A 225,193-nucleotide genomic window follows, 5' to 3' on the forward strand; every position below is an offset into this window, starting at 1 on the left:
CTTGTAGGGGATCGGCGTCAGCCCCTTGAGCAGGATGATCACCGCGCCCCATTCCGCATAGGAGGCGCGGAAGGCATCGACCTTGTCGCCGAGGCCGTAGACCTGGATCAGCCAGTGGCCGACGGAGTCGAACAGCAGCGCCCCGATGGCGTAGCCAAGGAGGCCGCCGAGCACCGATGTGATCGTACAGACCATGGCATAGAGCCAGGCGCGCTGCGGGCGCGCCAGCGACATCGGGATCAGCATCACATCCGGCGGGACCGGAAAGAAGGAGCTTTCTGCAAAACTCACGGCTCCCATGATCCAGAGCGCGTAGGGCTTGTGGGCGGCGTCGATGCACCAGTCGTAGATACGTTTCAGCATGGCGCCGCGATGAAGCACCATGGGACGGATTTGTCCATCGCGAGTTTTGCGAAGCTTTTAATGGCGCTTGCGCGCGCTGCGGCCTTCGAGCGCGGCAATTGGCCGCCGTGCAGAGATGCGCGGTGACGCAACTTTGGGCAGCTTCATTGTCGATTTCGGCAATTTCTCGGCGATGCCGAGCATGTCTTCCCGCCGCGTCATCTCGCGCCAGACATCCTCGGGGCGCACGCCGGCCGAGGCCCACAGCACGGTCAGATTGTAGAGCAGGTCGGCGCTTTCCCGGATCACGGCGTCGGTGTCGCCATTGACGGCATCGATGACGACTTCGATGGCCTCCTCGGCCAGTTTCTTCGCCATTTTGGAGGGGCCGCGCTGAAACAGCCGGGCCGTACGCGATGTTGCCGGATCAAGATCCTTGGCCGCGAGCACAGCCAGATATAGCCGCTCAAGCGAATCACTCATGGTACTCAAAACTACTCTAAACCAATGGCGAGCGCGTTAACGCCCGACAATAAAAGCAAAAAACAGGCCGGCGCGACAAGCGCGACGGCCTGTTTTGGTCAACCTTTGGTAGCCAACGGGGCCGGCAAGCCTAGTAGCAATTCGTGAAGTAGCCCTGGCCGCAGAGCTCCGAGGGCGCGGTGCCGCCGTAGCGCTGATACTGGTAGTTCGGGCCCGGGCCGTAATAGGGGCCGTAGGCCGGGGCACTGTAATAGACGGGACCGCCGTAATAGCCGTAGCCCGGACCGTAGTCATAGGCGTACGCATCGCGCGTCGCGGCGATGGCGAGACCGGTGCCAATGGCTGCGAAAGCCGCGGCGGCCGCAGCACCGCCACCACCGCCATGCCAGTGGCGGCCGCCTGCGTAAGAGGCCGTCGGAGCGACCGCGGTCAGCGCCAGCACCGCAGCCGTCGCGAGGACGGCTTTGCGGCCGGTAAGGCTCGAAAATCTGTCAAACATGTGCTGGACCCTCCTTGGGACCTTGAATGGTGCCTTGAGACAGGCTCATGTCTCTCAAACACCCGCATCCCATGTTGGGTTCCCCACCCCCAACACAAGCTGAACGGGGTTGCGTGATCGTGACGCAACCGCCGCTCATCCGCCGTTCATGTTGGCGCGCGCACGGTCGTCGCCGGCCGGCGCTGCGAGCGTCACAAACCACAACAATGCGGGACCGGCGCAGTTGATGTCAGGATTCAAGACGATCGTCCTTCGCGGCCTGCTGGCCCTTGCTATCTCGCTCGCCGCGTTGACGGCACGCGATGCCACGGCGGCCGAGAGTGCCGCTCCCTCCACAGCGATCCACTTCACCTTCGACCGTCCCGTCGATGCCAGCATGGCGCCATTCTTCCTCGCCGCGAAAGACGGCAAGTTCGGCGCCGAGCATCTCAACGTATCCTTCAACACCGCATCCGGATCGCCGGAGGCGCTCACGCGCGTCGCCAAGGGCGACAGCGAGCTCGCGCTGGTCGACATCAACGAGCTGATCCGCTTTCGCGACAAGGAGGATGCGGCGCCGATCAAGGCGGTGTTCGTGCTGTTCAACCGCGCACCCTACGCGATCGTCGCGCGCAGGAGCCGCGGCATCCACCTCCTGCCCGACCTCGACGGCAAGACCGTCGGCGTCGCCGACGGCGACCTGTCGATGCGGCTGTGGCCGGCGCTGGCGCAGCAGAACAACATCAACGCTTCGCGCGTGAAATTCCACAAGATCAGCGCCGCGGTGCGCGAGCCGATCCTGTCCGCGGGACAGGTCGATGCCGTCGCCGGCTTCAGCCATCTGTCGGCGGTGAACCTGCGCGACCGCGGCGTACCCGGCGGCGATCTCGTCGTGCTGCGTTATGCCGATTATGGCTGCGAAGCCTATGGCTTTGCCGTGGTGGCCAATCCCGCCCTCGCCGCGGCGAAACCCGACGCCGTGAAGGGTTTCGTCCGCGCGCTGATCGGCGGCATCAACGCAACGGTCAAGGAGCCGGCACGTGCGGCGGACGAGGCTGCAAGCCGCATCGACGACGGCGACCGCGAGCTCGAGCTGGAGCGCCTGCGCACCGTGCTCGTCGACAACATCCTGACCGACGAGGTCAGGCGCAACGGCCTCGGCGGCATCGATCCGGCGCGGCTGGAGCGCTCGATCGACCAGATCGCCAAGGATTTCAAATTCCGCAAACGGCCGACGGCAGGCGATATCTTCGATGACCGGTTCCTGCCGCCCGTCGAGAGCCGCCTCATCAATTGAGCAAAACCGAAAGCTTCCGCTGTATCTCGCGGGTGATCCCGGCTTAGAATACGGGCTCCATCAGCTGCCCGAGTTGCCAGTCCGCATGTCCATGCTCCGCCTCTACTCCCGCGTTCTCGAGCTGCTCGGCAAGGAGGCGCGGCTCGGCTGGCTGCTGGCGGTCGCCAATCTCCTGCTTGCAGCCTCGCAATTCGCCGAGCCCGTGCTGTTCGGCCGGATCGTCGACGTGCTCTCGGGCAAGACCGTCGCCGGCTCGAACTCGGCCTGGCCGTTCCTCGCCGCGTGGGTGGCATTCGGGCTCTTCACCATCGCCTGCAGCGCGCTCGTGGCCTTGCAGGCCGACCGGCTCTCGCACCGCCAGCGCCAGGCGGTGCTGACCGACTATTTCGAGCACATCCTGCAGCTGCCGCTGACCTTCCACTCCGGCACCCATTCGGGCCGGCTGATGAAGGTGATGCTCAACGGCACGGACGCGCTGTGGCGGCTGTGGCTCGGCTTCTTCCGCGAGCACTTTGCCGCGATCCTCTCGGTCGTGGTGCTGCTGCCGCTGTCGCTGTACCTGAACTGGCGGCTCGCGATCCTGCTGTTCGTGCTCTGCGTCGTCTTCACCGCGCTGACGACCTTCGTGGTGCGCAAGACCTTCGGCATGCAGATGGAGGTCGAGGAGCACTACAGCGAGCTCTCCGCGCGCGCCTCCGACGCGCTCGGCAACGTCGCGCTGGTGCAGAGTTTCGTCCGCGTCGAATCCGAGGTGAAGGGGCTGCGCTCCGTCGCCGACGATCTGCTGGCCGCGCAGATGCCGGTGCTGTCCTGGTGGGCTCTCGTCACCGTCATCACGCGGGCCTCGACCACCATCACGGTGCTCGCGATCTTCACCCTCGGTATCGCGCTGCACGACCAGGGGCTGACCTCGGTCGGCGAGATCGTGATGTTCGTGAGCTTTGCGACGATGCTGATCCAGAAGCTCGAGCAGGTCGTGAGCTTCATCAACAACGTCTTCATGGAAGCCCCGCGCCTGCGCGAGTTCTTCAACGTGCTGGACGCCGTGCCCGCCGTGCACGACCGACCCGACGCGATCGATGCCGGCAGGCTCTCCGGCCTCGTCGAGTTCCACGACGTCACCTTCTCCTATGACGGCAAGCGCCCGGCGATCGACGACCTCACCTTCACCGCGCTGCCCGGCGAGACCATCGCGCTGGTCGGTCCGACCGGCGCCGGCAAATCCACCGCGATCGCGCTGCTGCATCGCGCCTTCGATCCGCAATCCGGCTTCATCAAGATCGACGGCATGGACGTCCGCGGCGTGACGCTGACGTCGCTGCGGCGGAACATCGGCGTCGTGTTCCAGGAAGCGCTGCTGTTCAATCGCTCGATCGAGGAAAACTTGCGCGTCGGCAAGCCGGATGCGACCGAGGCCGAGATGCGCAAGGCTGCCGAGCGCGCGCAGGCGCTCGACTTCATCGAACGCAGCGGCGGTTTCGCGACCAATGCCGGCGAGCGCGGCCGCATGCTCTCCGGCGGCGAGCGGCAGCGGCTCTCGATCGCCCGCGCCCTGCTGAAGGACCCGCCGATCCTGATCCTGGATGAGGCGACCTCCGCCCTCGACGCCGTCACCGAGGTCAAGGTGAACGCCGCTCTCGACGAAGTGATGAAGGGGCGCACCACCTTCGTGATCGCCCATCGCCTCTCCACCATCCGCAACGCCACGCGGATCCTGGTGTTCGAGAATGGACGCGTGATCGAAACCGGAACTTTCGATGAACTCGTGGCCAAAGGCGGCCATTTTGCCGAGATGGCCAAGGCCCAGTTCATGGTCCAGGAGAACGCACGGGCCAGCGTGACGGCCGCCGAGGCTGCCGCGACAGCTGCCAAATCCCCCTAGCAAGTCCCGAGAGGACCGTCGAAATTCGGCCTACTTCGTTGCGGAATACCCGCGGGAGGCCCCTATTCTCGACGCACGAGCCGGTATAGGTTTGCGACGCCGCAAGCGGCGGCGCCGGATTTCAGAACCCGAAACTCAGATCACGAGGACCGCCCGTATCAGGCGGATCTCCAAGGACCGGAATCGGATAGTGCACGCTTTTCGCCCGCTGCTTCGCAAATCCCTGTTCAACCTGTTCGCTGCGGCCTTCGCATGCGCCGCGCTGCTCGCGCCGCGCACGGCAAGTGCCGAGGCGCTGCTGCTGATCGAAGCGGACAGCGGCAAGGTGCTGCAGGCTGATAACGCGACCATTCCCTGGTATCCGGCCTCCGTCACCAAGATTATGACAGCCTATGTGACGCTGAAGGCGGTGAAGGACGGCAGGCTCACGCTCGACACGCTGCTCACGGTGTCGCCGACGGCCGCCTCGCAATCGCCGTCGAAGATGGGGTTCCGTCCGGGAACGCAGCTCACCGTCGACAACGCGCTGAAGATGATGATGGTGAAGTCGGCCAACGACATGGCCGTCGTGCTCGCCGAAGGCGTCGGCGGTTCGATCGACGGCTTCTCGGCGATGATGAACGACACCGCGCAGAAGCTGGGCATGACGCAGACGAGCTACGTCAATCCGAACGGCCTGCCCGCTGACGGCCAGATCACCTCGGCCCGCGACCTCGGCATCCTCGCGCGCTCGTTCCTGCGCGATCTGCCCGAATACGAATACTTCGTGCACATCCCGGCGATCCGCTTCGGCAAGCGCGTTACCGGCAATTTCAACAAGCTGATCGGCCGCTATCCCGGCGCCGACGGTTTCAAGACCGGCTTCATCTGCGCCTCCGGCTATAATCTCGTGGCCTCGGCAACGCGCAACGGCCGCCGCCTGATCGCGGTGGTGCTGGGTGCAAACTCCGGCACCGCGCGCGCGGTGAAGGCCGCGCAGCTGCTCGAGCGCGGCTTCAGCCAGGACGGTCTCACCTGGCTCCGCCCCTCGCTCGGCACCGTCGACAAGCTGATGCCGGTCGACGCCTCGCCGCCGAACCTGCGCGACGAGATGTGCGGCGGTCATCGCAAGCGGCCGGCGAGCGACGACGATGACGCGTTGATCGCAGCCAATGGCGGTACATCGGGATCGGCGTCCGCGACTGGCGGCGAAGCCCAGGTGACCTTCTTCACCGCCGGCCTCCAGCCGCCTTTGATGAAGGCCTCCGAGCTGATGGCCTCGGCGCCGGCGGCGACCGAGCCCGTGCTGGTCTATACCGGGCCGACCCGTACCGGCACCGCCCTGATCGCGGCGGTCGCGGCCGATGCCGATCAGCAGGCGACGCCAAAGCCGCGTGGCAAGAAGTCGCGCGTCGCCAAGAAGCCTGACGCAGCCGACAAGCCCGCCGATAAGCCGAAGGATGCCAAGACGGCAGCGGCAAAGCCGGCTGACGCCAAGAAAGACGCCAAGAGCGACGGCAAGACCGCAGCCAAGCCGGCTGGGGCCAAGCATGCCGCAGCCAAGTCCGATGCGGCGGCAAAGCCCGCGGCAAGCGGCGACCAGACCGCAAAGCCCGCCAAGCCCAAGGCAGCGACCAAGCCTCCCGCCAAGCCGGCCAATAACAGTTAACGCCCCTCGGAATTGATCCGCCGCCCGCGCTTCGCACCTGCGGCAAGCGCGGTTTGCGACGATTCCAGTAGCCACTCTCCGACCTTTGCCCTAAGCCTCGACGGCTTGCCACCCGTTCCGGCAGGCTCGATACTGGCGGCAATGAGGCAAGCCCGAGACACAACGGGCTCCGGTAAATTGAGGGGAGTTTTCCATGGAGCGCATCTGGCTCAAGCAATATCCGCCCGGCGTGCCCGCCGACATCGAGCCGACGCAATACGCATCGCTGGTTGACCTGCTGGAGGAGAGCTTCACCAAGTTCGCCGACCGCAAGGCGTTCATCTGCATGGACAAGTCGATCAGCTATCGCGACCTCGACCAGATGTCGGTCGCGCTCGCCGCTTACTTGCAGGGCCGCGGGCTCCAGCGCGGTGCGCGCGTCGCGATCATGATGCCGAACGTGCTGCAATATCCGGTGGCGACCGCCGCGGTGCTGCGCGCCGGCTTCGCCGTCGTCAACGTCAACCCGCTCTACACCCCGCGCGAGCTCGAGCATCAGCTCAAGGATTCCGGCGCCGAAGCCATCATCGTGCTGGAGAACTTTGCCCACACCGTCGAGCAGGTGATCGCCAGGACGGGCGTGAAGCACGTCATCGTCGGCAGCATGGGCGATTTGCTCGGCTTCAAGGGCGTGATCGTCAATCTCGTCGTCCGCCGCGTCAAGAAGATGGTGCCGGCCTGGTCATTGCCGGGCGCGGTGTCCTTTAACGACGCGATCTCCGCCGGTCGCTCTCTGACCTTCAACAAGCCAAAGCTGTCGCCGGGCGACGTCGCGTTCCTGCAATATACGGGCGGCACAACCGGCGTCTCCAAGGGCGCGACCCTGCTCCACCGCAACATCGTCGCCAACGTGCTGCAGAACGACGCCTGGCTCCAGCCGGCGCTGGCGCAGCCGCCGCATGTCGAGCAGCTGATGATCGTCTGCGCGCTGCCGCTCTACCACATCTTCGCGCTGACGGCCTGCTACCTGCTTGCGGTGCGCGCCGGCGGCTGCAATCTGCTGATCCCCAATCCGCGCGACATCGCCGGCTTCGTCAAGGAGCTTGCAAAATACCAGGTCAACAGCTTCCCGGCCGTCAACACGCTCTACAACGGCCTGATGCATCATCCCGACTTCAAGAAGCTCGACTTCTCCAAGCTGAAGATCTCCAACGGCGGCGGCATGGCCGTGCAGCGCCCGGTGGCCGAGCAGTGGAAGGCGGTGACAGGCTGCTTCATCGCCGAAGGCTACGGCCTGTCCGAGACCTCGCCGACGCTCACCTGCAACCCCGCGACCACGACCGAGTTCTCGGGATCGATCGGCATTCCCGTGCCTTCGACTTATATCTCGATCCGCGATGACGACGGCAACGAGCTGCCGCTCGGCCAGGCGGGCGAGATCTGCGCCAAGGGCCCGCAGGTCATGTCCGGCTACTGGAACAGGCCGGAAGAGACGGCCAAGGTGATGACGGCGGACGGCTATTTCCGCACCGGCGACATCGGCATCATGGACGAGAAGGGCTACACCAAGATCGTCGACCGCAAGAAGGACATGATCCTGGTGTCCGGCTTCAACGTCTATCCCAACGAGATCGAGGAAGTGATCGCGAGCCATCCGGGCGTGCTCGAATGCGCCGTGATCGGCATCCCCGATTCCAAGTCCGGCGAGGCGGTGAAGGCGTTCGTGGTGAAGAAGGACCCGAACCTCACGGCGGAAGCCGTGATCAAGTTCTGTCACGAGCAGCTCACCGGCTACAAGGTGCCCAAGCACATCGAATTCCGCACCGACCTGCCGAAGACCAATGTCGGCAAGATCCTGCGCCGGCAGCTTCGCGACGAGAAGAAGGCGGAGGCGGCGTAACGCGCGCTTCCTGTTCATGACTGACGCCCGCGACATGACGCCATCAGGCGTTCTCGCCTTCTGGCGCGAGGCCGGCGGCGAGCGCTGGTACGAGCGCGATGACGCGTTTGACGCCGAGATCAAGCGCCGCTTTCTCCCGCTATGGCAGAAGGCGTCCGCTGGCACGCTCGCGTCTTGGGAAGACAATGACGAGGGCACGCTCGCGCTGGTCATCGTGCTCGACCAGTTTCCCCGCAACATGTTTCGCGGCACTCGGCAAGCCTTTGCCAGCGACGCCTTGGCGCGCGACGTCGCCCGCCGCGCCATCGACCGGGGCGCGGATCGCAGGATCGATCCGGTCCTGCTCGAATTCCTCTATTTGCCCTTCATGCATTCCGAGCATCTGCCCGACCAGTTGCACTGCATCGCGCTGTTTGCGAACACCGATAATACCGAGAACCAGAAATACGCGCGGGTGCACGCCGACATCATCCAGCGGTTCGGCCGCTTCCCCCACCGCAACCGCATCCTCGGCCGCGATACCACCGAGGAAGAGCAGGCCTTCCTCGACGGCGGCGGTTTTGCCGGCTGATGACATCACGGTGAAGGGCCATCGGCCCTGTCACTTCCCCTCCCGGCAATATTGTGCAGGCCTGCGCCACGGTCTAAAAAGCCCTACCGATTTTCAGGGAGACTGACGATGGCGATCCAGACTGGCGACAAGCTGCCCGAGGCGAAATTCCGCGTGATGACGGCGGAAGGCCCGCAGGTGAAGACCACCGACGATATCTTCAAGGGCAAGAAGGTGGCGCTGTTCGCCGTCCCCGGCGCCTATACCGGCACCTGCCACAAGATGCATCTGCCGAGCATCTTCCTCAACGCCTATGCCATGAAGGACAAGGGCGTCGACACCATCGCAATCGTCTCCGTCAACGACGCCTTCGTCATGAACGCCTGGAAGCGCGACACCGACCAGCGCGACGAGGCGATCTTCCTCGCCGACGGCAATGCCGAGTTCGCCAAGGCGATCGGCATGGAGCTCGATGCCTCCGCCAACGGCCTCGGCATCCGCTCCAAGCGCTATTCGATGCTGGTCGAGGACGGCGTGGTCAAGAAGCTGAACCTCGAGGCCATGCCCGGCAAGGTCGAGGTCTCCGGCGGCGATACGCTGCTCGGGCAGCTGTAAGGCTTAGGCCCGGGCTCCTTCCAAGCGGGAGGTGCCGTAGGGTGGGCAAAGGCGCGTCAGCGCCGTGCCCACCATCTTTCCCAGATTGAAAAAAGTCGTGGGCACGCTTCGCTTTGCCCACCCTACGAAACTGAGATTGATGTCATTCCGGGGCGCCTCGCAGAGGCGAACCCGGAATCTCGAACTTCCGGGTTCGCTCGCTAACGCGAGCGCCCCGGAATGACATCCCAATTACTCCCCCACCCTCTGCTGCAACCGCGCCTTCGCGATCCCGTCGCGCGCTAGCTGATCGGCGCGCTCGTTCTCGGGATGGCCGGCGTGGCCCTTGACCCAGTGCCAGCGGACCTCGTGCTGCTTCAAGGCGGCGTCGAGGCGCTGCCATAGCTCGACATTCTTCACCGGCTTCTTGTCGGCGGTGCGCCAGCCGTTGCGCTTCCAGCCGAAGATCCAGCCCGTGATGCCCTGCCGGACATACTGGCTGTCGGTGTAGAGATCGACGGTGCACGGCTTCTTCAGCGCCTCGAGCGCGGAGATCGCCGCCATCAATTCCATCTGGTTGTTGGTGGTGTGACGCTCGCCGCCGTTCAGCTCCTTCTCCTTGTCGCCGAACTTCAGGATCGCGCCCCAGCCGCCGGGCCCGGGATTTCCCGAGCAGGCGCCGTCGGTATAGATCGTCACATTGGGGAGCTCGCTCACGCCACCAGCCCCGACGGCATCAGCCCGTAGTCGCGCACGCTCGATACACTCTGGTGGAAGCGCAGCTTGCGGACATATTCCATGGGATCCTTCGGCTTGACCAGCGCGCCGGGGGGCACATTGAGCCAATCCACCAGCCGCGTCAGCAGGAAGCGGATTGCAGCGCCGCGTGCCAGCAGCGGCAGCGCGGCCTCTTCCGCCTCGGACAGCTTGCGCACCCGGCCATAGGCATTGAGGAAGGCGCGCGCCTTGGTGACGTTGAAGGAGTGATCCGGCTCGAAGCACCAGGCGTTGAGGCAGATCGCGACGTCATAGGCCAGCATGTCGTTGCAGGCAAAGGTGAAGTCGATGATGCCCGACAGCTTGTCGCCGAGGAAGAAGACGTTGTCGTTGAAGAGGTCGGCGTGGATCACGCCCTCGGGCAGGCTGGTCGGCCAGATCCCGCTCGAGAGATGATCGAGCTCGGCGGCGAGAAACGCGCGCAGGCCCGGCTGTACCTCGTCGGCACGGTTCGCAGCCGCGTCGAACAGCGGCCGCCAGCCCGCAACCGACAGCGCATTGGCGCGCTTGATCGCGAAGTTCGCACCGGCCAGATGCATCCTGGCCAGCCCCTCGCCGACTCCGGCGCAATGGGCCGCGTTCGGCTTGCGCGGCCAGACGCCTTCGAGAAAGGTGATGATCGCGGCCGGCCGCCCCGCCAACTCGCGCAGCGCCTCGCCGTCGCGTCCCTTCACCGGCAGCGGGCAATTGACGCCGTGCTCGGCCAGATGCGTCATCAGCGCGAGGAAGAACGGCAGATCGTTCTTCGCCACGCGCTTCTCATAGAGCGTGAGGATAAACGACCCCTGGCTGGTGTGCAGCAGGAAGTTGGAGTTTTCGACGCCCTCGGCGATGCCCTTGTAGGAGAGCAGTTCGCCGAGATCGTATTGCTTCAGGAAATCCGCAAGTTCGTCGGCGGCAACGTCGGTGTAGACCGCCATAAAGGTCTACTCGGCGGCAGCTTCGGGGCGCACCTGACGCGGCAGCGGGAAGAACTCGTTCTCCTCCGCGGCCGAGACCGTCTCCACGTGCAGCGTGTAGCGCTCGGCGAAGGCGTCCATGATCTCCTCGACGATCACCTCCGGCGCGGAGGCGCCCGCGGTGATGCCGAGGCTGGCGATGTTGCCGAACTTGCTCCAGTCGATGTCAGTGGCGCGCTGCGCCAGCACCGCGATCCTGCAGCCCTCGCGTTCGGCGACCTCGCGCAGGCGCTGCGAGTTCGACGAGTTCGGCGCGCCGACCACGATGAGCGCGTCGACCACCGGCGCCACCTTCTTCACCGCGAGCTGGCGGTTGGTGGTGGCGTAGCAGATGTCTTCCTTGTGCGGCCCGTTGATGTTCGGGAAGCGCTCCTTGAGCAGCGCCACGATCTCCGCGGTGTCGTCGATCGACAGCGTGGTCTGGGTCACGAAGGCGAGGTTGTTAGGGTCCTTCGGATTGATGGTCTTGGCGTCCTCGGCGGTCTCGATCAGGGTCACGGCGCCGGTCGGAAGCTGGCCGAGCGTGCCGACCACCTCGGGGTGGTGGGAATGGCCGATCAGGAAGATCTCGCGGCCGCGCTTGAAGTGGATCGCGGCCTCGCGGTGCACCTTGGTCACCAGCGGGCAGGTGGCGTCCAGCGAGAACAGATTGCGGGACTGGGCGTCGGCCGGAACCGATTTCGGCACGCCATGGGCCGAGAACACCACCGGAGCGGTGGTATTTTCCGGGATTTCGGCCAGTTCCTCGACGAAAATGGCGCCCTTCTTCTTCAACCCGTCGACGACGTACTTATTGTGCACAATCTCATGGCGAACATAGACGGGGGCGCCGTACTTATCGAGCGCCCGTTCCACGGTGTCGATCGCCCGGACCACCCCGGCACAGAAGCCGCGGGGAGAACAAAGCACGATCTTGAGGTCTGGTTTGGCTGACATTGAGCGATCTCGGGACCGAATCACCTCGCCAAATGGGGCGGGAAGCGGTCGGATGGATGAATAGGGCTTAGGTACGGGCTTACGGGACTGCAGAGGGAATTGGGCCCCCTTTCGGGCGCTGTCAAGGCACTATCTATAGCAGAACCATTGCGTGGCTAGCCCCTCCGGGCTTATATAGCGCGAATTCCCTGTCATCGCTGATGACCACCGGTTTCGCCTCCAGAGGGGTGGGCGAAGCACAAAGGAGATTTGCCATGAGCAACGCACCTCTGATGCCCAAGGCGACCGCCGTCTGGCTGCTCGACAACACCGCGCTGACCTTCGACCAGGTCGCCGATTTCACCAAGATGCATCCCCTCGAGGTGCGCGCCATCGCCGACGGCGACGCCGCCCAGGGCATCAAGGGCATGGACCCCCTCTCCAACGGCCAGCTCACCCGCGAGGAGATCGAGAAGGGCGAGAAGAACCCGGATTACCGGCTCCGCCTGCAGGAGAGCAAGGTGGTGCTGCCGCCGCAGCCCAAGCGCAAGGGCCCGCGCTACACCCCGGTCTCGCGCCGCCATGAGCGCCCGAGCGCCATCCTCTGGCTGCTGCGCAACCATGCCGAGCTCAAGGACGCCCAGATCATGCGCCTCGTCGGCACCACCAAGAGCACGATCGCCAGCGTGCGCGACCGCACCCATTGGAACACCTCGTCGCTGACCCCGATCGACCCCGTCACCCTCGGCCTCTGCTCGCAGATCGAGCTGGATTTCGAGGTCCAGCGCGCGGCCAAGGAAAAGCCGATCGACGCGGCCTATGGCGGCGCCACCCTGCTGCCGGCCTCCGAGACCACCAAGAAGGACGAGTTCGAGCCGGCCGAGCGATCGAGCGACGACCTCAACGTCGATGCCGTGTTCGCCAAGCTGAAGACGCTCGGTGGCAAGAAGCAGGACGAGGAGGAGTAAGGCTCCGCTCTTCGTTCGCGATCGAATCCAAAGCAAAACGCGGCAGGAAAACCTGCCGCGTTTTTGTTTTGTGCGTACACAGTGATTGCCCGCGCACGTCGCCACGCGCACGCTGCGTTCCCTCCCCCCTTGCGGGGGAGGGTTAGGGAGAGGGGTACCACACGGGGACGCCCTCCATCGCCTCAAAGCGACTCGCGACTCACCCACACCGTTTCCTGGGCCACCCCTCTCCCCCGCCCTCCCCCGCAAGGGGGGAGGGAGCGCAGGGGCGTTCGCGGCAACAGCGCGCAAGCAAGCAACGTCCTCAGAACTTGTACGTCACACCGGCGCCGACCAGCCATGGATCGATATGCGCAGTGCCGGTGACGGGGAGGCCGCTGACGGTCGCGCTATAATCCGGCCGCAGCCAGAGCTTCTTGACGTCGACGTTGAGACCCCAGTGCCGGTCGAGCATGTAATCGAAGCCGAATTGCACGGCACCGCCCCATGCGTTGCTGACGTGCAGGTTCGTGGTGGTGGCGACGATCGCGGGCGGTCCGACGATGGCGGCCGGCACGTTGGCGGCGGAATTGTTGAAGAACACGGTGTAGTTCACGCCGGCGCCGACATACGGCTTGAACGCGCCGAAATTGTCGAAGTGATATTGCAGGGTCAGCGTCGGCGGCAGCAGCGTGGTCTTGCCGATCGGCAAATTCGCGAGCGAGCCGGTGCCCCTGATCGAGTGCCTGGTCACGCCGAGGATCAATTCGGCCGCGATGTTCTTCGTCAAGAAATAGCTGATGTCGAGCTCGGGCACGACCTGGTCGCTGATCGAGAGGCCGGAATTCGGCGACGACAGCGAGGCCACGCCCGCGACATTGACGGTGGAGCCGCCGGCATCCGGCAACACGCCGAGCACGCGCAGACGCACCATCCAGGGATTGAACGCCTCCACGGGCGGCGGCGCCTTCTTGTAGGCCGGCAGATCCGCGGCCTGCGCCGCGACAAAAGTCCCCGCGAGCATCACGCCAATCGTCGCGAGCCGCGCCAGGTTTCTTATCGTTCCGTCCATTTCAATCCCCTTCAGCCATGTCCGCGCCTCGTTGCGCGACATGAGCCTCAGAGCAGAAAGGGGACGGTGAAGGATTTGACGCCGATCAAATCAGGATAAACGCGACACGATTTGGCCGCAGCGTTGCCGATGTGTCACGAGATATGCGAGTGCGAGCGAATGGCGCGGCAGGATAGTTCCTGCGCTCCGCACTTACGGCCGCACGGGATTGTTCAGCATGTACTCGCCGAGATCGCGCTGGCGGCGATCGGCGCGCGCGGTGGCGGCGTTGCGCTGGACGTCGCGGTCCTTGCGGCAGGCCACGTATTCCGGCGAGCCCTGGGCGTAGCCGCGGCTCTGGCACACCGCGTCGTCATCGTCGCCGCCCACAGCCACCGGCGTCTGGTAGCGCGCCGAGCAGGCGGAGAGAGCGATGGCGAGAGTTACGGCTGCGAGCAGACGCGGCGCGGTGGCAAATGGCATCGAAGATCCCTTGTTGGCCGGCCCTGTTTAGCGCGGAATGAGGAGATTGTAAGTCGGTGACACCGTCATTCCGGGATGGTGCGCAAGCACCAGACCCGGAATCTCGAGATCCTCAGCTGCGCAATTGCGCACCATAGTTCGGTCCTGCGGACCGCCCCGGGATGACGCTTCGCGTCACACCCTGCCCTTCAGCGCCTCGCCGATCTCGTCCAGCACCTTGGGATCCTCGATCGTCGCCGGCATGGTCCAGGATTCGCCGTCGGCGATCTTCTTGATGGTGCCGCGCAGGATCTTGCCGGAACGCGTCTTGGGCAGCCGGCCGACGGTGATGGCGAGCTTGAAGGCGGCGACGGGGCCGAGTTTGTCGCGCACCAGCGCGATGATCTCCTTCTCGATCTCGGCGGGCGGGCGCTTGACGCCGGCCTTGAGCACCAGGAAGCCGCAGGGTACCTCGCCCTTGATCGCGTCCTTGACGCCGAGCACGGCGCATTCGGCGACATCGGGATGCGAGGCCAGGATCTCCTCCATGCCGCCGGTCGACAGGCGATGGCCGGCGACGTTGATGATGTCGTCGGTGCGGCCCATCACGAAGACGTAGCCGTCCTCGTCCTTGTAGCCGGCGTCGGAGGTTTTGTAATAGCCGGGGAATTCGCTGAGGTAGGCTTCCTTGAAGCGCGCGTCCTGGTTCCACAGCGTCGGCAGGCAGCCCGGCGGCATCGGCAGCTTGATGACGATCGAGCCCATGGTGTTGGGGCCGACGGGCTTGGCCGCTTCATCCACCACGTCGACCTGATAGCCCGGCATCGGCACCGTCGGCGAGCCGTGCTTCACCGGAAGTGCGCCGAGACCAATCGGATTGCCGGCGATGCACCAGCCGGTCTCGGTCTGCCACCAATGATCGATGACAGGCACCTTGAGCTGCTGCTCCGCCCATTCCACCGTCGGCGGATCGGCGCGTTCGCCGGCGAGGAACAGCGTGCGGAATGTCGACAGGTCGTATTGCCGGATGAACTTCCCATCCGGATCCTCTTTCCGGATCGCGCGGAACGCGGTCGGCGCGGTGAACAAGGCGACCGCCTTGTGCTCCGAGATGACGCGCCAGAACGCGCCGGCATCGGGCGTGCCGACCGGCTTGCCTTCGTACATGATCGAGGTCGCGCCATGCAGCAGCGGGCCGTAGATGATGTAGCTGTGGCCGACCACCCAGCCGATGTCGGAGCCGCACCACCAGACCTCGCCCGGCTTGACGCCATAGAGGTTGAACATCGACCATTTCACCGCGACCAGATGGCCGCCATTGTCGCGCACGACGCCCTTGGGAATGCCTGTCGTGCCCGAGGTGTAGAGGATGTAGAGCGGATCGGTGGCGGCGACGGGAACGCAAGGTGCCTTCTTGCCGTCGTTGATCGCCTTGCGGCGCAGGCTCGCCCAATCGTAATCGCGGCCCGGCGTGAGGTCACAGGTGAGCTGCGGACGCTGCAGCACGATACAGGCCTTCGGCTTGCTGCCGGCAAGCCTGATCGCCTCGTCGAGCAGCGGCTTGTACTGCACGATCCGGCCGGGCTCGATGCCGCAGCTCGCCGACAAGATGAGCTTCGGCTGCGCATCGTCGATCCGGGTGGCGAGCTCCTTTGCGGCAAAGCCGCCGAACACCACCGAATGCACCGCGCCGATGCGCGCGCAGGCGAGCATCGCGACCACCGCCTCCGTCACCATCGGCATGTAGAGGATGACGCGATCGCCCTTGGCGACGCCGAAATCCTGCATGATGGCGCCAAGCGCCTGCACCTCGCTCAGGAGCTCGGCATAGGTGAGCTTGGTGATCGAGTTCGTGAGCGGCGAATCGTGGATCAGCGCGACCTGGTCGGCGCGGCCGCGTTCGACATGGCGGTCGAGCGCGTTGTAGCAGGTGTTGACCACGCCGCCGGTGAACCAGCGGCCATAGGGTCCCTGCGAGGGGTCGAAGATCTTTTTGGGCGGTTCGATCCAGTCGATCTCCCTGGCCGCCTCGGCCCAGAAGCCCTCGGGGTCGGCCAGCGAGCGCGCATGGACCTCGTGATAGAGACTCTTCCCTTCGGCGTTTCCCCGGACATTCATTCCCGCGCTCCCGTTCCCTTTATGGCCTGGCCCCGAACCCTTGTGGCAGGACAGGTGTCCCGCCATGACCAGGATCAATTGCCGGCCTTGTTTGAGGGCTATTTTCCCGGGAACGGGCCGCGGTTCAAGCCGAAAAGGATGATGTCCTTCCCCCTCTCCCCGCTTGCGGGGAGAGGGGCGGGGAGAAGAGCGCCTAGCTCTCCATCGCGTTCAGCTTCTGCAACCGCTCCTGCATGACCTTTTTCAGATCGTAGCCGGGGCGACGGAAGCTTGCATCGCGCGTGACGAGGAAATCGCGCTGGGACTTGCGCAGGCCATCCGCCGAGCGCTTGCTCGCGGATTTCAACACGCGCTCGTAAGCCTCGGCGATCTGGCGGTCGAGCACGCCGAGCTGCGGATCGGCGCAGATCACTTTCTCGACCTCGCGCTTGGCGGAGGAGCAGTCGAACGACGGGTCGCTGGCGGCGGCGTTCAGCACACGGGCCGGCTCGCCGCCGAATTTTGCGATCTCGGCGATCATCGCGCGGCGGCCGTTGAGCGCGTTCTCGTTGGCGGGATCGAGCCGCAACGTCGCCTCGTAGTCGGCCAGCGCCTTCTTGCGCTCGCCCATCTTCTTGTAGAGCACGGCACGGTTGTTGTAGGTCTTGGCAAAATTCGGATCGAGCTTCAGCGCGTCATTGTAGTCGGAGAGCGCGGCACCGAGTTCGCCCTTGAACTGGTAGGAGTCGCCGCGGTTGGTCAGGAAGTTCACCCGCTGCTCGAGACGGATCGCCTGATCGTAATCGGCGATCGCCTTGTCGTACTCCTTCATGGCGGCATAGGTGAGACCGCGGTTATCGAAATACTCCGGCACCTTTGGATCGAGCCGGATCGCCTCGCTATCGTCTGCGATCGCCTTGTCGAGCTCGCCGAGCTTCTTGTAGGCGGCGCCGCGGTCGGTGTAGCTGCGCGCCCGGTTCGGATCGAGCCGCAGCGCCTCGCTGAGGTCAGCGACGGCCTTGTCGTAGTCGCCGCGCAGATAGAAGGTCGCCCCGCGGTCGGACCAGGCCTGGGCGGAATCCGCCTTCAGCTTGATGGCCTGGTCGTAGTCTGCAATGGCGCGGTCGAAGCGATGCTGGTTGGTGTAGACGACGCCGCGCAGCTCGTAAGCTTCCGCATCCTGTGGATCGAGCTCGATCGCCTTGCTCAGATCCGCCGCGGCCCGATTGAGGTCGCCGCCGGCCTCACGCAAGAGGTCGCCGCGCAGGCGCCAGGCTTTTGCGTTCTTGCCGTCGATTGCGATGGCGCGGTCGATATCGCGCAGGGCCTGGGTGAGGCCGCCCGAGGTGTGCGCATTGGCATTGGCACGGACCAGCAGCGCCGCTGCGCGATCGGAACTCGAATTGGCGGCCTGGTCGACGATGGCGCTGCACGACGTGATCAGCTCGGCGGGAGCCGCCTTGCTGCCGTCGACACAATCGGCTGCAGCCGAGGCCGGGACGACGAGTGCGAGGCTCATTGCCGTGCCGAGGAGGAGCGCGCATAGCGACGTTTTGGTGAACGAGGACGTTTGCGCGGAAAGATGCATGCCGCACATGACTTTGGGCTCCGTGACATCGGGTTCTTACCGTTGTCGCGGCGGGCTGGGACCGGGTTCAAACCGGCCCCGTCAGTGGCGGTCCGGCGGCCGCACGCGCTCGCCCCGCACGCGGGGAGAGGCGAAGACGCTCAATACCCGTCCACCCCGTTGATCTGTTGCAGCCTGTCCTGCATCGCCTTCTTCAGATCATAGCCCGGCCGGCCGTATCCGGCGTTCCTGCGCGCGATGAAATCGTCCTGCTCGCGCTGGATCTTGCGCGCCTCCGCCGGACTCCGGGCCTCGCGGACGGCGCGCAGATGCGACCCATAGATTTCCCGGTCGAGATCGGCGAGCTCGCGATTGCCGCAGATCGCCTTCTCCACGGCCCGCGCCGCGCGGGCGCAGTTGAAGCTGGGCTTGCCGGCGACCGCCATCTGCGCGCCGATGCGCTCGATCTCGCGCGCCATCGCCTTGTGATTGGCCTTGGCCTTCTCGTGGTTCGGATCGATCTTGAGCGCGGCACCGAAATCCTGCACCGCCTTGGGCTTGTCGCCCTTCTTCAGCCAGAGCTCGCCGCGGGCGTTGAAGATGTCGGCGAGCGTGGGATCGAGCAAAAGAGCGCGACTGTCGTCAGCAATCGCGCGGTCCACCTGGTCGTGTCGCGCGAAAAGCGCGCCACGCGCAATCAGCGCCTTGACCAGGTCCGCCTTCGCCGTCTTCTCGTTGTCGATCACGGCCGCGCAGGCGGAATTCGCCTTGTCCATGTCGTCGGCCGCGGCGGCCGCAAGGCACGGCGCGATATCGACCTGCGTGACGGCCACCGGCTCGCCCCCGGTCGCAGCATGGGCCGCGCCGATCGGAAGCGCCGAGAGCGCTGCGGCAGCTGACCATTGGATGAGCTTTTGAAAACGCATGCTTGTTGCAGTCGGAAGGTCTTGCTTCACTCTTGCCTTGAGGCCGCATTATCCATCATACGGCCGGATTGGTGCTAGCTTGTGGCACCGCTCAAATCGGTCTCGGGGACTATCGTGTCGACATTCGAATGGATCATCGTGCTGCTGCTCGGCGCCGTTGCCTTATCGGCGCTGGCGCGGCGGATCAAGGTCCCCTACCCGACCTTTCTCGCCATCGGCGGCGCCCTGCTCGCCTTCGTGCCCTCGAGCCCGACCTGGACGCTCGAGCCGGACCTGGCATTGGCGCTTTTTGTCGCACCGGTCCTGCTCGATGCCGCCTTCGACACCTCGCTGCGCGATCTGCGCAACAACTGGGTTCCGGTCTCCACCCTGGTCGTCGCCGCGGTCGGCCTGACCACGGCCGGCGTCGCCTTCGTCGCGCACCGGTTGATGCCCGACATGCCCTGGGCCGCTGCGGTTGCGCTCGGCGCTATCGTGGCACCGCCGGATGCAGCCGCCGCGGTCGCCATCCTGAGCCAGGTGAAGCTGCCCCACCGCATGGTGAAGGTGCTGGAGGGCGAAAGCCTGCTCAACGACGCGAGCGCACTGCTGATCTATCGCATCGCTGTCGGCGCGGTTGCCACCGAGCATCTGACCTGGAGCCAGGTCGCGCCGACCATGGCGCTGGCGCTGGTCGGCAGCGTCATCGCCGGCCTCGTCGCAGCACGCATCATCGCGCCCATGATGGAGCGCGTGACGGAAGCCCCGAGCGCGATCATCGTTCAGTTCGCCACCACCTTCATGATCTGGATCGGTGCCGAGCATCTCGGCCTGTCCGGCATCCTCACCATCGTGATCTACGCCATCGCCCTCGCGCGCACCGCGCCGGCGCGCATGCCGGCACGGCTGCGGGTGCCGTCCTATGCGGTGTGGGAGACGACCGTGTTCGTGCTCAACGTGCTCGCCTTCATGCTGATCGGCATGCAGATGCGGCCGATCTGGACGCGGCTCGACGCCGACGTGCGCTGGGAATATTGCGTGGCCGCCGCCTGGATCCTGCTCACAGTGGTCCTGGTGCGCCTGTTCTGGGTGACGTTCTACCGGACGACGTTGCGCGTGCTGATCGCGCATAACCTCTACCATCCCAAGGATCCGAAACAGGTGGCCTCGCCGAAAGGCGGGCTCATCATCTCCTGGTGCGGCATGCGCGGCCTCGTCACGCTCGCCACCGCCTTTGCGCTGCCGGAGAATTTTCCCTATCGCGACTTCATCGTCTTCATCGCCTTTGCCGTGGTGCTGGGGTCGCTCATCATCCAGGGCCTGACGCTGCGGCCGCTGATCCTCGCCTTCGACCTCAAGGACGACGACCCCGTCGGCATCGAGGTCGCGCGCGGCCGCGCCGTCGCCTATCGCGCGGCGCTCGATGCGATCGAAAGCGATCCGTCGGAGGAGGCGGAAATCCTGCGGCTCGAATATCGCGCCATCCTGATGCAGACCGAGACCGACCCGAATGGCGGCATCGCCAACGGCGAACTACCCGCCGATCCGCTGCGCCGTCGCGCCATCGAGGCCGCGCGTAAATCCATCTTCGACCTGCGTGCCACCGAGGTGATCGGCGACGACGCGTTTCACCGGCTCGAGGAAGAGCTCGATCGCGCAGAATTGAGCGCGGGCGGTTAACCTCCGCTGTCGTCCCGGACAAGCGCGCCCCAAGCGCGCGCCGATCCCCACGACATTGTGTTTGGCGAAGATTCGGAGTTGCCAGCGAGCGATACCACTACGTCTTGTGGTTATGGGTCCCGGATCTGCGCTTACGCTTGTCCGGGACAACGGCGAGTTTGAACCAAACCCCACCCCTCCAGACTCATTCTTGATGACAACCCTGATCGACGACCGTCGTGTACGCGCGCGTGATGCGTCGCCTGCACGATATTTTTATTTCCACATGGCCCTGGCCTGCGCGGCGACGGCCTTTCTCGGTTTCGCGCCGACCTATTGGGTGCCGCTCGCCCACCGGACATTCTCCGCAAGCCCGGTGATCCACTTTCACGGACTGTTGTTCTTCACCTGGTCGCTCTATTTCGTGATCCAGACCTGGCTCGCGGCCTCGGGCCGCGTGGTCAATCACCGCTCGTTCGGCATTGTCGGCGTGTCGCTTGCGACGGCAATGACGATCTTCGGCTTCCTCGCCTCAGTGCACGTGATGAAGCATTCGGCCGCGCTCGGGCAGACCGAGGCGGGCATCTCGTTCTCGATCGTTCCGATGAGCGGGATTGCGTTCTTCGCAATTGTCTTCGTGCTTGCCATCATGAACACGCGCAGGCCCGAGATTCACAAGCGCCTGATGCTGCTCGCCGCGGTCTCGATCCTCGACGCCGCGATCGCGCGCTGGTTCCTGACCTTTCTCGCACCTCCTGGACCACCCGGCCCGCCGCCGGTGCCCGTAACGATCGCGCCGGCCGTGGTCGCCGCACTGCTGCTCGTCGTCGCCATGGTGCGCGACTGGCGCGCCGGGGGCAGGGTTCATCCGGTCTACATCACCGGCACACTCGCGCTGCTGGCGGTGAAGGTGTTGAACTGGCCGATCAGCGAGACGGCTGCCTGGCACTGGTTTGCCGGCGGGATCCTGGCGCTGGCGCAATGAGTCCGCTAGCCGGAACACCAGCGCACAATCCGTCACCCTGAGGTGCCCGCTTCTTCAGCGGCCCTCGAAGGGCGACGGCCCGGCTGCGGGGGGCCGTCCATCCTTCGAGGCTCCCGGCGCGATGCAACGCATCGCGCCACTCGCGCCTCAGGATGACGGGTTTAACAGCTGCGTATCAAGCCCCCGCCTTGCAGGTGATCCCGCCGTCGACTACGAGTTCGATCCCCGTGACATATTTCGACTCGTCCGATGCCAGGAACAGCGCGGCATTGGCGACATCCCATGCCTCACCCATGTGCCCCATCGGCACCTGCGCATCCCGGGCGCGCCACATCGCTTCGACATCGCCCTTGGCATAGCTGTTCGCAAGGCCGGCGGAGTGCTCGACCATCGGCGTCTTCATCAGGCCGGGCAGGATTGCATTCACCCGCACATGGTTCTTCGCGAACTCGATCGCGGTGGAGCGGGTGAGCTGGTTCATCGCCGCTTTGCTGGCGTTGTAGCTGACATAGGAGATCCCGACATGGCGGATCGAGGCGATCGAGGAGATGTTGATGATCGAGCCGCCGCCCTGCTTCACCATCACGGGGATGACGTGCTTCATGGCGAAATAGGCGCTCTTGAGGTTGACGCTGAAGACGCGGTCCCAGCTCTCCTCGGTCACCTCGACCACGCTGCCCATCTCGGCGATGCCGACATTGTTGTCGAGCACGTCGATGCGGCCATAGGCCTTCAGGCACGCCGCGACCATCGCTTCGATCTCGGCGGAACGCGAGACGTCGGCCGTGAACGCCGTCGCCTTGCCGCCTTCGCCGGTGATGATCTTGGCGGTCTCCTCGGCCGCGGCACCGTTGCGGTCGACGCAAAACACCTGCGCGCCCTCGCGCGCAAAGGTCACCGCGGTCGCCTTGCCGTTGCCCCAGCCCGGTCCGATCGAGCCGGCCCCCACCACCATCGCAACCTTGCCCTTGAGCCGATCCATCATGATCTCCCTTATTTCTCTTGTTGTTCACAGATGCTCATTTTGGTGACGTTAGCACCAATGGGATGCCCGACAATCTCCGACAACGTCTGGCAGCTTCCGTCGTGGCACAACCGCCATTCCCCAGCCGCACCGGAATTGCCCAGCACCACCTCCGGCATCGGCGCACGCTGCGGCCGCCATTGAAACCAGCCATCGACGAGGCGCGCCTCGGGCGGCGGCTCCATGCCGGGGCCGGTGCCCTTGACGCGGGCCTGTACCAGTTCGAGGCCGGCAGGCGTCACGCGCCAGTCCTCCTGCCACTCGACCTTCGCGATCGAATGCGTCCATGCGAGCGTGAACGCGGACAGCGCCAGCGCCTTCACGCCGCCGGCTGTTGCGAAGCAGAGGCTCACACCGCCTCGACAGCTGCCTGCGGCCGCTGCCGCCATTGCCACAGCAGAAGCGCAGCGGAGAGCGTGAAGCCGGCGGTGTCGCTGAACAGGAAGTCGCCGAGCAGGCAGAACGCGGCGCCCAGCGCCACCAGGCGCTCGACGATCGTCAGCCGCGTGAACAGGAAGCCGATCGCGACCATGCCGAACAGGCCGATTGCCACCAGCGCCTTGACGGTCGCGAGCGCCACCGCGCCGTAGAAACCGAGCTTGGCCGCCATGGGATCGCCGGCTTGCAGCATCAACGCGGGCGAATAGACGAAAATGAAGGGAATGACGTAACCGGCGAGCGCGATGCGCATCGCCTCCCAGCCGATCTTGTCCGGATTCTCCTTGGCGATCGGCGCCGCCGCGAGCGCTGCCAGCGCCACCGGCGGCGAGAGGTCGGCCATGATGCCGTAGTAGAACGCGAACATGTGGCTCGCGATCAAGGGCACGCCGAGCTTCGCCAACGCCGGCGCGGCGAGTGCAGCGGTGATGATGTAGGTCGGGATGGTCGGGATGCCGGTGCCGAGCAGGATCGACAGCAGCATGGTCATGACCAGCGCCAGAAACAGGCTCTTCTCGCCGAGCCCGATCACCCAGCTACCGAAGATGGTGCCGACACCGGTCTGCGACATCATGCCGATGATGACGCCGACGATCGCGCAGGCCATGCCCACGGTGATGGCGGACTTTGCGCTCTCGGCCAGCGCATCGCGGCACTCGCGCAAGGCCTTGAACCCGCCACGCACGAACGCCGTGATCACGACGAGCCCGACCACGACGGTCGCGACCGGCACGATCTGGAGACCGTCGCGCGACAGCGCCGCGACGACCAGCGCGAGCCCGACCCAGAAGATGGTGCGGATCACCATCGAGGAGGCGCCCGTCGTGATGGCGGTGCCGAGGATCAGCGTCACGGTGAGCGCGAGGCCCATGCTGCCGGCATAGAGCGGCGTAAAGCCTTCGAACAGCATGTAGACGAGGGCCGCGAGCGGCAGCACGAGGTACCAGCGCGTCACCAGCGCCTTCCAGGCGCTCGGGATCTCCGAGCGCTTCATGCCGACGAGACCGTGCTTGCCGGCTTCGAGGTGCACCATCCAGAAGGCGGAGGCGAAATAGAGGATCGCGGGGATCGCGGCGGCCTTCACGATCTCCGAATATTGCACGCCGAGCGTCTCCGCCATGATGAAGGCGACCGCGCCCATCACTGGCGGCATGATCTGGCCGCCCATCGAGGCCGTGGCTTCGACGCCGGCGGCGAAGGCGCGGCGATAGCCGAACTTGATCATCAGGGGAATCGTGAACTGGCCGACGGTGACGACGTTGGCGACGCCCGAGCCGGAGATCGTGCCCATCATGCCCGAGGCGAACACCGCGACCTTGGCCGGTCCGCCGCGGGTCCTGCCGAATAACCCAAGAGAAACGTCGGTGAAGAGCTGGATCATGCCGGCGCGCTCCAGGAACGAGCCGAACAGGATGAACAGGAAGATGTAGGTCGCCGAGACGTAGATCGGCACGCCGTAAAAGCCTTCGGTGCCGAACGACAGATGCGTGACGATCTGGTCGAAGTCGTAGCCACGATGGTTGAGCGGCGACGGCAGATACTGGCCGAAGAACCAGTAGAGCAGGCAGGCGCCGCACATCAGCGGCAGCCCCGCGCCCATCAGGCGCCGCGTGCCCTCGAAGATCAGCACGGCGAGCACCGTGCCGACGGCGAGGTCGAGCCTGGTCGGATCGCCGTCGCGCGCGATCAGATCGGCATAGAAGATCCACTGATAGAGGCCGCAGAAGAATCCGGCGGCGCCGATCACCCAGCCGAGCGCGCGGCCAGCATTGCTCTTCGCGGTGAAGTTGGCGATGAGGCCGAAGGTGAGCAGGACGAGGAAGCCGACATGGACGCCGCGGACCACCTGGCTCGGCAGATAGTTGAAGGCGGCGACATAGAGCTGGAAGGTCGCAAACGCGATGCCGATCCAGTAGGCGAGCTGGCCCCACCAGCCCGGACCAAAACCTTCCGGAAAACCATGCTCGAAATTGTCGAACTCGACCTTGATCGGCTCTGCCGTGCCCTCAGCCTTTTCCAGCATTTAACTCGTCCCCAGCCTGTCCATGCCGCTGAGCGTTGGCACAGCGCTCTAAAAACGTCATGCCCGGGATTGTCCCGGGCATTTGCACTCCTCTCCGTCATTCCGGGGCGATGCGACGGGACCGCGTAGCGCGGCCCGGAGCATCGAACCCGGAATCTCGAGATTCCGGGTTCGGCTCTAACGAGCCGCCCCGGAATGACAAGGAAGAGAGACTTACTTGATCAGCCCTTTTTCCTTGTAATAGCGGATCGCGCCGGGGTGCAGCGGAACCGGGCTGCCAGTGGCGGCCGTCTCGAGCTTGATCTCCTTGCCGGCCGCATGCGCATTCTGCAATTCCGGCAGCGACTCGTAGACCAGTTTTGTCATCTGATAGGCGAGATCCTCCGACACCGCCGAGCTGGTCACGAGATAGTTGACCACGGCCGCGGTCGGCACGTCCTTGTCCTGGCCGGTATAGGTGTTGGCCGGAATGGTCGCCGAGATGAAGGGCGGGCCGATCTTGTCGACGGTCTCCTTCGGCACCGACACCACCGTGATCGGGCTCGAGGTCGAGAGATCCTTCAGCGAGGCAACGCCGAGGCCGGCCGATTGCAGCGTCGCACCCAGCTGGCGGTTCTTCATGAGGTCGACGGATTCGGCGAACGGCAGATATTCGACCTTGCCGAGATCCTTGTAGCTCATGCCGGCGGCGCTAAGGATCGCGCGGGAGTTCAGCTCGGTGCCCGACTTCGGCGCACCGACCGACAGGCTCTTGCCCTTGAGGTCCGCCAGCGTCTTGATGCCGCTCTCGGCGGTCGCAACGATCTGGATGTAGTTCGGATAGATCGCGCCGATGGTCCGGAGCTTGTCGAGCTTGGTCTTGAAGCCCGCCTCCTCCTCGCCATCCCAGGCCGCTTTCAGCGAGTCACCCAGCGTGAACGCCAGCTCGCCGCGGCCCTGCTGCAGCAGGATCAAATTCTCGACCGACGCCTTGGTGGCCTGCACCTGCGTCTTCACGTTCGGAATCTTGTCGCCGTAGATCTTCCCGATCGCGACCCCGAGCGGATAGTAGACCCCGGAGGTGCCGCCGGTCAGCACGTTGATGAAGGATTGCGCATGCGCGCAAGGTGTCGACGCCGCCAGAGCCAGAGCCGCGGCCACGCCGAAGAACGTCCGTTTCATGATTTTTGTACTCCCCAAACCGGCGGGGAAATTGGCCGGACAGGGGATGCGGGTCAACCCATCCAAAAGGCAAAACAGCACTGCGGTAAACGGCCGTTCCTGCTGGACTTTTAGGGAACCCGGCGGGTGCGGCGAGGTGGCGCAGCCGCCCGCAGCACATCCTTCGAGACGCCCGCCTACGGCGGGCCCTCAGGATGAGGACGGAGTGCGTGGCAACAATTTCGGCAAGCAAAGTTGCCGCCCAGCCTCATCCTGAGGAGACCGCTGGAAGCGGTCGTCTCGAAGGACGATGCGCTCGCTCAGGCTCCGCCAAGCTCTTATGCGATAGCGCCCCCGCAAGCGGAGAGGGAGCGCACCGTCAAACGGTCACTGGAACGTCATGTCCAGGCACTTGGAGATGTCGGAGCCAAGGCCGGAGGAGATGATGATGCAGCCGCGCACCTTCTGCGTGGTGACGTCGGCGGCCCAGACCGAGTAGCCGCCCGGACCGAAGAACGAGTTGGTGTTCGGCGGCTCGGTCTCGGTGGCATCGAAGTCATACTTGCCGTCGGTCTCGAAGATGCGCGGCTTCTTGGTGCAGCCGCCGTCGGTCTGGACGTTGATGACCTCCTTGTTGTCCCGGGTCAGCGCCAGCGAGACCTGGCAGCGGAAATATTCCGAGGTCTTGGTGTTGAAGAGGTAGGTGTAGGACTTGCAGGTCGCCGTGTTCAGCTTGCCCGGGGCAAGGCCGCGGCTGCAGGAAATCCGCTGGTTGTGGCTGAGCTGGTAATCATCGGCCCGGGCAGCCGGCGCCAGCGCCGTCAGCAGCAGCGCGGCAGCCGAGCAGGCTTTAATGACATGGTTCATTCGAATCATCCCCACCAATATTTTTGTCGAATTGCGTTCTAGACGGAAAGCGGAACATAGTCGCGAGGGGACGAAGGGAAAATCACAAACTGCTGGGCGAGACGTGATGCGCCGCGGCGCTCTCGCGAATTGACCTGACAATACCGTTCGTGATTTGTTCAAGCCGGGCACCCCGAGGATGGGGAGGATGGAAACATGGCATTTTCAACGAAGACATTTGCAATCGCAGCCGCGCTCGCGGCATTGGCCGCACCCGCATTGGCGCAAACCGGGGCGACGCCCTGGGAGCTCAAGCCCGACACGGGCTATGCCTATGACAAGGACGGCAAGACCTATTCCTACAAGATGGGGACCAGCAATGCGGGCGAGCTCTTGAAGGGCGCCAAGAAGGTGCCGAAGGGCACGCTGTTCTTCATCGGCCATAACGGCCAGCTCTACATGCGCAGCGGGCCGTATCTGGAAGGCGACGGCAAGTTCAAGTTCGGGCCGGACCAGTAGGGGGCCGCTCTCGCCACAAAGGAAGCTGTCGTAGGGTGGGCAAAGGCGCGTCAGCGCCGTGCCCACCATCTGTCAGCAAACTCTGGTCGAAAGCGGTGGGCACGCTTCGCTTTGCCCACCCTACGGCAGCTTCGCCGGGACGACGCCGTTCAAAACGCCGCCGCCAGCTCCCTTGCGCCGGCTTTGCCGCTGTTCGAGTCCATCCGCTCGTCCGTCACCGCGAGCAGCTTCGCCACCGTGTTGTGGCGGATCGCGACCGGGTTGCGCTCGTAGCCGCCGCGCTGGAAGAAGTTCGAGGTCGGCACCTGCTCGCGCATCGCCTGCGGCATCGTCACCATGTCGAGGCCGGTGCCGTCGCCGGTGAGGTTCATCATCTCGAGCTCGGCCGCGGTGAGCGGGCGCGCGTAGCCCTTGGCGCGTGCGAACAGCACTGACGTCAGCAGCTTGTGGGTCTGCAGCATCGGCCCGATGTCGATGTCCAGCACCATCGCATGCATGGCCCAGCCCTGCGCGGTGTTGCCGATCTTCTCGTGCTCCGACCAGGTGTCGGGCACCGACTTCGCATGCGCCACCATCTTCTTGAGAATGGCGAGCTTGTGCTCGAGCGCCTGGCGCGCCGGACCTGAGGCCCGCGCCACCTTGTCGGAGAGCGCGCGGATGAATTCATGGCCCTGCTCGGCGAGCAGCTCGACGCTGTTGGTGGTGAGCAGCTGGTTGTAGCCCATCGCGGTCGAGATCGCACGCCTGCCGCCATGCTCGATGCCCGCCTGCACGTCGTAGCTGCCGGTGCCGCCGGTCTCGAACGAGTAGACCCGCACCGCCTGCTCGCGCGTCAGCCCCGAAGCAAGCGCGTAGCGCGCATAGGCGCGCTTGAACTCGACCTCGCTGGAGGGGCGCTGCGGCGTGAACTGGTAGAGCTCCTGCGCCGCGCGCAGCAGATCGGCGACCACGGGAATCGGCTTCTTGGCGGGGCGTTCCGGCGTTTCCTCCGGCTCCGGATTCACCGGACGCTTCGGTCCGGTATAGACCGGCGGATGCTCCAGCACGTAATCGTCGAGCGTGATCTGCTGCCCGCTGCGCCGCTTGGCGTTGCGGCCTTTCCGCTTCTCGGAGATCTGGCTCCAATAGGCGCCCGCTTCCTCGTCGAAGGCTCCGCGCGCCGCCTGATATTCCTGCAGCTTGCGGCGATATTCGAGCACGGCGGGCGAGGCACCACCTTGCGCGAAGAACTGCGACAGTAGCTGCGCCCTGGCATTGCTGACGGACGGCGGCAGCGCGTCGGCCTCGCCGCCCCGCGCGGCGGGCGCGAGCAGAACGAGCACAAATGGAACCGCAACCAGACTTTTTCGAATCGATTGATGCATGCTGCCCTCTTAGCAGGCATCCGGTAACCGTCACGTTAACGTGCCGTTTACCATCGTCACTTCCAGGCGAACACCGGCTGTTCCAGCTCGGCGACGCGGGTCTGCCGCCCCGCCAGCACCTCGCGGAACTGGTAGATCAGCGCCGCCGTCGGCGCGTGGATCAGGCTCATCTGGTGATGGAAGCGGATCACATGGCGGCTGCTCTCGGGGATCGCGATGAAGTCGAAGGCGTCCTCGCGCTCGATCGTCGTGAGCGCGATGCGATGGACCGAGGCGACCTCATCGGGGTTCGGCCGGATCGCAGCGCTGTCTGCGGCCCAGACCACGACCGGCGTGATCAGATAACCGGAGCGGGTCGGATAATCATCGAGCGCGCCGAGCACATCAGCGCCGGTGAGGCGAAGGCCGAGCTCCTCGTCGAGCTCGCGCAGCGCGGCCTCGACCGGCGTCTCGCCGGCATCGCAGCGTCCACCCGGCAGCGCCCATTGGCCGCGATGGGCGCGCAAATGCGATGCGCGCAGCGTGAGCAGGAACGCGGTGTCGTCGCCCTCGCCCGCGTCAGTCAGCGCGACCGCCACTGCGGCGCGCTTCAGTGCCGGCGCCGCGCCGTCTTCCGGCAGCCGCGTGAAGGCTGTGCAGGCAGCCGCGATATTCCGCCGTGTGGCATCGTCGAACGGTCTCATCATGCTTGACTACACCACGTCCGGCCCCGATGAAATGAGATCGAAGGCCCGCAGAGGAATGGACGACGAGATGACCAACAAGGCCGCCGCAAGGCTCAAATCAGAGGGCTGGAGCATCCTGGAGACCACGGGCTTCATGCACCTGATCGGCCCATTGTGGGAGCGCGAGGTCGACGGCCAATACGAATTCGCACTCGCCACCGAGGACAAGCACCACAACCGCCGCGGCATGGTCCAGGGCGGCGTGATGATGACCTTCGCCGACCGCACCTGCGGCATGACCGCCCGCTACACTTCCGGCAAGGAATTCATGGCGACGGTGCAACTCGACACCCATTTCGTCGAGGCCGGCCAGATCGGCGACATCCTGATCTCCCGCCCCCGCGTGGTGCGCTCGACCCGCAGCCTGATCTTCATGAGCACCGAGGTCACGGTGGACGATCGCTGCATCGTGATGGCCAATGGCGTGTTCAAGATCCTGAAGGGGCCGGCGTAGGCACACGTTAGGCAGCCCCGCTGCCAACCACACCCACCACTGTCGTCGCCCGGCTTGACCGGGCGACCCAGTACGCTGCGGCCTCTCGGCTCAATCACAGCCGTCTCTGGAATACTGGATCGCCCGATCAAGTCGGGCGATGACACCGAATATTCGGCATGAGTGCATGGCCACCCGTCATTGCGAGCGCAGCGAGACAATCCAGAACTCTCCCCGCGGGCGCATCTCTGGATTGCTTCGCTGCGCTCGCAATGACGGGGCTGGATAGCTATGCTGTCGCCTCCGAAAGCTTCGAGGACCACTCATGCAATACCGCCAGCTCGGCCGCACCGGCCTGAAAGTCTCGCCGATCTGTCTGGGCACCATGATGTTCGGCGGGCCGACCGATGAAGCCGCATCGAAACGGATCATCGACAAGGCGCACGGCGCGGGCATCAACTTCATCGACACGGCGGACGCCTATTCGAAAGGCGCATCCGAAGAGGTCGTGGGCCGCGCCATCGCCGGCAACCGCCACGCCTGGGTGCTCGCGACGAAACTCGCCAATCCCATGGGTGATGATCCCAACCGCGTCGGCCTGTCGCGGCGCTGGGTCATGCAGGCCGCCGACGAAAGCCTGAAGCGGCTCGGCACCGACCACATCGACATCTACTATCTGCACAAGGAAGACCATGCGACGCCGCTGGAGGAGACGGTGCGCGCGATGGGCGATCTGATCCGATCAGGCAAGGTGCGCTATTTCGGCGTCTCCAACTATCGCGCCTGGCGCGTCGCCGAGATCTGCAACATCTGCGACCGGCTCGGCATCGACCGGCCCGCGGTGAGCCAGCCCTATTACAACGCGATGAACCGCATGCCCGAGGTCGAGCACTTTCCGGCCTGCGCCTATTACGGCCTCGGCATCGTGCCCTACAGCCCCTTGGCGCGCGGCGTGCTCACGGGCAAGTACAAGCCGGATGCCGCCCCGGACAAGGAGACGCGCGCCGGCCGCAACGACACCCGCATGATGCAGACGGAGTGGCGGCCGGAGTCGCTCCAGCTCGCACAGGAGATCAAGACTCACGCCGAGAAGAAAGGCATCACCGCCGGCGAGTTCGCCGTCGCCTGGGTGCTGAACTCGGCGTTCGTGACCTCCATCATCGCCGGCCCCCGCACCGAACAACAATGGGACGACTACATCCGCGCACTCGACTATCGCTTCACCGCGGAGGACGAAGCGCTGATCGATCGACTGGTCGTGCCGGGCCATCCCTCGACGCCGGGCTACAACGACCCGGCCTATCCGATCGAAGGCCGCCGCGCGCGGACGAGCTGACAGCGGGAGACGACGATGCCGCATGAGGACCGCTACGGCCTGCCGCTCTCAACCGCATCCAATGCGGCGGCAGCCGCCTATCGTGAGGGTGTCGACCTCATGCTCGCAGGCTGGACCGGCACGGCGGAGGCGCTGGAGCGCGCGATTGCGACCGATCCGGATTTCGCACTTGCCCATATCGCCCGCGGCCGCGTGCATGCTTTCTATCAACAGGGCGATCTCGCGCGGCAGAAGGCGGCGGCCGCGCGCGAGCTCGTTGCGAGGCGCGGCACGGAGCGCGAGCGCTCGCATGTCGAGACGCTGGCGCTCGCGATCGAGGGCCGGCTGCCGGAAGCGATCGCAGCGATGCTGCAGCATGTCGAGAGCTGGCCCCGCGATGCCGTCGTGCTGTCGCTGCCGCTCGGTGCGTTCGGCCTGTTCGCCTTCTCCGGCATGGCCGATCACGACCGCGCGCGGCATGAGCTGTGCGAGCGCGTCGCGCAGCACTATGGCGAGGACTGGTGGTTCCTCACGCTGTATGGCTGGGCGATGACGGAGAACGGCGACGTCGCGCGTGGCCGGCCCGTCACCGAGCGCGGCTTCAATCTCCGCCGCGCCAACGCCCACGCCGCGCATGCCGTGCTGCATGCGATGTTCGAGGACGGCTCCATCGAAGAAGCCGATCGTCTCGTCGACGACTGGATCCCCTCCTACGACCGCGCCGGCATCCTGCACGGCCATATCCGCTGGCATCAGGCACTCGGCGCGCTCGAGCATGGCGATGCCGCACGGGCGCTCAAGATCTATGCCGACGTGCTCCAGCCCTCGGCCACGCAGGCGCCGCCGCTCAACATCATCACTGACGGCGCCTCGCTGCTCTGGCGCCTGTCGACGTACGGCCATGCGGTGCCGAAGGCATTGTGGGTGGAGGCCGACGCGACGGCGCAAAAACTGTTTCCGAAATCGAGCCTGCCGTTCGCCGACGTCCACATGGCGCTGTTCGCCGCCGCAACGCAAAATCAGGAGGCGCTCGCCGCCCGCCTTGCCGTGATCGAGCAGCGCCTGGCCGACGGCAAGCTGGCGGCCGGCCCCGTGGTGCCGGCGATCTGCCGCGCACTGGCGGCCTTTGCTGACGAGGATCATGCGGCTTGCGTACGCTTGCTCGCGCCTGTGCTGAGCGAGGTCGTGCGCATCGGCGGCAGCCATGCCCAGCGCGAGTTGATCGAGGACACGTTCATCGTCGCCCTCATGCGCAGCGGCGAACTCTCCCGCGCGCGCACCCTGCTCGACGCCCGCCTGCACCGCCGCCCCTCCTTCCGCGATACGCGCTGGCAGGCGACGATGGGTTAGCTCTGCCACGAAAAAAACACCGGCCTGACGGCTAGTGCCCGCCGGGACGGTGGGGCGATTTGGACGAATCGCCAGGGATGGTGCGGTGGTATTCCAGACGGACTCGGCAATGCGAACGGGACGCAACCAATTGGCGATTCGACGGTTATGAAGCGGACCCTCGCCGCGTCCCGTTTTCCATGGTCCCGATGTCCAGCGTCCCCCGGCATGCGAGCCTGACGATGCGCCTCCGCCGACCGGTCCTCGCAGCAACCCTCGCCGCCTCCCTCGTCACCGCCCTTGCAGCTTCGGCAAGCCCTTGTTTCGCCGAAGATTCCAAGCCCATTCCGGTCAACAACCCACCGGCGCAGCAGAACGCCCTGATCGACCTGCTGGCGCTGATGTCCGGCCAGTGCAAGACGCTGAAGGTCGCGGGCCGCACCTTCGCCTGCAAGACGGTCGCCTATGCCCATGGCGACACGGGCCGGGTCAATTTCGCGGTCGCCGTCGACGATCCCACCGATGCGAACCACGTCGTGTCGTTCTCCGGCGAGAACGGCAAGCGCGCCGACGACAATTCCTACGAGCTGCCGATCGACCGCATGCTGCTCAACTCCAAGGACCGGCCCAAGGTCGACGGATTGCCGGTGCCCGCCGAACAGGCCTCCACCGGCGTTTGCCGCCAGACCGGTAACTTCGCTGCCAGGAAGGTGAACGACGTGACCTGCTCGGCGACCGACAGCGAGGGACGTCGATATGAACTGCTGTTCGTCTCCGACGGTACGCCGGTGAGCGTGCGCCGCATCCGGCAATCGTCGCCGTCGATCCAGGACCCGTTCAAGTAGCGGCACTTCGTCTCGTCCCGCTCGTCAGCGGAGCGGATGCGCATCCTTCCATTTGAAACTCCCGGTCAGGCGGGTATGCTCGCGCGCGCGTCCTCATCGAGGAGGTCCGATTGCAACTGGAGCCGGGGGGCCGAGAGTCCAGCAATGCTTGTGATCACCGGGCTCGTGCGCATCCTGATCGTCTGCCTGCTCGCCAGCCTGTCGCGTGAATGCATCGCAGCCGACGGCCCACGGCAGCGTTCGATCCTCGTGCTGGAAGAAGCCGATTTTCGCTCGCCCTTCTATTCCGAGATCTTTGCCGGCATCCGCGCCGCCGCAAAGCAGAACGGCAAGGGACACACAGTGATCTTCGGCGAGAGCCTCGATCTCGCCCGCTTCCCGGGACCGGACTACGAAGAGAGTCTGGTCGGTCATCTCAAGACCAAATATGCGCATCGGCCGATCGACGTCATCGTCTCGATCGGCGTGACATCGGCGAAATTCCTTCAGGCGCGCAAGCAGGACATCTGGCCCGCCGCGCCTGTCGTGTACGGCTTCGTGCCGGACATGCCCGAGACGCGCGCGCTGTTCCTGCCCAACACGACGGCCGTCTTCGCAAGGGTCAGACCGGCGCAGCTGCTGATCGCGGCGCGCGCCGTCGTCCCCGACCTGACCCATGTCGTCCTCGTGGGCGAAGCCTGGAAGAATCCACTGACATACGGACACTGGAAGCAGGACTTCGCGGCCGCCATGCCCGATCTCGAAGTCACCGATCTGTCCGGCACCGTGCTGCGTGAGGTGCGCAGTCACGTCGCCTCCCTGCCCGCCCGCTCTGCGATCCTGACCTCGGCGATGTATTCCGACGGCGAAGGCACCTATTATTCCCCCGCCGCGGCGCTCGCACGCGTCGCCGAGAATGCGAACCGCCCGATCATCATCACGTCAGATACGTTCCTCGGACGGTCGGGCGTGGGCGGCTTCCTGCTGCTGCCCGAGATCATCGGCCGGGAAGCCGGCGAGGTCGCGATGCGCATCCTCGACGGCGAAGCGCCGTCGAGCATCGCACCCGTCAGCGGGAACAACGTGAAGCCGATCTTCGACTGGCGGCAGCTGAAACGCTGGAATGTGGACGAAGCCAATCTGCCCCCCGGCAGCGAGGTGCGTTTCCGCCAACCGAGCTTCTGGGAGCAGTATTACTGGCACTCCATCATGATCGCGGGCGTGGTGCTGGTGCAGGCGCTGATGATCACCATTCTGCTGCGCGAGCGCCGGCTGCGCTTCGTGGCCGAGGTCGAGGCGCGCCAGCGCATGTCGGAGCTCGCCCACATGAACCGCCGCGCGACCGCCGGAGAGATGTCCGTCTCGCTCGCACACGAGCTGAACCAGCCGCTCGCCGCCATTCTGATCAATGCCGAGACCGCCCAGCAGATTTTGCGGAATCCGGCGCCCGACCTCGGCGAAGTCAGGGACATACTGGACCACATCCGGCGCGACGATCAGCGGGCGGCCGAAGTCATCGGCCGGCTGCGCTCGTTTCTGAGGCGAGACCCGACCGAACGGCGCGAGCTCGACCTCAATGCCACGGTCGGCGAGGTGTTTCGATTCCTCTCCGTGCAGGCCCTGACCCACGATGTCGAGCTCGTGACTCAGCCGTCCCCGCGGACATCCGCGTGAAAGGCGACAAGGTGCAGCTGCAGCAGGCCATCCTGAACATCGTCGTGAACGGCATGGAGGCCGTGGCCCATCTTCCGAACGAGCGGCGCCGCGTCGTCGGACGAACCAGTCTCGCTGAGGGCAACCTCGCCCTTGTCTCCATCGCCGACGCAGGTCACGGCATCCTCGCGGAGAAAGTGACCGAGATCTTCAAGCCGTTCTTCACGACCAAGACGCAAGGCATGGGCATAGGCCTCTCGATCGCGCATACCATCGTCGAGGCGCATGGCGGCCGCATCTGGGCCGAAAACGCCCCGTCAGGGGGCGCCGTCTTTCACGTCAGCCTGCCGCTGGCCGCGCCACGGTAGCGACCAATCTCCGGAGCGACCCATGACGCGCGACCGCCTGTTCCTGCTGCGCCCCGGCTTCGAGGACCCCGCCTATCCGGGCCAACGCTTCTACTGCTGGCATTGCGCGCTGATGGAGGGGGTGCTCGCCTCGTTTCCACAGCTTGCCGAGAAGCTCGACATCGAGCGCATCGCCTGGCCGCGGCCGCGGCAATCCGTGATCGCGCTGGTCGGCGAACAGAATCAGTCGCTGCCGCTGCTCGTGCTGGCGGACGGCGCGACGTCGCGGCACCAGACCGGCAGCCATCAGGGCCGCGCCTTCATCGCCGACAAGGACGCCATCCTCGCCGCGCTGTCAGAGCGGCACGGCTTTCCCGATCCGCATCCGTGAGGACCGTGCGTAGGGTGGGTTAGCGTCAGCGCAACCCACCTCTTTGGTCGCCGCAGAGATAGCAGTGGTGGGTTACGCCTTCGGCTAACCCACCCTACGAGACTGTCCGTCGCGAAACGAGGGAAGATTGGCATTGCACCCTCCCGATCGCTGCGCATAGTCGGCGCAACAAACCAGCCGAGCCCGCCCCGCCATGCCCACTCCCCTCCCCGCCCTCATCGTCGTCGACGTCCAGCGCGCCTTCGACGAATGGGAGGCGGCGGGCAAGCGGCGCAACAATCCCGAGGCCGTGGCGCGCATCGCCGACCTGCTCGCGGTGTTCCGGACCAATCGCGCATCGATCTTCCACATCCGCCACGAGGGCACGAGGCCGAACTCGTCGTTTCTGCCGTCGCGCTCGGGCTATGCGGTCAAGGACGAGGCGCGCGAGCAGGACGGCGAGCCCGTGATCGTCAAGCGCGTCAACAGCGCCTTCATCGGTACGGACCTCGAGACGCGCCTGCGCGAAGCCGGTATCACCACACTCGTCATCTGCGGCGCCACCACCAATCACTGCGTCGAAACGACGACGCGGATGGCCGGCAATCTCGGCTTCGATGCGCGCCTGGTGCGCGATGCGACCTGGACGTTCGACCGGGTCGGCCCCGACGGCGATGCGCATTCGGCCGAGGACATCCACGCGATGACGTTGTCGAATCTCAACGGCGAATTCGCACGCATCGTCACGGCGAGCGACGTGGTCGCGTCATTCGCGGCGAAGTGATGGCACCGATGCGGCACGCGTGGTGATGCGACAATAAATCCCACGACATGCGATGATTCGCTGACCTCGAACATCGCGCGCTGCGTCGTTTCGACGCCCGCACTGGCGGGAACGCAGCGAGCACCCATGTGTTGTCACACGACATTCAACTGGAGTGACGACATGAAGTATCTCATTGCCGTGATGGCCGTCGGTGCCGCGGCGCTGGCCGGCGGATCGGCGGCGAACGCGGCCAACACCACGAGCGCGAAGCAGAACGCGCCGACCGACATCAGCGCGCAGCACCGGCACCATTATCACGGCCATCGCCATCATCACTGGCGCCATCACAACCACGGCTATTATCGTCCGCACTACCGGAACTACGGCTACTACCCGCGGCACCACGGCTATTATGGCGGCGGACCGTACGGCTATTACGGCGGCGGCCCCAGCGTAAGCTTCGGCTTTGGCGGCAGCCGCTGGTAAACTGGCCGGCACGGACGAACGAAAGGCCCGCGCATGCGCGGGCCTTTTTTATCCCCGCAACATCGTCTCCGCCGTCGCCAGCCCGCTCGACAGCGCGGCCTCGACCGTGCCCATGTCGCGCCCCCGGTAGAGCGCTTCGCCGGAGAACAGCACGGCACCGTCGGCGCGCGCGAGGACCGCCTGCGCATCGCGTGTGCGCGGCGTCGCCCAGGAATAGGCGCCGCGGGCGAACGGGTCATGCATCCAATTGGTCGCCGCGGCCGCGACGAGCTCGCGCGCGATAGCCTCGCGAGGCAAGCCGAAGATCGTGGCGAGCGAGTCCAGCCCGGTGTCGACCAGTCCTTGCGAATCGAGATGCGACAGCTCCGCCGCCCGCGGGCCTCCGAACCAGCCGGTCAGCACCGGACGCTCGTCCGGATAGCGCGTCCACCACACCGGAATGGCCTGGTCCGACAGCAGGAACGTCATGTCGGCAAGGTCAGGCTTGTGCTCGCGCCACCATGGCCGCGTAAAGCGCAGCAGGATTTTGATCACGCTGCCGAAGCCGATATCGTCGGCGGCAGCGGCCTTCGTCCGCGCAGCCACGGGCAGAGCGATGTCTGGCAATAACGGCAGCGGAACGGTGACGATCACGCGATCGCAGCCGTGCACGTCGCCATTGGCGCAACGGACGACAAGCGCGCCGCCCGCCTCTTCGATGGCCGATACCACGCAGCCGAAGCGGATCGCGGCGCCATGCCCGCGGCACTCGGCCGCCAGGAAATCGATCAGCGCGCCATAGCCGCCGACGATGCGCGCCTGAGCGTGGTGCCCGCCGTCCATCCATTCCTCGCGCAGCGCCAGGATCGAGGCGCGCGCCGGATCGGCCGCGTCGTAGCCCTCGACCATGCGCTCGATGGAATAGCGCAGCCGCTCGTATTTTGGTCCGGAAAAATGGCGGTGCAGGAAATCGGTGACGGTGAGATCATCCTTCAACTCCGCGAGCACGGCTTGCAGCTCCGCCTCATGCGGATCGTGGCGCTCTTCGCGCGAGAGCCCTGTGCCGTCAAAGCTCCATTGCGTGCCCTCGATCTCCTGAAGCGACAACCCCGCCTCGCGCAGCAAAGCGCGCGTGACCGGCGCCTCGCCATGGATGAATTCGGCGCCGCCATCGGCGGGATAGCCGAACTCCGATGCCGGCAGCGGATGGATGCGGCCGCCGCAGCGCTCGCGTGCTTCGAGAATGGTCACCCTCTTGCCGCCGCGCGCGAGCGCACGCGCCGCCATCAGGCCGGCCGCCCCCGCGCCGACGATGACAATGTGCTCTGGCATATCAGGCATGGCGGCGCTTTACCCGGCCACGCCTTGCGGATCGTTCTTGATCAGATAGCGCAGCAGCAGCACACCGCCGCCAAGCTCCCGCACGCTCTCCAGCGTCATCGCGGTGAGGGGCGCGCGCTTGTTGCTGTCCGCTGCGATGGAATCGAACACGAAGGGCGCGCCGCTGGCCCCATCGATCGCCGGACTGAGGATCAAATTGAATTCGTCGATCAGACCGGCGCGCAAGAAGGCGCCATTGGCGACGCCGCCGCCCTCCACCAGCAGCCGCTTCACCCCCAACTCATGATTGAGGATGTCGAGCGCCAGCGCCAGGTCGATCTCGGAGTCGATCTCGGACTTGCCGGCGAAGATGTAGGACACGCCTTCGCCGCGCAGCCCCGCCAGATGCGAATCCGGCACGCTCTCGGTAAGCACCACCACGATCGGATCACCGCCGATGTCGGAACGGCCCCAGCCGATCTTGCCCTGCGCGTCGAGCACGACGCCGTAGGTCTTTGCATCGCGCCGCGCGAACCAGCTCTGACGCGGAAAGGTCTCGCCCGACATTTCGGGATAGGGCTTGCCCTTGGCGAACTCCGAGCCGGTGACACGGCCGATCACCCAGGCATCACCGCCGAGCTCCTCGTGGATCTTCTCGAACCAGTCCGTGCCCGCGCCCTTCGGACGCCAGCGGCTGGGATGCGTGCGGCCGTCGAGGCTCGAATGCATCAGACAGATGACATAGGGCTTCATGCAAATCTCCGGATGACGCTCAAGCCGGCGTTCCGCTGCCGCCGTCGGCTTTGGCGCGATCGTTGACGATCACCGCGAGCGGATTGAGCTTTGGCGGTGCGACGAGCTGGAGCGTGTTGGTGTCGTGATGATTGAACGGCGCGCCGCGGACGAACAACTCGGTCTGGATCAGATAGGTCCAGCTGCCGTCGTCGTTGAAGGTGATGTCGCAGCGGTAGGAATCAGTGCGGAAGGCCTGTTCCAGGAAATCGGTCGAGCAGATCCCGTAAGCGGTGTCGCCACGCTTCGCGGTGACCGAGATATTCCGGTCATCCGGCCCGGCCTTGCCCGAGGCCAGCAGCACCTGCCCGCGCGGGATCGCCAGCGTCTGCATGATCAGCCCGGTCGCGGGCTCCCACAGCCAGTAGCCGACCTGGTCATGGAAGGTGATGTCTTCTTCCGGCGTGTTGATGTGGATGTGATAGCGCAAGCCATAGAACAGCTGCGGGCCGTTGGCCTGCGGATCGATCGGGTCCATCCTGATACGCTCGATGAAGGTGCGCCGCTCCGGACCATCCGCCTTCGGATTGATGTCGATGCCCTTGTCCGCCTGCCACGTGCCGGCAAGTCGGCGAAGCGGGCCGAGATTGGCGAGGGCGTCGGGCGAGACGTCCTCAGGCTCGGTGAAGATGTCGGCGGGAATGGGGAGCATGGGAACCTCGCGTCGTTGCGGGAGGCAGCAATAGCACAAGGCCGGCGCAAAACTACTGCGACGGAACCAGAAGCCGTGCCGGACGTTGTCGGCCGTCGAGTCCTTGAAATCCGGGCCTCGGTTGGGCAAGGACGCCCATGTCACGCGTCGCGGGGAGTCCGGTGCTGTCTGAGAAAGCCGCTCGGCAGTCGACTGATGTATCCTTCCTCGCCGATGGCGGCGAGCTGGGCGCGATGATGCGCGCCTTCGACTGGTCGGACTCGCCGCTCGGCCCTCCCTATCATTGGTCCCAGGCCCTCAAGACGACAGTCGGCATGCTGCTGGCGGCGCAGGCCCAGATCGTTCTGTTCTGGGGCCCCGATTTTGTCGCGCTCTACAATGACGCCTATGCGCCGGGCATCGGCGCCAATCATCCCCGCGCCCTCGGTCGCCCGGCGATCGAGAATTGGGGCGAGCTGTGGGACGATCTCGAACCGTTGCTGGCCGGCGTTCGCCGCACGAGGACAACATTCGCCGCAAAGGACCGGCCCTTCTACGTCGAGCGTCACGGCTACGGCGAGACGAGTTACTGGGACGTCTCCTATTCGGCCATACCCGATGACGACGGCTCGGTCGGCGGCGTCCTCTGCATCGTCTCCGAGACGTCCGAGCGTGTTCGCGGCGAGACCCAGCTGCGGGCCAGCGAAGCGCGCTACAGGGAGCTGAATGCCACGCTCGAACAGCGCGTGGCCGAACGCACCGCCGAGCGACACCTGCTTGCCACGATCGTGGAGACCACCGACGGGCAGATTCAGGCCCTCGATCTCGACTATCGCTGGCTCGCCATCAACGCGTCCTGCGCCGATGCCTATGGGCGCATCTTCGGCAAGTGGCCGAAGGTCGGCGATTCCCTGCACGAATTCCTGGCCGACCGGCCGGAGCATCTCGCTGCGGCCACGGCGATCTGGAGCCGCGCGCTGGGCGGCGAAGCCTTCACCACGATCGAGGAATTCGGCGATCCCCGCTTCGACCGCCGCGTCTACGAGATGAGGTTCGAGGCGCTGCGCGCGCCGGATGGCACGCGGATCGGTGCGTTCCTGACCGGGACGGACGTGACCGATCGCCTGGAGGAGCAGGCGCGTCTCGCACAGGCGGAGGAGGCGCTGCGTCACGCCCAGAAGATGGAGGCCATGGGCCAGCTCACCGGCGGCGTCGCGCACGACTTCAACAATCTTCTCACGCCGATCGTCGGCCTGCTCGACATGTTCCAGCGCAAGGGCATCGGCGGCGAGCGCGAGCACCGCCTGATCGCCGGCGCAGCGCAGGCGGCCGAGCGGGCCAAGACGCTGGTGCAGCGTCTTCTCGCCTTTGCGCGCCGGCAACCGCTTCAGGCCGTTCCGGTCAATATCAGCCGGCTCGTCGCCGAGATGGGCGACCTGATCTCGAGCACGACCGGACCGCAGATCCAGGTGACGGTGGACACGCCGGAAGGGCTTCCCGAGGCGATGGCCGATCCCAACCAGGTCGAGATGGCGATCCTGAACCTCAGCGTGAATGCAAGGGATGCCATGCCCGACGGCGGCAAGTTGTGCATCTCGGCCAAGGCCCGCAGGGTTGAGCGCGCACACGAATCGGGACTGATGCCGGGCACCTATGTCTGCATCTCGGTCGCCGATACCGGCATCGGCATGGACGAGGACACGCTGGCTCACGCCGTCGAGCCGTTCTTCTCGACCAAGGGTGTCGGACAAGGCACCGGTCTCGGCCTTTCGATGGTCCACGGCCTGGCGTCCCAGCTCGGCGGCGCGCTCACGATCAGGAGCGCCGTGGGCTCAGGGACGACGGTGGAGTTATGGCTGCCGGTGAGCCAGGCGACCCCAGGCGCGATCGACATCGTCCCCCAGCCGAAACTGCAGCCGCTTGCCGCCGGCACGGCGCTGCTGGTGGACGACGAACCGCTGGTGCGCATGAGCACCGCCGAAATGCTGAGCGAGCTCGGCTACAGGGTCGTCGAGGCGGCCTCGGCGGAAGACGCCCTTCAGCGCGTCAGGGAAGGCCTTCGGCCGAACCTGCTCATCACCGACCATCTCATGCCGGGCATGAGCGGCACGGACCTCGGCCGCATCCTGCGCAATCAATATCCCGAGCTCCAGATCCTCGTGGTCTCAGGCTACGCCAACAGCGAAGGCATCACGCCGGATTTGTCGCGGCTGACAAAGCCATTCCGGAGCGATGAGCTGGCGGCGAGCCTGGCGAACCTCACCAAGGTGGCGCATTAGGCCGCCAAGCACCATTCACGCGCCGCTTCAGCCAGCCTTCGTCCCCGTGATGGCCGCAAGCGCGTCGACGAGGCGGTCGAGATCGGCCTCATCGGTGTAGAGCGCCGGCGTCACGCGGATGCACTGGCCCTTGGCGACGCCCGCCCGGCGAACCGTCAGGACCTTATGCGTGTCCCTGAGCTTCGCCACGATGGCGTCGTTGTCGGCCTTGCTCGTCTTGCCGGCGAGGCGGAACGACGTGATCGCACCATAGAGGCCCGCCTCATCCGGCGTCAGGATCTCGATGTCCCTGAAGCCCCGGCTACGACTGACCCAGTAGTCGCGCAAGTAACGCAGGCGCGCCTGTTTCGCCGCAGCACCGATCTGCTCATGGAGCTCGACGGCCGTGGGCACCGTCAGCACCGTGGCGAAATTGACCGTGCCGGTGTGCACGCGCGAGCGGATGTCGGTTTCCGGAAAATCCTCGTCACCGAGGTCGCGATCGATGGCGGCGAGGCGGTCCTTCTTGATGTAGAGGAAGCCCACGCCGACCGGCGCGCCGATCCATTTGTGCAGGTTGAAGCCGACGAAATCGACCTCGAGCTCGCCCACCCTGAAGTCCATCTGTCCCCAGGAATGAGCGGCGTCGAGGATGACGTCGACGCCCTTCGCCCTGGCCATGCGCGCGATCTCGGCGACCGGCATGACGAGGCCGGTGCGATGGCTGACATGGGTGAGGAGCAGAAGCCTGGTCTTCGGATTCGCTTCGAGCGCACGGGCATAGGCGTCGAGCACGCCCTGACGGGTGGCCGGCTCCGGCACATCGAACTTGACCACGTCGACACCGCGGCGCGCCTTCAGCGCGTTCATCGCATACTGCATCGAATCATAGTCGAGGTCGGCGTAGAGCACGCTGTCGCCGGGCTTCAGCCTGTTGTAGCCGTTGATGAGCAGCTGCAGCGCTTCGGTCGCGCCGCGGGTGAGCGCGATCTCCTCGGGCGCAGCTCCAACCGCCGCCGCCACCTTGGCCCGCACGGCCTCGAAATCCGCGCCCGCGCGCTGCCGCGCGTAATAGGTGTTCTGATAGTTGACCATGTCGGACAGGCGGATGAACTCACGCCGCACCGGCTCGGCCATGATGCCCCAGAAGCCGTTCTCCAGATTGACGACGTCAGGCGTCACGGCATAGAGCCGCTTCACGGCCGTCCAATAGGCCTTGTCGGTGGCGATTGCGGCCGCGGGTCCGCTCAGTTGCGCCGGCAGTCCCTCGGCGGCAAGCGCCGGCGCCGAAAGCGGCGCGACGGCTGCGGCCGCGAGGCCCTTCAGGATCGACCGACGGTCGGAAGAAATTGTCTTGATCAGATGCATGTCCACTCTCCGCGAAGCGCGGCGAAAGGAGCAGCATTCATTGACCGGGCGATGACAATCCGATGATGCCGGCGACCCGGCCGCAGGGAATGTGCGTGCATCGCGCGGGCGGTCGCGGGAATGAGGGCCGCTGATCGCCGCCCTCAACCGAAGACCGCTCTCAAGCCGCTTCCGACATCGATTTCGCACGCTGCTCGAGCACGCCGATCGTCGACACCAGATTGTCGCGTCGCGCGCGAAGATTGGCCGCGAGCAGCGGATAGGCCGGCTGATTCACGTCGAACACACCGGTTTTCGCTTCTTCCTCGAGAATGTCGGTGTTCAGCAGCCGAACACGCCACCACAAATCGGCGATCAACGCATCGAGCTGGAGTTCACCAGTCGCACCAGAACGGGACACTTCCTGCATGACTTGCCTCAACCTGAAACGGCCACCTCTGCCGGGGCCTGGATTGGTCCTGACTGAGCAAGCAGGGTGCCAGGAATGGGCGGGCGCGATCGGGTTTGGAAGCGAGCTGCACGATGGTCCGGTTGTCAGCAGAACCGGTGAACGCGCACGCGAGGCGGAGTTCGCGGCCGTCGTTCAGCTTCTATGAGGATCGGGGAAATTCAGCGAACAAGCTGGATGGTGCCCAGGGGCGGAATCGAACCACCGACACTGCGATTTTCAGTCGCATGCTCTACCAACTGAGCTACCTGGGCGTGCTCCTAGAGAGGGGCCAAAGCCCATCGAGCGGGCGGTTTATAGTGGGCCGAGAGCTGCCTGTCCACCCGGCTTTGCCAAGTGGCTTCGCCGGGGACGGCCCGGCTGTGCACAAGGTGGGGCGGGCTTGCCGCGGCTGGCGCGCGGCGCGTCGATGAAGCATCTAAGCTATTGATATAACTTACTATTCGACATCATCCACTTCGTCGTCGCGGCCGGGGATGACGTAGGAACCCTTCAGCCAGCGGTTCAGATCGACGTCGCGGCAGCGCGAGGAGCAGAACGGGCGGGTGGCCTGCGCCTGCGGCTTGCCGCAGATCGGGCAGGTTTTGAGCGGCCCGGCGGGCTTTTTGACCTGGTCGTCCATGAGGTGCGCAGCTTAACTGGGATGAGGGAGTTCAAGCGCCTGTCGGCGAAGGGGTTCCGGGAGCAGCCGCGCATGCGCCGCCGCGCGGACCCGGCCGGGCCATTCTACTGTGCATGGGGTTGTTTTCGAGGTTTTTGTCGGCGCGGCCTTTTTGTCAGCGTGGCCTTGGCGCTCACACCGCGGTGGAGTTGAGCCAGCCGAAGCGGATCGGAAAGCCCTCGCCGCCGAGCAGCGTCGTGGTCTCGTAGAGCGGCAGGCCGACGACGTTGCTGTAGGACCCCACCATCTTCACCACGAAGGAGCCGGCGATGCCCTGCACGGCATAGCCGCCGGCTTTGCCGCGCCATTCGCCGGAGCCGATATAGGCCTGGATGTCGTCCTCCGACAGGCGCTTGAAGCGGACGCGGGTTTCGACCAGGCGCTGGCGGAAGGCCTCGCGCGGGGTCACCAGGCAGATCGCGGTGTAGACGCGGTGGTTGCGGCCCGACAGCAGCCGCAGGCACTGCGCGGCTTCGTCCACGAGATTGGCCTTGGGCAGGATGCGGCGGCCGACCGCCACCACGGTGTCGGCGGAGAGGATGAAGGAGCCGCGCAGCTCATCGTCGAGCTGCACCGATTTGAGTGCCGCATCAGCCTTGGCGCGCGCGAGCCGATTGGCGCAGGCGCGCGGCAGCTCGCCCCGCTTCGGCGTCTCGTCGACGTCGGCCGGCCGGAGCGCGTCCGGCTCGATGCCGGCCTGGTTGAGCAGCGACAGGCGTCGCGGCGAACCGGAGGCAAGTACGAATTTGGGGCGGCCGAGCATCAGGTGATTTGGGGGATGAAGGAGGGGATGAATTGCGCGCGGAACCTATCGGAAGGGGGCTGATTTCACAACCCGGGAACCCGGACTTTGCTGATTCGAAGCGTCCGACATCGCTGTGCCCTCAGTCTGTGACGCAGGTGTTACGCCCGCCGGATGCTACCCGCTCGCCGCGCCGACCTTGGCAAAACGCCGGCGGATGCGCAGCAGGAGCTGGTCGCAGACCTCGCGATAGGCAGCGAGCTTCTGGTCGCGGCTGCCCTCGATGGTGGTGGGATCCTGGGTCGGCCAGTATTCGACATCGGCGGCGAGCGTGCGGGTCAGCTCCAGCGCCTTGTGGTGCGCTTCCGGCGAGAGCGTGATGATGAGGTCGAAATTCAGTCCCTCCCAATCCTCCAGCTCCTCGAAGGTCTGCGGCTTGTGGGTGGAGATGTCCTGGCCGAGCTCGCCCATCACGGCGACCGCGAACGGATCGAGCTCGCCCTTCCTGGCGCCGGCCGACTTCACGTAGAGGCCCTGCGGAAACATGTGCTGCAGCAGGCTCTCGGCCATCGGCGAGCGCACGCTGTTCATCGCGCAGGCGAACAGCACCGATTGCGGATCGCGTGCGCGTGGGGGCGCAGCCATCCGCGTTTAGCCTCTTTTGATAGAGGGCATGGCCTTGTCGGAAAACCGCTGCACACTTTTCCGGGCCATGCCCTAGCCCTTCCAATGCAGGACGGTAATGAGCGTGAACAGCCGGCGCGAGGTCTCGAAATCGACCCGCACCTTGCCCTTCAGCCGCTCCTGCAGCGTTCGCGATCCCTCGTCATGGATGCCGCGGCGGCCCATGTCGATGGCCTCGATCTTGTCCGGCGTCGCGGTGCGGATCGCCTGGTAGTAGCTGTCGCAGATCATGAAATAGTCCTTCACGATCCGCCGGAACGGCGTCAGCGACAGCAGATGCGCGACCACGGGCGATCCGTCCCCGCGGCGGATGTCGAACATCAGGCGGTTGCCGGTGATGCCGATATGCAGCGTGAACGGGCCCTGCCCGTCGGCGCCGTCGGGCGCGAACAGGTTCTGCTCGATCAGATCGTAGATCGCGATCGCACGCTCGTGCTCGATGTCCGGCCCGGAGCGGCCGATCGAGTCCTCGTCGAGCGTGACGCCGACGATGCGGTTCTGCGAGTCGTCCTGTTCGGGCGGCTTTGTCATGACAGATTGAGGCGCAATCCAATCGAGCGCGAATGAGCGTCCAGCCCCTCCGCCTTGCCGAGCGTCATCGCGGCCGGTCCCAGCGCGCGGAGCTGATCCGGGCCGCATTTCAGGATCGAGGTGCGCTTCATGAAGTCGTGCACCGACAGGCCTGAGGAGAATCGCGCCGAGCGCGCCGTCGGCAGCACGTGGTTGGAGCCGCCAACATAGTCGCCGATCGCCTCCGGCGTATGGGCCCCAAGGAACACCGCGCCGGCGTTGCGGATCTTGGCGGCGAGCCCGTCGGGATCGGTGGTCATGATCTCGAGATGCTCGGCTGCGATCGCGTCCGCAAGCGGAATGGCATCGTTGAGGTTCTTCACCATGATGATGGCGCCGAAATCGGCCCAGGAGGCGCTGGCGATCGCAGTGCGTGGCAGCGTCTTCAGTTGCGCTTCGACGGCCTTCTCGACATCGGCGGCAAGCCGCGCGGAATCGGTGATCAGGATCGACTGCGCGCTGGCATCGTGCTCGGCCTGCGCCAGGAGGTCGGCGGCGATCCAGTCGGCATTGCCGGTGTCGTCGGCAATGACAAGCACCTCGGAAGGACCGGCGATCATGTCGATGCCGACCTTGCCGAACACCAGCCGCTTGGCGGCGGCGACATAGGCGTTTCCGGGGCCAACGATCTTGGCGACCGGCGCGATGGTCGCCGTTCCGTGCGCTAGCGCGGCCACGGCCTGCGCGCCGCCGACGCGGTAGATCTCGGTGACGCCGCCGAGATGCGCGGCCGCCAGCACCAGCGGATTGAGCTTGCCGTCGGGCGAGGGCACCACCATCACGAGGCGCGAGACGCCGGCGACCTTTGCTGGCACCGCATTCATCAGCACCGAGGACGGATAGGCCGCAGTGCCGCCTGGGACATAGAGGCCGGCGGATTCGATTGCGGTGTAGCGCCAGCCAAGCTCGACGCCGAGTGGATCGGTGAAGCGCTCATCCTTCGGCAGCTGGCGGCTGTGGTAGGTCTCGATGCGGTCGCGCGCGAGCTTGAGCGCATCCAGTGTCGCTGCATCGCAGGCCTTCACGGCCGTCTCGATCTCGGCAGCAGTGACGCGCAGGCCGGATGCATCCAGCTTCAACCGATCGAATTTTGCGGTGGCCTCGAGCAGGGCGGCATCGCCGCGCCTTGCCACGTCGTCGACGATGGCGCGCGCGGCGGCCTCGACGTCGGCCGAGACCTCGCGCTTGGCGGCGAGGAAGGCCGCGAATCGCTGGTCAAAATCGGCGCTGCTGCGGTCGAGACGAACGGGCATTTTTGGCTTGGCTTCCGGCTGGTCTTTGGGGCGGATTGGCTCACCCGGGCCCCTGCTCAATGGCGCGGCGGCCCCCCGCCGTCAACCCTTGGAAGGTGTCGTCCCGGCCTAGTGCGCAATTGCGCACGGGGGCCGGGACCCATATCCACCGGCGGTAATTATTGGGCATATCGGAGCCCCATCTCGTTTCAACAACAAAGCCTTGGGGTTATGGGTCCCGGCCTTCGCCGGGACGACATTGTGGGCCACCCTCACCCCTCCCCTTCCACCTCCACGCCCGTCCCCAGGTCGTCCGTACCCAGATCCGTCAGCTCGCATTCCAGGCATTCGACGTCGAGGCGGATGGCGCCGCCCTGGGCGAACAGCAGGAGGGCGCTGCCGCCGGGCTCCTCGGCGCGGCCGTCCTGGGGGTGAAACTCGATGCCGACGAGGTCCAGCACCTTGTCCAGCGCGCCCAGGTCGATATTGCGCGATTTGCAGGCGAGCACGCGGTCGAAGCGGAGCGCGGCGACCAGCCGGCGCGGCTCGGTCGCGCCGTCCAGGGTCTGCTCCCAGTCCAGCCGGCTCATGCCGACCACCAGGCGCTTCTCGCTCTGCCGCCAGATGATGTCCGAGGCCTGCACGCGGGCGTCCTGGACATGTGTCGAGATCACGGCGAGGTCGTCGGCATCGAGCGCGATCATCTTGAGCTGGGGAGACATCGCCGGCGCTTCTCCTTCAGGGCGGACGGGGCTCAACGCGCGCAGGCGCCGAAATTTCCTCACAACTAACCGGCTGGCCGGCTAGAGGCTATTGATATCCTCCATTTCCAGCACCTTCCGCGGATACCCTTCCCGGGCGACATGGATCATGGCGCGGCCTATCTGCTCGGTCGAGGTGACGAGCGAAGGCGAGATCCGGCGCAGCACCGACCAGAGCGGCCAGGTTGCGGTATAGGTGGCCTGCACCCAGGCGGTCTTGGAACGGGCGCCGTGCAGCGGCTGGATCGCGCCGGGCCGGAACATGTAGGCGCCCTTGAACGGCAGCTTGAGCAGATCGTTCTCGGTCTTGCCCTTGACCCGGGCCCACATCCGCGAGCCCTGCTCGGTGGAATCGGTGCCGGCGCCGGTGACATAGGTGAAAGTCATCTGCGGATTGAGCCGCGCCAGCGTCGTAGCAGCCGCGAGCGTGAGGTCGTAGGTGAGATGGCGGTAGCGCTCCTCGCTCATGCCGATCGAGGAGACGCCGAGGCAGAAAAAGCAGGCCTCGTAGCCGGTGAGCTGGGCTTCGATCGCCGAATAATTCAGGAAATCATCGTGGATGATCTCGGCGAGCTTGGCGTGGTGCACGCCGGTCGGGCTGCGCCCGACCACGAGCACGCGCGCGATGCCGGGGTCGATCAGGCACTCGCGCAAGACGCCCTGCCCGACCATGCCGGTCGCGCCGAAGATGATTACTCGCATCGGGGCGCCCCCAATTGCGATGCGGCTCATGCAGCGACCGCGATATCGTCGAACGACACACCGGTCAGCGTTGCCGAGGCATCCCACAGCATGGCCGCCGCAGCAAAATCCTTCGCCTGGTTCATGATCCTCGCAGGCGCCGGCGCTCCCTTCAACTCGTAAAATCCGTTCGGGCCGTAATAGCCGCCGGGCTCGACGGAGGGAGATGTCGCCGCGAACAGCGTCGGCAACGCGCCTGCGGCGGCGGACTGGCTGATGAAGGGCTGCAGCAAGCCGCCGATCTGCCACGACAGGTTGTTGGTGCCCGGTCCGTTCGGAATGAGATCGGTCCGCGCGTAACCGGGATGGGCGGCAAGGCTCATCACACCCCAGCCGGCGGCGAGGCTGCGGCGCTGCAATTCCAGCGCAAACATCAGCATCGCGAGCTTGGACTGGCAATAGGCGCGCCAGGGACGATAGGAATGCTTGGCTTGCAGATCGTCGAAGTTGATCGCGCCGGAGCGGTGCGCAAGGCTGGAGAGATTGACGACACGCGGTGCCTTGGCACGGCGAAGCTGCGGCAGCAGGCGCGCCGTCAGCGCATAATGGCCGAAATAGTTGGTGCCGAGCTGCATCTCGAAACCGTCCTCGGTCTGCTGCCGCTTCGGCAGCGCCATCACGCCGGCATTGTTGATGAGGAGATCGAGCTGCTCGTTGCCGGCGGCAAAGCGCCTGGCGAAATCGGCGACCGACGACAGGCTGGCGAGATCGAGATGCTCATAGGCGATCAACGCATTGGGAAACCGCTCGCAAATGCCCTCGATGGCCCGCAGGCCCTTTGCGTCGTTGCGCCCGGTGAGTATGACAATGGCACCGGCGCCCGCCAGCGCCATCGCCGTCTCGTAACCGAGCCCGCCGGTGGCACCGGTCACGACCGCGGTCTTGCCGCTGAGGGAGGGAATGTCTGCCGTGGTCCAGTCGGCCATGCCGTAACTCCGGGGCTGTCAGGGGTGGAAAAGGCCTGCGACCGGTCTAAATGTGCACTAAGTGCAATTTTGCAAGAGGTGAAATAATTTGAAGGTTTCGAAGTCTGCCAGAAAAGGCGCCAAGCCATTGTCGGCGGCCGCAAAATCGCCGCCGGCCGCCGGTCTGCGCCAGCGCAAGCAGCAAGAGACTCGCGAGCGGCTGACACGCGCGGCGATGGCGCTGTTCCTGGAGCGCGGCTTCGAGGCCACGACCATCGACGACATCGCGGCGGCGGCCGACGTCTCGCGCCGCAGCTTCTTCCACTACTTCGCCTCGAAGGAGGACGTCGTCGCCGCCTGGCAGGAGGATGCCGCGGCCGCGCTGGTCACCGAGATCCTGGCACGGCCTGCGGACGAATCGATGCTGACGGCGGCGGAGAACGCGATCGCAGCGGCGGTCAAGCGGATCGATCCCGCGGAAGCGGCGGCCATGTCGCGGCTCAAGCGCGATAATCCTGCGCTACAGGCGCGCGACCAGCTCAAATACGAGAAACTCGAGCGCGCGCTCGCCGAGGGGCTGGCACGGCGCGCGAGAAACAAATCGGACCAGTTGAAGGCGCGCCTCGTCGCCATGATCGCCACCGGCGCGATGCGCGTCGGCGGCGAGAGCTGGATCGGCGAGGGTGTGCGCGAAAAGCCGGAAGCTTTCGTGAAGCGCACGTTCGATGCGATCCGGGCGATATTGAAGTGAGTGTTCTCTTCCTTCTCCCCTTGTGAGAGGGGGGCGATCCGCGAATTCAATCGCGAGTGTCGTAGGGTGGGCAAAGCGAAGCGTGCCCACCGCCTCTGTTGCAGGGCTGGATCGATGGTGGGCACGGCGCAAGTGCGCCTTTGCCCACCCTACGATTCCGGGCTCGCGGAGAGAGCCGCTCACCTGTCTCGCCGCTTCACTCCTTGAAAAACGCCAGCAGGTCGGCGTTGATCGTTTCGGCGTGGGTGGTCGGCATGCCGTGTGGAAAACCCTTGTAGGTTTTCAGGATGCCCTTCTTTAGCAGCTTGGCCGAGAGTGGGGCAGAATCGGCGTAAGGAACGATCTGGTCGTCGTCGCCGTGCATCACCAGCACCGGGACGTTGATCTTCTTCAGGTCCTCGGTGAAATCGGTCTGCGAGAACGCGACGATGCCGTCGTAATGCGCTTTCGCGCCGCCCATCATGCCCTGGCGCCACCAGTTCTCGATCACCGCTTCCAACGGCTTCGCGCCGGGACGGTTGTATCCGTAGAACGGACCCGCCGCGATGTCGCGATAAAATGCCGAGCGGCCTGCGGCGAGCTGGGCCTGGAAATCGTCGAACACGCTCTTCGGCAGGCCGCCGGGATTGGCCGCGGTCTGCACCATCAGCGGCGGCACCGCCGACAGGATCGCAGCCTTCGCGACGCGGCTCTCGCCGTGACGGGCGATGTAGTGCACGACCTCGCCGCCGCCGGTGGAGTGGCCGACATGGATGGCGTTCTTGAGGTCGAGATGCGCGGTGAGCGCAGCGAGATCGTCGGCATAATGATCCATGTCGTGACCGTCGGCGACCTGCGCCGAGCGGCCGTGACCGCGGCGGTCATGGGCGATGACGCGATAGCCGCGCGTGACGAAGTACATCATCTGCGCGTCCCAGTCGTCCGACGACAGCGGCCAGCCATGGCTGAACACGATCGGCTGGCCGGAGCCCCAGTCCTTGTAAAAAATCTCGACGCCGTCCTTGGTGGTGATGGTGGGCATGAATGGCTCCTTCAGTGAGAATCAATCCGGGGCTCGCAAAAACGCGAGCCGGCAAACCGGAGATGGTTGTGCGATATCACGAGGTCGATGCCGCGCACCGACCGGGACCGTGCATTCAGGCAAACGTCATCGGCTTGTAGCGCCGCCAGGCACCGATCGTGAGCACGACGAAAAACACCAGCACGATGCCCTGCACCACGGCGAACACAGGTCCCGATGGCGGCGCCGGCGGCACCGCGGGCGCGAGCGCGGCGAGCGCCGGCACCTTCAGGAACGACTGGATCACCAGCACGAAGACGTTGAAATAGAGCGAGATCATCGCGGTCACGATGTAGACCGGACGCCAGACGCCAGAGAGCTTCATGCCGTAGAGCGCGAAGCAGGCGATCGCGAGCAGCACCAGCGAGATTATGCCGATGATGTGCGAGGGCAGCAGCTCCTTGAACGGAAACAGGAAGCCGGTGGCGCTGGTGAGAATGGTGAACAGCAGAAAGATCGCGGTGAGGCCCGGCATCGGCTTCGAGCCAAGCAGCCCGAACATCACGACGAAGCCGGCAGCGATGGCGATCAGGCTGATGATGACATGGATCAGCGTAATGGCGGACAGGCTCAACCCGAGAACCATGACATCTCTCCTACTCTCTGCATCGAGACAACCAGAGTAGTATTACGGTCCTCATGGGATTGCCACATGCGTTGTCGTCACATGCGTGAACGCAGCCATGCGTCATCGTGCGAATCGACAAACGCATGGCTGAATTTTTTGCAGCGCTGTCACAAACGACAGCAGGCTTTCGACGAAAGTTGAATCGATCCCTCAGACTTCCTTGGTGTCGAAGATCAGGAGATCGGCGCCGCCGCTGGCGAATTTCGGCACGTCGGCGCCGGTCGCCTTGCCTTCCGGACTGGCGAATGCCGCCTGGATGTCGGCCACGCTGTCGAAGGTGAGAATGGCGACGAGATGGATTCCGGAAGGACCTGCGGGAGATGCGACCGGTCCCTTGCTGACGGCGTATTTCTTCAGGCCGGGAAGTTTTTTTGCGAGCGGAATGTGCGTCTCGGCATAGTACTTGTCGAAGGCCGCAGCATCCTTGGGTGTTTTGTACAGCACGACGATTTCAGCCATTGAGTCCTCCCGTTGAATCCTTGTCTTATGTCTACCCTGATGGTGAGGAGGCGCGTTAGCGCCGTCTCGAACCATGAAAGGCCCGGCTCATTGTTCCGGGCCTTCATCCTTCGAGACGCCGCTTCGCGGCTCCTCAGGATGAGGAGATAGTCTGCAGGTTGTGACGCGATGGCAAGCCGGATTCGGCTTGCCATTCCCTTGCCTTCTCCTTGACTAAAGCGCCGGTTTTGCGGCGTCGCCGAGATAGCCGTGCAGGGAGGCGACGACCTGGGCGCCCTCGCCGATGGCTCCGCCGACGCGCTTGACGGAGCCGGAGCGGACGTCGCCGACGGCGTAGACGCCGGGCACGGACGTTTCGAGCGGCGCCACCAGCTTGCCCTGGTTCAGCTCGGACTGCGCGCCTGTTACGACGAAGCCGCCGCGATCGAGCGTGACGCCGCAGCCGGCGAGCCAGCTCGTGGCGGGATCGGCGCCGACGAACAAAAAGAGATTGCGGATGTCGGCTTCATCCTCATCCGCCGACAGGCGGCTCTTCCAGCGGACGCGCCGCAGCAGCGAGGCCTCGTCGCCTTCGAGCGCGGTGATCTCGGTGTTGAACAACAGTTCGATGTTCGGCGTCGCTTCGATGCGCTCGATGAGATAGCGCGACATGCTGGCGCCGAGGCCGCCGCCGCGGATGATCATCAGCACGCGCTTGGCGTGACCCGACAGGAACACCGCGGCCTGGCCTGCCGAATTGCCGGCACCGACGAGGGCCACCTCCTCGCCGGCGCAGAGCCGCGCCTCCACGGGCGATGCCCAGTACCAGACGCCGCGGCCCTCGAACTTGTCGAGATTCGCGATCTCGGGGCGGCGATAGCGCGCGCCGCTGGCCACCACCACCGCGCGCGAGCGCAAGGTATCGCCGCAATCCAGCGCCAGCGCGAAGGTGCCGTTGGCGCGCGAGCAATCCAGCGAGCTCACCGACATCGGAATCATGATGTCGGCGCCGAACTTCTGCGCCTGGGTGAAGGCGCGGCCCGCCAGCGCCTGACCGGAGATGCCGGTCGGGAAGCCCAGATAATTCTCGATGCGCGCACTGGCGCCGGCCTGGCCGCCGAAGGCGCGGGTGTCGACGACCGCGACCGAAAGGCCTTCGGAGGCCGCGTAGACCGCGGTTGCCAGCCCTGCCGGTCCGCAGCCGACGATCGCGACGTCGTAGATGCGGTTGTCCTTGGCGCCGCCGATCATGCCGATGGCGCGGCCGAGCTCGGTCTCGCTGGGATTGCGCAGCACCGTGCCGCCGGCGGTGACGACGAGCGGCCAATCCTCCGGCTTCGGCGAATAGCGCGCGATCAGCTCGGCGGCGTCATGCTCGCTGTCGGGATCGAGCAGATGATGCGGCTGGCCGTTGCGGGTGAGAAAGCCCTGCAGGCGCACCACGCCGGCGGAGTTCGAGGGTCCGATGAGCACGGGGCCGCCGATGCCGCCCTGGATCAGATTGACCCGGCGCAGGATCAGCGCGCGCATGATGCGCTCGCCAAGCTCGGCTTCGGCCACCAGCAGCGCGCGCAGCCGGTCCGGCGGGACCAGGAGCACCTCGACATCGCCCTCGGCGCGGCCGTCGACCAGCGCCGGCCTGCCCGAGAGCTGGCCGAGCTCGGCCAGAAACTGCCCCGGCCCCTGATCGATCACCGGGGTGACGTGGCCGAGACCGTCGCGCTGGGTGATGGCGACGTGGCCCGCCAGCACCACGAACATGCCTGGCCCGGGCTTGCCGGTCTCGAACAGGAGCTCGCCGTCCTCATAGTGCCGGAGCTCGCCGAAATGGCGCAGGCGCTCGATCTCGACTTGTGTCAGCGTCGGAAAGGTCTGCTCGGGACGCGTGAACTGCGCCATCTGCGCCTCCCGGTCGGTTCGTTGCACCTCGTCCTGCGCCATCGTCATTCCCGCTCATTCCAAAAATCTAGCTGCCGGTCTTCACTCGCCGGTCTTGCCGGCGGTCCCCTCATTTAGGGAGCCATCGTCGTTCTGCGAGGGCTCGGTGATTGCCGCGCGCTCGCGCGCCTGCACCTTCCGCCGCTTCAGGTTTTCGCGCAGCGCCGATTTCAGGCGGTCGTCCCGGGACGCCCGGTCCGGTCTCGAGTTCTTGTCGTTTGGGTCGGTCATCAAAGGTCCATCGCAGCGATCGGCCATAACATGCCCAACGAACATGGCAGCTCAAGAGGCGAGCCCGATCCGATCGTGCGAAACTCGAAATGGATCGAATCCGGGCCCTGGGCCAACTGGCCAGTTGGGCGGGGATATCGGAGGCCGAATCGGCGGAAAGTCGATGGTTTCGAGCGAAAACGGGCATTTTGACCCCGATATCGGCCCGATTTTCTCGTTTTGGCGTGGCTTGCAAGCTTGCACAGGAGGGGGGCTTGTGGCAGATATCGGCCCGCTTGGTAGGCCCCTGTGGCGGCCGATTCTGATCCCAGCACATGCTGCCGTAGCTCAGTGGTAGAGCACTCCATTGGTAATGGAGAGGTCGACAGTTCAATCCTGTCTGGCAGCACCATCCACTTCGTTCAATCAGACATGAATCAGCGTTCTCGCGGCACCTGACGCCCGAGTTTTGCTCGTTTCCTTGACCCTCCTCTGGGAAGAGGGCGCAGGGAAGACCGGGTGCCGGCTGGCACCCATGATCCGCTTGCGCGAAGATTTGCACACGCAAATGCGCAGGCGGGACGACAGGTGGGCCGGAAAACACCCGGCCTTCCCTGCGCGATGGTTTGACGGCTTATGCCTGCTCTCCCCGGAGCCGAGTTCCTTCTGGCCTCCGTCACCTCGCGAATTGACGATGTCTCCAGGCCCGGTTGAGCCCCGATCCACCTCCGCAAGGCTTGACCGTAGCAACGACGGTCAGGACCACACGGTTTTGCCGTACGCAGCTGCGCCGTCCGTCCGCACGGAGCAAGACCTCACGAGGTTCATCTCGCCCTGGTCCCGCCTTCGCGTGCCCGACGCTGCCGCGTCCACCGCACCCCGATCCACGTTCGTTACGACGTACGATCGCCCCTCTCCGGGGACCGGGATGGCGGGATAGTGCCGCAAATCCGAATTTCGGTAAAGTGGAATATTTTTGCGGGCAGGGATTGACGGTTTTTGCGCGGGAGGCGGGTGTTTTGCCCGACGGGCAAATTGAGGCTCCGATAGAGTTTGCGTTTTGCCTGATCGGGACTGTGCTGTCCGGCTTGGTTGCCTTCGGCTTTCATAGAAACTCGCTGCACTCAATACTCAATGGCGTTGCTCTAGCCGTACCGGCCTTTGTAGAGCGAAGCGAAACCCATCCTAGGGGGCTTGGCGGGGGATGGGTGTCGTACCCCGACGGATCGAACGGGCGTGGCAGCGAGTAGTCACCTCGCGCCGTTTTCCACAACACCGGGGTGTTAACAGACCACGACGGATTGACCGGGCAGCGTCCGCTGCCGACAATTCCCGACCGATAAGCTGGGAGGAAAAATGAGACTTTGTTTTGCAATTTGGGCCGGCACCATTCTCGCTACGCTTCTGGTGGCAGCACCAGCCTCTGCAGATAGTTGCAGCCAATGGAGGAACACCTGCATTTCCAGCGGTCCGGCCGCAGACGGTGACAAGAATTTAAAGAAGTGTACCGCGGCAGCCGACGAATGCCGCGTGCAATGCAAGAAGGGACAGAAGGTGTTCGTCGGCCCCTTCAATGGCCAACATCACCCGGTGACGTCTTGCAACTAGACGCGATGGATGCAGTGGCCTAGCCCGCAAGCTGGGCAAAGCGAAGCGAAACCCATCAAGACTTTGCTCGATGGCGAACTGATGGGTTTCGCAAGTGCTCCACCCATCCTACGCGGGCACAATAGACGTTGCGCTTTTGCGAGTGACGCAATCATTCCGTGCGGGACGCCAACAAGGCCGGAAGATCGCTCATTCGATGAAAGACGCGGTCGCAGATGGCTGCCAGCTCCGGCTCAACTTCCGGATCACCTCCGGTAAAACCCAAGACTTTCATTCCCGCGGCCTTTGCCGCGCGAGTTCCGGACAACGAATCCTCAACAACGACGCAACGCGAGGGGGGCACGCCCAACGTTTGCGCAGCATGCAGAAATAGACCGGGCTCAGGCTTCCACGAACCGACCTCGTACGCACTGAAGATGCGTCCTTCGAAGCGCGCCAGCAGTTTCGTCAGTCCGAGTGCGTGCGTGAGCTTCGACATGGGCCCGTTAGACGCTACGCAAACCGGGACGGTAATTTCGGCAAGTGCCGCATGGATTCCTTCGACCGGCTTCAGTTCTGCATCGAAGGCCAGTGCAGTTGCACGTCGGATGTCTGCGACGAAAGTATCGCGAACGCTGCGGCCTAACCGGCGCTCGATTTCGCGCACGCAATCCGCCATCTTGACCCCTCGAAAGGAACGTACGGCGTCTTCCACGCTGATCGTCACGCCTTCCTCGGCTGCGGTTCGCGCGAACACGGTCAGCTGGATGATCTCACTGTCGACCAGAACGCCGTCCGAATCGAAGATAACGAGCTCGGGATTTGCAGACGTCATCCTTGCGATGCTCCAGCCGCGCAGTTGTTCGGAGCTTCGCTATATCCGGGATCGTGGACGGGCACCATACCGGGCCGCCTAATTGTCCCGGATTGCGCTTCGCTCCATCCGGGCTACGAGCTCTCGCCGCGCAGCGTCCTTCTTTCCAGTCGAGACGAATGGCGCAACAGGTTGCAATAGCGGTGTTGTGGAGGGCGCCCCCCGGAGCAGCCGCGTCAGAAGTTGTCCTTGACGAATTTCTCGCCGATCTCGATGGCGTCCAGCAGCGACTTCCTGTCGTCGTGTCCGGTTTCGTAACCCTTCACTATCGCCCCTCCGGTGACCGGGATGGCGAGACAGTGTCGCAAATCCGAATTTCGGTAACGTCGAATGTTTTCGCGGGAGGGGGTTGACGGATTTTGGGGCGGCGGGGCGTTTTGCCCCGACGGGCAAATTGGCATGCATGAAGAACACAAGCGCGAAGACCTGATTGCCGAGGTTTCTGCCTGCTGGACCGCGCGGGTAAGGTTAATTCTTCCTTTCGATTGTCGGTAAAATTTTATCTATTATCGTCTTCTCATTCATGACGAACCAGAGGCTCCGATAGTGTTTGCGTTTTGCCTGATCGTGACTGGGACTGTGCTGCTTCTGTCCGGCTTGGTTGCCTTCGGCTTTCACAGAAACTCGCTGCACTCGATGGCATTGCTGTAGCCGTACCAGCGTTACCCTGAACGTCCGGATCTCTCTGGCCAAGACCTGAGCATACGCGGCAGGATTACGAGAGATCACGCCCAGCTTCAGCGGACTCGCAGACCTTTTGTAAAGAGTGCGCCAAGGGCCGGCGTGCAGGATGGGTAGAGCGAAGCGAAACCCATCAGAGCCTTGATGGGTGACGAAACACGATGGGTTTCGCAAAGTGCTCTACCCATCCTACGCGCTACGAACCTTGATCATCCGCTAAGGTAAGCCACGGCCACGCGCAAGCAAGACCAACATCACAAACAGCGGAACGAACAGCACGATCGTAAGCGGGAGCAGCAACGCCAAGGCTTCAAAGCCGCGAATGAAGAAACGAATGATGCCATATGCTCCCGTCGCGGCCAACGCAAAGGCGACTATCGCTGCGACCGAATAGCGGACCAGTCGCTCCATCCGGGCTACGAATCCTGATGTCCCGCAAACCGATCGTCCGATCGGCGCAGCCGTCGGCACAGCTCGCGATTGATGTTCTGCAGGACGATCACGTAGGCGTGGATATCGGACTTGTAGCAGGCGTAGAGCTTTCGGGCCGTCAGCTCGTACAGCACGGTCGGGCTTTCCGTGACCACCGTGGCCGAGCGATTTTGCATTTCGATCAGCGTCATCTCGCCGAAGAAGTCACCAGGCTCCAGACGGGAAATCGGGACGATGCTCCCCGCATTCGTCCGTTTACTCACCGCCAGCCGGCCGGACTTGACGATGAACATCGAACGTCCCGGCTCGCCTTCGGCCACGACGGTTGCTCCGGCATCGAAGCGGCACTCGACCAGCATCGAGATCAGGAGGTCGAGGCTTGGATCCGGGAGACCGCCGAAGAACGGCGTCGCCAGCAGGAACGCTTTCAAATCGGGGGCCGTGACAGTCATTGCGCAAGGATACGCCCCACCGCTACTTGCGGCAAGCAGAGCACGTATCGGCGCCGGCGGCGGCTACACTTGCGCTCCTGCCTTCGTATCCGGCCCGCTTCGACCGAGGCGCGGCTCCGTTCCCGTCAGCAGCCGTTGAATGTTGGCGCGATGGCGAAAGATCACGTAGATGCCGCCTCCGATCACCAGCAACCGATAGGGCAACGGTTGCGCAAAGGCGCAGACCAGAACGATTGCGGTCAATGAAGCGAGCATCGAGCTCAGGGAGACGATCCTGGCAATGGCGAGCACGAGGCCGAAGACCGCGGCAGTTCCCAATCCCACGGGCCACGACATCGCCAATAGCACGCCGAGCCCGGTCGCCGCCGACTTGCCGCCTGTGAAGCTCAGCCAGATCGAGCGGCTATGCCCGAGCAGCACGGCAATTCCGGCCAGGCAAACGGCCCGTGGCACCCAGGTTTGCATGTCGGACGCTGTCGGCGGCATCGGGGACAGTGCGGCATAGAGCCAGGGACAGAACGCGCGGGCAACGATGATCGCCGCCACGCCTTTCAGCACGTCGGCGACCAGCACCACCAGTGCGGGCCATGTTCCAAGGGTCCGCAAGACATTCGTGGCGCCGGTGGATCTGGAGCCATGCTGACGAATATCGATGCCTCGAAGGAGTTTCCCCGCCAGATAGCCCGTGGGGATCGAACCCAGGAGATAGGCGATCACCAATGCGAACGAGCCTGCTGTCCAGAAAGCCATGGGATGAGTTGCCTTCGAAAAATGTCGAGGGCAACACCTTAGCGCGTGGGATGGGTCGAGCGAAGCGAAACCCGTCAGACTCGCGCGGTGGCGAGGATGATGGGTTTCGCTAGTGCTCGACCCATCCTCCGTGCTGCAAGCTATTTGGGCCGGCGTCCCCTGATCGCATGCGCGCGCGCACTGCAGGTGATGCGACCATCGGCATCCGCCGGCAGGCGCGCACGCGCCCGCGCGATGAGCGTCTCGACGTCTGCGGGTTTCATCGCTGCAATGGCAGGCCGAAGCGAAGGAGACTTCAGATTGATGGCCCAGAACTCGTCGAAACTCGAATAAGTCCGCTGCACCGTAATCTCGCGCGTTTGCACGTCCTCGAGGCCTGCTCCGGCCCACAGCTCGCGCAACGCTTCCATGCGAGATGCGTCCAGCCGTGGCGGGCGAGTTGCCGCAAGGCCCATTGCCTTCATCTCGTCGTAGATTGGATCGAGCGGAAAGCCGCCGAACATGTCCCACATATACGTCACGACCGCACCGCCGGGGACAACGACCCGCACCATTTCGCTGACGCCCTTGGCGGGATCCGGAACGAACACGAGAACCAACGCCATCACGGCCGCATCGAAGCTGCCGTCGGCGAAAGGCAGCGCCATGGCATCACCCTGGCGAAACTTTGCCACGCGCGCTGCAGGTCGCGTGCGCGCAAAAGCGAGTTGCTCGGCCGAGGGATCAATGCCCTGGACCTCGAGGGGGCTGCAGCGCTCGACCAGGAGTTCAGTGAAGGCCCCGTTGCCGCAGCCGATGTCGATCCACCGCAAGCCGGCAGGAGGTGCCAGCCAATCAAGGAATATCTCGCCGGCGAACCGGCTCCAGATTCCCATCATCTGCTCGTAGGCGGCACCGTCGTCGAAGTGAATTGTCTGCTCTGCCATTCCGAGATCCTCCCGGCCCGATGACGATCCTTCGCGCGCCATTCTGCGCACAAAGGAGGGAAGCGGGAAAGTCTCGGACGTGACCCGGCCGGCGCGGCTCACTGCCGCGCAATGCTCTCGCCGCGCAGCGCCCGTCGCTTCCGCCACACCTGCAGGTCAATCATGACTTTCACGGTTGCCGCGAGGACGAGCGCGCACAGCGCCGCCTTCGAGATCGTCTCCATCGTCCCCTCGATCAGCAGGCAATGGACCACGCTTGCTGCGACGATGACGATCGCGAGCGGCATATGAACGAAGCGCCAGGTTCGCGGTCGCAGTCCCAATCGCCGGCGCAGTGCCGCCAGAAGCGCGACGATGAAGATGGCCCACATGGCAATGACGCCAAAGGGGGAGAACGGCGTCGGCGACGAGAAGGTCAGCGCGTCGATCATGTCGGGCGGGCTGGTGATCCAGAGGCCGGCGACATGGATCACGATCGCCAACGCGAGCGCGCCGCCGATCCAGTGATGGGCGCGCCGTCCGCGATAGGCCGTCAGCGGCGCCAAGTAACCGCCGATCAGCAGCGGCTGAACCAGCACGAGGCCCAGCGCAATGATGCCGGCAAATCCGGCGAGGATGTAGACCGGACCGCGCCATGCCAGCTGCTCGCTTGCCGCAGCAAGCGCGATCGGCACGCCGATGGCAACGGCAAGGGCGGCCCAGATCAGGATCATCCGGGCCGATTTCCACCCCGTCATTCGTACGTCCGATCAGGCCGGCTGCAGGACGAAGTGCGCCTCGAGGCTGGTCTCCTTTGCGCTGCGCATCACCGGGCGCAGGAAGACGGTCTTGAATTCACCGCTGTCATAGGCGAGGTGACCATGCGGCTGGCCGAAGATCGGAATGATCTGCGGCATCTCGAGCCGGAACTTGCCGTCCTTGTCGGTGAGCGTGGCGCCGTGGCTCTGCGGCTCGTGCTCCTGCCCTTCGACCGTGTGCGCCCAGATCTGGATGCGCTGTCCGGCCAGCGGCGCCCCGTCGCCGGCACGGCGCACGGTGCCGCTCATCCAGAAGCCGCCCTTGCCGATCCGCTCCACGATCGCCGCGCCCTTGCGGTAATTATTCGCTCCGCCCGACATCGACTCGGTCGGCGCGAGGCCGTCCGCGCGGGCGGGCAACAAGAGCCCGGGTACGCCGGCGGCCAGAATTCCGGTTGCGAGAACGGAGCCGCCGCCGGCGAGGAGGTTGCGGCGATTGAGTACGACAACGGTCATGTCAGTTCCTCCTGGCGACCGTGCAATGGCTTCGCCAAGGGTACAACAACAGGCGCAAAACGCCCAGTTGGGACAAAGGGCGCAACAGGTCGCAATAACAGTGTTGTGAACGGGTGCGGGCCGCTCGGACAGCTTCTTAGGATGGGTAGAGCGAAGCGAAACCCATCGAGGCCTTGTTGGATGACGAAACATGATGGGTTTCGCAAGTGCTCTACCCATCCTCCGCGCTATTCAGCCGCGCTTGCCCTGCTGTCGTTCAAGGCGGAGCCTTTGTGCTCTCATACGTTTTATCTCTTCATTGAGAGCGTCGGTCTTTTCATCGAGGCGTGAATTCTCTGATTTCGGCTCGTCGCGCTGACGTATCTTTTCGAGCGCTTTCTCAACCGAGAGCTTGGTCGGATCGGCCATCATGTCTCTCCAGGAAGGAAATCGAAGCAAACCAATGCTGCAAGTGAAAATGAAGCCGGGTTCCGAATATTGACGTAAGTCAAGCCTGCGCTGAAAGTCCGCTGGGTCAAAGACGTTGTCCGGGCAGCTCGCCGGCCACCCACAACAATTCCGAATGGCATCGTTGCGCCCGTGTCCGATCGACACTGCAACGCTAACATTCAGACCGGACGGTATTACATATGGAGCCCCGGCGCGTTGCGCCCCCTCACCGGTACTCTCGCATGATCCCCTTCTCCGTGCTCGACCTGGCTCCCATCCGTCAGGGCGGCGATGCGTCGCAGGCGTTTCGCAATTCGCTCGATCTTGCCCAGCATGCGGAGAAATGGGGCTACAAGCGCTTCTGGCTGGCCGAGCATCACAACATGACGGGCATCGCGAGCGCGGCGACGTCGGTGGTAATCGGACATGTCGCAGGGGGCACCAAGACGATCCGCGTCGGGTCCGGCGGCATCATGCTGCCGAACCATTCGCCGCTGGTCATCGCCGAGCAGTTCGGCACGCTGGAGTCGCTCTATCCCGGGCGGATCGATCTCGGGCTCGGGCGGGCGCCGGGCACCGACCAGTTCACGGCGCGGGCGCTGCGGCGCGACCTTGCCACCACGTCCGAGAATTTTCCGCATGACGTGCTGGAGCTGCAGGCGCTGCTCGGCGAATTGCAGCCGAACCAGGCGATCCGCGCCGTGCCCGGCATGGGGACGAAGGTGCCGCTCTGGATCCTGGGCTCGAGCACGTTTGGCGCGCAGCTTGCGGCCATGCTCGGCATGCCCTTCGCGTTTGCCTCGCATTTCGCGCCGCAGATGATGATGCCGGCGCTGCGCGAATATCGCGCGCGCTTCGAACCCTCGGCCCAGCTCGACAAGCCCTATGCGATGGTCGGCGTCAACGTGTTCGCCGCCGACAGCGATGCGGAGGCGCAGCGCATGTTCTCCTCGCTGCAGCAGCAGTTCATCAATCTGCGCCGCGGCACGCCAGGGCCCCTCCCGCCGCCGGTGGACGACATGGACGCACTGTGGTCGCCGGCCGAGAAGGCGGGCGTCGGCCAGTCGCTGTCCTGCTCCGCGGTCGGCTCGCCTGAAGTGGTCGAAGAGAAGCTGAAGGCACTGATCCTTGAGACCGGCGCAGACGAATTGATGACGACGGGGCAGATCTACGACCACGCCGCGCGGCTGCGCTCGTTCGAGATCGCGGCCGCGGTGCGCGACCGGCTGGCGACGCGGCCGGTGGGGTGAGCGCGGGGACCACGCCCGTCATTGCGAGCGAAGCGAAGCAATCCAGAATCTTTCCGCGACGGCAGTCTGGATTGCTTCGTCGCTTCGCTCCTCGCAATGACGCCGGACCATTTTGCTAGTCCGCGAATCCAAACAGCTTCGCCGGATTGCTCACCAAAATCCTCTCCAGCTCGGTCTGGTCCGCGACATAGCGGTACATCAGCTCGAGCAGGTCGGCATCGTTCGGCGGCTGCTTGACGGAGACCGGGTGCGGCCAATCGCTGGCCCAGACACAGCGGTCGGGGGCCGCTTCGATATAGGCACGGGCGATCGGGATCACGTCGTCATAGGGCGGGCCGGCCTTCGAGGTCTTCTCGCCGAGCGACAGCATGACCCAGAAATTGCCCTTGGCCAGCAACTCCAGCATCTTGACCAGATTCGGATCGTTCTTGCCGGCTTGCGGATCGGGACGCGCCATGTGATCGATCAGCACGGGGACGTCGAGGTTCTCGTACTTGGCGACGCTGGAGACGATGCCGTCCTTCTCCGGCTGGATCTTGACGTACCAGCCGAGCTCGCGGATGCGCGCGATCGCACGGGCGAAATCGGCATCCGAGAGCACGGCACCGAGCTCCTGGCGGAAGCTGAAGCGGGCGCCGCGGACGCCGGCATCATGCAGCTTGGAAAGATAGGAGTCGCCCGCTTCCGCGAACACCAGCGCGTTGGCGCAGCCGCGATAGTTCGGGCCCATCGCGGCGAGGCCGTCGAGCACGACGGCATGATCGGCGCCGTAGGTTGTGGTCTGCACGATGATGCCGCGCTCGATGCCGAGCGTCTTGTGCACGCGCAGCGCCGCTTCCCAGGTCGCGGTCGGCATCCGGTAAGCCGCGCCGGGACGCTCTGGATATTTATCGATGGGACCCAGCACGTGGAACTGGCTGTCGATGGTCTTCGGCGGCGGCGCCTTCACCGGGCGGCGCGGATTGGGATCGAACGGCAGATAGGTCGGCATGCAGATGCTCCTTCAGTCGATCACGGCGGTGAAGTCGCACTGCACCAGCGCGCCGCCATCCATGTTGTCCATCGGCAGCGCGTGGCGCGCCGGGCGCGAATGCTCGTCCGGAAACATCTTCAGCCACTCGACATTGACCGGGCCGCGCTGCGTGCGGTCCTTCAGCCACACCGTCATCTTGATGATGTCGTCGGTGGTGCCGCCGGCGGCCTCCACCGTCGCCTTCATATGCGCGAACATGTTGGCGCATTGGGCGTCGAGGCTCTCGGGCATCGCATTGGTCGCGGGATCGCGGCCGAGGATGACGCCCGACATCACGAGATTGCCGATGCGGCAGGCGTTCGGGATCGGATTGACGTGCTTGAAGCCGCCGATATGGATGCTCTTGCGCCGCGTTTGACCGGTCATGGTGCGCTCCCTCTTTATTGGTTTAGACGAACTGGCACGACACCGAGCCGAAGGCGCCGTAGTCGGCGTGGAAGGTGTCGCCGCGGCGGATGTCGACTGGACGCGTGAACGATCCCGCCAGCACCACCTCGCCAGCGGCGAGATATTCGTCATGCGGCGCGAGGCGGTTGGCGAGCCAGGCGATGCCGTTGGCGGGGTGATTGAGCACGCCGGCGGCAAGGCCAGTCTCCTCGACCTCGCCGTTGCGGAACAGGAGCGCGCCGATCCAGCGCAGGTCCGCATCCATCGGGCGGATCGGCCGGCCGCCGAGCACCAGCGCGGCGTTGGCCGCGTTGTCCGAGATCGTGTCCATCACCTTGCGCGTCTTGCCCGTCTCGGGGTCGACGCGATGCATGCGCGTCTCCAGAATCTCCAGCGCGGGCGTGACGTAGTCGGTGGCGTTGAGCACGTCGAAGATGGTGCAGTCGGGCCCGCGCAGCGGCGCTTTCAGCACGAAGGCGAGCTCGACCTCGATCCGCGGCGCGTGGAAGCGATCGAACGGGATCGGCGTGGCGTCGGCATAGAACATGTCGGCGAACAGCACGCCGTAATCGGGCTCGTTGATGCCGACCGCGTTCTGCATCGCCTTCGAGGTCAGCCCGATCTTGTGCCCCTTGATGACGCGGCCGCGGCCGAGCTGAAGCTTTGTCCAGGTGCGCTGGACCGCGTAGGCATCCTCGATGCTGAAGTCCGGATACTCTTTCGAGAACATCGGGATCAACGTCTTGGTGCGCTCGGCCTCGTCCAGCCGCGCGGCAAGGCGTTCGATCGTGGCACTACCCAGCATGATTTATTGCTCCGCGGCGACCGTGTTGCGCAGCACACCGATGCGGCTGGACTCGACCTCGACGACGTCGCCGACCTTCAGCCAGCGCGGCGGATCGAAGCGCGCGCCCGCGCCGGTCGGCGTGCCCGTGACGATCATGTCGCCGGGCTTCAGCGTGGCGAAGGTGGAGAGATAGGAGATGATGAAATCGAACGGGAACATCAGCCGTTCGGTCGTATCCTGCTGCCGTACCTCGCCGTTGACACGCGTGACGATGTCATGCGGCCCGCGCGGGTCGAGCTCGTCCGCCGTGACGATCCACGGACCGATGCTACCGGACCGATCGAAGTTCTTTCCTTGCGTGACGTTGAACTTGCCGTGGCGCAGCCAGTCGCGGATCGTGCCCTCGTTGCACAAGGTCATACCGAAGATGTGCGACCAAGCCTGTTCGCGCGGGATGTGGCGGCCGCCCTGCCCGATCACGATGACGAGCTCGCCTTCATAGTCGAGCTGCTCCGAAACCTTCGGCTTCTCCAGCGACTGGCCGGAGCCGGTCATCGACGACATGCTGCGCACGAACAGGCTGGGATATTTGGGCAGGTCCGAATTGTCTTTGTATTCCGCGTTCCGCTCGGCGTAGTTGACGCCGATGCACCAGAGCTTTTCCGGCGCGAGCACCGGCGGCAGCAGGACGAGCTTGTCCAGCGCATGGTCCGGCTTTTGTCCGGCGACAGCTTCCTTCGCATCGGCAAGCGCATTCGCCGCGATCAGCGCCTTCACATCCGAATAGTCGCGGCCGATCCGGCTGGTCAGATCGACCACGCCGCCTTCCGCGGCCGCGCCATAGCGCGGCGCTCCATCCAGGAGATAGCTCAGGAGTCGCATCGTCAATTCCTCCAATGATCTTGAGGCGGCTGGGCGGGATGACCGGCCCGCGCACTCAGTCCTTCGATTTGGGAGTCTGGAAAACGGTGTTGAGCGTCACGATCTCGCCGAGGGTGGCGTAGCGCGGCCCGCCGATGCGCGCGATCGGATCGAGTGCCTTGGTCTCGACCTTGCCGTCGTTCACGAGACCGTCGCGCAAGTGGAACATGACGACTTCGCCGACGATGAGCCGGCTCTTGGCGTCGCCGAATTCGAGGCACTGCCGAAAGCGGCACTCCATCGCGACCGGCGCCGCGCTAAGCCGCGGCACCTTGATGCGCTCACTTGCGATCGTCTCCAAGCCCAGCTCTGCGACCTCGCTGACTTCAGGCGGATGCTCAATCGAGCTGTCATGCACCGCCTTCATCAGCGGGGTATCAGCGATGTGGATCACATATTCCTCGGTGTCGAGGATGTTGTGCGCGGTGTCCTTGTAGTCGGCGCCCTTGCGGCCGACGCTGATGGCGAGCATCGGCGGCTTCTGCGAGACGAAGGTGAAGGCGCTGAACGGGGCGAGGTTGAGCACGCCCGCGGCCGACAGGCTCGTGACCCACGCGATCGGGCGCGGCACCACGATGCCGGTCATCAGGCGATAGATGCGCTCGGCGCCGAGCTCGGTGGGATCGATCCGCATCGATCATTCAGCCCTGATGTTGGCCTTGCGCACGACCGGAATCCACTTGGCGTCCTCGCGCTCCAGATAGGCCCTGAACTCGTCCGGCGTCATCGCCGTGGCTTCGCCGCCGAGCTTCTCGAACTTGTCGACCACGCCGGGGTCTTTCAGGATCGCGACCAGCGTTTCGTGCAGCTTGTCCACGATCGGCGCCGGCGTGCCAGCGGGGGTGAACAGGCCGGTAAAGGTCTGGCCATCAAAGTCCTTGTAGCCGAGTTCGACGAAAGTCGGCACGTCAGGCAGCGACTTCAGGCGATGCGGTGAGGTGACGGCCAGCGCGCGGAACAGGCCGGCCTTGATGTGCTGCAGGCTGACGGTGAGCTGGTCGAACGCGAACTGCACCTGGCCGCCGAGCAGATCGTTGATCGCCGGCGCATTGCCGCGGTAGTGCGCGGTAACCCATTGCAGCTCGAGGTTCGACTGCATCAGCTCGCTGAGCAGATGGTTGGTCGTGCCGGGGCCGGGCGAGGCCATGGTCAGCTTGCCGGGCTCGCGCTTGGCGAGGTCGATGAATTCCTTGAAGTTGTTGGCCTGCACCGACGGATGCACCTCGAGCACCAGCGGCGTCATCGAGATGGTCGAGATCGGCAGGAAGTCCTTCTTCCAGTTGTAGGCGTCGCGCTTGTTGATCTCGGTCGCAAACAGCACCGGGCCGTTGGCACCGACGAACAGCGTGTAGCCGTCGGGCGCCGACTTCGCGAAGGCTTCGCCCGCGATCATGCCGCCGGCGCCGGCCTTGTTCTCGATGATGAAGGGCTGGCCGAGCTTTTCCTGGAGCTTGTCGGCGATGATGCGCGCGGCGCTGTCGACATTGCCGCCGGCCGGATAGGGCACGATGAGCTTGACGCTGCGGGCGGGCCATTGCTGGCCTGAGGCGGGTCCTGCCAGCATCGCGGCCGCAGCAGCGATGGCAATCCAGATTAATCTCATGTTAACCTCCCAGCAGCGCTTCCAATTCCAGTATCGGGTGCCGATGACGTCGCGCACGGCATCCCGATCGCGGCGCAATCTCCAGATGCGCACTTTACCTGTCGAGTGAATTGTGGCGTTCTTGTCCATATTATGGACAGAACCAGAATAGCCCGCAACGCCATGGAACCGCGGCAGGGCGCGCAGGCGATCCGGCGCGCGCTCGCGGTGCTGCGCATTCTTGCCGCAGGCCGCGAGGACGGTGTGCCATTGGCCGAGGTGGTGCGGACCACCGGTCTCACCCGTCCGACCGTGCACCGCATCATTCACGTGCTGATCGAGGAAGGCATCGTCGAGCGGCACGAGCGCACCGGCCGCTACGCGATCGGCAACCAGGTGCCGGAGCTCGCGCTGGCGCGTCCCCGGCCGTCGCGGCTGCTGATCGCCGCCAATCCCTCGCTGCAACGTGCATCCGCCGCGATCGGCGACACGCTGTTCCTGACGGTGCGCACCGGCAACGACACGCTGTGCGTCGACCGCCGGATCGGAATCTATCCGATCCAGGTGCTGTCGATCGAGGTCGGCGCGCGCCGGCCGCTCGGCGTCTCCAGCGCGGGCGTCGCCATCCTCGCCGCGATGCCGGCGCAGGAGGCGCGAAAAATCGTCGCGGCCAACGAGAAGCGGTTCGAGGCCTACCGGACCGATGTCGCAACGGTGCTCGGCGAGGTCACCGCCGCGCGACGGCTGGGATACGGCATGAGAGAGATCGGCCTCGTGCAGGGCACCAAATCGATCTCGACCTGGATCAAGACGCCGGACGGGCAGCCGGCCGCGGCGATGACCGTCTCCGCCGTTCGCACGAGGCTCGGGCCAAGGCGGGAGCAGGAGGTCGCGGAGATTTTGCTGCGGGAGGCGCGGATCATCGAGCAGGCGATCGGGGGTTAGCTTCACCTCTCCCGCGTGCAGCGCGAAGCCCGCATACGGCCATCCTTCGAGACGCCGCTTTGCGGGCTCCTCAGGATGAGGACTGAGTGCGTGGCAGCAATTTTCACAGGCAAAGCTGCCGCTCAGCCTCATCCTGAGGAGACCGCGGAGCGGTCGTCTCGAAGGACGAGGCGCTCGCTCAGGCCCCGCCAAGCTCACATGCGATAGCTCTGCCGCAAGCAAGCCGCGCACTGTCATCGCACTGTCAATGGCTGACTTCGCACGCGTTTTTATGGCACAACGGCCACCCTTACCGACCGACCAACGAGGCCACGCATGCCCGCGCCAAAACCGCCTGCCTTCGAGACCCTGAGCCTGCATGCGGGCCAGCATCCGGATCCCACGACCGGCGCCCGGGCGGTGCCGATCTACCAGACCACGTCCTACGTGTTCCAGGATTCCGAGCACGCCGCCGCGCTGTTCAACCTGGAGCGCGCCGGCCACATCTATACGCGCATCTCCAATCCGACCACCGGCGTGCTGGAGGAGCGGCTCGCGGCGCTGGAAGGCGGCGTCGGCGCGATCTGCACCGCGAGCGGCCAGGCGGCGATGCATCTGGCCATCGCGACGCTGCTCAGTGCCGGCGACCACATCGTTGCGTCGAGCTCGCTCTATGGCGGCACCATCAACCTCTTGGCACACACGCTGCCGCGCTTCGGCATCACCACGACGTTCGTCAAGCCGCGCGACCTCGACGCGTTCCGCGCCGCGATCAAGCCGAACACGAAACTGGTGATCGGCGAGACCATCGGCAATCCCGGCCTCGAGGTGCTCGACATTCCCAAGGTCGCGGCGATCGCGCATAAGGCAAAGATTCCGCTGCTGATCGACAACACTTTTGCCACGCCCTATCTCAGCCGCCCGATCGAGCTCGGCGCGGACATCGTCATGCATTCGGCGACCAAATGGATTGGCGGCCATGGCATCGCGATTGGCGGCGCCATCGTCGACGGCGGGCGGTTCGACTGGCGCGCCTCCGGCAAATTCGGCGTGCTGACCGAGCCCTATGGCGGCTATCACGGCATCGTCTTCGACGAGCAGTTCGGCACCGCCGCCTTCATCATGCGCGCACGCACCGAGGGCCTGCGCGATTTCGGCGCCTGCCTGTCGCCGACCAATGCGTTCCAGCTTCTGCAAGGCGTCGAGACGCTGGGCGTGCGCATGGACCGCCACATGCAGAACACGTACGCCGTGCTGGAGGCGCTGAAGGCCAACAAGGCCGTCGACTGGGTGCTGCATCCCGCGCTCGAGGACCACACGGACTATCAGCTCGCCAAGACGCTGCTGCCGCGTGGTGCGGGCTCGATCATCTCCTTTGGCATCAAGGGCGGCAGGCCCGCCGGGCGCAAGTTCATCGAGTCGCTGCGCATGATCAGTCATCTCGCCAATGTCGGCGATGCCAAGACGCTGGTGATCCACCCTGCCTCGACCACGCATCAGCAGATGGACGCCGAACAGCTCAAGGCGGCCGGCATCGGCGAGGAGCTGGTGCGGCTCTCGGTCGGCATCGAGACGGCCTCCGACATCATCGACGACCTCAACCAAGCGCTGCGCATCTCGCAAAAGGCCTGACACCATGAAACTTTCCGTCAACGGCACCGATGTGTTTGTCGCAACCGGCGGCCGCGACTTCGACAAGTCGCTGCCCGCGGTGGTCTTCATCCACGGCGCCGGCTTCGATCATTCGACCTGGGCGCTGCATACGCGCTGGTTCGCCCATCACGGCTTTTCCGTGCTCGCGCCCGACCTGCCCGGCCACGGCCGCTCGGCAGGCTCCTCGCTTGGCAGCATTGCAGAGATGGCGGACTGGACCGCGGCGCTGCTCGATGCGGCTGGAGCTGCGAAGGCGCATCTGATCGGCCACTCCATGGGATCGTTGATCTCGCTGGAGACCGCCGCGCGGCACCCCGACAAGGTGTCGGCGCTCAGCCTGATCGGCACTGCCGCGACCATGACGGTTGGCCCGGATCTGCTGAAGGCTGCCGAGGCCAACTCGCAGGATGCCAACGACATGGTCGCGATCTGGGGCCTCGGCTTCAATGCCGAGCTCGGCGGCAGCCTCGCGCCGGGTCTGTGGATGCATGGCGGCGCGCAGGCGGTGCTGAAGGCCTGCGAGCCGGGCGTGCTGTTCAGGGATCTGTCGGCCTGCAATGCCTACGCGAACGCGCTTGCCGCCGCGGCGAGCGTGAAAGCACCGACGACGCTCATTCTCGGCGAGCGGGACATGATGACACCGGCGAAGGCCGGCAAGGCGCTTGCGGCCGCGATCCCGCATGCGAAGACCGTCGTGGTCCCCGGCGCCGGCCACATGATCATGGCCGAGCGCCCCGACGAGTTGCTGGCGGCGCTGAGGAACTAAGCGGATCGATCTCCCGCCTTGCGCGTTGCGGTCAGACATCCCTCTGTCTCAAGAAGGGGAACTCGACCCATGCCAAGACAGGAAGTCATTCGTAAAGCGAAGCAGGACAAGCGCGCCGGCAAGTCGGCCAGCACGCAGGCCGGCGAATTCGTCAAGGACGAGATCGACAGGATCCGGAAGGGAAAGCACGGCGCGCGCTCGACCAAGCAGGCGATCGCCATCGGTCTCTCCGAGGCTCGTCGCGCCGGCGTCGATCTTCCGCCACCGCGCAAGGGACGCACCAAGAAGGCGACGCGCCGCAGCGCCAAATACGCTTACGAGGTCGGCCAGGGCAAACGCACGCCAAAGCGTCGGCCGAAAGTGTCGCGCGCCGTCGAAGGCGTGTTGAAGAAGGAGCCGCGTTCGACCGCATCGCGCGGCGCGCTGTCGAAGCAGGCCAAGCGGGCCGCACGCCGCCGAACCGCAGCGTCCCGCTCGGCCGCCGCGCGGAAAGCGAGCCAAACCAAGGGATCGAAGGTCCGCTCCGCCGCCGCAAAGAAGGCGGCACGCACCCGGGCGCGCCGCCGGAGTTGATCAGTCGCGCCGGCTCACGAGCCCGGCGTCCACTTCCAGACAATGTCGGAGACGTTGACCGGCTTCGGGATCAGACCGAGCTTTGCGAAACGATCGGCGACCGCCTGCTGGCTTGCGATAATTTCTGAATCCAGCGGCACGACGCGGAAATTCGAGCGATCCACGAAACGCCTGACGGCCTCGATATCGACGCCGGTCGCGTCTGCCTGCGCTTTGGCGACGTCCTCGTGGTGCTGGTTGGCCCAGACGCCTTCGGACGCGAAGGTCGTGTTGAGCTTCGCAACCAGCGCCGGATATTTCCCGACGAAATCCGTGTTGGCGATGTAGAACGCATTCGGCTTGTGCACGTCCTTGTCGAAGGCGATGACGCGGGCGCTCTCCCTCAACTCGGCGAGCGCGAGATACGGATCCCAGATCGACCAGGCATCGACCGAGCCCTTGACGAAGGCGGCCGTCGCATCCGCAGGCGCAAGCGGCGCCGGCGTGATGTCGGACCAGGACAGGGCGGCCTTTTCGAGCGCCGCGACCAGGAGATTATGCGCGCTCGATCCCTTGCCGAAGGCGACGCGCTTGCCCTTGAGATCAGCCAGCGTCTTGATGGCTGAGTCCTTCGGCACGATGATCGCCTGGGTGTTGCCGTCGGATTTCACCGCGGCGACGTAGCGGATCTTGGCGCCGCCGGCCTGCGCGAAGATCGGTGGGGAGTCGCCGACATAGCCGAAATCGACGCTGCCGACATTGATGGCCTCCAGTAGCGGCGGACCGAACTGGAAATCGACCCACTTGATCTCGATGCCCAGTGGCTTGAAGGCATTCTCGAGCGTCTGGCGCTGACGCACCGCCGGGAAGAAACCGCCCTTCTGCGTGCCGATGCGGATTTCCGCCGGCTTGTCCTCGGCGTGCGCGGGTGCAGCCAGGGCCGTCGCGAGCAGGAGCGTCGTTGCAAGGATGTGTCGTCGGCTAATCATATCGCGGTCCTTTCACTGGGGTCAGTTGGCGAAGAGTTGCGAGCTCGCGCGACGGCTACGCTCGGAGAACACGGCACGGGCGGCGCGCTCGGCCTCGCGGGCCGAACGGAACTGGCGGCCTTCGAGGCTGTCGAACAGGCGCTCGGAAGAGAAGAAGCGGAAGCCGCGCTCATCCCTCGTGATGATGCCGGCGGCGCGATCGTGGATCTCGATGATGTAGGCGTTGGACTGGGTCTGGGACATGACTGCTCGTTCGCCGGAATTCGGCGTTCCTGTCTTTGGATTTTCGGTGTGAGATGCTGCTAGGAGACGGTCAGCAACAACAACAGGCGCCCGTTGCCGCCGAGAAACAGCGCCGCGTCATGCATGCCTGCATGTCGTTCTGACTGCGCTGGTGGTCGGTTCTCATGGTGCGGCTTGGGCTCAAGGAGCAGTTTCGATGCTGCGAATATCGAGCGGTTGGCACGATTGGTCAATGAAATGGCTATCCATATTTGCGACCGCTGCGCTCGGACGCTTCTCCCGCCCCAAGCACTGACAGACGGATTCATCTCGCGATGAGTTCAACGCGCGCGAGCCGCGGAGCCGTAGGGTGGGCAAAGCGAAGCGTGCCCACCATTTGCGTGTGATTGGCGAGAATTCGTGGGCACGGCGCAAGTGCGCCTTTGCCCACCCTACGATTCCGGACTCGCGCAGACCCCTCACCCGTCTCGCCGCTTTGCGGCGAGCCCTCCCACAAGGAGAGAGGGTAAGAAAGATCACCACATCGTCGCGGCAGCCCGCTCCGGCCAGATGCGGTCGTACTCCGCGCCGCCGACCTTGTTCTGGCTCATCTCGGCGAGGATCTGACCGGGCGTCGGCAGCGTCTTGGGATCGACGCGCTTGTCGGGATTCCAGAGATCGGAGCGGACGATGGCGCGGGCGCACTGGAAATAGATTTCCTCGACGTTCATCACCATCACGCTGCGCGGCGCCTTGCCCTCGACCTTGAACGAGGCCAGCAGTTCCGGATCGACCGAGAGATGCGCGCGGCCATTGGCGCGGACGGCGTTGCCGGAGCCGGGGATCAGGAACATCAGCGAGACCCTGGGGTCGCGCACGATGTTGCGCAGGGAATCGACCCGGTTGTTGCCGCGGCGGTCCGGCAGCATCAGCGTCCTGGGATCGTGGATACGGACGAAGCCGGGCAGATCGCCGCGCGGCGAACAGTCGATGCCCTCCGGGCCGATGGTGGCGAGCGCGGCGAACGGCGCCTTCTCGATGAAGATGCGGTAGAGCGGGGTGACGTGGTCGGCGACTTTCACGGTCGAGGCGTCACCAACGGTACCGTAGATGGCTTCGAGCTGTTCGACCGTTTCGATCACCGTCATTCCACTCTCTCCTGGTTGCGCCGGCTATTCGTGCCAGCCTTCATTCCTGATCACGCGCACGAGCTGGCGGCTGTGATAGTCCGCGCTGCCGGCATTGAGGATGGTGACATCGGCCTGCGCCGACGCGTTATCGACACTGCGCGACAGCCGCTCCGCGATATTGCCGTCGCTGTGCCGGGCGCGCGCGGCGAGGCGCTGCGCCAGAACGTCCGGCGGCGCCGTGATCGCGACCACCACGACGTTTGCATAGCTCTGGCGCAGCGCGCTGATCACGGTGCGCGAGACGTTGGCGACGACCGCGCGGCCGGCGCGGATGTCGTCGTTGATTTCGAGCGGCAGCGCATAGGAATGCCCATGCGCCTCCCAATGCACGGCGAAATCGCCGTGCTCGCGTGCTCGGCGGAAGTCGTCGGGGCTCACCGCGATATTGTCCTCGTCGGCGGAGGACGCGCGCGTCACGATACGGCGCGGGAAGACGATGTCGGGATCATCGCTGCAGGCCGCTTGCGCCAGTCGCAGCAAGGTATCCTTGCCGGCGCCACTCGGACCGACCACGAGCACGAGCCGCCCGGGGCCGATCGCACCCGCCTCGCCTTCGGCCGTGGTCACGGTCTCGCTCATGCGACGCGCTGTCCCTCGCGCCAGACGCTGCGGACCACGGGAACGTGGCCGGCAACGTGCACGCGGATCAGGTCGGCGCGCTTGCCGATCGCGACCTCGCCGCGGTCGATGAGGCCGACCGCCTCGGCCGGCGCCTTCGTGACGGTACGAACCGCGGCCGGAAGGCTGATCGCCGGAACATGCTCGGGCAATTGCAGCGCGGCCATCAGCAGGCTCGACGGGATGTAGTCCGACGACAGGATGTCGAGCAGGCCTTCGCGGGCGAGATCGACCGCGGCGATGTTGCCGGAGTGCGAGCCGCCACGCACGACGTTCGGCGCGCCCATCAGGATGTCGATGCCGGCCTGGTGCAGGCCGCGCGCGGCCTCCAGCGTGGTCGGAAACTCAGCGACCGAGACGCGATCGCGTACGGCATCCGCGACGTTCTCCTCGGTGGTGTCGTCGTGGCTCGCCAGCGGGATCTTGTACTCATGCGCCAGCGCCACGATCTCGCGCATGTTGGCCGCTGCATAGAGTCTCTGATATTCGAAGCGCTTTGCGAACAGCTCGTCGAGCTCGGCATCAGTCTTGCCGCCGCCCTTGCCGCGATAATAGTCGCGCAGCTTGACTTCGTCGCGGAACTGGCGCTGGCCGGGCGTGTGGTCCATCAGCGACATCAGCTTGACGTCGGGACGGTCGATCAGCTCCTTGGCTTCCTCGACCACGCTCGGCATCGGGATCTCGCAGCGCAGATGCAGGAAGTGGTCGGCGCGCAGCAGACTGGCCTCGCGCGCGGTGGTGATCGCGGCGGCGAGCACGCCGGCACGGCCATCGACCTCCTCCGCGCCGTCCTCGCGCCAGACCCGGAGCGAATCGAACACGGTGGTGATGCCTGATGTGGCGAGCTGGCCATCGTAGGAAATGACGGCGGCGACCGGATTCCAGAACACTTTTGGCCGCGGCACGTAGTGCGCCTCGAGGTGATCGGTGTGGAGCTCGATCAGGCCGGGCATGATCAGATCGCCGCCGGCATCCTCGGCGCCCGCAGGCGCAGTCCCATCGCCGATCTCTGCGATGCGTCCGTCGGCAAGAGCGAGCCAACCCTGCTCGATCACCCGGTCAGCCAGCACGATCCTGGCGTTGGCGATCACTGTGTCCTTCGGTTTCATTTCCATGTCCTTCAGGCGGCGGCAAAGCTGGTGACGTCGACGATGCGGTCGGCAATCAGATGACGGATTTCGTCGTCATGGACAATGGCCACCATGGCGACGCCCTGGCGCTTTTTCTCGGCGACCAGCTCGACCACCACAGTGCGGTTGGCGGCATCGAGCGATGCGGTCGGCTCGTCCAGCAGCAGGATCGGCAGGTCCGAGATGAAGCCGCGCGCGATGTTGACGCGCTGCTGCTCGCCGCCGGAGAAGGTCGCGGGCGGAAGCTGCCAGAGCCGCTCGGGGATGTTGAGACGGTGCAGCAGCTCACCGGCGCGCGCCTGGGCGTCGGCCCGGCTCACGCCGTTCACGATCAGCGGCTCGGCGACGACGTCGATGGTGGCCACCCGCGGCACCGCGCGCAGGAACTGGCTGACATAGCCAATGGTGGAACGGCGGATGTTAAGCACCTGACGCGGCTCCGCGGTGGCGAGATCGACCACCGCGCCGCGATGGCGGATGCCGATCCGGCCGCTGTCGCAGCGGTAATTGCCGAAGATCATCTTCAGGATCGACGATTTGCCGGCACCTGATGGGCCGGAGAGCACGACGCATTCGCCGGGGTTGACGTGGAAGGTCACCCCGCTGACGACGGGCAATTCGATGCCGCCTTGCAGGTGCATCGTAAAGGTCTTTTGCGCATCGGCGACGTCGATCATGGCGGTCATCGGAAAGCTCATGGCGGCAGAATCGAGGAGACGAGGAGCTGGGTATAGGGCTCGCGGGGATCGTCGAGCACCTGGTCGGTGAGACCGGTTTCGATGACGCGGCCGCCTTTCATCACCATCACGCGGTGCGACAGGAGGCGTGCGACCGCGAGATCGTGGGTGACGATGACGACGGCGAGGTTCAGCTCGGCGACGAGGCTGCGCAGGAGGTCGAGCAGGCGCGCCTGAACCGATACGTCGAGTCCGCCGGTCGGCTCGTCCATGAATACCAGCCGCGGCTCGGTGACGAGGTTGCGGGCGATCTGAAGACGCTGGCGCATGCCGCCGGAATAGGTGCGCGGCGCATCGTCGATGCGCGCTGTGTCGATCTCGACGCGGGTGAGCCAGTCGGACGCGGTGTCGCGGATGCGGCCGTAGTGATTCCACCCGACCGCCATCAGCCGCTCGCCGACATTGGCGCCGGCGGAGACCGCCATGCGCAGGCCCTGCGCGGGATCCTGATGCACAAAGCCCCAATCGGTGCGGAACAGGAAGCGCCGCTCCGCTTCGCCCAGCGTCGCAAGATCGCGGGTGACGCCGTCGCGCATCCGGTAGGACACATGTCCCGCGCTCGGCGCGAGCTGGCCCGACAGGATCTGCAGCAGCGTCGACTTGCCCGAGCCGGATTCGCCGACAATCGCCAGCACCTCGCCGGGATAGAGCGAGAACGACACGTCGCGGCAGGCGGCGATGCGGCCGAAAGACTTGCTGAGAGACGCCGCCACCAGCAGCGGCTCGTCGTTTTCGAGCGCAGCTTGATCAACCATGCGCCTTCTCCTTGTACGGCGCAGCACTGAGGCTGCCGTGATGGCCGGCGGCCTGGCGGCCCTCGCAATAGTCGGTGTCCGAGCAGACGAACATGCGCCCGCCCTTGTCGTCGGTGACGATCTCGTCGAGGTAGGAGTTTTCCGCGCCGCACAGCGCGCAGGGCGCGTTAAAGCGGTAGGGCTCGAACGGGTGATCCTCGAAATCGAGCGACACCACCTGGGTATAAGGCGGGATGGCGTAGATGCGCTTTTCGCGGCCGGCGCCGAACAATTGCAGCGCCGGGCAATTGTCCATCTTGGGATTGTCGAATTTCGGCGTCGGCGACGGATCCATCACATAGCGCGCGTTGACCTTCACAGGATAGGCGTAGGCTGTGGCGATGTGGCCGAAGCGGGCGATGTCCTCGTAGAGCTTCACATGCATCAGGCCGTATTCGGCGAGCGCATGCATGCGCCGCGTCTCGGTCTCGCGCGGCTCCAGGAAGCGCAGCGGCTCCGGGATCGGCACCTGATAGACCAGCACCTGATTCGCGTGCAGCGCCGTCTCCGGGATGCGGTGACGGGTCTGGATCACCGTTGCCTCGTCCGTCGCGGTCGTCGTGGCGACGCCGGCGGTTTTGGCGAAGAATTTGCGGATCGAGATTGCGTTGGTGGTGTCGTCAGAACCCTGGTCGATCACCTTCAGCACGTCCTGGGGCCCCAGGATCGCAGCGGTGACCTGCACGCCGCCGGTGCCCCAGCCATAGGGCATCGGCATCTCGCGGCTGGCGAACGGCACCTGATAGCCGGGGATCGCGATGGCTTTCAGGATCGCTCGGCGGATCATCCGCTTGGTCTGCTCGTCGAGATAGGCGAAGTTGTAGGCGGGCGCGTTCATTCCGCGGCCTCCTTCATGGCATCGGGCGCATTGGCCTCGGCAAACTCCTGACGCAGCTTGCGCAGCAGGCCGAGCTCGGACTGGAAGTCGACGTAATGCGGCAGCTTCAAATGCTCGACGAAGCCGGTCGCCTGGACGTTATCCGAATGCGACATCACGAATTCCTCGTCTTGCGCCGGGGCGAGTGCCTCCTCGCCGAGCTCGCGGGCTCGCAGCGCGCGATCGACCAGCGCCATCGACATGGTCTTGCGCTCGCTCTGGCCGAAAGCGAGGCCGTAGCCGCGGGTGAAGCACGGCGCTTCCGTCGCAGAACCCTTGAACTGGTTCACCATCTGGCACTCGGTGAGCTCGATCGCGCCGAGCGGCACGGCGAAGCCGACATCTTCCGCCGCGAATTCGACCTCGACTTCGCCGAAGCGGATCTCGCCGACAAAGGGATGGTTGCGGCCATAGCCGCGCTGGGTCGAATAGCCCATCGCGAGGAGAAAGCCTTCGTCGCCGCGCGCGAGGTTTTGCAGGCGGAGGTCGCGGTCGGCCGGGAAATTCAGCGGCTCGCGGGTGAGATCGCCGACGCTGGCGCCCTCTTCGGCTTCCGGCGAGGATTCGATCAGCCCGTCGCGGCCCAGAATGTCGGTGACGCGCGGCGTCGGCGCGGTCGAGGCTTCAGCCACGGCCGGCACTTCCGGCACAAAACCTTCAGCGAGCGAGGGATCGAGCAGGCGGTGGGTATAATCGAAGGTCGGCCCTAGGATCTGGCCGCCGGGAATGTCCTTGAAGGTCGCTGATACCCGTCGCTGCACCCGCATAGCGCCGGTGTTGACCGGCTCGCTGGTGCCGAAGCGCGGCAGGGTCGCACGGAAGGCGCGGACCAGGAAGATCGCCTCGATCAGATCGCCGCGCGCCTGCTTGATCGCGAGCGCCGCGAGCTCGCGATCATAGAGCGAGCCTTCGCTCATGACGCGATCGACGGCAAGCCCGAGCTGCTCCGAGATCTGGTCGAGGGAGATTTCCGTAACGCCCTGATCGCCGCGCCGCTTATGTGCGAGCAGGCGATGGGCGTTCTCGATGGCGCGCTCGCCGCCTTTGACTGCGACATACATGCTTCTAGCTTCCCTTGCTCACGACGCGCGTGGTGCGGGGGATCGCAACCACGGCGTCATCGGCGACCAGCACCACATCGATGCCGCGCGGAAACAGTGCCTCGTTCATACGCAGGCGCTCGGACAGGTCGAAAGGCTTGATCGACGCCTGCAGCGTCGCGACGCCGTCGATGCCGGGGCCGCGCAGCTCGAAGCCAGGCCCCGCGTCCAGGCTTTCGACCTGAATGATCACCGTGGTCGAACGGTCCGGATACTCGCTGGTACCGAGCGCGAAGCGCTCGAGCGAAGGCAGTGCACTACCGTCGCTGATGAGCGCGAATGACGCGATCGAGGAGTCCTGCACAACCGGCGCGCCGGTGTGGAACTTCAACCACTTGGTCACGTCCGAGCTTTCCGCCATCCGCGCATCGAGCCAGAGCGGCGTGTCGTGATCGAACAGCGTCAGTGCGATCGCCGCGGTGCCGCGCATCATCATTCCGGGCGATCCCGCCATCGGCACGATGCGCTGGACCGAGCCCGGCCGCGCCATCGCGTCCATCACCGAGCGAAAGGTCGATTGCGCCGACAGCACCTTGTCGGCAAAACCCGGCGGCAATTCCGCAATCGTGGTCATGATCTCACCCCTCACCGCGCACCATGGTGTAGAAATCAACCTTCGTCGCGGCGGTCTCTTCCGCCGCCCGCGTCCGCCTGACCATAAGCTGCTCGCGCAACGGCGCGATAACGCTGCGCTCGACGAGCCCGCCGAAATCACGGGACTGCACCAGCGCATCGCACAGCGCGATCAGCCGCGCCTTCTCACCGTCGCGCCCGAGCGTGTAGCCGAAGCCGACCTCGCCGCTCGCAAGCCTCACCGCCGCGCGCGACACCGTGGCTTCGCCGAGATTGAAGGGCGCACCGTCGCCGCCGACCCGGCCGCGCAGCATCACGAGGCCGCTCTCCGGCGCACGCAGATCCTGATGAGCCGGCAGGGCGAGATCGCGGAGGCGAGCGGCGATCTCGCCCGCCTCCGCGTGCGCCAGCACGGCCATCGCGGCCTTGCGCTGGGCTTGCTGGGTATCGTGCTGGGTCACCTAATCCACCGAGCTTTTGACAGAACTTGTCGAATCCAAGTTGTCTATGATAATAGACAACTTCATACGGACGCGCCATGACTGTTTCGTGACAATGATGTGATTTTCGGGCTAGGCTGACCGACGACATGAGCATGCAGGACACAGCCTCTTCGGGCGTCGCTTTGTGGCGCCTCGTCGCCGACGGCATCGAGCGCGGCATCGCCGACGGCCGCTTTGCCGCCGGCGACAAGCTGCCGGGCGAGATGGAGATCGCCGAAACCTATCGCGTGAACCGCCACACCGTGCGGCGCGCGCTCGCAGCCCTTGCCGAGCGCGGCATCGTGCGCGCCGAACGCGGCAGCGGAACCTATGTCGAGACGCAGAAGCTCGCTTATCCCTTGCGCTCGCGCACGCGCTTCTCCGAGATCGTCGGCGCTGAGGGTCGCGAGCCGCATGGCCGGTTGATCGAGGCGACCGACGACGTCGCGACGCGCGAGCTCGCGCGGGAGCTGGGACTGAAGACCGGCGCGCCCTTGGTGCGGATCGAGGCGATCCGCCTCGCCGACCGCACGCCCATCTGCGTTTCCACCACCTGGCTATCGGCGGAACTGTTTCCGGGCGCGGGCGAGGTGTTCGCCGCGACTCGCTCGATGACGAAGCTGCTCGAGCATTTTGGCGTCCGCGACTATCGCCGCGGCGCGACCCGGATCACCGCCGGCATCGTCGACGCAACTGATGCCGCACGTCTCGATCTCCCGCTGGGGCGGCCGATCCTGGTGGTGGATGCCACCGACCATGATCTCCAGGGCAAGCCGCTGGTGACGAAGCATTCGCGGTTTGCCGCGGAGCGGGTGGAGTTTTTGGTGGAGTCATAGGGGACTCTCTCTCCACGAAACCGGAGCCGTAGGGTGGGCAAAGGCGCACTTCGCGCCGTGCCCACGATTTTTTTCGATCGTTAAGAGTGGTGGGCACGCTCTCGCTTTGCCCACCCTACGGCACCTGTGATCAGGCCACAGCTCTTCGCCCAATAATCGCAAAGCGCAGCTTGCCCGAGATGAAATCGATCGCGGCCACCGCGACCAGGATCATCAGGATCAGGAACGAGACCCTCTGCCATTCCAGCACGCGGATCTGCTCGGCGAGCTGGAGGCCGATGCCGCCGGCGCCGACGATGCCGATGATGGTGGCCGAGCGGGTGTTGGACTCGATGAAATAGAGCACTTGGCCGGCGATAACGGGCAGGACCTGCGGCAACAGGCCGAAGCGGATCTCGTGCAGCGCGCTGCCGCCGGAGGCGCGGATGCCCTCGACCTGCTTCTGGTCGGCGCCCTCGATCGCCTCCGAGAACAGCTTTCCGAACGCGCCGAAATCCGACACGGCGATGGCGAGCACGCCGGCGAACGGGCCGAGCCCGACCACGTTGATCCACACCAGCGCCCAGATCAGCGTGTCGACGCCGCGGATCGAATCGAGGAATCGTCGCACGGGAAAGCGCACGATCTGCGAGGGTATGACGTTGCGCGCGGCCAGCAGGCTCACCGGCAGCGCGAACACCGCCGCCAGCGTGGTGCCGAGCAGCGCGATCGAGAGCGTTTCGCCGAGCGCCTTCAGATAGACCGGCAGCGAGGAGCCGGGATCCGGCGGGATCATCATCAGGCTGATCCAGCCGAGCTGGCTGAGGCCGGCGAAGAACCGCGACGGCGAGAAATCGAGATCGACGAGACCATAGATCAGGATCGCGAGCGCCGCGACGATCATCGCCGGCGTCGCGAGCCGCGCCGAGGCGGGCCGGTAGAACACGTCGGGGTAGCGCGCGCGCATCTCGCGCGGATCGACCTCCCGTGGCGTCACGTCCGCGCCTCCTTGCCGAACAGGCGGCCACGCAGCCAGCCCGTCGTGATGTCGATGATGAAGACCGTGACGACGATGGTGAGCAGGATGGCGCTGACGTCGGAGTAGTAGAACTTGCGGATGGCGACGACGAGCTCCTGGCCGATGCCGCCGGCGCCGACAAAGCCCATGACGGACGCTTCGCGGACATTGATCTCGAAGCGCAACAGGGCGTAGCTGGCATAACCGGCGGTGACCTGCGGCACGATGGCAAAACGCATGCAGGACAGCCAGCTCGCGCCGGTCGAACGGATGCCTTCGACCGGCTTCATGTCGGCATTCTCGACGATCTCCGAGAACAGCTTGCCAAGCGCGCCGGTGGAGTGGATCGCGATTGCGAGCACGCCGGCCATCGGACCGAGCCCGAACGCAATCACGAAGACGAGCGCGAACACGATGCCGGGGACGGTGCGGGCGAACTCGAGCAGGCGCCGCACGACGAAGCGCAGCCAGGGCGCGGGCGACGTATTCTCGGCCGCGAAGAAGTTGAGGGCGAAGGCGAAGGTCGCGCCGATCAACGTGCCGACATAGCTGATGAGCAGGGTCTCGCCCAGCATCTTCAGCCATTTCTTCCAGCCCCACAGCCACTCGCCGACATCGGTCCAGACCCGCTGGCCGCTGTCGAGCGTGAGGATGCGGTCGAAATAGCTGATGAAGTTGCCGAAATAGGTGAACAGCGTGCGCAGGTTCACTTCCGCGCCGACGGCCGCGAGCGCCAGCGCTGCGGCAAAGACCGCCATACCCAACAGGAGACGGAGGCGCCTGCGCGCCACCGCCTCGCGATAGGCAGCATTGAGCACGGCGAGCTGCTGCTCGGGGAGGATCGAAACCGCTGTCGTCATCGGTCGAGGAGGGTCCGGTCAAAGAAAGAGCCGGGTCCAGGGACCCGGCTCCAGTGCATCGTCCCTAAAACTCAGGACGCCTTCTTCTTACGCAATGCATCGACGAACTTGATCAGCTCGATCGTGCCATCCCAGTCCTTGGTGGTGGCGGGATGGAAGCCCTTCTTCTGGCCGTCGGAGAGACGGTCGAACGCGGCCTTGTCCTTGGCCGGCGCGTCGAAGAACGCCTTGGCGATGGCGGCCTTCGCGTCTTCCGGCAGGTCCGAATTGTAGGCATAGGGGCCGTTGATGATCGGCGCCGACTTGTGGATGATCCGGAAATCGTCCTTCTTCATCGCCGAGCCGTCGGCGTTCTTCAGCATGCCCTTGGTCAGCATCTGCGCCAGCGTGGAATCGTCGTCGCTGGTCCACTGGTTGGCGGCAACGTCAACCGTGCCCTGCGCCAACGCGAGCATCGCGTTCTCATGGCTGCCGGTGAAGACGACCTTGCTGAAATAGGTGTCGGCATCCGGGATGCCCATCTTGTCGAGCTCGAAGCGCGGCACGTTGTTGCCGGAGGTCGAGTTCGGGTCGACGAGGCCGAGGTTCTTGCCCTTGAGGTCGTCGATCTTCTTGTAGGCGCTGCTCGCCTTGACGAAGAACACCGAGTAGTAGCCGGTCGAGCCGTCGGCGTTGATGTCGTTGGCGAAGGCGTCGGTCTTGACACCGGTCAGGCGGGCGCGGGCGAACGAGGCGGAGCCATAGCTGGCGATCTGGATGTTGCCGGCGCGCTGGCCCTCGATGACGGCGGCATAGTCGTTGGCGATGCGCAGCGTGACCTTCACGCCGAGCTCCTTGGAAAGATAGCTCACGAACGGCGCCCAGCGCTCAGTGACACCAGAGGCGTTCTCGGCCGGAACGACCGCGAAGGTCAGTTCGGGATACTTTGCTTTCCAGTCCTCGGCGGAAGCCGAAGCGGTGAAGGCGAGCGCGGCAGCGCCGGCAAGGATTAATCTGCGAGTGATCATGATACCCTCTTCATCGGTTGGGGTCGGTTGACGCAATACTGGCAACAAAAGATGCGGCGTGGCTCAGGCGGCCGCGGCGGTTCCGAGCGCCGGCACGCCCTCGGGCGCCGGGACAGGCACGCCACCCATGACGTCGGCGGCTTCGAGGTCGTAGAGCTCACGCGCGACATGATCGGTCAGTGCGGACGGTGCGCCGTCGAACACCACCCGGCCGGCGGCCATGCCGATCAGGCGGTCGCAATAGCTGCGGGCGAGATCGAGCGAGTGCAGGTTGCAGAGCACGGTGATGCCGAAGTGCTTGTTGATGCGCAAAAGCGCATCCATCACGATCTTGGTGTTGCGCGGGTCGAGCGAGGCGATCGGCTCGTCGGCGAGGATGATGTCGGGCTGCTGCACCAGCGCGCGGGCGATCGCGACGCGCTGCTGCTGGCCGCCGGAGAGCTGGTCGGCGCGCTGGGCAGCGAGCGCGGCAATGTCGAACTGCTCGAGCGCGGACATTGCCAGCGCCTTGTCCTGCTCTGGCCATATCTGCGACAGCGAGCGCCAGGCCGGCATGGTGGCAAGGCGCCCCATCAGGACGTTAGTGAGAACGTCGAGCCGGCCGACCAGATTGAACTGCTGGAAGATCATCGCCGAGCGGGCGCGCCACTGCCGCAATTCCTTGCCGCGCAGCGCGGTGACGTCGGTGCCGTCGAACAGGATGCGTCCCTCAGTCGGCGTCACCAGGCGGTTGATGGTCCGGAGCAGCGTCGACTTGCCGGCACCGGATCGTCCGATCACACCGACGAATCCGCCGGGGGAGATTTGAAACGAAGCGTCGTCCACCGCGGCTTTTGCGCCAAAGCGGCACGTCAGACCTTCAACCACCAGCATGCAGGGCTCCAGAGTAGCTGGGACCCACCGCTAACGCCGGCGCTTAACACTTGTGTGACATGCGCATTGCGGTGCGGCGATCCTACACACCTCATCCCCTGTCATCGCCGCGTCATGACATTGTCATCGAGCCGCTCGAAGAGGATTGCCCGCCCTCGAACGTTCGGACGCAACATGGCCGGCAAGGTGCTTTCGGTCCAACCGACCATCGACGCTTCCTCGAAGCTCCATGAGACGAGGCTCGGTGCCTACACCGAGGTCGGCGCGCGCACCATCCTGCACGAGGTCACGATGGGCGATTACTCCTATGTCGTGAACGATTCGCAGATCACCTACACCACGATCGGAAAGTTCTGCTCGATCGCGGCGATGACGCGCATCAACCCCGGCAATCACCCGATGCACCGCGCGACGCAGGCGCATTTCACCTATCGCTCCAGCGCCTATTTCGACGGCGAGAGCGACGACACCGAGTTCTTCGACTGGCGGCGCCGGCATCATGTTCATATCGGCCACGATGTCTGGATCGGCCATGGTGCGGTCGTGCTGCCGAGCCGCAACATCGGCACTGGCGCGGTGATCGCGGCCGGCGCCATCGTCACCAAGGACGTGCCGGCCTACACCATCGTCGCCGGCAATCCGGCGCGGATCGTGCGGCGGCGGTTCTCGGAGGAGATCGCGGGACGGCTTGCAAGGCTCGCCTGGTGGGACTGGGATCACGACAAATTGCGTGAAGCCCTGCCCCATTTCCGCAAGCTCGGGATTGAAGATTTCCTCGCCACGTATGAAGCACGGGCAGGCTCCCCTCGCAGCAGCAAGAAAAGCGCAATCGCGTGACAGACATTTTCCTTGAAGGCGGCCGGGCCCTGATCGGCACCGAGATCGTCGAAACTTCGCTTGTTGTCTCTGGTATCGATATTGCCGAGGTCGACGCCTCCCGCGGCCGTGCGCGGCTCGCGATCGATGCGCGCAACCTGCTGGTCCTGCCCGGCATCGTCGATCTGCACGGCGATGCCTTCGAGCGGCAGATGATGCCGCGCGCCGGCGTCGACTTCCCGATCGACGTCGCGCTCGCCGACAGCGACCGTCAGGCGATCGCCAACGGCATCACCACCGTGTTTCACGCCACGACCTGCTCGTGGGAGCCGGGCCTGCGCAGCGCCGACAACGCACGCGGCCTGATGGAGGCGATCGAGCGGCAGCGCCCGCAATTCGCCGCCGACACCCGCTTCCATCTGCGCCACGAGACCTACAATCTCGACGCGGAGGCAGAGATCGCACAATGGCTCGGCGAAGGCCGCGTCGACCTGTTCGCCTTCAACGACCACATGGACGGCGTCGTGGCCGACATCTCCAATCCGCGCAAGCGCAACCGCATGGTGGAACGCACGGGACTATCGAGCGAGACGTTCGACCGGCTGGTCGAGCGCGTGGTCGCACGGGCCGCCGAGGTGCCGGCTTCGGTTTCGAGGCTCGCCGCCGCAGCCCGCGGAGCCGAAGTGCGCATGCTCTCGCATGACGATGCGACGCCGGCGATGCGCCAGGAGTTTCGCGAGCTCGGCGCTGACATCGCGGAGTTTCCGATCAACGAGGAAACGGCGCGCGCCGCGGCAAGCCATGGCGACGCCATCGTCTACGGCGCGCCGAACGTCGTGCGCGGCGGCAGCCACACCGGCTGGACCAGGGCGTCCGACATGATCGCAAAAGGGCTCTGCTCGGTGCTGGCGTCGGATTACTACTATCCCGCACAGCTGCTCGCCGCATTCCGCCTCGCCGCCGACGGCGTGCTGCCGCTGACCAAGGCCTGGGATCTGGTCTCGGCCGGCCCGGCACGCGCGACCGGCCTCTCCGATCGCGGCCAACTCGCGCAAGGACGCCGCGCCGACATTCTGCTGGTCGACGACAGCGTGCCGTTGCGGCCGCGAATCATCGCGGTGATCTCGGGCGGAAAGCTCGTGCATCTCACCGATGCGACGCGGCTGCTCGCAGCAATGGCTGCGCCGCGCGAGGCTGTCGCTGCGGCCTAAATTGGTTATGCTGAGGCGATGACAGGTTTTCCCCGCTACGCGATCTATTTTGCCGCAGGCGCCGACAGCGCCCTCTCCCGCTTCGGCGCCGCGCTGCTCGGCTACGACGCCTATACCGGCGACGAGTTGCCGTTTCCGCGAGAGGCGCTGCAAATTGCGTCGGACTGGCGCGAGGTCAGCGCCGATCCCCGCAAATACGGCTTTCACGCCACGCTGAAGGCACCGATGGCGCTGGCGTCTGGCAAGACCGAAGCCGAGCTGATGGCCGCCTGCGCGGCCTTCGCCGGCAAGGCGCGGCCCGTTCCGGTGATCCGCCCCGTCGTCGATGCCATCAGCGGCTTCATCGCCGTCATTCCAGCCGAGCCGGTCGAAGCGCTGCAACAGCTCGCCGCCGATAGCGTCCGCGATTTCGACGCCTTCCGTGCGCCGCTCACGGCGGAAGACCGCGCGCGGCGCAAGCCGGAGAAGCTGAGCGAGCGACAGCGCGACTATCTCGATCGCTGGGGCTATCCTTACGTGATGGAAGAATTCCGCTTCCACATGACGCTGACAGGGCGATTGGAAGTGGAGCGGCGCGGGCCGATTCTGCAGATGCTGCGAGAGCGGTTTGCGGGGCTTCAGCTCGATGCGCTGACGGTCGACCGCATCGCGCTGTTCAGGCAGGATGATGCCAGGGCGCGCTTTCGCAGCATCGGCGAGTGGGCTTTGGCGCGGTAGACCTCAGCGCCAGCTCGCAAGATTGAAGGCGAGCGCCACCGCACCGACCAGAACGAGGCTGGCCGCCCAGACTGCATCGAGATTGAACCAGCTTCGCGAGACGAACTTCAATCCCAGATGGCGGTAAACCAGCCACGCCAGACATCCGCCGGCGCCGACCATGGCGGCAACGTGAACCAGGGATACCAGCACCGCCATCCCGAGACTTGCCTTCATCAGCGCGCCCGCCGCCTGATGGCCGGCATCGAGCTCGAAGGCCTGGCAGAGTCCTAGATAGATCGGCACGAGCATCAGGGCGGCGCCGTGAGCAATGGCGACGGCAAACGACCAGAGCGCCAATTGCGTCGGCGGAATTCGTGCCAGCGCGCGCGGATGACGCCGGTCGATCAGCCGATAGACGCCAAAGCCGATGACGAGAAGGCTCGCGCTGATCTGGATCGGACGCTGCCAGGCGGCCAGCACGAGCAGGGAGGCAAATGGCAGCAGCACGAGAAGTGTGGCCAGGAGATGCCCGGCCGCCAGGGCCCACAACGCACGGAAGAGCGCGCGCGGGCTCTTGTCCAGGAGCCCGGCGGAAACGGCGAGCGGCCATCCCATTCCCGGATTGACCCCGTGATAGAGACCGCTCGCAACAAGCGCGAGCCAGAGCCAGCCAAGCGCCGCGCTCGGGTGCCCCCCGTCTAGACCGACGGGTAGCAAAAGGAGTCCGTCGAGCAATCGCCGCCCTCGAGCCTGATCTGGTGCGCACGATATCCGTCGGGGAAGCTCACGAAATAGTTCTTGTCGAGCTCGAGGCCGCCGCTGCGACCGACATTGGCCATGACTTCCACGCCCGGAACCCCGTCGGGATAGAACTGGTCGTCCCAGGTGGAATAGAGCGAATTGGTCCAGTACACGCGCCTGCCGTCGCGGCTGATCTCGACCATCTGCGGACCCGCCGCAAAGGCCTTGCCGTTCGGATGGGGCGTGCGGCGCGCGATGCCGCCGATATGGACGGAGCCCGCAAGCTTAGGCTTTCTGGGATCACTGACGTCGTACTGGCGCATTTCACCCGTGCCCCAGCACGAGACATAGAGAAACCGGTCGTCCATCGACAGGTCGATGTCCGTCACCAGCGGCGGCACGGCGCCAAATCCCTGCAGCAGCGGCGGCAGCTTCTCCTTGGGCGCGGGTTCGGGAGGGATCGTCGCCGTCTTCTCGGCATGGAATTTTCCACCCTCGCGCCACCAGGTCCAGATCGATGCTTCGAGGTTGGTGGTGTCGACCACGACGCCGACGAAGCCGTACTCGCGAACCGGATCGTGCGCCGGCCGTACCTCCAGCGCCATCTGATGATTGGCGCCGAGGTCGATGGTCTGGACGTTGCGACGGGCGCGAAGGTCCCAGAAGTGGAGACGATGGCCATATTTGTTCGACAGCAGATCTTCCGGGACGATCCCGTTCTCGAACTGCGGCGGCAACGCCCATTCGCTGGTCACCATGTAGTCGCGCGGCAGATTCCACCAGAAATCATAATGCAGTGTCTGCGGGCCACGGTCGATCTCCCATCGTCCAAGGACCTCGAACGTCTCGCAATCCATGATGAAGACGCCCGGAGGTCCATTGGTGCCGTCCTTGCCGGCGCCGCCCAGCGTGCTCACATAGATGCCGTCCGGCCCACAATGGATGGTATGCGGCCGCGAGTAACCGGTCTTCTTGAAGACCTCCTCCGGTTCGATGATCTTGTGGATCTTGGCCTTGGTCGGATCCGGCTTGGTATCGATGATGTAGATCCGCGACGAGCGCAGCCCGGGGATGATGAGATAGCGCCGCTCGATGAAGGCGTGTCCGGCGAGCGGCGACAGGGCGGAGGAGCAGGCATTCCAGCCGAAATGATGAAACTCGTCGCCCTTGTTGGGCATCGTCACGGTGTGAACGATCTGGCTATAGGTCGGCGATCCCGGCTTGACGTCGATGACCGCGAGAGCATCCGGCTTCGAGAAATCCGGACTGAGCAGCAACGTGTAGGCGAAGTTCTCCGCAGGTGCTTCCATCGCAAGCTTGGGCGATGCGTGAAAGGTGGGATCCGGCCTCATCGTCATGGCACTGCCTCCCTGTTCTGTCGGTTCGCGCCAACCTGGCTCGGGATAACGGCATAATGAAGAGGTGTTACGCGATGTCTTGAAATGCTCCGTGGGCCTGGTCGGCAAGCGTACAATATGCCATCGCGGAGCTGCGGGAAACGGCCCGGGCCGCGCTAATTCGACGCCTTCAGCCGATATGGGCCGATGAGATGAGGCGAGCGCGCACCTCCTCCACAGTGTCGTCCCGGCCTGGTGCGCAATTGCTCACAGGGGGACGGGACGGCAGTAGCGTATTAGCCGAGGCGGGGCATCGCATTCAGCATTCGTAGGGTGGGCAAAGGCGCGGAGCGCTGTGCCCACCACTTTTCGCGATGACAACAGGTGGTGGGCACGCTTCGCTTTGCCCACCCTACGGCTGCGGGGTATGTGGCTCTACTTCCCCCACCTTAGCGCCAGAGCATCGCGTTCCTTGGCGAGCTCCAGAAGCCCGGCGCGTGTCGCCGGATGCAGCGGCTGCAAGGGATGCCGCACCGCGTCCGACTTGATCACGCCACCCGCCTGCATCATCACCTTGCAGGCGATCAGGCCGCATTGGCGGTTCTCGTAGTTGATCAGCGGCAGCCAGCGTTCATAGGCCGCCTTGGCTTCCTCGCGCTTGCCGGCGAAATAGGGATCGATGATCTGGCGGATGCCGTCGGGATAGCCGCCGCCGGTCATGGCGCCCGTGGCGCCGGCGTCGAGATCGGCGAGCAGCGTGATCGCCTCCTCGCCGTCCCAGGGGCCCTCGATGTCCTTGCCACCCGCTTCGATCAGGCTGCGGAGCTTTGAAGCGGCGCCGGGAACCTCGATCTTGAAGTAGCGGATGTTGGAGAATTCGCGCGACAGCCGCGCCAGCAGCTCGACCGACAGCGGCGTGCCGGCGACCGGCGCATCCTGGATCATGATGGGAATGTTGATCGCGCCCGAGAGCACCTTGAAGAACTCGACGATGCCCTTCTCCGGGACGCGGAAGGTCGCGCCATGATAGGGCGGCATCACCATCACCATGGCGGCGCCGGCGGCTTCGGCCTGCTTGCTGCGCGCGGCGCAGACGGCCGAGCTGAAATGGGTGGTGGTGACGATGACGGGAACCCGGCCCGCAACTTGTTCCAGCACCGCATGCATCACGGTTTCGCGCTCGGCATCGGTGAGCACGAACTGCTCGGAGAAGTTGGCGAGGATGCAGAGGCCGTTCGAGCCGGCGTCGATCATGAAGTCGATGCAGCGACGCTGGCCCTCGAGGTCGAGCTCGCCGCGCTCGTCGAAGATGGTGGGCGCGACCGGGAACACGCCGCGATAGGGGCGCTGGGCCTTGTGTGGGTTGACCGGCATCGAACTCTCCATCCCTGATGTGTCTTGCGTCTGTCGCCGCATACGGGCGCGGCGGCACAGATGTACCCGCCGCGCGGACCGGCGGCAATGCCCGCGCGACGTCAGGATGGAGGATGAACGAAGTTACGCGGTCTTCACCGCGCCGAGGAAGCCTTCGACCGCGACGCGGAGACGATCGGCATCAGCCGACATCTTCTTCACGGATTCCGACAGCACCGTGCCGGCGTTGCCGGTCTCCTGGTTGAGCCTGGCGACACTGCCGATGGTGTCGGTGACCTCGCGGGTGCCTTGCGCGGCCTGCTGGAAGTTGCGCGAGATCTCGGTGGTGGCCGCGCGCTGCTGCTCGACGGCGGCGGCGATCGCCGTCATCTTCTCGTCGATGCCGCTGATGGCGCCGCCGATCGAGCGGATCGCGGTCACCGCTTGGCCGGTCGCGCCCTGGATCTCCTCGACCTGGCGGGAGATCTCTTCGGTCGCCGTCGCCGTCTGCGCGGCGAGGCTCTTGACCTCGCCGGCAACCACGGCGAAGCCGCGGCCGGCCTCGCCCGCGCGCGCGGCCTCGATGGTGGCGTTCAGGGCCAACAGGTTGGTCTGGCCGGCGATGGCGTGGATCATCTTCACGACTTCGCTGATGCGGCTCGCGGTCTGGTCGAGGATCTCGACCGTCGCATTGGTCTGCTCGGCCTGCGCCACGGCCTCGCGGGCCTCGCGCGCGCTCGACTGTACCTGCGCGGAAATCTCGCCGACGGACGCCGAGAGCTCCTCGGTCGCGGCGGCGATGGTCTCGAGATTGTTGGTGGCCTGCTCGGCGGCGGAGGACACCGCCGCGGTCTGGCTGCTCGATTCCGCAACCAGCGAGCGCACGCCGGTTGCCGTCGTATCAAGCTCCTTGGCCGAGGCCGCAACGCTGTGAATGACGGCCTGCACGGTGTCGTCGAAGCTGCGGCACGCCGCATCCACCGAGCCGGAGCGGGCGAGTTGCAGCGTCTGCTGCGATTCGCGTTCCTGGCCGAGACGCTCGGCGGTCGCCGCGCTTTCGCGCAGGCTTTCGAGCGCGGCCGCCATGGTGCCGAACTCGTCGGGATAGCGGGATTGCGGAACCGGCGTCGCATAGTCGCGCGCACCGATCCGCGCGATGGCATCGAGGATGGCACGCACCGGCCGCATCAGGCGGCTGCGCACCACATAGACGCCGGCCAGGGTCACCACGAGCGCCAGCAGGAACGCGAGCGATTGCACCACGAGATTGGTGAGGGCCTTGGCCTGGATCGTCTCCGCGCGCGCGATCGACTGGTCCAGGGCCTTGTTCGCGATGGCGACGATGGAGGCGAACGGAGACTGGCACAGCGCATTCCATTCCGAGGCAGGCATCGCGGGCTTGCCGCTGCCGTCGAAATTCCTGGTGAGCTCACCGATCTGCTTGAGCACACCGTCGGTCTTGGCCTTCGCGTCCGATGCTGCCGTCACCAGCTCCGCCGTGACATCGGGCGCAGCGAGCAACTCGGCCATACCTGCCCAGCCGGAGGTGATCGTGCCATCCCATTGCGCCACCGATCGCTTCTGGGCATCGTCGAGCGGCTTGCTGCCGTTGACGTTCGAGCGAAGCGAGGAGCAATGGATGCCATAGCGGTCGCGCACCTGCCAGGCGAATCGGCGGACCTGGATCATGCGGGCGATGTAGGGATCGTTCATCCAGGCGCGGTTCGACACTGCGGTAGAGGCGAGGTTCGCGGTGTCGATGACCTTGGTGACGGCATCGTACCAGGAATTGGTCCGCTCGATCTTGCGCTCGGCGCGCGGACGCTTGGCTTCGTCGTAGAACAGCTGGAACTGCGGCGCGGCGTCGTTCCAGCGCTGCTTCAGCGTGCTGGCAAGCTCATCGCGGCGCGCGAAATCGACGGTCGCAAGCGCGGCGCTGATGCCGTCATAGCCGGCCTGCTCGGCCTTCTCGGCCTCGGCGAGTTTTGCCTTGGGATCGTCCTCGCCAAGGATGGCGCTCTGGGCATCGCCGCGATTGTTGCGCAATGCGAGCACGCCATGGAAGATCGCCTTGTCGGCGGCGGCAAGGCGGGCCGTCTCCAGGCTGTCGCTGTAGCGGCCGAAAGCGCCGACCATCTGGATCGCGGTGCTGGTCAGCGCACCGGCAGCCAAGAGCGCCATCAGCACCAGGAGCAGCGTGCTTACCGATTTCTTAAAAATTGCCATGAGCCAGGGGCCTATTCTTCAATAGCGGCCACCTTGCATCGCGAATGCCAATGTTTCGTTAAGGTTGTAGTCAAATGCCGGCTTTCCGGCCTGCCACGCCTGCGCCAGGCCGGGGGCTCGTCATGCGACTTTCGTGAAGTCCGGCGGACGGCGCTCGGCGAACGCCGTGAACGCCTCGCGCGCCTCGGCGGTGCGCAGGCGCAGCGCAAACTGCTCGCCTTCGGCCTGCATCTGCGCGACCAGCGCCTCGCCATTGCGCATCAGCTTCTTGGTGGCGGTGAGCGCGCCGGCGGGCTGGCGGGCGAGCCGCTGCGCCAGTGCCAGCGCCTCCGCATCGAGCCTGTCGAGCGGCACGACGCGGTTGGCGAGCCCCCATTCCAGCGCGGCCTTGGCCGGCACGGTCTCGCCGAGCGCGAACATCTCATAGGCGCGTGCATAGCCGATACGCGCGGGCATCAGCAGGCTGGAGGCGGCTTCCGGCACCAGCGCGAGGCTGACGAAGGGCGTCGACAATTGCGCGTTGTCGGCGAGCACCACGAGGTCGCAATGCAGCAGCATCGTGGTGCCGACGCCGACGGCGCGGCCCTGCACGGCGGCGACCAGCGGCCGGGTGCAGCGCGCCAGCGACTGGATGAAGCGGATGACGTTGCGGCTGCCTTCCGACTTGCCGGATGCGACGGCCGCGAATTCGCCGACGTCGTTGCCGGCGGTGAACATGTCACCCTCACCGCGGATCAGGATCACGCGCGCGGACGGATCGAACTCGGCGGATTCGATGGTGTCGGCGAGCGTGCCGTACATCGCATCGGTCAGCGCGTTCTTCTTGTCGGGACGCGACAGCGTGAGGGTGAGAATTCCGCCGTTGTTCTCGATCCGGACATGCTCGGTCATTGCACTCTCCTTATTCCTCTTGGTCTCTTGGAAACTTGTCCTGAACGCTGGTTAGCCAGCGCGCGACGATGTCGATCTCCGCAGCTGTAAATCCGTCCGTCAGCGCCGCGTTGATCCTGGCCGCATCGGTCTTCGCCTGCGTCAGCACGGTCCGTCCCTTCGGCGCCAGCCAGACGCGAAAAGCGCGCCCGTCCTCGCGGTCGGTCCGGCGCTCGACCAGCCTCGCCGCGGCGCTGCGATCGACCAGCCCGGAAACGCCGGCCGGCCCCATGTCGAGCGCCGCGCCGGCCTCGCCCATGAGGATGCCGTCCTGCTTGCCGAGGATGAACAATAGCCCCGCCTGCGCCGGCGTCACCTCGCTCGAGGGCTGCGCTGCCATCCAGCGTTGCAACCGGCGTTGCGCGACGTTCAGCAGGTAGATCAGCCGATGGCGCCTCGCCTCGGGCGATTTATTTCGCATGCGAAACATATAGCCGGACGCCGGCCGATTGTCAAAACCTGCCGAAGCTAACTGCCCAACGGCGCGCGACAGCCGTCGAGCAGAATTGCGGCGCATACTTTCGCCCGCCTCTCGATCTCCTTGCGCGAGGGCAGGGCCAGGCTGGCGTAGATCGCCGCGCGCTGCGGCGCTGACACCATCATGCCGATCATCATCCCGGCGGCTTCATCGACGTTATCGAGTGCTATGCGCTTCTTCTTGACTTGATCGCGGAGCCAGCCCGCGAGCGCCGCCGCGGTACGGGAGATGCCATCCCTGTAAAAGTTCGCGGCAAGATCGGGAAACGTGGCCGACTGCTGCAGCACCATACGCTGCAGCGCCACGACCTCTGGATCGAGCGCGAGATCAGCACAGGCGACAAGCACGGCAGCCAGGCTCGTTTCGATGTCGGCCCGATTGTTGGCCTGAAGATTGACGTCGGAGAGCAACCGGTCGAGCCGGTCCGCGCACATCGCTTCGAACAGTGCCGCCTTGCCCGGAAACAGCCGATAGAGGGTCTTGGTTGAGATGCCGGCACCGCGCGCCAGCTCTTCGGTGCTGGTTGCTGCGTAGCCATCGACGGCGAAGGCGTGCCGCGCCGCCTCGATGACGATCCGCTTCGTCTCGTCGTCGCTGCGCACCGGCGGCCGCCCGCGCGGGCGGCCTTCTGATGACGGTTTTGCCTGAGCCATGTTTTTAGATGATGCCTGTCATTCCATTGACTCTCCCCAAGCTAGTCCTATTTTGGAAATCGTCAAGTTTCCTAATTCAGGGAGCCGGCCATGACCGTGCACACCAACCCGCCCAAGAGTGAAACCATAGCGGTGCCGACGAGCGCGCCCGAAGGCATCCTGCCCGCCGCGCCGATCCCGGCCCCGCGCCGAAAGCTGAACCTTCGCAAGGCGTTGCTGGCGGGCGTGGCCGCCATCGCGCTCGCCGGCGCGAGCTGGTACGGCTACGATTACTGGACCGTCGGGCGCTTCCTCGTCTCCACCGATGACGCCTATGTGAAGGCCGACAACACCACCATCGCGCCGAAGGTCAGCGGCTATCTCGACCGCGTCTTGGTCGCCGATAACGAGCATGTGAAGGCCGGCCAGATGCTGGCGCGGATCGACGACCGCGACTTCCGCGTCGCGCTCGACCAGGCCAAGGCCGACGTTGCCGCCGCGAACGCGACGGTGACGAGCAAGCAGGCCCAGCTCGAGGTTCAAGAGGCGGTGATCGCCGCGGCGAAAGCCACCATCGATGTCGACACGGCCGCGAAGACCTTCGCGCAGCAGGAGAACAAGCGCTACACCGATCTCGCCAAGACCGGCTATGGCAGCGTGCAGAACGCGCAGCAGGCGCAGGCGCGCGATGCCGGCGCCGACGCCGCGATCGCGCGCGACAACGCCAACCTCATCTCCGCACAGAAGCAGGTCGATCTCCTCAGGGCCGAGATCGTGCAAGCCAGGGCCGCCGCCGCGCGCGCAGCCGCGGTCCAGCAGCAGGCGGAGCTCAATCTCGGCTACACCACGATCATCTCGCCGATCGACGGCGTCGTCGGCAATCGCACCTTGCGCGTCGGCCAGTACGTGCAGGCGGGCACGCAGTTGATGGCGATCGTGCCGGCTCAGGGTGCCTACGTGGTCGCCAATTTCAAGGAGACCCAGCTCACCCATGTCCGTGCCGGACAGAGCGTCGAGATCGAGATCGACACGTTCCCGGGCCAGCTCGTGCACGGTCACGTCGATTCCATCGCGCCGGCCAGCGGCCAGGAATTCGCGCTGCTGCCGCCCGACAACGCCACCGGCAATTTCACCAAGATCGTGCAGCGGATTCCCGTGAAGATCGCGCTGGATGCCGAGACCGCGCCTGCGATCGCGCTGCGGCCCGGCATGTCCGTGATCCCGACGATCGCAACACGCTCAGCGCCGACCGCCCAGGCCGCAGCGACGCCCAAAGCAAAACCCGTTTCCGGAGGGTCGTGCCATGTCAAACAGCCTCTCAATATCGACGCCAGCACCCGCAATACCGGCCGCGACGCCTGAGCGCATCGCTGCCGACCCCAATCGGGCCAGCGCCACGCTCTGGATCGCCGTGTTCGCGGCGATGATCGGCGCCTTCATGGCGATCCTGAACATCCAGATCACCAACGCCTCGCTGCTCAACATCGAGGGCGGCATCGGCACCGGCGCCGACAACGGCTCCTGGATCTCGACGTCCTACCTGATCGGCGAGATCATCGTGATTCCGCTGACCGACTATCTGTCGCGGGTGTTCTCGTTCCGCAACATCATCCTGAGCTTCGCGAGCCTGTTCGCGGCCTTCTCGGTCGCCTGCGCCTTCACTCACGACCTACCGTCGATGATCGCGATGCGCGGCTTGCAGGGCTTCTTCGGCGGCGTGCTGATCCCGATGGCTTTCACGCTGGTCTTCACCAGGCTGCCGAAGGGCCAGCAGCCGATCGGCCTTGCCATGTTCTCGCTCGCCGTGACGTTCGCGCCGGCGATCGGGCCGACCATCGGCGGCTATCTCACCGAGAATTACGGCTGGCAGACCATCTTCTTCGTCAACGTGCTGCCGACCGCGGTGATGGTGACTACGCTGTTCTTCACGCTGGAGCGCCAACCGATGAACCTCGCTTTGCTGCGCGAGGGTGACTGGTTCGGCATCGCGACCATGGCCGTCGGCCTCGCCTCGCTGCAAGCCGTGCTGGAGGAAGGCAACAAGGACGACTGGTTCGGCTCGCCCTTCATCGCTCGCCTCGCGGTCATCGCCGCGGTCAGCCTGTCGCTGTTCATCGCCAACGAGCTCGTGGCGGAGAAGCCGCTGCTGCGCCTGCGCCTGTTGACGCAATGGAATTTCGGCATCGGCACGATCGCGGCGGTCTTCCTCGGCTTCGCGCTGTTCGGCTCGGTCTATCTCCTGCCCGCCTATCTCGGCCAGGTGCAGGGCTACAATGCCGAGCAGATCGGCAACGTGCTGGCCTGGACCGGGCTGCCGCAGCTTTTGCTGATTCCGCTGGTGCCGAAGCTGATGCAGCGGTTCGACGGCCGCTATGTCGCAACCGTCGGCCTGCTCCTGTTCGCCGCGAGCTCCTTCATGAATATCCAGATGTCGCTCGACTATTCCGGCGATCAGTTCCTGATGCCCAACATCGTGCGCGCAGTCGGCCAGGCCCTGACGCTCGCGCCGCTCTCGGCACTCAGCCTCGGCAGCGTCGCGCCGCAGGATGCGGCGGCGGCCTCCGGCATCTCCAACATGATGCGCAATCTCGGCGGCGCCATCGGCACCGCGGTGCTCGCCACCATCGTCACCAAGCGCGAGCAGTTCCACTCCAACATCATCGGCCATTCCGTCACCCTCGGCCGTGAGGAGGTCCGCAGCCGCATCGCCCAGATGACGGACTATTTCATGGCCCACGGCGTGCCCGACCCCAACGCCGCGCGCGAGCAGGCCATCATCGCGCTCGGCAAGACGGTGAAGCGCCAGGCGCTGGTGATGGGCTATTCCGACACCTTTGCGGTGATCGGCGTGGTGCTGGTGCTCGCCGCGATCGCCGTGCTGCTGACGCGGCGGGTGAAGGCGGCGGGCGGAGGTGGTGCGCACTAGGCGCGCTTCTTCACCTCTCCCCGCAAGCGGGGAGAGGTCAAGTCACTGCGCGCAGAAATAGCTCGACGCCTCAGTCACCGACCCCGCCTTGTAGTGCGGCCAGGCCGGCCAGCGGCACAGTGGCAGCGCGCGGACGACAGGGAACGCGGGCGCTTCGACCTTCTGCTCGGTGACCTCGAGGTCGCCGGGCGCCTTGTCCTTCTCGACCCAGTCGACCAGCACGCTGAGCATGTCGACATTGGCGGGCGCCCCCGAACCGACATGATCGACGCCGGGCGCAGTGTAGAGCCGCGCGAACTGCGCCGTCGTCGCCGTCCCCATCAGGCGCTCGACGTTCTCGAAATAGCGGATGCCGGCGTAGGGGCTCTGGGCATAGTCGGCCATGTGCTCGAGGATGATCAGCTTGCCCTTGCGCTCCCGAAAGCGGCTGAGATCGGGATTTGTCGAATCCATCAGGCTGGAGACCTCGAGCAGCCGCGCCTTGTGGTCCTCCACCTTGTAGGTGGTGACGTCGAGCTTGGGATCGCGCGCGAATACATATTGGATGCCGCCGGCGCCGTAGATCCAGGCGATGCCGTTGTTCGGCGCGGGCGGCTGCGCCGGCGGCGCGGTGCCGAGCCACCACGCCACCCAGCCGCCGGTCGGACCGATTGCCGGCGTGTCCTCGCCCGACACGCCCCAGCCCGGATAATCGTCGAGGCCGTTGGCGAGCACGAACGGGAATTTGTAGGTCGCATGCAGCGTGTTGATCGCCTTGATCTGCGGATCGGTCAGGCACTGATCGCCGCTCTTGCCGGCCGCGCAGCGCAGCGTCTCGACCTTGAATGCCGCCTTGCAAGTGACGGGATCCTGCACCAGCGCATCGTCGGAGCCGTCAGCCTTGTCGCACGCCGCGCGCACGGCCTCGCCGACGAGCTTGACCTGCGCCGGATTGATCCAGCCCTCGCCCATGGTCGCAAGGCCCGAGCGCGTGCCGGCATGCTGCAGACCGACCCAGTTGATGACAGGCACGCGTGAAAAGATGCCGTCGAAATCGTCGGGATAACGCTGCGCCATGGTGAGGCCTTCGCGGCCGCCCTCGGACGAGCCCATGAAGTACATCTTCTCCGGCTTCCTGCCGTAGGCACGCGCCATCAGCGCGACGGCCGCGTCGCGCACCTTCTTGTAAGCGCGGTGGGCAAAATTCTCGAACGCTTCGTCATTCAATGCAAACAGCTGCGGCGGCTCGCCTGGTTTGGTCTCGTGGCCGGAATCGGTGCCATAGGTAACAAAGCCGCGCGCGAGCGGCGACGGCTTGTCGAAAGGATAGGCCGGCGGCAGCGCAAGGCCGGTGATCAGCACGCCGTTGAAGCCGCCGCCGCCATATTGCACCGAGCGCCCGTTCCATTCGATCGGAAGGTTGACCTGGAATTTGATCGGCGGGGCCTTGGGATCGACCGGGTCGATATGGCCGAGCACCTTGCAGAATCCGGGATTGGCGGGCGTGATCCGCCCCGATGGCGTCGGGCCGCGCTCGGCAACGGCGAGAGGCGAAGGCGACTGAAACGTCGCTGCGTCGATCTTCACGGCATCGGCACCGCCGACCAGCCCCTTGCAGACCGTCTCGGCATCCTCCGCCAGCGTCAGCGCCGACGCGCCGCTCGCGCTCATTGCGGCTGCCGTGCCCACGAGCCATGCGCGCAGCTTCGCTCTGTTTCGCTTCATCGTTTCCACCCGGCTTGTTCTGTTGCGTTCGGAAGTTGGCCGCATTCAATGCAACCTTGGTCCTTCCGTCAATCGCCGACGCCGGCTTTCCGTCAGAACGATCCCAGCACGCTACCCAGGGCAATCACAACCACCAGCGCCAGGAGCGACGTCACGATGCCCACCATGACGATGTCGAAATAGCTGTGGCGGTGCGTCAGGCCGCAGATCGCGAGCAGGCTGACCACGGCACCGTTGTGCGGCAGGATGTCCAGGGTACCCGCGCCGATCACCGCCACGCGATGCATTAGTGCAAGGTCGATACCGGTCCGCGCCGCAAGCTCGACATAGGTCGGGCCGAGCGCATCGAGGGCGATGGTCAGGCCGCCCGAGGCCGACCCGGTCAGCGCGGCCAGGATGTTGGTCGCAACCGCAAGCGAGACCAGCGGTCCGCCTTCGATCGCCAGCACCCAGTCGCGCACGATCGTGAACGCCGGCAGCGAGGCGACGACGGCGCCGAATCCGACGAGGCTGGCGACGCTGAACGCAGGCAGGACCGACGCATTGGCCCCGGCGTCCATGGTCCGGCGGAGCGCCGGCAGGCGCGCCCAGTTCAGCACGATGGTCGTGACGATGGCCGCCGCCAGCGCCACCGCGACCGACCACACGCCCGCGACGGCCGCGAGCGACGTTTCGCCAAAACGCTGCTCGGCGAGATAGCTGACATCGAGCCGCGGCAGCAGCACGAGCGACATCACCAGATTCACGGCCACCACGACGACCAGCGGCACGATGGCGTTCAGCACCGGCGATGGCCGCTCGCTGCGATGACCGTGCTGCAGCTCAGCCGGATCGAACTCGCGGGCGGTCGTCGCGCGCTCGCGCACGAGCTCGTCAGCAGCCGCCTGCTCGGCCGAATCCTCGACATCGTCGCCATAGCCCTCTCCTGCGCGGCGCGACGCAGCTTCAGCACGGTGCAGCCACCACAATCCTGTGCCGAGCATGATGAGGGAGGCAATGATGCCGAGGCCCGGCGCGGCAAACGGCGTCGTGCCGAAGAACGGCATCGGGATCGCATTCTGGATCGACGGCGTGCCCGGCAGCGCCGACATCGTGAAGGTCGACGTTCCCAGCACGATCGCCGCCGGGATCAGACGACGCGGGATAGAAGCCGCGCGAAACAGCGAGCGGGCCATGGGAACGATGACGAAGAACGCAACGAACAGGCTGACGCCGCCATAGGTAACCAGCGCGCCGGCGAGCACGACCGCCAGGATCACGCGCCGCTCGCCGAGGCGCTCCGCCATGAAGCCTGCGACCGACGTCACCGCTCCGCTGTCATCCATCAACTTGCCGAAGACGGCGCCAAGCAGAAAGATCGGGAAGAACTGCGCCAGAAATCCCGCTGCGTTCACCATGAACACCTGGGTCAGGTTCGCGAGCAGCGGCTCGCCGCCGAACAGCGCGGCAACGAGTGCGGCGAATGGCGCGAGCAGCAGGACGCTCCAGCCGCGGAAGGCGAACAGGACGAGCAGACCGAGCCCGACGAGGAGGCCGAGCAGACCCATGCCTCAGCACTCCGACAGGAGGACGTCGAGATCGGCGGTCGAACGACGGCCGATATCCGCGCCGTGCTCGGTGAGGAAGTCGTCCGCGGCCATGCGTCCCTCCGCGCGCAGCATCGAGACGAACTCCCACTCCGCGTTGAGCTTCGAGGACGCTCCGAACTTCGCCAGCATGTCGCTCTTGACCCGGTGTGTCCGCATCTTCGCCCAGCGCGCACCTTCGCCGCTGCCGGGGTCGGCCGCCTGGCGCAGCAGCGCGATCATGCGCAGCTCCTTCATCAGCGGCGAGTTGAAGGAGATTTCGTTGAGCCGATTGAGGATCTCTGCGGCCGTCCGCGGTTCCTCCAGCCGCTCGGTCGGATTGATCTGGACGAGGATGGTGTCGTGCGCGTCGCTTTCGCGGACCAGCGGCGTGATCGTCGGGTTGCCGGCGAAGCCGCCGTCCCAATAGGGCTCGCCGTCGATCTCGATGGCGCGGAACATGGTCGGCAGGCAGGCCGATGCCAGCAGCACGTCGGCCGTGATCTCCGCATTGCGGAAGATCCGGCCACGCCCGGTGCGCACCCGCGTTGCGGTGATGAACAGCTGGATCGGCGAGCGCACGAGGCGTTCGAAATCGATGCTCTCCGCCAGCACCGCGCGCAGCGGATTGTAGCCGGTCGGATTGAGATCGTAGGGCGACAGCACACGCGACATCAGGTCGGTGAGGACGTAGAAGGGCGACGTATCGAGGGTCCAGCGTCCCATCAAGCGGTCGAGCGGGGAGCGCTGGAGCAGACTGAAGGCCGCGGCCTTCGAAACACGGCGCCAGTATCGGTCGAGCGCCTCACGCGCGCCCTCGGCGCCGCCGGCCGTCCAGCCGTCCGCCAGGACCGCCGCATTCATCGCGCCTGCGGAGGTTCCGGAGATTGCGGCGATCGTAAGCCACCTCTCTTCCAAGAGGCGGTCGAGCACGCCCCAGGAGAAGGCGCCGTGCGAACCGCCGCCCTGAAGTGCGAGATCAATCAGTACGGCGTCGCGTTCCATGGCGGACACTCACGCAACTGAAGCTCAAATTCGACGTGATTTTTGACCACGTCGAATTCGACCGCAGTGTGAGAGCAGTTGCCGCAAGATGCAACCGGAACGTGGAGCGTTTAGTGCTCGAATACCAGCCTTGCGCCGACCGTGCCTTCGAGGGCGCGGATCTGCTGGAGCAGCTCGCCCGAATCCTGGCCGCCGAGGTCGGCATCGAGCACGACGTAGCCGAGGTCGCCGGCGGTCTCCAGGTATTGCGCGGCGATGTTGATGTCGCGCTGCAGGAAGACCTCGTTCAGCCGCCGCAGCATGCCCGGCACGTTGCGATGGACGTGGCTGAAGCGGGCGCCGGAGGGGCGCAGGTGCAGCTGCACTTCCGGAAAGTTCACCGCGCCCATGGTCGATCCCGTGATGAAATAGTCGACCAGTTTTCGCGCGACCTCGCCGCCGATGCGCTCCTGCGCCTCCTCGGTCGAGCCGCCGACATGCGGGGTGAGGATGACGTTGCCCAGGCCTTGCACCGGGCTCTTGAATCGCTCCGAATTCGAGGACGGCTCGACCGGAAACACGTCGATCGCAGCGCCGGCGATGTGGCCGTCGCGCAAGGCGCCGGCCAGCGCATCGAGATCGACCACGGTGCCGCGGCTGTTGTTGATCAGGAACGAGCCCGGCTTCATCGCCCGCAGCTCCTTCTCGCCGATCATACCGGCGGTCTCCGGCGTCTCCGGCACGTGCAGGCTGACGACGTCGCTCTGCGCCAGCAGCTCTTCGAGCTTCTCGACCGGCTCGGTGTTGCCGTGGCGCAGCTTGTCGGTGCGGTCGTAGAAGATCACGCGCATGCCCATGGCTTCGGCGAGCGTCGAGAGCTGCGAGCCGATATTGCCGTAGCCGACGATGCCGAGGGTGCGGCCGCGCACCTCGCGGCTGCCGGCCGCCGACTTGTCCCAGCCGCCTTCGTGGGCGGAGACCGAGCGCGGAAAGATCTGCCGCAGCAGCATCACGATCTCGCCGATCACGAGCTCGGCGACGCTGCGGGTGTTCGAGAACGGCGCATTGAACACGGGAATACCGCGCTTGCGCGCGGCCAAGAGATCGACCTGGTTGGTGCCGACGCTGAAGCAGCCGACCGCGAGCAGCTGATCGGCGGCCGCGAGCACCTCGTCGGTGATCTGGGTGCGCGAGCGGATGCCGAGCAGCGACACACCTTTGAGCGCCCGGCGCAGCGCCTCGCCGTCCAGCGCCTTGGTGAGCCGGTCGACATTGGTGAAACCCGCGCTCCTGAACAGGTCCACAGCACTGTCATTGACGCCTTCGAGCAGAAGCGCCTTCGCGCTCCGCTCAGGGCTTTGGCCTGGGGCTGGCATAGTATCTCCTGAAATGGCGGCTTTGCCGCAGCTCATAGACCGCGGACGGTGCACAGCACAATAGGGTTCGGATACGGGGAGAAGATGGCGGGGCGGGAGGTGTGCTGGTGTACCAGACCCGTTATCCGCGCGCCCGCAACGTTGCCCGTCATCCCTGCGCAGCGGCGAAGCCGCTGTCGCTGGAGGTGCGAGTGGCGCGATGCCTAGCATCGCGCCGGGAGCCTCGAAGGATGAACGGCCCCGATGCAGCCGGGCCGTCGCCCTTCGAGGGCCGCTGAAGAAGCGGCCACCTCAGGGTGACGGTCATGGAGTATTGACGCGGAGCGCGCGGACCACGCGCGTCAAATCACATAGAACCCGTGCGTCCCATCGAGCCGGAGCTGCTCGACGAGGCCGTATTCCCAATCGAGATAGGCCTGCATCGCCTTCTCCGCGACGTCGGTGCCCTCATAGGGTCGGCGGTAGCGGTGGGCCGGATCGGGCTTCGGCAACACCAGCGGCGGACCGACTTCCAGCGCGCCGTCATAGCCGCCCTCGCGCACATAGACCTCCCAGCCCATCTGCGCGAGCCAGGACGCCGTCATGTCGGCGCGCATGCCTTTGTCGTCGGTCAGCACGATGCGCGCGCCGCGCACCGGCGCGGCCATGTCGGTTTCCTGGACGAGCTGGCCGCCTGGATAATGACGGAAGCCCGGGAGATGGCCGGCCGCATATTCCTTGGCGTCGCGCACGTCGAAACGATAGAGCGTACGATTGGTCTCTGCGAGCAGCGCCGACATCTCGCCCGCTCCAATGTGGCCGACACCGGCTCGATAGGCGACGTCGCGGGCGTTGGCGGGCCCGCCTTCGAACGATCCGATCGCGCCGCGCCTGTCAGCACCGTGATTGAGTGCATGCCGCGCCAGCGTCCAGCCGATCGTGCCGTTGCGCAACGCCCGCACCTTGTTCGGCACGCCGGCATTGATCAGCGACTGCGTGCCGATGATCGAGCGGGTGCGGCCGGCGCAATTGACGATGATGGTGGTTTCAGGGTCGGGCGCGGCCTGGCCTGCCCGCAGCACCAGCTCCGCGCCGGGCACGCTGACCGAGCCCGGAATGTTCATGGTCGCATATTCGTCGAAGCGGCGAACGTCGAGGATGGCGATATTGGCCTTGTCGGCGATGAGCTTTGCTACCTCGTCGGCGCTGAGCGAGGGCGTATGGCGGCGCGCCTCGACCAGCTCGCCGAACGCCTTGGAATAGGAGTTGACGTCCTCGAACACCTGATAGCCCGCATCGCGCCAGGCCTTCAGCCCGCCCTCGAGCGCACGGATGTTGGTGTAGCCGAGCGCCGCAAGGCGTTCGGCGCCGGTCGCAACCAGCCCCTCGCCGTCATCATAGAGCACGATCGCCACGTCCTTGCGTGGCAGCCGCACCTCGGCTTCGACCGCGATCCGATCCGCGGCCATGTTGGCGGCGAACAGCGGATGGCCGGTGGCAAAGCCGGCCTCATATCTGAGATCGAGCAGCGCGATTTCCTCGCGCAACAGCAGCGCGCGGCGGATATCGGCGGGGGTGACGGTCGGGAGCGTCATCGGACAGGCAGCCTTCGAAGTTTGAACAGGGCGCTTTTGGCCGATTGCGGACCGCTTGACCAGCCCGACGAGGACATGCCCTCCCGCCCTGCGGTGTCCAATCGCGCGGAGCCGCGCAAAGAAGGATGTTGTCCGCGGGCGCCGGGCGGGTAAAGTTCCGACTCGTGCGTGGGGGGCAGCATGCGAATCATAAAATTCCTGGTGGTGTTTCTGGTGCTTCCGGGTGCGGCCATGGCCGCGCTGACCAATGCGGAGCGCAAGTCCCAATTCGAGCGGGCGATGGCGTCGATCGTAGCCGCGACGACGCCGACCGTGTTCGGCTTTGTCCGCGACACGCTGATCAAGGACTACGTCGCCTGCAAGCCCAACAAGGGGCAGGCCGTGGAGCTCGTCAGCGCGAGCTATTTTCGGTCCTGTGAGCACGAGGACGCGTCGGTGACAGGTGACCGCTCGCTGGAATCGTGCCAGCTGCGCTACGGCAAACCGTGCGCTCTGCTGGCGGTGAACGAAGAGCTCGTCGTGGAAGGCGAGCTGACAGCACGGGACATGCCGCGTCTGCATTATGCAGGCAAGTATGATCTGTCCCAGATCCCGATCATCCGACGGGTGACCAGGCAGCGTCCCGACGTACAGAATTACGACAAGGCCATGGAGCCAAAGGCCATGGCGATACACCCCTGGGGCAAGTTGTTCATTTCGGCCGGGGATCCAAGTCTGCAGGACGCACAGACCTCCGCACTGGCAAAATGCAACAGCGATCCCACGCGTAATGGCAGGGACGGCGGCTGCTTTGTCTACGCCATCAACAATGACGTCGTCATTGGTGAACGGCGCATGCAGCCGAAGTGACGTGTCGCGCAAATATCGCGACGCGATCCAGGCGGATCTGAACAGCGGCTTGTCGGATCACTCGCCTGGAACGAGCCGTCCGAGCGACGGCTGCGCGGGGCGCCGCAGCTTGCGGCGCGACAGATAGAGCAGGATGCCGGTGACCGAGAACAGCGGCATCAAGGCCGCGGCAATCATGAACGCGAGCTTGCCGGGCCAGCCAAGGATCGCGCCGCGATGGATGTCGAGCACATTCGCAATGATCTTCTCGCCGAACGTCTTGTCGGCGTAACGCTCCGCCGAAACCAGCTGACCGGAGACGGCATCGATCCGGAATTCATCGCGCGTGGTGTCGAGCGTCGAATCCTTCCCCCACGACCGGATCCGGATCACCGTGCCGGGGCTGGGCGGCAGCGTCAGCAAGGCCTTGGCGAAGCCGTCGCCCTCCTCACGCCGGAACGTCGCCCATGCCTGGTCGAACCCGATCGGCTGGACCGGCTCGGAGCGGGCGGAGGCGCGCGGAGTCTTCGCGGACATCTTGGGCTGCATCTTCGCAGCACTGACCTCCGGACGCGCCAGCAGCCAGACGACGCCGTCCTTGTACCAGTCGAACGAGTACCACAGGCCGGTGAGCGTCATCACCAGATAGACTGGAAGAACCCAGGTACCGATGACCGCATGCAGCGAGCGATGCAGCCCGCGCCCGCTGAGACCGAGATTGGGCTTGAGCCACATCTTCACGCTGCGCGCGCGGCGTGGCCAGCGCAGCACGAGACCGGAGATCAGCATGACGATCAGGCCGAGCGCGGCGACGCCCGTAACCTGACGTCCCCAGCCCTTGGCATCGCCGGGCACCAGCAGCCAGCGATGCAGCCTGCGAACGGTCGCGAAGAATTCTTCGCCGCGCGGTGGCCCCAACACGCGCGCGTCATAGGGATCGACATAGAGCGACGCCGGTCGCGCGCCCTGCTCGTCGCGCGCAAAGCGGACACGCACGGCGGCGGCCGGATCGCTCGACAGCATCACGGCCGAGACCTGGCCGAAATCCTGCCCCGCCTTCAGCCGGGCGACCAACTCGTCCGGCATCAGCGCCGGCGTCTCGCGCGGCGCGACATGCATGATGCCGGCGTTGAGATGATCGACGATCTCGTCCTCAAAACTCATGACCGCGCCGGTCAGCGCGATCAGGGCAAGCAGCAGCGCGAGCACCAGGCCCGCGATGGAATGGACCTGGAGCAGAGCAGCCTTGATAGTGTGGCCCAGCCGCACGGCCATGACTAGAACTTCACCGTCGCCGACAGCGAGAAGCGTCGGGCATCACCGATGGCTACATTCAAGGCACTTCCGGTGGTGGACGTATAGTAGACCTTGTCGAACAGGTTCTTGATGTTGAACTGATAGGTCACCGGCAGATTGTCGATCTTCGTGTCATAGGTCGCAAAGACGTCTGCGACGGTATAGGCCGGCAAGAAGAACGTGTTGGCGGAGTCGCCCGGACGGTCACCGACATAGTGCGCGCCGCCGCCGAGCCGCAGACGTCCGGGCAGCTTGTCGCCGAAATCGTAGACGAGATAGAGCGATGCCGTGTTCATCGCGGCGTTCAAGAGCTTGGCGTCACCGTTGATGGGATCGTCAACCAGGCGCGCGTCAGTATAACCGTAGCTTCCGATCATGCTCCAATCGTCGGTCAGCTTGCCGGTCACGTCCAATTCGACGCCACGCGACCGCGCCTTCGCGGACGTCCGCATCGCAATGACGTTGTTGCCAAGATCGTCGCGGACCAGCACGTTCTTCTTCTCGATGTCGTAGATCGCCAAGGTGCCAGACAGCCGCTTGTTGACGTCGAATTTAACGCCGGTCTCCCACTGCGTTCCCTCTTCGGGCGCAATCGTGGAGTCGACGACGAAGCCAGTGGGAGCACCGGAGTAAAGCGCGATGGTCGAGGTCGGCTTCAGCGACTGCGTGTAGCTCACATAGTACGAGAGCTGATCGTTCAGCTTGAAGATGATACCGCCGAGCGGCAGCACCTTGTCGCCCGCCAGATTTGTGTTCGTGATGAAGTTCGGCCGGCCCTTTCCGGCGAGCTGCTCGTATTCCATCCAGCGCACGCCGCCGACCACCGACAGCCAGTTGGTCAGATGGAACGTGTCCTGGGCGAAGAAGCCGCGCGTGCCGAGCTTGTCGGTCTGCTCGCTGTCGACTGCAGAAATGGTCGTGCCCGGTGTGACCAGCCCATAGACCGGGTTGTAGAAATTGAAGCTCGGGGTCGCCTGGCGGATCAGGTCGCGGCGATCGATCGTACGATACAGCGCCTCGCCGCCGAACAAGATCTCGTTGCGGAAGCCGCCCACCCAGACATCACCCTGCAGATAAGAGGTGCCGTAGCTGGCGTTGCTGAGGGAGTTCTGGGTGCCGTCGTTGCTGCGGGTCTCGACGCCGGTTTTGGCGTTGACGCCGGTGATGCGAAGCTGGTTGGCGCTATAGGTTTCGGTGTTGTAGCTGTAGGCCGCCGTGACCTTCCAGTTGTCGTCGAGCTTCTGCTCGACCGAGCCCTGGATCAGGTCGGAGGTGCCCCACATGTTGTTGAACGGCTCGTCGAGCCGGCGCGTCTTCGGAATCGCCAGTGGTGCACCGTTGACGAAGGCTGTGCCGCGGTCGAACGGATAGATGAACTCGCGGTGTTCATAGGTGAGCTGGACCGTCGTGGTGTCGCCGTACCAGGCCAGCGACGGGTTCACCAGCATTTCCCTGTGGCGGCCGAAATTGCGCCAATAGTCCTCGCTGACGCCGTAGCCGATGAAGCGATAGGCAAGACCGCCGTCGCCGATCGGACCCGTGATGTCGAGCGTGCCGTCGGCCCCGTTGCGGTTGTTCGCGTAAGTCGAGCCGAGCAGCGTGACCGAGCCGTGCTGATAGAGTTCCGGACGCTTGCTGATGGTGTTGACGATGCCGCCGGGGTCCATGATGCCGTAGAGCAGCGAGGCCGGCCCCTTCAGCACCTCGACGCTGTCGACCGCGGCATTGAGGCTGCGCCCCTGCACCAGCGGCATGCCGTTGCGCATGATCGAACCGTCGCGGTTGTCGCCGAAGCCGCGGCGGATCACGGCGTCCTGGGTGCCGGCGAGCGTGTTGGTCTGGGTAATCCCGCTGATGTTGATCAACGCATCGTCGATGTTGCGCGGGAGCTGGTCCTTCAACACCTGCTCCGGCACGATGTTGACGGACTGCGAGGTGTCGAGCGGCGAGGAGCCGCTGCGCAGCGTGGTCGAACTCGGCATCGCGCGGTAACCGAGCTTTGCGGCCTGTTGCGCGGCGGCTTCCGCGGCGGCGCGCTCCGAAAGCGTCGGCGCCGCGGGTGCGGGATTGCGACTGGACTGGCGGCGAGCGGCGGCTTGCGTGCGGCGTGGAGACCCTTCCGATGCACGTGCCGGTTTCGGCCGCGGCGCCGGGGCTTCCACCGTCACCGGCGGCAGTGCCGATTGCGCCTGCGCGCTCGTCGTGTTGGAGGGAGTTTCGATGAGCAGCACGGCCGCTCCGATGAGAAGACCTGCACGGCTCTTGCCGGCACGAGTTCGATGGCCGCTGTCGCGCTGGCCATCCACGAAGGCACGCACTTTCATTCCACTTCAAGTCAAGAACGTTGAAGTGTGCGCGTGTAACAGCCGTCGAGATCGAGGAGAACCGTAGACGAGCTTGAATCGCTCTAGTGTTGAATCGTTCTAAGCGTAGGCGACACCGGACATCAATCAGCGATTGATCCCGCGTGGAACGCAACACGCCGCACGCGAATTCGCGGCGGCGTGTTCCGATATTTCACGATCACGCGATGGCAGGCGCCATCAACTCGTCGAGCTTGCGCTTGAGCGCCGAGCCGTCGGACGAGGCGCGAAGCGGCGGGCGCACGCGCAGCCAGGCCGCATCGCCCGTCTGTGCCGCGAGGATCGCCTTCAGCGTCGCGGTGAATGACGGTGTCTTCAGCACGATGTCGATCGCGGCCTGCATGCGCGCTTCGACGTCCTTGCCGTCAACCATGCCTTTGACCAGCTCGGGCACCACATTGGCCATGCCACAGATGGTGCCGGCGCCGCCGGCCGCGATGGCGCGGGTGATGTCGGCTTCGTTGCCGACGGTGATGGCGAGCTCGGGCGCGGCGGCACGGAACGCCTGGAACTGCTTGAAGTCGCCGCTGGAGTCTTTCAGGCCCGCGACAACCTTGCCGTAGCGCTTGCGCAGGCTTGCGGCGACCGTCGTCGGGATCGCGACGCCCGAGGCCTGCGGGATATGATAGAGATAGGCGCGCAGGCGATCGTCGGCGACACCGTCGAAGATCGCGGCAAACGCATCCTCGATGCCCTCGGGCGAGACGCCGCGATCGAAATAGGGCGGCAACAGCAACACGTGACGCAGGCCGAGGCCGAGCACGGCGCGCGTCAGCGCGATGCTGTCAGTGATGGCGGGAAAGCCGCCGCCGATGCCGATGCGCTCTGCAGCAACGCCGTTCTTGAGCAGGGCTTCGATGGTCGCAATGCGCTCGGCGGCATTGAACGAGGTGCCCTCGCCGGTGGTGCCGAACAGCACGACGCCGTCGACGCCCTTGCTGAAAAGCTGCTTGGCGTGAGCGGCGAGCTTGGCAGAGTCCACGCTGCCGTCCGCTGCCAGCGGCGTCGCCGACGCCACCCAGAACCCGCGAATCGCCTCCGTCATTCCACCACCCTTTGCTACGGCCGTCGACTAAGCCACTGATCCCTAACGATCTTCTCTGCCGGACGGCGCCTTGTTTTTACTTTACTTTTCATGTTGTACCTTACATACAAGAGCTGCGCAAACCCTTTCCACCGTCAAGGCGCGCATGAGGCGCAGCCGAATCATAAAGGAGGTCTCGCATGAACATGGTGACCCCCGTTGAACGACCCGATCAGTTGCTCGGCGCGTTGCGCGACAGGCTCGGCTCGGCCGCCGTGCTTGTTGGCACCGATGTGCCGGCGCGCAATTGCAATGACTGGAGCGCGAGCCTGCCGCAGACGCCGCTGGCGGTGATCCGCCCGACCGATGCGCAAGGCGTTGCCGATGCGATTGCCACCTGCCGGCAGGCGCGCCTGCCCTTCGTGCCGCAGGGCGGATTGACCGGGCTGTGCCGCGGCGCATCGCCCGAAGCGGGCTGGGTCGCGATCTCGCTGGAGCGCATGACCGGCATCGAGGAGATCGATCGCGCCTCCGCGACGATGACGGTGAAAGCGGGCACACCGCTGGAGACGATCCAGAAGGCCGCCGACGAAGCCGGCTTCTTCTTTCCGCTCGATCTCGGCTCGCGCGGCTCCTGCGCGATCGGCGGCAATCTCTCGACCAATGCCGGCGGCAACCGCGTGATCCGCTACGGCATGACGCGCGAGCTCGTGCTCGGTCTCGAAGTGGTGCTGCCCGACGGCACCATCATCACCAATCTCAACAAGCTGATGAAGAACAATGCCGGCTACGATCTGAAGCATCTCTTCATCGGCTCGGAAGGCACGCTCGGCATCATCACCCGCGTCGTGCTGAAGCTGTTCCCGAAGCCGCGCTCGACCATGGCCGCGCTCTGCGCGCTGAAGGATTATGCGGCGGTGATCGCGCTGCTCGGCGCGGCGCGCAGCGGGCTCGGCCCGCTGCTGTCGGCGTTCGAAGTGATGTGGCCGGACTATTGGGACGTCATCACGAATCGCGCCGGCGTGAAGCCGCCGGTCGCCGCAGGCCACGGTCTCTACGTGCTGGTGGAGGCGCAAGGCACCGACGAGAGCATCGATGCGCCGCGCTTCCAGAGCTGGCTCGAGGAACTGATGGAGGGCGGACTGCTCGCCGACGCCGCCGTGGCGCAGTCGCTGGCGCAGACGCAAGCGTTCTGGCGCGTGCGCGACATCTGTGCCGAGTTCGGCCAGGTGCTGGGCCCGCACATCTCCTACGACATCGGCCTTGCCGTGGCACGGATGGACGAGTTCGCCACCCGCTGCAAGGCGGCGCTGGCTTCCGGCATCAAGGGCTGCGAGAGCGTCTATTACGGCCATATCGGCGACGGCAACCTGCATCTCGTCTCCTGGGTCACCGGCCTCACGGTCGAGCAGCAGCCCAAGGAAGAGATGGACGCGATCATCTATGGTCTCGTCCGCGAGATGGGCGGCAGCGTCTCCGCCGAACACGGCATCGGCACGCTGAAGAAGAAGTGGCTGGGTCACGCCAGGAGCGAGGCCGAGATCGCGCTGATGCGGACGCTGAAGGCCGCGCTCGATCCCGATCATCTGCTCAACCCCGGCAAGGTGATCTGAGCGGGAGCGCGCATGCGATCGCTCAAGCTCGATACGCCGAAATCGCTGTCGCAGCGCGTGATGCAGCGGCTGCGTCAGGCCATCATCGAGGGTGAGTTCGCGCTGGGCGCCGCCATCTCCGAGGAGATGGTGGCGAATTCCTTCGGCGTCAGCCGCACGCCGGTGCGCGAGGCCATGGGCCAGCTGCAGGCGCAGGGCCTCGTGGTGATCCGGCCGCAGGTCGGCAGCTTCGTCTTCACCCCGAGCGCGGACGACATCACCGCGCTCTGCACCTTCCGCATCGCGCTCGAGCCAAAGGCGGCAGAGCTTGCCTTCCGCCATGATCGCGACAGTGCGATCGCCGCGATGAGCGATGCGATCGCGGCGATGGAGCCTGCCGTCGCGGCACGGGACAACATCGCCTATGGCCGCGCCGACGCCGCGTTCCACGAGGCGCTGTTCGCCCATTGCGGCAACCGCTATCTCCTCGAATCCTACCAGCTCGTCTCCGGCCGCGTCGCCGCGCTCCGCACCAATTTGACCTCGCCGATCGACGTCAGGACCCGCACCTCCTTCGACGAGCACCGCAAGCTGCTCGACCTGTTCGCACGCGGCGAGCTTGCCGCTTTCGAACGGCTGATGACGATGCACATCACCAATTCGGGCGTGGTCTATGCCAAGGCGTTGAAGGTAGAGACAGCACAGGCGGAGTGAGCAGGCCTACCGCGCGTCCCTGGATCCGGGCCTGTCGAGAAAATCCAGTGCGGTGTTGATCTGCTCGAGCTGATGCTCGATCCTGTCCCGGTCCTCGACGGCTTGCGCCTTCTCGAGTTCCTCCACGAGCTTCTGCTTTCGCGCCAGCAAGTTCTCTATGACCGTACTCACAAGTCCCCCATCGCCCCGAAGCGAGCATCGGGGCAGAAATCCGACCAGCGGCGCTGGCGCCAGGATTGTCGAGGCGCGCGCGAGCGGGGGCTCGCGCGGGTGCCTAGGTCAGAATGTTCGCGAAGGCGGTTGGTTCCTGCGAATGAACCATAACGCGGGGCACATGTGATGAGGCCGGCCCTCACCGCGCCGTGACGATGCCTGCGAGCTGCATCGGCGCGACATCGGTGCTGATGACCGAGACCGAGAGCAGCGCCAGGAGCGCGCAGAGCACGCCGAGCCTCATCCGCACGGTCCTGCGATCGGAGATCGGCAGAAACAGGAAAAACAGCATCGCCAGGATCAGCGGCGCACCGACCAGGACCATGGTTAATCTCCCTCGAAACGGCAGGGGGTGACGCGACGTCGCCCGGCGGTATGTGGGCGATGTCACAGTCGCGAACCGAATACCGGCCGGCCTGCCCAATTGCGCGTCACCCGGGGGGAACCGCAATCGGCGATGACGGCACGGCAGCCGGTTGTATTCGCGGGCCCGGAGTCCTATGCGTAGGCGCCATGGACACCCAGATCATCACCGCCGAAAAGCCCCTGATGGCCCAGGCCCGGCCGCGCAAGCCCGCGCCGTTCCTCCCGATGAGCCGCGCCGAGATGGACGCGCTCGGCTGGGATGAATGCGACATCGTGCTGGTGACGGGGGATGCCTATGTCGACCATCCCAGCTTCGGCATGGCGATCATCGGCCGCCTGCTGGAGGCGCAAGGTTTCCGCGTCGGCATCATCGCGCAGCCGGACTGGCATTCGGCCGAGCCGTTCAAGGTCCTCGGCAAGCCAAAGGTGTTCTTCGGCGTCACCGGCGGCAACATGGACTCCATGGTGAACCGCTACACCGCGGACCGCCGCATCCGTAGCGACGACGCCTACACCGCCGGCGGCGAAGGCGGCAAGCGGCCGGACCGCTGCACCATCGTCTACGCCCAGCGCTGCCGCGAGGCATTCAAGGATGTGCCGATCGTGCTCGGCGGCATCGAGGCCTCGCTGCGCCGGATCGCGCATTACGATTACTGGTCCGACAAGGTGCGCCGCTCGGTGCTGGCCGACGCCAAGGCGGATCTCTTGCTTTACGGCAATGCCGAGCGCGCCGTGGTCGAGGTGGCGCAGCGGCTCGCGGCCGGCGAAGCGCCGCGCGAGCTCGACGACATCAGGGGCGTCGCGCTGTTCCGGCGCGTGCCCGAAGATTACACCGAGCTGCACGCCGACGATCTCGATTCCGCCGACGAGGGCGCAACGCGCCAGAAGGGCGCGACCGTGATCCGGCTGCCGGCATTGGAGCAGGTCGAGCAGGACAAGGAAGCCTATGCCCGCGCCTCACGCGTGCTGCACCGGGAGAGCAATCCCGGCAATGCGCGGCCGCTGGTGCAGCGTCACGGCGATCGCGATCTCTGGCTCAACCCGCCGCCGATCCCGCTGACCTCCGACGAGATGGACGCGGTCTACGATCTTCCTTACGCGCGCGCGCCGCATCCGTCCTATGGCGATGCCAAGATCCCCGCCTGGGACATGATCAAGTTCTCGGTGACGATCATGCGCGGCTGCTTTGGTGGCTGCACCTTCTGCTCGATCACCGAGCATGAGGGGCGCATCATCCAGAACCGCTCGGAAGGCTCGATCCTGCGCGAGATCGAACGCATCCGCGACAAGACACCGGGCTTCACCGGCGTGATCTCCGACATCGGCGGCCCCACCGCCAACATGTACCGGATGGCATGCAAGGACCCGAAGGTCGAGGCGGCGTGCCGCCGGCCGTCCTGCGTCTTCCCGGAGATCTGTCCGAACCTCAACACCTCGCATGACGATCTGATCCGGCTCTATCGCAAGGTGCGCGAGACCAAGGGCATCAAGAAGGTGATGGTCGCCTCGGGCGTGCGCTACGACCTCGCGGTCGAGAGCCCGGAATACATCAAGGAGCTCGTCACCCATCACGTCGGCGGCTATCTGAAGATCGCGCCCGAGCATACCGAGCGCGGGCCGCTCGACAAGATGATGAAGCCGGGCATCGGCGCCTACAACAAGTTCAAGCGGATGTTCGATCAGGCGGCCGAGCAGGCCGGCAAGAAATATTACCTGATCCCCTATTTCATCGCGGCGCATCCGGGCACGACCGACGAGGACATGATGAACCTCGCGCTGTGGCTGAAGAAGAACCGCTATCGCGCCGATCAGGTGCAGACCTTCCTGCCCTCGCCGATGGCGACCGCGACCGCGATGTACCACACCGGCGTCAATCCCTTGCGCGGCGTGCGCCACGGCGGCAGCGACAAGGTCGATGCGATCAAGGGCCTGCGCCAGCGCCGCCTGCACAAGGCGTTCCTGCGCTACCACGACCCCGACAATTGGCCTGTGCTGCGCGAAGCGCTGATCGAGATGGGCCGCCGCGACCTGATCGGCTCGCAGCCCCATCAGCTCGTGCCGGCGCACCAGCCGCCCGGCACCGGCAAGGCGGCCGGCACCAAGCGTCCCGTCCGCCCCGGCGGCAAGACGCAGCGGTTCACGACCAAGGGCCTGCGGGTGATGAAGTAGCGCGCGCATCTGCGTGGCGCTTTCGCACCTCCAAAACAAGAATGTCGAAAACAACCCCATGCACAGTAGCCGGGGGCAGTAAAATCAACGGCTTGAAGCGCAACGCGATGGGATGGATCGTCACCGCGCATTAGTTCGTTGATCGAGCATGATCTTTTCAAAGAACCACTGCGCAGTTTGCTGATTTTACGAAATCGTTGACCCGTCGGGCAAAACAGGGGCAGGATGGTAGTGTCGCAAGACGTGGGAGAGGGCGAGGCCCTCCGCTCCGGATGCAACGTGGCCGTCAGCCGTCTTCCGCGGGATCGACGCTCGTCACCCAGAACGGATATCCAAGCTGACATCGGCCCAGCTCAAGCCACCATGGCTTCCACAACGCTTGCAGCTGAATTCGTGGATCAATTGGATGTGTGGCGCAGGCAAGGTTGACGCCGCGGGCTGATTGTCTGGCATGACCCATCCTCCAGCGAGGTCGGAGGTATGCCAAAAGTCCGAACATCCAGCCACCTCCGCTGCTGGCCCCAAGCTGAACACCACGTGAGCCGTCGCGATGTCCGCTGTCCGATGGAAGCCGGACGCCGCCCAACCGATAGGCTGAGCCCGCTTTTGATCCAAAGCGGACTTGGGATTGGCTTTGGCAAATGCGGCTTTTGACCGAATCGGGCATGGTGGGCGATCGCGGCGATACTGTAGATACCTGTCCGTACCTGCCACTTTACACTCTTAGGTGCCTGAGCCACTGGTCGAACCCGACGTCGGCATGGTGCAGCTCATTCGTTTGATCTTTCGAGCTGAGTGAGCGTACCTCTCCTGGCGAAATGCCATACTCGCGCTTAAAGGCCCGCCAGAAAGTTTCCTGACATGTGAAACCAAAGCGGGCCGCCACGTCAGCAATGCGGTCGCGATTACCTGCCTCCTCTAGTGTGCGTTTGATGAGGCTTAGACGGCGTCGCAAAATATAGTTATGGACGCCCCCGAGAGACTCGAACAGACGATATAGCGATCGCCGTGAAATACCCAGCGTTTGGCACAGGAAGTCCGGAGTGAGACGGGCAGATCGAAGGCTTTCTTCGATTACTCCCTTGGCACGAAGCAGCATCACCTCCTGCATGGGTGATTGGGCCTCGCGCATGGTTGTTAGGGTTGGCTGTAAACAGGCAATGATGATGTCGAGTGTCGCATTTGCCGCTGCTACGCCATCGCGCTCCGCCATCTCAGGAAGTCGCTTGGCGAGCAGTCCAAGATAGTCAGCGAGTAGTCGGCCCATGCCGAAGCGAAGGTCCACGCCATGCAGACCGTCGAGGTCGCCGATCCTTTCCTGCAACAGTTCGCGGGGAAGAAATACGCAAACCATGGATGATGCTGGTTCGATCGAGCGCATAGGCCGAGCCAGATCAAGGATCTGCACGTCGCCCGAGCTCCCCTCTATCGAGGTGCCATTTGCTTCACCACGATAGCCACCAGACCGATATAACCCGACCTGAATCAGGTCGATGCCCGCAGCACGATTCCGCTTTGGCGAAAGCGAATAGGCCTGCTCGCCCTGCGTTGAATCCGTGATGACAAGATTGCCGATCTGGTACGCATCAACGCTCGCTTCGAAAGAGGCAGGCTGCGATCCGCCAATGCGATCAACGTCGAAGATCACCGAGATAATGTCACGCCACGCATCGAACCGGTCGATGGGCGGCAGATCACTCGTCGAAAAGTGAGTAGTTGGTACTGTGCTTCCCACAACGATCCTCTCTACGAGGAGGGAAGAAGAATGACTTTGGCACAAAACGTCAATCGCTGGCACGAATCGTCAATTGAGCGGCTGCAACTAAAAACCTAATCTTCTCAAAGTTTTCGGGGTGCGGCTTCAAATTTTAGTGTGCCACTCGGCACGCCTTTGAGTTGAACCTCCGAAAGAGGGTGGAGTGGCACCAAAATGTGCGTCAGAGAACGCCAGATATGAGCTCTTCCCGCGTTGGGAATCTCTGTCGAAACGAAGGTTGGAGAGCGTACGCCTGATGAAGTTGAAGTGGGGACATCGCTGCTCGGGATCGTGACCGCGAGATCGAGCTCAAAAGCCACAAAGGAACTGCCATGACGAAGCCGATTAACGAACTTGTCGCTACCCGTCGCGACGCGCTGAAGAGCGGCATAGGTGCAACGTCATTCGCTGCCTTGCTCACCAGATCGGCCTCTCCTGTTACAATGTCCGCCACCGTGGTCGGAGTGACAACCACGGCGTCTGAGGCTCAACAAGCCTGCTCTACTGCGTCCGACGTGAGTTTGCCTGCGACCGGCGTTGTGATGGTACCGGACTATGCAAGAGCTGTCGCTCAGATGGCGTATATCTGGGGCTGGCCGATGATCAACATGATCAATCGAAGGGCTGCTATCACACAGGCACCGCAGCCGGGTCACCTCAACGGCGTTCTGCCGGCAGCGCCGCGAGGTCAGATTGCAATGCTTGCCGACTACATCGAGCCGTCTGAAACGTTCGTGACCTGTCCCAATCAGGACGTAGTGTACGGTCTCGGATTCTTTTCGCTTGATGAGGAGCCGGTGGTCATTCAGGTACCGGACTTTGGCGACCGCTTCTGGGTCTACGCGCTATACGACGCCCGCACCGACCAGTTTGGCCACGTCGGTAAGCCCTACAACTCCAAGCCGGGATTCTATCTGCTTGCTGGCCCGAACTGGAAGGGTCTCAAGCCATCCGGTATCACGGAGGTCGTCCGCTGCTCAACGTCGCTTGCCAATGCCATTCCACGCGTGTTCCAGGACGACACGTCTGAAGACAAAAAGGCGATCCAGTCAGTCATTAACCAGATCGTTGCTTACCCACTGAAGGACTTCACCGGCAAGATGAAGACGATTGAATGGAGCAAGGTGCCGAATATTCCCGGACCAAAATCAAGCGGCGAAGAGACGAAGTGGGTCATCCCGGAGAAGTTCTTCGACCAGTTCGATGAGGTGCTTGATATCGTCGATCCCTTGCCGGGCGAGGAAGCGATGTACGGACAGTTCCGGCTACTGCTCGACACGGCGTCAAAAGACCCCGAGCTGAAGAAGGTGCTCGTCGCAACGGCTATCGATACTGAAGAGAAGGTTATCAAGAGCTTCTTCCAGTGGAAGCATAACGGGCGGCCTGCCGGCAACGGATGGAATCGCTCGACCAACAATGCGCAGTTCGGCGTTGACTACTTCAATCGGACGGGAACGGCAAAGTCGAACATGTTCGACAACCGGCCTACCGAGACGCAATACTTCTACACCGACAACGACGGCGCGGGCGCTGAGCTCAAGGGCAGCAGCTCCTACGAAATCACGCTCGCCAAAGGGCAGGAGCCGCCCGTCAACGGCTTCTGGTCGCTCACGCTTTACAACGACAAGCATCTATTCCACGCAAATAATCTCAAACGGTATTCACTGGGCACCAAGAACAAGAACCTCAAGCGCAACGCAGACGGGTCACTCACACTCTACGCCGGCGGGAAGTCACCCGGAGCGGACAAGGAAACAAACTGGCTTCCCGCACCGGACGGAACCTTCTCTCTCTACATCCGCGCTTATTGGGGCAAGGAGGGCATCCTCGACGAGTCATGGACGCCGCCAGTCATCAAGAAGACGGCGTAACGACGCGACTTCCCACCACAAACAAGTGTATCGGAAATCGGTGCGGCGACGCCTATCTCTTCATCGTATTCGATTGAAGAGTGATCTGAGCCGCATTGCACTCTCCTTCAATTGAGTGAGAAAATGCAATGAAGATCAAAAGCTCAATCCTGATATCTGCCATTGTGTTCTCGTCATTGTGCATGCCCGCGTTGGCGCAACAGGATCAGGCGGTACCGCCTCTGGTCAAACAGCTCAACAACGGAAACTGGCTCCCGCAGAAGGAAGCGGAGGATTTGCGCGACGAACTGTATTACCAGCGCGCCGTTCACGCTTACATGACGATGCTGCCCGCGCTCAACACGATCGGAATGAAGGACGGGTCCGAGGCGACATTCGGCAAGGGCTACAATGTCCTGCCGATCTGGAAGGACCGGATGGACGCGCGCACTTGGGTGCCGACGCCCAATGCCGACGTCATCTATTCCATGAGCTATCTCGACCTGAAGGAAACCGGCCCGCTCGTCGTTGCAGCGCCCGCAAACGTCATTGGCATGTTTACCGATTTCTTCCAACGCACCATCACCGATGTAGGGCTGATCGGACCAGACCGTGCGCGGGGTGGCCTCTACCTGCTGTTGCCGCCGGACTATAGCGGCGAGATCCCACAGGGCTACTTCGCGTTCAAATCGCAAACCTACAATGTCCTGCTCTTCTTCCGCACCGTCATGAAGAAGGGCGAAAACGCACCGGACCCGAAGGAAGCCGTCGCTGCTGCAGAGCAGACCCGCGTCTACCCGCTGTGGACGCCGGAGAAGGACGTCAAGCCGATGCAGTTTCCAAATGCGAGCGGCAAGCGCGTCAACATGATGTATCCTGTCGACAATGCGTTTTGGACCAAGCTCAAGGCGTTCATCGACTACGAACCGGCTTCCGCCATCGATCCGGAGCTGCGCGGGGTGCTCGCCTCGATAGGCATGGTCAAGGGCCAGGCGTTCAATCCTGACCAGAAGCAGCAAGCGCTGCTGCAAAAGGCGGTCGAGACCGCCCCAAGGATGATTTTGGCCATGCGCCAGCTCGGTCGACCGGACCAGCGAGACCGCTACTATAAAGACCGGCAGTACCTAAATACGTGGGCATCCGGAACGGCCGAATGGCTTCAGGACGGCTATCTCGACGTCAACCAGCGCGCCAGCTATTTCCAGATCGCGTTCTCGACGGCGTCCGCGATGGTGATGAGGACAATCGGTGCGGGATCGAAATACCCGTTCACACTAAAGGATGCGAACGGCGACTTCCTCACGGGCTCGAACACGTACAAGCTACACTTGCCGCCAAATCCACCGGCCGCTCTCTTCTGGGCCGTCACCGCCTACAACATCACCGACGGCACGATGGTCGAAGCGCCCCAGCTCCTGCCCTCGATCAACAGCCTCGGCAAGGTCGCGACGAACGGCGACGGGTCGATCGACATCTGGTTCGGTCCAGCAAAGCCGGCGGACGCTCCTGCCACGAACTATATCCAGACCGTCAGTGGGCGGAATTTCTTGGCAGCCGTACGCCTCTACGGCACCGGCGTCGAGTTCTTTGACCAGAGTTGGAAGCCGGACGACGTCGTGAAGGTGAAGTGAGGATCGATCTATCAAAAAAGGTCATGGCCGAAGCTGTGCCCCCTTTTCGCAAATCGTCATGACCGCTTCTGGCCCCAGGCTGATCACCACGAGAGCCGTCGCGGGTATCGAACTCGTCGATCTGAACCAGCCGGCGGTGGGTTTGCAGAGCGTGGATGTCGGCGTCCTTCCAAAGTTCAAACGCGAATTGCAACTTATGGAACTTGAGGCGGCGCGCGATGCAGGTGTCGATGCACTGGTCGCGATCTATCATTCCGATCATCGCGAACTGTGCGCGCACGAGCGCGACTGGCCATTCCGCATCATAAATATCCTTGAAGTGGTTGGCGAAAGCATGGGCCTGCATCGGCACGATCGCTACAAAGAGCTCAAGATCATGCAGGACGCCGACCAGATCGTCGCCGACTGTAGCGACCTGATCGCAAAGCACTCGCTTGATCCTAACAATGCGCGTGACGTCGTGGTGAAGGTGCTGCTTGGCGATCAGCCGCTTCCCCTGAGGGGCGCGCTCCCAGAGTCGCGCGCGGGGGGTGTGGCGCCGTCGTAGCAGCTTGACGTCGCCTATTGGCCCATCAGCGAAGTGACGGGACACTCATTGAGGCCCGCGTCCGCCCCAAGAGTTTCACTAACTCGGCGGGTTGCTGGTAGCAGCGCTGACGAGTGTCTTTGTTCCATTGGATGGAACCATCGCACTCTTCGAAGGTGCGCGAAACATTTCCCATCCCTGTAACTTAAGTTAATCGTGGGGCCCAATCGAAAAGGTCGCGATATGGAACCGACCAATCGAATATCGGACCACATCGACCATAAGACTGCCCGGTCGATCTGTGACGAGGTGGGTGAGAGATTGCAACAGAACTTATCTCGCGAAGTCTCGCCTCTGCCGCCCTACCTCGAACGTCTAGTCGATGAATTGCGCAAACAGGAGCGTCATCCAATTGATGGCGTCTCAGCGCCCGCTAACCGTTTCCTTCATGCGACGCGGCGGGTAGTCGCGGCCGTCTGAGCGCATAAAGAAGAAAGCTCGCCGTTCCAAACCGAGCGGCGGCTTTTCCGCTAATCTTGTCGCTGAGGCATTCCAGGCTTGAGCCGCGCCGGACGCCACGAGGGCGTGCCCGCTCGCCGGGGCTGACCGGAAGTCATGGCGGGAGGACTGAACCGACGCGATTGACCCAAAGCGGTCCTCATCCACGGCGGTGCATCACCGCGCGCGGATGCGGACCAATAGACTGTCTCCGCACTCGGCTGATCCGATTGCGATAAGCGCTCACTCGAAATGGACGGCGAGCCAGACCGTTGGCTGTTGCGGCTCCGTCCACTCGACGCGATGGCGTTTCCTTGCAGGGATGAAGACGTAATCCCCCACGCCCAGCGATCGCGCGGCAAGCTCATCTTCGAACTGCAATGTGGCGCGCCCTTTCAGCACGATCACCCACTCGTTCCACGCCTGATCATACCAGAAGCCCGGCGGACTCGTTTGCCCCTGCGATATGATGCGCTCGATCTTCAACCCAGGCCGCGCGAGGATTTCGCTGAACGTCTCTTCCCCTATGTTGGCGGCCGAAACATCCGCCACATCCGCGAATAGATTGCCTGGCTGGATTGTCATCGATATTTCCCACGCCTTTCCAGAGCCGAATGACCTACAGCCCCACGTAGCGCCCCATTCAGGTCCGTTCAACGGGGCATAGCGGACTGGATTTGCTCACGTTGAGTTCTTCGCATTTTGACCCGGAGCGGACATTACGTCGACCGTTAGCTATTCTTGAAGACCTGCAAAACATTCGATTGCCAGTGACAAATCGAGGTCCACAAGCCGCGCAAGCGTCTCGCTAGATAATTCGTCCGCGAGGAAACCTTCCATGAATTGAATGACGATGCTTGCCTTCCCGCCGCCCGACTTGACGTCAGCAAAGAACGCCTTGTGAGGTCTCAGCTTGTCGATCAGCCTCGACACTTCAGACGCAAACCACTGATCTTCGATGACGTGCTCCATGCTACGTCGCCATCGCGTGTCAGCATTAGTCCCAGGAAGGGGCGTGCCCCTTGGTGTTCTCCGGGGAGCGCCGACGCGATGAGCGACGTCCGCCTCCATTCCTAGGGCTATACTAATTTCTTCCGGGACCAACGTCGGATGAACAATGAATAGTCCGAGAAAGAACCGGTAGGTTGGGACGCTGGAGGATTGTTCGGCCACGGCAAGCTCCACATACTGCGCGCCTTGCTTAATTGAGGGCGGCTGGAAATGTCAATTTCCGGTTGTGGCCCATAGCTTCGGTTGACGCGGTGCAGCTACATGTCGGCTAACGGCAGGCAGAGCGGAAGCTTGCTGCTGAGCGCCAAACCAGCGCCTTTGACCCTAAGCGGTCATCAGAGGCGGACAACCAACGATACCGGCATGGACGCTTCGTTCCAACTGTCTTAGGTTCAAGCCGCAGGTAATCTACAGGCGAGCATGCAAGAACGCTTCTCCGGCGATTCTAAAGAGCGCGCGAATAATCGCTCCATTACGCAACCGTTAATATGGTGGTTCGTTCTAGCCCTTATGGCGCTAGTTGCGTCACAAGTCATGCGGCTGCATCAGCATCAAGCGCTAAATTGGCTTCTCTGGGACTATGCGGGACGGATCACTGCTCTCACCATTTTGGCGGCAGCGCCTTCTGCTCGGATCGCTGCATTTCGAACAGGTGAACGTCAAATTTCACTTTTTGAGATTGTCCTTTGGATCGTCGGAATTTGCTTGCTAGATCGCTTTGTCCAGTTGCCGCGATCTCTCCTCAATGCGGCATTCCCTACAACCGTTCTCGGCGCATATCCGCACCCGACCGGATGGCTAAAAGCGTTCGATCTTTTTTTTGGCTTAACCTTGGTAGCTATCAGCGAAGAAGTCATATTTCGCCGATACATCCGGCTAGCATTCCGGCCTTATCTGGGTGACGGCATCTTTGCCGTTCTCACTACGTCAGTTTTGTTCGGCGCAATTCATTGGTGGGCCGGCCTTGGTAATGTCCTTTCTGCGGCTACTGTTGGCCTTTTCCTCATGTTAATGCTGCGGCGGTCGGGTGTGCTATGGCCGGTGGCACTCGCGCATTACCTGCTAGATTTGATCAATTTCGCCTAACGCGCCTTGCAGGTTCGGAAGTCTTACGACTGCCCCTGGCCCAACTCAGTGCATTGGCAAGGCGCGCTCATGCGTCGCTATCCGAGGCAGAGCGGACCTCATGCGCGCCTCGGATTTGACGCCGGTTCCTGAGATGAGGTTGAGCATTCGTGGCTCGCGAGTTCATTGGCCTGCAGCCCGAACCCGCGTCGCCCCGTTAAGAACGGACTCCGCAACTATGCGAATTCCAACACATCAGCCACCGGACGACGCGGCTTCTGCGGCCAGTTTCCCGAACGCATCGCCCCCACGGATAACAGCATGACCGGCACTTCGTCCGCGGCCAGTACGAACTCGCGGACCACTGCTTCGGCATCGAAACCGATCATCGGGGTCGAACCCAGGCCCAGCGAGCCGGCCGCATAGATCATCGCCGCCGCGCCGAAGGTGCCGGAGCGGATTGCTTCATCGCGCTGGCGCTGCGGATACGCCATATACAGATCGCGCGCGGGAATTTCCCAATCCGGCACCATCTTTGCCGGCATGATGCCCGCTTCCACCAGCGGTGCCAAGCGCGCCGGTATTACGCTGGAATCGGCCAACTGGCCACAAACGATGAAGGTAACGGCTGCTTCAGTGATCGCGGGCTGATGCCAGGCGATCGGATGCAACCGAGCCTTGGCTTCGGGCGTGCGTACGGCGATGAAGCGCCAGTTCTGCAAGTGGAAGGATGTCGGCGCCGTGGTGCCGATTCGCACCAGCTCGCGAATTTGGTCGTCGCTCAAGGTCGCAGCAGGGTCGTAATACTTGGCGGCGCTACGGCTCAGGATGGATTCGATGACGGCGTTGGTCATCGTGATTCCGTCAATCGAGGTGATTCCGTCGGTCATGGGGATTCCTGTGGGAAGGGATAGGTTGAAGTAGAGGCATGTTTTCGCCGAATGCGGCGCGCGCGGGGTGGCCGCCCCGGACAGCGCCGGCCGGTCGCGTGCGTCAACGGGCATGCGTCGCTCAGGCACGAACGCGGATGATCGTCTTCCCCTTGCGTCGCTTGGTCGGGTTTAAGGCGGGGACGGCATCGTCGAGGGTCGAGACGTTATCGATGTTTATCCGCAGTCGTCCGTCCCGCACCCGCTGCACGATCTCACTCAGTTGGGCACGATCGGGCTCGACGACGAAGTCGACCGCGAGGCCGCCGTCGGGCCGCGCCTCGACCGGCCCGACGATGGACACCAAGGTTCCTCCGGCTCGAACCAGGCGCGCGGACCGCTTCCCGACGTCGCCGCCGATGACATCGAAAACCAGATCGACTCCGCCGACGCCCTCCATGGCGTCGCTGTCGAGGTCGACGAACTCTTTCGCGCCGAAGTCGAGCACCGCCTGACGGTCGGCGGCGCGTCCGGTGCCGATGACGTGGGCACCGAACTCTCGCGCGAGCTGCGTCGCCATCGAACCGACTGCGCCGGCCGCACCGTGCACGAGTACGCGCTGCCCGGCCTGAAGACGACCGTGCTGGAACAGTCCCTGCCACGCGGTGAGGCCCGAGATCGGCAGACTCGCGCCCACCGTGAAATCGACATCGCCTGGAAGCGGCGCAAGGTTGCGGGCCTCGATGGCTACATACTCCGCCAGGGTGCCGTCACGATACCAGTCGGCGAGTCCGATCACTCGCTGTCCCACCGAAAGCCCTGTCGTGCCGTAGTCGAGAGCGGTGACCACTCCGGCCAGCTCATGGCCGGGGATCGACGGTGTCCGGTCACGGTCGAGGCGATCGGTCCAGGTCGAGGGCCACGACAGCTCGGTCGCGACGAATCCCGACGCATGAACCTGAACGATGACGTCGTTTATCGCTGCCTGCGGCTCTGGCCGCTCCACCAGCTTCATCCCGGCGGTTCCTGCCGCCTGGTCAGTCACAACGATTGCCTTCATGATAATTTTCTCCTCGGTCGACCCGGTTCCCACTCAAGCAGAGGGATCGAGATCGCGCTGGTCGCTGGTGTCGCCGAATAGATGCGTTGTGCCCGGTCATAAAACAGTACCAAGATTGATGATTTCGGCTGTACCATCACGCGATGGCTGTGCTCCCCATCCGACTCGATCGTGCGAGAACGACTCCGCTGGCTGCACAGATTTACTCGGCGATCCGCGAGGGCATCGAGAACGGACGGCTCGCCTCTGGCGCACGGTTACCCTCTTGGCAGGATCTGGCCGCTCAACTCGGCGTCTCCCGCGGCACCGTCCGTGTGGCTTACGAGCGTCTCATCGCGGAGCAATTCGCGATCGGTCTCGGGCCGGCAGGAACGCGCGTGGCCGAGCGGCCGTCCCGATCTCCGGTGCCCGACTGGCCGCCTGACGCGGAGCCTCTCCCGGAACTCTTCTACGAATTCGGAAGCGCGCCGCTGGTATTTCAGATGGGCGTGCCCGCTCAAGATGCCTTCCCGTTCAAGCTGTGGTCGCGCATCCTCACTCGTGAGACCCGGCGGGCCGCGGCGGCGCCGGTGACGTATCCAGATCCGCGTGGTGATCCGGAGCTGCGAAAGGAGGTCGCGGCTTACTTGGGGCTGGCCCGCGGCATCAGCTGCAATCCCTCTCAGGTGCTCATAACGGGTGGATTCTCCGGTGCCCTCGGTCTCGCGATCCGAGGGCTTCAACTTGGAAGCATGGGAGCTTGGATCGAGGATCCGGGCTTTCCACTCACTCGCACCGCACTCGGCCTGGCTGGCATGGCTGTGACGGCTGTCCCGGTCGATGCGGAGGGACTAAATGTTGCCGCTGGTGTCCAGACCGCCGCCGGAGCGAAATTGGCCGTTGTGACACCGGGTCAACAGGCGCCGCTCGGGATGACGATGTCGCTGTCACGGCGTCTTGCACTGCTCGACTGGGCTCGGCAAAGCGACGCCTGGATCATCGAGGACGATTACCTTAGCGAACTGCAGCTGGAAGGACGGGCGGCTCCAGCCCTCGCATCTCTCGACCATGGAGGACGCGTGCTTCACATAGGCAGTTTCAGTAAAACGATTAGCCCTTCGCTGCGCCTGGGTTTCATGGTCGTACCGTCGGGACTGAGTCGTCGGTTCGCTGAGCTGGCTGCTTCCCTGGCGCCGGCGCCGGCTGCGGGCATGCAGCGCGCTGTGGCGGAATTCCTAAGGGACGGTCACTATCTTCGCCATCTGCGCCGCATGAAGCGGCTTTATGCCGCCCGACGAGAGAGCTTGCTTCGTTGCCTGCGAGAAATGGCACCAGACTCGATAAAAGTGCGGGCGACCGCCGGTCTTGCGGTGGTTATCTCCCTTCCCAAATCTGCGTCAGACGTAGATATCGCTTCACGTGCGCGAGAGTTTGGCCTCGCGCCGCGCCCGATGTCGGTGTGGTGCATGCAAGCTCCCCGGCAGCAGGGACTATTGCTCTGTGTGACCAATCTCAACGAAAGGCGATTGCCGGCGGACTGTCGCCGGCTGTTGGAATTGGCGCGATAGCAAAAGCGGACTTCGCGTGCGCCTTGAATGGCCGCCGGTTTGAGTCCCGCACCCTGGAATCACAATTTCAGACTGTGGCACTACGGCGCGAACGACACGCTCGGGTTAGTTGACCTTCACCGGCACGGCTTTGTCGGGAACTCCCGATGGACGCGGCAATTGTCAGCCTGCCAGTTCGACGGCGGTACACAGCGATGGCTCCGCCAAACGGCTCGCTTGCGAGGCAAAATCCTCGAACGCTGTGACCGCATCTCTCATGTTATGACAGCCGCGACTGTCGCGTGACGCATGAACGCTGAGGTCGAACAGCTCGATCCAGAACAACGGGCTCTCGGGCAAGCCCGCTCCCAGCGCTTCGAACATGCTGATCTCGCAGTCCCCGACACGTTCGAGCGCAACCACCCGCGAGCCATGGGCGATATTGGGAAGTCCGAGCAACTTTCCGTACCCTCGCAATATCTTCACGTTGATGGGCGGCGCGACGCCGTCACTGCTGGACATCAAGGCCATCGTAGCTTTCGGGGAAAGGGGCTGCCCCGAGAACGCAAGACCAGTCTCGGGGCAGACAAGCGATTTAAGTCACACGCCCCCCGGTTTCTTGTTATCGTGAGCCAATAAGTTGATTTTTCATGCCGCGATCACGATCGGCGAGCCCGAAGAACGAGGCCCGCAGCGACAACGACGAAAGGGTTCGGTGTGCCGGGTGCCCATTCGCCCCATTTTGAAACAATGCCCAGTGCGACCGGCGGAATCGCCCGCCTGGTATGGGCACGCCTGCAGGACGCCGGCATCGAGGCGGACAGTCTGTTGTCCAGGGCCGGATTGACTCTCGAGCAGATCGAGGATCGCAAGGCGCGCCTGAGCGTCGAGAGCCAGATCAGGTTTCTGGAACTTGGGGCCGAGGCGTTGCAGGACGACAATCTCGGCTTCCACCTGGCACGGGACTTCGACCTTCGTGAAATTGGCCTGCTCTATTACGTGGCCGCATCCTCCGGCACGATCGCGGAAGCCTTCGCAAAGGCCGAGCGCTATTGCCGTCTCGCCAACGAGGGGATTTCGCTGCGATTCGCCGCGAAAGAGATGACGATCACGCTGAAATATGTCGGTGTGGAACGGCGCTCGGATCGGCACCAGATCGAGTTCTGGCTGACCTCGATCATTCGCCTGAACCGCGCCCTGACCAATCGCCGTCTGATCCCGAGCCGACTGAAGATGGTGCATCGCCGGCGAACGACGCCCACCGAGGTCAAATCGTTCCTGGGGTGCGAGATCGAGTTCGGGTCCGATGTCGATGAGATCGCTTTCCCGGTATCCGTGGGACCGATGGCGATCGAAAGTGCCGACCACTATCTGAACGACCTGCTGGTGACGTATTGCGAGCAGGCGCTCGCACACCGGAAATCCGGCGGCGTCTCGCTCAGATCGAGCGTCGAGAATGCAATCGCCCCATTGCTTCCGCATCGTGAGGCTCGGGTCGAAGAGATCGCCCGCCGCTTAGGCATGAGCCATCGCACGCTGGTGCGGCGCCTCGCTCTGGAGGGATTGACCTTCAGCGGCATCCTCGACGAGATGAAGATCGACCTCGCCAAGAGCTATCTGAAGGACGATCAACTGCCTATTTCGCAAACCGCCTGGCTGCTCGGCTACGGAGAAGTCAGCGCATTCACCCACGCCTTCAAGCGCTGGACCGGAATGACGCCGAGGCAATGGCGCGCCCTGGACACCCCCGAACGGGACCACGACGCAGGCGATGGGCCAGCTCATGAGCAGGTTTCCGCCGAGAGGCCCATCGCAAATCGCCGCGACCAACCCTAAATTGCCTCCATGAAGAAAATCGGATTTCTGTCCTTCGGACACTGGACGCCCTCGCCGCAATCGCAGACCCGCTCGGCCGGCGATACGCTGCTGCAATCGATCGAGCTTGCGGTCGCCGCAGAGCAGCTCGGCGCGGACGGCGCCTATTTCCGCGTGCATCATTTCGCGCGGCAGCTGGCCTCGCCCTTCCCGCTGCTTGCCGCCGTCGGTGCGAGGACCAGCACGATCGAGATCGGCACGGCCGTGATCGACATGCGCTACGAGAACCCGCTCTACATGGTGGAGGACGCCGGCAGCGCCGACCTCATCGCCGGCGGCAGGCTGCAGCTCGGCATCAGCCGCGGCTCGCCCGAGCAGGTGATCGACGGCTGGCGCTATTTCGGCTACCGGCCGGCCGAGGGCCAGAGCGATGCCGACATGGGCCGGCGCCACGCCGAGGTCTTCCTCGACCTCTTGCGCGGCGAAGGTTTTGCCGAGCCCAATCCGCAGCCGATGTTTCCGAACCCGCCAGGCCTCTTGCGCATCGAACCGCATTCGCAAGGCCTGCGCGAGCGCATCTGGTGGGGCGCCGGCTCGAACGCCACCGCGGTGTGGGCGGCGAAGCTCGGCATGAACCTGCAGAGCTCGACATTGAAGAGCGACGAGACCGGCGAAGCCTTCCACGTGCAGCAGGCGGCCCAAATTCGCGCCTATCGTGCGGCGTGGAAAGAAGCCGGCCACAGCCGCGAGCCGCGCGTGTCCGTGAGCCGCAGCATTTTTGCTCTGATGGACGATCGCGACCGCGCCTATTTCGGTCGCGGGGGCGAGGGTGAAGACCAGATCGGCTTCATCGACCCGCGCACGCGCGCGATCTTCGGACGGAGTTATGCGGCGGAGCCGGACGTGCTGGTCGAGCAGCTGCGGCAGGACGAGGCGATTGCGGAGGCGGATACGTTGCTGCTCACGATTCCGAACCAGCTTGGTGTCGCCTATTGCGCGCACGCGATCGAGGCGATCCTCACGCATGTGGCGCCGGCGCTGGGGTGGCGGTGAGGCGGGCCATGCTGCTCGCCCCTTGGTCGTGATTGACTTCAAGCACCACCCAGTTCAATGATGTCCCCGGGGACAATTGGAATCGATTTGAGGCTGGAATGCGTGGGGTGGTGGGGATCTTTGCCGTGGCCATGTTGCTTGCGGGGTGCGCATCGGGGCAGCTGGGTGGCGCGGCTCTGACTGACAACGTCAAGTCAAATACGGCGCGCCTGGTGGTCTATCGTTCGTCGGCCCTGGGATTTGCGGTCATGCCCAACTACGCCGTCGATGGACGCGTGATTGGCGGCAGCCAAGCTGCGGGTTTCGTGTCGTGCGACCTGCCTCCGGGCCGGCACGAGGTCGCCGTCAACAATCTGCCGCTGAGCAGCAATCTGTTCGGCCAGGGAAGCGAGAAATTGAGCCTCGATTTGCGCGCCGGCAGCACCACCTATCTTTCCGCCCAGCCGCAGATGGGAATCGTGACGCCCGGCGCAATCACGCTGATCCAGGTCACGGAAAGCCAGGGCCGCGCCGACGTCGCCAGCTTGCGTCAGAGCACAGGCTCGTGCGGCAAGGCCTGAGCCTGACGACTCAAGACGCGGATGAAACGTTTCATCCTGAACATCATCCTGCGCCTCGGTCGCTACGCCGTGCTTCCGGCCGTCGCGCTGGCTTGTGCGATCCTGGCCGTTTGGCTGATGGCGATGGACCGCTACGCGATCACCGCGCTGGTCACGGCGCCTGTCGTGTTCTCCATTTTCCTGGGCGCGCTGGCGCTCACGATCGGGCTCCTGCTCCTGCCCTCGCGCAAGCATCGGGATTTTGAGGCCGACGAGGCAATCGCTCCGGGCCTTTGGGCGATGTGGAGGGAGCTCGATCGCAGCTTCGCCCGATCGCGCCGCACCCTGCTGATCAACACCGATTTCAATGCCTCGATCGGCGAAGTGAACCGGTACGCCGGGCTGTTCGGGCAACACGTCACGATGACCGTCGGCTTGCCGATGCTCATCGTCCTGGACGAGCGCGCGATTCGCGCCGTCGTTGCCCATGAGGTGGCGCACGCCCAGCTTCGGCACACCTCGGGAAGCATCAATCTCGCGGATTTCATCGCGGCTTCGGAGAATGTCTTCCTCTACGCCGATCCGGAATGGACCATCACCGGGCGCATTGTTCGGGCGCTGCTCCATTCCATGCTCGAATGGCTCGAGAAGGAATATCGCGCGCTATCGCGGGAGAACGAGCTGGGCGCCGATCTCGGTGCGGCCGAGCAGGTTGGCCGCGGCGAAACCGCGCGTGCGCTGGTGCTGATGGAAGCCTGCGGAACGCGTCTCATCGATCTCGTGTTCGCCCCTCTGCAAAAAGAAGTGCTGGGCGCAATCAATGCGCCGCGGCCGCCTTTCGAACGGATCGTCAAGCAGCTCGCGGATATCAGGGCGCCGGAGCCGATGGCCGCCGCTGCCGTCGCGGGTTTGAGCCGCGAGCATGATCCCGATTCGACGCATCCGCCTTTCGGCAAGCGGCTCGCCAACCTCGGCTACACCGACATTCCCGAGATCGACGAGGTCCGGACATCCGCCATCGACCAACTTCTCTCACGGGACGCAGCCAAAGATCTCCCAGCCCGCTTTGACGGGGAATGGCGAAAGAAGGCGCAGGAGTGGGTCAGCGTCGGCAGGTGATCGCGGCTGAAACCCGAGCAACTGCCCCGGCTGCGGAATGCTCCGGACCATGCAGCAGCGCTCAGCCGACGTTCAGCAGAATCCGCCCCGACTCGCCGCTGCGCATCAGATCCAGCGCGTCATTGATGTCGTCGAGCGCAAACTCGTGGGTGACGATGCCGCGGTAACTGACCTTGCCGGCCTCGTCGAGGCGGACGAGACGCGGGATATCGCGCGCGGGCTGACATTGCCCGCCTTCCGAGCCCTTCAGCACCTTCTCGAAGTGCAGGGGCAGCGTATAGATCTCGACCTTCTCGCGGGGAACGCCGACGAGGATGCAGCGGCCTTTCCTGGCGGTGACCTCGTAGGCGAGCTCGATCAGGGTCCTGACGCCGGTGGTCTCGACGACCTTGTCGGGCCCCTCGGCCCCCGTGATGTCCCGAACCGCGGCGGCGACATCCGTCACCGCGTCGGAGTTGATGGTGTGGGTGGCGCCGAACTGCTTCGCCATCTCCAGCTTGTTGTCGAGCCGGTCGATCGCGATGACCGGATGAGCGCCGACCATCGCGGCGAACTGCACGATGTTCAGGCCGACGCCGCCGACGCCGAACACGACGACGGCTTCGCCGATGGCGATCTGCGCGTCGTTGTTGACGACGCCGAGCGCAGTCGTCACCGCGCAGCCGAGCAGTGGCGCGCTGGTGCGGTCGATCGAGGCCGGCACCGGCGTGACGCGGTTTTCCGACACCACGGCATAGTCGTTGAAGGTGGTGACCCAGCCCGCGTTGAGCCGCTTGCCGCGCCATGAATAGACCGGCGTGTTGGACTGGATGCCCTTGCCCGGCCGCCAGTGCATGACGACGGTGTCGCCCTGCTTGCAGGAGACGACGCCGGGCCCGGTTTCGACGATGGTTGCGAGCGCCTCGTGTCCCAGAAGGTGCGGCAGGAACTTGTCGACGCCCTTGACGGCGTCGATCTCGTTGATCTGTGCGCCGCAGATGCTCGAGGTATGCACGTGCGCAAGCACCTGGCCGTGCTCGAGGGTGTCAGGCAGGGTGAACTCGTCGACGATCAGCGGCTTGCCCGATTCGACGAGAATCGCAGCCTTGGCAGTCTTGATATCCATGAGGCGCGCCCGGTCACTCGAAATAGATGAATTCGTAATCGCCGGTGTAACCGAGCTTGCCGTACAGCCAGATCCATTCCGAGGAGTGCAGGATGGATTCCGCCGTCAGGGCCCAGCATTCGAGGTTGTGCAGCTCGGCGACGTTCCGGTAGCTCTCGACCATGACGTATTTGTTCTTGCCGACCCGCTCGATCTCCTTCAGCGCGGCATCGAGCTCATAGAGCCTGAGATTGTGCAGGGTGCCGAGCGAGATGACGAGGTCGAAACTGTCGTCACCATAGGGATAGACGTCCTGGGCGCGATGGTTGAACAGATACGGCCGTACCTGCTCGTGGGAATTGGCAAGACCATGCTTTGAGATGTCGAAGCCTGTGACCTTCAGGCCCGGCAGGATCTTCTGCATCTCGTACAGCAGGAAACCCTTGCCGCAGCCGACGTCGAGCACGCTGGAGCCGTCCTTCAGGCCGTAGGTCTCGATCAGCGCCCTGGCGACCGGCGCCCAGCGCCCCTCGATGAAGCGGTAGCCGCCATAGCCGAAGCGGCGGTCGCCATCCCAGTAATCGGCCTCGTATTCCCGCGCCTTCAGCGAGCAGCCGATCTTGTCGTCGTTCATGCGCCCCATGTAGTCGCGCTTGGTCGCAGTGTGCAGTGGCGTCACGATATTCAGCAGTCGTCCCATTGAGCCCTCGGATTCCATCACGCGCTGAGAATGTCTCAGGCCGTGAACCGCGACTCAACCCTAGCACTTTCGCCGAGGACTATCGTTGTTTCAGATCAATGACTGCATATGGGCGACGGCGCCCGCCGCTATTGCACCTCGATCTTCGCGTCCTTGACCAGCTTGCGCCAGCGGTCCTCTTCCTGCCGGACATAGCGATCGAGCTCTTCGGGAGCGCTGCCGACCATGATGAGGCCTTCGTTGGCCTCCAGCTGCTTGAAGACACCGGACTTGACCGCCTTTGCGACCGCCTGATTCAGGCGCGCAATCACCGGAGCAGGTGTTTTGGCCGGAGCGTACAATCCGTACCAGGACTCGGCGGCGTAGCCGGGCACCCCGGCCTCGGCGACAGCAGGCAATTGCGGGAACGCTGCCGAACGCTCGGCGGATGTGACGGCGAGCGCCCGGAGCTGGCCCGCAGCCACCAACGAGGCCGCGCTGGCCACGGTGGTGAACATCACGTCGATCTGTCCGCCCAGGAGATCGCTGATCGCAGGCGCTGCGCCCTTGTAGGGTACCGCCGTCATCTTGACCTTGGCCATGGAATTGAACAGCTCGCCGGCGAGATGGGCCGAGGTGCCGGTGCCGAACGTGCCGAAATTGAGCTTGCCCGGATTGGCCCTGGCCTCGGTGATCAGATCGGCGATCGAGTTGATTTTGGATGCGGGGTTGACGACGACGATATTGAAGGATCGCGCGATCAGCGACACCGCCGAAAAATCCTTGTGCGGATCGAACGGCAGCTTGTTGTACAGGCTCGGGTTGACCGCGTGCGCGAAGGTCGCCATCAGCAGCGAATAGCCGTCGGGCTCGCCGGTCGCCACCGTCTGGGTTCCGATGATGGTCCCGGCGCCCGGCTTGTTCTCGATGATGACGGATTTGCCGAGGTCCGTCTGGATTTCCTGCGCTGTCGTTCGCGCGATGATGTCGGTCCCGCCGCCGGCCGCGAAGGGCACCACGATCTTGATGATCTTGTCGGGATACTCGGCCCGCGCCGGCGCCACTCCGAGCCCCGCGACAACAGGCAAGACGGCGCAGGCGAGGATGGCGAGGTTCAGGCAGCGCCGCGCGGCAAAACTCTTCCCGCGCGCGCCTTCGTGATTGATGATTTCGCCAATGGCCATCTGGAGCTCCATCCGGTTTTGTTCAGACATTGAGAACAACCAATCCGTCCGCCGCCTTCACGCCCCGGCCCGCCGGCAGCACGAAGACCGGATTGATCTCGGCTTCAGTGAGGCGGTCGCCGAGCTGCGCAACCATGCGCGAGAAGGCGACGACCGCTGCTGCGAGCGCTTCGACATCGCATGTCGGCCGGCCCCGAAAACCGTCCAGCAACGGCCATGTGACGAGATCGCGCGCCATCGCGCGGGCCTCGGCCATGCTGAGGCCGCCTTCCGGCGGAAGCAGACGCATCGTCGTGTCCTTGAACAGCTCGGCGGCGACGCCGCCCATTCCGAGAAGGATTGCTGTCCCCAGAGGGTCACGATGCATCCCGAGAATGATTTCAACGCCGCCCGAGATCATCTCCTGAACCAGGAATCGGTCAGGTCGCGTCCCGATCCTGAGCGCGACCTCGTCAGCCATCGCCGTCATGCGGCCGCCGATCGTCTCTTCTGTCAGGTTGACGGCGACGCCGCCGACGTCGCTCTTGTGCGCGATCTCGCGCGACAGAATCTTGAGCACGACGGGGCCGCCGAAGTCTCGCGCCGCCTGCTCCGCTTCTTCGGCCGTTGCGACCACCTTCTCTACAGCGATGGGAATACCAAAGCGGCCGAACAGCCCCTTGGCCTGCGCCTCATCCAGCGGCCCCGCTTGGAATTCGCCGATGTCGACCGTCGTCAGGGTGGAGCCGGATGACTGGACCTGCTCCGGAATTCCGGCCTGCAAAAGCCCGTCGAGCGCATTGGCGCAGCTCTCGGCGGAGGTGTAGGCCGGGACGCCGCGCCGCGTGAGGACGGAGACCACGTCGGGCGCGTAGGGACTGACATAGGCCATGACGGGCTTGTCGCTGAGCGGCAGGCAGTCGTGGATGGCATCGGCCATCAGCGCCGGCGATCCCACGGCTGAGGAGCCGGCAATGACGGCTAGCGCATCGTAGGAGGGACTGGCGAGCAGGATGCGGATGGCACCGCGCAGCAGATCCGGCTGCAAGCCGGCCAGGGTCACGTCGATCGGATTGCGATCGAGCGTGGCGTGCGATCCCGATTGCAAGGCGCGCAATTGCGCGGCCGTCTCTGCATCGGGGGCGGGCGTTGCAAAGCCTGCGACTCCCAGACTGTCGGACACGATCGTGCCGGCGCCGCCGGTCGAGGTGAGGATCGCCACGCGCTTGCCGCGAAGCTTGCGTCCTGCCGCAAGGGCTGCGGGAACGTCGAGCAGGTCTTCGAACGTCTTCGCGCGGATCACGCCGAGCTGCCGGAACAGGGCGTCATACATCCGGTCAGAGCCCGCAAGCGCCCCCGTATGCGAGACGGCCGCCTTTGCACCCGCCTCCGATCGCCCGATCTTGAAGGCGACGATCGGCTTGCCGGCGCGGCGCGCCTTGAGCACCGCCTCGCGGAAGCGAAGGGGATTGCGGATCGCCTCGATATAGAGCGCGATGACTTTGGTCGCGCCGTCGTCGGCAAGAAAGTCGATGACGTCGGCGAGCTCCAGATCGGCCTCGTTGCTGGTCGACACCAGCTTCGACAGCCCCACCCCGCGCGCCGCAGCGCGCGACAGTACGGCGCCGAGAATGCCGCCGCTCTGCGAGACCAGCCCGATCGGGCCTGCCGGGAAGTGGTCCATCGCCAGTGCGCCGGAGGCCGACAGCACGATATTGTCGGTGAGATTGACGAGGCCGATCGTGTTCGGCCCGAGCAGGCGCATGGATCCGGCGGCCTGCATGAGTTGTTGCTGGCGCGCAGCGCCTTCCGCCCCGGTCTCGGTGAAGCCGCTGGCGAGGACGATCGCCGCCGCAGTCCCGCGCTCGGCCAATTCGCGCACCGCAACGTGGGCGCGCTCGGCGCCGAGCAGGACAATGCCGACATCGGGGACGTCAGGCAGCGAAGCGATGTCGGCGTAGCATTTGAGACCGCCGATCTCTTCGACCTTGGGATTGACGGGATAGATCTCGCCCGCGAATCCGTGCTTCTGCAGATATGAGACCGGCCGACCCGACGTCTTGCTGGGGTCGGCGGATGCGCCGATGACGGCGATGCTGCGCGGCCGGATCAGGCGTTCGATCGCGCTCATCGCTCAATCCTTCGACGCGGATTGCGCGAGGAACGCCGTCACGGCGTCACGATGTTCCGCGCTGGTGTAGCAGATGGCCTGCGCCTGGCTGCCGAGATTGAAAATGTCGTGCGCGGAATGCTCGAACGTCTCGTTCAGGATCTTCTTGCTCAGCGCAAGCGCGGTGGGAGACCCCTGAGCCAGTTCGGCGGCCCAGGCCTGCGCGGCCGGCAGGAGGTCGGCCGCCGCCACCCTGCGATCGACGATGCCGAGCGCGACCGCCTCGTCGGCCTCGACGACGCGTCCGGTGAAGATCAGCTCCTTCGCCCTGGGAAGCCCGACCCGGCGCGGCAGAAAATACAGTCCGCCGCCGTCGGGTATCAAACCGCGCTTGATGTAGGACCAGGTGAACTTCGATCGCTCGGTGCCCATGACGAAGTCGCAGGCGAGCGCAGTGTCGGCACCGAGACCCGCCGCAGCGCCGTTGACGGCGGCGATGGTCGGTTTCGGCAGGCCCATCAGCAGCGACTGCACGTGATGCACGCCCTGCTGACGGCTCCATCCGTTGAATGCGACTTCACCCTGCGGCGCCTCGAGCCGGCGCTTCATTCCGCTGATGTCGCCGCCGGCGCAGAAAGCGTTGCCGCGCCCCGTCAGCACCAGCGCCTTGATCGCCTTGTCGCGGGACACGGTCTCGAGCGCGCCTGCGAACTCGGAGCGCATCTCGTCGCTCATGGCGTTGCGCCGTTCCGGCCGGTTGAACGCGATCGTCGCGACACCGGCCTCGACGGAAAATTCGATGAGCTGATAGGGCATGGCAAGCTCCGCGGTTGGAGTCGGATCGATTCACCGCCACGCATCGCGGATATCGCAAGAATCCGCGCAGGCTCCCGAATGCCGATTTCAGGCGCTGCCGTTTCCTCGTCGAGCCCGTGCGTAGCCAGGCATTCTTCTTTCTCGTCGCGTAATAGCGGCTTGCACCCTCCCGAACATCCCCCTAATTCCACTTAGTGGAAATACGTAAGGAGGGCTGGATGTGACGCAGGTGCGCAGATATGCGGGCGGGATCGACGGCAACCGGTCGCTCGAAAGAGGCATCGAGATCCTGCGGGCGTTCCGGCCCGGCGTCGACACGTTGGGCAACGGCGAGATTGCAGAACGAACAGGCTTGGCGCGGTCGACGGTCAGCCGGCTGACACGAACGCTGGTCAATTCCGGGATGCTCGACGAAGTCCGCAGCGAGCGGGCTTACCGCCTTGCCGCGTCCGTCATCAGCATCGGCCACGCCATGCGGACGGGATCACCCGTGCTCAACACGATCGGAGCGATGATGCGCGCTGAATCGGCGAAGCGCCGGCTGAACGTCGGGCTAGCTACCGCTGATAGAACCATGATGGTTTATCTGGAGTCGATCCGCTACAGCCCGCGCGCAGCGCTGCGCAACGTGGTCGCCGGCCAGCAGGTGCCGATGGAGCTGACGTCGCTGGGTCGCGCCTACCTCGCCGGCATTGACGAGACCGAACGCGAACGGTTGCTGAGACAGTTCAAGCGGCGCAGCGCTGCGGCCACCAAGGCGCTGCTGGCAGACGTCAGGCGATCTATCAGCGCCGTCGAGCGCGACGGCTATTGCGCAGTGTCATGGCAGCCCGCCGTTCTTGCCGTCGCAACGCCCATCGTGCTGGAGGGCCTTCCGGTCTACGCACTCAACATGAGCCTGCAAAATGTCGACCGGTCCGACGCACTGGCAAGCGAAATCGGCTCATACCTCAACGCCTTCGCGGCCAAGTGCAAGGAGGCGCTGGGGGGTCGTGAACCCGAATGACGCGATGGCCGACGAAGAGGGGCGCCGCATCTCCGTGGCGCCTGCGCTGTCGAGCAACATATGAGAAAGCGAACGTCCCTGGTTGTTCTCGTTGCGGCCCTGCCGCTGCTGGCGGCGTGCGGACAGCCGGTACCGGAGGACAAGGCCGCCTATGTCGGCGAATGGCACGCGCCGGCGATGGACGTCGAGCTGACCAGGGACGGGATCGTCCACTACAAGCGCGTCACGGAAGGCACCAAGATCGGCGAGGTCACGACAACGATCAATGCGCCGCTGCGGCGGTTCGAGGGCGATAATTTCGTCGTCGGAATTCCATTCCTGTCGACGACATTCGAGGTGTCGACGCCGCCTCACCAGGAGGCGGGGACATGGAAGATGGTGGTCGACGGCGTGGAGCTGACCCGCTCTCGGTAGCAACCAGCCGAGCTACGGGCGCATGCGCCGGCAAATGTCGCGCGGCGCCGTCACAGTTTTCCATAGACGCGCCCGGCGACCGCCTTCAGGCGCTCGACCGAGCCGGACTCCGGATGCGGCTTGACCGGCGCGAACAGGATCGAGGCCTGCCTGCCGTTCTTCCAGACATAGATGTTGACGGCGTTGCCGTTGCCCTTGGTGCAGGAATGCTCGCCGAACGCCTCGCTGCCGAGTTCGGGTATCGCCACGTGCTGGCACGGGCCCGTGCGTTTCATCATGCCAATGACGGTAGCGCGCGAGATGTCGATCACCCCGACGGTCATGGTGTTGGCCTCGCGATCGAACATCATGCAACTGCCCGCGCCGGTCCGCTGCACCGTCAGCGTGCTCTTGTCGAGAAAGCCGTCGGCATCGGCGGCCGTGAGCCACTCGCAACTGCCGAACCGCTCGCTGCTCTTGCTCACACTTCCGATGGCAACGCGCGCGGCTTCGGTGAGCGGCCCGAGCAGCGCGTCGTCGGCGCGCCGGCCGATCGGATAGACGGTGATCTGCAGAATGTAATCGCCGGACAAGGCGACGACCGAGGCCTCCTGGCGCTCCGCGCCGGCGGCGCTCGATCCGCCCTGGCCTTCCTCGCCGATCCCGGACACCGCGTTCAGCGGCATGCGCTCACTGAGCGTCTTGACGAAGGTCGCGTACAATTCCCTGGCGCGGTCCTTGTCGGGATTGCGGAATACGCTCAACATCATCGTGTCGCCGCGCCCGGCCTGATAGATGCAGCCGCGACCGTCCTGATTTGAAATCAGCGACCATTTGAGCGCCGGCATCGCACCGGCGAGCTCCCGGGCGCTGATGAACGGGCAGGTTTCGGCCGCGCGCACGGGAAGCACCGGGCCGGCTGCGAATGCAAGGATCAGGAGGAGGCAGGAGAACAGACGATCGGTCGTGCGCATGGGACTACTTACTACCGCAAATGGCGCGCCACGGCCAATGAAGGTGGGCATTATTGCTTCGCCGTGGCGCTATGATGAATCTCGCCGACCCGCGCACGGCTATCCCGCCGCGACGAAGCTTACCCAGGTCTTCGCACGTAGAGCGAGATAAACCGGTCGATCATCGGGTTGATCTGCTCCGGCACTTCCAGCGACAGGAAATGCCCGGAGCCGACGGCCTTGGCCGTGACCAGTTGCGGGCACAGCGCCGCAAAACGATCCAGATCCGCGAGCCGATGGGCCGCTTCGATGTAGAGCACCGGGACCCGGCACGCCTGCGCGCACTCACGCGCCCGATGCACATCCCAGGGGAACAGACTTGTAAACGTGGATACCAGCACGTGCTGTGGCGTCGCCAGAAAGGTCTGTTCGACATGGGCGCGGCATCTGTCGGTCGGCAGACAGGAGTCCGCCACGATTTTCCGGACCTCGTCCGCAAAATCCGCACCCTTCAAGCCCTCCAGATACCCTGTAAACACCGTCCCTGCTGAGGCAGGGAAGAGAACCCCTGAATCGAGCAGCACCAGGCCTGCAGGAAAGTCCGGATAGCGGGCGGCGATTTCGAGGGCCATGTTGCCGCCCATGCTTTGACCCACGATGACCGGCTTTGTGATCTGCTGTCGGTTGCACAGAAAGACGAGATCGTCGGCGAAGCCTTCGATCGAATACGCCTGTTGCGGCTTGTCGCTCTCGCCATGTCCCCGCAGCTCGGCATTCAACGCCCGACCTTCACGGGCGAAATATTCCATTTGCGGCGCAAAATGGGTGCGATCCCCGCCCAGGCCATGGACGAACAGGAATTGAAGCGGTCCCGCCCCGGCGATGTCGAAGGAGAGCTGGATGCCGTCATGCGCGAGTTTCATGGGTCATCTCCATATTCACGGACATGTCCAGGCGTCTCTGGCGAGTACCTAGTCTAAGTGACGCGCCACGGCTGATAAAGATGGGCACTCCGGGTTCGCCGCGCTGCCGTGATGCTGTGGCCGAGAAGCGTTCCGGTCGCGGTCACGAATAGTGAGCAGCCGTGCGACGACGTCGTCCCGCGCAGAAACGGCAGGTTCTGGAGTGCCCAGTTTTGGACTGAAATGGCGCGCCATTCAGAATGGAAACACGAACTCATACACAATTGAAATTCCTCGTCATTGTGCAGAGCACCAAATGACGCGATGGTCGTCGGCATCGGTTTTCCGCCTTAAGCACGCCTCACAACTTCGCGCGCCATGACGGCTGCGGAATGCTAGTATCGTCGAAGCCGCACGACCGAAGATTTCGCCGAGGCGATTGAAACGCGGTCAAGACGATGCGCTCGAAGAGGCGCACTCCAAGAACAATGCCCGACCGTCATTGCGGCTCGTCGGCCGGGAGATGGAGGACGCTATGGCTTGGCGTGACGACAAGGCCCGGGCAACTCTGATCCACGAGGCAGCAGGAAGCGTGCAGCCGGGCAAGGCCCCCGGCAGCTTTGCCGAGCTTCTGTTCGCCTTCACCAATGTCGAGGATCTCGCCAGTCACGATGCCGCCTCGCTTGCCTTCCTGGCGGAGCAAGCCTGGGAGCATGTGCAGCGGCGCACGGCGGGGCGTGCCGATATCCGCGTCGTCAATCCGCTGATGCCGGACGGGCGCGAGATCTCCGTGCTCGAAATCCTGAACGACAACATGCCCTTCCTGTTCGATTCCACCATGGCGGAGCTCACCGAGCAGGGCATCGAGGTCACCCTCGTCGCTCACCCCATCATCGCGGTGGAGCGCGACGACCAGGGCAAGCTCCTGCGCTTCTACGGCGAGGCACTGCCGGAAGGGGCAAAGGGCGCGCGAGAGAGCCTGATTCACCTCCACATCACCCGCCTGGACGCCGACGCGGACCGCGAGAGGCTGGTTGACGGCCTCACCAGGACGCTCGGCGACGTACGCGCCTGCGTCGCGGACTGGCGCGCCATGCGCGACCGCGTCGAGGACGCGGTCAAGACGTTCTCGTCCAATCCGCCGCCGCTGCCGATCGACGAGGTCGCCGAGGCCAACCAGTTCCTGCAATGGCTGTGCGCGGACAATTTCACCTTTCTCGGCGTGCGCGAATATCGCTTCTCGCCCGGCCGCGATGCGTCGGACGACATCACGACCGCCGAGGGCCTCGGCATCCTCCGCGATCCCGACGTGAAGGTCCTGCGCCGCGGCAGCGACATGGTGGTGATGACGCCGGAGATTCGCGAGTTCATGCGCGAGCCGACCCTGCTCATCGTCATCAAGGCCAATGTAAGCAGCCGCGTTCATCGTCGCATCCGGATGGATTATGTCGGCATCAAGCTCTATACGCCCGACGGCCGGCTCGAGGGTGAATTGCGAGTCGTCGGCCTGTTCACCTCGGGTGCCTATACGCGCTCGGCACGACAGATCCCCTATGTTCGCCACAAGGTATCGCGGGTGCTCCAGCGCGCCGGCTTCGACCCGAACAGCCATTCCGGCAAGGCTCTCCAGCATATTCTCGAGGAATATCCGCGCGACGAGCTATTCCAGATCGACGTCGACACCCTCTTCGATTTCGTCATGGAGATCCTGATCCTCTATGAGCGCCCCCGCGTCCGGGCGCTGGCGCGGGTCGACAAGTTCGATCGCTTCGTTTCCATCCTCGTCTTCATTCCGCGCGACAAATACGACACCGACGTGCGCATGCGCGTCGGCGCCTTCCTGTCGCAGAGCTACAAGGGGGCACTGTCGGCCTCCTACGTGTCCTTCCCCGAAGGAGCATTGGCGCGCGTCCACTACATCATCGGACGCTATGAAGGTAAGACTCCCGCCGTCGAGCGCGCCACGCTGGAAGCCGGGATCAGCGCCATTGCCGCGACCTGGGCCGACAAGCTGAAGGCCGCGCTGGCTGCGTCGACCGACGGCATGCGGGCGCGCATGCTCGCAAATCGCTACGCCCAGGCCTTCAGCGGCGGGTATACCGAGGCTTCCACGGCAGAACAGGCGGTCGCCGATATCGCCACCGTCGAGAAGCTCGCGCCAGCCCGCCCGGTGACGATCTCGGTTCACCGCTTCGAGGAGGATGATCCCAAGCGCTTCGGCCTGAAGGTGTTTTCGGATGCCGCGCCGCTGTCGCTGTCCTACCGCGTGCCGGTGATCGAAAATCACGGCCTGCGCGTGGTCAACGAACGCACCTATCAGATCGTGCCCGGCAACAGGCCCGAGCCGGTCTGGCTGCACGACATGACGATCGAGACCAGCGACGGCCAGCCGATCGAGATCAGCCGGGACTTCAGCCATCGGCTGGAGGCCTCGATCATGGCGGTGGTCACCGATCGCGCCGAATCCGACGGGTACAATGCCTTGATCCTGCGCACGGCGCTGGGCTGGCGGGAAATCTCCACCATCCGGGCGCTGTCGCGCTATTTGCACCAGATCCGCGCGCCGTTCACCCAGGACTATATGTGGGAGACCTTGCGCAAGAACGCCGCGATCACAGCCAACCTCGTCGCGCTGTTCCAGGCCCGCCGCGATCCGCGCCTCGTCCTGACCGATCGCGAGCGTTCGGCGCGTGAGATAACTCTCCTTGCGGAGATCGAGGAGCAGCTCAAATCCGTCGCCTCGCTCGATGAAGACCGCATCCTGCGCCGTTTCACCAATCTGGTGCAGTCGACCATCCGCACCAATTTGTGGCAGCTCGGCCCGGACGGACATCCGCGTCCGGTGATCTCCTTCAAGTTCGACGCGCGCAAGATCGAGGATCTGCCCCCTCCCCGACCGCTCTACGAGATTTTCGTCTATTCACCGCGTGTCGAAGGCATTCACCTGCGCTTCGGCAAGGTTGCGCGCGGTGGCTTGCGCTGGTCTGACCGGCCGCAGGATTTCCGCACCGAGATCCTCGGCCTCGTGAAGGCGCAGCAGGTCAAGAACGCCGTGATCGTGCCGGTCGGCGCCAAGGGCGGCTTCGTGCCCAAGCGCCTGCCGCCGCCCTCGGATCGCGAGGCGTGGCTCGCGGAGGGCACCGAAGCCTATCGCATCTTCGTGCGCTCGCTGCTCGAGCTCACCGACAATCTCGACGGCGACATCGTGGTGCCGCCCGACTTGACCGTGCGGCATGACGGCGACGATCCCTATCTGGTCGTCGCCGCCGACAAGGGCACCGCCACCTTCTCCGACGTCGCCAACGCGATCTCGGCCGAGAAGAACCATTGGCTCGGCGATGCCTTCGCCTCCGGCGGCAGCCAGGGCTACGACCACAAGAAGATGGGGATCACGGCGCGCGGCGCCTGGGAGGCGGTCAAGCGCCACTTCCGCGAGCTCGGCACCGACATTCAGACCATGCCTTTCACGGTGGTCGGCGTCGGCGACATGTCCGGCGACGTCTTCGGCAACGGCATGCTGCTCTCGCCGGCGACGAAGCTCGTTGCCGCGTTCGATCACCGCGACATTTTCATCGATCCCTCCCCCGACCCGGCGACCAGCTTCACCGAGCGCAAGCGCCTGTTCGACCTGCCGCGGTCGAGCTGGCAGGACTACGACAAATCGCTGATCTCGGAAGGAGGCGGCGTGTTCTCGCGCTCGCTCAAGGCGATCCCGCTCGCGCCGGAAGTGCGCGCCCTGCTCGATCTCGACAAGGAGCAGGCAACGCCCTTCGAGGTGATGACGGCGATCTTGAAGGCGCGCGCGGACCTGTTGTGGTTCGGCGGCATCGGCACCTATGTCCGGTCGTCGGCGGAGAGCGACGATCAGGCCGGCGACCGCGCCAACGATCCGATCCGCATCAGCGGGACCGACGTTCGCGCCAGGGTGATCGGCGAAGGCGCCAATCTCGGCGTCACCCAGCGCGGCCGCATCGAAGCGGCGCAGAAGGGCGTCAAGCTCAACACCGACGCGATCGACAATTCGGCCGGCGTGAACACGTCCGACGTCGAGGTCAACATCAAGATCGCATTGGCGCGCCCCGAGCGCGAGGGGCGCCTCAGCCCGGCTGACCGCAACACCCTGCTTGCCGCGATGACCGGCGAAGTCGGCACGCTGGTCCTGCGCAACAACTATCTGCAGACGCTGGCGCTCTCGCTCGCCGAACGCAAGGGCGTGGCCGAGACCGGCTTCCTCACCCGCCTGATGCAGTCGCTCGAGCAACGCAGCCTGCTCAGCCGCGCCGTCGAATTCCTGCCTGACGACGCCGCGATCGCCGAACGCACACGACGCGGCCAAGCCCTGACCCGGCCCGAGCTTGCCGTCTTGCTCGCCTATGCCAAGCTGACACTCTACAGTGACCTGCTCGAAACCGACGTGCCTGATGATCCTCATCTCGCCCGCAGGCTGTCCCTGTATTTTCCGCGCGAGATTCTCGACAAATTCCCGGCCGCGGTCGAGCTCCATCGCCTCCGCCGCGAGATCATCGCGACCAGTCTCGTCAATGCCGTGATCAACCGCGGGGGCCCGGCCTGCATCGTGCGCCTGACCGACGAGACCGACGCCGATATCTCGACCATCGTCATGGCCCAAGTGGCGGTGGACGCGATCTATGAGCTCAGGCGGCTCAATGACGGGATCGACGCGCTCGACACCCTCATCGACGGACAGTTGCAGCTCGGCCTCTACGCTGCGATTCAGGATCTCCTGCTCTCCCGCATGGTCTGGTACGTGCGCAATGTCGATTTTAGGGACGGCCTGGGCGCGGTCATCGCCCGGTTTGGCCCTGCCGTCCGTGAGGTCGCAGCCTCACTCGACAACGCGCTGCCACCGGACTTGCAGGCCGCACGCAGCAAGCGCCGGCAGGACCTGATCGATGCCGGCGTGCCGACCGGATTCGCCGGCGACCTGGCCGACCTCGACGACCTGGTCTCGGCGCCTGATATCGTGACGGTCGCCGAGCGCACCGGCCGCAGCATCGGTGATGCCGCCGCGACGTTCTTTGCCGCCGAGGCCAGTTTCCGTCTCGACCGCATCACCGCCGCCGCGCGCAGCGTGCCGACCAGCGATCATTTCGAACGCCTCGCCATCGACCGCGCCGTCGACCTGATCGCGGCTGCCGAAAGACGCCTGGCCGCGGATATGCTGACCATCGGCCAATCCGGTCAGCAGGCCGCGGAGACCTGGCTTGCTGCTCATCCCGAGGCGACGCGCATCCGCCGTGCGGTCGAGGAGATTGCCGCCGGCGGCCTGACGCTCGCCAAGCTGATGGTGGCGGCGAACCTGCTGGGGGACCTGGTCAAAGCCTGAGGGCGTGCGAGCAGCGGTGCGAGACGTGCAATGCTAAAGCATGATCCGGAAAAGTGCGAAGCGGTTTTCCGGAAAGATCATGCGCAAACAACAACCTAAAGCGCGATGACGATTCATCCAAATCTCATCGCGCTTTAGCGCAGGACGGAGGAATCCAATGATCCACGCCACTTGCCATACCGCCGACAATGTCCGCTGCATCGAGTTCGATGCCACGCCGTGGTTCAGCGAGGCTGATGCTCCGAGCATCATCGATTTGGCCCAACGAGGATGGACCAGCAAGACGATTGCAGAGTCGCTCGAGCACCGACGAGGATATGAAGGCCTGCACGATCTCGTCGAGTATGCGGCGAAGCGACTGCAATCGGAATCCCTGGAGGATCCAACCTGGGAAACCTTCGAGTGCGTCGTCGATGGACCTGAGGCCGTCGCCTGGCTCACGCAGAACCGGCCCAACGTCGTGGCAAGGATCCCGTAAGCCACAGGAAGCGCAGCAAAGGCCGCCATCGACTGGCGGCATCGCAAGCGAAGCGGAAATGGCGCGCCACGGCCGATGAAGATGGGCACTATTGTTTCGCTGTAGCGCTGTGATGCGATGGCCGATTACTCGCTCCAGCGACTAATCTGCGACCGCCCCAGCCTCGATCGGTCGTTGCCGCGGCCTGTCTGCGCTATCTGGTGAAACCGGAGTCTAGAAGCTTCACAGTCGAAATCGGCCACTTGCCGTCGTGGCCACCGATCGAGATCCGGAGCCCGTGCACCTCGTCAAGGAAGACGCGATCAATCGTCCCCGCCTTGCCGTCGGTCAGGATAACACCCCTGCCGATTAGCTCCGTCTCAGCAGCATGAAGTTCTCGAAGGATGTTCGTCGCTCGTTTGGTCCAGTCATCCGACATGGTCATGCCATAGCCGGCCGGCGGATTAGTGAAGATCAGTCAGAGCGGCGGATGCATTTGAGGATATCGCCGCCTCATGCGAGTCCGCCAACCATCCTTGTCGAACTCGACCCTGAAACCTTCCGGCAGCCGCGGCGTCTCGCCTTCGGTCACGACTTGCAGCGCGGGTTACTTCGGTGGGCGCAAATCGCCTTGAAGCCAGCGGCCCTTGGAATGTCTGGGATCTTCATGCGCTGCGAAGGTCGTAAGTATGTGATTGCAGACAGCGCATCGAAACATGTGCAAGTCCACGCTTGGGCTTTCTGGCTCGATGCTGACGAGCATCATCTGGGCCTTGCACATCGGACAGGCGGGGCGCGCAAATGGCGGTGGAATGGACCGCGCCAATCTGGCGGCCCACCGTTGTTCAAACTTTCTTTCAAGGTCCGCAGGGATCGTGCTCATGATCCGAACTCCGGGGTTCGCGGTCCTGCCCCGGCGCTATCGCCTCAACGCTCGCCGCGCCCTAAAGGTCCTAAGCAGCAGCAGAGGGAACCAAGGTCCTAAACAGCACCAGGGGGAACCATGCCGAGGGGAGCGCTACCGACCGCTCAGAGGCAAGATAAAAATGGCGCGCCCGGAACGAGGCGACCGAGGCACGGCCTTCACATTGAAAAATAAGCACAAATTTGCGCAGCTGCTACTCGGCTCGTACCACCTTCTGTGACCACCGGCAAGCCGCGTATGTTTGATTAGACTAAGTGAACCACGCTTGTTCAACGCCATTCCACCACGAGTACTTCGAGTGGTAGGCATTCATGGCCGCAACGGTCTGGCTGAGTATGAGCACGACATCGCTGTTTTGGGGGAGGTCGTCCTCGTTGAGTTCGTCCAGATATTCGCGGTTGGGCTCTCCATCCAACAACTGGTGGACGGCTTTCAGTAGCCTATTCACCATGCGTACCTTCGTTGGCCCTACCTGACCATCAGGCTTTTTCCGCGAGAACTCTTGAAACTCCGTATGCATGGCTGTGAGCAGGGGGTTGAGTGTCGAGAACTCCGCCACCTTCTTGGCGGTAGTCTTCGGTTGGCCAGATGAACGCGCCATCAACGCACGCCCTTGGGCGCTACAGCGGCAATCCCGGACATCGCCCCAGAAATCACCCAATACCATACTCCGTTGATCCGTCGGATATTTTGCGCCTTGACCTTCTCCGAGCACTCGACGAACTGGCTAACTACGAAACTAAGGTCGCTGTTCGAAGGCAAGTCATCGGTATCAAACTGCCGAAAGTTCAATGTGGGCGCTGACGGTCCAAGCACTTGGCTAGCCGCAGCCAACACCGAGTTTGCAAGATCTACCTTGAACTTGCTTACAGGCTTGTCTGGGTGCTTCTTGGATGCCGCGGTGGCTTCCTGATGCAAGGCATCAAGCTGAGCCGCCATTTTTCTAAATTCTTCTACTTCGTGATCGGTCAAGTGGGACACTCCCGTTTGAAGGTTAAATAGCTTCTCTTCAGCACGTCCAAAGGCGGCCGTCGTTTCTCCTCGAACAGATCGACCATAACCGAGAGGTCTTCGTCGGTGATCGGAATGATGCAGCGCCGCTGGCCCGACCAAAGGTCAATAGTGTTCTTTCGCATCGCTCTTGGAAGGGGGTTGCGCGTCACCAACACACCGAAGCGCCCGAACTCGTCTGACAGATAGCGATTCAGCTGGTTGATGTGCTCTCGCTCGATCCGGTGTACATTCTTAATTTCACAAACTAATTGCCGCGTCCCGTAGTCAGCAAAAACATCACTCAAGAAATCTACTTGACGGTTCATATAGAAGATCAGGTCTCTAATCTGCGCCCCACTATCTGTCCGAACCTGGTCATCCGCATAGTCAAGATGTGGATAGAACATGTTGGCGAGCAATTCGACCACCAAGTCCTCGTACTTGCGATCAGCATTCTGATCCTTGCCACTAGGTAGTTTCTGCAAGGCAGACAGCTTTCGTCTGGCTGAGATCAGGGGTATTTGGGCAAACAGGGGATCGACCGCACAATCCGCGGCTGTGCGCTCCTTGGAGGCGACATACTGTTGAACGACGCCATAGTTGCTTCTGTTGAAGTTCAACAGGCCGACGCGATCCCAAATGACCTTGTTATGCTGATCATCCTTGGGAATATAGTTTTTGAAGTAGTCATCAAAACCAATCCAAGGCGAATGCCGCAGCCATCGCTTCGGCACTAGCAGGATGGGAGAGCCGCTCGCTGGGTCGATCGGCAGCTCGATGTCGTCGATAGGGATAAGTTTGTGGGACTGGTGATCGTAGACGTCTGCTAGCTTTGTCTTCGAGCGCGGTATTCGCAATTTGTCGCACTGTTCGATTGTGTAGTCGATCAAGAACGACTTGAGCAGATTACAGGCTATGTCGCTCACTCTATCCTTGGAAATGCCATCTACAAACAGTTGAATTTCTTCGAAGTGAGTGAACCCTGCGGAGTACAGCGGGACTGTCTGAAACAGCTGAAGTATCTCTTGTGCGACAGCTGGTCCAATCCGCTTGCCTTTCTTTGTCGCGGCACCGCCCAGTCCAACCTCTTCGCACTCGGACATCTGTTGGATAACCCGAAGTGCTGCCTCCGCCTGCCCTCGTTTCGCGAGCATTCCAAGTCGGTTGAACGCGGCTATCATCGCTCCGTGTAACGACTGGTCCTGTAGCGAGGGCGACTTCCACAGCAGGAACGGGTCGACGTAGAGCGGTAAGTCCTCCTCAAGGAATGGAATCGCAAAGTCAACGTCAGCCTGAGCAACGTCGATGCCGTGCAGTTCAGTAAGCCGGGGGCGAATGAGGGCCATGTTGAGATTGAAGTAGCGTGAGTCCCGAATTTCGCGCAACTCACGGTAGGCTCAAATCCCCAGCAGAGAGCAAGCTATGCAATATGGAATCGCTAGGATTCCCAGATGGGGTTTGTATAAAGCCTAAATGCTCGATAAGGTCTTTTACAGACGCTTATGGAGGCCGCTGTGACGACCGAACGCCCCCTAATCACCTACATCCGAGTCTCGACTTCCCAACAGGGGCGCTCAGGGTTGGGCATAGAAGCGCAGCGGCAGACGCTCGCTCACTTCGCGCAGGCTGAGGGGTTCATGGTGGTGTGCGAGTTCGTAGAGGTGGAGACCGGCAAGGGTGCTGATGCTCTGGACCGGCGACCGCAGCTAAAGGCCGCCCTCGCTGCTGCAAGAAAGCTCAGGTGCCACGTAGCTGTAGCTAAACTGGACCGGCTCAGCCGAGACGTACATTTCATCTCGGGCCTCATGGCCCACAAGGTGCCCTTTGTGGTCGCAGAGCTTGGCCCCGACGTTGACCCATTCGTGCTCCACCTGTTCGCCGCATTGGCCGAGAAGGAACGCGCGCTAATCTCCACCCGCACCCGTCAGGCCCTCTCTGCTGCTAAGGCCCGTGGAGTCACTTTGGGCAACCCTAAACTCGCTGTAGCTCGCAAGAGCGCCATCGAGACCGTGAAGGCCGAAGCTGACCGTTACGCGGCAAACGTCCTCCCCATCATCCGCGAGGCACAGAAGGCCGGTGCGAGCACGCTCAGGCAGGTGGCAGAAGCATTGAATGCGCGCGGCATCCCTACGGCGCGCGGCGGACGCTGGTATGCGCAGAGTGTCGCGAATATCCTTGAGCGGGCATAGGAGGGCGCGCCTGTGAAGCCCCAAGGGCCGCTGCGGTCTGCGGGGCACTGGCGTACCTGTTGATCGCAAGGGCCTGGAGCGAGCGGGGACGAGGGTTGGCCCTTCGTGTCCCCACGCGCCCGATTGAAAAATGGGTCCCCTTTCTTCCACTGGACCCTATTTTGGCACGATCAGGGTGCCCGACTTCACAGCTTCTCAGGTTAAAGCCTCCGCCGCCGCCGAGCTGACAGCAGCAGTGTCCTCGCCCAAAGCTCCACTATGTCTGAATGCTCTTCCCATAGCGACATCAACGCCACGTCGGCCAAGGTCTACTTATGGACACCGAGCGGACTTTTGTCCGTTCATTCCGTGCTGGGGTCGCCGTTTGTTCGCATTAAACGGACGGTACTGTCCGTATTTAACCCCTAGTGTCCTAAGTTTGACTGGGAGAGTGTCCTAACTTGATTTGGAAGTGATTTCTCGAAGCTCGCCGGGCTGAAGGTTCAGCGCCTCCAACTCTCCAGCTTGCAGCCGGTTGGTCAACAGGGCCGCTGTCCACCCTTCCGGGATGGCATCCAGCACCAGATTGACTGCTTCGGCCCGCGCGGAGCAGCGGCGACCCAGATTTGGTGCTTCCGGTCGTCGGTCGTGACCCGAACCAAATGGACATCAGAATCATTTGCTGCGGCCATATAGGCATTATGCACGATTCCTCGGGATGTTCCTCCACGTTGCGTGCCTTAGCTGGAACGAGCGTGCCGCATCTGCATTTCCCTGGCATGCCGATGTACTACTTCCATGTTCGGGACTTAGAGCCGAGCACCGATGAATATGGCGAGGAATTCCCCAATGATGACGCGGCTTGGAAGCATGCCACCGGCTTCGCTGGCGAGGTCATGAAAGACATCGACGGCAGATTCCGGCCCGGGCAGGAATGGAGTGTGGAAGTCACCGACGAACAAAAGCAGGTGCTATACCGCATCGAGATAAGCTCCCGACAAAGGAAGTAAGGCCCGCCTCAGTTGGCGGCCTCGGTTAAGCCCTAGCGTCCTAAGCCGCCTCTGCGGGTGTCCCGGCATGACCCATTGAACCTTGGCACGGCGCGTGCAGACACACTGCTATCGGGATTTTACAATCTCCCTCCCGGGGCTGGAGCGACCGCCGTCCGCGCTGGATTTCGAGCGGGCGGCGTTTTTGCCTTTGCTACCGTAGATTTCCCAGTGTCCTAATTCGATTCGTCCGGCGTCCTTATAGGACTGCACCCAACGGACGGCGCTGGCCTGTTTCGTTTTTCTAGCGCATAGAGACGCATGCCAGAACCTCATCATCGATCCTGTCAATGCGGCGCTGTTTACAGCCGCACCGAGGCGATGGCCCCTTCGCGGGAAATCGCCAGCTTCGACTGCTCGGTTTGCGGTGCAACCATGGAATCGTGGAACACCGCTTGGGTGCCCACATATCGCTTGATAGCTGGCCCCGTTCGTCTGCCTCCCACCAGCAACTAGCGACAGGCTGAGGCATTAGCGAGCGATGGCGGAGTCGTTCGGCAATTCGTTCACTATCGTTGAGGTGACATCGGACGAGGTGCCACCCACAAAGCAGTTGTGGCTTGCCTTAGCCAAGCCTAGCCAAGCGTTGACATTGGTCCTCGCCGCCGTTCCCGAAGGCTGGACGGCGGAAGTTGTTCCAGCAATCCTTACGGAAAAGCAGCAGAAGATGTTCGAGGAACTAAACCTCGGCCCGGGCGACGTTTATAGGATCGATCCAGAGTAAGGCCGCCTCTGGGGCCCCCAGGCCATCGTTGCTGGGGCCCCGGCTTCAAAAAGCTCGGGCTAAAGCCTTGGCCTCTGCTCGGCTGACGCGAGCGGCGTGCTTCGCCAGAAGTACCGTGTGGGGCCCAACAAGCCCGGGCTCAACAGGACCAAGGCGCACCGCAGGGACACTCTGGCGCCGATGCCTCTAGGGGACTCAGCGGAGTCCTCTGGTGGGCGCTATAGCTGTCCGCCGGTGCTGCCTGGGCATAGCGTCAAAGGCGCCCACGGGCTTCCTAGAGTCCCACAGGGGCCTTGCAGGCATGCCCTGTTCGGCCCCAAAGCTAGACCAGCAGCCGTGTGCAGAGATACGGCCGCCTCGGGTCCTGCCCCCAAACATTCGTTCCACGATATGGTAGGGTCGTGCGCCGGGGGTAACAGGGTAGACACACCATAGCTAATACCAGAGGGTTATAGCTAGTAATAATAGATAGTTAGCTGCTGCATCAATGCTGACTGTATTAGAACCCCGCCCTGCTGACATCCAGCTTCGGAACCACCCCGGTATGGGCACGGAATTGGTGTGACAGGGTATCGGCGGCCAAGGCTTCCTTGCTGGCTTGGACGATCAAGCTGTCGTGGACCGGCATACAGGGGACGCCCTTAGTCATTAGCTCTTGCATGGTGGCAATGATGATTTTGCTCTCAACGAACATCAGATCAGCCCAGCCCCTGACCCGACCTCGGATTTCTCCACCCCACCGTTGAAGGAGGGGGTGACGCTGTAGAGCGCGCTCCTTGATCCGGGACATCGGATACGCCTTGGTGTCGAATGCGTCTGGCGGGAAGCCCTTCTTTGCCAAGCGCTCGCGGAAATCCGTGGTGAACTCCTTGGCCCACCGCGTCAGCAGATTGCCATTGCCGAATGACGCATTGATCCAAAACTTTGCAACCTGCCGATCAAGTTCCGTAGGTCCAAGGATGCCAGCGTAGGCATCCGCGTTCGTGTCGAGCTGCTGATCGCACCAAGCATAGAAGATGGTGAGATACGCTGAGGAGATGTCAATCTCGACCACACTTTCGCCGTCGATCCGCATCTCAAGCCGCTGGTCCTCGCTGATGTGTTGGTAGCACGCGTCGTTCTGCGGGTAGGAGTACAAGCGACCGCCCTTGTCCCATCTGTAGGTCTGTAGATTCCTTGCGTCGTGAAATATCCTTACCCAACCGAGATGCTTAACCACCGGATGCGTCAGCGTGTGTTGCGCGAAGAAGGCGTTGAGTTCGGCTACCTCTGCCCGGAGCCGCTGCACCTTCTCCGTGTCTGGTGTCTTTTGATTTGGCGACGTGAGCCGCACCAACTCCGAAGGCATTATCTCCTCGAATTGGAAGTGCTCCCGCACTGTGGCTGGCGTGATGCCATGAGCTTCGCACGCGGCGAGGAGCAACGGCGTGGCCCTGTACCTCGTGAGCTTGCCAACCATCGGCCCCGGGTTATCGAACCGATACGAGCCCGGATACCCCGGCTTGTGCTCCACTAGCCCTGCCTCGGTGAACGCTTGGCGCACCGCGTCGAACATGCGCCATGTGACGCGCTGATTGGTATAGTCGCTCTTGTTGAGCGAGCACCTAAGCCAGCCCTCGCTGCGGTCACTTTCGATAGCGGCCAGCAGATCGGCAACGAACGCGCCCACTGCTGTCACATGCTTCATCAGAGTTTTGTCCCGCGCGTATGATTTGCCCTTCGCGGTGCTCGGCCTCCTATAGCGCTGGGCTAACCCGCTCACGAACGCCGCTACCTGCGCATTCGCTGGCTGGGCACGCAGCGTTGCCAAGGGCGCCTTGTCGAGTGCCTCGCGCTCCTCCTTTGGAGTCTTCGGCTCCCATGCGGGGCGCTCGGTCAGCGTGCTGTAATCGGTATTGTGGGTCATTCTGCTTGCATCTGCCCTGTTATCCGCCGCGCGCGAGTTTCGACAATTTTGCGGGTCCGATGGAGCGGAACCACCGTATGTCGTCAAAGGCTGACCTATCGACAATCGCTATCTCATTGCTCGATTGGTGTGCACGGGCCCACGCATCGGAAAGGATCCTGTCAATCTCTTTCAGCCGGCTTCGCGCAATGACATTAACAGCGTGTCGAAACCTACCTTCGATGTCGTTGTGTGCGCGGCGTCCACGACTACTGTTGTCGATTATTTCCAAGATGTCGTTGAGAACTGACTGCGCCGCTTCGATCTGCTTCAGCGTCTTTGGCTCGCCGCCCATGTATCACCCTAAGTATTCATGCCGTGCCGCGTGTACGCTTCGTTGCCTCAACGACCCGTCATCGCTCTGCCTCTTTTCGCTTCGTCGCCATTACTGCACCGTTGTCCCATGTTCGCGGAGTTACGCCGGAGCTTGGGTGCCCCAGCGCGGCCTTTGGGATCGAATGCTATTACTTTAGCCCTCCCATCCAAGCGGCCAATTCCTTGCCCTCTCGGCTCATCCCTGCGGCTAAGATGTCGAAGTGCCGCTTCTTTTTCGTCCCGTCTTGGTGCGCATACATGAGGATGTTCTTCAGGTTCTCAGGGTCGGGCGCAGCCTCCACGATGTCGAACAGGTTGTTGCTCGACATACCGAGGGTTTTCGCAACCGCATCGAAGCGATTCCCTCGAACTTCATCTACCCAACGGTCCAGTTCATTTTCGTCGTCGTAAGCCATATCTAGAAGCCTCCGTACTACCCTTGTTTCCCGGTTCTCGCCCGGTGTCCCTTAGTTGCCTTGGTGTTGCCGCGTGTAGGCGGTGGTACGCCCAGCGGCTTGACACGCGACAGGTCAAGGCCGGGATAGGAAATCCGGTTGATAGCGTGAGACAATCCAGCAGCGCCGAACCGCGACAGCATGGCGTTGGCGCCGTAGCCCCAGCTCACCGAGGATGCTTGTGCGTGCCCAATCAAAGCTTCGCGTATCTCGCTATCCGCGCGCCCACGCCGTAGCGCGTCCTTCACCGTGTGGCGGAAGGAGTGAAAAACCTTGGCCTTGTCGGTCACGCCCGCGGCGCGCAGATAACGGCCAAACCACTGTGACCATGCAGGTACGCCCGTGCGGCCTCTGTCGGGGGCCACTGAGGGAAATAGCCAAGCGTCTGCACCATCGGCCTTCCGCCTCTCCTCAACGTAGCTAAGGAAACCCAAGCGGATCACTTCGGGATGCACGGGCACAACGCGCTCAGAGGCATCGGTCTTGACGCGCTTCCCCCGTGCTCGTTCGGTCACGAAGTAGAGCAAGGGCACTCGCGTTTCGGCGTCCACCCGCACATTAGCAACGGAGAGGCTTCCAAGCTCAGCCTGCCGTGCGCCTGTGAAGAGAGCCAGCACCGGCAACCAGAACCCAGCAGCCCCATGCGCCCCCAGCGGGAACTCGTGTTCAATGAACACCGATGCATTGAACAGTGATTGAAGCTCCGCAATCTCGAAGGACGTGCGCTCGGAGCGTTCCTCCGGCAGTCTTAGCTTGCTGAAGGGATCAGTCCACTGAATGTCATCCGGCACAAGCCCGTTGTCACTGGCCCAAATGCAGATGGACTGCACAGCGCCAAGCTGTTTGTTGATGGTGGCTGCGGTGATCCTTAGCTCTTCTGGGTGCTCGCGCCCCCAAGCGGCCTGAGCAGGAAGCGTTGCGCGAAGCAAGTCGCCTGTACGGTGGCGGGGAACGTCCTGAAGCGCTTTGCGATACTCCAGCGCATGCGCCTTCTTGATCGATGCAACAGGCATGTTGCCGTGGAGCTGGATGAACATCTCTACGCTGCGGCTGAACTCATCTACAGTCCGCTTGGGCCGGGCTCGGTGACGCTTCCATCCGTCCAGCGCACTTTGGAGCGTTCCGCCTTCGCGGGCGCCTGCGCCTTTGGGATCAGATAGGCGGGGAGTTTCAATAACTGCACCCACATAACGAAGCCCAATGTCATCGAGGGCCGCGAGGAACGCCTTGGCGCTTTCGATGCACAGCTTGTGATAGGCCGGGCCGCTTTGGTCTAGCGTGATACCGAAAGCTGCTAGGGCGTTTTGGGCGCGATGCTCAGCGAAAGAAACATTACCAACAGCAAACTGCTGCTGACAATCGCGTAAGATGTCACCTAGAGCATCCGCGTTAACATTCTCGCCGTGTGGTCCGATTGTCGCTAGCCTGCCCGAAAGCCTTAGCGCTTCATCTTCCTTCAGCGCTTCGGCATACACCCACTCCGCCATGCGCTTGATTTCGGTGTCGTTCAGGCTGCTGCGCTTGACTATGGGCACCGTGGTTGCCGCAAGACTCGCCTTGGCCTTGGCTATGATGCGGTCGAACTCAGCCAGGACCGGCTTGGCGCGAATGTTGGCCTCGCGGGTGTCCTTGGTGCCCAGCGACTTCTTCAGGTGCTTCTGCGCTGCCTTGCCGTTGTTCAGCGCGCGAGCGACCGCCGCCTGCAATCCCTCGGGCTTCTCCGGCACTGTCTTCCGGGCGCAATACGTCCCGTGTCTATCCTTGATGACACCCATCAATACACGCACGATTAGCACCACCGCTTGTGACCACCACACGGCAGCTAAGCGCTTGTATCTGCGTTACTTCTTGATTCTCAATGAGAACTTGTGCGACTGGCGCGCCCGGAACGATTCGAACGTCCGACCCTCAGATTCGTAGTCTGATGCTCTATCCAGCTGAGCTACGGGCGCGTTTTTCGCTGATAGTGCGGGCTTTAGCCCACACGCAGCCTCCGGACAGCGCCGGAGGGGTGCGAAAGAGCGCTCTGACTAACCGCTCTTGTCCCGATTGGCAAGGTCCGGGATGGGGAGATTTTGCATGGAGATGACGATCTCCACCCGGTCATTCCGGGGCTCGCGAAGCTGGAAGTGCGGAATCTCGTGCCTAAAACCACTGGATTCCGGGTTCGGCGCTTTGCGCCGCCCCGGAATGACGGGTTCAGTCGGCCTTTGGCCGACCTACGCCCTCTGCCGCTCGTTGCGGATGGAGAGGAGTTCCACGGGACGGTCGGGGATGACGATCCGGAAGGTGGCGCCGATGGTGCCTTCGACCAGATGAATCTCGCCGCCATGGGCGCGGACGAGCTCGGCGGCGATGGCGAGGCCCAGCCCGCTGCCGCCGGGGCGGCCGGAGGTCTGGAACGCCTCGAACAGGTGCTCCCGCGTCTTCTGGGGCACGCCGGGGCCGGTGTCGGAGACCTCCAGGATGGCGACGGCGCCCTCGCGTTTGCCGGTGATCCGGATCTGCTGCGCCCCGCCATCGCCGGCCGCGTGGCTTTCCAGCGCCTGGGCGGCGTTGCGGACGAGGTTGAGCAGCACCCGGAACAGCTGGTCGGGATCGGCATCGATCGCGAGCCCGCGCTCGATCGCGGCGACCCAGGCGATCGAGGCATCGCTGGCAAGGCCGGCGGTCTCGCGCACCTCCAGCACCACGGGCTCGATCAGGATCATGCGGCGATCGGGCGCGGCCTCCTGGGCACGGCCATAGGACAGCGTCGACTGGCAGAAGGCGATGGCGCGCTCGAGCGAGCGCACCAGCTTTGGCGCAAAGCGCTGCACCCGCGGGTCGGGCACGCTGGCGAGCTGGTCCGACAGGAGCTGGGCCGACGCCAGCAAATTGCGCAAATCGTGGTTGATCTTGGACACCGCGAGGCCGAGGGCGGCGAGCCGGCTCTTCTGATTCAGCATCGACATCAGGTCGCGCTGCATGTCCGACAATTCGCGCTCGGCGACGCCGATCTCGTCGCTGCGCTGGCTCGGCACGATGATTCCCGCCGAGCTTTCCGGATTTTCGTGGAAGCCGACCAGGCTCGCGGTCAGCCGCCGCATCGGCCGCACGAAGAGATAATGGAGCGCGAGATAGACGAGGCCCGCGGTCAGCACGCCGATGATCAGCGCAACCACGACGACATTGCGGGAGAAGCGGTACATCGCCTGCCGCAGCGGCAATTCGTCGGTCACGATCTCGACGAACTGAGCGTTGCCGACGCCGGGGCCGACGATGCGAATGGCCTGGTTGCCGGTCTCCAGCATCATCTGGAACGAGCCGGTGATCGCCTCCCACACGGTCATGTCGCGCAGGTCGACGTCGTGCCCGATCGTAGCAGGCAGATTGTCGCTGGCGAGCAGCCGGCGCTGCTGGCCCATCTTGATGGCGACGGCGCGGGCATTGATGCTCTTCAATATCTCGCGCGACAGCGAATCGGGGACCATGCCGAGCGGTGCGGCATCGAGCACCAGCGCCGCCGTGTTGGCGGCCGCGACGCGGTCGTTGAGCCGGTTGACCCAGAAGTTGGCGATGGCGGGCACGTAGAGCAGGATCGCAGCGATCATCACCAGGGGGACGGTGAGCAGCAGCAGCTTGCCCGACAGCCCAAGCCCCGCAGGCCCGCGCGGCCGCGCCGCGGGCGGATCCTGCTGATCCGTATCCTGGATCGGCTGGAGGTCTGTCTCTGCCACGTAATTCGCCCTCGCTGACTTGCCCGGTGAACGATCTGGCGGATGAAGGATGCGGCCCGCCCCCGGCCCGGTCAAATTACGGATCGCTAATATGCCGAGGTGGGATGTAGGTGCTGATCCGGCGAGTCGCTACCTCACGGGTTAAAAACCCCGCACAAACAGCGATATTCACCGGAATCGTGCGCTTGTGCGGCGTTGACGAAAAGGGGGCGCTCGCATATAAGCCGCGCGAATTGTCCGCGATGACCCGGTGTGACGCCGGGAGCGGCTCTCTTGGGGCCGAAAAGGGCCCGTTTTGGGCCGCATCTTCCGGACTTTACCATCAATTCTACAGGCAAATTGCCCGGTCAGCGGAGAAAAACCCGTGAAGCGGACTTATCAACCCAGCAAACTGGTGCGCAAGCGCCGTCACGGCTTCCGTGCCCGCCTCGCCACTGCCGGCGGCCGCAAGGTTCTCGCCGCCCGCCGCGCCCGCGGCCGCAAGCGTCTGAGCGCCTGAGCCGGACCCCCTTTTTGGGATTTCATCATGGATCGGCTGAGGCAGCGGGCGGATTTCCTCGCCGTTGCCAATGGCGCGCGGGTGAATAGTCCCGCGTTCGTCCTGCAAAGCCGCCGCCGCGACGATTTTGGCCCGATCCGGATCGGTTTCACCGTCACCAAGAAGAACGGTAACGCCCCCGAGCGCAATCGCATCCGGCGCCGGCTTCGCGAATTGGTGAAGCGGCTCGATCCGGTGTCGATGCAGCCCCATCATGACTATGTACTGGTCGGCCGAAGGGACGCGCTCTCGCGCGACTTCGCCACCATGCTCGACGATCTGCGCATAGCCTTCTCGAAGCCCGCGCGGCATACGGCCAAGGGGTCTCACAAGGGACCTGCGAAGGGGCGCGGCGAAAAGCCGGGCGCTGCCCCTGCCAGCCGCAAACCGGATTGATGACGAGACATTAGAGATGACCGACAATCGCAATACCATCCTCGCCGTCATTCTGTCGGGCCTCGTCCTGATCGCCTGGCAGTATTTCTACAACGTGCCGCAGATGGAGAAGCAGCGCGCCCAGCAGCAGGCGCAGGCCGAGCTGCAGAAGACCACGCCGCAGCCGACCGCGTCGGCAACGCCGGGCACCACGCCGCAGGCGGGCGGTACCGCGCAGCCCTCGACGCCGGGCGCGAGCCAGCAGGCCCAGCCGGTCGTTTCCCGCGATGCCGCGATCGCGGCCAGCCCGCGCGTCAAGATCGACACCCCGCGGATCGCCGGCAGCATCTCGCTGAAGGGCGGCCGCATCGACGACATCGCGCTGGTGCAATTCCGCGAAACGGTCGACCCGAAGTCGCCGCCGATCATCCTCTATTCGCCCTCGGGCACGGCGGAGCCGTATTACGCCGAGTTCGGCTGGGTGGCCGCAACGGGCGTGACGGCTAAGATGCCCGACAAGACCACCGTATGGCAGCAAGACGGCAGCGGCAGCCTGACGCCGTCGACGCCGGTGGTGCTGAAGTATGACAATGGCGAGGGCCTCACCTTCCGCCGCACCATCTCGGTCGACGATCATTATCTCTTCACCGTCAAGGACGAGGTGAGCAATGTCGGCAACGCGCCGGTCACGCTCTACCCTTATGCGCTGATCTCGCGCCACGGCACGCCGCAGGTCTCGGGCTATTACATCCTGCATGAAGGCCTGATCGGCTATCTCGGCGAGCACGGCCTGCAGGAATACGCTTACAAGAAGATCGACGAAGCCAAGAAGGTCGACTTCAAGGCCACCAATGGCTGGCTCGGCATCACCGACAAGTACTGGGCCTCGGCGCTGCTTCCCGACACCAATGCCCAGCTCCAGGCGACCTTTTCATCGACCCTCGCCAACAACATCCGGGGCTATCAGACCGACTACCTGCTCGATCCCGTCACCGTCGCGATCGGCGGCACGGCGACCGCGAATGCGCGCCTGTTTGCCGGCGCCAAGGAAGCCGGCGTCGTCGGCGTGTTCCCGTTCGCCGGCCTCGGCGGCTACAACAAGGAGCTGGGGCTGAACCACTTCGATCTCTTGATCGACTGGGGCTGGTTCTACTTCATCACCAAGCCGATGTTCCTCGGCCTCGACTTCTTCTACCGCTTCTTCGGCAATTTCGGCATCTCGATCCTGCTCGTGACCGTGATCGTGAAGCTGTTGTTCTTCCCGTTGGCGAACAAGTCCTACGCCTCGATGGCGAAGATGAAGTCGATCCAGCCGCAGCTGCAGGCGCTCAAGGAGCGCTATCCCGACGACAAGGTGAAGCAGCAGCAGGAGATGATGGAGATCTACCGCAAGGAGAAGATCAATCCGGTCGCCGGCTGTCTTCCCGTGGTGATCCAGATCCCGGTGTTCTTCTCGCTCTACAAGGTGCTGTTCGTCACCATCGAGATGCGGCACGCGCCGTTCTACGGCTGGATCAAGGATCTCTCCGCGCCGGATCCGACCAATCTGTTCAACCTGTTCGGGCTGATCCCGTTCGATCCGACCACGATCCCGGTGTTCGGCCACTACCTCGCGCTCGGCATCTGGCCGATCATCATGGGCATCACGATGTGGTTCCAGATGAAGCTGAACCCGACGCCGCCGGATCCGACGCAGCAGATCATCTTCAACTGGATGCCGCTGATCTTCACCTTCATGCTGGCGGGCTTCCCGGCGGGTCTCGTGATCTACTGGGCCTGGAACAATTTGCTCTCGGTGATCCAGCAGAGCTTCATCATGCGCCGCAACGGCGTGAAGGTGGAGTTATTCGATAATCTCAAGGCGACGTTCGCGAAGAAGGCGACGTAAGTCTCACTCCGTCATTCCGGGGCGATGCGAAGCATCGAACCCGGAATCTCGAGATTCCGGGTCTGGTCCTTCGGACCATCCCGGAATGACGGTGCAAGCAAAGAGCTTCGCATGACCGACGACAAAGATGCGAAGCTGATCGAGGCCGGGCGCAAATTGTTCGCGCGCGACTGGCAGTTCATCTGGGCCTCGCCGTCGATTGCGACGCTGCCGCCGATGGACGGGCTCGAGATCGCCTTTGCCGGCCGCTCCAATGTCGGCAAGTCCAGCCTGATCAACGCGCTCACGGGACGCAACGCGCTGGCGCGCACCTCGCATACGCCGGGCCGCACCCAGGAGCTGATCTTCTTCGAGGTCCCCGGGAAGAAGGACCTGCGTCTCGTCGACATGCCCGGCTATGGCTATGCCAAGGCGCCGAAGAGCCAGGTGGCGTCCTGGACCGAGCTGATCCACAAATTCCTGCTGGGCCGCGCCAGCCTCGCGCGCGTCTACGTGCTGATCGACGCGCGGCATGGGCTCAAGGACGTCGATCTCGAGATCCTGAAGACGCTCGACCGCTCCGCCGTCAGCTACCAGATCGTGCTGACCAAGGCCGACCAGGTGAAGGCCTCCGAGCTGCAATCGCGCATTGCCGAGACCGAGGCCGCGCTGGCCAAACATCCGGCCGCGTTCCCCAATGTGCTCGCGACCTCCTCGCGCAGCTCGACCGGCATGGAGAGCTTGCGCGCCGCGATGGCGAAGCTGCTGGACGAGCGGAGCTCGTGATGCTGGCGCATCGCCTGCTGATCGGGCTTGCCGGCTTGATGGGCGCCGCCGGCGTCGCACTGGCCGCCGCATCCGCCCACGGCGCGGACGCCAGTCGCCTTGCCTCCGCCAGCGCCATGCTGCTGTTTCATGCAACTGCCATACTTGCGGCGATGGGGTTGCTCACGCGCGGCCTTCTGCACGGCGGAATTGGTCTTGTTGCGGCGGTTGGCTTCGTGATCGGCGCAGCGCTGTTCGCGGGCGACCTCACCTTGCGGCAATATGCCGGGCATTCGCTGTTTCCCATGGCGGCACCGACGGGGGGCACGGTGATGATTGCGAGCTGGCTGGCCGTGACGCTCGCGGCGGTGTTGGCGCGGAAGTAGCGGCTCGTTCTTACCCTCCCCTGGAGGGCCCCTGGAGGGGGAGGGTCGGCTCAGATTGAGCGTAGCGAAATGTGAGCCGTGGTGGGGTGATCTCTCCACACGGGCACTGCTCATCGCGGAGAGACCGTCACCCCACCCCGCTCGCGCTTCGCGCGATCGACCACGGGCGAGCTACGCTCGTCCCGGACCCCTCCAGGGGAGGGTAAGAGCGAACACCACACTTTGCGCTGCCCCCGCCAATCAGATAGAACGCGCACCGACCGACCCGCCAGCGAGACCGTGACATGACCGACATCTCCCCGCTCGACCAGGCCCGCATCCTGTCCGAAGCGCTGCCGCACATGCAGCAGTATGACGAGGAAACCATCGTCATCAAATATGGCGGCCATGCCATGGGCGACGAGGAGACCGCGAAGAACTTTGCCCGCGACATCGTGCTGCTGGAGCAGACCGCGATCAACCCGGTGGTGGTGCATGGCGGCGGGCCGCAGATCGCGACCATGCTCAAGCGCCTCGGCATCGTCTCGGAATTCGCCGCGGGCCTGCGCATCACCGACGCCGCGACCATTGAGATCGTCGAGATGGTGCTGGCCGGCTCCGTCAACAAGCAGATCGTCGGCTACATCAACGAGGCCGGCGGCAAGGCCGTCGGGCTGTCCGGCAAGGACGGCAACATGGTGAAGGCGACCAAGACGACGCGCACCATCGTCGATCCGGGCTCGCATATCGAGAAGGCGGTCGATCTCGGCTTCGTCGGCGACCCCGAGAAGGTCGACCTCACGCTGCTCAACCAGCTGATCGGCTACGAACTGATCCCGGTGCTGGCGCCGCTCGCGACCTCCAAGGAAGGCCAGACGCTGAACATCAACGCCGACACCTTTGCCGGTGCGGTGGCCGGCGCGCTGAAGGCCAAGCGCCTGCTGCTGCTCACCGACGTGCCCGGCGTGCTCGACAAGTCGAAGAAGCTGATCCCGCAATTGTCGGTGAAGGACGCGCGAAAGCTGATCGCCGACGGCACCATCTCCGGCGGCATGATCCCGAAGGTCGAGACCTGCATCTACGCGCTCGAACAGGGCGTGGAGGGCGTCGTCATCATCGACGGCAAGATGCAGCACGCGGTGCTGCTCGAGCTCTTCACCAATACGGGCACGGGGACGCTGATCCACAAGTGAGGGACGACACCACCAACAGGGCCGTTGCGTCCGGGCACTTCCCGGGCCTGACGGCCTTGCTGTCTCGTCGTTCTACCGCTGACGGCGACGCCAGCGACTTCTATGCGCAAAAGCGGGAACGGACGCCGCTTCCGGTCAGACAAGGTCGCCGCTCGCTCCTCACGCGCCTCCTGATGACGCTGCCGGCCGCAGCCGTCTCGTTCTTCTTCTCCTCCGCGCCGGCTTTCGCCGACCTCAAGATCTGCAACCGCATGTCCTATGTCGTGGAGGCCGCGATCGGCATCGACGACAAGGCGGCGACCGCGACGCGCGGCTGGTTCAGGATCGATCCCGCCACCTGCCGCGTGGTGGTGCAGGGCACGCTCACCGCCGACCGCATCCTGCTCAACGCCCGCGCGCTCGGCATCTATGGCGCCTCCCCGATCCCGCAGAACGGCAGGGACATGCTGTGCGTGGCGCAGGACAATTTCGTCATCGCCGCCGCGCGGCAATGCCGCAGCGGCCAGACGCAGGTCCCCTTCACGCAGGTGACGCCGACGCAGGGCGACGACGGCAATCTGGTGACGTATCTCGCCGAGGATTCCGAATATGACGACGAGCAGGCGCGACTCGCCGGCATCCAGCGGCTGCTGGTGATCATCGGCTACGACGTCGGCGCGATCGACGGCGTCGACGGGCCGAAGACGCAAGGCGCACTCGCCGCGTTCCTGAAGAGCCGCGGGCTGTCGTCCGATGCGGCGTCGTCGCAAAATTTCTTCAAGACCATGGTCGATGCGACGCAGACGCCGTCGGCAAGCGGCCTGACCTGGTGCAACGACACGCCGCACAAGGTGATGGCGGCGATCGCCACCGACGACGGCAAGTCCGTGACCAGCCGCGGCTGGTACCGCATCGATCCCGGCAAGTGCCTACATCCCGATGTGACCGGCCAGCCGAAGCAGATTTTCAGCTTCGCCGAAGCGGTCGATGCCGACAATCGCGCGATCAAGCTGAAGGACAGGCCGCTGAACTGGGGCGGCGACAAGCAGCTCTGCACGCGCGAGACCAAGTTCGAGACCGTTGAGCAGACCGATTGCGCCGCGCGCGGATTTGCGGCGGCGGGCTTTGGCGCGGTGGACATGTCGAGCGGCGGCAAGACGCTGCGGTTTGCAGTGCCGTGATGGGTGGCGCCACAAATACCAAATGTCGTCCCGGCCTAGTGCGCAATTGCGCACGGGGGCCGGGACCCATAACCACCAAATTGCATTTGGCGAAGAACGACGACCAGAGTGCCCCATTGATAGATCACGCGGTATGGGTCCCGGCCTTCGCCGGGACGACGCGTTGAGAGAATTGTGATGAATCAACCCCGCACCTTCACCCACGTCGACACCTGGGTGTTCGACCTCGACAACACGCTGTATCCGCATCACGTCAATCTGTGGCAGCAGGTAGATGCTAGGATCGGCGAGTTCGTGTGCAACTGGCTGAACGTCAGCCCTGCAGAAGCACGCAATATCCAGAAGGACTATTACCGCCGCTTCGGCACCACCATGCGCGGCATGATGACCCTGCATGGCGTTCGCGCCGACGACTACCTCGCTTACGTCCACAAGATCGACCATTCACCGCTGGAGCCGAACCCGGCGCTCGGTGCGGCTATCGCCAAGCTGCCGGGACGCAAGCTGATCCTGACCAACGGCTCGGTCGACCATGTCGATGCCGTGCTGGCGCGGCTCGGCTTCGCCGGCCATTTCGACGGCGTGTTCGACATCATCGCCGCCGAATTCGAGCCGAAGCCGGCGGAGCAGACCTACCGGAAATTCCTCGTGGACCATGCGGTCGATCCGACACGCGCCGCCATGTTCGAGGACCTCGCCCGCAACCTCACCGTCCCGCACGAGCTCGGCATGACCACCGTGCTGGTGGTGCCGGACGGGACCAAAGAGGTGGTGCGCGAGGACTGGGAGCTGGAGGGCCGCGACGCGGCCCATGTAGACCATGTCACGGACGATCTGGCGGGGTTTTTGGGCAGGCTGTCTCGGTGAAGCCGTAGCCCGGATGGAGCGCAGCGAAATCCGGGGCATCTGGTGCGACGGAGAGACTTTCCCGGATTACGCTTCGCTCCATCCGGGCTACGGGACTACGGGACCGAGCTTGTCCTGGACTACAGCGGAGTATGCCTTGACTCCGCCCCTCCAAATCCCGAAAAAGCGCCCAATCCCATCAAAATTCCCGATCCGAAGAGGAAATCCCGATGTCCCTGTCCGCCCTCGAATCCACCATCAACAGCGCTTTCGACGCGCGTGACGGTATCTCGACCACGACCAAGGGCGAGGTGCGCGAGGCCGTGGACCAGGCGCTGGAAACCCTGGACAAGGGCGAGGCGCGCGTTGCCGAGCGCGGCGCCGACGGCAAGTGGAAGGTCAACCAGTGGCTGAAGAAGGCCGTGCTGCTGTCGTTCCGCCTCAACGACATGGACGTCATTGGCGGCGGTCCCGGCAAGGCGAGCTGGTGGGACAAGGTGCCCTCGAAGTTCGAGGGCTGGGGCCCGAACCGCTTCCGCGATGCGGGTTTTCGCGCGGTGCCGGGCGCCGTCGTCCGCCGCTCGGCCTTCATCGCCAAGAACGTCGTGCTGATGCCGTCCTTCGTCAATCTCGGCGCCTATGTCGATGAGAGCACCATGGTCGACACCTGGGCCACGGTCGGCTCCTGCGCCCAGATCGGCAAGCGCGTGCACATCTCCGGCGGCGCCGGCATCGGCGGCGTGCTCGAGCCGCTGCAGGCCGAGCCCGTGATCATCGAGGACGACTGCTTCATCGGCGCGCGCTCTGAGGTCGCCGAAGGCGTGATCGTGCGCAAGGGCGCCGTGCTGGCGATGGGCGTGTTCCTGGGCGCATCGACCAAGATCGTCGACCGCGAGACCGGCGAGGTCTTCATGGGCGAGGTGCCCGAATATTCCGTGGTGGTGCCCGGCGCGCTGCCCGGCAAGCCGATGAAGAACGGCCAGATCGGCCCGAGCACCGCCTGCGCCGTGATCGTCAAGCGCGTCGACGAGCGCACGCGCTCGAAGACGAGCATCAACGAGCTGCTGCGGGACTGAGTTCGGCACACACTGCTGTCGTCCCGGCGAAGGCCGGGACCCATACCCCCAGGCAGTGGTTTGGCGGAGACTCGTCGTTCGGTACGACTATCTTCCGTAATCGGTAGACCTCGCGGTATGGGTCCCGGCCTTCGCCGGGACGACACCTGAGGCGCATCGAACCCTCCCTCCCTCCATCGCGACCAACCTTCGGGCGGCCCCGACTGCCCGGAGCTTCTCGCATGGACTGGACCTGGTACCTCTTCCGCTTCGACGGCCGCATCAACCGCGCGCTGCTGTGGCAGGCGCTGCTGATCGTCGCGCTGCTGGCGGGCTTGCTGGAGATCGCCGGTCAAGTCGTCGGGATCCTCGCAGGGACGAGGTCCACCCTGAAGCTCGGCATCGAGCTCGATTTCGACTTCGGTCTCGACGACCTCTTCAAGCTGGTCGATCCCCGCGCCTCCCGCTCGCTGGCATTCGCCGATCTCGCGGGCGCGATCCTCAAGACATCCGGCATGGCGCTGTTCTTCTGGATCTATCTCGCGACGGCGATCAAGCGGCTGCACGATCGCGACAGGAGCGGCTGGTGGATCGTTCCGTTCTTCTTCCTGCCCGGCCTGTTCAGCCAGTTCGCCGACCTGCTCCCCAAGTTGAGCTGGATGCTTTCGCTCAGCCTGCCCTTCTCCATCCTGTGGCTGTGGGGGTTCGTCGAAATGTTCTGTCGGCCCGGCACCTCGGGCCACAACCGATTCGGCCCCGATCCGCTTCTCGAAATCGAGGACAGTTCGTCGTCGGCCACGTCGCCCGCGAAAAGCTGGGACCAGAGCCGCGAGATCGAAATTGTCCCGCCCAGTGCTAGCCCACCCGGCGGCATGCATGTTAAGCGGGGCGCATGACCGATGCTCTCTCGATTGCCCGCGATCTCATCCGCTGCCCCTCGGTAACCCCGGCCGACGCCGGTGCGCTGGGTGTGCTTGAAAAAGCCCTCGGCGCCGCCGGATTCACCTGCCACCGCGTGACCTTCAGCGAGGAAGGCATCGCCGACGTCGACAATCTCTATGCACGCATCGGCACCGAGGGACCGCACATCACCTTTGCCGGCCACACCGACGTGGTGCCGCCGGGCGACGAGAGCGCCTGGAGCGTCGGCGCGTTCTCCGGCGAGGTGAAGGACGGCGTGCTGCACGGCCGCGGCGCGGTCGACATGAAGGGCGGCATCGCCTGCTCGGTCGCCGCCGTGCTGGAGCATCTCGCGGCCAATGGAGGCAAGCCGCGCGCCGATGGAAAAGGCTCGATCTCGTTCCTGATCACCGGTGACGAGGAAGACGTCTCCATCAACGGCACCATCAAGCTGCTGAAATGGGCCGCCGAGCGCGGCGAAAAATTCGACCATTGCGTGCTGGGCGAGCCCTCCAATGTCGAGACGCTCGGCGACACCATCAAGGTCGGCCGCCGCGGCTCGCAGTCGGGCACGCTGTATGTCGACGGCGTGCAGGGCCATGTCGCCTATCCGCACCGCGCAGCCAATCCGGTGCCTGATATCTCGCGGCTGATCGTGGCGATCTCCGACGAGCCGCTCGACCATGGCAGCGCGCAGTTCCAGGCCTCCAATCTCGAGTTCACCTCGGTCGACGTCGGGAACAAGGCCTATAACGTCATCCCCGGCGAAGCCCGCGCAAAGTTCAACATCCGCTACAACGACAACCACACCCAGGCGAGCCTGCGTGAGCTGGTCGAGACGCGTCTCGCCAAAGCCTGCGGCAACCGCATCAAGGCCCGCATCGTCTGGGAGCCGTCGAACTCCAACGTGTTCGTGACCAAGCCCGGCCCCTTCACCGATCTCGCGGTGTCCGCGATCGAGGAGGTGACGGGACGCAAGCCCGAGCTGTCGACCTCGGGCGGAACGTCGGACGCGCGCTTCATCTCGAGCTATTGCCCGGTGATCGAATTCGGCCTGGTCGGCCAGACCATGCACCAGGTCGACGAGCGCGTGCCGGTCACGGATCTGGAGAAGCTGACGAAGGTCTATCGCGGGATACTGACGCGGTATTTCGCGTAAAGTCCACGCGCCTTACAGAGCCGAACTCGCCGCCTACTTCTTCTTCCGCGCCTTCGGCTCGGGCGAGAGCGCCTGCGGGTCGAAGCCGACGTAGAAGATGTAGGAATCGGCGGTCGCAGCTGACGGCACCGGATAGGCCAGATCCTCGGCGATGAAGGTGAAGGGCACGCTGCCGCCCTCCGACATCCCGACCGTGGTCCGGTAGGCCTTCGAGGCGATCACCTTCTCGCCGACGCCGCCCTGCACCACGGCGATACGAAGGGGAACCTCGACCGTGGCAGGCGCTCCGGCCGGACCGGCGATGACGCGGCCCTGGATGCCGATCCGGGCCGTGATATCGCCGCCGTTCCGGAAGCATTCGCGCGCCATCTTGGTGATCGTGGCCTGGAAGCGGACGTCATTGCCGGTGGCCGGCTTGCCGCCCGCGCCGACCGCGTAGGTGGAGGCGCCGGCACGCACCGTGACCTGCGGGCAATCGACGTCGTCGTCCGCCGCCGGCTGGCCCGGCGCGGGCGCCGGCTTGGACTCTGCCGGCTCGTCGGACTTGCCGCCGAACAGGCTCTTGAAGCGGTCGCTCAACGATTGGGCCGCGACCGGCGAGACGGAGGCGAGCGCGACCGATACTGCCAGCGCGACGGCCGTCCGCCGCCGCAACGTCGTCCGCGAAGACCGAAGCTCCTTCACCATCAACACCCATACTCCATGACAATGTTCCGGCCGGGTTATATCGCCAAAATCGGCGAACCCAAGGCAGCAAAGAGGGATTTGGCCGCACGCATCGGGCGGCTCAGCCGCGGAAATCCTCGTGCAGGAGGCCAAACAGCAGGTGATCCTGCCAGACCCCGTTGATGCAGAGATAGCGGCGTGCGAGGCCCTCGCGGGAGAAGCCGCACTTCTCCAGCACCCGGATCGACGGCGCATTGGTGGGGATGCAGGCGGCCTCGACCCGGTGCAAATTGAGCTCGCCGAACAGCGTCGGCAGCAGCACCCGCAGCGCGGCCGTCATGTAGCCGCGATGGGCATGGGGCTGGCCGATCCAATAGCCGATAGTGCCGGCCTGCACGATGCCGCGCCGGACATTGGCGAGCGTGATGCCGCCGACCATGGCGCCGTCGAGCTCACGGAAGATCAGAAACGGGTAGGAGCGGTCCGCGGCGATATCCTCGGAGTAGCGGCGCAGGCGGCGGCGGAAGCCGGAGCGGGTCAGATCGTCCGACGGCCAGATCGGCTCCCAGGGCGTGAGATAGTCGCGGCTGGTCTCGCGCAAATGAGCCCATTGCAGGAAATCCGACATCTGCGGCGCGCGCAGCAACAGACCGTTGCCGCGCGGGGCGAGGGCGGCGGGTCCACTGGATGGCAGGCGAAAGAGGGCCATGGTGATGCTTCCCGGGGCGGGGGCGCCCTCGCGCGGCTCCTAATGCAGCCGCGCCTTGGCGCGCGCCCGGGTCAATCCTTCCGCAAAAGACACCGCCGTGTCCAGACCCCTGCCGCTGCCCAATGCGACAACTGCAGGGCGGCTACGCGAAAGCAGCGCACGCGCCGCGTCCCGGGTCGATTCGACGCTGACGGCGTCGATCCGGGCCACCAGTTCCTGCACCGTCTGCGGCCGGCCATAGGCGAGCACGTGCCGGGCGAGCTGCTCGGCGCGGGACGAGCAGCTCTCCAGCGCCATCAGGAGCCCTGCCTTCATCTGCGCCTTGGCGCGCGCGATCTCGGCCTCGGTCAGCGTCTCCACCGAATCGTTCATGATGTCGACCACGACCTCCATCATCTCCGGCGCGTCGGCCGGATCGGTACCGGTGTAGAGGCCGAAGAAGCCGGTGTCGGTATAGGGCGCGTGGAACGAGTAGATCGAGTAGCAGAGGCCACGCTTCTCGCGCACCTCCTGGAACAGCCGCGACGACATTCCGCCGCCCAGGACGTTGGTGAAAACTTGAAGCGAAAAAAGCGACACGTCGTTCTGCGGCACGCCTTCCAGCGCCAGCGTCAGATGCGCCTGCTCGAGCTCGCGATGCACCACCTTGGCGCCGCCCTTGCCGAACTGGGCGGGTTGCGGCTTCGGGCCCGGCGTCGCCTCGAAGCTCGCAAAGCGCTGCTCGACCTCGGCGACCACCTGGCTGTGATCGACGGCGCCGGCGGCCGCCACCACCATGTCGGGGCCGCGATAATGCGTGGAGAGATAGCCGCGCAGCATGTCGCGGTTGAAGCTGCGCAGCGTCTTGGCGGTGCCGAGCAGCGAACGGCCCATCGGCTGGTCGGGATAGCAGAGCTCGTTGAGATGCTCGAACACGACGTCGTCGGGCGTGTCCTGCGCCGCGCCGATCTCCTGCACGATGACGTTCTTCTCGCGCTCCAGCTCGTCCGGCTCGAAGGCGGGATTGGCCAGGATGTCGGCGAGCACGTCGAGCGCGAGCGGCACGTCGGCCTTCAGCACCCGCGCATAATAGGACGTGGTCTCGGTCGAGGTGCCGGCATTGAGGTCGCCGCCGACCGCCTCGATCTCCTCGACGATCTCGCGCGAGGTGCGCTTGGTCGTGCCCTTGAACGCCATGTGTTCCAGCAGATGCGAGATGCCGTGCTCGTTGGGCTTCTCGTCGCGTCCGCCAACGCCGGCCCAGACGCCGAGCGCGGCGGTCTCGAGATGAGGCATCTTGTCGGTGACGACGGTGAGGCCGGACGCAAGCTTGGAAATCTCGACGCTCATCCGGCAACTCCCTGCTTTGCGGCGCGGCTGACCGACATCACGAACCGCTCGACCTCGGCCTGATCGTTCTTCATCACCTTCATGTGTTCGGATTTGGTCATGAGACCGTCGAGCCAGGCCGGCAATTGCGGCCGCTGGCCGCAGGCCGTTTCGACCGCATCGGGGAATTTGGCTGGATGGGCGGTGGAGAGCACGATGCTGGGCACCGTGGTGTCGGTGGTGTCACGATCGGCGACGGCGAGCGCCACTGCGGTATGGGGGTCGACCAGCTCGCCCGCCTCGCGCCAGGCGGCGCGGATCGCAGCCGCGGTCTCGGTCTCGTCGGCGCGCCCGGCGTCGAACTCCTCGCGGATCGCCGCCAGCGTTGCGTCAGGCAGCACGAAGCGCCCGGACTGCTTCAGCGAATCCATCAGACGGCGCACGCCGGCGGCATCGCGCCGGCCGGCCTCGAACAGCAGCCGCTCGAAATTCGAGGAGATCTGGATGTCCATCGACGGCGACGCCGTGGCGTGCACCTCGCGCACCTCGTAGATGCCGGTCTTCAGCGTGCGCGCCAGGATGTCGTTGACGTTGGCGGCGATGCGCAGGGTGCGCACCGGCAGGCCCATGCGCTTGGCGACATAGCCGGCGAAGATGTCGCCGAAATTGCCGGTCGGCACCACGAAATCCACCGCGCGCGCCGGCGCACCGACGGCAACGGCGGAGGTGAAATAGTAGACCACCTGGGCGACGATGCGCGCCCAGTTGATGGAGTTGACGCCGGAGAGCGAGGTCGCATCGCGAAAGCGATGATTGTTGAACATGCCCTTCACGAGCGCCTGGCAGTCGTCGAAGGTGCCTTCGATGGCGAGCGCATGGACGTTGGCCGCGCCGGTCGTCGTCATCATCCGTTGCTGCACCTCGGAGATGCGGCGATGCGGAAACAGCACGATGAGATCGACGTTCTCGAGGCCCGCGAAGGCTTCGACCGCAGCGCCGCCGGTGTCGCCGGAGGTCGCGACCACGATGGTCGTGCGCTGGCCGCGCTTTTCGAGCACATGGTCCATCAGCCGCGAGATCAGCTGCATCGCCACGTCCTTGAAGGCGAGCGTCGGACCGTGGAACAGCTCCAGCACGAACTGGTGCGGCGACATCTGGCGCAGCGGCACCACGGCGGGATGGCGGAAGGTGGCATAGGCCTCGTTGGCCATGCGGCCGAGCTCGGCATCGGAGATCTCGCCGCCGGCGAAGGGACGGATCACGTCGACCGCGACCTCCCAATAGGGGCGGCCGAAGAAGCCGGCGATGGTCTCGGCCGGGAGCTGGGGCCACGTCGCCGGGACATACAGGCCGCCGTCACGGGCAAGCCCGGTCAGCATCACGTCGCAGAAGCCGAGTTCAGGGGCCTCGCCCCGGGTCGAGATATAACGAGTCAAACTGCCCTCCAAAGGCCGGCCGAGCCCGAGCCGGACCCGTAAGCCTTTGATTTTACGAAATTACTTGTCAACAGCCAGAGGCCTTGAGCCACCATAAAGTGTTTTGCGGCATCGGGAAACCGCTTCCCGCCGGGGTCCTTCAAACGAAAAGGGCTGCGGCGATGCCGCAGCCCTCTCTTGGAAGGTCTGTCGTTGATATGTGCAGACCGGTTTGACTCGTCCGGGACGCCTGCCCGTTAAAACTGTTGGTGCAAGCTTTCGTCGCCTGTCACGAAATCGTCAAGGGCCAAAACCGCGCACGCCGGCAAATGTTCCTATTTCTCCCGGTGCGCGCGAATACCGCTGCTGCAGACACGGCAGATTGAGTGAGTACTTTGCCTCTTTTTCCTGAAATTCCGATCGTCAGGCAGGAACGAACGCCGCCCCGGCCCATTGTGTCGGCGGATAGCGTCCGTTGCCGGCCATGCATTGCCCGGCCGGCGCAGGCGCCGATCCGTCGGCCGAACCGCTGCATCCTGGAGCAGCCGGTTCGGTCGCTGGCGGCAGGTCAGCTCATCCCGATTTCCACTGCGATCCGGATCAGGTCGGAATGGTTCTTGGCGCCAAGCTTCTGCTTGAGCAGCGACGTGGTGTTGGCGACGGTCTTGTAGGAGATGCCGAGCGCCTCGGCGACCTCGACGATCTTGTCGCCGCGGCCGAGCAGGCGGAGAATCTCCAGCTCCCGCGGCGTCATCTGAGAGGCCGGATTGGCCTTGATCGCGGCACCGGAGAATGTCACGGCCTCCGCCAGCTGCGGCGAGATGAAATTGTCGCCCGCGGCCACCTTTCGCACCGCTTTCAGCAGGATCCGGGGATCGTCGCCCTTGGAGACATAGCCCTGCGCTCCAAGCTCGACCGCCCGCACCACGAAGGCCGGATCGTCGTTCATGCTGAACATGATGATCTTGGCCTCGGGATCGTCTTTGCGTATGCGTCGCATTAGCTCGAAGCCGGAGACATCGGGCAGGCTGATGTCGATCACGGTGACGTCGGGCCGCTTGCTGACATAGGCGCGGTGCCCGGATTTGGCGTCGCTGGCCTCCTCGATCCGGATCGAATGGTCGGAGGCAAACAGGGTACGGCAGCCGGACAATACCACGGGGTGGTCGTCGACAATGAGGATTCGGGTCGCCGGCTTGGCAATATCTTGCATCGCGCGCTCTCTCGTTTTTCGACTCATAGACCGGCGGGAACAAATGGAAAGAGCAAATCACGCCGATGCGCGTTAGAATTGACCTAATGTGGCAACGACTTTCCTTCAGAACGCAACTGTTTCTTCCGCTCGGCGCAGGTTTTCTCGCGGCGCTGGTCTTGGGCGCCATATTGCTGCAGATATTTGCAACCGGTCAACTGGCCGACGAGAATGAGCCGGCCCGACGCTCGACCAGGGTGATCGCCGCCGCACTCAACAACACGCTGCGCGCCTCGGACGATCCGCAGAAGACGCTTCTGGCCTTTGTCCACTCCCTGGACGCTTCCTCCGATATCCAATTCCGCGCGATGGAGGCGGGTCCCATTCCCTCCGCGAAGGACGGTCTGCGCAACCTGCAGACGGTGCCGCAGTGGTTTCTCCACCTGTTGACCATGCCGGACATTGACGCTGCGTCACCGGTGGTCATCGACGGCAGGCATGTCGGCGACATCGTGTTCCTGCCGGACCTGTCGGCCGACCTGTTCGAGAAGTGGATCGGCTTCCTCGCACTGACCAGCCTTGTCGTCGTGCTGATGGCGCTCACCGGCACCATCGCCTATCTCTTCGCGGGATCGGTGGTGCGCCCGCTGCAATATCTCGGCGAAGGACTGACGCGAATTCGGCGCGGCGACTACGCGACGCCGATCCCGATCGAAGGGCCGCCCGAGATCCGGCGCAGCTGCGAGGCGGCGAACGCCCTGGCCACAACGCTCGCGCAATTGAGCCAGGACAATCGCGACCTGATGCACCGCCTGGTATCGCTCCAGGACGACGAGCGGCGCGATCTCGCCCGCGAGCTGCACGATGAGCTCGGCCCGCTGCTGTTCAGCATCCGCGCCGGCGCGATCTCGCTGATCGAGGCCTCGCCACCGGCAGGAAATCTCGGCAATTCGGCGGAGGAGGTGCTGCAATCGGTCGAGGCGCTGCAGCAGACCAACCGCCGCATCCTCGACCGGCTGCGCCCGCTCTACATCGAGGAATTGGGGCTGGAGACGAGCGTGCAGACGCTGCTTCGGAATTTTCGTAAGCAGGCACCTGATATCGGCCTGACGGCCACGATCGATCCCGGCCTCAACGCGATCGACGGACCGCTGGCCCAGACCGTCTATCGCGTGATCCAGGAGGCGCTGACCAACGTGCTGCGCCATGCCGGAGCGAGCAACGCCGATGTGCAGGCGGCTATCGTCGGCGACGCGCTCGTCATCGAGATTTCCGACGACGGCGGCGGCTTTCCCGCGGGCAATTTGTTCGGCCGCGGCCTGACCGGCATGCATGAGCGCGTGCGCGCACTCAGCGGGTCGCTGTCATTGCTGCGCACGGACGACCGAACCTGTGTGCGCTGCCGCCTCCCCGTGGAGAGGGCGTGAGACGGCCCGCGCGATTGGCTAAAGCGCGATGAGATTTGGATGAATCGTCATCGCGCTTTTGGTTGTTGTTTACGCATGATCTTTCCGGAAAACCGCTTCGCACTTTTCCGGATCATGCTTTAGCACGCGCAGCCGTCATGCGCGTTCTGTCGCGCCGGCGTGCACAGCGTGCTGTAGATCTTGCCTTCCGGGCTGAAGCGAAACGAGGCGTGGATACGCAGGGCGCCCGCGACGGAATATTCGAGATCGACGCCATCCGGCGCCGGCTCGATCTCTTCCAGCCCGAAACCCGCCGCCAGGTAGGCGCTAAGCCGCGATCCCCAGTAGCTTTCGAGCTCGCGCCGGCCGCGATGGTAATGCTGCGTGCCGTTGCACATGCACTCGACCTGCGCATCGTCCGCATAGAGGTCGAGCAGCATCCCGAGGTCGCCCTTCCTGCAGGCATCCACCCAGTCGACGACAATTCCCATCTGATCGAAATCGCTCACGCTGCATTCCTATCTGCCGCGGACAAACTCAAGCGCGGCTTAGGATCACACTCGTGAATACGCGCTGAATAATAAAGCCCGGGCGATTCCGGGTTCCCTCCGGGAACCTACGGGCGCCATTAACCTTCGCGCCGCGCTCTCACCCAGACGCCGAAGGCGATCAACACGGCGCCCGCGAGCGTGAACCAGGTGACGGCGTATTGCAGGTGATCGTCCTTGAGATGCACGTCCAGCGCACCGGGGCGCGGGATTCCGTTGTCGGGCGCCGGCTGCTCCAGGTCGACATAGAACGGCGCCACCGCGCCCCAGCCGAGCGTACTTGCGATCGCGAGATGATCGCGCACGAACCAGAGCCGCTTGTCGCGGTTCGCCGCCGGCGTCATCCAGCCCCGTGCCTCGGGGAAGCGGAGATAGCCGGTGAGCGCGACCGGCTGCCCGGTGACGAGCTTCTTCACCGCACGGTCCTCGACGCTGCGGTCCTGCATCGTGTTCTCGATGAAGCCCGCATCGATCACGACCATCTCGCCGGTCGCAAGCCGCGCCGGCAGGAAGGCCCAGGTGCCGGGACCGGAAGCGTCCTTGCGCACGGCCGAGCCGGACGAATAGACCATCGCGTCAGGCAGCGGAGCGTAGGTCGCAGTGAAGCTGACGCGGCGGAATTCATCGCGGGCGGGGTTCAGCGCCGCCCATTGTGCAGCCGGCGGCAGCGCAACGGGAGCCGCCGCCAGACGCTCGGTGAGCGCTGCGATCAGCTCGTGCTTGGCGGTCCGGCGCTGCAATTGCCAGACGCCGAGAGCCACGAAGACGGCAGTCAGGAAAAGCGTGAACAGCGCGAAGCCGGCCACGCGGGGCTTACGCGCGGTCTCGTTCATTTCGCGCGGTCGATCAGCCGGCCCGGCGCCGCCTTGTGATGGAATTGCAGCGCGATCAGCAGCGACTTCATGGAGCGCAGCGGCAGCAGCGTGGTGGCGAGGATCAGCGGCAGCCAGAGCACCGCATGCAGCCAGAACGGCGGCTGATACTTGACCTCGACGACCAGTGCGCAGCCGACCACGATGGCGCCGGCCAGCATGATGATGAAGATCGCCGGACCGTCGCCGGAATCGATGAAGGCATAGTCGAGGCCGCAGCGCTCGCAAGCGGGGGCGAGGTTGAGGAAGCCCGCATAGAGCTTGCCCTGGCCGCAGCGCGGACATTTGCAGGCAAGCCCGCGCATCGCGCTCTGCAGGACGGTGGTCTCAGGCTCGGATGGACCGGCGGTATCGTTCATGACGGCTTACTTTATCACATTTCCCGCAGAATCTTGCGGCGGCCGGAAAGCGAAAGGGCGGCCCTGCGGCCGCCCTTTCCAATCAATCCATCACAGCTCAGTGCGCGCCGTGAGCCATGGCCTCGGCACCGCGTCCCCACACATAGATGCAGAGGAACAGGAACAGCCAGACCACGTCGACGAAGTGCCAGTACCAGGCGGCGAACTCGAAGCCGAGATGCTGCTTCGGCGTGAAGTGGCCGGCATAGGCGCGCGCAAGGCACACGATCAGGAAAATGGTGCCGACCAGCACGTGGAAGCCGTGGAAGCCGGTCGCCATGAAGAAGGTCGCGCCATAGACGTTGCCGGCGAAGGAGAACGCCGCGTGGCTGTACTCAAAGGCCTGCACGCAGGTGAAGAGCGCGCCGAGCACGACGGTGAGGATCAGGCCGTATTTGAGGCCCTGGCGATCGTTCTCGAGCAGCGCGTGGTGGGCCCAGGTCACCGTGGTGCCCGACGTCAGCAGGATCAGCGTGTTGAGGAGCGGCAGGTGCCAGGGATCGAAGGTCTCGATGCCCTTGGGCGGCCAGGTGCCGGGCACCGCACAGGCGCCGGCCTGGGTGCCGAGGCCGCAGCCGAACACCGCATCGCGGGTGGCATGGACGGCGTCGGCCGGAAACAGCGCCGCGTTGAAATAGGCCCAGAACCAGGCCACGAAGAACATCACCTCGGAGGCGATGAACAGGATCATGCCGTAGCGGTGATGCAGCTGCACCACGCGGGTGTGGTCGCCCTTGTACTGGGCTTCCTTGATCACGTCGCCCCACCAGCTTGCCATGGTGTAGAGCACGCCGACGGTGCCGACGCCGAACACGATCGGGGCGGCCGCGAACATGTGATGCATCCAGGCGATCGCGCCGACCGCCATGATGAAGGCCGAGAGCGAACCGACGGCCGGCCAGGGAGAGGGATCGACCAGGTGATAGTCGTGATGCTTGGTATGCGCCGTCGCCATTTCCGTCTCTCTCCTCAATCCCGTGCCTATCAGGCACTTATCCCCTTGTTTCCGACCTGCCGAGCGATGGGCGCGGCGGTCAGAGATTTCCCTTGCGTCTGTCGTCCTCGCCCGATGCCAGCGGCTTCACCACCGGATCCTTCACCGGATAGAACGTGTAGGACAGCGTGATCGTGCTGAGCCCGTCGTTCTCGTGATCGTCGGCGATCGAGGGATCGACGTAGAACACGACCGGCATCTCGCGCTTCTCGCCCGGCGCCATGGTCTGCTCGGTGAAGCAGAAGCAGTTGATCTTCTGGAAGTAGGAGCCGACCGTCAGCGGCGCGACGTTGTAGGCCGCTTGCCCAGCGATGGTGCGCGCGGCCTGGTTGGTCACGGTGTAGAAGACGGTCACGACCTGGCCGATATTGACCTCGATCTCGTTCTGCTCCGGCTCGAACTTCCAGGGCAGGCCGGGCGCGACGTTGGAATCGAAGCGCACCGCGATCTTCCGTGCGATCGGCCCGGTGGCCGGTGCGGAGGTCGCGACCTGGGTCGTGCCGTTGAAGCCGGTGGCGCGGCAGAACCAGTTGTAGAACGGCACCGCCGCATAGGAGGCGCCGACCATCAGCGCGACCACGGCGCCGCAGATCGAGGCGACCGCCACATCGCGACCCAGCCCGCGGCTTTTGGCCGGCTTGGCGCTGACGTCCTGCGATATGGTCGGCTCGTGATCCATGTTTCCTACATCGGCCGGACTAGCACTGCCGGTCCCTTGACCATGGTGACGGCGAAGAACAGCACCACGAGCACGCCGAGCGCCAAAGCAATGGCGATGGAGCGCTGACGACGGCTCTTCTGCTGCGCCTCGGTGAGGACGATTCCATCTGGCTCGCGTTTGTCAGCCATTCCCGCCTCATGCGCCCCCAACCATCGGAGCAAGCGCCCGATACACGACCTCGGCCAGCAGGGTCGCGAACAGCGCGAACAGATACAGGATCGAGAAAGCAAACAGTTTTCGGGTCGCACGCAGCGACTGGCTGCGCTCGCGGCGCAGATAGACGTTGATGGCAAGCACCAGCATGCCGGCGCCGAGGATCAGCGAGACCACGCCGTAGACGGCGTCGAAATAGCCGAGCGCCCAGGGCGCGGCGGCAACTGCGATCAGCACGACGGTGTAGAGCAGGATCTGCAGACGCGTCGCGTCGGGGCCGGCGACGTTGGGCAGCATCGGAATGCCGGCGCGCGCATAATCGTCGGAGCGGAACAGCGCCAGCGCCCAGAAATGCGGCGGGGTCCAGAAGAAGATGATGGCGAACAGCAGCAGCGGCTCGACGTCGACCGTGCCGGTCACCGCAGCCCAGGCCACCACCGGCGGCAGCGCGCCGGCGGCGCCGCCGATCACGATGTTCTGCGCGGTCCAGCGCTTCAGCCACATCGTGTAGATCACGACGTAGAAGAAGATGGTGAAGGCGAGCAGCGCGCCCGCGATCCAGTTGACGAGGATGCCGAGCGTCATCACCGAGAAGAAGGCGAGCGTCGTGCCGAAGGCCATCGCCTCGGGACGGGTGATGCGGCCGCGCGGGATCGGCCGATTGGCCGTGCGCGACATCTTGGCGTCGATATCACCTTCGAGCGCCATGTTGAGCGCACCGGAGGCACCGGCACCGACTGCGATGCAGAGCAGCGAGGTGATCGCCAGCACCGGGTGGAAATGCCCGGGCGCCATCGCCATCCCGACCAGCGCGGTGAAGATCACCAGCGACATCACCCGCGGCTTGAGCAGCGCGATGTAGTCGCTCACCTCCGCTTCGGAGATGCGGGGATTGATGTCGGCGGCGTTGTGGTCGAGGACGGACACTTAATTCAACTCGCTTCGTTATAGAGCCGCGGCGCCCGTCACGGGCGCCGCGGGAGATCGATTACTGCACGCGGGGCAGCACTTCGAACTGGTGGAAGGGCGGCGGCGAGGGCAGCGTCCACTCGAGCGTGGTCGCACCCGCACCCCAGGGATTGTCGCCCGCCGGCACCTTCTTCATGAAGGCGTCGAGCACGCAGTAGAGGAAGATCAGGACGCCGAAGCCGGAGATGTAGGAGCCGACCGACGAGACCAGGTTCCAGCCCGCGAAGGCGTCGGGATAGTCGACGTAGCGGCGCGGCATGCCCGATAGGCCGAGGAAGTGCTGCGGGAAGAACACGAGGTTCACACCGATGAAGGTGACCCAGAAGTGCGCCTTCGCCAGCGTCTCGTTGTACATGTAGCCCGACATCTTCGGGAACCAGTAGTACCAGCCGGCAAAGATCCCGAACACGGCGCCGAGCGACAGCACGTAGTGGAAGTGCGCGACGACGTAATAGGTCTCCTGCAGCACGCGGTCGACGCCGGCATTCGCCAGCACGACGCCGGTGACGCCACCGACCGTGAACAGGAAGATGAATCCCACCGCCCAGATCATCGGGGCGCGGAATTCGATCGAGCCGCCCCACATCGTGGCGATCCACGAAAAGATCTTCACGCCGGTCGGGACCGCGATCACCATCGTGGCAGCAACGAAGTAAGCCTGCGTCGCCGACGACATGCCGACCGTGTACATGTGGTGCGCCCAGACCACGAAGCCGATGCCGCCGATCGCGACCATGGCGTAGGCCATGCCGAGATAGCCGAACACGGGCTTGCGCGAGAAAGTCGACACGATCTGGCTGATCATGCCGAAGGCGGGCAGGATCAGGATGTACACCTCGGGGTGACCAAAGAACCAGAACAGGTGCTGGAACAGCACGGGGTCGCCGCCGCCGTCGGGCGCAAAGAACGTCGTGCCGAAATTGCGGTCGGTGAGCAGCATGGTGATCGCACCGGCGAGCACCGGCAGCGACAGCAGCAGCAGGAACACCGTCACCAGGATCGACCATACGAACAGCGGCATCTTGTGCAGGGTCATGCCCGGCGCGCGCATGTTGAAGATCGTGGTGATGAAGTTGATCGCGCCCAGGATCGACGAGGCGCCCGCCAGATGCAGCGACAGGATCGCGAAGTCGACGGCCGGGCCCGGGTGACCGGAGCTCGACAGCGGAACGTACATGGTCCAGCCGGCGCCGACGCCGTTGGCGCCCGGCTCGCCCTCGACGAAGGTCGACATCAGGAGCAGCGCGAACGAGGCCGGCAGCAGCCAGAACGAGATGTTGTTCATGCGCGGGAACGCCATGTCGGGCGCGCCGATCATCAGCGGCACGAACCAGTTGCCGAACCCGCCGATCATCGCGGGCATGACCATGAAGAAGATCATGATCAGGCCGTGCGAGGTCACGAAGACGTTGTAGGTGTGCGTCTCGTGGAAGATCTGCACGCCCGGATACATCAGCTCGGCCCGGATCGCGATCGACATCGCGGCACCGATGATGCCGGCGATGACCGCGAAGATCAGGTACATCGTGCCGATGTCCTTGTGATTGGTCGAATAGACGTAGCGCCGCCATCCGGTCGGATGGGCGTGCTCGTGGTCATGTCCGTGGTCTTGCGCGTGATCGCCGTGTGCCGCTGCGCTCGTTGCCATTTTCAAATCCTGCCTTGCGTCCCAATCGGACCTTTGGAGGTCCCGCCCTTTTATGTCGCTTTCGGTCCCCTCGAGCCTCGACCCGGCGCTTACTGCGCCGGGCCGGCCGCGGAGGCGTAGGTGCTGGTGCCGCCGCTCGCGAATTTCTTCTTCGCCGTCTCGACCCAGGAGGCGAACTCCTGGTCGCTGACCACGCGGATCGCGATCGGCATGAAGGCGTGATCCTTGCCGCAGAGTTCAGAGCACTGACCGTAGAACATGCCGGTCTTGGTAGCCTTGAACCAGGTCTCGTTCAGCCGGCCCGGGATGGCGTCGATCTTGACGCCGAAAGCCGGCAGCGCGAAGGCGTGGATGACGTCGGCGCCCGTGACCTGGACGCGAACCACCTTGTTGACCGGCACCACCATCTCGTTGTCGACGCCGAGCAGGCGGGGCTGCTTGTCCTGGGCCATCAGCGAATCGAACTCGAACTTGCCGTTGTCAGGATAGGCATACGACCAGTACCACTGCTTGCCCGTCGCCTTCACCGTCAGATCCGCCTTCGGTATGTCGAGCTCCAGGAACAAGAGGCGGAACGACGGCACCGCGATGCCGACCAGGATCAGCACCGGAACCAGGGTCCACACCACCTCGATCAGCGTGTTGTGGGTGGTCCGCGACGGCACCGGATTGGCCTTCGCGTTGAACTTGATGACCACGATGATCAGCAGCGCCAGGACGAACAGCGTGATCAGCGTGATCAGCACGAACAGGAAGTTGTGGAACCAGACGATGTTGTCCATCACCGGCGAGCCGGACTGCTGGAGCGTCCACTCCCACGGTGCCGGCTGTCCAAGCTCGGCGAATGCCGCGCCGCCCGTCGCCAGCGTCAGGCCAGCAACGGCCAATCCCAGCAAATGCCGGCCTACCCGGCCCATCGACATCCTCATGCCGTTCGCGCTCCCCTTACGAAATCACCCCAAGTGCATTCCCCTGTTTCCGGGAAACGCTTATTCGATTCGTCCGTCTGACAAACCGCCGCTCAAGAATACCTCTAAGAGGAATTGGGGCCAGATCGCTAGAACGCCGAAATCAAGCCTCTCAAACCATAATTCTTGATCTATCGCAATGCAGTCTTGAGCCCCGTCTGCCAGCGATCACCCGCAAGATATTTCCTAGTAACATCAGACAAAATTACCGTTTCCCGGGATGCCGCGGCTTGACAGCGGAATTGCCCGTTGTAGGCACTTGCGGGCGGCCGCACAGGAACCTGATTCGTGCCGGCAGTGGCGGCCTCGGCGGCGCGGAATTTGCTTGGGAATTGCCTTCAAGACGCCGTCATTTCCGTATCAGTCCACCCGCGCAAGCGACCCAAGCGAGCAGAGGGACCGACCCCGATGGGGCTTACGAGATGCATGGCCGGGCAGGCTACAAGGCAGGCTAACGGCCTCTCGGCGCTGGCAGCCCTGCTGGCTGCGGTCGTCCTCCTCGCACTTCCGGGCCTTGCCCATGCGCAGGGCGCGGTGCGCTCCGTCCATGGCGACTGGCAGATCCGCTGTGACACCCCGCCGGGCGCCCAGACCGAGCAATGCGCCCTGATCCAGAGCGTGGTGGCGGAAGACCGCTCCAATGCCGGCCTGACCGTGATCGTGCTCAAGACCGCCGACCAGAAGAGCCGCCTGATGCGGGTGGTCGCCCCGCTCGGCGTCCTCCTGCCCTCCGGCCTCGGCCTCAAGCTCGACAACCAGGACGTCGGCCGCGCCGGCTTCGTGCGCTGCCTGCCCAATGGCTGCGTCGCCGAGGTGGTCATGGACGACAAGCTGCTCGGCCAGCTCCGGAACGCCAAGACCGCCACCTTCATCATCTTCGAGACCCCGGAAGAAGGCATCGGCTTCCCGCTTAGCCTGAACGGGCTCGGCGAGGGCTACGACAAGCTGCCGTAGGGCGATATCCGGTCGCACGTTCTAAATCCCGTCATCCCTAGAACAGCAGCGCCATCTGGATGATGTTCTCATACACGCCGTCGATCCTGACGGCGTTGCGCGACAATCCCTCGACGGCAAAGCCGACCCTCTTGTAGAGCGCGATCGCGCTCGGATTGTTCTCGCGAACGGAGAGCTCGACCCGCGTCATGCCCGATCCTTGCGCGGCGGCGAGCGTCGTCGTGATCAGCCGTGTTCCGAGGCCCTGCCCTCGAAAAGGCTGCAAAATTCCCATCCCGAGGATGCCCCCATGGGCGTAGATCGAGCGTGGATGGCGCCTGACATCGCACCAACCGACGACGTCCCCGCCGGAAAGCGCAATGAATTGCGGATTCCCCTGCGCGATCATGTCGAGGACGAAGCTGCGGGTCGCCTCCAGCGGAGGCGCCTCGAGGAAGGCCAGATAGCGCCGCTCTCGTGCGACGGTGTCGAGCGCGCGATGGAAGCTTTCGATCTGCGCTTCGGATATGGCAATGATTTCAATCATGTCGTTTCGGTAATGTGACGGTCCGCCCTCTCGCCGAACGGTTCGGAAGCCATTATCTTGCCCGACATCTCTCCGACAATGGGTGATCGATGACCAACCCCGCCACAACCTCCCTGCTCGACCGTGCCAATCTCGACCGCGACCAGGTTCGCAACGAGGTCGCGCGCGGGCTCGCCGGCGCCGACGACGGCGAATTGTTCCTGGAATACAGCCAGACCGAAGCGCTGATGTTCGACAATGGGCGGCTGAAGCAGGCGACCTACGACACCTCGCAGGGTTTTGGTCTGCGCGCCGTCAAGGACGACGCGGTGGGTTACGCGCACTCTTCCGACGTGTCGCTGCCGGCGCTGATTCGCGCCGCCGACGCGGTCGCGGCCGTGCGCGGCGGCTACTCCGGCAGCTTTGCGGCCCCGCCGGCGCATACCAACGTGCGGCTTTATAGTGACGACAATCCGCTCGATGCGCCGGGCTTCGAGACCAAGGTCAAGCTGCTGGCCGAGATCGACGCCTATCTGCGCGACAAGGATCCGCGGGTGCGGCAGGTCAGCGTCAGCCTCGGCGCGACCTGGCAGGTGGTCGAGATCCTGCGGCCCGACGGCGAAAGCTATCGCGACATCCGCCCGCTGGTACGCGTCAACATCTCCGTCGTCGCCGGCCAGGGCGACCGTCAGGAGAGCGGCAGCAAGGGTTATGGCGGCCGCGCCGGCTATGCCGAATTCATCGAGAGCAAGAACTGGCGCGATGCCGCCGACGGCGCGCTGCGCGAGGCCCTCGTCAATCTGGAATCGATTCCGGCGCCCGCCGGCGAGATGGACGTCGTGCTCGGGGCCGGCTGGCCCGGCGTGATGCTGCATGAAGCGGTCGGCCATGGCCTCGAAGGCGACTTCAACCGCAAGAAGACCTCGGCCTTTGCCGGCCTGATGGGCCAGCAGGTCGCGGCCAAGGGCGTCACCGTGGTCGACGACGGCACCATCGCCTCGCGCCGCGGCTCGCTCTCGATCGACGACGAGGGCACCCCGACCAACCGCACCGTGCTGATCGAGGACGGCATTTTGGTCGGTTACATGCAGGACCGTCAGAACGCCCGCCTGATGAACATGAAGCCGACCGGAAACGGCCGTCGTCAGGGCTACGCCCATGTGCCGATGCCGCGCATGACCAACACCTACATGCTCGCGGGTGACCGCGATCCGGCCGAGATCCTCGCCTCCGTCAAGAACGGCGTGTTCGCCGCGAATTTCGGCGGCGGCCAGGTCGACATCACCTCGGGCAAATACGTATTCCAGTGCACCGAGGCCTACAAGATCGAGAACGGCAAGATCGGCGCGCCCCTGAAGGGCGCGATGCTGATCGGCAACGGGCCGACCGACCTGCATCGCATCCGCATGATCGGCAACGACCTCGCGCTCGACACCGGCATCGGCACCTGCGGCAAGAACGGCCAGGGCGTGCCGGTCGGCGTCGGCCAGCCGTCGCTTCTGATGGAACGCATCACCGTGGGTGGAACAGGCGCATGAGCGTTGAAAAAGTAACTGCACCGGCCAAGCGCAAGAGCAGCGGCTGGGGCGGGCAGATCGTTCAGCTCGCCGGCATTGTCGTCGCCGTGTTCATCGCCAAGGGCGCGCTCGCCGAGCCGTTCTACGTGCCGTCGGGCTCGATGGAGCCGACGCTGCTGATCGGCGACGCGCTGCTCGCCTCGAAATTCCCCTATGGCTACGGCACCTCGTCGCTGCCGATCCAGATCAACCTGCCCGAGAGCGGCCGCGTTTTCGCGGAGACGCCGAAGCAGGGCGACGTCGTGGTCTTCCGCTGGCCCGGCGATCGCTCGCAGGCCTGGGTCAAGCGCGTCGTCGGCTTGCCCGGCGACCGCATCCAGATGCGGCAGGGCCAGCTTTTCATCAACGACCGCCCCGCCGAGCTGAAGCCGGACGGCGTTGGCTCAGCGGAAGACGACAATGGCGGCACCGAGCCGGCCTATCGCTATGTCGAGACGCTGCCGAACGGCGTCTCGCACCTGATCTTCAAGATGCGCGACAACGGCCCGCTCGACAACACGCCTGAGGTGACGGTGCCGGCCGGCCATCTGTTCGTGCTCGGCGACAACAGGGACAACTCCGCCGACAGCCGCGTGCCGCTGCGCTCCGGCGGCGTCGGCCTGCTGCCGGTCGACAATCTGATCGGGCGCGCCGATGCGGTGGTCGGCTCCTGGGATCTCGGCATGCGCAGCCAGCCGGTCTGGACCTGGCTGTCCGGCTTCCGGCTCGCGCGATTCTTCACCGCCGTGCATTGACGGGATCGTAGGGTGGGCAAAGCGGAAGCGTGCCCACCACATCTGTCGCAACGTGGAGAGATGGTGGGCACGGCGCGCGAAGAGCGCGCCTTTGCCCACCCCACGATTTCCCGATGACCCGCGACGAATTTCTCGCTCTCGCCCTGCGCAATCCGATCAACGCAGCGATCATCGACGAACTCGCGCGGCTCGCTCTGCCGGATGCATGGCTGGTCTCGGGATGCCTGGTGCAGACCGGATGGAACGTGCTCACCGGCCGCGCCATCGATCACGGCATCGCCGACTACGACGCGTTCTATTTCGACCCTGACACCTCGTGGGAGGCAGAGGATGCGGTGATCCGCAAGCTGCATGAGCGGCTGGCGCAGCTCGGCGTCAAGGTCGAGATCCGCAACCAGGCACGCGTGCATCTATGGTATCCCGGCAAGCACGGCCTGCCCTATCCGCCCCTGAGAAGCTCGACGGAGGGCATCGACCGCTTCCTCACGCAGAACACGCAAATCGGCGTCAGGCGCGCAGGCGATGGCTACGAGGTCTACGCGCCGCGCGGCTTTGGCGATGTCGCAGGGCTGATCGCGCGGCCAAATCCGGGGCCGAATTTTTCAGCGGCGAATTACGCGGTGAAGGCCGGGCGATGGAAAGCGCTATGGCCGGAGCTCACGGTGATCGCGGCGGAGTGAAGTACCGTAGGGTGGATTAGCGAAGCGTAATCCACCACTGTTTATCTCCGCGGATGCAGAAGAGGTGGGTTACGCCGCGCGGGCTGCGCTTCGCGCAGCTGCACAGCTAACCCACCCTACGGCATCCCGCCTACCGCACCACGCCCGAGGTGAACCCCGCCTTCCTGCGCGGCGGCTTGATTTCCTTTTTCAGGAAGCAGCGCGCCTCGCGCCCGGTGTAGCCGGGGCGGGCGTAGGTGAAGGCGCGGCATTTGTTGTCGGCGGTGCAGGCGGCCTTGCAGGCCTCGACGCTTTCGCCGTCCTTGAGCTCGAAATTGCGCAAATCGCCGCCGGGGCGGTCGATCGACGTTTCCACGCCTTCGACGCGCGGCTCGATCACGCCGGCGCCGCGGACGCCGGAGATGCAGCAACTGCCGGGCACGCGCGGCGGCACGGTGTTCTTGAGCCAGCACACGGCCGCGGCGCCGTCGATGTCGGGATAGCTGAAGCTCCAGGAGCGGCACTTGCGGTCGCGCTCGCACAGCAGCGCGCAATCCTCGGGGTCGCCCGAGGTGACCGGCGTGTTGAAATAGTCGCCGCCGGGCCGGTCGAAGGCCGTCTGGGCGCGCGCCGGCACGCTCGCAAACGCGAGCGAAAGCAGCGTGACGCATGCCACGACGCTCGCCATCACGGCCCCACGCAGGCGGCCCTTCCCCATCGGAACTGCTTTCGAGTTATTGACGACGCTCAGGTTTTTTCGGCCGACCATTTGATCGCCGCAAACCTGTATGGGCGATGAACGGCCGAAATCCCCGTCGTTGGCCTAAAGCATGATCCGGCCCCGAAGACCCGCGTTCGCACAAAGTGTGACGCGGATTTCCGAGAGGATCATGCCCAAACAGGCTCTAGAACGCGTATTCCGCGTAGGCCGGTTCCACCGAGCCCTTCCAGGGGCCGTTGAACTTCTCGAGCATTTCCTCGGCCGGCGTCCGGCCGGAATCGATGATGCGGTCGAGCGGCTCGAGATGCCGGGTCTCGTCGCGTCCGAGCTGGTCGATCCGGCCGCGCCGGCGCAGGCCGGCATGGGCCAGAACGAGGCATTCCTTGGCGATCTCGAACAGATAACGGTCCTTGATCCGCGACTTGAAGCCGAAGCGCGGCACGTCGTCGCGCAGGGCCTGGCGCTCATGCGCGCTCCAGTGCTTCACCAGGTCCCAGGCGGCATCGAGCGACACGTCGTCATAGAGCAGCCCGACCCAGAATGCCGACAGCGCCGGCAGGCGCCCCCAGGGGCCGCCATCGGAGCCGCGCATTTCCAGATAGCGCTTGAGGCGCACTTCCGGGAAGATCGTCGAGAGATGGTTGGCCCAGTCCGACAGCGTCGGACGCTCGCCGGGCAAATTGTTGTTGCGGCCGTCGAAGAAGGCGCGGAACGAGGAGCCCGAGACGTCGATGTAGTCCTCGCCGCGCTTGACGAAATACATGGGCACGTCGAGCGCATAGTCGACATAGCGCTCAAAGCCCATGCCGTCCTCGAACGCCCACGGCATCATGCCGGCGCGCGCATTGTCGGTGTCGCGCCAGATCTCGGAGCGGAAGGAGAGGAAGCCGTTCGGCCTGCCTTCGGTGAAGGGCGAGTTGGCGAACAGGGCGGTTGCGACCGGCTGGAGCGCGAGCGACACGCGCAGCTTCTTGACCATGTCCGCTTCGGAGGAGAAGTCGAGATTGGTCTGCACCGTGCAGGTCCGGTACATCATGTCGAGGCCGTACTGGCCGACCTTCGGCATGTAATTGGTCATGATCTTGTAGCGGCCCTTGGGCATCACCGGGATGTCCGAGCGCGACCAGGACGGCGTCATGCCGAGACCGAGGAAGCCGATGCCGAGCGGCGTCGCGATCTCGCGCACCTGGGCGAGATGCGCCATCAGCTCGCTCTGGGTCTGGTGCACGTTCTCGACCGGTGCGCCCGAGAGCTCGAACTGTCCGCCCGGCTCGAGCGAGATCGCACCGCCGCCGGTGACGTCATAGAGGCCGATGATGTTGCCCTTCTCCATGATCGGCTCCCAGCCGAGCAGGAGCTTCATGCCTTCGAGCAGCGCGCCGATGCCGCGCGCGCCCTCATAGGGCACCGGACGGTGGCCTTCGAGCGTGAACGGCGTCTTCTCGTGCTCGGTGCCCATGCGGAATTCGGACGGGTCCTTGCAGCCGGCCTCGAACCACGCGACGAGCTCGTCACGTGACTGCAGCGGCGTCATATCGATCTGGTCTCGCGCCATATCAAACTCTAATCAAAGGCGCTTCGACCGAATGCGCGCGGGGTGAAGGGGATCGTCCGCGAACCCACCGGGTGCGCGGACGTGCTGGTTGCCGCGCGATCATCGCGACGGCGTGCTTTCGTTGACGTTGGCGACGGGTGGCAGCTTCATCTCACCGCACGAGCAGCCCAGCCGGTCGAGCAGGCCGCTGAGCTTCACGGCATCGGCATCGGACAGTTTCGAGCCGACATATTTCTCGATCGCGGCGGAATAGGCGCCCCACATCCGCTTCTGCAGCTCGCGGCCGGCTTCGGTGATCTCCACGAACTGGCCGCGCTTGTCGATCTTGCACTCGCGCCGGGAGGCGAGCCCCTCGTCGACCAGGCGGTCGATCAATCGCGAGGTGGAATATTGCGGGATCAGCATCTGCCGTTCGAGTTCCACCGGCCGCAGCTCGCCGGAGGGGGCGCGCGACAGCTCGAGCAGCGCGTCATACCAGGCCAGCGGCGGGAAGCCCGCCTTCTTCAGGTCCTGCTCGACGCAGTCGAGCACGCGGCTCTGCACCCGCATCAGGCGGATCCAGGCGGAGGTTGCCTCGGTCGATGGTTTGCGTTTCATGGTCCCGCTCAAGCTCGTCGCCCGTCTCTTACCTCACTCGATGCACGTGCATCAATCTTGACTATTGCATGCAGATGCATGTAGGCGTTCCTTCGCCGTAGCCAAGCGTCAAGAGGAGGAAATTCCATGAAGCTCTATTACTCGCCCGGGGCCTGCTCCCTGTCCCCCCACATCGCGCTCCTGGAAGCCGGCCTGCCCTACGAACTGGTCAAGGTCGATATCCGGGCCAAGAAGCTCGAAAATGGTGAGGATTATCTGAAGCTGAACCCCAAGGGCCAGGTCCCTGCGCTGGGCCTCGACAGCGGCGAGATCGTGACCGAAGGCCCGGTGATTGTCCAGATGATCGCCGATCAGGCCTCAGCCAAGGCGCTGGCGCCCGCCCATGGCAGCGCCGAGCGCTACAAGCTGCTCGAATGGCTGAACTTCCTCACCTCCGAGGTGCACAAGAGTTTTGGCCCGATGTTCGCCCCCGCCCTGAACGACGAGGCCAAGGCCTTCTTCAAGGACCGCGTCATGGGCAAGCTGAAATACATCGATAGCCAGCTCGCCAGCCGCGACTACCTGATGGGCAAGCAGTTCACGGTGGCCGACGGTTATCTCTTCACGATGCTGACCTGGGCCGACCGGATGAAGTTCGACTTCACCGCGATGCCGCACCTTGCCGCCTACAAGGCCCGCGTCGCCGCGCGCCCCCAGGTGCAGGAGGCGCTGAAGAAGGAAGGGCTCGCGCAGGCGAAGTAGGCGCTCGCAAGACGGAACAAGCGAAAGGCCGGATCGAGGATCCGGCCTTTCTTCGTTGTGAACCATTCGACCGGCCGCGACGTCGAAGGACCATCTCCGCGAGACTGTTGCCCCATGAACATGATCGTCCTCATGACCGCCGCCGGCGCCCCGCTCGCGATGCTCGGCTTGTCGACGCCGGTCACGCCGCAACGCAGCTGCATCTTCATGGTCCATCCGCAGGTCACCTCGGCCGTGTTCGAGAGCAAGGAAGGAAAGATCGTCTTTCCGGACCGGCCGACCGAATATCCGTGCAGCTACGCCAGGGGGAAGGGCGGAACGGAGATCGCCTTCACCAACCAGAATGGCTGGCGCTTCGAGGTCCGCATTGACAAGGCCGACGAAGGAACCTGGAAAGCCAGTCTCGCCGACGATGCGGTCTCCGGCCGCGCGTTCTCGCCGTTCGGCGACAGCAAGTAAGAGAGCCGGATCAACGATCCGGCCTTTTTATTCGCCGCAGCGCGGCGCGAACCCGTTCCGCCGGATCATCGTACCTTGACTAGACTTATGAACGACTGTTCGCCAAATGTAAGTGGTGCTGTCTTGTCAGCACGCGTAAAGCGGGCGAGCTTGAGGCGTTGATTGAAGAATATTTGCACTCTCATCGGAGTTTAAGTTGACGATTGCCATCGTCCTGATCGTTGCAAGCGCGCTGGTGGGAATCGCGACAGGTCGCGTTTTCAGGATCTGGGCGCTGGTCGTGGTCTCGCCGTTGATCGCAATTGTCTCGGCGATCGTTCTTCGCGCGTATGATTTCGGGATGGTGGGGGGCGTGACCGTCATCGCCGTCTGTCTTGTCGCCTCCCAGCTCGGCTATCTCGCGGCATCGTATCTGCTGCACGCTCGCGCGGTCTCACCGCATGACGAGGTCGACGGCGAGCCAGGCGAGATAGGCCAGCCAAAAATCGGCCGCCAGCACAAGTAGCGCCAACGCGACCCAGAGCGCCGGGCCCTTGCGGCGCAGGCGCGCCGGCTTCTGCTGCGATGAGAGAAGGCCAGTTGCGGACGCAACAGCATATTTCGCGGCAAGATCGCGACCGAGCGCGGTCTTCCGCAGCACCAAGGAATTCATCAAGGGCAACTTTCTTTTCGTCTTCGGCTTGCCGAGAAGATCGGCAAGTGTCCCAACGCGATTCGTGACCCTGACCCGCAGCAAGACTAGTGCCAGGGCCAAGCAAAAGAACGGCGCCGCTTTGGCGCGCCTATGACAATTGCGCGACGCCGCGGCAGCGGGGACTCTGGCACGGTTCCTATCCCGATTCTGTGAGCGGTTCCACAACCTGGAACAAATCTGATGCAACTGTGAGGATGCGCAAAAGAAAAAGGCCGGATCGATGATCCGGCCTTTCTCGAATGCGCAGCCCGTCTCCCGATCAGGCAGCAGCCGCCTTCTTCGGTGCAAACCGCCCGTAGAAAGTCTCCCCCTTCGCAGCCATCTCCTCGAGCAGCTTCGGCGGGGTGAAGCGCGAGCCGTACTTGGCTTCCAGCTTGTGGCAGAGCTCGACGAACTTCTTCGTGCCCATGAAGTCGATGTAGGACAGCGTGCCGCCGGTGAACGGCGCGAAGCCGAAGCCGAGGATCGAGCCGACATCCGCCTCGCGCGGATCGGTGATGACGTTGTCCTCCACCGTGCGCGCGGCTTCCACGGCCTGCACCACCAGGAAGCGCTGCTTCAATTCCTCAATATCGAGCGTATCGGGGTCGAGCTGCTTCGGCTGCAGCGCGGAGAGACCCGGCCACAGGCTCTTCTGGCCCTTGCCCTTCTCGGGATAGTCGTAGAAGCCCTTGCTGTTCTTGCGGCCGAGACGGCCCTGCTTCTCGACCATCTCCACCATCAGCTTCTTCTGATCGGGATTGATGGCGTTGGGGCCGAGATCGGCTTCGGTCGCCTTCATGATCTTGAGGCCGAGATCGAGCGCGACTTCGTCCGACAGCGAGAGCGGGCCGACCGGCATGCCGGCCATCTTGGCGCAGTTCTCGATCATCGCCGGCGGCACGCCCTCGAGGAACATCTCGTTGCCTTCGGCGACGTAGCGGCCGACGCAGCGATTGGCGAAGAAGCCTCTGGAGTCGTTGACCACGATCGGCGTCTTGCCGATCTGACGGACATAGTCGAGCGCGGTCGCCAGCGCGGCATTGCCGGTGTTCTTGCCGAGGATGATCTCGACCAGCATCATCTTCTCGACCGGCGAGAAGAAGTGGATGCCGATGAACTTGCCCTGGTCCTTGAAGGCTTCAGCGAGCGAGGTGATCGGCAGCGTCGAGGTGTTCGAGGCGAAGATCACGTCGGGCTTCAGATATTCCTGCGCCTTGGCGAAGGTGTCCGCCTTGACCTTGCGGTCCTCGAACACGGCCTCGATCACGAGGTCGACGTCCTTCAGCGCCGCATAGTCGGCGGTCGGCGTGATGCGCGCGAGCAATGCTTCGGCATCCGCAGGCTTGGCGCGGCCCTTCTTGATCTGATCCTCGATCACCTTCTGCGCATGCGCCTTGCCCTTGTCGGCGCTCTCCTGGTCGCGATCGATCAGGACGACGTCGAGGCCGGCGCGGGCCGAGACGTAGCCGACGCTCGCGCCCATGAAGCCGGCGCCGATCACGGCGATCTTCTTCACCTTGGTGGGGGGCACGTCCTTCGGACGGCGCGCGCCCTTGTTGAGCTCCTGCATCGACAGGAACAGGCTGCGGATCATCGCGGCCGCTTCCTTCGAGCGCAGCACCGACGTGAAGTAACGCGATTCCACCCGCAGCGCGGCGTCGATCGGCAGCTGCAGGCCCTCATAGACGCAGCTCATGATCGCGCGCGCGGCCGGATAGTTGTCGTAGGTCTCGCGGCGATAGATCGCGTTACCGGCCGGGAACATCATCATGCCGGCCTTGGAGAACACGGGGCCGCCGGGCAGCTTGAAGCCCTTCTCGTCCCAGGGCGCGACCGCCTTGCCGCCGCCCTTGATCCACTCCTTCGCCGCCTTGATGAGGTCGGCGGCGGGAACGATGGCGTGGATCAGGTTGAGCGCCTTGGCCTTGTCGACGGTGACCGGATCACCCTTGAGCAGGATGGTCATGGCGTCCTGCGGCGGCACCAGGCGCGGCACGCGCTGCGTGCCGCCGGCGCCGGGGAACAGGCCGACCTTGACCTCGGGCAGACCGAGGCGCGTCTTGGGATTCTCGGCGGCCACGCGATAGTGGCAGCACAGCGTGATCTCGAAGCCGCCGCCGAGCGCGAGGCCGTTGATCGCGGCCGCCCACGGCTTGCCTGAGGTTTCGATCGAGCGCAGCACCTGCGAGAAGCGGCGGCTCTGGTCGAACAGCATCTGGTTCGCGGCGGTCTCGCCCTGCTCCTTGAAAACCTTGGCGTAGGCCTGGTTCATGCCTTCGAGCATGGAGAGGTCGGCGCCGGCGCAGAACGCCTCTTTCGCCGAGGTGATGACGACGCCCTTCACGGACGCATCAGCCGTGGTCGCCTTGACGATCGCGTCGAGCTCGCTGGTCGAGGTCTCGTCGAGCACGTTCATCGAACGGCCCGGGATGTCCCAGGTGACGAGCGCGATGCCGTCGGAATCGGTCTCAACCTTGAAGTTCTTGTACGACATAGTGGTTGCTCCTCGGTGCCGCAGCCGATCTCAGGCGCGGCGGTTGACTTGAGATCTCGTAGGGTGGGTTAGCGAAGCGTAATGGTGGGTTACGCCTTCGGCTAACCCCCCCTACGGCAGCTCGTTACACCCGCTCGATGATGGTCGCGGTGCCCATGCCGCCGCCGATGCACAGCGTCACAAGGGCCGTGGACTTGTTGGTGCGCTCGAGCTCGTCGAGCACGGTGCCCAGAATCATCGCGCCGGTGGCACCGAGCGGATGGCCGAGCGCGATGGCGCCGCCATTGACGTTGATCTTGGCATTGTCGATGTCGAAGGCCTGGATGTAGCGCAGCACGACGGAGGCGAAGGCCTCGTTGAGCTCGAACAGGTCGATATCCGACTTCTTCATGCCGGAACGCGCGAACAGCTTCTCGGTGACGTCGACCGGACCGGTCAGCATCATCGCCGGCTCAGAGCCGATATTCGCGAACGCACGGATCTTCGCGCGAGGCTTGAGGCCATACTTGCTGCCCGCCTCCTTGCTGCCGAGCAACACGGCGCCGGCGCCGTCGACGATGCCCGACGAGTTGCCGGCGTGGTGCACGTAATTGACGCGCTCGATCTCCGGGTGCGACTGCACCGCGACTCCGTCGAAGCCGCCCATCTGCGCCATCATCGTGAACGACGGCTGCAGCTGCGCCAGCGACTGCATCGTGGTCGAAGGACGCATGTGCTCGTCCTTGGCGAGGATGGTGAGGCCGTTGATGTCCTTCACCGGCACCACCGACTTGTTGAAGCGGCCCTCGTCCCAGGCCTTGCCGGCCCGCTGCTGGCTCTGCACGGCGTAGGCGTCGACGTCGTCGCGCGAGAAGCCGTATTTGGTCGCGATCAGATCGGCCGAGACGCCCTGCGGCATGAAATAGGCCGGCACCGCCATCGACGGGTCCATCGGCCAGGCGCCGCCGGAGGCGCCGATGCCGACGCGGCTCATGGATTCGGCACCGCCGCCGATGACGAGCTCATGCTGGCCGCTCATCACCTGGGCGGCGGCAAAGTTCACGGCGTCGAGGCCGGAGGCGCAGAAGCGGCTGATCTGCACGCCGGGGACGGCTTCGCCGAGACCGGCCTTCAGCGCGGCGAAGCGCGCGATGTCGCTTCCGGCTTCGCCGACGGGATCGACCACGCCGAGCACGACGTCGTCGACCGAGTCTTCCGGCAGGTTGTTGCGGTCCTTCAGCGCCTTCAGCGGCACGGTGGCGAGCGCAAGCGCGGTCACCTCGTGCAGCGCGCCGTCGGCCTTGCCGCGCCCGCGCGGGGTGCGGACGTGATCGTAGATATAGGCATCTGCCATGGGAGCCTCCTGATTGCAGCTATTGGTTACGACCGCAACGCGATCGGGATCATTCCTGGAACGTGAATTCGTAGAACAGCGGCAGCCCTTCGCCGTGGCGAAGGAATTGCCGCGCGGTGTCGTAAGCCTTCATCCCGGCGCTCAGATCGAGGACATGATCGAGTTTGGGAACGGTCGTGGTGTCGGTCAGGTAGAAGCCCTCTATCCCGAGGATTCCGACACCATTGGTCTCGCAGCGGTCGACGATGTCGAGGGCGGAGCGTACGCAGAACTTGTCGCGGCGGAGCCCGGCGCCGAAGGCGCGAAACTCCGCAACGATCGCCTCCGCCGCCGACATCGAAACTCCTCAGAACGCTTCCGCGGGCAGTTCCATGATGGTGGCGCAGCCGGACTGGATGCGCGCGAGATTGGCCGCGGTCTCCGGCAGCATGCGCTCCATGAAGAAACGGCCGGTGACGAGTTTCGTGGAGAGATAGGGCGTGGCGCCCGACTCGGCAATCTTGGCGTTCGTCACCTTCGCCATTTTCGCCCACATATAGCCGAGCGCGACGAAGCCGAAGAGATGCATATAGTCGGTTGCGGCAGCGCCCGCATTGTCGGGCTTCATCATGGCATTCTGCATCAACCACGTGGTGGCCTGCTGGAGATGACCGAGCGAAGCCGAGAGCGGGGTGATGAACGGCTTCATCGCCTCGTCGCCGCCGTTCTCCTTGGCGAAGGCCATGACCTCGCCGAAGAAGGCCATGATGGCGCGGCCGCCGTCGCGCGGCAGCTTGCGGCCGACGAGGTCCAGCGCCTGGATGCCGTTGGCGCCTTCATAGATCATGGCGATACGCGCATCGCGCACGAACTGCTCCATGCCCTGCTCGGCGATGTAGCCGTGGCCGCCATACATCTGCTGCGCCTGCACCGCGTTGGCGAAACCGTACTCGGTGAGGAAGCCCTTCAGCACCGGGGTCATCAGGCCCATGTGGTCGTCGGCGGCCTGGCGGTCCTTCGGGTCCTCGGAGCGGTGGGCGACGTCGCTCTTCAGCGCGGTCCACATCACGAAGGCGCGCGCGGCCTCGTTGAAGGCGCGGATCGAGAGCAGCGTGCGGCGCACGTCGGGATGCACGATGATCGGGTCGGCCTGCTTGTCCGGCGCCTTGGCGCCGGTGAGCGCGCGGCCCTGGATGCGTTCGCGGGCATAGGCGACCGCGTTCTGATAGGCGACCTCGGACTGCGCGAGGCCCTGCACGGCGACGCCGAGCCGAGCCTCGTTCATCATCACGAACATGCCCTGCATGCCCTTGTTCTCTTCGCCGATCAGCCAGCCGGTGGCGTTGTCGTAGTTCATCACGCAGGTGGAATTGCCGTGGATGCCCATCTTGTGCTCGATCGAGCCGCAGACGACGCCGTTGCGCTGCCCCACCGAACCGTCGGCATTCACCAGGAATTTCGGCACCACGAACAGCGACACGCCCTTGATGCCGGCGGGCGCGCCCTCGATGCGGGCGAGCACGAGGTGGATGATGTTGTCGGCGAGATCGTGCTCGCCGGCCGAGATGAAGATCTTGGTGCCCGTGATCTTGAAGCTGCCATCCGCCTGGCGCACCGCCTTGGTGCGGAGCATGCCGAGGTCGGTGCCGCAATGCGGCTCGGTCAGGTTCATGGTGCCGGTCCACTCACCCGCGATCATCTTCGGCACGTAGGTCTTCTTCTGCTCCGGCGAGCCGTGAACGAGCAGCGCGGCGGTCGCACCCATGGTGAGGCCGCCATACATCGAGAACGCCATGTTGGCCGAGATCTGGAATTCGTTGACCGCCTGCGAGAGCGTCACCGGCAGGCCCTGGCCGCCGAACTCGGTCGGCGCCGACAGGCCGAGCCAGCCACCTTCGGCAACCTGCTTGAAGGCGTCCTTGAATCCCTTCGGCGTGATGACGCTGCCGTCCTCAGTGCGCTTGCAGCCTTCGAGATCGCCCACACGATTCAGCGGCTGGAGCACCTCTTCCGAAAGCTTGGCGGCTTCTCCGAGGATCGCCTCCCGCACGTCGCTCGACGCATCGGAAAAACCGGCGAGGTTGTCGTAGCGGTCGATCTGGAAGACGTCGTTGAGCAGGAAGTTCACGTCTTCGACGGGGGCTTTATAGATCGGCATGGCGTTCTCCCGGCATGGGGCTCGAAGTGATGATGTTGGGCTTATGATTGGCCGGCGGCAAGCTGCTCCGCCATCAGGCGGTGCAGCATGTTGATCGCCTTGAGCGGACGCACCATCACCTTGAAATGCGTGATGCGTCCCTCGGTATCGAAGGTGATGATGTCGACGCCGTTGATCTCGATGCCGTCGATGACATTCTTGAATTCGAGCACGGCGCCAGCGGCGCTTTTCCATTCACCGACATAGGTGAAGCCGGGGCCGCCGAGCACCTTCTCGGCGCTGGAGAGGTATTTGAAGGTGATGTCGCGGCCGCGCTGGGGCGAATGCACCACGGGGCTTTCGAACACGGCGTCAGGATGCAGGAGGTCCCAGAGCGCAGTGCGGTCATGAGACTTCATGTAGGCGTACCAGGAATCGAGGCCGGTCATTCTCGGGTGCCTCCCTAAAGGGCTTTCCAGGAGCCTTAGCAAAAAAACGCGAAAACAACCCCATGCACAGTAGCGCCCAGCTTGATTTCGCTGGGTTTTCGGGTGGGGTCTTTGACCCCATCCTTGAGCCGCCTCATATGCACATTGACGCATATGCGCCGATGCGCATAAAGTCAAGCGAGTTAGTCAAGGTCGAAGAAGGAGGCCAGTCATGGCACTGGGCGACGCAATCCTCGCATGCCTGACGGAACGGCCGATGACGGGCTACGAGCTCGCCAAGACGTTCGATTCCTCGATCGGCTTCTTCTGGAAGGCCGACCACCAGCAAATCTACCGCGAGCTCTCCAAGCTGCGCGACCGCGGCTACATCCAGGGCCGCGAGGTCGTGCAGACGGGCAAGCCCAACAAGCTGGTTTATACGCTCACGCCCGAAGGTAGAACAGCGCTGCGGCACTGGGCCGCGCGGCCAAGCACGCCGGCCTCGACCAAGGACGACCTGCTGGTTCGCCTCCATGCGCTCGACAGCATCGACATCGAGCCGCTGCGCACCGACCTGATGGCCCGCCTGGAGCACCATCGCGACCGCCACGCCAATTACGAACGCATCCTGAAGAAGCGCTTTCCGGACGGCACGGCGGAAGGCCGGCTCGATCTCGGCAACCTGCTCCTGCTCCGCTTAGGGGCCCGCCACGAGCAGATGGTGGCGGACTTTTGCGAGGAGGCCCTCGAAGCGCTGTCGACGATGAGCGGCAAGGCCTCGGTGGTGCCGATCGAGGATGGCAAGCGCGAGGGGAAGGGCTGAGGGAAAGCGCCGGCCTGTAGCCCGGATGGAGCGCAGCGTAATCCGGGGTCTTCGCCCCCGAGCACCGCTGGCCCCGGATTGCGCTGCGCTCCATCCGGGCTACGCACCTTCGCGCATGGCCCCCAAGGTTCCCCTCGCCCAACTTTAAGACACCCGCGCCGCGTTCCTTAACCCGTTATTTACCGTAACAGGAAAAAGTCGGTTTTCGAGGCAGACGACCCGCGCCAAATTCGATTGTCTTTGCAACCGGCACGCGTGGGGAGGCTGGAGGCGCCGGGTGGGGCGCCGGAGTCGGAACCGGACAGAGTCATGAATTCGCGCGTATCGTGGAGTGTTGACGGCATCGATCCATCCGTGAGGGAGCGGGCCGAAGCTGCTGCGCGTCGTGCGGGGATGTCGCTCAACGATTGGCTCAATTCCACGCTCGGCGAAACTGCCCCGCCAAACTTTCGCGGACCTTACGATCAGCGTCAGGATCAACGTCCGCAACACATGCCGAGCCAGGAGAGCCGCGAAGTCGCCGACATCCACCAGCGGCTCGACGCGATCACCCAGCAGATCGAACGGATTTCAAAGCCCGCGCCGCGCCAGGACTCTTCTCGTGAAAGAGACGTCTCGCGCGAGCAAGGCGTCGCGCGCCAGCTCAACGACGCGATCTCGCGGCTCGACGCGCGCCTGTCGCAAATCTCCCGCCCTCAGCCGCAGCAGCCTCAGGCGCCGCGGCCAGCCCCCGCGCCGTCACCGGTTGAGGCGCGCCAGCGCCAGGCCGATGCAGTCGAGCGCGCGGCAGCTCAAGTCTATCGCAGCTCACCACCCCTGAGCCCCGCCTCGTTCGACGTCGCGGTCGCCGAGATCACCGCGCGCCAGAGCGAGCTAGACGGCTTTGCGCCCAGGCAGCTGCCGCCACGCTCAGCGCCGTCGATTGCACCCGCAGCACCTTACGCACCACCCATGGCGCCGCCCGCGCCGGCCTATGCTCCGCCGCCATCGCAGCCGGATTTCTCGGCGCTCGAGCGCCATCTGCTCAAGATCACGAGCCAGATCGAAGCGCTGCAGCGGCCCGACAATACCGAGCAGGCCATCAATGCCTTCCGCAGCGAGCTTGCGGAGATCCGCACCGCCATCACCGAGGCGATGCCGCGGCGCGCAATCGAATCGATCGAGAACGAAATCCGCTCGCTGCATCGGCGCATCGACGAGACCCGCTCCAACGGCACCGACGGCCAGGTCCTGTCAGGCATCGAGCGCGCGCTGTCCGACATCAAGCAGGTGCTGCGCACGCTGACGCCGGCCGAGCAGCTCACCGGCTATGACGAGGCGATCCGCAATCTCGGCGCCAAGCTCGACCTGATCCTGCGCGCCAATGACGATCCCTCGACGGTGCGCCAGCTCGAAGGCGCGATCGCCGCGCTGCGCGGCATCGTCTCCAACGTCGCCTCCAACGAGGCGCTGGGCCGGCTGTCCGAGGACGTCCAGCTGCTGTCGTCCAAGGTCGACCAGATCACCCGCGCCTCCGGCCACGGCGACAGCTTTGCGGTGCTGGAGCAGCGCATCGCCGCGCTCACCGCCGCGCTCGAAACCCGCGAACGGCCGCAGCCGTCCGAGAGCACCGAGCATCTGGAAGCCGCGATCCGCGCGCTGTCGGACCGCTTCGACCGCATGCAGGTCGGCAACGATTCCGCCTCGACCTTCGCGCATCTCGAACAGCGCGTTTCGTATCTGCTGGAGCGGATCGAGGCTGCCGCCGATCCGCGCAACGGCAATTTGAGCCGCGTCGAGGACGGGCTGCACGACATCCTCAGGCACCTGGAACGCCAGCAGGCGACCTATTCGGCGCTCGCCGAGAGCCGCAGCTCCGCGCCGCCGGTCGATTCGGGCGTGGTCGATCTCGTCAAGCGCGAGCTCTCCGACATCCGCTTCAGCCAGGCCGAGACCAACCGCAGCACCCAGGACTCGCTCGACGCCGTGCACAGCGCACTCGGCCATGTCGTCGATCGCCTCTCCATGATCGAGGGCGATCTGCGCGCGGTGCGCAGCGCGCCGCCGGCCCCTGCGCCGCAGCCGATGCCAATGGCCGCGCCGATGGAGGCCGCGCCGGTGGCGCGCGACCCGCGGCCGCAAGCGCAGCCGCCGAAATACGATCCGAAGCCCGAGCTGCCGAACCCGGCCGCCATGCAGCAGCAGCCGCCGCACTCCGCCTTCGTCGCTGCGCCGCGCGAATTCCATGCCGCCGCCCCGGCTGCGCCGCCGCCGGTGCCGCAGGCGCCGCAAGCCGCACCGCCCTTGCCGCCGCGTGCGATCAGCGAGATCCTGGAGCCGCATACGGCGCCCCCGCGCGCTGCGATCGCGCCGGAGCTGCCGCCGGATCATCCGCTCGAGCCGGGTACAAGGCCGGGCGGGCGCGTCGCCACGCCGTCGGAGCGCATTGCCGCCTCCGAGAGCGCGATCAGCGAAATTCCCGCAGCTCCAAAGGAGCCGGTATCGTCGTCGAGCTTCATCGCGGCCGCGCGCCGCGCGGCGCAAGCTGCCGCCGCACAGCCGCCCGAGAAGCCGGCCCGTGGCGCCAAAGCCGCGATCGCCCGCGCCAAGGAGAAGGGCCAGGAAGGTGGCTCGACCATCACCTCGAAGATCCGCTCGCTGCTGGTCGGCGCGAGCGTGGTCGTGATCGTGCTCGGCACCTTCAAGATGGCGATGAACCTGCTCGAGGGCAGCAGCGCGCCGCCCGCACCGCAGGCGATGCAGAACATTCCGAGCGAGCCGGCACCGCAGGCTGCGCCACCGCCGGTCGAGATCAAGCCGGCCGCGCCCGAGCAGATCACGCCGTCGATGACCTCGCCGACGCCGATCGGACGGCAATCGCAGAACAATACCGCGCCGGTGCCCGCGCCCAATTCCGGCAGCTCGGCCTCGGTTGAAATCCCGCAGGCGCCGGCCGCGGCAGTGCCGCCGCCTGCTGCGAGCAGCGACATCACCGGCGCGCTGTCGGGCACCAGCCGTGCGCGGCTCGGCCTCATCCAGGTGCCGCCGAGCGAGAAGCTGCCTGATGGCATCGGCGGCCCGGCCCTGCGCACCGCTGCGATGAAGGGCGATGCGACCGCGGCCTACGAGATCGGCTTGCGCTTTGCGGAAGGCAAGGGCGTTGCCACCAATTACGACGAAGCGGCGAAGTGGTACGACCGCGCGGCGCAGGCCGGCGTGGTGCCCGCGACCTTCCGCCTCGGCACGCTCTATGAAAAGGGCCTCGGGGTGAAGAAGGACGCCGACATCGCGCGCCGCTACTACACCCAGGCCGCCGAGCGCGGCAACGCCAAGGCGATGCACAATCTCGCCGTGCTCGATGCCGACGGCGGCGGACGCGGCGCCAACTACAAGAGCGCGGCGCAGTGGTTCCGGAAAGCTGCCGATCGCGGCGTCGCCGACAGCCAGTTCAACCTCGGCATCCTCTATGCCCGCGGAATCGGCGTCGAGCAGAACCTCGCCGAGTCCTACAAATGGTTCAGCCTCGCGGCCGCCCAGGGCGATGCTGATGCGGCCGGCAAGCGTGACGATGTGGCGAAGCGGCTCGACCCGCAATCGCTCGCCGCCGCCAAGCTCGCGATCCAGACTTTCAGCGCCGAGCCGCAGCCCGACGACGCCGTCAATGTTGCAACCCCGAATGGCGGCTGGGACAGCGCGCCGCAGGCGAATGCGAAGCCCGCGCCGAAGCCGGTCGCCGCCAAGCGCTCGGCCTCCGCTGCGCACTGAAGCGCGATGCGATAGCGCCCCGCGAACAGGGGCCCTCGCACTACGGCGGCGTTTCCCAGGCAAGCCTGTCGATCTTGTCGAACGGCGTTATTTGATTCGACAGGAATATGACCGCGCGCAATCCATCGGTGTAATAGGGGTCGCCTGTCAGATTTGCACGCGGCGCGGATGGTGGTGCGGCTCCGACGCCATTGACGTAACCGAATCGCTCGATGAATCCGGACATGATGAGATCCTGAAGAAAATAGGCCCGATCGAAATCGACGTCGGGCGCAATCTTGTGCGTGGTCAAATTCCATGCCTGATCGGTCAGGCGGACACCAATATCCCGGCTCACATGACCGACCCACACCCTTCGATTATCGAAGGTGTACGGCGTCAGCCAAAATCGGGCGTGAATGCGCTCATTGATGGTGGACCGGGCTTTCTGAACGACGACGTCTTCCCTGCGGCCGAACACGTAAAGCGGGCTCACGGGCGACGTCTGATACGGATCTCGAAGCAGGAAGGCGCGCGCGGTCTCGATCGCGCTTGCAAAATCGAGCTGTCTGGCAAGGTGCCATCTGCGGGCAATAAGAGGGACGATGGGGTCTTGCTTGCTTTCGATGATGACGAGATTGAGCGGATCGCCATCACGTTTCCCCTCAGGCCCTTTGGTACAGCAGTCGAAGTTTGCAAATCTCTCCCGCAATGACGAAAGATCGAGTTCCTCGATCTTCGTGCCGGGATAGAGTTTCTCGGCCCGAATATTGGTGCCGACGAACGGCGGCCCTGGAACCAACAGCGCAAGGTCGAAGCTCTCCACGCGGCCCTTCCCGACGATCATGATGTGCGCATATTTGATGCCGGCATCCAGAACCCCGTAGACGAAGCCTGTCGTCTTGCTGTGCGGCGCAAGGTCGCTCGGCATCTGGCGCTTGAGAAAGAATTCGTCACGGGCGCGGTTGGCGAACCATGACAGAGCGCCGTGGAATCTGTAGGAGACCTCATAGGCGGAATAATAATCGGGATCCATGGTGACCGGGAGAAGCGCCAATGCCTCATCGGTCTCGTTCTCGATCGACAGCCAGACGGGTTGAATGTTGTAGCCGGCCAGATTTTCACCAAAGCTCCTTTCGCTCTCATCCGCTCCGAGTGCGCTCGCACTCACCTTGATTCCCGGTACGGACTTCTGCTGGGCGCGGTTGATGAAACTTGCGTCTCCGCTCGGATCCGGTGAAAACCGAAATGAGTTGACGACCGCTATCAGCGTCAGCGCGAGAGCCAGAAACGCGACACTCAGGATCTTGTGCGCCCTGATCGTTTTGATGGGGTTGAGAAGAGCGACGCCATTCTCGTTCATCTTGTCACCCGGCGTTTTCGTCAGGACGATGCGGATCAGGCTGCGTTCACGTCCCTCTACCTCGGCTATCGTCCCGGGCTGACGATGCTCGGCTGTTGATCTGCATCAACGCTTCGGACCCCTTTCGATGGCGGCAATCGCCAGTTCGGGTGCCACAATGGAGCACAACGATGGGCGTTCTCAACTGGTCGCGCAGGCAAGACGATCGTTGTCCAAACCGGAGAACCAACATGAAGACGGCCGCGCTGGTCGTCCTCTGGCTGGGAATGCCCGGTACGTCCACCGCGGCCCTCGCCGCTTCGTGCTCGTCTTACTACATTTCGGAAATCACTCTCGTATCGGCGGCCGACACCGAGGCCGGTCGAGTGCAGACGTTTGTTGGATTTGGAATGTCGAAGGAAGAGGCCGAGAAGAACGCCCTGGGGTCGTGCTCGCACATCCAGCAAGACCTCCAAACATGCCTGGACTCGGATCGCATGCTGGGTCGTAATGACGCTTCGGACACGGCTAAGAGCTCGCTTCATCTGAAGTACACAAAGGCGGTCCAGCGCATCACTGGCTGCGATTAGCGCGACCTTCGCCGCCCGCATCGCTGTTCAGGCGTGTATGGAGGCACGCCGTTCGCGCGAGCCGTAACCGGGCTGGGCTATTTCCAGGCAAGAGAAGCCGCAGATGCAGTGCCTTGAATTCGGCTCAGGGCACAGGTTTGTTGCGAAAAACGCCGCGCCGTGTTCAATTCGTTGTCCCGCGGCGCGGCGTTTTCGGCTATGTGAGGAACGCGGCAATCGCTCGTCCTGCGCGAGCATTCCGCAGTCTTCGATCGTCCGCCGGACCAGGCTCGATGCAGCTCTACCTCCCGATCGCCGATCTTCCGGTCAACGTCTTCCTGGTGCTGGCGATGGGCGCGGCGGTCGGCTTCGTCTCCGGCATGTTCGGGATCGGCGGCGGATTCCTGATGACGCCGCTCCTGATCTTCATCGGCATCACGCCGGCGGTCGCGGTCGCTTCCGTGGCGAGCCACATCGCGGCGTCCTCGTTTTCAGGCGCCCTCTCCTACTGGCGGCGGCGCGCGATCGATCCGGCGCTGGCGAGCGTTCTGTTATGCGGCGGCGTGACCGGCACGGCGCTCGGCGTGTGGACCTTCACGCAGCTTCGCGCGCTCGGCCAGCTCGACCTGATGATCGCGCTTTCTTATGTGGTGCTGCTCACCACCGTCGGCAGCCTGATGTTCTCCGAGGGCCTGCGCGCGCTGATGCGGACGCGGCGCGGCGCGGTGCCGCCGCGGCGCACGCACAACTGGATCCACGGCCTGCCGCTGAAGATGCGCTTCAAGCGCTCGAAGATCTACCTCTCGGTGATTCCTATCGTGATCGTCGGCATCGTGATCGGCTTCATCGGCGCCATCATGGGCATCGGCGGCGGCTTCATCCTGGTGCCGATCATGATCTATGTCCTGCGGGTGCCGACCTCGACGGTGATCGGGACCTCGATGGTCCTCACCCTCGTCACCATGCTGGTCGCGACCATGCTGCACGCCGTGACCAATCACCTGGTCGATGCCGTGCTGGCGCTGATCCTGATGGTCGGCGGCGTCACCGGCGCGCAGTTCGGCGCTCGCGCCGGCCAGAAGATCCGCGGCGAGCAGCTGCGGCTGCTGCTGGGCCTCTTGATCCTCTCGGTCGGCGTCCGTTTCGCGATCGAGCTGGTGATCCGGCCCGAAGATCTCTTCACCATCCGCGAGCTGGGAGTGAGCACCTGATGCGCACGCTGCTCGCCCTCCTTGTCGTCCTGCTGCTCGGCTCGGTCGCGCGCGCCGAGCGGCTGATCGTGTCGGTCTCCAACCATCGCGTCACGGTGACGCCGAATTATTCCGGCGAGGAGCTGGTGCTGTTCGGCTCGGTGGAGAAGGACGCGACGACGCCCGCCGACCGCACCGCCTACGATCTCGTGGTCACCGTGATGGGCCCGCGCGCCGACATGGTGACGCGGCGGAAGGAACGCACGTTCGGCATCTGGATCAACACCGACTACCGGCAGTTCCTGCAGGTGCCGAGCTATCTGGCGCTGTTCGCCAACCGCCCGTTCGACGCCATCACCTCGCCCGAGATCGCGCGGCGGCAGCAGATCGGACTCAACAACGTGCGGCTGACCCAGCGGGTCAGCGGCGACTATGCCGACGTGGTGCCGAACGACGCGTTCCGCTCGGCCTTCATCCGCCTGCGCACCCAGCGCGGGCTCTATCGCGAAGATCCGAGCGCGGTGACGTTCCTGACGCCGACGCTGTTCCGCACCGGCATTCCGCTGCCCGCGGAGGTGCCGATCGGCACCTATGAGGTCGAGATCAAGCTGTTCGCGAACGGCGCACTGGTCACCAAGACCGAGACCGCCTTCGAGATCGTCAAGGTCGGCTTCGAGCAGTTCGTCGCGACCACCGCGCGGCAGAACGGCCTGATCTACGGGCTCGCCACGGTGGCGATGGCGCTGATGACGGGGTGGATGGCGTCGATTGTGTTCAGGAAGGATTGAGCCACGCGTTCATTCTGGGGCGCGTCACTCTCTCCGCTCGTCATCGCCCGGCTTGACCGGGCGATCCAGCATTCCAGAGGCCTTCGTCGGAGAGCTCGCTCTCACCACAACCGCCGCGGCGTACTGGATGCCCCGGTCAAGCCGGGGCAATGACAGTCGAGATTGTGGCAGCCTGCTTACGACGCCCCCTTCGCCGGCCGTGTCACCAGATAAATGCCGAGCGCGACCGGAATGATGCCGAGCAAATCGCGGGCCTCGACATACTCGCCGAGCACGAGATACGCGAACAGCATGCCGAGCGGCGGCATCAGGAAGTGATAGGCGCTGGCGGCGGTGGCGCCGCAGACTTTCAAGAGATGAAACCAGAGCCAGTAGGCGAGGATCGAGCCGCCGAGCACGAGGAAGGCGAAGGCGCCGATCAGGCTCGGCGTATAGTCGATCGCGTGGACATCGGCGAAGGTCAGCGCGACCGGCGTCAGCACGATGCCCGCGGCTAAATTCTGCACGCCATTGCCGATCCACAGGCTTCCCTTCGGCGCGAGCAGCTTGAACAGGATGGTGCCGGCGACGATCGAGGCAAGCGAGGCCAGCGTGAAGACGATACCGTGCAGGTGATCAGTGCCGACCGACAGGCGATGCCAGACGATCGCCGTCACGCCGATGATGCCAAGCAACAGCCCGCTCGCCTTGCGCCACGTCATGCCTTCACCAAGCAGCAGCGTGGCGAGCGCGGCCGTGAACACCGGATTGGCCGAGACGATCAGGCCGCCGAGGCCGGCGGAGACGGATTGCAGGCCGGTGTAGCCGAGCCCGAGATAGAGCGCGTTGTTGGCGATTCCGAGCACCGCGAAGACCGCGACATCGCGCCAGGACAGTGACCAAGCCTCACCGCGGATCAGCGTCGCGCCGAGGATCAGGATGCCGGCGAGCGAGAAGCGGGCGGCGAGCAGGATCAGCGGCGGGCAATGGGTGACGCCGATCTTGCCGGCGACGAAGGCATAGCTCCAGAGCAGGCAGAACAGGCCGATGGCGAGCGGCAGCGTGTTGAACCGGCTGCGGGGAACCGAAATCGAGGGGGCAAGCGACATGAGGCATTTCTCCTGACCTCGATCTAGGGACGCCGCTTGTCATTTGGAAATTAAATGATTAACTTCCTATCAGTGGATTTTCGAATGGAGGCGGCGATGCTCGATCTGGAGCTCCTGCGCAGCTTCGTCTCGGTGGTCGAGGCCGGCGGCTTCACCCGCGCCGGCGAGCGGGTCCACCGCACGCAATCGACCGTGAGCCAGCAGATCAAGCGGCTGGAGGAGGATGTCGGCCAGGTGCTGCTGCACCGCGACGGCAAGGATGTGCGCCCGACGGAGGCCGGCGAGCGCCTATTGTCCTATGCGCGGCGGCTGCTGTCGCTTGCGGAGGAGGCGCGCGACGTGCTGCGCCAGCCGGACGGCGCAGGCGCGATCCGGCTCGGCATCCCCGAGGATTTCGCGGCCTATCGGCTGGCGAAACTGCTGGGGACGTTCTCGCGCTCGCATCCTGGCCTGCGCCTCGACGTGCGCGCCGACCAGAGCAAGAACCTCGCCCGCGATCTCGAGCGCGGCGAGCTAGATCTCGCGCTCTACAAGCGCGCGGCCGGCGAGAAGGGCGCGATCGCGGTGTGGCCGGAGCGGGTGCACTGGGTCACCAGCAAGAGCCACCCGGTCGACGTCGACACCGCGTCGGTGCCGCTGATCGGCTTTCCCACCGGCTGCCTCTACCGCGCCGGCGCCATCCACGCGCTGGAGACCGCGGGCCGCGCCTGGCACATGGCCTATTCGTCGTCGAGCCTCGCCGGCATCCAGGCCGCCGTTGCCGCCGGCATGGGCTTGAGCATCCTGTCGGAGATGTCGATCCAGTCCGACCACCGCGTGCTGACCGCCAAGGACGGCTTCGCGCCGATCAACAAGACGGAAGTGGCGCTGATGGCCTCGCCGGATGCGAGCCCCGCGACGCTGCGGCTCGCGGATAGGCTCGCGGAGTTCTGCGAGAACGTGCAGGCGAAGGCGGCGTGAGCTGTTGCGATCGTACACCCGTTGCCACACGAAAGGTCTTGTAGGGTGGGCAAAGGCGCGAGGCGCCGTGCCCACGATCTCGAATGAGCAGAACGTGGGCACGCTACGCTTTGCCCACCCTACGAAGCCTGAGCGTTAGTAACACCGCGACGCGGCGATCGCGTGCACGCGGCGGTCGCCGAGCAGGTGGGCGACGAAGCCGTTCTTCGGAAAGATTTTTGCGAAGGCGGCGTCGCGGATGCTGAGGCCGCCGGCGTAGGCGCCGAAGGCGGGCATCACGGCGCGCATACCATCACTGGCGAAGCAGCGGCGCTCGAGCGAGCGGCCGCGCGCGGAGATTCGGGCCTTGGGATGCAAATGGCCGGCGATCTCGCCGGGCGCGCCGGTCGGCTCGTGGCGGAAGGTGATCGGGCCGATCGCGACTTCGTCGGCGATGGTACCGCCGAGATCGCGCGGCAGCATGGGATCGTGATTGCCCGAGATCCAGATCCAGTCGCGGCCGGTCTGGAGTGCGGCCACCGCATCGCGATCCTCAGCCGACAGGCGCTCATGCGCGGTGCGATCGTGAAAGCTGTCGCCGAGCGCGATGACCACGCGAGGATCATGGCGGGAGATGACAGCAGCGAGCCGGCCAAGTGTCGCGATGGTATCGTAAGGCGGCAGCAGCACGCCGCGGGTGGCGAAGCTCGAACCTTTCTCGAGATGCAGGTCGGAGACGACGAGCAGGCGCTGCTCTTCCCAGAACAGCGCGCCGGACAGATCGGCCGCGAAGGTCACATCGCTGATGATGACCCTGGAAACGCGCATGTCCTCGCCATCTCCTGAAACCAGCGCGCCTGCCGTCACGTCGAAACCTGCTGCTATCCCATCGCCTCTTTGACGAGCTCGCCGGCGGCTTCCGCCAAAAGCTCGTCTGCAGCTTCGCCATAAACTGACTCGCGGCCGATTTCCAGCATCACGGGCACCGCGAGCGGGGAGACATGGTCGAGTTCCCGGTGGGTGATGCGGCCCTGGATGCGCATCAGCATGTCCCCCAAGCGGCGCAGATCGAGCAGGCCGGTGGCGGCATCGGCGCGCGCGGCGCGGAGCAGGACGTGATCGGCCTGGTGCTTGCGCAGCACGTCGTAGACGAGGTCGGTCGAGAACAGCACCTGGCGGCGGCTCTTCTCCTCGCCGGTGTGGCGGCGCGCGATCAGGCCGGAGATGATGGCGCAGTTGCGGAAGGTGCGCTTCATCAGAGCGGATTCGGCAAGCCAGGCCTCTAAGTCGTCGCCGAGCATGTCGGGGTCGAACAGCGCGTTGAGATCGATCCGGCCGTCGCGGATCATGAAGGAGAGATCGCCGAGCCCCCAGATCGCCACCGCATATTCGTTGGCAACGAAGCCGAGCGGCCGCGCGCGGGCGCGCTCGAGGCGCCGCGTCAGCAGCATGCCGAGCGTCTGGTGCGCGAGACGCCCCTCGAAGGGATAGCAGACCAGATAATGCTTGTTGGCGCGCGGAAAGCTCTCGACCAGCAGCTCGCGCACCGCGGGCACGCGCGATACATCCTTCTGCAGCGACAGCCAATCGCGCACCTGCTCAGGCAAGCCTTTCCATGCGCGGCCGTCATCGAGCAGGCGACGCACGCGCTCGGCAAGATAGGTCGAGAGCGGGAACTTGCCGCCCATGTAGGACGGCACCTTCGGGTCCTTGTCATGCGCGCGCGAGACATAGACCTGGTCCTCGACCAGCGTCTCGTAGCGCACCACCTCGCCGCTGAACACGAACGTGTCGCCGGGGCTCAAGCCCTCGATGAAGCCTTCCTCGATCTCGCCCAGCAATCTGCCGCCGCGCGCGATCACCCCGGTCGATCCGGTACCGCCGCCGCGCGAACGCACCAGCCGCACCTTCAGCATGTCGTCCTCGACGATGGTGCCGACATTCAGCCGGTAGCTCTGCCGCACCTTTGGATTGGCGACGCGCCAGCGGCCCTCCTTGTCCTGCTTGATGCGGGCGAAGCGCTCATAGGTCTTCAGCGCGTAGCCGCCGGACGCCACGAAATCGACGACGTCGTCGAAATCCTGCCGCGAGATATCTGCGTAAGGCGCGGCGGTGCGGACCTCCTTGTAGAGCTCGTCGCTGAAGAACGGCTCGCCGCAGGCGCAGCCGAGCACGTGCTGGGCCAGCACGTCGAGCGCGCCCGTGCGCAAAGGCGGCGTGTCCTGCGCATTCTCGGCGATGGCGTCGATGGCGACGCGGCACTCCAGCACCTCGAAGCGGTTGGCGGGCACCAGCACCGCGCGCGAGGCTTCGTCGAGGCGGTGATTGGCGCGGCCGATGCGCTGCATCAGGCGCGAGGAGCCCTTGGGCGCGCCGATATTGACGACGAGATCGACATCGCCCCAGTCGACGCCGAGGTCGAGCGAGGAGGTGCAGACCACGCCACGCAGGCGTCCCGCCGACATCGCGTCCTCGACCTTGCGGCGCTGGGCGACGTCGAGCGAGCCGTGATGCAGCGCGATCGCAAGACCATCGTCGTTCATGCTCCAGAGATTCTGGAACAGCATCTCGGCCTGGCTGCGGGTGTTGACGAAGACCAGCGTGGTCTTGTTGGCCTTGATCAGCTCGTAAATCTCGGGGAGCGCGTGGCGTGCGCTGTGGCCGGCCCAGGGCAGCCGCTCGCGCGTATCCAGCATCTCGACCTCCGGCGGCGCGGCACCGCCGGCCACGACGATGTCCGCGGCGGCTTCCTTGCCATCGGGCTGCGGCACCAGGACGCGCGCGAGCTGCTCCGGCTCGGCCACCGTCGCCGACAGGCCGATCGCACGCATCTGCGGCGCGAGGCGCCACAATCGCGCGAGGCCGAGCGAGAGCAGATCGCCGCGCTTGGAGGTGACCAGCGCGTGCAGCTCGTCGAGCACGATGCGCTTGAGCGAGGAGAACAGGAACGGCGCGTCGTCGGAGGACAGCAGCAGCGCGAGCTGTTCGGGCGTGGTCAGCAGGACGTCGGGCGGGTAGCGCCGCTGCCGCTGGCGCCGCGACACCGGCGTGTCGCCGGTGCGAGTCTCGATCTTGATCGGCAGGCCCATCTCGGCAACGGGGCGCTCGAGGTTGCGCGCGATGTCGACGGCGAGCGCTTTCAGCGGAGAGATGTAGAGGGTGTGGAGGCCGGCGCTGCGCTGCACGGAACGGCCGGTGGAGATCACGGCCTTGGCGGAGGAGGTCGGCGCGGCGCTCAGTTCCACCAGCGTCGGCAGGAATCCTGCGAGCGTCTTGCCGGCGCCGGTCGGCGCGATCAGCAGTGCCGATCGATCCTCGCGCGCCTTCTCCAGCAGCGCCAGCTGATGCTCACGCGGCGCCCAGCCGCGGGACGCGAACCACGCATTGAAGCGGTCGGGCAGCAGCGTGGCCGGCTCGGCCGGGATTTTGAGGATGCGGGGCGGCACGGCATAAGAGGTAAGCCGTGGGGGTGGGTTCGTCGAGGGGGGTGGGAGCTACGACGAGCTCCCGTAGGGTGGGCAAAGGCGCATCGCGCCGTGCCCACCATCTCTCTCTGACCGGAAAAGGTGGTGGGCACGCTTCGCTTTGCCCACCCTACGGCACCTCGATTGCGGAGAGACCCTACTCCGACATCGGCTTGTCGGAGATGTCCCAGTCCTTGCCGGTGAAGGTGGAGATGAAGAGCGTCTTCATCGGCGTGTAGTCCTCGGGCGTGTAGCTGTAGGTGACGCCGTCGAGGAAGTATGGCGAGTGGAAGCCGGCGAGCGTCGAGGCCTGCTTCAAGACGTTGGCGCGGGTGAGGTCGTCGCCGCAGCGGCGCAGGATCTCGCCCATGGTGACGGCCTGGCCATAGCCGGCAAATGCGATGGTATTGTCGGGGTCGATCGCCGGCGTGTACTTCTTGCGCAGCTCCTCGAACGCCATCACGTCGGGGTCCTTCTCCCATTTCGGCAGGCCGACCTCCTTGTTGTAGCGGATGGCGACGATGCCGGCGGCGTTCTCCAGGCCCGCGGCATTGAGGATCGAGCGGCCCGTGGAGCCCGCGGACAGCAGCTGCAGCGGCTTCCAGCCGAGCTCGGCGACTTTCCGGATCGACTGCGACGACGCCTTGCCGGTCGAGATGTTGTAGAAGACGTCGGCGCCGGACTTGGAGAGATTGATGAGCTGGGAATCGACGGTCGGCTCGGTGAGATCGTAGGTCTGCTCCATGATCACCTGCGCGGTGCCGCCGGCGTCCGCCAGCACCTTCTTGAAGGGGCCGAGGAAGTCGCGGCCGAAATCGTCGTTCTGGTAGAGGATGCCGATCTTCGCATTCGGCTTCACGGCAACGACATGCCGCGCCAGGATGCGCGCCTCGGTCGGATAGAGCGGCAAGCCCGCCATCGTCCATTTGAACTCTTTCGGGTTGTTCCACTTCGACGCGCCGGTGTTGAGCAGGAGCTGCGGCACGCCCTTGGAGTTCAGGTATTTGTGCACGGCGGTCTGCGGCGCGGTGCCGAGCGAGCCGTACAGCGCGAGCACCTCTTCCTGCTCCACGAGGCGCCGCGTCGCCTCGACGCATTTCGGCGCGCTGTAGGCGTCGTCCATGGTCAGGAACTTGACCTTGCGTCCGTTGATGCCGCCCTTCTCGTTCAGCATCTGGAAATAGGCCTCGCCGACGCGCCCAAGCACGCCGTAGAGCGAGCCGGGGCCGGAATGCGGCACGGTCTGGCCGATCTTGATCTCGGTATCGCTGGCGCCGGCGTCGTATTTCTTCTCCGCGGCCCAGACGTAGGGCGCAGGCAATGTGGATGCTGCAATGGTGGCGAGCGCACCGGCGCTGAAATCGCGCCGCGATGGATTCTTTGTCATTATTTGTTTCTCCCTGATGCGCGCATTGTGCTGACATCGCAGCTCGGCTCGCAAGTGGGAAGTCGTCGCTTTGCGACGCAATGACGCTCAAATCAGCGTAAATTAGCGCCTAGACTCAAGTTTTCTCGGCGACGACGACGAGGCCGCGCACCGGCTCGTTGTTCTCGTTGCGCGGCGAGGCCGGCTCGAGTGTCAGCAGCTTGAGCCCCGCTTTCGCGATGGCGCCGCGCACATATTCCGCCGAGTGGGCATAGCGCAGACCTTCGCCGAGCAGGATACCGCTGCCGTCATGCATCTCCAGCGTGAAGGCGAGCACGCCGCCCGATACGAGCACGCGCTTCGCTTCGTTAAGCACCGGCGCGAGGTCGGAGAGATAGACGAAGGCGTCGGCCGCGACCACGAGGTTCGCGCATCCGTCACTCCTGGTGCGCAGGCCCTCGATCATGTCGGCGACCTCGAGCTCGGCATAGAGGTTCGTCGCGCGCGCTTCCTTGATCATGCCGGGCGACAGATCGATGCCGATGAAATGATCGACCTGCTTGGCGAAGGCGGCGGCCGCAAGGCCAGTGCCGCAGCCGAGATCGATGGTGCGCTTGAAGAAGGCCGGCTTCTTGGCGGCGACGCGCGCCGCCAGCACCGCCTTGAAGATCAGCGCGGGCGCGCGATAGCCGAGATCGTTGATCAGCGCGTGCTCGAAGCGCGGCGCGTACTGATCGAACAGCGCCTGCACATAAGCCTTCGGCATCTCCGCAACTTGCGCATCGCCGAGCCGCATCAGGTGCAGGCCGGCGCCGTGCCGGTCCTCAGGATCGGAGTCACGCGCCTTGCGAAAGGCCGCGATGGCCTTGTCGCGCTCGCCGAGCTGCTGACGGATCTCGCCGAGCGTGAACCAGGCCGAGGTGAAGTTCGGTGCGAGCTCGATCGCCTGCTCGATCAGGTCGGCGGCGGCGGGCAGGTCGCCCTTAAGCTGGAGGTCGCGTGCGAACTCGAAACGGCGGTCGGCCATGAGGTCGCCGGAGGTCAGGAACAGGCGGAGCGGCATTGAAGAACCAACACTCATCACTGCCGGGCCTGACCCGGCAATCCATCAAAAAAGGAACTCTTTAGGACGATGGATGCGCGGGTCAAGCCCGCGCATGACGGGTGAATATCGGAGCACCGCTGCCTATATGATGTCCATGCGTCCGCAAGACATCCTGCTGCCAGCTGCTGCCGGCCTGTGCTGCAAGCCCGGCGGTTTCCATATCGATCCCGTCCGCCCGGTGGAGCGCGCCGTGATCACCCACGGCCATTCCGACCATGCCCGCGCCGGCCATGGTGCCGTGCTGGCGACGCAGGAAACGCTCGATATGATGCGGCTGCGCTATGGCGAGAATTTTGCCGGCTCGACGCAAGTCATCCGCTATGGCGAGGAGATCCGGCTCGGCGACGTCCGCGTCAAGTTTCACCCCGCCGGCCATGTGCTGGGCTCGGCGCAGATCGCGGTGACAGCTAAGGATACCTGCATCGTCGCCTCCGGCGACTACAAGGACGCGCCCGATCCGACCTGCACGCCGTTCGAGCTGGTGCCCTGCGACGTCTTCATTACCGAGGCGACGTTCGGGCTGCCGGTGTTCCGGCATGGCGATGCGAGCGACGAGGTGAAAAAGCTGCTCGCCTCGGTCGCGCTGTTTCCGGAGCGCGCCCATCTCGTCGGCGCCTATTCGCTCGGCAAGGCGCAGCGCGTGATCGCGCTGCTGCGCCAAGCCGGCTATGACGCGCCGATCTATCTGCATGGCGCCATGGAGACGATCACCGAATACTACCAGAGCCGCGGCATCGACCTCGGCGAGCTCAGGCCGGTGAAGGGCGTGAAGAAGGCGGCGCTCGCCGGCACCATCACGCTGGCGCCGCCGTCGGCGACTTCCGATCTCTGGACCCGTCGTTTTCCCGATCCCGTCACGGCCTTCGCCTCGGGCTGGATGCGCGTGCGCGCCCGCGCGCGGCAGCGCGGCGTCGAGCTGCCGCTGGTGATCTCCGACCATGCCGATTGGGACGGCCTCACCGCAACCATCGCAGCGACCGGCGCCGGCGAGATCTGGGTCACGCACGGGCAGGAAGATGCGCTGGTGCATTGGTGCCGGAGCAAGGGCCTGAAAGCGCAGCCCCTCGATCTCGTCGGCTATGGCGACGAGGAGGAGAGCGAAACGCCGCTTCAAGACGAGGCCGAAGCATGAACCGCTTCGCCGAACTGCTCGACCGCCTCGCCTACGAGCCCGGCCGCAACAACAAGCTGCGGCTGATCACCGGCTATTTCCGCGAGGTCGGCGATCCCGACCGCGGCTATGCGCTGGCCGCGCTGACCGGCGCGCTCAGCTTCAAGCACGCCAAGCCGGCGCTGATCCGCGACCTCATCGCGGCGCGGACCGATGAGGTGCTGTTCGGGTTGAGCTACGACTATGTCGGCGACCTCTCGGAGACGGTGGCGCTGATGTGGCCGAGGGCCGAACTCGCCGCCCACAACAACCCGCCTCCCCCTACCCTCACCGAGGTCGTGACCACGTTGCGCACGCTCGGCAAGACGGAGCTGCCGAAGCAGCTCGAGCGCTGGCTCGACGAGCTCGACGAGACCGGCCGCTGGGCCCTCCTGAAGCTCGTCACTGGTGCGTTGCGAATCGGCATTTCCGCGCGCCTCGCCAAGACTGCGGCGGCGGCGCTCGGCGACAAGGATCCGCACGAGATCGAGCTGATCTGGCCGGGGCTCGCCCCGCCCTATCTCGACCTGTTCGCCTGGCTGGAGGGGCGCGCCGAAAAGCCGGTCAATCGCGATCCCGCGCCGTTCCGCCCGGTGATGCTGGCGCATGCGATCGAGGACAGCGATTTCGCCGCGCTCGATCCCGCCGACTACATCGCCGAATGGAAATGGGACGGCATCCGCGTGCAGGCGGTCGCTGGCCGGGACGACCGTGGGCACATCAGCGCGCGGCTCTATTCGCGCACCGGCGAGGACATCACGGGCAGCTTTCCCGATCTCGTGCCGTCGCTGCATCTGCCCGGCGCGATCGACGGTGAGCTCTTGATCCTGCGCGGAGGCCGCGTGCAGAGCTTCAACGTCCTGCAGCAGCGCCTCAACCGCAAGGTCGTCTCGCCAAAACTGATCAAGGAGTTTCCGATCCACCTTCGCGCCTACGATCTGCTCGGCGACGACGAGAATGACCTGCGCGAGCTGCCGTTCGCGGAGCGGCGCAAACGGCTGGAGACATTCGTCAGGAAGCTTAGCGATCCCCGCATCGACCTGTCGCCCACCGTGCCCTTCGCAAGCTGGGAGGCGCTGACCGCCGCGCGCGCCGATCCCGCTAGCGCCGGCGCCGGCGAGGACGCGGATGCCGTCGAAGGCGTGATGCTGAAGCGGCGCGATGCGCCCTATCTGCCGGGGCGGCCGAAAGGGCAATGGTGGAAGTGGAAGCGCGATCCGCACATCATCGACGCCGTGCTGATGTATGCGCAGCGCGGCCACGGCAAGCGCTCGTCCTATTACTCCGACTACACCTTCGGTGTCTGGACGGCAGGCGAAAGCGGCGACGAGCTGGTGCCGGTCGGCAAAGCCTATTTCGGCTTCACCGACGAGGAGCTCCTGCAGATCGACCGCTTCGTCCGCCGCAACACCACCGAAAAATTCGGTCCCGTGCGCCATGTCGTGCACGAGGGCGACAAGGGGCTGGTGCTGGAGGTCGCCTTCGAGGGCCTGCAGCGCTCGCCACGGCACAAATCCGGCATCGCCATGCGCTTTCCCCGCATCAGCCGGCTACGCTGGGACAAGCCGCCGCGCGAGGCCGACCGGCTGGAGACGCTGGAAAAGATGCTGAAGGCGGAGCCGGTGGAGATCGAGGCGTGAGGCATCGTCCCGGCGCTTGCCCGAATTAAACTCCGGTAACCCGATTGACGCCCCGTTGCGGGTTCCCCATGTGCCTCGCCGTGCCCTATAATGGGGTCGAATCCGCCCGAGGAGTTTGCGATGGTTCAAGACGTCAGAGATTTGCCGGCCGGCCGCAGCGACGGCCTGAACCGCTTTCTCGGCGGCTCGCCGCTGGCGGTCGCGTTTCGCCTGGTCCTGCTCTCGATCCTGGTCGGCGTCGTGCTCGCCGCGATCGGCTTTGACCCCTGGAACATCATCTACAGCATCCGCCTGTTGTTCCAGCGTCTCTGGGATCTCGGCTTCGATACCATCAACTGGCTGTGGCGCTACTTCCTGCTCGGCGCGGTGATCGTGATCCCGATCTGGCTGCTGTCGCGCGTGTTCGGCGCGCCGCGCGGCCGCTGACCTCAAGGAGTTGCGCAGCCGATGCAACTGCGTTTCGTCGGCTGCGGTGACGCCTTCGGTTCCGGCGGCAGGCTCAACACCTGCTTCCATGTCTCGGGGCGCGAAGCGAACTTTCTGATCGATTGCGGTGCGTCGGCCCTGCCGGCGCTGAAGCGATTGGAGATCGAGCGCAACGACATCGACCTGATCCTGATCACGCATTTCCACGGCGACCATTTTGCCGGCCTGCCCTTCTTCCTGCTCGACGCGCAATTCTCGCGGCGGACGCGGCCGCTGACGGTCGCGGGCCCGCAAGGCATCGAGACGCGGCTGACGCAGGTCATGGAGACGCTGTTCGAACATTCCTCGAAGACAAAACAGCGCTTCGAGCTCAACGTCGTCGAACTTGCGCCCGAGCAACGGCAATCCTTTGGCGCGGTGAATGTCACGCCCTACCCGGTCGTGCACGGCGAATCCGGCGGTCCCTTCCTCGCCTACCGCGTCGAGGCCGAGGGCCGTACGCTCGCCTACAGCGCCGATACCGAATGGACGGAGACGCTCATTCCCCTGGCGCATGGCGCGGACCTTTTCATCGCCGAAGCCTATATGTACGAGAAGGTGGTCAAGAACCATCTCAGCCTGAAGACCTTGGAACAGCACTTGCCAGCAATCGGCGCAAAACGTCTCGTCCTCACCCATATGAGCGACGACATGCTGTCGCGCCTGGACGACGTGCCGCACCTTGCCGCCGAAGACGGCATGGTGCTCGTGTTCTGAAAGATGCACGCACCCGTTCCCCTCAAGATCGGCTCCCGCCAGGTGTTCACCATTGCCGGTCCCGCGATGGTCGCGAACCTGACGACGCCGCTGATCGGCGTGGTCTCGACCACCGCGATCGGCCGGCTCGACGATGCGGCGCTGCTCGGCGGCGTCGCGATGGCCTCCGTCATCTTCGACTGCCTGTTCTGGCTGTTCGGCTTCCTGCGCATGAGCACGCTCGCCTTCACCGCGCAGGCGCTCGGCGCCGGCGAGACGCGCGAGCAGACGGTGATCCTGGTGCGCGGCTTCATCGTCGCCGGCCTGATCGGCGCGGCGCTGATCGCGCTGCAATTGCCGCTCGCCGCCGTGCTGTTCGACCTGATGGGCGGCAGCGCGGGCGTGACGCAGGCCGCAAAGACCTATTTCATGATCCGGATCTGGTCCTCGCCCTTCGCCTTCGCCAATTACGTCATTCTCGGCTGGCTGGTGGGACTGGCCCGTGCCAATCCGGCGCTGCTGCTGCAGGTCGTCATCAACCTCATCAACATGGCGGCGACGATCTTGCTGGTGCTGGTCTACGACACCGGCATCGCGGGCGCCGCGATCGCCGCGCTGCTGTCGGAGACGATTGGCTTCGTGCTCGGCGTGATCGTCTGCCGACGCTACGCCGCCGGCGGTTTTGCCGTGCCCCGCGCAACGCTGCTCGATCGCGCAAAGCTGATGCGGCTCTTGGCGGTCAACACCGACATCCTGATCCGTACCGCGGCGCTGATCGCCGTGTTCCTGTTCTTCACCGCCAAGGGCGCGCGGGCCGGCGACGTCACGCTGGCGGCGAACTCCGTGCTCAACAATTTCCTGCTGGTCAGCGCCTTCTTCCTCGACGGCCTTGCGAACGCGGCCCAGCAGCTCTGCGGCCGCACCTTTGGCGCGCGAGATGGCAAAGGTTTTTCGGATTCGACCCGGCTGGTGCTGCTGTGGGGGCTCGGCTTCGCGCTGGTCGTCGCGGTGCTGTTCGCGCTGTTCGGACCTGATATCATCAATTTCATGACGGCGAGCGAAGACGTCCGCCGCGCCGCGCGCGACTTCCTGCCGTTCATCGTGCTTGCGCCCATCCCCGGCGTGTTCGCGTTCGGCTTCGACGGCATCTATGTCGGCGCGACCTGGGCGCGCGAGATGCGCAACCTGATGCTAGTCTCGCTCGCGATCTTCTTCGGCGTCTGGCTGTCGCTGCAGTCGTTCGGCAATGCCGGACTGTGGTGCGCACTGATCGCGTTCTATGTCGCGCGTGGTGGTTTGCAGGGTATGAGGTATCCGGCGCTGTATCGGGCGACGTTTGCGAGGTCTTAGCTCTCGTGTCCCGGACGCGCTGCAGCGTGAAACGCTGCTGCGCAGAGCCGGGACCCAGAACGCGGCTAATGGGCCCCGGCTCTGCAGCGCACCACGCCGAAGCCGGCGCGCTGCGCTGCGTCCGGGGCACGAGACCTACATCCCCGGCCAGTCCTCCGCGGTCAGCGTCGCCGCATCGGAGCCCACGATTTCGGACAGCGAATCCCGGCCCGTGCGCAGCAGTGTCGAGGTGAGGTCGCGCTTGATCTCCTCGACGAGGCCGAGACCCTTGTAGACCAGCGACGAATAGAGCTGGATCAGGCTCGCGCCCGCGCGGATCTTGGTCAGCGCCGCGCCGCCGGAATCGACACCGCCGACGCCGACCAGGGGGAACGCGCCCTCGACGCGCACATAGGTCTCCGCGACCATCCGCGTCGAGAGGCGGAACAGCGGCCGGCCGGACAGGCCACCCTGCTCCTTCGCCCGCATCTCCTCGCGCAGCGTGCTCGGCCGCGCAATCGTCGTGTTCGACACGATCATGCCGTCGACCTTGCGCGAGCGCGCGACCTGCACGACGTCGTCGAGCTGGGCGAGGCTCAGATCAGGCGCGATCTTGAGCAGCACCGGGGTATCGCCGGCCTTCTGCCGCACACGCTCGCGCGCATCGATCACGCGCGCGAGGAGATCGTCGAGCAGCGCGCCTTCCTGCAAGTTACGCAGGCCCGGCGTGTTCGGCGAGGAGACGTTGACGGTGAAATAGCTCGCGACCGGCGCAAAGGTCTCGATCAGCTTGACATAGTCGGCGACACGGTCGGGCGAATCCTTGTTGGCGCCGACATTGACGCCGACGATGCCGCCGTGCTGCGCGCGTGCGGCGAGCCGGCGCAACGCGACTTCCGCGCCGTCATTGTTGAAGCCCATGCGGTTGATGACGGCTTCGTCGCGCTCGAGCCGGAACAGGCGCGGCCGTGGATTGCCGGCTTGCGGCTTCGGCGTCACCGAGCCGATCTCGACGAAGCCGAAACCGAGCCGCAGCAGCGCGTCCGGCACCTCGGCGCTCTTGTCGAAGCCCGCGGCCATGCCGATCGGATTGGGAAAGTTGAGGCCGAAGGCGCGCACCGCGAGCTTGGCATCGTCAGGACGCGGCTTGACCGGCGGCAGGAAACGCAGGCCCTGGATCGCGAGGCGATGTGCATCCTCCGGATCGAGCCAGCGCAGCACCGGCAGCGAGAAAGCGTCGAAAGCGCGGATCACGGGGCAAGCTCCGGCACGTCGTGACCGCCGTCCGAGCGCATGTTGAGGTTCATCACCGAAATCACCGCGCCGAGATCGAGCTCGCCGTAGAGGTGCGGAAACAGCTCGTCATTGCGCGAGCGCTCCCAGCGCAGCTCGCTGCCGAGCGCATCGCCGTCGACCTCGACGAGAAACAGCGCCCGCTGGCCGGCGAAGTGCTTCCGCAAGGTCTCGGGAACCTGGGCGGCCGTCGAGAAATGGATGAAGCCGTCGCGCGAATCGTCCGCGCTGCCCTGGTACACGCCCTGCCGTTCCGCCTCGCGCCAGGCCGATGCCGGACAGATTTTGTAGATCTTGACCACCGCTTACGCAGCCCTGTTTGCCCTTTGAGACAGCTCTTTGAGTCTCTTGGGTTTTTTCGTCTGTTGGGGTCCCTGAAACCCCGGCGCGACCGTAAAGGCCGCTCCTTCCGAACTCAAGACTTAGAGCCTATTCCGTCCCGATGAAATCGGAACGGCGCTCCAGATTCCTGTTTTGGCGCGTTTTCCTTGCCACGAACGGGTATACCGTTCGCTCGACAACCGCTTTCCCGCCACCCCTTGCGCAAAAAACGGAAAACCGGTTGATTTGAGGACAGTTTTCCTGAGTTGCGACGGGCTGGACCTTCCATGGTCAGACAGGCCAAAGCACAGAGGATGCTGACCCACGACCAGATCTGGGTCGCACTGGATCGGCTGGCGGCGCGTGCCGGCCTGTCGCCGTCCGGCCTTGCCAAGCGCGCCGGGCTCGACCCCACCACCTTCAACAGGTCCAAGCGCATCACCTCCGACGGCCGCGAGCGCTGGCCCTCGACCGAATCGATCGCGAAAGCGCTGGCGGCGACCGGCGACTCGATCGACACCTTCGCAAGGCTGGTCGACGACGAGGCAGGCGACGGCCGATCGGTGCCGCTGCTCGGCCTGGCGCTCGCCGGCGCGAGCGGCGCCTTCGACGAGTCCGGCCTGCCATCGGGCAAGGGCTGGACCGAAGTCGCGCTTCCTATCCCCGAGGACAGCCAGACGTTTGCGCTGGCGATCGCGGGCGACACGCTTGCGCCCACCTATCGTGACGGTGACGTCATCCTGGTGTCACCCGGCGCACCGATCCGCAAGGGCGACCGCGTCGTGGTGAAGACCAGAGCGGGCGAAGTGACGATCGCAACCCTGAAGCGCCGCACGGCAAAGGCGCTGGAATTGCAGCCGCTCGATGCCTCGCAGGGCGAGCGCGCGATGGCGACGGGTGAGGTCGCGTGGGTCGCAAGGATCGTGTGGGCGAGCCAGTAGATTCAACGCGCGATTGCCATTGCGACTCACTACCCCTCTCGCCTAGGTTGCGCGCGCATTGCCGATCGCATTGATCTGAGGGGGACTACGATGAATCGCCGTCACGCATTGAAAGCACTCGCGGGTCTTGCGCTGTGTCCGGTGTGCAAGCCGGCCTTCGCTGCGGAAGGCGTGCATTGGAGCTATGAAGGCGCCGGCGGTCCGGGCAAATGGGGCGATCTCGATGCTGCCAACAAGGCCTGCGCGGTCGGCCTGCAACAATCGCCTATCGACATCGAGACGACGATCAAGTCGCAATTGCCGACACTGAAGCTGAGCTGGGGCAAGAGCGCCGACACCATCGTCAACAACGGACACACGATCCAGCTCAATTTCGCCGAGGGCAGCACGCTCACGCTCGGCGACGTCAAATACAAGCTGCTCCAGGTGCACTTCCACCGGCCGAGCGAGCACATGATCGGCGGCAAGAATTTTCCGATGGAAGCGCATTTCGTCCATCGCAACGATGCCGGCGGGCTCGCCGTGGTCGGCGTGCTGATGGCGGAGGGCAGGCCGAACCCGACCTTTGCCAAGGTCATCAAGACCATGCCGACGGCGGAAGGGCCCGCGGTGAAAGCGGATGCGAGCATCGATCCGCTCGCCATGCTGCCGCCGAAGCTCAGCTATTACCGCTATTCCGGCTCGCTGACGACGCCGCCCTGCTCGGAAGTGGTCGAATGGCTGCTGCTGACCGACCCGATCCAGGTGTCGGCTACCGATATCGCCGCCTTCGCAAAGCTCTATCCGATGAACGCAAGGCCGGTGCAGAAGGACAACCGACGTTACGTGCTCAAGTCGATTTGAGGCGCGCAAGTATCCATCGAT

Annotated in this window: 220 protein-coding genes and 3 tRNA genes (1 of these 223 running past the window's edge); 85 read left to right on the plus strand and 138 right to left on the minus strand. The window is 64.6% G+C overall.

Going from position 1 to position 225,193, the window contains the following annotated elements; genetic code table 11:
• The 3 genes from XH79_RS22730 to XH79_RS22740 form a co-directional block, all read right to left on the minus strand.
• Positions 1–384 carry the 5' portion of a YqaA family protein gene (locus XH79_RS22730; protein ID WP_212341167.1) on the minus strand. It extends 219 nt beyond the left edge of the window, so the window shows 384 of its 603 coding nt (coding positions 1–384); it begins with the start codon at positions 382–384; its stop codon lies beyond the left edge, outside the window.
• A 36-nt stretch (positions 385–420) separates the two neighbouring features.
• Positions 421–825 (minus strand): phosphoribosyl-ATP diphosphatase, encoded by a 405-nt coding sequence (hisE, locus tag XH79_RS22735; protein ID WP_212341169.1) that lies wholly within the window; start codon positions 823–825, stop codon positions 421–423.
• A gap of 130 nt (positions 826–955) precedes the next feature.
• Positions 956–1,324, minus strand: coding sequence for a hypothetical protein (locus XH79_RS22740; protein WP_211411694.1), 369 nt, complete (start codon positions 1,322–1,324; stop codon positions 956–958).
• Positions 1,325–1,550: 226 nt separating this feature from the next.
• On the opposite strand from XH79_RS22740, the gene XH79_RS22745 reads away from it, so the two are divergent.
• The 6 genes from XH79_RS22745 to XH79_RS22770 all read left to right on the plus strand — a co-directional run bounded on the left by XH79_RS22745 (position 1,551) and on the right by XH79_RS22770 (position 9,174).
• The gene (locus tag XH79_RS22745; RefSeq protein ID WP_271583000.1) at positions 1,551–2,600 is read left to right on the plus strand and encodes an ABC transporter substrate-binding protein; all 1,050 of its coding nucleotides are present in this window, start codon (positions 1,551–1,553) and stop codon (positions 2,598–2,600) included.
• 85 nt (positions 2,601–2,685) lie between these two features.
• Positions 2,686–4,482 (plus strand): glucan ABC transporter ATP-binding protein/ permease, encoded by a 1,797-nt coding sequence (locus XH79_RS22750; RefSeq protein ID WP_271583001.1) that lies wholly within the window; start codon positions 2,686–2,688, stop codon positions 4,480–4,482.
• A gap of 190 nt (positions 4,483–4,672) precedes the next feature.
• Complete coding sequence (locus tag XH79_RS22755) at positions 4,673–6,130, plus strand: D-alanyl-D-alanine carboxypeptidase family protein (protein WP_271583002.1); 1,458 nt, start codon at positions 4,673–4,675, stop codon at positions 6,128–6,130.
• Positions 6,131–6,323: 193 nt separating this feature from the next.
• Complete coding sequence (locus XH79_RS22760; protein ID WP_271583003.1) at positions 6,324–8,009, plus strand: long-chain fatty acid--CoA ligase; 1,686 nt, start codon at positions 6,324–6,326, stop codon at positions 8,007–8,009.
• A gap of 16 nt (positions 8,010–8,025) precedes the next feature.
• Complete coding sequence (locus tag XH79_RS22765; protein ID WP_271583004.1) at positions 8,026–8,580, plus strand: DUF924 family protein; 555 nt, start codon at positions 8,026–8,028, stop codon at positions 8,578–8,580.
• A 108-nt stretch (positions 8,581–8,688) separates the two neighbouring features.
• On the plus strand, positions 8,689–9,174 hold the full coding sequence (locus tag XH79_RS22770) for a peroxiredoxin (RefSeq protein ID WP_008543132.1): 486 nt from the start codon (positions 8,689–8,691) through the stop codon (positions 9,172–9,174).
• A gap of 231 nt (positions 9,175–9,405) precedes the next feature.
• Here the strand turns inward: XH79_RS22770 and rnhA are convergent, their stop codons facing one another.
• Genes rnhA through ispH form a run of 3 tightly spaced genes read right to left on the minus strand, consistent with a single transcriptional unit; the run spans position 9,406 to position 11,825 of the window.
• Positions 9,406–9,870, minus strand: a complete 465-nt coding sequence (gene rnhA, locus XH79_RS22775) for a ribonuclease HI (RefSeq protein ID WP_035706683.1) — start codon at positions 9,868–9,870, stop codon at positions 9,406–9,408.
• Entirely contained in the window at positions 9,867–10,850 is a 984-nt protein-coding gene (locus XH79_RS22780) for a homoserine kinase (protein WP_212341178.1), read from the minus strand. Before XH79_RS22780 ends, rnhA begins: the two co-directional genes overlap by 4 nt.
• Positions 10,851–10,856: 6 nt before the next feature.
• Positions 10,857–11,825: a 4-hydroxy-3-methylbut-2-enyl diphosphate reductase gene (ispH, locus tag XH79_RS22785; RefSeq protein WP_271583005.1), complete on the minus strand. Its 969-nt coding sequence runs from the start codon at positions 11,823–11,825 to the stop codon at positions 10,857–10,859.
• Positions 11,826–12,079: 254 nt separating this feature from the next.
• On the opposite strand from ispH, the gene XH79_RS22790 reads away from it, so the two are divergent.
• Positions 12,080–12,772, plus strand: a complete 693-nt coding sequence (locus tag XH79_RS22790; RefSeq protein ID WP_165424570.1) for a DUF1013 domain-containing protein — start codon at positions 12,080–12,082, stop codon at positions 12,770–12,772.
• 304 nt (positions 12,773–13,076) lie between these two features.
• Here XH79_RS22790 and XH79_RS22795 read toward each other — a convergent pair whose 3' ends face one another.
• From XH79_RS22795 to XH79_RS22815, 5 genes are all read right to left on the minus strand, one after another.
• A complete protein-coding gene (locus tag XH79_RS22795) occupies positions 13,077–13,823 on the minus strand; it encodes an OmpW/AlkL family protein (RefSeq protein WP_271583006.1) in 747 nt (248 codons plus the stop codon).
• Between the two features lie 192 nt (positions 13,824–14,015).
• On the minus strand, positions 14,016–14,285 hold the full coding sequence (locus tag XH79_RS22800; RefSeq protein WP_271583007.1) for a hypothetical protein: 270 nt from the start codon (positions 14,283–14,285) through the stop codon (positions 14,016–14,018).
• 174 nt (positions 14,286–14,459) lie between these two features.
• A complete protein-coding gene (locus XH79_RS22805) occupies positions 14,460–16,382 on the minus strand; it encodes a propionyl-CoA synthetase (RefSeq protein WP_271583008.1) in 1,923 nt (640 codons plus the stop codon).
• A gap of 193 nt (positions 16,383–16,575) precedes the next feature.
• The gene (locus XH79_RS22810) at positions 16,576–17,958 is read right to left on the minus strand and encodes a tetratricopeptide repeat protein (protein ID WP_271583009.1); all 1,383 of its coding nucleotides are present in this window, start codon (positions 17,956–17,958) and stop codon (positions 16,576–16,578) included.
• Positions 17,959–18,089: 131 nt separating this feature from the next.
• Entirely contained in the window at positions 18,090–18,854 is a 765-nt protein-coding gene (locus XH79_RS22815) for a tetratricopeptide repeat protein (protein ID WP_212341186.1), read from the minus strand.
• Between the two features lie 81 nt (positions 18,855–18,935).
• Between XH79_RS22815 and XH79_RS22820 the strand changes: the two genes are divergently transcribed.
• Positions 18,936–20,513, plus strand: coding sequence for a cation:proton antiporter (locus XH79_RS22820; protein WP_271583010.1), 1,578 nt, complete (start codon positions 18,936–18,938; stop codon positions 20,511–20,513).
• Positions 20,514–20,706: 193 nt separating this feature from the next.
• The gene (locus XH79_RS22825) at positions 20,707–21,477 is read left to right on the plus strand and encodes a hypothetical protein (protein ID WP_271583011.1); all 771 of its coding nucleotides are present in this window, start codon (positions 20,707–20,709) and stop codon (positions 21,475–21,477) included.
• 175 nt (positions 21,478–21,652) lie between these two features.
• On the opposite strand, the gene XH79_RS22830 is transcribed toward XH79_RS22825, so the two are convergent.
• The 5 genes from XH79_RS22830 to XH79_RS22850 all read right to left on the minus strand — a co-directional run bounded on the left by XH79_RS22830 (position 21,653) and on the right by XH79_RS22850 (position 26,969).
• On the minus strand, positions 21,653–22,459 hold the full coding sequence (locus XH79_RS22830; protein WP_271583156.1) for an SDR family NAD(P)-dependent oxidoreductase: 807 nt from the start codon (positions 22,457–22,459) through the stop codon (positions 21,653–21,655).
• An 11-nt stretch (positions 22,460–22,470) separates the two neighbouring features.
• Positions 22,471–22,890 (minus strand): DUF1850 domain-containing protein, encoded by a 420-nt coding sequence (locus tag XH79_RS22835; RefSeq protein ID WP_271583012.1) that lies wholly within the window; start codon positions 22,888–22,890, stop codon positions 22,471–22,473.
• Positions 22,851–24,962 carry a TRAP transporter permease gene (locus tag XH79_RS22840; RefSeq protein ID WP_271583013.1) on the minus strand — a complete coding sequence of 704 codons (2,112 nt, stop codon included), beginning with the start codon at positions 24,960–24,962 and terminating at the stop codon, positions 22,851–22,853. Before XH79_RS22840 ends, XH79_RS22835 begins: the two co-directional genes overlap by 40 nt.
• 213 nt (positions 24,963–25,175) lie before the next feature.
• Positions 25,176–26,123: a TAXI family TRAP transporter solute-binding subunit gene (locus XH79_RS22845; RefSeq protein ID WP_271583014.1), complete on the minus strand. Its 948-nt coding sequence runs from the start codon at positions 26,121–26,123 to the stop codon at positions 25,176–25,178.
• 366 nt (positions 26,124–26,489) lie between these two features.
• Positions 26,490–26,969 (minus strand): hypothetical protein, encoded by a 480-nt coding sequence (locus XH79_RS22850; protein ID WP_026312531.1) that lies wholly within the window; start codon positions 26,967–26,969, stop codon positions 26,490–26,492.
• Between the two features lie 195 nt (positions 26,970–27,164).
• On the opposite strand from XH79_RS22850, the gene XH79_RS22855 reads away from it, so the two are divergent.
• Positions 27,165–27,467 carry a hypothetical protein gene (locus XH79_RS22855; protein ID WP_212341194.1) on the plus strand — a complete coding sequence of 101 codons (303 nt, stop codon included), beginning with the start codon at positions 27,165–27,167 and terminating at the stop codon, positions 27,465–27,467.
• Positions 27,468–27,616: 149 nt separating this feature from the next.
• On the opposite strand, the gene XH79_RS22860 is transcribed toward XH79_RS22855, so the two are convergent.
• Together XH79_RS22860 and XH79_RS22865 are read right to left on the minus strand one after the other, a co-directional pair.
• On the minus strand, positions 27,617–28,831 hold the full coding sequence (locus tag XH79_RS22860) for a hypothetical protein (protein WP_271583015.1): 1,215 nt from the start codon (positions 28,829–28,831) through the stop codon (positions 27,617–27,619).
• A 56-nt stretch (positions 28,832–28,887) separates the two neighbouring features.
• On the minus strand, positions 28,888–29,517 hold the full coding sequence (locus XH79_RS22865) for an NUDIX hydrolase (RefSeq protein ID WP_271583016.1): 630 nt from the start codon (positions 29,515–29,517) through the stop codon (positions 28,888–28,890).
• 67 nt (positions 29,518–29,584) lie between these two features.
• On the opposite strand from XH79_RS22865, the gene XH79_RS22870 reads away from it, so the two are divergent.
• The 9 genes from XH79_RS22870 (at position 29,585) to XH79_RS22910 (ending at position 37,079) form a co-directional block, all read left to right on the plus strand.
• Complete coding sequence (locus tag XH79_RS22870) at positions 29,585–30,010, plus strand: PaaI family thioesterase (protein ID WP_212341542.1); 426 nt, start codon at positions 29,585–29,587, stop codon at positions 30,008–30,010.
• A 304-nt stretch (positions 30,011–30,314) separates the two neighbouring features.
• Complete coding sequence (locus XH79_RS22875) at positions 30,315–31,325, plus strand: aldo/keto reductase (protein ID WP_271583017.1); 1,011 nt, start codon at positions 30,315–30,317, stop codon at positions 31,323–31,325.
• Positions 31,326–31,340: 15 nt separating this feature from the next.
• Complete coding sequence (locus tag XH79_RS22880; RefSeq protein ID WP_271583018.1) at positions 31,341–32,654, plus strand: tetratricopeptide repeat protein; 1,314 nt, start codon at positions 31,341–31,343, stop codon at positions 32,652–32,654.
• A 221-nt stretch (positions 32,655–32,875) separates the two neighbouring features.
• Positions 32,876–33,478 (plus strand): hypothetical protein, encoded by a 603-nt coding sequence (locus XH79_RS22885; RefSeq protein ID WP_271583019.1) that lies wholly within the window; start codon positions 32,876–32,878, stop codon positions 33,476–33,478.
• Positions 33,479–33,622: 144 nt separating this feature from the next.
• Entirely contained in the window at positions 33,623–35,131 is a 1,509-nt protein-coding gene (locus XH79_RS22890) for a sensor histidine kinase (RefSeq protein WP_271583020.1), read from the plus strand.
• Positions 35,128–35,478 (plus strand): sensor histidine kinase, encoded by a 351-nt coding sequence (locus tag XH79_RS22895; RefSeq protein ID WP_271583021.1) that lies wholly within the window; start codon positions 35,128–35,130, stop codon positions 35,476–35,478. The genes XH79_RS22890 and XH79_RS22895 overlap by 4 nt, the downstream gene beginning before the upstream one ends.
• 22 nt (positions 35,479–35,500) lie before the next feature.
• Positions 35,501–35,848, plus strand: coding sequence for a DUF3088 domain-containing protein (locus tag XH79_RS22900; protein ID WP_271583022.1), 348 nt, complete (start codon positions 35,501–35,503; stop codon positions 35,846–35,848).
• Between the two features lie 193 nt (positions 35,849–36,041).
• A complete protein-coding gene (locus XH79_RS22905; protein WP_212341209.1) occupies positions 36,042–36,611 on the plus strand; it encodes a cysteine hydrolase family protein in 570 nt (189 codons plus the stop codon).
• A 162-nt stretch (positions 36,612–36,773) separates the two neighbouring features.
• On the plus strand, positions 36,774–37,079 hold the full coding sequence (locus XH79_RS22910) for a hypothetical protein (protein WP_271583023.1): 306 nt from the start codon (positions 36,774–36,776) through the stop codon (positions 37,077–37,079).
• A 48-nt stretch (positions 37,080–37,127) separates the two neighbouring features.
• On the opposite strand, the gene XH79_RS22915 is transcribed toward XH79_RS22910, so the two are convergent.
• The 3 genes from XH79_RS22915 to XH79_RS22925 are packed head-to-tail and all read right to left on the minus strand — an operon-like array spanning position 37,128 to position 39,822.
• Positions 37,128–38,399 (minus strand): flavin monoamine oxidase family protein, encoded by a 1,272-nt coding sequence (locus tag XH79_RS22915; RefSeq protein WP_271583024.1) that lies wholly within the window; start codon positions 38,397–38,399, stop codon positions 37,128–37,130.
• A gap of 9 nt (positions 38,400–38,408) precedes the next feature.
• Positions 38,409–39,131, minus strand: coding sequence for a RibD family protein (locus XH79_RS22920; RefSeq protein ID WP_271583025.1), 723 nt, complete (start codon positions 39,129–39,131; stop codon positions 38,409–38,411).
• A gap of 19 nt (positions 39,132–39,150) precedes the next feature.
• On the minus strand, positions 39,151–39,822 hold the full coding sequence (locus XH79_RS22925; RefSeq protein WP_212341213.1) for an FABP family protein: 672 nt from the start codon (positions 39,820–39,822) through the stop codon (positions 39,151–39,153).
• 137 nt (positions 39,823–39,959) lie between these two features.
• Here XH79_RS22925 and XH79_RS22930 point away from each other — a divergent pair, with 137 nt between their 5' ends.
• Positions 39,960–42,080 carry a hybrid sensor histidine kinase/response regulator gene (locus XH79_RS22930; protein WP_271583026.1) on the plus strand — a complete coding sequence of 707 codons (2,121 nt, stop codon included), beginning with the start codon at positions 39,960–39,962 and terminating at the stop codon, positions 42,078–42,080.
• A 27-nt stretch (positions 42,081–42,107) separates the two neighbouring features.
• On the opposite strand, the gene XH79_RS22935 is transcribed toward XH79_RS22930, so the two are convergent.
• From XH79_RS22935 to XH79_RS22985, 11 genes are all read right to left on the minus strand, one after another.
• Complete coding sequence (locus XH79_RS22935; protein ID WP_271583027.1) at positions 42,108–43,427, minus strand: aminotransferase class V-fold PLP-dependent enzyme; 1,320 nt, start codon at positions 43,425–43,427, stop codon at positions 42,108–42,110.
• A gap of 160 nt (positions 43,428–43,587) precedes the next feature.
• On the minus strand, positions 43,588–43,836 hold the full coding sequence (locus tag XH79_RS22940; protein WP_271583028.1) for a hypothetical protein: 249 nt from the start codon (positions 43,834–43,836) through the stop codon (positions 43,588–43,590).
• A gap of 217 nt (positions 43,837–44,053) precedes the next feature.
• Positions 44,054–44,129: transfer RNA gene (locus XH79_RS22945), tRNA-Phe, on the minus strand.
• A gap of 185 nt (positions 44,130–44,314) precedes the next feature.
• Entirely contained in the window at positions 44,315–44,497 is a 183-nt protein-coding gene (gene yacG / locus XH79_RS22950) for a DNA gyrase inhibitor YacG (protein WP_080135149.1), read from the minus strand.
• A 172-nt stretch (positions 44,498–44,669) separates the two neighbouring features.
• Positions 44,670–45,299: a Maf-like protein gene (locus XH79_RS22955; protein WP_212341219.1), complete on the minus strand. Its 630-nt coding sequence runs from the start codon at positions 45,297–45,299 to the stop codon at positions 44,670–44,672.
• A gap of 156 nt (positions 45,300–45,455) precedes the next feature.
• Entirely contained in the window at positions 45,456–45,923 is a 468-nt protein-coding gene (locus XH79_RS22960; RefSeq protein WP_271583029.1) for an arsenate-mycothiol transferase ArsC, read from the minus strand.
• A gap of 72 nt (positions 45,924–45,995) precedes the next feature.
• Positions 45,996–46,493: a UPF0262 family protein gene (locus tag XH79_RS22965; RefSeq protein ID WP_271583030.1), complete on the minus strand. Its 498-nt coding sequence runs from the start codon at positions 46,491–46,493 to the stop codon at positions 45,996–45,998.
• Positions 46,490–47,785 (minus strand): histidinol dehydrogenase, encoded by a 1,296-nt coding sequence (hisD, locus tag XH79_RS22970; RefSeq protein ID WP_271583031.1) that lies wholly within the window; start codon positions 47,783–47,785, stop codon positions 46,490–46,492. Before hisD ends, XH79_RS22965 begins: the two co-directional genes overlap by 4 nt.
• Before the next feature lie 251 nt (positions 47,786–48,036).
• Entirely contained in the window at positions 48,037–48,486 is a 450-nt protein-coding gene (locus XH79_RS22975) for a DUF2948 family protein (protein WP_212341227.1), read from the minus strand.
• An 81-nt stretch (positions 48,487–48,567) separates the two neighbouring features.
• Positions 48,568–49,227 carry an epimerase gene (locus tag XH79_RS22980; RefSeq protein WP_212341229.1) on the minus strand — a complete coding sequence of 220 codons (660 nt, stop codon included), beginning with the start codon at positions 49,225–49,227 and terminating at the stop codon, positions 48,568–48,570.
• Positions 49,228–49,253: 26 nt separating this feature from the next.
• Positions 49,254–50,192, minus strand: a complete 939-nt coding sequence (locus tag XH79_RS22985; RefSeq protein WP_271583032.1) for an SDR family oxidoreductase — start codon at positions 50,190–50,192, stop codon at positions 49,254–49,256.
• Positions 50,193–50,280: 88 nt separating this feature from the next.
• On the opposite strand from XH79_RS22985, the gene XH79_RS22990 reads away from it, so the two are divergent.
• Positions 50,281–50,922: a TetR/AcrR family transcriptional regulator gene (locus XH79_RS22990; protein ID WP_212341232.1), complete on the plus strand. Its 642-nt coding sequence runs from the start codon at positions 50,281–50,283 to the stop codon at positions 50,920–50,922.
• A 196-nt stretch (positions 50,923–51,118) separates the two neighbouring features.
• Here XH79_RS22990 and XH79_RS22995 read toward each other — a convergent pair whose 3' ends face one another.
• The 5 genes from XH79_RS22995 to XH79_RS23015 form a co-directional block, all read right to left on the minus strand.
• Complete coding sequence (locus tag XH79_RS22995) at positions 51,119–51,943, minus strand: alpha/beta fold hydrolase (protein WP_271583033.1); 825 nt, start codon at positions 51,941–51,943, stop codon at positions 51,119–51,121.
• Positions 51,944–52,058: 115 nt separating this feature from the next.
• Positions 52,059–52,568, minus strand: a complete 510-nt coding sequence (locus XH79_RS23000; RefSeq protein ID WP_271583034.1) for a hypothetical protein — start codon at positions 52,566–52,568, stop codon at positions 52,059–52,061.
• Between the two features lie 192 nt (positions 52,569–52,760).
• Positions 52,761–53,069 (minus strand): EthD family reductase, encoded by a 309-nt coding sequence (locus XH79_RS23005; RefSeq protein ID WP_124159447.1) that lies wholly within the window; start codon positions 53,067–53,069, stop codon positions 52,761–52,763.
• 213 nt (positions 53,070–53,282) lie between these two features.
• A complete protein-coding gene (locus XH79_RS23010) occupies positions 53,283–54,989 on the minus strand; it encodes an FAD-dependent oxidoreductase (RefSeq protein ID WP_271583157.1) in 1,707 nt (568 codons plus the stop codon).
• Positions 54,990–55,028: 39 nt separating this feature from the next.
• Positions 55,029–55,217 carry a hypothetical protein gene (locus XH79_RS23015; protein ID WP_212341235.1) on the minus strand — a complete coding sequence of 63 codons (189 nt, stop codon included), beginning with the start codon at positions 55,215–55,217 and terminating at the stop codon, positions 55,029–55,031.
• A gap of 316 nt (positions 55,218–55,533) precedes the next feature.
• On the opposite strand from XH79_RS23015, the gene XH79_RS23020 reads away from it, so the two are divergent.
• A tRNA-Thr gene (locus tag XH79_RS23020) sits at positions 55,534–55,608 on the plus strand.
• Between the two features lie 1,347 nt (positions 55,609–56,955).
• Here XH79_RS23020 and XH79_RS23025 read toward each other — a convergent pair.
• From XH79_RS23025 to XH79_RS23060, 8 genes are all read right to left on the minus strand, one after another.
• A complete protein-coding gene (locus tag XH79_RS23025; protein ID WP_212341237.1) occupies positions 56,956–57,618 on the minus strand; it encodes an HAD family hydrolase in 663 nt (220 codons plus the stop codon).
• Positions 57,619–58,554: 936 nt separating this feature from the next.
• Entirely contained in the window at positions 58,555–58,749 is a 195-nt protein-coding gene (locus tag XH79_RS23030) for a hypothetical protein (protein WP_212341239.1), read from the minus strand.
• 5 nt (positions 58,750–58,754) lie between these two features.
• Positions 58,755–59,222 (minus strand): Crp/Fnr family transcriptional regulator, encoded by a 468-nt coding sequence (locus XH79_RS23035; RefSeq protein WP_212341240.1) that lies wholly within the window; start codon positions 59,220–59,222, stop codon positions 58,755–58,757.
• A gap of 63 nt (positions 59,223–59,285) precedes the next feature.
• Positions 59,286–59,972 carry a glycerol-3-phosphate 1-O-acyltransferase PlsY gene (gene plsY / locus XH79_RS23040; RefSeq protein WP_271583035.1) on the minus strand — a complete coding sequence of 229 codons (687 nt, stop codon included), beginning with the start codon at positions 59,970–59,972 and terminating at the stop codon, positions 59,286–59,288.
• 140 nt (positions 59,973–60,112) lie between these two features.
• A complete protein-coding gene (locus tag XH79_RS23045; RefSeq protein ID WP_212341546.1) occupies positions 60,113–60,898 on the minus strand; it encodes a class I SAM-dependent methyltransferase in 786 nt (261 codons plus the stop codon).
• A gap of 98 nt (positions 60,899–60,996) precedes the next feature.
• A complete protein-coding gene (locus XH79_RS23050; protein ID WP_271583036.1) occupies positions 60,997–61,635 on the minus strand; it encodes a ferric reductase-like transmembrane domain-containing protein in 639 nt (212 codons plus the stop codon).
• A 12-nt stretch (positions 61,636–61,647) separates the two neighbouring features.
• Positions 61,648–62,151, minus strand: coding sequence for a Twin-arginine translocation pathway signal (locus XH79_RS23055; RefSeq protein ID WP_271583037.1), 504 nt, complete (start codon positions 62,149–62,151; stop codon positions 61,648–61,650).
• Between the two features lie 231 nt (positions 62,152–62,382).
• The gene (locus tag XH79_RS23060; protein ID WP_192859540.1) at positions 62,383–62,559 is read right to left on the minus strand and encodes a hypothetical protein; all 177 of its coding nucleotides are present in this window, start codon (positions 62,557–62,559) and stop codon (positions 62,383–62,385) included.
• Between the two features lie 263 nt (positions 62,560–62,822).
• Between XH79_RS23060 and XH79_RS23065 the strand changes: the two genes are divergently transcribed.
• A complete protein-coding gene (locus tag XH79_RS23065) occupies positions 62,823–63,830 on the plus strand; it encodes an LLM class flavin-dependent oxidoreductase (protein WP_271583038.1) in 1,008 nt (335 codons plus the stop codon).
• 115 nt (positions 63,831–63,945) lie between these two features.
• Here XH79_RS23065 and XH79_RS23070 read toward each other — a convergent pair whose 3' ends face one another.
• The 6 genes from XH79_RS23070 to XH79_RS23095 are packed head-to-tail and all read right to left on the minus strand — an operon-like array spanning position 63,946 to position 68,561.
• Positions 63,946–64,821 carry an amidohydrolase family protein gene (locus XH79_RS23070; RefSeq protein WP_271583039.1) on the minus strand — a complete coding sequence of 292 codons (876 nt, stop codon included), beginning with the start codon at positions 64,819–64,821 and terminating at the stop codon, positions 63,946–63,948.
• A 12-nt stretch (positions 64,822–64,833) separates the two neighbouring features.
• Positions 64,834–65,229 carry a RidA family protein gene (locus tag XH79_RS23075; protein ID WP_271583040.1) on the minus strand — a complete coding sequence of 132 codons (396 nt, stop codon included), beginning with the start codon at positions 65,227–65,229 and terminating at the stop codon, positions 64,834–64,836.
• Between the two features lie 22 nt (positions 65,230–65,251).
• On the minus strand, positions 65,252–66,055 hold the full coding sequence (gene hpaH / locus XH79_RS23080) for a 2-oxo-hept-4-ene-1,7-dioate hydratase (protein WP_271583041.1): 804 nt from the start codon (positions 66,053–66,055) through the stop codon (positions 65,252–65,254).
• A 3-nt stretch (positions 66,056–66,058) separates the two neighbouring features.
• Complete coding sequence (locus XH79_RS23085) at positions 66,059–66,919, minus strand: fumarylacetoacetate hydrolase family protein (RefSeq protein WP_271583042.1); 861 nt, start codon at positions 66,917–66,919, stop codon at positions 66,059–66,061.
• A 55-nt stretch (positions 66,920–66,974) separates the two neighbouring features.
• Positions 66,975–67,592, minus strand: a complete 618-nt coding sequence (locus XH79_RS23090; protein ID WP_271583043.1) for a flavin reductase family protein — start codon at positions 67,590–67,592, stop codon at positions 66,975–66,977.
• A 3-nt stretch (positions 67,593–67,595) separates the two neighbouring features.
• On the minus strand, positions 67,596–68,561 hold the full coding sequence (locus XH79_RS23095) for a Bug family tripartite tricarboxylate transporter substrate binding protein (protein ID WP_271583044.1): 966 nt from the start codon (positions 68,559–68,561) through the stop codon (positions 67,596–67,598).
• A 132-nt stretch (positions 68,562–68,693) separates the two neighbouring features.
• Between XH79_RS23095 and XH79_RS23100 the strand changes: the two genes are divergently transcribed.
• The 4 genes from XH79_RS23100 to XH79_RS23115 all read left to right on the plus strand — a co-directional run bounded on the left by XH79_RS23100 (position 68,694) and on the right by XH79_RS23115 (position 72,456).
• On the plus strand, positions 68,694–69,485 hold the full coding sequence (locus tag XH79_RS23100; protein WP_271583045.1) for an IclR family transcriptional regulator: 792 nt from the start codon (positions 68,694–68,696) through the stop codon (positions 69,483–69,485).
• A 315-nt stretch (positions 69,486–69,800) separates the two neighbouring features.
• Complete coding sequence (locus tag XH79_RS23105; RefSeq protein ID WP_271583046.1) at positions 69,801–71,096, plus strand: O-acetylhomoserine aminocarboxypropyltransferase; 1,296 nt, start codon at positions 69,801–69,803, stop codon at positions 71,094–71,096.
• 4 nt (positions 71,097–71,100) lie between these two features.
• Positions 71,101–71,883, plus strand: a complete 783-nt coding sequence (locus XH79_RS23110; RefSeq protein WP_271583047.1) for an alpha/beta fold hydrolase — start codon at positions 71,101–71,103, stop codon at positions 71,881–71,883.
• 69 nt (positions 71,884–71,952) lie between these two features.
• Positions 71,953–72,456 carry a DUF6496 domain-containing protein gene (locus XH79_RS23115; RefSeq protein WP_271583048.1) on the plus strand — a complete coding sequence of 168 codons (504 nt, stop codon included), beginning with the start codon at positions 71,953–71,955 and terminating at the stop codon, positions 72,454–72,456.
• A gap of 14 nt (positions 72,457–72,470) precedes the next feature.
• Here the strand turns inward: XH79_RS23115 and XH79_RS23120 are convergent, their stop codons facing one another.
• From XH79_RS23120 to phnG, 12 genes are all read right to left on the minus strand, one after another.
• Positions 72,471–73,424 (minus strand): aliphatic sulfonate ABC transporter substrate-binding protein, encoded by a 954-nt coding sequence (locus XH79_RS23120; protein ID WP_271583049.1) that lies wholly within the window; start codon positions 73,422–73,424, stop codon positions 72,471–72,473.
• 21 nt (positions 73,425–73,445) lie between these two features.
• The gene (locus tag XH79_RS23125) at positions 73,446–73,667 is read right to left on the minus strand and encodes a hypothetical protein (RefSeq protein ID WP_063693420.1); all 222 of its coding nucleotides are present in this window, start codon (positions 73,665–73,667) and stop codon (positions 73,446–73,448) included.
• A gap of 59 nt (positions 73,668–73,726) precedes the next feature.
• Positions 73,727–73,900, minus strand: a complete 174-nt coding sequence (locus XH79_RS23130) for a hypothetical protein (RefSeq protein WP_271583050.1) — start codon at positions 73,898–73,900, stop codon at positions 73,727–73,729.
• Positions 73,901–74,182: 282 nt separating this feature from the next.
• Positions 74,183–74,794, minus strand: coding sequence for a pyridoxamine 5'-phosphate oxidase family protein (locus XH79_RS23135; RefSeq protein WP_271583051.1), 612 nt, complete (start codon positions 74,792–74,794; stop codon positions 74,183–74,185).
• Between the two features lie 24 nt (positions 74,795–74,818).
• Entirely contained in the window at positions 74,819–75,415 is a 597-nt protein-coding gene (phnN, locus tag XH79_RS23140) for a phosphonate metabolism protein/1,5-bisphosphokinase (PRPP-forming) PhnN (protein ID WP_271583052.1), read from the minus strand.
• Positions 75,412–76,569 carry an alpha-D-ribose 1-methylphosphonate 5-triphosphate diphosphatase gene (locus XH79_RS23145; RefSeq protein ID WP_271583053.1) on the minus strand — a complete coding sequence of 386 codons (1,158 nt, stop codon included), beginning with the start codon at positions 76,567–76,569 and terminating at the stop codon, positions 75,412–75,414. Before XH79_RS23145 ends, phnN begins: the two co-directional genes overlap by 4 nt.
• 5 nt (positions 76,570–76,574) lie before the next feature.
• Positions 76,575–77,270 carry a phosphonate C-P lyase system protein PhnL gene (phnL, locus tag XH79_RS23150; protein ID WP_271583158.1) on the minus strand — a complete coding sequence of 232 codons (696 nt, stop codon included), beginning with the start codon at positions 77,268–77,270 and terminating at the stop codon, positions 76,575–76,577.
• Between the two features lie 8 nt (positions 77,271–77,278).
• Complete coding sequence (phnK, locus tag XH79_RS23155; protein ID WP_271583054.1) at positions 77,279–78,076, minus strand: phosphonate C-P lyase system protein PhnK; 798 nt, start codon at positions 78,074–78,076, stop codon at positions 77,279–77,281.
• A complete protein-coding gene (locus tag XH79_RS23160) occupies positions 78,069–78,953 on the minus strand; it encodes an alpha-D-ribose 1-methylphosphonate 5-phosphate C-P-lyase PhnJ (RefSeq protein ID WP_271583055.1) in 885 nt (294 codons plus the stop codon). Before XH79_RS23160 ends, phnK begins: the two co-directional genes overlap by 8 nt.
• Entirely contained in the window at positions 78,950–80,053 is a 1,104-nt protein-coding gene (locus XH79_RS23165; protein WP_271583056.1) for a carbon-phosphorus lyase complex subunit PhnI, read from the minus strand. The genes XH79_RS23160 and XH79_RS23165 overlap by 4 nt, the downstream gene beginning before the upstream one ends.
• Before the next feature lie 4 nt (positions 80,054–80,057).
• Positions 80,058–80,666, minus strand: coding sequence for a phosphonate C-P lyase system protein PhnH (phnH, locus tag XH79_RS23170; protein ID WP_271583057.1), 609 nt, complete (start codon positions 80,664–80,666; stop codon positions 80,058–80,060).
• A gap of 4 nt (positions 80,667–80,670) precedes the next feature.
• Positions 80,671–81,084: a phosphonate C-P lyase system protein PhnG gene (gene phnG / locus XH79_RS23175; protein ID WP_271583159.1), complete on the minus strand. Its 414-nt coding sequence runs from the start codon at positions 81,082–81,084 to the stop codon at positions 80,671–80,673.
• Positions 81,085–81,254: 170 nt separating this feature from the next.
• On the opposite strand from phnG, the gene phnF reads away from it, so the two are divergent.
• Complete coding sequence (phnF, locus tag XH79_RS23180) at positions 81,255–81,983, plus strand: phosphonate metabolism transcriptional regulator PhnF (protein WP_271583058.1); 729 nt, start codon at positions 81,255–81,257, stop codon at positions 81,981–81,983.
• A gap of 130 nt (positions 81,984–82,113) precedes the next feature.
• On the opposite strand, the gene phnE (XH79_RS23185) is transcribed toward phnF, so the two are convergent.
• From phnE (XH79_RS23185) to phnC, 4 genes are all read right to left on the minus strand, one after another.
• Positions 82,114–82,929: a phosphonate ABC transporter, permease protein PhnE gene (gene phnE / locus XH79_RS23185; protein ID WP_442869968.1), complete on the minus strand. Its 816-nt coding sequence runs from the start codon at positions 82,927–82,929 to the stop codon at positions 82,114–82,116.
• A gap of 26 nt (positions 82,930–82,955) precedes the next feature.
• Positions 82,956–83,840, minus strand: coding sequence for a phosphonate ABC transporter, permease protein PhnE (phnE, locus tag XH79_RS23190; RefSeq protein WP_271583060.1), 885 nt, complete (start codon positions 83,838–83,840; stop codon positions 82,956–82,958).
• A 71-nt stretch (positions 83,841–83,911) separates the two neighbouring features.
• A complete protein-coding gene (gene phnD, locus XH79_RS23195; RefSeq protein WP_271583061.1) occupies positions 83,912–84,847 on the minus strand; it encodes a phosphonate ABC transporter substrate-binding protein in 936 nt (311 codons plus the stop codon).
• A gap of 63 nt (positions 84,848–84,910) precedes the next feature.
• Positions 84,911–85,720, minus strand: coding sequence for a phosphonate ABC transporter ATP-binding protein (phnC, locus tag XH79_RS23200; RefSeq protein WP_271583062.1), 810 nt, complete (start codon positions 85,718–85,720; stop codon positions 84,911–84,913).
• A 174-nt stretch (positions 85,721–85,894) separates the two neighbouring features.
• Here phnC and XH79_RS23205 point away from each other — a divergent pair, with 174 nt between their 5' ends.
• The 3 genes from XH79_RS23205 to XH79_RS23215 are packed head-to-tail and all read left to right on the plus strand — an operon-like array spanning position 85,895 to position 88,464.
• Positions 85,895–86,557 carry a chloramphenicol acetyltransferase gene (locus tag XH79_RS23205; protein ID WP_271583063.1) on the plus strand — a complete coding sequence of 221 codons (663 nt, stop codon included), beginning with the start codon at positions 85,895–85,897 and terminating at the stop codon, positions 86,555–86,557.
• Positions 86,554–87,747 carry an alpha-D-ribose 1-methylphosphonate 5-triphosphate diphosphatase gene (locus tag XH79_RS23210; protein ID WP_271583064.1) on the plus strand — a complete coding sequence of 398 codons (1,194 nt, stop codon included), beginning with the start codon at positions 86,554–86,556 and terminating at the stop codon, positions 87,745–87,747. Before XH79_RS23205 ends, XH79_RS23210 begins: the two co-directional genes overlap by 4 nt.
• A gap of 18 nt (positions 87,748–87,765) precedes the next feature.
• The gene (locus tag XH79_RS23215; protein ID WP_271583065.1) at positions 87,766–88,464 is read left to right on the plus strand and encodes a DUF1045 domain-containing protein; all 699 of its coding nucleotides are present in this window, start codon (positions 87,766–87,768) and stop codon (positions 88,462–88,464) included.
• Between the two features lie 3 nt (positions 88,465–88,467).
• On the opposite strand, the gene XH79_RS23220 is transcribed toward XH79_RS23215, so the two are convergent.
• From XH79_RS23220 to XH79_RS23250, 7 genes are all read right to left on the minus strand, one after another.
• The gene (locus XH79_RS23220) at positions 88,468–89,061 is read right to left on the minus strand and encodes a hypothetical protein (protein WP_271583066.1); all 594 of its coding nucleotides are present in this window, start codon (positions 89,059–89,061) and stop codon (positions 88,468–88,470) included.
• 83 nt (positions 89,062–89,144) lie between these two features.
• The gene (locus XH79_RS23225; RefSeq protein ID WP_271583067.1) at positions 89,145–90,545 is read right to left on the minus strand and encodes a selenium-binding protein SBP56-related protein; all 1,401 of its coding nucleotides are present in this window, start codon (positions 90,543–90,545) and stop codon (positions 89,145–89,147) included.
• Positions 90,546–90,959: 414 nt separating this feature from the next.
• Positions 90,960–91,898, minus strand: a complete 939-nt coding sequence (locus XH79_RS23230) for a dihydrodipicolinate synthase family protein (protein ID WP_212341290.1) — start codon at positions 91,896–91,898, stop codon at positions 90,960–90,962.
• Positions 91,899–92,021: 123 nt separating this feature from the next.
• Positions 92,022–94,103 carry a methyl-accepting chemotaxis protein gene (locus XH79_RS23235; protein ID WP_271583068.1) on the minus strand — a complete coding sequence of 694 codons (2,082 nt, stop codon included), beginning with the start codon at positions 94,101–94,103 and terminating at the stop codon, positions 92,022–92,024.
• A 120-nt stretch (positions 94,104–94,223) separates the two neighbouring features.
• The gene (locus XH79_RS23240; protein WP_212341292.1) at positions 94,224–94,994 is read right to left on the minus strand and encodes an enoyl-CoA hydratase; all 771 of its coding nucleotides are present in this window, start codon (positions 94,992–94,994) and stop codon (positions 94,224–94,226) included.
• A 10-nt stretch (positions 94,995–95,004) separates the two neighbouring features.
• The gene (locus XH79_RS23245) at positions 95,005–95,454 is read right to left on the minus strand and encodes a MarR family winged helix-turn-helix transcriptional regulator (RefSeq protein WP_271583069.1); all 450 of its coding nucleotides are present in this window, start codon (positions 95,452–95,454) and stop codon (positions 95,005–95,007) included.
• 47 nt (positions 95,455–95,501) lie between these two features.
• Positions 95,502–96,113: a TetR/AcrR family transcriptional regulator gene (locus XH79_RS23250; protein ID WP_333938884.1), complete on the minus strand. Its 612-nt coding sequence runs from the start codon at positions 96,111–96,113 to the stop codon at positions 95,502–95,504.
• 141 nt (positions 96,114–96,254) lie between these two features.
• Between XH79_RS23250 and XH79_RS23255 the strand changes: the two genes are divergently transcribed.
• Positions 96,255–97,505 (plus strand): HlyD family secretion protein, encoded by a 1,251-nt coding sequence (locus tag XH79_RS23255; protein ID WP_271583071.1) that lies wholly within the window; start codon positions 96,255–96,257, stop codon positions 97,503–97,505.
• Complete coding sequence (locus XH79_RS23260) at positions 97,447–99,069, plus strand: DHA2 family efflux MFS transporter permease subunit (RefSeq protein WP_271583072.1); 1,623 nt, start codon at positions 97,447–97,449, stop codon at positions 99,067–99,069. Before XH79_RS23255 ends, XH79_RS23260 begins: the two co-directional genes overlap by 59 nt.
• A 42-nt stretch (positions 99,070–99,111) precedes the next feature.
• Here XH79_RS23260 and XH79_RS23265 read toward each other — a convergent pair whose 3' ends face one another.
• The 5 genes from XH79_RS23265 to XH79_RS23285 form a co-directional block, all read right to left on the minus strand.
• Complete coding sequence (locus tag XH79_RS23265) at positions 99,112–100,773, minus strand: tannase/feruloyl esterase family alpha/beta hydrolase (RefSeq protein WP_271583073.1); 1,662 nt, start codon at positions 100,771–100,773, stop codon at positions 99,112–99,114.
• 92 nt (positions 100,774–100,865) lie between these two features.
• Entirely contained in the window at positions 100,866–102,320 is a 1,455-nt protein-coding gene (locus XH79_RS23270) for a GntP family permease (protein ID WP_271583074.1), read from the minus strand.
• A 3-nt stretch (positions 102,321–102,323) separates the two neighbouring features.
• The gene (locus XH79_RS23275) at positions 102,324–103,343 is read right to left on the minus strand and encodes a patatin-like phospholipase family protein (protein WP_212341302.1); all 1,020 of its coding nucleotides are present in this window, start codon (positions 103,341–103,343) and stop codon (positions 102,324–102,326) included.
• 110 nt (positions 103,344–103,453) lie between these two features.
• Positions 103,454–104,698 carry a phosphoglycerate dehydrogenase gene (gene serA / locus XH79_RS23280; protein ID WP_271583075.1) on the minus strand — a complete coding sequence of 415 codons (1,245 nt, stop codon included), beginning with the start codon at positions 104,696–104,698 and terminating at the stop codon, positions 103,454–103,456.
• Between the two features lie 341 nt (positions 104,699–105,039).
• The gene (locus XH79_RS23285) at positions 105,040–106,272 is read right to left on the minus strand and encodes a rhodanese-like domain-containing protein (RefSeq protein WP_271583076.1); all 1,233 of its coding nucleotides are present in this window, start codon (positions 106,270–106,272) and stop codon (positions 105,040–105,042) included.
• Positions 106,273–106,503: 231 nt separating this feature from the next.
• Here XH79_RS23285 and XH79_RS23290 point away from each other — a divergent pair, with 231 nt between their 5' ends.
• The gene (locus tag XH79_RS23290) at positions 106,504–107,121 is read left to right on the plus strand and encodes a hypothetical protein (RefSeq protein ID WP_271583077.1); all 618 of its coding nucleotides are present in this window, start codon (positions 106,504–106,506) and stop codon (positions 107,119–107,121) included.
• Positions 107,122–107,178: 57 nt separating this feature from the next.
• On the opposite strand, the gene XH79_RS23295 is transcribed toward XH79_RS23290, so the two are convergent.
• The 3 genes from XH79_RS23295 to XH79_RS23305 form a co-directional block, all read right to left on the minus strand.
• Positions 107,179–108,375: a PepSY-associated TM helix domain-containing protein gene (locus XH79_RS23295; protein WP_271583078.1), complete on the minus strand. Its 1,197-nt coding sequence runs from the start codon at positions 108,373–108,375 to the stop codon at positions 107,179–107,181.
• A 2-nt stretch (positions 108,376–108,377) separates the two neighbouring features.
• Entirely contained in the window at positions 108,378–110,720 is a 2,343-nt protein-coding gene (locus tag XH79_RS23300) for a TonB-dependent siderophore receptor (RefSeq protein WP_271583079.1), read from the minus strand.
• 199 nt (positions 110,721–110,919) lie between these two features.
• The gene (locus XH79_RS23305; RefSeq protein ID WP_271583080.1) at positions 110,920–111,804 is read right to left on the minus strand and encodes a dihydrodipicolinate synthase family protein; all 885 of its coding nucleotides are present in this window, start codon (positions 111,802–111,804) and stop codon (positions 110,920–110,922) included.
• A gap of 179 nt (positions 111,805–111,983) precedes the next feature.
• On the opposite strand from XH79_RS23305, the gene XH79_RS23310 reads away from it, so the two are divergent.
• Complete coding sequence (locus XH79_RS23310; protein ID WP_271583081.1) at positions 111,984–113,396, plus strand: FAD-binding oxidoreductase; 1,413 nt, start codon at positions 111,984–111,986, stop codon at positions 113,394–113,396.
• Positions 113,397–113,408: 12 nt separating this feature from the next.
• A complete protein-coding gene (locus XH79_RS23315; RefSeq protein ID WP_271583082.1) occupies positions 113,409–114,089 on the plus strand; it encodes a GntR family transcriptional regulator in 681 nt (226 codons plus the stop codon).
• A 6-nt stretch (positions 114,090–114,095) separates the two neighbouring features.
• On the opposite strand, the gene XH79_RS23320 is transcribed toward XH79_RS23315, so the two are convergent.
• Both XH79_RS23320 and XH79_RS23325 read right to left on the minus strand, forming a co-directional pair.
• Positions 114,096–114,260 (minus strand): hypothetical protein, encoded by a 165-nt coding sequence (locus XH79_RS23320; protein ID WP_271583083.1) that lies wholly within the window; start codon positions 114,258–114,260, stop codon positions 114,096–114,098.
• Between the two features lie 181 nt (positions 114,261–114,441).
• Positions 114,442–114,627 carry a hypothetical protein gene (locus tag XH79_RS23325; RefSeq protein WP_271583084.1) on the minus strand — a complete coding sequence of 62 codons (186 nt, stop codon included), beginning with the start codon at positions 114,625–114,627 and terminating at the stop codon, positions 114,442–114,444.
• 188 nt (positions 114,628–114,815) lie between these two features.
• Here XH79_RS23325 and XH79_RS23330 point away from each other — a divergent pair, with 188 nt between their 5' ends.
• Positions 114,816–116,837 (plus strand): YgiQ family radical SAM protein, encoded by a 2,022-nt coding sequence (locus XH79_RS23330; RefSeq protein ID WP_271583085.1) that lies wholly within the window; start codon positions 114,816–114,818, stop codon positions 116,835–116,837.
• 715 nt (positions 116,838–117,552) lie between these two features.
• Here the strand turns inward: XH79_RS23330 and XH79_RS23335 are convergent.
• Positions 117,553–118,572, minus strand: coding sequence for a helix-turn-helix domain-containing protein (locus tag XH79_RS23335; RefSeq protein ID WP_271583086.1), 1,020 nt, complete (start codon positions 118,570–118,572; stop codon positions 117,553–117,555).
• A gap of 353 nt (positions 118,573–118,925) precedes the next feature.
• Between XH79_RS23335 and XH79_RS23340 the strand changes: the two genes are divergently transcribed.
• The 3 genes from XH79_RS23340 (at position 118,926) to XH79_RS23350 (ending at position 122,621) form a co-directional block, all read left to right on the plus strand.
• Complete coding sequence (locus XH79_RS23340; protein WP_271583087.1) at positions 118,926–120,464, plus strand: DUF1254 domain-containing protein; 1,539 nt, start codon at positions 118,926–118,928, stop codon at positions 120,462–120,464.
• A gap of 128 nt (positions 120,465–120,592) precedes the next feature.
• Positions 120,593–122,074 carry a DUF1254 domain-containing protein gene (locus XH79_RS23345; RefSeq protein WP_333938885.1) on the plus strand — a complete coding sequence of 494 codons (1,482 nt, stop codon included), beginning with the start codon at positions 120,593–120,595 and terminating at the stop codon, positions 122,072–122,074.
• A 58-nt stretch (positions 122,075–122,132) separates the two neighbouring features.
• Complete coding sequence (locus tag XH79_RS23350; RefSeq protein ID WP_271583089.1) at positions 122,133–122,621, plus strand: hypothetical protein; 489 nt, start codon at positions 122,133–122,135, stop codon at positions 122,619–122,621.
• A gap of 720 nt (positions 122,622–123,341) precedes the next feature.
• Here the strand turns inward: XH79_RS23350 and XH79_RS23360 are convergent.
• Both XH79_RS23360 and XH79_RS23365 read right to left on the minus strand, forming a co-directional pair.
• Positions 123,342–123,683, minus strand: coding sequence for a cupin domain-containing protein (locus XH79_RS23360; RefSeq protein WP_028160489.1), 342 nt, complete (start codon positions 123,681–123,683; stop codon positions 123,342–123,344).
• 150 nt (positions 123,684–123,833) lie between these two features.
• Positions 123,834–124,283, minus strand: coding sequence for a DUF4279 domain-containing protein (locus XH79_RS23365; protein WP_333938886.1), 450 nt, complete (start codon positions 124,281–124,283; stop codon positions 123,834–123,836).
• 246 nt (positions 124,284–124,529) lie between these two features.
• On the opposite strand from XH79_RS23365, the gene XH79_RS23370 reads away from it, so the two are divergent.
• Entirely contained in the window at positions 124,530–125,195 is a 666-nt protein-coding gene (locus XH79_RS23370; protein WP_271583090.1) for a CPBP family intramembrane glutamic endopeptidase, read from the plus strand.
• Between the two features lie 215 nt (positions 125,196–125,410).
• Here XH79_RS23370 and XH79_RS23375 read toward each other — a convergent pair whose 3' ends face one another.
• Both XH79_RS23375 and XH79_RS23380 read right to left on the minus strand, forming a co-directional pair.
• Positions 125,411–126,064: a nitroreductase family protein gene (locus tag XH79_RS23375; RefSeq protein WP_271583091.1), complete on the minus strand. Its 654-nt coding sequence runs from the start codon at positions 126,062–126,064 to the stop codon at positions 125,411–125,413.
• Positions 126,065–126,185: 121 nt separating this feature from the next.
• Positions 126,186–127,103 (minus strand): NADP-dependent oxidoreductase, encoded by a 918-nt coding sequence (locus XH79_RS23380; RefSeq protein WP_271583092.1) that lies wholly within the window; start codon positions 127,101–127,103, stop codon positions 126,186–126,188.
• Positions 127,104–127,246: 143 nt separating this feature from the next.
• On the opposite strand from XH79_RS23380, the gene pdxR reads away from it, so the two are divergent.
• Complete coding sequence (gene pdxR / locus XH79_RS23385) at positions 127,247–128,650, plus strand: MocR-like pyridoxine biosynthesis transcription factor PdxR (RefSeq protein ID WP_271583093.1); 1,404 nt, start codon at positions 127,247–127,249, stop codon at positions 128,648–128,650.
• A 162-nt stretch (positions 128,651–128,812) separates the two neighbouring features.
• Here pdxR and XH79_RS23390 read toward each other — a convergent pair whose 3' ends face one another.
• Positions 128,813–129,151, minus strand: coding sequence for a hypothetical protein (locus XH79_RS23390; protein ID WP_271583094.1), 339 nt, complete (start codon positions 129,149–129,151; stop codon positions 128,813–128,815).
• Between the two features lie 195 nt (positions 129,152–129,346).
• Between XH79_RS23390 and XH79_RS23395 the strand changes: the two genes are divergently transcribed.
• From XH79_RS23395 to XH79_RS23410, 4 genes are all read left to right on the plus strand, one after another.
• Entirely contained in the window at positions 129,347–130,465 is a 1,119-nt protein-coding gene (locus tag XH79_RS23395; protein WP_271583095.1) for an AraC family transcriptional regulator, read from the plus strand.
• A gap of 9 nt (positions 130,466–130,474) precedes the next feature.
• The gene (locus XH79_RS23400) at positions 130,475–131,497 is read left to right on the plus strand and encodes an LLM class flavin-dependent oxidoreductase (RefSeq protein ID WP_271583096.1); all 1,023 of its coding nucleotides are present in this window, start codon (positions 130,475–130,477) and stop codon (positions 131,495–131,497) included.
• A 98-nt stretch (positions 131,498–131,595) separates the two neighbouring features.
• The gene (locus tag XH79_RS23405; RefSeq protein WP_026312577.1) at positions 131,596–132,057 is read left to right on the plus strand and encodes a DUF2846 domain-containing protein; all 462 of its coding nucleotides are present in this window, start codon (positions 131,596–131,598) and stop codon (positions 132,055–132,057) included.
• A 21-nt stretch (positions 132,058–132,078) separates the two neighbouring features.
• A complete protein-coding gene (locus XH79_RS23410) occupies positions 132,079–133,155 on the plus strand; it encodes a M48 family metallopeptidase (protein WP_271583097.1) in 1,077 nt (358 codons plus the stop codon).
• Between the two features lie 61 nt (positions 133,156–133,216).
• Here the strand turns inward: XH79_RS23410 and XH79_RS23415 are convergent, their stop codons facing one another.
• From XH79_RS23415 to XH79_RS23435, 5 genes are all read right to left on the minus strand, one after another.
• Positions 133,217–134,260 (minus strand): zinc-binding dehydrogenase, encoded by a 1,044-nt coding sequence (locus tag XH79_RS23415; RefSeq protein WP_271583098.1) that lies wholly within the window; start codon positions 134,258–134,260, stop codon positions 133,217–133,219.
• A 13-nt stretch (positions 134,261–134,273) separates the two neighbouring features.
• Positions 134,274–134,960, minus strand: a complete 687-nt coding sequence (locus XH79_RS23420; protein WP_271583099.1) for a class I SAM-dependent methyltransferase — start codon at positions 134,958–134,960, stop codon at positions 134,274–134,276.
• Between the two features lie 107 nt (positions 134,961–135,067).
• A complete protein-coding gene (locus XH79_RS23425) occupies positions 135,068–136,102 on the minus strand; it encodes a tripartite tricarboxylate transporter substrate binding protein (protein ID WP_271583100.1) in 1,035 nt (344 codons plus the stop codon).
• A 22-nt stretch (positions 136,103–136,124) separates the two neighbouring features.
• Entirely contained in the window at positions 136,125–138,212 is a 2,088-nt protein-coding gene (locus XH79_RS23430; protein WP_271583101.1) for an acetate--CoA ligase family protein, read from the minus strand.
• A gap of 3 nt (positions 138,213–138,215) precedes the next feature.
• Entirely contained in the window at positions 138,216–139,007 is a 792-nt protein-coding gene (locus XH79_RS23435; protein WP_271583102.1) for an enoyl-CoA hydratase/isomerase family protein, read from the minus strand.
• A 220-nt stretch (positions 139,008–139,227) separates the two neighbouring features.
• Between XH79_RS23435 and XH79_RS23440 the strand changes: the two genes are divergently transcribed.
• Positions 139,228–140,013 carry an IclR family transcriptional regulator gene (locus XH79_RS23440; RefSeq protein ID WP_271583103.1) on the plus strand — a complete coding sequence of 262 codons (786 nt, stop codon included), beginning with the start codon at positions 139,228–139,230 and terminating at the stop codon, positions 140,011–140,013.
• A 60-nt stretch (positions 140,014–140,073) separates the two neighbouring features.
• Positions 140,074–140,427, plus strand: coding sequence for a hypothetical protein (locus XH79_RS23445; protein ID WP_212348650.1), 354 nt, complete (start codon positions 140,074–140,076; stop codon positions 140,425–140,427).
• Between the two features lie 50 nt (positions 140,428–140,477).
• Here the strand turns inward: XH79_RS23445 and XH79_RS23450 are convergent, their stop codons facing one another.
• The 3 genes from XH79_RS23450 to XH79_RS23460 all read right to left on the minus strand — a co-directional run bounded on the left by XH79_RS23450 (position 140,478) and on the right by XH79_RS23460 (position 142,599).
• Positions 140,478–141,380, minus strand: coding sequence for a hypothetical protein (locus XH79_RS23450; RefSeq protein WP_442869969.1), 903 nt, complete (start codon positions 141,378–141,380; stop codon positions 140,478–140,480).
• Positions 141,381–141,499: 119 nt separating this feature from the next.
• Positions 141,500–142,282 (minus strand): alpha/beta fold hydrolase, encoded by a 783-nt coding sequence (locus tag XH79_RS23455; RefSeq protein ID WP_212348653.1) that lies wholly within the window; start codon positions 142,280–142,282, stop codon positions 141,500–141,502.
• A 53-nt stretch (positions 142,283–142,335) separates the two neighbouring features.
• Positions 142,336–142,599, minus strand: coding sequence for a hypothetical protein (locus XH79_RS23460; protein WP_271583105.1), 264 nt, complete (start codon positions 142,597–142,599; stop codon positions 142,336–142,338).
• 185 nt (positions 142,600–142,784) lie between these two features.
• Between XH79_RS23460 and XH79_RS23465 the strand changes: the two genes are divergently transcribed.
• Positions 142,785–147,608 (plus strand): NAD-glutamate dehydrogenase, encoded by a 4,824-nt coding sequence (locus XH79_RS23465; RefSeq protein ID WP_271583160.1) that lies wholly within the window; start codon positions 142,785–142,787, stop codon positions 147,606–147,608.
• 157 nt (positions 147,609–147,765) lie between these two features.
• Positions 147,766–148,086 carry a hypothetical protein gene (locus XH79_RS23470; RefSeq protein ID WP_271583106.1) on the plus strand — a complete coding sequence of 107 codons (321 nt, stop codon included), beginning with the start codon at positions 147,766–147,768 and terminating at the stop codon, positions 148,084–148,086.
• A gap of 193 nt (positions 148,087–148,279) precedes the next feature.
• Here the strand turns inward: XH79_RS23470 and XH79_RS23475 are convergent, their stop codons facing one another.
• The 4 genes from XH79_RS23475 to XH79_RS23490 all read right to left on the minus strand — a co-directional run bounded on the left by XH79_RS23475 (position 148,280) and on the right by XH79_RS23490 (position 151,329).
• On the minus strand, positions 148,280–148,510 hold the full coding sequence (locus XH79_RS23475; protein WP_018646781.1) for a hypothetical protein: 231 nt from the start codon (positions 148,508–148,510) through the stop codon (positions 148,280–148,282).
• Positions 148,511–149,240: 730 nt separating this feature from the next.
• The gene (locus tag XH79_RS23480) at positions 149,241–149,591 is read right to left on the minus strand and encodes a hypothetical protein (protein ID WP_271583107.1); all 351 of its coding nucleotides are present in this window, start codon (positions 149,589–149,591) and stop codon (positions 149,241–149,243) included.
• The gene (locus XH79_RS23485) at positions 149,591–149,962 is read right to left on the minus strand and encodes a hypothetical protein (RefSeq protein WP_271583108.1); all 372 of its coding nucleotides are present in this window, start codon (positions 149,960–149,962) and stop codon (positions 149,591–149,593) included. Before XH79_RS23485 ends, XH79_RS23480 begins: the two co-directional genes overlap by 1 nt.
• Positions 149,959–151,329, minus strand: coding sequence for a hypothetical protein (locus XH79_RS23490; RefSeq protein WP_271583109.1), 1,371 nt, complete (start codon positions 151,327–151,329; stop codon positions 149,959–149,961). The genes XH79_RS23485 and XH79_RS23490 overlap by 4 nt, the downstream gene beginning before the upstream one ends.
• A 156-nt stretch (positions 151,330–151,485) precedes the next feature.
• On the opposite strand from XH79_RS23490, the gene XH79_RS23495 reads away from it, so the two are divergent.
• From XH79_RS23495 to XH79_RS23505, 3 genes are all read left to right on the plus strand, one after another.
• On the plus strand, positions 151,486–152,172 hold the full coding sequence (locus XH79_RS23495; protein WP_271583110.1) for a recombinase family protein: 687 nt from the start codon (positions 151,486–151,488) through the stop codon (positions 152,170–152,172).
• 641 nt (positions 152,173–152,813) lie between these two features.
• Complete coding sequence (locus XH79_RS23500) at positions 152,814–153,161, plus strand: DUF6894 family protein (RefSeq protein WP_271583111.1); 348 nt, start codon at positions 152,814–152,816, stop codon at positions 153,159–153,161.
• 520 nt (positions 153,162–153,681) lie between these two features.
• Positions 153,682–153,924, plus strand: a complete 243-nt coding sequence (locus XH79_RS23505) for a hypothetical protein (RefSeq protein ID WP_271583112.1) — start codon at positions 153,682–153,684, stop codon at positions 153,922–153,924.
• A gap of 499 nt (positions 153,925–154,423) precedes the next feature.
• Here XH79_RS23505 and XH79_RS23510 read toward each other — a convergent pair whose 3' ends face one another.
• The 5 genes from XH79_RS23510 to XH79_RS23530 form a co-directional block, all read right to left on the minus strand.
• Positions 154,424–155,830: a hypothetical protein gene (locus XH79_RS23510; protein WP_271583113.1), complete on the minus strand. Its 1,407-nt coding sequence runs from the start codon at positions 155,828–155,830 to the stop codon at positions 154,424–154,426.
• Between the two features lie 503 nt (positions 155,831–156,333).
• Positions 156,334–156,600, minus strand: coding sequence for a hypothetical protein (locus XH79_RS23515; protein WP_271583114.1), 267 nt, complete (start codon positions 156,598–156,600; stop codon positions 156,334–156,336).
• A gap of 17 nt (positions 156,601–156,617) precedes the next feature.
• Complete coding sequence (locus XH79_RS23520; RefSeq protein WP_271583115.1) at positions 156,618–158,414, minus strand: site-specific integrase; 1,797 nt, start codon at positions 158,412–158,414, stop codon at positions 156,618–156,620.
• A gap of 100 nt (positions 158,415–158,514) precedes the next feature.
• Positions 158,515–158,591 (minus strand) — tRNA-Arg (locus tag XH79_RS23525).
• Between the two features lie 267 nt (positions 158,592–158,858).
• Positions 158,859–160,358, minus strand: coding sequence for a sensor histidine kinase (locus XH79_RS23530; RefSeq protein ID WP_271583116.1), 1,500 nt, complete (start codon positions 160,356–160,358; stop codon positions 158,859–158,861).
• A gap of 364 nt (positions 160,359–160,722) precedes the next feature.
• Here XH79_RS23530 and rpmH point away from each other — a divergent pair, with 364 nt between their 5' ends.
• The 11 genes from rpmH (at position 160,723) to dapE (ending at position 170,581) form a co-directional block, all read left to right on the plus strand.
• A complete protein-coding gene (gene rpmH, locus XH79_RS23535; RefSeq protein WP_008542748.1) occupies positions 160,723–160,857 on the plus strand; it encodes a 50S ribosomal protein L34 in 135 nt (44 codons plus the stop codon).
• 27 nt (positions 160,858–160,884) lie between these two features.
• The gene (gene rnpA / locus XH79_RS23540; RefSeq protein WP_212340972.1) at positions 160,885–161,292 is read left to right on the plus strand and encodes a ribonuclease P protein component; all 408 of its coding nucleotides are present in this window, start codon (positions 160,885–160,887) and stop codon (positions 161,290–161,292) included.
• A gap of 16 nt (positions 161,293–161,308) precedes the next feature.
• Positions 161,309–163,159 (plus strand): membrane protein insertase YidC, encoded by a 1,851-nt coding sequence (gene yidC / locus XH79_RS23545; protein WP_212340970.1) that lies wholly within the window; start codon positions 161,309–161,311, stop codon positions 163,157–163,159.
• A gap of 111 nt (positions 163,160–163,270) precedes the next feature.
• A complete protein-coding gene (gene yihA / locus XH79_RS23550) occupies positions 163,271–163,924 on the plus strand; it encodes a ribosome biogenesis GTP-binding protein YihA/YsxC (protein ID WP_212340968.1) in 654 nt (217 codons plus the stop codon).
• Entirely contained in the window at positions 163,924–164,289 is a 366-nt protein-coding gene (locus XH79_RS23555) for a DUF423 domain-containing protein (protein ID WP_271583117.1), read from the plus strand. Before yihA ends, XH79_RS23555 begins: the two co-directional genes overlap by 1 nt.
• Before the next feature lie 284 nt (positions 164,290–164,573).
• Positions 164,574–165,461: an acetylglutamate kinase gene (gene argB, locus XH79_RS23560; RefSeq protein ID WP_212340964.1), complete on the plus strand. Its 888-nt coding sequence runs from the start codon at positions 164,574–164,576 to the stop codon at positions 165,459–165,461.
• A gap of 173 nt (positions 165,462–165,634) precedes the next feature.
• Positions 165,635–166,621: a DUF1036 domain-containing protein gene (locus XH79_RS23565; protein WP_271583118.1), complete on the plus strand. Its 987-nt coding sequence runs from the start codon at positions 165,635–165,637 to the stop codon at positions 166,619–166,621.
• 177 nt (positions 166,622–166,798) lie between these two features.
• The gene (locus XH79_RS23570) at positions 166,799–167,488 is read left to right on the plus strand and encodes a pyrimidine 5'-nucleotidase (RefSeq protein WP_271583119.1); all 690 of its coding nucleotides are present in this window, start codon (positions 166,799–166,801) and stop codon (positions 167,486–167,488) included.
• Between the two features lie 209 nt (positions 167,489–167,697).
• Positions 167,698–168,543: a 2,3,4,5-tetrahydropyridine-2,6-dicarboxylate N-succinyltransferase gene (gene dapD / locus XH79_RS23575; protein ID WP_212340958.1), complete on the plus strand. Its 846-nt coding sequence runs from the start codon at positions 167,698–167,700 to the stop codon at positions 168,541–168,543.
• Between the two features lie 221 nt (positions 168,544–168,764).
• Positions 168,765–169,418: a DUF805 domain-containing protein gene (locus tag XH79_RS23580; protein WP_271583120.1), complete on the plus strand. Its 654-nt coding sequence runs from the start codon at positions 168,765–168,767 to the stop codon at positions 169,416–169,418.
• Positions 169,415–170,581 carry a succinyl-diaminopimelate desuccinylase gene (gene dapE, locus XH79_RS23585; RefSeq protein ID WP_271583121.1) on the plus strand — a complete coding sequence of 389 codons (1,167 nt, stop codon included), beginning with the start codon at positions 169,415–169,417 and terminating at the stop codon, positions 170,579–170,581. Before XH79_RS23580 ends, dapE begins: the two co-directional genes overlap by 4 nt.
• Positions 170,582–170,614: 33 nt before the next feature.
• Here the strand turns inward: dapE and XH79_RS23590 are convergent, their stop codons facing one another.
• The 5 genes from XH79_RS23590 to XH79_RS23610 form a co-directional block, all read right to left on the minus strand.
• A complete protein-coding gene (locus XH79_RS23590; RefSeq protein ID WP_271583122.1) occupies positions 170,615–171,268 on the minus strand; it encodes a hypothetical protein in 654 nt (217 codons plus the stop codon).
• A 100-nt stretch (positions 171,269–171,368) separates the two neighbouring features.
• On the minus strand, positions 171,369–171,956 hold the full coding sequence (locus XH79_RS23595) for a GNAT family N-acetyltransferase (RefSeq protein ID WP_100177964.1): 588 nt from the start codon (positions 171,954–171,956) through the stop codon (positions 171,369–171,371).
• Positions 171,957–171,995: 39 nt separating this feature from the next.
• The gene (locus XH79_RS23600) at positions 171,996–173,285 is read right to left on the minus strand and encodes a M16 family metallopeptidase (protein ID WP_212340953.1); all 1,290 of its coding nucleotides are present in this window, start codon (positions 173,283–173,285) and stop codon (positions 171,996–171,998) included.
• Positions 173,282–174,700 carry a threonine synthase gene (gene thrC, locus XH79_RS23605; protein ID WP_271583123.1) on the minus strand — a complete coding sequence of 473 codons (1,419 nt, stop codon included), beginning with the start codon at positions 174,698–174,700 and terminating at the stop codon, positions 173,282–173,284. The genes XH79_RS23600 and thrC overlap by 4 nt, the downstream gene beginning before the upstream one ends.
• 547 nt (positions 174,701–175,247) lie before the next feature.
• On the minus strand, positions 175,248–175,892 hold the full coding sequence (locus XH79_RS23610; protein ID WP_212340949.1) for a response regulator transcription factor: 645 nt from the start codon (positions 175,890–175,892) through the stop codon (positions 175,248–175,250).
• 86 nt (positions 175,893–175,978) lie between these two features.
• Here XH79_RS23610 and XH79_RS23615 point away from each other — a divergent pair, with 86 nt between their 5' ends.
• Complete coding sequence (locus XH79_RS23615) at positions 175,979–177,298, plus strand: ATP-binding protein (protein WP_212340948.1); 1,320 nt, start codon at positions 175,979–175,981, stop codon at positions 177,296–177,298.
• Between the two features lie 119 nt (positions 177,299–177,417).
• On the opposite strand, the gene XH79_RS23620 is transcribed toward XH79_RS23615, so the two are convergent.
• From XH79_RS23620 to coxB, 9 genes are all read right to left on the minus strand, one after another.
• Complete coding sequence (locus XH79_RS23620) at positions 177,418–177,786, minus strand: nuclear transport factor 2 family protein (protein ID WP_212340947.1); 369 nt, start codon at positions 177,784–177,786, stop codon at positions 177,418–177,420.
• A 119-nt stretch (positions 177,787–177,905) separates the two neighbouring features.
• Positions 177,906–178,658 (minus strand): SURF1 family protein, encoded by a 753-nt coding sequence (locus XH79_RS23625; protein WP_271583124.1) that lies wholly within the window; start codon positions 178,656–178,658, stop codon positions 177,906–177,908.
• Positions 178,655–179,056: a DUF983 domain-containing protein gene (locus tag XH79_RS23630; protein ID WP_212340945.1), complete on the minus strand. Its 402-nt coding sequence runs from the start codon at positions 179,054–179,056 to the stop codon at positions 178,655–178,657. The genes XH79_RS23625 and XH79_RS23630 overlap by 4 nt, the downstream gene beginning before the upstream one ends.
• A gap of 97 nt (positions 179,057–179,153) precedes the next feature.
• Positions 179,154–180,050, minus strand: coding sequence for a cytochrome c oxidase subunit 3 (locus XH79_RS23635; RefSeq protein WP_212340944.1), 897 nt, complete (start codon positions 180,048–180,050; stop codon positions 179,154–179,156).
• A gap of 79 nt (positions 180,051–180,129) precedes the next feature.
• Complete coding sequence (locus XH79_RS23640; RefSeq protein ID WP_271583125.1) at positions 180,130–180,768, minus strand: cytochrome c oxidase assembly protein; 639 nt, start codon at positions 180,766–180,768, stop codon at positions 180,130–180,132.
• Positions 180,769–180,773: 5 nt separating this feature from the next.
• Positions 180,774–180,938, minus strand: coding sequence for a CoxF protein (locus XH79_RS23645; protein WP_183245705.1), 165 nt, complete (start codon positions 180,936–180,938; stop codon positions 180,774–180,776).
• Positions 180,939–180,945: 7 nt separating this feature from the next.
• Positions 180,946–181,890: a heme o synthase gene (locus XH79_RS23650; protein ID WP_212340940.1), complete on the minus strand. Its 945-nt coding sequence runs from the start codon at positions 181,888–181,890 to the stop codon at positions 180,946–180,948.
• 61 nt (positions 181,891–181,951) lie between these two features.
• Positions 181,952–183,580: a cytochrome c oxidase subunit I gene (ctaD, locus tag XH79_RS23655; RefSeq protein WP_018644975.1), complete on the minus strand. Its 1,629-nt coding sequence runs from the start codon at positions 183,578–183,580 to the stop codon at positions 181,952–181,954.
• An 89-nt stretch (positions 183,581–183,669) separates the two neighbouring features.
• Positions 183,670–184,509: a cytochrome c oxidase subunit II gene (coxB, locus tag XH79_RS23660; RefSeq protein ID WP_271583126.1), complete on the minus strand. Its 840-nt coding sequence runs from the start codon at positions 184,507–184,509 to the stop codon at positions 183,670–183,672.
• A gap of 447 nt (positions 184,510–184,956) precedes the next feature.
• Here coxB and XH79_RS23665 point away from each other — a divergent pair, with 447 nt between their 5' ends.
• Positions 184,957–185,502, plus strand: coding sequence for an invasion associated locus B family protein (locus XH79_RS23665; protein WP_271583127.1), 546 nt, complete (start codon positions 184,957–184,959; stop codon positions 185,500–185,502).
• A gap of 37 nt (positions 185,503–185,539) precedes the next feature.
• Here the strand turns inward: XH79_RS23665 and XH79_RS23670 are convergent, their stop codons facing one another.
• Positions 185,540–186,028, minus strand: coding sequence for a GNAT family N-acetyltransferase (locus XH79_RS23670; protein ID WP_271583128.1), 489 nt, complete (start codon positions 186,026–186,028; stop codon positions 185,540–185,542).
• Between the two features lie 89 nt (positions 186,029–186,117).
• Between XH79_RS23670 and tldD the strand changes: the two genes are divergently transcribed.
• From tldD to XH79_RS23685, 3 genes are all read left to right on the plus strand, one after another.
• Positions 186,118–187,545 (plus strand): metalloprotease TldD, encoded by a 1,428-nt coding sequence (gene tldD, locus XH79_RS23675; protein WP_212340935.1) that lies wholly within the window; start codon positions 186,118–186,120, stop codon positions 187,543–187,545.
• Positions 187,542–188,318 (plus strand): signal peptidase I, encoded by a 777-nt coding sequence (gene lepB / locus XH79_RS23680; protein ID WP_271583129.1) that lies wholly within the window; start codon positions 187,542–187,544, stop codon positions 188,316–188,318. Before tldD ends, lepB begins: the two co-directional genes overlap by 4 nt.
• 113 nt (positions 188,319–188,431) lie before the next feature.
• Positions 188,432–188,998, plus strand: a complete 567-nt coding sequence (locus tag XH79_RS23685) for a nucleotidyltransferase family protein (protein ID WP_271583130.1) — start codon at positions 188,432–188,434, stop codon at positions 188,996–188,998.
• 130 nt (positions 188,999–189,128) lie between these two features.
• On the opposite strand, the gene XH79_RS23690 is transcribed toward XH79_RS23685, so the two are convergent.
• The 3 genes from XH79_RS23690 to XH79_RS23700 all read right to left on the minus strand — a co-directional run bounded on the left by XH79_RS23690 (position 189,129) and on the right by XH79_RS23700 (position 191,850).
• Complete coding sequence (locus XH79_RS23690) at positions 189,129–189,695, minus strand: PAN domain-containing protein (RefSeq protein WP_271583131.1); 567 nt, start codon at positions 189,693–189,695, stop codon at positions 189,129–189,131.
• A gap of 187 nt (positions 189,696–189,882) precedes the next feature.
• Positions 189,883–191,253 carry a glutamate--cysteine ligase gene (locus tag XH79_RS23695; RefSeq protein ID WP_212340930.1) on the minus strand — a complete coding sequence of 457 codons (1,371 nt, stop codon included), beginning with the start codon at positions 191,251–191,253 and terminating at the stop codon, positions 189,883–189,885.
• Positions 191,254–191,352: 99 nt separating this feature from the next.
• Complete coding sequence (locus tag XH79_RS23700; RefSeq protein WP_018644966.1) at positions 191,353–191,850, minus strand: MarR family winged helix-turn-helix transcriptional regulator; 498 nt, start codon at positions 191,848–191,850, stop codon at positions 191,353–191,355.
• Positions 191,851–191,976: 126 nt separating this feature from the next.
• On the opposite strand from XH79_RS23700, the gene gstA reads away from it, so the two are divergent.
• The 3 genes from gstA to XH79_RS23715 all read left to right on the plus strand — a co-directional run bounded on the left by gstA (position 191,977) and on the right by XH79_RS23715 (position 193,555).
• The gene (gene gstA / locus XH79_RS23705) at positions 191,977–192,591 is read left to right on the plus strand and encodes a glutathione transferase GstA (RefSeq protein WP_271583132.1); all 615 of its coding nucleotides are present in this window, start codon (positions 191,977–191,979) and stop codon (positions 192,589–192,591) included.
• A 114-nt stretch (positions 192,592–192,705) separates the two neighbouring features.
• The gene (locus XH79_RS23710) at positions 192,706–193,050 is read left to right on the plus strand and encodes a hypothetical protein (protein ID WP_271583133.1); all 345 of its coding nucleotides are present in this window, start codon (positions 192,706–192,708) and stop codon (positions 193,048–193,050) included.
• A 196-nt stretch (positions 193,051–193,246) separates the two neighbouring features.
• Positions 193,247–193,555 (plus strand): hypothetical protein, encoded by a 309-nt coding sequence (locus tag XH79_RS23715; protein ID WP_271583134.1) that lies wholly within the window; start codon positions 193,247–193,249, stop codon positions 193,553–193,555.
• Between the two features lie 448 nt (positions 193,556–194,003).
• Here the strand turns inward: XH79_RS23715 and XH79_RS23720 are convergent, their stop codons facing one another.
• The 5 genes from XH79_RS23720 to XH79_RS23740 form a co-directional block, all read right to left on the minus strand.
• Positions 194,004–196,220 (minus strand): FAD-dependent oxidoreductase, encoded by a 2,217-nt coding sequence (locus tag XH79_RS23720; protein WP_271583135.1) that lies wholly within the window; start codon positions 196,218–196,220, stop codon positions 194,004–194,006.
• A 124-nt stretch (positions 196,221–196,344) separates the two neighbouring features.
• A complete protein-coding gene (locus XH79_RS23725) occupies positions 196,345–197,553 on the minus strand; it encodes an acetyl-CoA C-acetyltransferase (protein ID WP_212340920.1) in 1,209 nt (402 codons plus the stop codon).
• A gap of 49 nt (positions 197,554–197,602) precedes the next feature.
• On the minus strand, positions 197,603–197,890 hold the full coding sequence (locus XH79_RS23730; RefSeq protein WP_212340919.1) for a hypothetical protein: 288 nt from the start codon (positions 197,888–197,890) through the stop codon (positions 197,603–197,605).
• Between the two features lie 9 nt (positions 197,891–197,899).
• On the minus strand, positions 197,900–199,690 hold the full coding sequence (locus XH79_RS23735) for an acyl-CoA dehydrogenase C-terminal domain-containing protein (RefSeq protein WP_271583136.1): 1,791 nt from the start codon (positions 199,688–199,690) through the stop codon (positions 197,900–197,902).
• A gap of 41 nt (positions 199,691–199,731) precedes the next feature.
• Positions 199,732–200,118 carry a nuclear transport factor 2 family protein gene (locus XH79_RS23740; RefSeq protein WP_271583137.1) on the minus strand — a complete coding sequence of 129 codons (387 nt, stop codon included), beginning with the start codon at positions 200,116–200,118 and terminating at the stop codon, positions 199,732–199,734.
• A 211-nt stretch (positions 200,119–200,329) separates the two neighbouring features.
• Between XH79_RS23740 and XH79_RS23745 the strand changes: the two genes are divergently transcribed.
• Entirely contained in the window at positions 200,330–200,920 is a 591-nt protein-coding gene (locus tag XH79_RS23745; RefSeq protein ID WP_271583138.1) for a PadR family transcriptional regulator, read from the plus strand.
• A gap of 309 nt (positions 200,921–201,229) precedes the next feature.
• Positions 201,230–204,664 (plus strand): hypothetical protein, encoded by a 3,435-nt coding sequence (locus XH79_RS23750; protein WP_271583139.1) that lies wholly within the window; start codon positions 201,230–201,232, stop codon positions 204,662–204,664.
• A 40-nt stretch (positions 204,665–204,704) separates the two neighbouring features.
• On the opposite strand, the gene XH79_RS23755 is transcribed toward XH79_RS23750, so the two are convergent.
• Positions 204,705–206,006: an LssY C-terminal domain-containing protein gene (locus tag XH79_RS23755; RefSeq protein WP_271583140.1), complete on the minus strand. Its 1,302-nt coding sequence runs from the start codon at positions 206,004–206,006 to the stop codon at positions 204,705–204,707.
• Between the two features lie 230 nt (positions 206,007–206,236).
• On the opposite strand from XH79_RS23755, the gene XH79_RS23760 reads away from it, so the two are divergent.
• The 3 genes from XH79_RS23760 (at position 206,237) to XH79_RS23770 (ending at position 208,532) form a co-directional block, all read left to right on the plus strand.
• On the plus strand, positions 206,237–206,575 hold the full coding sequence (locus tag XH79_RS23760) for a hypothetical protein (protein WP_271583141.1): 339 nt from the start codon (positions 206,237–206,239) through the stop codon (positions 206,573–206,575).
• Between the two features lie 272 nt (positions 206,576–206,847).
• On the plus strand, positions 206,848–207,765 hold the full coding sequence (locus tag XH79_RS23765) for a sulfite exporter TauE/SafE family protein (protein WP_212340908.1): 918 nt from the start codon (positions 206,848–206,850) through the stop codon (positions 207,763–207,765).
• Positions 207,765–208,532, plus strand: a complete 768-nt coding sequence (locus tag XH79_RS23770; RefSeq protein ID WP_271583142.1) for a TIGR02186 family protein — start codon at positions 207,765–207,767, stop codon at positions 208,530–208,532. Before XH79_RS23765 ends, XH79_RS23770 begins: the two co-directional genes overlap by 1 nt.
• 176 nt (positions 208,533–208,708) lie before the next feature.
• Here the strand turns inward: XH79_RS23770 and XH79_RS23775 are convergent, their stop codons facing one another.
• Positions 208,709–209,620, minus strand: coding sequence for a DMT family transporter (locus tag XH79_RS23775; RefSeq protein ID WP_271583143.1), 912 nt, complete (start codon positions 209,618–209,620; stop codon positions 208,709–208,711).
• 96 nt (positions 209,621–209,716) lie between these two features.
• On the opposite strand from XH79_RS23775, the gene XH79_RS23780 reads away from it, so the two are divergent.
• Positions 209,717–210,580 carry a LysR family transcriptional regulator gene (locus tag XH79_RS23780; protein WP_271583144.1) on the plus strand — a complete coding sequence of 288 codons (864 nt, stop codon included), beginning with the start codon at positions 209,717–209,719 and terminating at the stop codon, positions 210,578–210,580.
• A 135-nt stretch (positions 210,581–210,715) separates the two neighbouring features.
• Here the strand turns inward: XH79_RS23780 and pdeM are convergent, their stop codons facing one another.
• From pdeM to XH79_RS23800, 4 genes are all read right to left on the minus strand, one after another.
• Positions 210,716–211,387, minus strand: a complete 672-nt coding sequence (gene pdeM / locus XH79_RS23785) for a ligase-associated DNA damage response endonuclease PdeM (protein ID WP_271583145.1) — start codon at positions 211,385–211,387, stop codon at positions 210,716–210,718.
• Between the two features lie 53 nt (positions 211,388–211,440).
• A complete protein-coding gene (locus tag XH79_RS23790; protein ID WP_271583146.1) occupies positions 211,441–214,005 on the minus strand; it encodes a ligase-associated DNA damage response DEXH box helicase in 2,565 nt (854 codons plus the stop codon).
• Between the two features lie 175 nt (positions 214,006–214,180).
• Positions 214,181–215,410, minus strand: coding sequence for an ABC transporter substrate-binding protein (locus tag XH79_RS23795; protein WP_271583147.1), 1,230 nt, complete (start codon positions 215,408–215,410; stop codon positions 214,181–214,183).
• 115 nt (positions 215,411–215,525) lie between these two features.
• Positions 215,526–216,452 carry a class I SAM-dependent DNA methyltransferase gene (locus XH79_RS23800; RefSeq protein WP_271583148.1) on the minus strand — a complete coding sequence of 309 codons (927 nt, stop codon included), beginning with the start codon at positions 216,450–216,452 and terminating at the stop codon, positions 215,526–215,528.
• Positions 216,453–216,588: 136 nt separating this feature from the next.
• Between XH79_RS23800 and XH79_RS23805 the strand changes: the two genes are divergently transcribed.
• The 5 genes from XH79_RS23805 to XH79_RS23825 all read left to right on the plus strand — a co-directional run bounded on the left by XH79_RS23805 (position 216,589) and on the right by XH79_RS23825 (position 221,795).
• On the plus strand, positions 216,589–217,626 hold the full coding sequence (locus XH79_RS23805; RefSeq protein ID WP_271583161.1) for a ligase-associated DNA damage response exonuclease: 1,038 nt from the start codon (positions 216,589–216,591) through the stop codon (positions 217,624–217,626).
• Positions 217,623–219,284 carry an ATP-dependent DNA ligase gene (locus XH79_RS23810; RefSeq protein ID WP_271583149.1) on the plus strand — a complete coding sequence of 554 codons (1,662 nt, stop codon included), beginning with the start codon at positions 217,623–217,625 and terminating at the stop codon, positions 219,282–219,284. The genes XH79_RS23805 and XH79_RS23810 overlap by 4 nt, the downstream gene beginning before the upstream one ends.
• A gap of 120 nt (positions 219,285–219,404) precedes the next feature.
• Positions 219,405–219,710 carry a DUF6460 domain-containing protein gene (locus XH79_RS23815; RefSeq protein ID WP_018644944.1) on the plus strand — a complete coding sequence of 102 codons (306 nt, stop codon included), beginning with the start codon at positions 219,405–219,407 and terminating at the stop codon, positions 219,708–219,710.
• Positions 219,711–219,731: 21 nt separating this feature from the next.
• Positions 219,732–220,466 (plus strand): MBL fold metallo-hydrolase, encoded by a 735-nt coding sequence (locus XH79_RS23820; RefSeq protein WP_271583150.1) that lies wholly within the window; start codon positions 219,732–219,734, stop codon positions 220,464–220,466.
• Positions 220,467–220,469: 3 nt separating this feature from the next.
• Positions 220,470–221,795 (plus strand): MATE family efflux transporter, encoded by a 1,326-nt coding sequence (locus tag XH79_RS23825; protein ID WP_271583151.1) that lies wholly within the window; start codon positions 220,470–220,472, stop codon positions 221,793–221,795.
• Between the two features lie 135 nt (positions 221,796–221,930).
• On the opposite strand, the gene XH79_RS23830 is transcribed toward XH79_RS23825, so the two are convergent.
• Together XH79_RS23830 and XH79_RS23835 are read right to left on the minus strand one after the other, a co-directional pair.
• Entirely contained in the window at positions 221,931–223,028 is a 1,098-nt protein-coding gene (locus XH79_RS23830) for a quinone-dependent dihydroorotate dehydrogenase (protein WP_271583152.1), read from the minus strand.
• Positions 223,025–223,369, minus strand: coding sequence for a DUF952 domain-containing protein (locus XH79_RS23835; protein WP_212340894.1), 345 nt, complete (start codon positions 223,367–223,369; stop codon positions 223,025–223,027). Before XH79_RS23835 ends, XH79_RS23830 begins: the two co-directional genes overlap by 4 nt.
• 306 nt (positions 223,370–223,675) lie before the next feature.
• Here XH79_RS23835 and XH79_RS23840 point away from each other — a divergent pair, with 306 nt between their 5' ends.
• Both XH79_RS23840 and XH79_RS23845 read left to right on the plus strand, forming a co-directional pair.
• Positions 223,676–224,329, plus strand: a complete 654-nt coding sequence (locus XH79_RS23840; protein WP_271583153.1) for a S24 family peptidase — start codon at positions 223,676–223,678, stop codon at positions 224,327–224,329.
• Between the two features lie 90 nt (positions 224,330–224,419).
• Entirely contained in the window at positions 224,420–225,172 is a 753-nt protein-coding gene (locus XH79_RS23845; RefSeq protein WP_271583154.1) for a carbonic anhydrase, read from the plus strand.
• Positions 225,173–225,193: the final 21 nt, after the last annotated feature.

Origin of the sequence: Bradyrhizobium sp. CCBAU 45389 (assembly GCF_028128625.1) — a bacterium.
Taxonomy (GTDB): domain Bacteria; phylum Pseudomonadota; class Alphaproteobacteria; order Rhizobiales; family Xanthobacteraceae; genus Bradyrhizobium; species Bradyrhizobium liaoningense_B.

Excerpts from the sequence above, each read along its gene's own strand:
- XH79_RS23460 (WP_271583105.1), bottom strand. The coding sequence starts at position 142,599 with ATGCCGACGACCATCGCGTCATTTGGTGCTCTGCACAATGACGAGGAA.
- XH79_RS22890 (WP_271583020.1), top strand. The coding sequence starts at position 33,623 with ATGCTTGTGATCACCGGGCTCGTGCGCATCCTGATCGTCTGCCTGCTC.
- XH79_RS22940 (WP_271583028.1), bottom strand. The coding sequence starts at position 43,836 with ATGCAGGAAGTGTCCCGTTCTGGTGCGACTGGTGAACTCCAGCTCGAT.
- XH79_RS23205 (WP_271583063.1), top strand. The coding sequence starts at position 85,895 with ATGGCCGGCAAGGTGCTTTCGGTCCAACCGACCATCGACGCTTCCTCG.
- XH79_RS23450 (WP_442869969.1), bottom strand. The coding sequence starts at position 141,380 with ATGCGCACGACCGATCGTCTGTTCTCCTGCCTCCTCCTGATCCTTGCA.
- XH79_RS22750 (WP_271583001.1), top strand. The coding sequence starts at position 2,686 with ATGTCCATGCTCCGCCTCTACTCCCGCGTTCTCGAGCTGCTCGGCAAG.
- XH79_RS23670 (WP_271583128.1), bottom strand. The coding sequence starts at position 186,028 with ATGATTGAAATCATTGCCATATCCGAAGCGCAGATCGAAAGCTTCCAT.
- XH79_RS23695 (WP_212340930.1), bottom strand. The coding sequence starts at position 191,253 with ATGGCGCGAGACCAGATCGATATGACGCCGCTGCAGTCACGTGACGAG.
- XH79_RS23625 (WP_271583124.1), bottom strand. The coding sequence starts at position 178,658 with ATGAACGAGACCGCGCGTAAGCCCCGCGTGGCCGGCTTCGCGCTGTTC.
- XH79_RS23380 (WP_271583092.1), bottom strand. The coding sequence starts at position 127,103 with ATGAAGGCAATCGTTGTGACTGACCAGGCGGCAGGAACCGCCGGGATG.
- XH79_RS22740 (WP_211411694.1), bottom strand. The coding sequence starts at position 1,324 with ATGTTTGACAGATTTTCGAGCCTTACCGGCCGCAAAGCCGTCCTCGCG.
- yihA (WP_212340968.1), top strand. The coding sequence starts at position 163,271 with ATGACCGACGACAAAGATGCGAAGCTGATCGAGGCCGGGCGCAAATTG.
- XH79_RS22935 (WP_271583027.1), bottom strand. The coding sequence starts at position 43,427 with ATGCATCTGATCAAGACAATTTCTTCCGACCGTCGGTCGATCCTGAAG.
- XH79_RS23255 (WP_271583071.1), top strand. The coding sequence starts at position 96,255 with ATGACCGTGCACACCAACCCGCCCAAGAGTGAAACCATAGCGGTGCCG.
- XH79_RS23215 (WP_271583065.1), top strand. The coding sequence starts at position 87,766 with ATGACAGGTTTTCCCCGCTACGCGATCTATTTTGCCGCAGGCGCCGAC.
- XH79_RS22800 (WP_271583007.1), bottom strand. The coding sequence starts at position 14,285 with ATGCCATTTGCCACCGCGCCGCGTCTGCTCGCAGCCGTAACTCTCGCC.
- XH79_RS23120 (WP_271583049.1), bottom strand. The coding sequence starts at position 73,424 with ATGATTAGCCGACGACACATCCTTGCAACGACGCTCCTGCTCGCGACG.
- XH79_RS23665 (WP_271583127.1), top strand. The coding sequence starts at position 184,957 with ATGGGGCTTACGAGATGCATGGCCGGGCAGGCTACAAGGCAGGCTAAC.
- XH79_RS23220 (WP_271583066.1), bottom strand. The coding sequence starts at position 89,061 with ATGGGATGGCCGCTCGCCGTTTCCGCCGGGCTCCTGGACAAGAGCCCG.
- XH79_RS23295 (WP_271583078.1), bottom strand. The coding sequence starts at position 108,375 with ATGGCCGTGCGGCTGGGCCACACTATCAAGGCTGCTCTGCTCCAGGTC.
- XH79_RS22965 (WP_271583030.1), bottom strand. The coding sequence starts at position 46,493 with ATGACAAAGCCGCCCGAACAGGACGACTCGCAGAACCGCATCGTCGGC.
- XH79_RS23245 (WP_271583069.1), bottom strand. The coding sequence starts at position 95,454 with ATGCGAAATAAATCGCCCGAGGCGAGGCGCCATCGGCTGATCTACCTG.
- phnE (WP_442869968.1), bottom strand. The coding sequence starts at position 82,929 with ATGCGCGCGCGCTACCCCGACGTGTTCTACCGGCCCGCCTCGGCGCGG.
- XH79_RS23045 (WP_212341546.1), bottom strand. The coding sequence starts at position 60,898 with ATGGCAGAGCAGACAATTCACTTCGACGACGGTGCCGCCTACGAGCAG.
- XH79_RS22860 (WP_271583015.1), bottom strand. The coding sequence starts at position 28,831 with ATGCATCAATCGATTCGAAAAAGTCTGGTTGCGGTTCCATTTGTGCTC.
- XH79_RS23800 (WP_271583148.1), bottom strand. The coding sequence starts at position 216,452 with ATGCCGCTCCGCCTGTTCCTGACCTCCGGCGACCTCATGGCCGACCGC.
- XH79_RS23005 (WP_124159447.1), bottom strand. The coding sequence starts at position 53,069 with ATGGCTGAAATCGTCGTGCTGTACAAAACACCCAAGGATGCTGCGGCC.
- yidC (WP_212340970.1), top strand. The coding sequence starts at position 161,309 with ATGACCGACAATCGCAATACCATCCTCGCCGTCATTCTGTCGGGCCTC.
- plsY (WP_271583035.1), bottom strand. The coding sequence starts at position 59,972 with ATGGCTTTCTGGACAGCAGGCTCGTTCGCATTGGTGATCGCCTATCTC.
- XH79_RS23470 (WP_271583106.1), top strand. The coding sequence starts at position 147,766 with ATGATCCACGCCACTTGCCATACCGCCGACAATGTCCGCTGCATCGAG.
- XH79_RS22865 (WP_271583016.1), bottom strand. The coding sequence starts at position 29,517 with ATGATGAGACCGTTCGACGATGCCACACGGCGGAATATCGCGGCTGCC.
- XH79_RS22925 (WP_212341213.1), bottom strand. The coding sequence starts at position 39,822 with ATGCTCCCCATTCCCGCCGACATCTTCACCGAGCCTGAGGACGTCTCG.
- XH79_RS23730 (WP_212340919.1), bottom strand. The coding sequence starts at position 197,890 with ATGTCGGCGGCGGAGGCGATCGTTGCGGAGTTTCGCGCCTTCGGCGCC.
- XH79_RS23110 (WP_271583047.1), top strand. The coding sequence starts at position 71,101 with ATGAAACTTTCCGTCAACGGCACCGATGTGTTTGTCGCAACCGGCGGC.
- XH79_RS23480 (WP_271583107.1), bottom strand. The coding sequence starts at position 149,591 with ATGGCGCGTTCATCTGGCCAACCGAAGACTACCGCCAAGAAGGTGGCG.
- XH79_RS22975 (WP_212341227.1), bottom strand. The coding sequence starts at position 48,486 with ATGTCTCCCCAGCTCAAGATGATCGCGCTCGATGCCGACGACCTCGCC.
- XH79_RS22870 (WP_212341542.1), top strand. The coding sequence starts at position 29,585 with ATGACCAACAAGGCCGCCGCAAGGCTCAAATCAGAGGGCTGGAGCATC.
- XH79_RS23775 (WP_271583143.1), bottom strand. The coding sequence starts at position 209,620 with ATGTCGCTTGCCCCCTCGATTTCGGTTCCCCGCAGCCGGTTCAACACG.
- XH79_RS23825 (WP_271583151.1), top strand. The coding sequence starts at position 220,470 with ATGCACGCACCCGTTCCCCTCAAGATCGGCTCCCGCCAGGTGTTCACC.
- XH79_RS23100 (WP_271583045.1), top strand. The coding sequence starts at position 68,694 with ATGGACAGAACCAGAATAGCCCGCAACGCCATGGAACCGCGGCAGGGC.
- XH79_RS23360 (WP_028160489.1), bottom strand. The coding sequence starts at position 123,683 with ATGACAATCCAGCCAGGCAATCTATTCGCGGATGTGGCGGATGTTTCG.
- XH79_RS23345 (WP_333938885.1), top strand. The coding sequence starts at position 120,593 with ATGAAGATCAAAAGCTCAATCCTGATATCTGCCATTGTGTTCTCGTCA.
- XH79_RS23330 (WP_271583085.1), top strand. The coding sequence starts at position 114,816 with ATGGACACCCAGATCATCACCGCCGAAAAGCCCCTGATGGCCCAGGCC.
- XH79_RS23035 (WP_212341240.1), bottom strand. The coding sequence starts at position 59,222 with ATGACTGTCACGGCCCCCGATTTGAAAGCGTTCCTGCTGGCGACGCCG.
- XH79_RS23290 (WP_271583077.1), top strand. The coding sequence starts at position 106,504 with ATGGCCGCGCTGACCAATGCGGAGCGCAAGTCCCAATTCGAGCGGGCG.
- XH79_RS23760 (WP_271583141.1), top strand. The coding sequence starts at position 206,237 with ATGAAGACGGCCGCGCTGGTCGTCCTCTGGCTGGGAATGCCCGGTACG.
- XH79_RS23030 (WP_212341239.1), bottom strand. The coding sequence starts at position 58,749 with ATGGAGCGACTGGTCCGCTATTCGGTCGCAGCGATAGTCGCCTTTGCG.
- XH79_RS23495 (WP_271583110.1), top strand. The coding sequence starts at position 151,486 with ATGGAGGCCGCTGTGACGACCGAACGCCCCCTAATCACCTACATCCGA.
- coxB (WP_271583126.1), bottom strand. The coding sequence starts at position 184,509 with ATGAGGATGTCGATGGGCCGGGTAGGCCGGCATTTGCTGGGATTGGCC.
- XH79_RS22845 (WP_271583014.1), bottom strand. The coding sequence starts at position 26,123 with ATGAAACGGACGTTCTTCGGCGTGGCCGCGGCTCTGGCTCTGGCGGCG.
- XH79_RS23700 (WP_018644966.1), bottom strand. The coding sequence starts at position 191,850 with ATGAAACGCAAACCATCGACCGAGGCAACCTCCGCCTGGATCCGCCTG.
- XH79_RS23275 (WP_212341302.1), bottom strand. The coding sequence starts at position 103,343 with ATGGAACGCGACGCCGTACTGATTGATCTCGCACTTCAGGGCGGCGGT.
- XH79_RS23745 (WP_271583138.1), top strand. The coding sequence starts at position 200,330 with ATGGCACTGGGCGACGCAATCCTCGCATGCCTGACGGAACGGCCGATG.
- XH79_RS23765 (WP_212340908.1), top strand. The coding sequence starts at position 206,848 with ATGCAGCTCTACCTCCCGATCGCCGATCTTCCGGTCAACGTCTTCCTG.
- XH79_RS23300 (WP_271583079.1), bottom strand. The coding sequence starts at position 110,720 with ATGAAAGTGCGTGCCTTCGTGGATGGCCAGCGCGACAGCGGCCATCGA.
- XH79_RS22855 (WP_212341194.1), top strand. The coding sequence starts at position 27,165 with ATGGCATTTTCAACGAAGACATTTGCAATCGCAGCCGCGCTCGCGGCA.
- XH79_RS23065 (WP_271583038.1), top strand. The coding sequence starts at position 62,823 with ATGATCCCCTTCTCCGTGCTCGACCTGGCTCCCATCCGTCAGGGCGGC.
- dapE (WP_271583121.1), top strand. The coding sequence starts at position 169,415 with ATGACCGATGCTCTCTCGATTGCCCGCGATCTCATCCGCTGCCCCTCG.
- XH79_RS23640 (WP_271583125.1), bottom strand. The coding sequence starts at position 180,768 with ATGGATCACGAGCCGACCATATCGCAGGACGTCAGCGCCAAGCCGGCC.
- XH79_RS23430 (WP_271583101.1), bottom strand. The coding sequence starts at position 138,212 with ATGAGCGCGATCGAACGCCTGATCCGGCCGCGCAGCATCGCCGTCATC.
- XH79_RS23475 (WP_018646781.1), bottom strand. The coding sequence starts at position 148,510 with ATGACCATGTCGGATGACTGGACCAAACGAGCGACGAACATCCTTCGA.
- XH79_RS22920 (WP_271583025.1), bottom strand. The coding sequence starts at position 39,131 with ATGAAGCCCTATGTCATCTGTCTGATGCATTCGAGCCTCGACGGCCGC.
- XH79_RS23235 (WP_271583068.1), bottom strand. The coding sequence starts at position 94,103 with ATGGCAATTTTTAAGAAATCGGTAAGCACGCTGCTCCTGGTGCTGATG.
- XH79_RS22795 (WP_271583006.1), bottom strand. The coding sequence starts at position 13,823 with ATGGACGGAACGATAAGAAACCTGGCGCGGCTCGCGACGATTGGCGTG.
- XH79_RS23590 (WP_271583122.1), bottom strand. The coding sequence starts at position 171,268 with ATGGTGAAGGAGCTTCGGTCTTCGCGGACGACGTTGCGGCGGCGGACG.
- XH79_RS22880 (WP_271583018.1), top strand. The coding sequence starts at position 31,341 with ATGCCGCATGAGGACCGCTACGGCCTGCCGCTCTCAACCGCATCCAAT.
- XH79_RS23225 (WP_271583067.1), bottom strand. The coding sequence starts at position 90,545 with ATGACGATGAGGCCGGATCCCACCTTTCACGCATCGCCCAAGCTTGCG.
- XH79_RS23270 (WP_271583074.1), bottom strand. The coding sequence starts at position 102,320 with ATGGGTCTGCTCGGCCTCCTCGTCGGGCTCGGTCTGCTCGTCCTGTTC.
- XH79_RS23390 (WP_271583094.1), bottom strand. The coding sequence starts at position 129,151 with ATGTCCAGCAGTGACGGCGTCGCGCCGCCCATCAACGTGAAGATATTG.
- XH79_RS23260 (WP_271583072.1), top strand. The coding sequence starts at position 97,447 with ATGTCAAACAGCCTCTCAATATCGACGCCAGCACCCGCAATACCGGCC.
- phnD (WP_271583061.1), bottom strand. The coding sequence starts at position 84,847 with ATGATCACTCGCAGATTAATCCTTGCCGGCGCTGCCGCGCTCGCCTTC.
- XH79_RS22885 (WP_271583019.1), top strand. The coding sequence starts at position 32,876 with ATGCGCCTCCGCCGACCGGTCCTCGCAGCAACCCTCGCCGCCTCCCTC.
- XH79_RS22960 (WP_271583029.1), bottom strand. The coding sequence starts at position 45,923 with ATGGCTGCGCCCCCACGCGCACGCGATCCGCAATCGGTGCTGTTCGCC.
- XH79_RS23805 (WP_271583161.1), top strand. The coding sequence starts at position 216,589 with ATGCGTCCGCAAGACATCCTGCTGCCAGCTGCTGCCGGCCTGTGCTGC.
- hisD (WP_271583031.1), bottom strand. The coding sequence starts at position 47,785 with ATGCCCGTTCGTCTCGACCGCAGCAGCGCCGATTTTGACCAGCGATTC.
- phnE (WP_271583060.1), bottom strand. The coding sequence starts at position 83,840 with ATGACGACAGCGGTTTCGATCCTCCCCGAGCAGCAGCTCGCCGTGCTC.
- XH79_RS23740 (WP_271583137.1), bottom strand. The coding sequence starts at position 200,118 with ATGACCGGCCTCGATTCCTGGTACGCCTACATGAAGTCTCATGACCGC.
- XH79_RS23735 (WP_271583136.1), bottom strand. The coding sequence starts at position 199,690 with ATGCCGATCTATAAAGCCCCCGTCGAAGACGTGAACTTCCTGCTCAAC.
- XH79_RS23455 (WP_212348653.1), bottom strand. The coding sequence starts at position 142,282 with ATGAAACTCGCGCATGACGGCATCCAGCTCTCCTTCGACATCGCCGGG.
- phnK (WP_271583054.1), bottom strand. The coding sequence starts at position 78,076 with ATGGTTGATCAAGCTGCGCTCGAAAACGACGAGCCGCTGCTGGTGGCG.
- dapD (WP_212340958.1), top strand. The coding sequence starts at position 167,698 with ATGTCCCTGTCCGCCCTCGAATCCACCATCAACAGCGCTTTCGACGCG.
- phnL (WP_271583158.1), bottom strand. The coding sequence starts at position 77,270 with ATGACCGCCATGATCGACGTCGCCGATGCGCAAAAGACCTTTACGATG.
- argB (WP_212340964.1), top strand. The coding sequence starts at position 164,574 with ATGACCGACATCTCCCCGCTCGACCAGGCCCGCATCCTGTCCGAAGCG.
- XH79_RS23425 (WP_271583100.1), bottom strand. The coding sequence starts at position 136,102 with ATGGCCATTGGCGAAATCATCAATCACGAAGGCGCGCGCGGGAAGAGT.
- XH79_RS23635 (WP_212340944.1), bottom strand. The coding sequence starts at position 180,050 with ATGGCGACGGCGCATACCAAGCATCACGACTATCACCTGGTCGATCCC.
- XH79_RS23435 (WP_271583102.1), bottom strand. The coding sequence starts at position 139,007 with ATGCCCTATCAGCTCATCGAATTTTCCGTCGAGGCCGGTGTCGCGACG.
- XH79_RS23310 (WP_271583081.1), top strand. The coding sequence starts at position 111,984 with ATGAACATGGTGACCCCCGTTGAACGACCCGATCAGTTGCTCGGCGCG.
- XH79_RS22810 (WP_271583009.1), bottom strand. The coding sequence starts at position 17,958 with ATGTGCGGCATGCATCTTTCCGCGCAAACGTCCTCGTTCACCAAAACG.
- XH79_RS23795 (WP_271583147.1), bottom strand. The coding sequence starts at position 215,410 with ATGACAAAGAATCCATCGCGGCGCGATTTCAGCGCCGGTGCGCTCGCC.
- XH79_RS23445 (WP_212348650.1), top strand. The coding sequence starts at position 140,074 with ATGAGAAAGCGAACGTCCCTGGTTGTTCTCGTTGCGGCCCTGCCGCTG.
- XH79_RS22980 (WP_212341229.1), bottom strand. The coding sequence starts at position 49,227 with ATGCGAGTAATCATCTTCGGCGCGACCGGCATGGTCGGGCAGGGCGTC.
- XH79_RS22905 (WP_212341209.1), top strand. The coding sequence starts at position 36,042 with ATGCCCACTCCCCTCCCCGCCCTCATCGTCGTCGACGTCCAGCGCGCC.
- phnG (WP_271583159.1), bottom strand. The coding sequence starts at position 81,084 with ATGGCCGTGCTGGCGCACGCGGAGGCGGGCGAGATCGCCGCTCGCCTC.
- XH79_RS23845 (WP_271583154.1), top strand. The coding sequence starts at position 224,420 with ATGAATCGCCGTCACGCATTGAAAGCACTCGCGGGTCTTGCGCTGTGT.
- XH79_RS22815 (WP_212341186.1), bottom strand. The coding sequence starts at position 18,854 with ATGCGTTTTCAAAAGCTCATCCAATGGTCAGCTGCCGCAGCGCTCTCG.
- XH79_RS23160 (WP_271583055.1), bottom strand. The coding sequence starts at position 78,953 with ATGAACGCGCCCGCCTACAACTTCGCCTATCTCGACGAGCAGACCAAG.
- XH79_RS22955 (WP_212341219.1), bottom strand. The coding sequence starts at position 45,299 with ATGCTCGGCCGCCCCAAATTCGTACTTGCCTCCGGTTCGCCGCGACGC.
- XH79_RS23610 (WP_212340949.1), bottom strand. The coding sequence starts at position 175,892 with ATGCAAGATATTGCCAAGCCGGCGACCCGAATCCTCATTGTCGACGAC.
- XH79_RS22910 (WP_271583023.1), top strand. The coding sequence starts at position 36,774 with ATGAAGTATCTCATTGCCGTGATGGCCGTCGGTGCCGCGGCGCTGGCC.
- XH79_RS23815 (WP_018644944.1), top strand. The coding sequence starts at position 219,405 with ATGGTTCAAGACGTCAGAGATTTGCCGGCCGGCCGCAGCGACGGCCTG.
- XH79_RS23600 (WP_212340953.1), bottom strand. The coding sequence starts at position 173,285 with ATGAGCGTCGAGATTTCCAAGCTTGCGTCCGGCCTCACCGTCGTCACC.
- XH79_RS23285 (WP_271583076.1), bottom strand. The coding sequence starts at position 106,272 with ATGACGCTCCCGACCGTCACCCCCGCCGATATCCGCCGCGCGCTGCTG.
- XH79_RS23415 (WP_271583098.1), bottom strand. The coding sequence starts at position 134,260 with ATGGATATCAAGACTGCCAAGGCTGCGATTCTCGTCGAATCGGGCAAG.
- XH79_RS23230 (WP_212341290.1), bottom strand. The coding sequence starts at position 91,898 with ATGCCGGTCAACCCACACAAGGCCCAGCGCCCCTATCGCGGCGTGTTC.
- XH79_RS23240 (WP_212341292.1), bottom strand. The coding sequence starts at position 94,994 with ATGACCGAGCATGTCCGGATCGAGAACAACGGCGGAATTCTCACCCTC.
- XH79_RS23755 (WP_271583140.1), bottom strand. The coding sequence starts at position 206,006 with ATGAACGAGAATGGCGTCGCTCTTCTCAACCCCATCAAAACGATCAGG.
- XH79_RS23125 (WP_063693420.1), bottom strand. The coding sequence starts at position 73,667 with ATGTCCCAGACCCAGTCCAACGCCTACATCATCGAGATCCACGATCGC.
- pdxR (WP_271583093.1), top strand. The coding sequence starts at position 127,247 with ATGGCTGTGCTCCCCATCCGACTCGATCGTGCGAGAACGACTCCGCTG.
- phnF (WP_271583058.1), top strand. The coding sequence starts at position 81,255 with ATGAGCATGCAGGACACAGCCTCTTCGGGCGTCGCTTTGTGGCGCCTC.
- XH79_RS22780 (WP_212341178.1), bottom strand. The coding sequence starts at position 10,850 with ATGGCGGTCTACACCGACGTTGCCGCCGACGAACTTGCGGATTTCCTG.
- XH79_RS23510 (WP_271583113.1), bottom strand. The coding sequence starts at position 155,830 with ATGACCCACAATACCGATTACAGCACGCTGACCGAGCGCCCCGCATGG.
- XH79_RS23570 (WP_271583119.1), top strand. The coding sequence starts at position 166,799 with ATGAATCAACCCCGCACCTTCACCCACGTCGACACCTGGGTGTTCGAC.
- XH79_RS23350 (WP_271583089.1), top strand. The coding sequence starts at position 122,133 with ATGACCGCTTCTGGCCCCAGGCTGATCACCACGAGAGCCGTCGCGGGT.
- XH79_RS23780 (WP_271583144.1), top strand. The coding sequence starts at position 209,717 with ATGCTCGATCTGGAGCTCCTGCGCAGCTTCGTCTCGGTGGTCGAGGCC.
- XH79_RS23465 (WP_271583160.1), top strand. The coding sequence starts at position 142,785 with ATGGAGGACGCTATGGCTTGGCGTGACGACAAGGCCCGGGCAACTCTG.
- phnN (WP_271583052.1), bottom strand. The coding sequence starts at position 75,415 with ATGAGCGAGACCGTGACCACGGCCGAAGGCGAGGCGGGTGCGATCGGC.
- XH79_RS23135 (WP_271583051.1), bottom strand. The coding sequence starts at position 74,794 with ATGACGGTGATCGAAACGGTCGAACAGCTCGAAGCCATCTACGGTACC.
- XH79_RS23750 (WP_271583139.1), top strand. The coding sequence starts at position 201,230 with ATGAATTCGCGCGTATCGTGGAGTGTTGACGGCATCGATCCATCCGTG.
- XH79_RS23105 (WP_271583046.1), top strand. The coding sequence starts at position 69,801 with ATGCCCGCGCCAAAACCGCCTGCCTTCGAGACCCTGAGCCTGCATGCG.
- hisE (WP_212341169.1), bottom strand. The coding sequence starts at position 825 with ATGAGTGATTCGCTTGAGCGGCTATATCTGGCTGTGCTCGCGGCCAAG.
- XH79_RS22825 (WP_271583011.1), top strand. The coding sequence starts at position 20,707 with ATGACAACCCTGATCGACGACCGTCGTGTACGCGCGCGTGATGCGTCG.
- XH79_RS23315 (WP_271583082.1), top strand. The coding sequence starts at position 113,409 with ATGCGATCGCTCAAGCTCGATACGCCGAAATCGCTGTCGCAGCGCGTG.
- phnC (WP_271583062.1), bottom strand. The coding sequence starts at position 85,720 with ATGCTGGTGGTTGAAGGTCTGACGTGCCGCTTTGGCGCAAAAGCCGCG.
- lepB (WP_271583129.1), top strand. The coding sequence starts at position 187,542 with ATGAGCGTTGAAAAAGTAACTGCACCGGCCAAGCGCAAGAGCAGCGGC.
- XH79_RS23410 (WP_271583097.1), top strand. The coding sequence starts at position 132,079 with ATGAAACGTTTCATCCTGAACATCATCCTGCGCCTCGGTCGCTACGCC.
- XH79_RS22850 (WP_026312531.1), bottom strand. The coding sequence starts at position 26,969 with ATGAACCATGTCATTAAAGCCTGCTCGGCTGCCGCGCTGCTGCTGACG.
- XH79_RS23505 (WP_271583112.1), top strand. The coding sequence starts at position 153,682 with ATGGCGGAGTCGTTCGGCAATTCGTTCACTATCGTTGAGGTGACATCG.
- pdeM (WP_271583145.1), bottom strand. The coding sequence starts at position 211,387 with ATGCGCGTTTCCAGGGTCATCATCAGCGATGTGACCTTCGCGGCCGAT.
- XH79_RS23145 (WP_271583053.1), bottom strand. The coding sequence starts at position 76,569 with ATGGAAATGAAACCGAAGGACACAGTGATCGCCAACGCCAGGATCGTG.
- XH79_RS23500 (WP_271583111.1), top strand. The coding sequence starts at position 152,814 with ATGGACATCAGAATCATTTGCTGCGGCCATATAGGCATTATGCACGAT.
- XH79_RS23630 (WP_212340945.1), bottom strand. The coding sequence starts at position 179,056 with ATGAACGATACCGCCGGTCCATCCGAGCCTGAGACCACCGTCCTGCAG.
- XH79_RS22840 (WP_271583013.1), bottom strand. The coding sequence starts at position 24,962 with ATGCTGGAAAAGGCTGAGGGCACGGCAGAGCCGATCAAGGTCGAGTTC.
- XH79_RS23375 (WP_271583091.1), bottom strand. The coding sequence starts at position 126,064 with ATGACCGACGGAATCACCTCGATTGACGGAATCACGATGACCAACGCC.
- XH79_RS23400 (WP_271583096.1), top strand. The coding sequence starts at position 130,475 with ATGAAGAAAATCGGATTTCTGTCCTTCGGACACTGGACGCCCTCGCCG.
- XH79_RS22830 (WP_271583156.1), bottom strand. The coding sequence starts at position 22,459 with ATGGATCGGCTCAAGGGCAAGGTTGCGATGGTGGTGGGGGCCGGCTCG.
- XH79_RS23095 (WP_271583044.1), bottom strand. The coding sequence starts at position 68,561 with ATGAGATTAATCTGGATTGCCATCGCTGCTGCGGCCGCGATGCTGGCA.
- XH79_RS22875 (WP_271583017.1), top strand. The coding sequence starts at position 30,315 with ATGCAATACCGCCAGCTCGGCCGCACCGGCCTGAAAGTCTCGCCGATC.
- XH79_RS22985 (WP_271583032.1), bottom strand. The coding sequence starts at position 50,192 with ATGGCCGACTGGACCACGGCAGACATTCCCTCCCTCAGCGGCAAGACC.
- XH79_RS23645 (WP_183245705.1), bottom strand. The coding sequence starts at position 180,938 with ATGGCTGACAAACGCGAGCCAGATGGAATCGTCCTCACCGAGGCGCAG.
- XH79_RS23370 (WP_271583090.1), top strand. The coding sequence starts at position 124,530 with ATGCAAGAACGCTTCTCCGGCGATTCTAAAGAGCGCGCGAATAATCGC.
- hpaH (WP_271583041.1), bottom strand. The coding sequence starts at position 66,055 with ATGCTGGGTAGTGCCACGATCGAACGCCTTGCCGCGCGGCTGGACGAG.
- XH79_RS22765 (WP_271583004.1), top strand. The coding sequence starts at position 8,026 with ATGACTGACGCCCGCGACATGACGCCATCAGGCGTTCTCGCCTTCTGG.
- XH79_RS22930 (WP_271583026.1), top strand. The coding sequence starts at position 39,960 with ATGTCACGCGTCGCGGGGAGTCCGGTGCTGTCTGAGAAAGCCGCTCGG.
- XH79_RS23265 (WP_271583073.1), bottom strand. The coding sequence starts at position 100,773 with ATGAAGCGAAACAGAGCGAAGCTGCGCGCATGGCTCGTGGGCACGGCA.
- XH79_RS23085 (WP_271583042.1), bottom strand. The coding sequence starts at position 66,919 with ATGCGACTCCTGAGCTATCTCCTGGATGGAGCGCCGCGCTATGGCGCG.
- phnH (WP_271583057.1), bottom strand. The coding sequence starts at position 80,666 with ATGACCACGATTGCGGAATTGCCGCCGGGTTTTGCCGACAAGGTGCTG.
- serA (WP_271583075.1), bottom strand. The coding sequence starts at position 104,698 with ATGCCAGCCCCAGGCCAAAGCCCTGAGCGGAGCGCGAAGGCGCTTCTG.
- XH79_RS22790 (WP_165424570.1), top strand. The coding sequence starts at position 12,080 with ATGAGCAACGCACCTCTGATGCCCAAGGCGACCGCCGTCTGGCTGCTC.
- XH79_RS23555 (WP_271583117.1), top strand. The coding sequence starts at position 163,924 with ATGCTGGCGCATCGCCTGCTGATCGGGCTTGCCGGCTTGATGGGCGCC.
- XH79_RS22745 (WP_271583000.1), top strand. The coding sequence starts at position 1,551 with ATGTCAGGATTCAAGACGATCGTCCTTCGCGGCCTGCTGGCCCTTGCT.
- XH79_RS23595 (WP_100177964.1), bottom strand. The coding sequence starts at position 171,956 with ATGGCCCTCTTTCGCCTGCCATCCAGTGGACCCGCCGCCCTCGCCCCG.
- XH79_RS23075 (WP_271583040.1), bottom strand. The coding sequence starts at position 65,229 with ATGACCGGTCAAACGCGGCGCAAGAGCATCCATATCGGCGGCTTCAAG.
- XH79_RS23010 (WP_271583157.1), bottom strand. The coding sequence starts at position 54,989 with ATGGCGCAGGACGAGGTGCAACGAACCGACCGGGAGGCGCAGATGGCG.
- XH79_RS22760 (WP_271583003.1), top strand. The coding sequence starts at position 6,324 with ATGGAGCGCATCTGGCTCAAGCAATATCCGCCCGGCGTGCCCGCCGAC.
- XH79_RS23565 (WP_271583118.1), top strand. The coding sequence starts at position 165,635 with ATGACGCTGCCGGCCGCAGCCGTCTCGTTCTTCTTCTCCTCCGCGCCG.
- gstA (WP_271583132.1), top strand. The coding sequence starts at position 191,977 with ATGAAGCTCTATTACTCGCCCGGGGCCTGCTCCCTGTCCCCCCACATC.
- XH79_RS22900 (WP_271583022.1), top strand. The coding sequence starts at position 35,501 with ATGACGCGCGACCGCCTGTTCCTGCTGCGCCCCGGCTTCGAGGACCCC.
- XH79_RS23090 (WP_271583043.1), bottom strand. The coding sequence starts at position 67,592 with ATGCGGATCGATCCCACCGAGCTCGGCGCCGAGCGCATCTATCGCCTG.
- XH79_RS23690 (WP_271583131.1), bottom strand. The coding sequence starts at position 189,695 with ATGGGGAAGGGCCGCCTGCGTGGGGCCGTGATGGCGAGCGTCGTGGCA.
- tldD (WP_212340935.1), top strand. The coding sequence starts at position 186,118 with ATGACCAACCCCGCCACAACCTCCCTGCTCGACCGTGCCAATCTCGAC.
- XH79_RS23770 (WP_271583142.1), top strand. The coding sequence starts at position 207,765 with ATGCGCACGCTGCTCGCCCTCCTTGTCGTCCTGCTGCTCGGCTCGGTC.
- XH79_RS23725 (WP_212340920.1), bottom strand. The coding sequence starts at position 197,553 with ATGGCAGATGCCTATATCTACGATCACGTCCGCACCCCGCGCGGGCGC.
- ctaD (WP_018644975.1), bottom strand. The coding sequence starts at position 183,580 with ATGGCAACGAGCGCAGCGGCACACGGCGATCACGCGCAAGACCACGGA.
- XH79_RS23055 (WP_271583037.1), bottom strand. The coding sequence starts at position 62,151 with ATGACCGTTGTCGTACTCAATCGCCGCAACCTCCTCGCCGGCGGCGGC.
- XH79_RS23490 (WP_271583109.1), bottom strand. The coding sequence starts at position 151,329 with ATGGCCCTCATTCGCCCCCGGCTTACTGAACTGCACGGCATCGACGTT.
- ispH (WP_271583005.1), bottom strand. The coding sequence starts at position 11,825 with ATGTCAGCCAAACCAGACCTCAAGATCGTGCTTTGTTCTCCCCGCGGC.
- XH79_RS23685 (WP_271583130.1), top strand. The coding sequence starts at position 188,432 with ATGACCCGCGACGAATTTCTCGCTCTCGCCCTGCGCAATCCGATCAAC.
- XH79_RS23015 (WP_212341235.1), bottom strand. The coding sequence starts at position 55,217 with ATGACCGACCCAAACGACAAGAACTCGAGACCGGACCGGGCGTCCCGG.
- yacG (WP_080135149.1), bottom strand. The coding sequence starts at position 44,497 with ATGGACGACCAGGTCAAAAAGCCCGCCGGGCCGCTCAAAACCTGCCCG.
- XH79_RS23515 (WP_271583114.1), bottom strand. The coding sequence starts at position 156,600 with ATGGCTTACGACGACGAAAATGAACTGGACCGTTGGGTAGATGAAGTT.
- XH79_RS23165 (WP_271583056.1), bottom strand. The coding sequence starts at position 80,053 with ATGTATGTCGCAGTCAAAGGCGGCGAGCGCGCCATCGAGAACGCCCAT.
- XH79_RS23405 (WP_026312577.1), top strand. The coding sequence starts at position 131,596 with ATGCGTGGGGTGGTGGGGATCTTTGCCGTGGCCATGTTGCTTGCGGGG.
- XH79_RS23710 (WP_271583133.1), top strand. The coding sequence starts at position 192,706 with ATGAACATGATCGTCCTCATGACCGCCGCCGGCGCCCCGCTCGCGATG.
- XH79_RS22915 (WP_271583024.1), bottom strand. The coding sequence starts at position 38,399 with ATGCCTGATATGCCAGAGCACATTGTCATCGTCGGCGCGGGGGCGGCC.
- XH79_RS22995 (WP_271583033.1), bottom strand. The coding sequence starts at position 51,943 with ATGCCCACCATCACCACCAAGGACGGCGTCGAGATTTTTTACAAGGAC.
- XH79_RS23050 (WP_271583036.1), bottom strand. The coding sequence starts at position 61,635 with ATGACGGGGTGGAAATCGGCCCGGATGATCCTGATCTGGGCCGCCCTT.
- XH79_RS23615 (WP_212340948.1), top strand. The coding sequence starts at position 175,979 with ATGTGGCAACGACTTTCCTTCAGAACGCAACTGTTTCTTCCGCTCGGC.
- XH79_RS23520 (WP_271583115.1), bottom strand. The coding sequence starts at position 158,414 with ATGGGTGTCATCAAGGATAGACACGGGACGTATTGCGCCCGGAAGACA.
- XH79_RS23840 (WP_271583153.1), top strand. The coding sequence starts at position 223,676 with ATGGTCAGACAGGCCAAAGCACAGAGGATGCTGACCCACGACCAGATC.
- rnpA (WP_212340972.1), top strand. The coding sequence starts at position 160,885 with ATGGATCGGCTGAGGCAGCGGGCGGATTTCCTCGCCGTTGCCAATGGC.
- XH79_RS23820 (WP_271583150.1), top strand. The coding sequence starts at position 219,732 with ATGCAACTGCGTTTCGTCGGCTGCGGTGACGCCTTCGGTTCCGGCGGC.
- XH79_RS22835 (WP_271583012.1), bottom strand. The coding sequence starts at position 22,890 with ATGGCGGCAGCGGCCGCAGGCAGCTGTCGAGGCGGTGTGAGCCTCTGC.
- XH79_RS23305 (WP_271583080.1), bottom strand. The coding sequence starts at position 111,804 with ATGACGGAGGCGATTCGCGGGTTCTGGGTGGCGTCGGCGACGCCGCTG.
- XH79_RS23000 (WP_271583034.1), bottom strand. The coding sequence starts at position 52,568 with ATGGTTCTCGGGTTGAGCCTGTCCGCCATTACGCTGATCCATGTCATC.
- XH79_RS23060 (WP_192859540.1), bottom strand. The coding sequence starts at position 62,559 with ATGGCCGATCCGACCAAGCTCTCGGTTGAGAAAGCGCTCGAAAAGATA.
- XH79_RS23340 (WP_271583087.1), top strand. The coding sequence starts at position 118,926 with ATGACGAAGCCGATTAACGAACTTGTCGCTACCCGTCGCGACGCGCTG.
- XH79_RS23325 (WP_271583084.1), bottom strand. The coding sequence starts at position 114,627 with ATGGTCCTGGTCGGTGCGCCGCTGATCCTGGCGATGCTGTTTTTCCTG.
- XH79_RS23070 (WP_271583039.1), bottom strand. The coding sequence starts at position 64,821 with ATGCCGACCTATCTGCCGTTCGATCCCAATCCGCGCCGCCCGGTGAAG.
- XH79_RS22770 (WP_008543132.1), top strand. The coding sequence starts at position 8,689 with ATGGCGATCCAGACTGGCGACAAGCTGCCCGAGGCGAAATTCCGCGTG.
- XH79_RS23810 (WP_271583149.1), top strand. The coding sequence starts at position 217,623 with ATGAACCGCTTCGCCGAACTGCTCGACCGCCTCGCCTACGAGCCCGGC.
- XH79_RS23580 (WP_271583120.1), top strand. The coding sequence starts at position 168,765 with ATGGACTGGACCTGGTACCTCTTCCGCTTCGACGGCCGCATCAACCGC.
- XH79_RS23025 (WP_212341237.1), bottom strand. The coding sequence starts at position 57,618 with ATGACGTCTGCAAATCCCGAGCTCGTTATCTTCGATTCGGACGGCGTT.
- XH79_RS23115 (WP_271583048.1), top strand. The coding sequence starts at position 71,953 with ATGCCAAGACAGGAAGTCATTCGTAAAGCGAAGCAGGACAAGCGCGCC.
- XH79_RS23720 (WP_271583135.1), bottom strand. The coding sequence starts at position 196,220 with ATGTCGTACAAGAACTTCAAGGTTGAGACCGATTCCGACGGCATCGCG.
- XH79_RS22805 (WP_271583008.1), bottom strand. The coding sequence starts at position 16,382 with ATGAATGTCCGGGGAAACGCCGAAGGGAAGAGTCTCTATCACGAGGTC.